Source organism: Halococcus qingdaonensis (genome assembly GCF_024508235.1).
Taxonomy (GTDB): Archaea; Halobacteriota; Halobacteria; order Halobacteriales; family Halococcaceae; genus Halococcus; species Halococcus qingdaonensis.
The window spans coordinates 1,793,172-2,015,703 of the sequence record NZ_CP101943.1 but is presented as its reverse complement, the minus strand read 5'-3'; the positions used below and the strand labels follow the sequence as shown (position 1 = coordinate 2,015,703).

The 222,532-nt window shown below is 65.3% G+C and carries 238 protein-coding genes, 2 tRNA genes and 1 pseudogene (2 of these 241 only partly in view); 124 read left to right on the top strand and 117 right to left on the bottom strand.

Going from position 1 to position 222,532, the window contains the following annotated elements; genetic code table 11:
• From NO363_RS10375 to NO363_RS10365, 3 genes and pseudogenes are all read right to left on the bottom strand, one after another.
• Positions 1-551 carry the 5' portion of a hypothetical protein gene (locus tag NO363_RS10375; protein WP_256684909.1) on the bottom strand. It extends 193 nt beyond the left edge of the window, so only the first 551 of its 744 coding nucleotides appear in the window; its start codon is at positions 549-551; the stop codon falls past the left edge of the window.
• A 263-nt stretch (positions 552-814) separates the two neighbouring features.
• A complete protein-coding gene (locus NO363_RS10370; protein WP_256684908.1) occupies positions 815-2,755 on the bottom strand; it encodes a hypothetical protein in 1,941 nt (646 codons plus the stop codon).
• 169 nt (positions 2,756-2,924) lie between these two features.
• Positions 2,925-3,047 (bottom strand): annotated as a pseudogene (locus NO363_RS10365) (IS5/IS1182 family transposase); the annotation flags it as partial.
• A 342-nt stretch (positions 3,048-3,389) separates the two neighbouring features.
• Between NO363_RS10365 and NO363_RS10360 the strand changes: the two are divergent.
• The 6 genes from NO363_RS10360 to NO363_RS10335 all read left to right on the top strand — a co-directional run bounded on the left by NO363_RS10360 (position 3,390) and on the right by NO363_RS10335 (position 11,269).
• Entirely contained in the window at positions 3,390-4,184 is a 795-nt protein-coding gene (locus NO363_RS10360) for a DUF7847 domain-containing protein (protein ID WP_256684907.1), read from the top strand.
• Positions 4,185-4,555: 371 nt separating this feature from the next.
• Positions 4,556-5,725, top strand: coding sequence for an IS701 family transposase (locus NO363_RS10355; RefSeq protein ID WP_256684906.1), 1,170 nt, complete (start codon positions 4,556-4,558; stop codon positions 5,723-5,725).
• A 58-nt stretch (positions 5,726-5,783) separates the two neighbouring features.
• Positions 5,784-7,244: a DEAD/DEAH box helicase family protein gene (locus NO363_RS10350; protein ID WP_256684905.1), complete on the top strand. Its 1,461-nt coding sequence runs from the start codon at positions 5,784-5,786 to the stop codon at positions 7,242-7,244.
• Between the two features lie 24 nt (positions 7,245-7,268).
• On the top strand, positions 7,269-8,621 hold the full coding sequence (locus NO363_RS10345; protein ID WP_256684904.1) for a DUF790 family protein: 1,353 nt from the start codon (positions 7,269-7,271) through the stop codon (positions 8,619-8,621).
• 72 nt (positions 8,622-8,693) lie between these two features.
• A complete protein-coding gene (locus NO363_RS10340) occupies positions 8,694-9,581 on the top strand; it encodes a DUF8172 family protein (protein WP_256684902.1) in 888 nt (295 codons plus the stop codon).
• A gap of 413 nt (positions 9,582-9,994) precedes the next feature.
• Positions 9,995-11,269, top strand: a complete 1,275-nt coding sequence (locus NO363_RS10335) for an IS4 family transposase (RefSeq protein ID WP_256687958.1) — start codon at positions 9,995-9,997, stop codon at positions 11,267-11,269.
• On the opposite strand, the gene NO363_RS10330 is transcribed toward NO363_RS10335, so the two are convergent.
• The 7 genes from NO363_RS10330 to NO363_RS10300 form a co-directional block, all read right to left on the bottom strand.
• The gene (locus NO363_RS10330; protein ID WP_256684901.1) at positions 11,244-11,579 is read right to left on the bottom strand and encodes a hypothetical protein; all 336 of its coding nucleotides are present in this window, start codon (positions 11,577-11,579) and stop codon (positions 11,244-11,246) included. The genes NO363_RS10335 and NO363_RS10330 overlap by 26 nt on opposite strands.
• A gap of 820 nt (positions 11,580-12,399) precedes the next feature.
• The gene (locus tag NO363_RS10325) at positions 12,400-13,962 is read right to left on the bottom strand and encodes a TrkH family potassium uptake protein (RefSeq protein WP_256684900.1); all 1,563 of its coding nucleotides are present in this window, start codon (positions 13,960-13,962) and stop codon (positions 12,400-12,402) included.
• Between the two features lie 367 nt (positions 13,963-14,329).
• A complete protein-coding gene (locus NO363_RS10320) occupies positions 14,330-15,910 on the bottom strand; it encodes a TrkH family potassium uptake protein (RefSeq protein WP_256684899.1) in 1,581 nt (526 codons plus the stop codon).
• Positions 15,911-16,621: a potassium channel family protein gene (locus NO363_RS10315; RefSeq protein WP_256684898.1), complete on the bottom strand. Its 711-nt coding sequence runs from the start codon at positions 16,619-16,621 to the stop codon at positions 15,911-15,913. It lies immediately after the preceding gene.
• On the bottom strand, positions 16,609-16,959 hold the full coding sequence (locus NO363_RS10310; protein WP_256684897.1) for a hypothetical protein: 351 nt from the start codon (positions 16,957-16,959) through the stop codon (positions 16,609-16,611). Before NO363_RS10310 ends, NO363_RS10315 begins: the two co-directional genes overlap by 13 nt.
• Positions 16,956-19,397 carry an amino acid permease gene (locus NO363_RS10305; RefSeq protein WP_370525556.1) on the bottom strand — a complete coding sequence of 814 codons (2,442 nt, stop codon included), beginning with the start codon at positions 19,395-19,397 and terminating at the stop codon, positions 16,956-16,958. The genes NO363_RS10310 and NO363_RS10305 overlap by 4 nt, the downstream gene beginning before the upstream one ends.
• 88 nt (positions 19,398-19,485) lie before the next feature.
• A complete protein-coding gene (locus NO363_RS10300; RefSeq protein WP_256684894.1) occupies positions 19,486-20,406 on the bottom strand; it encodes a universal stress protein in 921 nt (306 codons plus the stop codon).
• 366 nt (positions 20,407-20,772) lie between these two features.
• Here NO363_RS10300 and NO363_RS10295 point away from each other — a divergent pair, with 366 nt between their 5' ends.
• The 3 genes from NO363_RS10295 (at position 20,773) to NO363_RS10285 (ending at position 24,704) form a co-directional block, all read left to right on the top strand.
• Positions 20,773-21,528, top strand: coding sequence for an Lrp/AsnC family transcriptional regulator (locus NO363_RS10295; protein WP_256684893.1), 756 nt, complete (start codon positions 20,773-20,775; stop codon positions 21,526-21,528).
• 207 nt (positions 21,529-21,735) lie between these two features.
• Positions 21,736-22,581, top strand: coding sequence for a recombinase family protein (locus tag NO363_RS10290; RefSeq protein WP_256684891.1), 846 nt, complete (start codon positions 21,736-21,738; stop codon positions 22,579-22,581).
• A 134-nt stretch (positions 22,582-22,715) separates the two neighbouring features.
• A complete protein-coding gene (locus tag NO363_RS10285) occupies positions 22,716-24,704 on the top strand; it encodes a transposase (RefSeq protein WP_256684890.1) in 1,989 nt (662 codons plus the stop codon).
• A gap of 359 nt (positions 24,705-25,063) precedes the next feature.
• Here NO363_RS10285 and NO363_RS10280 read toward each other — a convergent pair whose 3' ends face one another.
• The 3 genes from NO363_RS10280 to NO363_RS10270 form a co-directional block, all read right to left on the bottom strand.
• On the bottom strand, positions 25,064-25,969 hold the full coding sequence (locus tag NO363_RS10280; RefSeq protein WP_256684888.1) for a serine/threonine-protein kinase RIO2: 906 nt from the start codon (positions 25,967-25,969) through the stop codon (positions 25,064-25,066).
• Between the two features lie 128 nt (positions 25,970-26,097).
• Positions 26,098-26,526, bottom strand: coding sequence for a DoxX family protein (locus tag NO363_RS10275; protein ID WP_256684886.1), 429 nt, complete (start codon positions 26,524-26,526; stop codon positions 26,098-26,100).
• An 85-nt stretch (positions 26,527-26,611) separates the two neighbouring features.
• Positions 26,612-27,580, bottom strand: coding sequence for an asparaginase (locus tag NO363_RS10270; RefSeq protein ID WP_256684884.1), 969 nt, complete (start codon positions 27,578-27,580; stop codon positions 26,612-26,614).
• Between the two features lie 217 nt (positions 27,581-27,797).
• On the opposite strand from NO363_RS10270, the gene NO363_RS10265 reads away from it, so the two are divergent.
• Positions 27,798-28,268 (top strand): DUF7384 family protein, encoded by a 471-nt coding sequence (locus NO363_RS10265; protein ID WP_256684882.1) that lies wholly within the window; start codon positions 27,798-27,800, stop codon positions 28,266-28,268.
• Position 28,269: 1 nt separating this feature from the next.
• Here the strand turns inward: NO363_RS10265 and NO363_RS10260 are convergent, their stop codons facing one another.
• From NO363_RS10260 to NO363_RS10200, 13 genes are all read right to left on the bottom strand, one after another.
• Positions 28,270-28,728 carry a GNAT family N-acetyltransferase gene (locus NO363_RS10260; RefSeq protein ID WP_256684881.1) on the bottom strand — a complete coding sequence of 153 codons (459 nt, stop codon included), beginning with the start codon at positions 28,726-28,728 and terminating at the stop codon, positions 28,270-28,272.
• Positions 28,729-29,089: 361 nt separating this feature from the next.
• On the bottom strand, positions 29,090-29,722 hold the full coding sequence (locus NO363_RS10255) for a non-canonical purine NTP pyrophosphatase (RefSeq protein WP_256684879.1): 633 nt from the start codon (positions 29,720-29,722) through the stop codon (positions 29,090-29,092).
• Positions 29,723-29,767: 45 nt separating this feature from the next.
• Positions 29,768-30,043 carry a DUF5808 domain-containing protein gene (locus tag NO363_RS10250; protein ID WP_256684877.1) on the bottom strand — a complete coding sequence of 92 codons (276 nt, stop codon included), beginning with the start codon at positions 30,041-30,043 and terminating at the stop codon, positions 29,768-29,770.
• A gap of 32 nt (positions 30,044-30,075) precedes the next feature.
• Positions 30,076-31,680, bottom strand: a complete 1,605-nt coding sequence (locus tag NO363_RS10245) for a bifunctional N(6)-L-threonylcarbamoyladenine synthase/serine/threonine protein kinase (protein ID WP_370525555.1) — start codon at positions 31,678-31,680, stop codon at positions 30,076-30,078.
• 57 nt (positions 31,681-31,737) lie between these two features.
• Positions 31,738-31,872, bottom strand: a complete 135-nt coding sequence (locus NO363_RS10240; protein WP_007739492.1) for a 30S ribosomal protein S27ae — start codon at positions 31,870-31,872, stop codon at positions 31,738-31,740.
• A complete protein-coding gene (locus NO363_RS10235) occupies positions 31,872-32,195 on the bottom strand; it encodes a 30S ribosomal protein S24e (protein ID WP_256684873.1) in 324 nt (107 codons plus the stop codon). Before NO363_RS10235 ends, NO363_RS10240 begins: the two co-directional genes overlap by 1 nt.
• Before the next feature lie 83 nt (positions 32,196-32,278).
• A complete protein-coding gene (locus tag NO363_RS10230; RefSeq protein WP_256684872.1) occupies positions 32,279-32,779 on the bottom strand; it encodes an NUDIX hydrolase in 501 nt (166 codons plus the stop codon).
• Positions 32,780-32,932: 153 nt separating this feature from the next.
• Positions 32,933-33,406, bottom strand: coding sequence for a hypothetical protein (locus tag NO363_RS10225; RefSeq protein ID WP_256684869.1), 474 nt, complete (start codon positions 33,404-33,406; stop codon positions 32,933-32,935).
• Positions 33,407-33,478: 72 nt separating this feature from the next.
• Positions 33,479-34,048, bottom strand: coding sequence for a GTP-dependent dephospho-CoA kinase family protein (locus NO363_RS10220; RefSeq protein WP_256684867.1), 570 nt, complete (start codon positions 34,046-34,048; stop codon positions 33,479-33,481).
• Position 34,049: 1 nt separating this feature from the next.
• Entirely contained in the window at positions 34,050-34,247 is a 198-nt protein-coding gene (spt4, locus tag NO363_RS10215) for a transcription elongation factor subunit Spt4 (protein WP_049997674.1), read from the bottom strand.
• Between the two features lie 2 nt (positions 34,248-34,249).
• Positions 34,250-34,825 (bottom strand): DNA-directed RNA polymerase, encoded by a 576-nt coding sequence (locus NO363_RS10210; protein WP_004051246.1) that lies wholly within the window; start codon positions 34,823-34,825, stop codon positions 34,250-34,252.
• Positions 34,825-35,205 (bottom strand): type II toxin-antitoxin system VapC family toxin, encoded by a 381-nt coding sequence (locus NO363_RS10205; protein WP_256684863.1) that lies wholly within the window; start codon positions 35,203-35,205, stop codon positions 34,825-34,827. The genes NO363_RS10210 and NO363_RS10205 overlap by 1 nt, the downstream gene beginning before the upstream one ends.
• A complete protein-coding gene (locus tag NO363_RS10200) occupies positions 35,202-36,446 on the bottom strand; it encodes a translation initiation factor IF-2 subunit gamma (RefSeq protein WP_256684861.1) in 1,245 nt (414 codons plus the stop codon). Before NO363_RS10200 ends, NO363_RS10205 begins: the two co-directional genes overlap by 4 nt.
• A 138-nt stretch (positions 36,447-36,584) precedes the next feature.
• On the opposite strand from NO363_RS10200, the gene NO363_RS10195 reads away from it, so the two are divergent.
• The 6 genes from NO363_RS10195 to NO363_RS10170 all read left to right on the top strand — a co-directional run bounded on the left by NO363_RS10195 (position 36,585) and on the right by NO363_RS10170 (position 42,411).
• A complete protein-coding gene (locus NO363_RS10195; RefSeq protein WP_256684860.1) occupies positions 36,585-37,115 on the top strand; it encodes a hypothetical protein in 531 nt (176 codons plus the stop codon).
• Positions 37,116-37,215: 100 nt separating this feature from the next.
• Positions 37,216-38,157, top strand: coding sequence for a ferritin-like domain-containing protein (locus NO363_RS10190; protein WP_256684859.1), 942 nt, complete (start codon positions 37,216-37,218; stop codon positions 38,155-38,157).
• A gap of 99 nt (positions 38,158-38,256) precedes the next feature.
• Entirely contained in the window at positions 38,257-38,940 is a 684-nt protein-coding gene (locus NO363_RS10185) for a haloacid dehalogenase type II (RefSeq protein WP_256684858.1), read from the top strand.
• Between the two features lie 47 nt (positions 38,941-38,987).
• Entirely contained in the window at positions 38,988-39,953 is a 966-nt protein-coding gene (locus NO363_RS10180; RefSeq protein ID WP_256684856.1) for a DUF5787 family protein, read from the top strand.
• Positions 39,954-40,079: 126 nt separating this feature from the next.
• Positions 40,080-41,765, top strand: coding sequence for a thermosome subunit alpha (gene thsA / locus NO363_RS10175; protein WP_256684853.1), 1,686 nt, complete (start codon positions 40,080-40,082; stop codon positions 41,763-41,765).
• A 307-nt stretch (positions 41,766-42,072) separates the two neighbouring features.
• Complete coding sequence (locus NO363_RS10170) at positions 42,073-42,411, top strand: DUF5658 family protein (RefSeq protein ID WP_256684851.1); 339 nt, start codon at positions 42,073-42,075, stop codon at positions 42,409-42,411.
• Here NO363_RS10170 and lrp read toward each other — a convergent pair.
• The gene (gene lrp, locus NO363_RS10165) at positions 42,408-42,863 is read right to left on the bottom strand and encodes an HTH-type transcriptional regulator Lrp (RefSeq protein WP_256684849.1); all 456 of its coding nucleotides are present in this window, start codon (positions 42,861-42,863) and stop codon (positions 42,408-42,410) included. The genes NO363_RS10170 and lrp overlap by 4 nt on opposite strands.
• Before the next feature lie 125 nt (positions 42,864-42,988).
• On the opposite strand from lrp, the gene glnA reads away from it, so the two are divergent.
• The gene (gene glnA, locus NO363_RS10160) at positions 42,989-44,359 is read left to right on the top strand and encodes a type I glutamate--ammonia ligase (RefSeq protein ID WP_256684847.1); all 1,371 of its coding nucleotides are present in this window, start codon (positions 42,989-42,991) and stop codon (positions 44,357-44,359) included.
• On the opposite strand, the gene NO363_RS10155 is transcribed toward glnA, so the two are convergent.
• The 8 genes from NO363_RS10155 to NO363_RS10120 all read right to left on the bottom strand — a co-directional run bounded on the left by NO363_RS10155 (position 44,341) and on the right by NO363_RS10120 (position 52,295).
• Positions 44,341-45,252, bottom strand: a complete 912-nt coding sequence (locus tag NO363_RS10155) for a phosphatase PAP2 family protein (RefSeq protein ID WP_256684846.1) — start codon at positions 45,250-45,252, stop codon at positions 44,341-44,343. The genes glnA and NO363_RS10155 overlap by 19 nt on opposite strands.
• Positions 45,253-45,717, bottom strand: coding sequence for a cytosine permease (locus NO363_RS10150; RefSeq protein WP_256684845.1), 465 nt, complete (start codon positions 45,715-45,717; stop codon positions 45,253-45,255).
• Positions 45,714-46,574 (bottom strand): YihY/virulence factor BrkB family protein, encoded by an 861-nt coding sequence (locus NO363_RS10145; RefSeq protein ID WP_256684844.1) that lies wholly within the window; start codon positions 46,572-46,574, stop codon positions 45,714-45,716. Before NO363_RS10145 ends, NO363_RS10150 begins: the two co-directional genes overlap by 4 nt.
• A gap of 50 nt (positions 46,575-46,624) precedes the next feature.
• Positions 46,625-47,437, bottom strand: coding sequence for a YihY/virulence factor BrkB family protein (locus NO363_RS10140; RefSeq protein WP_256684843.1), 813 nt, complete (start codon positions 47,435-47,437; stop codon positions 46,625-46,627).
• Positions 47,438-47,493: 56 nt separating this feature from the next.
• On the bottom strand, positions 47,494-48,336 hold the full coding sequence (locus NO363_RS10135) for a YihY/virulence factor BrkB family protein (RefSeq protein ID WP_256684842.1): 843 nt from the start codon (positions 48,334-48,336) through the stop codon (positions 47,494-47,496).
• Positions 48,337-48,443: 107 nt separating this feature from the next.
• The gene (locus NO363_RS10130) at positions 48,444-49,550 is read right to left on the bottom strand and encodes a tRNA (guanine(26)-N(2))-dimethyltransferase (RefSeq protein WP_256684841.1); all 1,107 of its coding nucleotides are present in this window, start codon (positions 49,548-49,550) and stop codon (positions 48,444-48,446) included.
• A gap of 370 nt (positions 49,551-49,920) precedes the next feature.
• Positions 49,921-51,564: a hypothetical protein gene (locus NO363_RS10125; protein WP_256684840.1), complete on the bottom strand. Its 1,644-nt coding sequence runs from the start codon at positions 51,562-51,564 to the stop codon at positions 49,921-49,923.
• Positions 51,561-52,295, bottom strand: a complete 735-nt coding sequence (locus NO363_RS10120) for an ABC transporter ATP-binding protein (RefSeq protein WP_256684838.1) — start codon at positions 52,293-52,295, stop codon at positions 51,561-51,563. Before NO363_RS10120 ends, NO363_RS10125 begins: the two co-directional genes overlap by 4 nt.
• Before the next feature lie 112 nt (positions 52,296-52,407).
• Here NO363_RS10120 and NO363_RS10115 point away from each other — a divergent pair, with 112 nt between their 5' ends.
• Positions 52,408-52,752, top strand: coding sequence for an SWIM zinc finger family protein (locus tag NO363_RS10115; protein WP_256684837.1), 345 nt, complete (start codon positions 52,408-52,410; stop codon positions 52,750-52,752).
• An 18-nt stretch (positions 52,753-52,770) separates the two neighbouring features.
• Here the strand turns inward: NO363_RS10115 and NO363_RS10110 are convergent, their stop codons facing one another.
• From NO363_RS10110 to NO363_RS10100, 3 genes are all read right to left on the bottom strand, one after another.
• On the bottom strand, positions 52,771-54,633 hold the full coding sequence (locus NO363_RS10110) for a cation:proton antiporter domain-containing protein (protein WP_256684836.1): 1,863 nt from the start codon (positions 54,631-54,633) through the stop codon (positions 52,771-52,773).
• A gap of 144 nt (positions 54,634-54,777) precedes the next feature.
• Positions 54,778-57,231: a xanthine dehydrogenase family protein molybdopterin-binding subunit gene (locus tag NO363_RS10105; RefSeq protein ID WP_256684834.1), complete on the bottom strand. Its 2,454-nt coding sequence runs from the start codon at positions 57,229-57,231 to the stop codon at positions 54,778-54,780.
• Positions 57,224-57,772: a (2Fe-2S)-binding protein gene (locus NO363_RS10100; RefSeq protein WP_256684832.1), complete on the bottom strand. Its 549-nt coding sequence runs from the start codon at positions 57,770-57,772 to the stop codon at positions 57,224-57,226. Before NO363_RS10100 ends, NO363_RS10105 begins: the two co-directional genes overlap by 8 nt.
• Positions 57,773-58,046: 274 nt before the next feature.
• Here NO363_RS10100 and NO363_RS10095 point away from each other — a divergent pair, with 274 nt between their 5' ends.
• Positions 58,047-59,501: an NCS2 family permease gene (locus tag NO363_RS10095; protein ID WP_256684831.1), complete on the top strand. Its 1,455-nt coding sequence runs from the start codon at positions 58,047-58,049 to the stop codon at positions 59,499-59,501.
• Positions 59,502-59,605: 104 nt separating this feature from the next.
• Here the strand turns inward: NO363_RS10095 and ade are convergent, their stop codons facing one another.
• The 3 genes from ade to NO363_RS10080 form a co-directional block, all read right to left on the bottom strand.
• Entirely contained in the window at positions 59,606-61,276 is a 1,671-nt protein-coding gene (ade, locus tag NO363_RS10090; protein WP_256684829.1) for an adenine deaminase, read from the bottom strand.
• Entirely contained in the window at positions 61,273-62,589 is a 1,317-nt protein-coding gene (locus tag NO363_RS10085) for a 5'-deoxyadenosine deaminase (protein WP_256684827.1), read from the bottom strand. Before NO363_RS10085 ends, ade begins: the two co-directional genes overlap by 4 nt.
• Before the next feature lie 395 nt (positions 62,590-62,984).
• Positions 62,985-63,221 (bottom strand): DUF5816 domain-containing protein, encoded by a 237-nt coding sequence (locus tag NO363_RS10080; protein WP_256684826.1) that lies wholly within the window; start codon positions 63,219-63,221, stop codon positions 62,985-62,987.
• 94 nt (positions 63,222-63,315) lie between these two features.
• Between NO363_RS10080 and NO363_RS10075 the strand changes: the two genes are divergently transcribed.
• On the top strand, positions 63,316-63,720 hold the full coding sequence (locus NO363_RS10075) for a universal stress protein (RefSeq protein WP_004051197.1): 405 nt from the start codon (positions 63,316-63,318) through the stop codon (positions 63,718-63,720).
• A gap of 34 nt (positions 63,721-63,754) precedes the next feature.
• Here NO363_RS10075 and NO363_RS10070 read toward each other — a convergent pair whose 3' ends face one another.
• The gene (locus NO363_RS10070; RefSeq protein WP_256684822.1) at positions 63,755-64,756 is read right to left on the bottom strand and encodes a mechanosensitive ion channel family protein; all 1,002 of its coding nucleotides are present in this window, start codon (positions 64,754-64,756) and stop codon (positions 63,755-63,757) included.
• Positions 64,757-64,948: 192 nt separating this feature from the next.
• Between NO363_RS10070 and NO363_RS10065 the strand changes: the two genes are divergently transcribed.
• The 6 genes from NO363_RS10065 (at position 64,949) to NO363_RS10040 (ending at position 70,105) form a co-directional block, all read left to right on the top strand.
• Entirely contained in the window at positions 64,949-65,860 is a 912-nt protein-coding gene (locus NO363_RS10065) for an ABC transporter ATP-binding protein (protein WP_256684820.1), read from the top strand.
• Between the two features lie 28 nt (positions 65,861-65,888).
• Complete coding sequence (gene sufB, locus NO363_RS10060) at positions 65,889-67,322, top strand: Fe-S cluster assembly protein SufB (RefSeq protein ID WP_256684819.1); 1,434 nt, start codon at positions 65,889-65,891, stop codon at positions 67,320-67,322.
• Between the two features lie 3 nt (positions 67,323-67,325).
• Positions 67,326-68,537, top strand: a complete 1,212-nt coding sequence (sufD, locus tag NO363_RS10055; protein ID WP_256684818.1) for a Fe-S cluster assembly protein SufD — start codon at positions 67,326-67,328, stop codon at positions 68,535-68,537.
• Positions 68,538-68,622: 85 nt separating this feature from the next.
• Positions 68,623-69,105: a ferritin-like domain-containing protein gene (locus tag NO363_RS10050; protein ID WP_256684817.1), complete on the top strand. Its 483-nt coding sequence runs from the start codon at positions 68,623-68,625 to the stop codon at positions 69,103-69,105.
• A 25-nt stretch (positions 69,106-69,130) separates the two neighbouring features.
• Positions 69,131-69,562, top strand: a complete 432-nt coding sequence (locus NO363_RS10045; RefSeq protein ID WP_256684816.1) for a metal-dependent transcriptional regulator — start codon at positions 69,131-69,133, stop codon at positions 69,560-69,562.
• 439 nt (positions 69,563-70,001) lie between these two features.
• Positions 70,002-70,105: transfer RNA gene (locus NO363_RS10040), tRNA-Gln, on the top strand.
• Positions 70,106-70,124: 19 nt separating this feature from the next.
• Here the strand turns inward: NO363_RS10040 and NO363_RS10035 are convergent.
• From NO363_RS10035 to NO363_RS10020, 4 genes are read right to left on the bottom strand one after another with little or no spacing between them, the layout of a single operon-like run.
• Positions 70,125-70,436: a 2Fe-2S iron-sulfur cluster-binding protein gene (locus NO363_RS10035; protein WP_256684815.1), complete on the bottom strand. Its 312-nt coding sequence runs from the start codon at positions 70,434-70,436 to the stop codon at positions 70,125-70,127.
• Positions 70,433-70,720, bottom strand: coding sequence for a hypothetical protein (locus tag NO363_RS10030; protein WP_256684814.1), 288 nt, complete (start codon positions 70,718-70,720; stop codon positions 70,433-70,435). The genes NO363_RS10035 and NO363_RS10030 overlap by 4 nt, the downstream gene beginning before the upstream one ends.
• A complete protein-coding gene (locus NO363_RS10025; protein ID WP_256684813.1) occupies positions 70,720-71,769 on the bottom strand; it encodes a ferritin family protein in 1,050 nt (349 codons plus the stop codon). Before NO363_RS10025 ends, NO363_RS10030 begins: the two co-directional genes overlap by 1 nt.
• Positions 71,770-71,823: 54 nt before the next feature.
• The gene (locus NO363_RS10020) at positions 71,824-72,252 is read right to left on the bottom strand and encodes an SCP2 sterol-binding domain-containing protein (RefSeq protein WP_256684811.1); all 429 of its coding nucleotides are present in this window, start codon (positions 72,250-72,252) and stop codon (positions 71,824-71,826) included.
• 451 nt (positions 72,253-72,703) lie between these two features.
• On the opposite strand from NO363_RS10020, the gene NO363_RS10015 reads away from it, so the two are divergent.
• From NO363_RS10015 to NO363_RS10000, 4 genes are all read left to right on the top strand, one after another.
• On the top strand, positions 72,704-73,270 hold the full coding sequence (locus NO363_RS10015) for an SCP2 sterol-binding domain-containing protein (protein ID WP_256684810.1): 567 nt from the start codon (positions 72,704-72,706) through the stop codon (positions 73,268-73,270).
• 1 nt (position 73,271) lies between these two features.
• Positions 73,272-74,480 (top strand): acyl-CoA dehydrogenase family protein, encoded by a 1,209-nt coding sequence (locus NO363_RS10010; protein ID WP_256684808.1) that lies wholly within the window; start codon positions 73,272-73,274, stop codon positions 74,478-74,480.
• A gap of 2 nt (positions 74,481-74,482) precedes the next feature.
• Positions 74,483-75,151 carry a helix-turn-helix domain-containing protein gene (locus NO363_RS10005; protein ID WP_256684806.1) on the top strand — a complete coding sequence of 223 codons (669 nt, stop codon included), beginning with the start codon at positions 74,483-74,485 and terminating at the stop codon, positions 75,149-75,151.
• A 94-nt stretch (positions 75,152-75,245) separates the two neighbouring features.
• Positions 75,246-75,503 carry an MTH865 family protein gene (locus NO363_RS10000; protein WP_256684805.1) on the top strand — a complete coding sequence of 86 codons (258 nt, stop codon included), beginning with the start codon at positions 75,246-75,248 and terminating at the stop codon, positions 75,501-75,503.
• Positions 75,504-75,547: 44 nt separating this feature from the next.
• On the opposite strand, the gene NO363_RS09995 is transcribed toward NO363_RS10000, so the two are convergent.
• From NO363_RS09995 to NO363_RS09975, 5 genes are all read right to left on the bottom strand, one after another.
• Positions 75,548-75,805 (bottom strand): glutathione S-transferase N-terminal domain-containing protein, encoded by a 258-nt coding sequence (locus NO363_RS09995; protein ID WP_256684804.1) that lies wholly within the window; start codon positions 75,803-75,805, stop codon positions 75,548-75,550.
• A gap of 63 nt (positions 75,806-75,868) precedes the next feature.
• A complete protein-coding gene (locus NO363_RS09990; protein WP_256684803.1) occupies positions 75,869-77,266 on the bottom strand; it encodes an aryl-sulfate sulfotransferase in 1,398 nt (465 codons plus the stop codon).
• 161 nt (positions 77,267-77,427) lie between these two features.
• Positions 77,428-77,949 (bottom strand): orotate phosphoribosyltransferase, encoded by a 522-nt coding sequence (gene pyrE / locus NO363_RS09985; RefSeq protein WP_256684801.1) that lies wholly within the window; start codon positions 77,947-77,949, stop codon positions 77,428-77,430.
• Positions 77,950-78,039: 90 nt separating this feature from the next.
• Positions 78,040-78,642, bottom strand: coding sequence for a DUF502 domain-containing protein (locus tag NO363_RS09980; protein ID WP_256684799.1), 603 nt, complete (start codon positions 78,640-78,642; stop codon positions 78,040-78,042).
• Positions 78,643-78,728: 86 nt separating this feature from the next.
• Entirely contained in the window at positions 78,729-79,562 is an 834-nt protein-coding gene (locus NO363_RS09975) for a proline dehydrogenase family protein (RefSeq protein WP_256684797.1), read from the bottom strand.
• A gap of 87 nt (positions 79,563-79,649) precedes the next feature.
• Between NO363_RS09975 and NO363_RS09970 the strand changes: the two genes are divergently transcribed.
• From NO363_RS09970 to recJ, 5 genes are all read left to right on the top strand, one after another.
• Entirely contained in the window at positions 79,650-80,195 is a 546-nt protein-coding gene (locus NO363_RS09970) for a CDP-2,3-bis-(O-geranylgeranyl)-sn-glycerol synthase (RefSeq protein ID WP_256684796.1), read from the top strand.
• A 369-nt stretch (positions 80,196-80,564) separates the two neighbouring features.
• A complete protein-coding gene (gene hemC, locus NO363_RS09965) occupies positions 80,565-81,653 on the top strand; it encodes a hydroxymethylbilane synthase (protein WP_256684794.1) in 1,089 nt (362 codons plus the stop codon).
• A complete protein-coding gene (gene cobA, locus NO363_RS09960; RefSeq protein ID WP_256684792.1) occupies positions 81,650-82,393 on the top strand; it encodes a uroporphyrinogen-III C-methyltransferase in 744 nt (247 codons plus the stop codon). Before hemC ends, cobA begins: the two co-directional genes overlap by 4 nt.
• A complete protein-coding gene (locus tag NO363_RS09955; RefSeq protein ID WP_256684791.1) occupies positions 82,390-83,109 on the top strand; it encodes a uroporphyrinogen-III synthase in 720 nt (239 codons plus the stop codon). The genes cobA and NO363_RS09955 overlap by 4 nt, the downstream gene beginning before the upstream one ends.
• A 260-nt stretch (positions 83,110-83,369) precedes the next feature.
• Positions 83,370-84,776, top strand: coding sequence for a RecJ family nuclease (gene recJ / locus NO363_RS09950; protein WP_256684789.1), 1,407 nt, complete (start codon positions 83,370-83,372; stop codon positions 84,774-84,776).
• Here the strand turns inward: recJ and NO363_RS09945 are convergent, their stop codons facing one another.
• Positions 84,777-85,337, bottom strand: coding sequence for a class I SAM-dependent methyltransferase (locus NO363_RS09945; protein ID WP_256684788.1), 561 nt, complete (start codon positions 85,335-85,337; stop codon positions 84,777-84,779).
• Entirely contained in the window at positions 85,337-85,777 is a 441-nt protein-coding gene (locus tag NO363_RS09940) for a DUF302 domain-containing protein (protein WP_256684787.1), read from the bottom strand. Before NO363_RS09940 ends, NO363_RS09945 begins: the two co-directional genes overlap by 1 nt.
• Positions 85,778-85,875: 98 nt before the next feature.
• Here NO363_RS09940 and NO363_RS09935 point away from each other — a divergent pair, with 98 nt between their 5' ends.
• Entirely contained in the window at positions 85,876-87,252 is a 1,377-nt protein-coding gene (locus NO363_RS09935; protein WP_256684785.1) for a dihydrolipoyl dehydrogenase family protein, read from the top strand.
• Here NO363_RS09935 and NO363_RS09930 read toward each other — a convergent pair.
• Entirely contained in the window at positions 87,249-87,527 is a 279-nt protein-coding gene (locus tag NO363_RS09930; RefSeq protein ID WP_256684784.1) for a DUF7964 domain-containing protein, read from the bottom strand. The genes NO363_RS09935 and NO363_RS09930 overlap by 4 nt on opposite strands.
• Positions 87,528-87,651: 124 nt before the next feature.
• Between NO363_RS09930 and NO363_RS09925 the strand changes: the two genes are divergently transcribed.
• Positions 87,652-88,662: a threonine aldolase family protein gene (locus tag NO363_RS09925; RefSeq protein WP_256684782.1), complete on the top strand. Its 1,011-nt coding sequence runs from the start codon at positions 87,652-87,654 to the stop codon at positions 88,660-88,662.
• Here the strand turns inward: NO363_RS09925 and NO363_RS09920 are convergent.
• The 4 genes from NO363_RS09920 to NO363_RS09905 all read right to left on the bottom strand — a co-directional run bounded on the left by NO363_RS09920 (position 88,659) and on the right by NO363_RS09905 (position 90,776).
• Positions 88,659-88,790: a DUF7859 family protein gene (locus NO363_RS09920; RefSeq protein WP_256684780.1), complete on the bottom strand. Its 132-nt coding sequence runs from the start codon at positions 88,788-88,790 to the stop codon at positions 88,659-88,661. The genes NO363_RS09925 and NO363_RS09920 overlap by 4 nt on opposite strands.
• Before the next feature lie 85 nt (positions 88,791-88,875).
• Entirely contained in the window at positions 88,876-89,250 is a 375-nt protein-coding gene (locus tag NO363_RS09915; RefSeq protein WP_256684779.1) for an SHOCT domain-containing protein, read from the bottom strand.
• An 89-nt stretch (positions 89,251-89,339) separates the two neighbouring features.
• A complete protein-coding gene (locus tag NO363_RS09910; RefSeq protein ID WP_256684778.1) occupies positions 89,340-89,849 on the bottom strand; it encodes a metallophosphoesterase in 510 nt (169 codons plus the stop codon).
• A 45-nt stretch (positions 89,850-89,894) separates the two neighbouring features.
• Positions 89,895-90,776, bottom strand: coding sequence for an SDR family oxidoreductase (locus tag NO363_RS09905; RefSeq protein WP_256684776.1), 882 nt, complete (start codon positions 90,774-90,776; stop codon positions 89,895-89,897).
• Positions 90,777-90,931: 155 nt separating this feature from the next.
• On the opposite strand from NO363_RS09905, the gene NO363_RS09900 reads away from it, so the two are divergent.
• Both NO363_RS09900 and NO363_RS09895 read left to right on the top strand, forming a co-directional pair.
• Complete coding sequence (locus NO363_RS09900) at positions 90,932-91,375, top strand: universal stress protein (RefSeq protein WP_256684775.1); 444 nt, start codon at positions 90,932-90,934, stop codon at positions 91,373-91,375.
• A gap of 68 nt (positions 91,376-91,443) precedes the next feature.
• Positions 91,444-92,190, top strand: a complete 747-nt coding sequence (locus NO363_RS09895) for a proteasome assembly chaperone family protein (RefSeq protein ID WP_256684772.1) — start codon at positions 91,444-91,446, stop codon at positions 92,188-92,190.
• An 83-nt stretch (positions 92,191-92,273) separates the two neighbouring features.
• Here the strand turns inward: NO363_RS09895 and NO363_RS09890 are convergent, their stop codons facing one another.
• A complete protein-coding gene (locus NO363_RS09890) occupies positions 92,274-93,335 on the bottom strand; it encodes a glycosyltransferase family 2 protein (RefSeq protein WP_256684770.1) in 1,062 nt (353 codons plus the stop codon).
• Positions 93,336-93,563: 228 nt separating this feature from the next.
• Here NO363_RS09890 and NO363_RS09885 point away from each other — a divergent pair, with 228 nt between their 5' ends.
• On the top strand, positions 93,564-94,412 hold the full coding sequence (locus NO363_RS09885; RefSeq protein ID WP_256684769.1) for a lipoate--protein ligase family protein: 849 nt from the start codon (positions 93,564-93,566) through the stop codon (positions 94,410-94,412).
• Positions 94,413-94,459: 47 nt separating this feature from the next.
• Positions 94,460-95,278, top strand: a complete 819-nt coding sequence (locus NO363_RS09880; protein ID WP_256684768.1) for a deoxyribonuclease IV — start codon at positions 94,460-94,462, stop codon at positions 95,276-95,278.
• A 10-nt stretch (positions 95,279-95,288) separates the two neighbouring features.
• On the opposite strand, the gene NO363_RS09875 is transcribed toward NO363_RS09880, so the two are convergent.
• Positions 95,289-95,588 (bottom strand): hypothetical protein, encoded by a 300-nt coding sequence (locus NO363_RS09875; RefSeq protein WP_256684767.1) that lies wholly within the window; start codon positions 95,586-95,588, stop codon positions 95,289-95,291.
• Between the two features lie 125 nt (positions 95,589-95,713).
• Positions 95,714-96,367 (bottom strand): DUF7095 family protein, encoded by a 654-nt coding sequence (locus NO363_RS09870; RefSeq protein ID WP_256684764.1) that lies wholly within the window; start codon positions 96,365-96,367, stop codon positions 95,714-95,716.
• A gap of 74 nt (positions 96,368-96,441) precedes the next feature.
• Between NO363_RS09870 and NO363_RS09865 the strand changes: the two genes are divergently transcribed.
• Positions 96,442-98,205 (top strand): acyl-CoA dehydrogenase family protein, encoded by a 1,764-nt coding sequence (locus NO363_RS09865; RefSeq protein WP_256684762.1) that lies wholly within the window; start codon positions 96,442-96,444, stop codon positions 98,203-98,205.
• Between the two features lies 1 nt (position 98,206).
• Here the strand turns inward: NO363_RS09865 and hemL are convergent, their stop codons facing one another.
• Positions 98,207-99,547 (bottom strand): glutamate-1-semialdehyde 2,1-aminomutase, encoded by a 1,341-nt coding sequence (hemL, locus tag NO363_RS09860; RefSeq protein ID WP_256684760.1) that lies wholly within the window; start codon positions 99,545-99,547, stop codon positions 98,207-98,209.
• A 360-nt stretch (positions 99,548-99,907) separates the two neighbouring features.
• Positions 99,908-100,852: a transcriptional regulator gene (locus tag NO363_RS09855; RefSeq protein WP_256684759.1), complete on the bottom strand. Its 945-nt coding sequence runs from the start codon at positions 100,850-100,852 to the stop codon at positions 99,908-99,910.
• Between the two features lie 143 nt (positions 100,853-100,995).
• Between NO363_RS09855 and NO363_RS09850 the strand changes: the two genes are divergently transcribed.
• Together NO363_RS09850 and NO363_RS09845 are read left to right on the top strand one after the other, a co-directional pair.
• Positions 100,996-102,258, top strand: a complete 1,263-nt coding sequence (locus tag NO363_RS09850; protein ID WP_256684758.1) for a tRNA(Ile)(2)-agmatinylcytidine synthase — start codon at positions 100,996-100,998, stop codon at positions 102,256-102,258.
• A 38-nt stretch (positions 102,259-102,296) separates the two neighbouring features.
• On the top strand, positions 102,297-103,067 hold the full coding sequence (locus NO363_RS09845; protein WP_256684757.1) for a sugar phosphate isomerase/epimerase family protein: 771 nt from the start codon (positions 102,297-102,299) through the stop codon (positions 103,065-103,067).
• A gap of 1 nt (position 103,068) precedes the next feature.
• Here NO363_RS09845 and NO363_RS09840 read toward each other — a convergent pair whose 3' ends face one another.
• Positions 103,069-104,175 (bottom strand): pyridoxal-phosphate dependent enzyme, encoded by a 1,107-nt coding sequence (locus NO363_RS09840; protein ID WP_256684755.1) that lies wholly within the window; start codon positions 104,173-104,175, stop codon positions 103,069-103,071.
• Positions 104,176-104,543: 368 nt separating this feature from the next.
• The gene (gene citZ / locus NO363_RS09835; protein WP_256684753.1) at positions 104,544-105,692 is read right to left on the bottom strand and encodes a citrate synthase; all 1,149 of its coding nucleotides are present in this window, start codon (positions 105,690-105,692) and stop codon (positions 104,544-104,546) included.
• 82 nt (positions 105,693-105,774) lie between these two features.
• On the opposite strand from citZ, the gene NO363_RS09830 reads away from it, so the two are divergent.
• Entirely contained in the window at positions 105,775-107,016 is a 1,242-nt protein-coding gene (locus NO363_RS09830) for a potassium channel family protein (RefSeq protein ID WP_256684751.1), read from the top strand.
• A gap of 20 nt (positions 107,017-107,036) precedes the next feature.
• Here the strand turns inward: NO363_RS09830 and NO363_RS09825 are convergent, their stop codons facing one another.
• Together NO363_RS09825 and NO363_RS09820 are read right to left on the bottom strand one after the other, a co-directional pair.
• Positions 107,037-107,384: a DUF7994 family protein gene (locus NO363_RS09825; protein ID WP_256684749.1), complete on the bottom strand. Its 348-nt coding sequence runs from the start codon at positions 107,382-107,384 to the stop codon at positions 107,037-107,039.
• Between the two features lie 160 nt (positions 107,385-107,544).
• Positions 107,545-107,820 (bottom strand): DUF7536 family protein, encoded by a 276-nt coding sequence (locus NO363_RS09820; RefSeq protein WP_007739346.1) that lies wholly within the window; start codon positions 107,818-107,820, stop codon positions 107,545-107,547.
• A gap of 88 nt (positions 107,821-107,908) precedes the next feature.
• On the opposite strand from NO363_RS09820, the gene NO363_RS09815 reads away from it, so the two are divergent.
• A complete protein-coding gene (locus NO363_RS09815; RefSeq protein WP_256684748.1) occupies positions 107,909-108,865 on the top strand; it encodes a succinylglutamate desuccinylase/aspartoacylase family protein in 957 nt (318 codons plus the stop codon).
• A gap of 178 nt (positions 108,866-109,043) precedes the next feature.
• On the opposite strand, the gene arsB is transcribed toward NO363_RS09815, so the two are convergent.
• On the bottom strand, positions 109,044-110,198 hold the full coding sequence (arsB, locus tag NO363_RS09810) for an ACR3 family arsenite efflux transporter (protein ID WP_306169484.1): 1,155 nt from the start codon (positions 110,196-110,198) through the stop codon (positions 109,044-109,046).
• Positions 110,191-110,589: an ArsR/SmtB family transcription factor gene (locus tag NO363_RS09805; protein ID WP_256684746.1), complete on the bottom strand. Its 399-nt coding sequence runs from the start codon at positions 110,587-110,589 to the stop codon at positions 110,191-110,193. Before NO363_RS09805 ends, arsB begins: the two co-directional genes overlap by 8 nt.
• A gap of 252 nt (positions 110,590-110,841) precedes the next feature.
• Between NO363_RS09805 and NO363_RS09800 the strand changes: the two genes are divergently transcribed.
• Entirely contained in the window at positions 110,842-112,275 is a 1,434-nt protein-coding gene (locus NO363_RS09800; protein ID WP_256684744.1) for an MATE family efflux transporter, read from the top strand.
• A 57-nt stretch (positions 112,276-112,332) separates the two neighbouring features.
• Positions 112,333-112,491 carry a hypothetical protein gene (locus NO363_RS09795; RefSeq protein ID WP_162832749.1) on the top strand — a complete coding sequence of 53 codons (159 nt, stop codon included), beginning with the start codon at positions 112,333-112,335 and terminating at the stop codon, positions 112,489-112,491.
• An 11-nt stretch (positions 112,492-112,502) separates the two neighbouring features.
• Here the strand turns inward: NO363_RS09795 and dpsA are convergent, their stop codons facing one another.
• Entirely contained in the window at positions 112,503-113,060 is a 558-nt protein-coding gene (gene dpsA, locus NO363_RS09790; RefSeq protein WP_256684742.1) for a DNA starvation/stationary phase protection protein DpsA, read from the bottom strand.
• Between the two features lie 224 nt (positions 113,061-113,284).
• On the opposite strand from dpsA, the gene NO363_RS09785 reads away from it, so the two are divergent.
• The 5 genes from NO363_RS09785 to NO363_RS09765 all read left to right on the top strand — a co-directional run bounded on the left by NO363_RS09785 (position 113,285) and on the right by NO363_RS09765 (position 119,743).
• Complete coding sequence (locus tag NO363_RS09785) at positions 113,285-114,496, top strand: ABC transporter substrate-binding protein (RefSeq protein WP_256684739.1); 1,212 nt, start codon at positions 113,285-113,287, stop codon at positions 114,494-114,496.
• A gap of 86 nt (positions 114,497-114,582) precedes the next feature.
• Entirely contained in the window at positions 114,583-115,761 is a 1,179-nt protein-coding gene (locus tag NO363_RS09780) for an ABC transporter substrate-binding protein (protein WP_256684737.1), read from the top strand.
• 164 nt (positions 115,762-115,925) lie between these two features.
• Positions 115,926-116,816: an ABC transporter ATP-binding protein gene (locus NO363_RS09775; RefSeq protein ID WP_256684735.1), complete on the top strand. Its 891-nt coding sequence runs from the start codon at positions 115,926-115,928 to the stop codon at positions 116,814-116,816.
• Between the two features lie 48 nt (positions 116,817-116,864).
• The gene (locus tag NO363_RS09770; protein WP_256684734.1) at positions 116,865-118,505 is read left to right on the top strand and encodes a thiamine pyrophosphate-binding protein; all 1,641 of its coding nucleotides are present in this window, start codon (positions 116,865-116,867) and stop codon (positions 118,503-118,505) included.
• Complete coding sequence (locus tag NO363_RS09765; RefSeq protein ID WP_256684733.1) at positions 118,502-119,743, top strand: CaiB/BaiF CoA transferase family protein; 1,242 nt, start codon at positions 118,502-118,504, stop codon at positions 119,741-119,743. The genes NO363_RS09770 and NO363_RS09765 overlap by 4 nt, the downstream gene beginning before the upstream one ends.
• Here NO363_RS09765 and NO363_RS09760 read toward each other — a convergent pair whose 3' ends face one another.
• Both NO363_RS09760 and lonB read right to left on the bottom strand, forming a co-directional pair.
• Positions 119,744-120,574, bottom strand: coding sequence for a CPBP family intramembrane glutamic endopeptidase (locus tag NO363_RS09760; protein ID WP_256684731.1), 831 nt, complete (start codon positions 120,572-120,574; stop codon positions 119,744-119,746).
• Position 120,575: 1 nt separating this feature from the next.
• Entirely contained in the window at positions 120,576-122,612 is a 2,037-nt protein-coding gene (lonB, locus tag NO363_RS09755; RefSeq protein ID WP_256684728.1) for an ATP-dependent protease LonB, read from the bottom strand.
• A gap of 168 nt (positions 122,613-122,780) precedes the next feature.
• On the opposite strand from lonB, the gene NO363_RS09750 reads away from it, so the two are divergent.
• The 3 genes from NO363_RS09750 to NO363_RS09740 are packed head-to-tail and all read left to right on the top strand — an operon-like array spanning position 122,781 to position 124,709.
• A complete protein-coding gene (locus tag NO363_RS09750) occupies positions 122,781-123,335 on the top strand; it encodes a nicotinamide-nucleotide adenylyltransferase (RefSeq protein ID WP_256684727.1) in 555 nt (184 codons plus the stop codon).
• Between the two features lies 1 nt (position 123,336).
• Positions 123,337-124,101, top strand: a complete 765-nt coding sequence (locus NO363_RS09745) for an SAM hydrolase/SAM-dependent halogenase family protein (RefSeq protein ID WP_256684726.1) — start codon at positions 123,337-123,339, stop codon at positions 124,099-124,101.
• On the top strand, positions 124,101-124,709 hold the full coding sequence (locus NO363_RS09740; protein ID WP_256684725.1) for a trimeric intracellular cation channel family protein: 609 nt from the start codon (positions 124,101-124,103) through the stop codon (positions 124,707-124,709). Before NO363_RS09745 ends, NO363_RS09740 begins: the two co-directional genes overlap by 1 nt.
• A gap of 62 nt (positions 124,710-124,771) precedes the next feature.
• On the opposite strand, the gene thsA (NO363_RS09735) is transcribed toward NO363_RS09740, so the two are convergent.
• The 3 genes from thsA (NO363_RS09735) to NO363_RS09725 all read right to left on the bottom strand — a co-directional run bounded on the left by thsA (NO363_RS09735) (position 124,772) and on the right by NO363_RS09725 (position 128,342).
• Positions 124,772-126,331, bottom strand: a complete 1,560-nt coding sequence (gene thsA / locus NO363_RS09735; RefSeq protein ID WP_256687954.1) for a thermosome subunit alpha — start codon at positions 126,329-126,331, stop codon at positions 124,772-124,774.
• Positions 126,332-126,479: 148 nt separating this feature from the next.
• Positions 126,480-127,466, bottom strand: a complete 987-nt coding sequence (locus NO363_RS09730) for a glycosyltransferase family 2 protein (protein ID WP_256684723.1) — start codon at positions 127,464-127,466, stop codon at positions 126,480-126,482.
• 162 nt (positions 127,467-127,628) lie between these two features.
• Positions 127,629-128,342 carry a class I SAM-dependent methyltransferase gene (locus NO363_RS09725; RefSeq protein ID WP_256684721.1) on the bottom strand — a complete coding sequence of 238 codons (714 nt, stop codon included), beginning with the start codon at positions 128,340-128,342 and terminating at the stop codon, positions 127,629-127,631.
• A 240-nt stretch (positions 128,343-128,582) separates the two neighbouring features.
• Between NO363_RS09725 and NO363_RS09720 the strand changes: the two genes are divergently transcribed.
• Genes NO363_RS09720 through NO363_RS09710 form a run of 3 tightly spaced genes read left to right on the top strand, consistent with a single transcriptional unit; the run spans position 128,583 to position 130,353 of the window.
• Positions 128,583-128,855, top strand: coding sequence for a MarR family transcriptional regulator (locus NO363_RS09720; RefSeq protein WP_007739315.1), 273 nt, complete (start codon positions 128,583-128,585; stop codon positions 128,853-128,855).
• A gap of 34 nt (positions 128,856-128,889) precedes the next feature.
• Positions 128,890-129,651: an MBL fold metallo-hydrolase gene (locus tag NO363_RS09715; protein ID WP_256684720.1), complete on the top strand. Its 762-nt coding sequence runs from the start codon at positions 128,890-128,892 to the stop codon at positions 129,649-129,651.
• A gap of 36 nt (positions 129,652-129,687) precedes the next feature.
• Positions 129,688-130,353, top strand: coding sequence for a YkgJ family cysteine cluster protein (locus NO363_RS09710; RefSeq protein WP_256684719.1), 666 nt, complete (start codon positions 129,688-129,690; stop codon positions 130,351-130,353).
• A 236-nt stretch (positions 130,354-130,589) separates the two neighbouring features.
• On the opposite strand, the gene NO363_RS09705 is transcribed toward NO363_RS09710, so the two are convergent.
• Entirely contained in the window at positions 130,590-130,988 is a 399-nt protein-coding gene (locus NO363_RS09705) for a TRAM domain-containing protein (RefSeq protein WP_007739310.1), read from the bottom strand.
• 215 nt (positions 130,989-131,203) lie between these two features.
• On the opposite strand from NO363_RS09705, the gene NO363_RS09700 reads away from it, so the two are divergent.
• Positions 131,204-131,443 (top strand): DUF7123 family protein, encoded by a 240-nt coding sequence (locus NO363_RS09700; protein WP_256684717.1) that lies wholly within the window; start codon positions 131,204-131,206, stop codon positions 131,441-131,443.
• On the opposite strand, the gene NO363_RS09695 is transcribed toward NO363_RS09700, so the two are convergent.
• From NO363_RS09695 to ppsA, 8 genes are all read right to left on the bottom strand, one after another.
• The gene (locus tag NO363_RS09695; protein WP_256684715.1) at positions 131,444-132,040 is read right to left on the bottom strand and encodes a winged helix-turn-helix transcriptional regulator; all 597 of its coding nucleotides are present in this window, start codon (positions 132,038-132,040) and stop codon (positions 131,444-131,446) included.
• Between the two features lie 75 nt (positions 132,041-132,115).
• On the bottom strand, positions 132,116-133,300 hold the full coding sequence (locus NO363_RS09690) for an SPFH domain-containing protein (RefSeq protein ID WP_256684713.1): 1,185 nt from the start codon (positions 133,298-133,300) through the stop codon (positions 132,116-132,118).
• Between the two features lie 52 nt (positions 133,301-133,352).
• Positions 133,353-133,955 (bottom strand): NfeD family protein, encoded by a 603-nt coding sequence (locus tag NO363_RS09685; protein WP_256684711.1) that lies wholly within the window; start codon positions 133,953-133,955, stop codon positions 133,353-133,355.
• 41 nt (positions 133,956-133,996) lie between these two features.
• Positions 133,997-134,191 carry a DUF7312 domain-containing protein gene (locus tag NO363_RS09680; protein WP_256684710.1) on the bottom strand — a complete coding sequence of 65 codons (195 nt, stop codon included), beginning with the start codon at positions 134,189-134,191 and terminating at the stop codon, positions 133,997-133,999.
• 41 nt (positions 134,192-134,232) lie between these two features.
• Positions 134,233-136,293 (bottom strand): methionine--tRNA ligase, encoded by a 2,061-nt coding sequence (gene metG, locus NO363_RS09675; RefSeq protein ID WP_256684709.1) that lies wholly within the window; start codon positions 136,291-136,293, stop codon positions 134,233-134,235.
• A gap of 63 nt (positions 136,294-136,356) precedes the next feature.
• Positions 136,357-136,938: a YqaA family protein gene (locus NO363_RS09670; protein WP_370525554.1), complete on the bottom strand. Its 582-nt coding sequence runs from the start codon at positions 136,936-136,938 to the stop codon at positions 136,357-136,359.
• A gap of 36 nt (positions 136,939-136,974) precedes the next feature.
• Complete coding sequence (gene mfnA / locus NO363_RS09665) at positions 136,975-138,030, bottom strand: tyrosine decarboxylase MfnA (RefSeq protein WP_256684708.1); 1,056 nt, start codon at positions 138,028-138,030, stop codon at positions 136,975-136,977.
• Positions 138,031-138,112: 82 nt separating this feature from the next.
• Positions 138,113-140,380 (bottom strand): pyruvate, water dikinase, encoded by a 2,268-nt coding sequence (ppsA, locus tag NO363_RS09660; RefSeq protein WP_256684707.1) that lies wholly within the window; start codon positions 140,378-140,380, stop codon positions 138,113-138,115.
• Positions 140,381-140,597: 217 nt separating this feature from the next.
• On the opposite strand from ppsA, the gene NO363_RS09655 reads away from it, so the two are divergent.
• The 4 genes from NO363_RS09655 (at position 140,598) to NO363_RS09640 (ending at position 143,705) form a co-directional block, all read left to right on the top strand.
• Positions 140,598-141,353, top strand: coding sequence for an SDR family NAD(P)-dependent oxidoreductase (locus tag NO363_RS09655; RefSeq protein WP_256684706.1), 756 nt, complete (start codon positions 140,598-140,600; stop codon positions 141,351-141,353).
• Between the two features lie 95 nt (positions 141,354-141,448).
• Positions 141,449-142,138 carry a phosphoribosyltransferase gene (locus tag NO363_RS09650; protein WP_256684704.1) on the top strand — a complete coding sequence of 230 codons (690 nt, stop codon included), beginning with the start codon at positions 141,449-141,451 and terminating at the stop codon, positions 142,136-142,138.
• On the top strand, positions 142,135-143,067 hold the full coding sequence (gene mtnP, locus NO363_RS09645; protein WP_256684703.1) for an S-methyl-5'-thioadenosine phosphorylase: 933 nt from the start codon (positions 142,135-142,137) through the stop codon (positions 143,065-143,067). The genes NO363_RS09650 and mtnP overlap by 4 nt, the downstream gene beginning before the upstream one ends.
• 59 nt (positions 143,068-143,126) lie before the next feature.
• Entirely contained in the window at positions 143,127-143,705 is a 579-nt protein-coding gene (locus NO363_RS09640; RefSeq protein ID WP_256684702.1) for a type 1 glutamine amidotransferase domain-containing protein, read from the top strand.
• Between the two features lie 312 nt (positions 143,706-144,017).
• Here NO363_RS09640 and NO363_RS09635 read toward each other — a convergent pair whose 3' ends face one another.
• The 4 genes from NO363_RS09635 to NO363_RS09620 form a co-directional block, all read right to left on the bottom strand.
• Positions 144,018-144,734 (bottom strand): class I SAM-dependent methyltransferase, encoded by a 717-nt coding sequence (locus tag NO363_RS09635; RefSeq protein ID WP_256684700.1) that lies wholly within the window; start codon positions 144,732-144,734, stop codon positions 144,018-144,020.
• A gap of 61 nt (positions 144,735-144,795) precedes the next feature.
• The gene (locus NO363_RS09630; RefSeq protein WP_256684699.1) at positions 144,796-145,614 is read right to left on the bottom strand and encodes a segregation and condensation protein A; all 819 of its coding nucleotides are present in this window, start codon (positions 145,612-145,614) and stop codon (positions 144,796-144,798) included.
• A complete protein-coding gene (gene smc, locus NO363_RS09625) occupies positions 145,607-149,179 on the bottom strand; it encodes a chromosome segregation protein SMC (RefSeq protein WP_256684698.1) in 3,573 nt (1,190 codons plus the stop codon). The genes NO363_RS09630 and smc overlap by 8 nt, the downstream gene beginning before the upstream one ends.
• 18 nt (positions 149,180-149,197) lie before the next feature.
• Entirely contained in the window at positions 149,198-149,458 is a 261-nt protein-coding gene (locus NO363_RS09620) for a DUF7518 family protein (protein WP_256684697.1), read from the bottom strand.
• A 131-nt stretch (positions 149,459-149,589) separates the two neighbouring features.
• Between NO363_RS09620 and gatB the strand changes: the two genes are divergently transcribed.
• The 12 genes from gatB (at position 149,590) to NO363_RS09560 (ending at position 163,973) form a co-directional block, all read left to right on the top strand.
• Complete coding sequence (gene gatB, locus NO363_RS09615) at positions 149,590-151,083, top strand: Asp-tRNA(Asn)/Glu-tRNA(Gln) amidotransferase subunit GatB (protein ID WP_256684696.1); 1,494 nt, start codon at positions 149,590-149,592, stop codon at positions 151,081-151,083.
• A gap of 66 nt (positions 151,084-151,149) precedes the next feature.
• On the top strand, positions 151,150-152,316 hold the full coding sequence (gene trpB, locus NO363_RS09610) for a tryptophan synthase subunit beta (protein WP_256684695.1): 1,167 nt from the start codon (positions 151,150-151,152) through the stop codon (positions 152,314-152,316).
• Between the two features lie 67 nt (positions 152,317-152,383).
• A complete protein-coding gene (locus tag NO363_RS09605) occupies positions 152,384-154,867 on the top strand; it encodes a DNA topoisomerase I (RefSeq protein ID WP_256684693.1) in 2,484 nt (827 codons plus the stop codon).
• Between the two features lie 54 nt (positions 154,868-154,921).
• Positions 154,922-155,626, top strand: coding sequence for a phosphoglycerol geranylgeranyltransferase (locus tag NO363_RS09600; protein ID WP_256684692.1), 705 nt, complete (start codon positions 154,922-154,924; stop codon positions 155,624-155,626).
• Between the two features lie 54 nt (positions 155,627-155,680).
• The gene (gene aspS, locus NO363_RS09595; RefSeq protein ID WP_256684691.1) at positions 155,681-156,982 is read left to right on the top strand and encodes an aspartate--tRNA(Asn) ligase; all 1,302 of its coding nucleotides are present in this window, start codon (positions 155,681-155,683) and stop codon (positions 156,980-156,982) included.
• Between the two features lie 181 nt (positions 156,983-157,163).
• Complete coding sequence (locus NO363_RS09590) at positions 157,164-158,354, top strand: inorganic phosphate transporter (RefSeq protein ID WP_256687951.1); 1,191 nt, start codon at positions 157,164-157,166, stop codon at positions 158,352-158,354.
• Positions 158,355-158,492: 138 nt separating this feature from the next.
• A complete protein-coding gene (locus NO363_RS09585; protein WP_256684689.1) occupies positions 158,493-159,350 on the top strand; it encodes a pantoate kinase in 858 nt (285 codons plus the stop codon).
• Positions 159,351-159,381: 31 nt separating this feature from the next.
• Complete coding sequence (locus NO363_RS09580; protein ID WP_256684687.1) at positions 159,382-160,128, top strand: 4-phosphopantoate--beta-alanine ligase; 747 nt, start codon at positions 159,382-159,384, stop codon at positions 160,126-160,128.
• Positions 160,129-160,303: 175 nt separating this feature from the next.
• The gene (locus NO363_RS09575; protein WP_256684685.1) at positions 160,304-161,497 is read left to right on the top strand and encodes an ABC transporter substrate-binding protein; all 1,194 of its coding nucleotides are present in this window, start codon (positions 160,304-160,306) and stop codon (positions 161,495-161,497) included.
• A complete protein-coding gene (locus NO363_RS09570; RefSeq protein WP_256684683.1) occupies positions 161,494-162,342 on the top strand; it encodes an ABC transporter permease in 849 nt (282 codons plus the stop codon). Before NO363_RS09575 ends, NO363_RS09570 begins: the two co-directional genes overlap by 4 nt.
• 3 nt (positions 162,343-162,345) lie before the next feature.
• Positions 162,346-163,218: an ABC transporter ATP-binding protein gene (locus tag NO363_RS09565; RefSeq protein ID WP_256684681.1), complete on the top strand. Its 873-nt coding sequence runs from the start codon at positions 162,346-162,348 to the stop codon at positions 163,216-163,218.
• The gene (locus NO363_RS09560; protein WP_256684679.1) at positions 163,218-163,973 is read left to right on the top strand and encodes an ABC transporter permease; all 756 of its coding nucleotides are present in this window, start codon (positions 163,218-163,220) and stop codon (positions 163,971-163,973) included. Before NO363_RS09565 ends, NO363_RS09560 begins: the two co-directional genes overlap by 1 nt.
• A gap of 6 nt (positions 163,974-163,979) precedes the next feature.
• Here the strand turns inward: NO363_RS09560 and NO363_RS09555 are convergent, their stop codons facing one another.
• Entirely contained in the window at positions 163,980-166,289 is a 2,310-nt protein-coding gene (locus NO363_RS09555) for a DUF2298 domain-containing protein (RefSeq protein ID WP_256684677.1), read from the bottom strand.
• A gap of 101 nt (positions 166,290-166,390) precedes the next feature.
• Here NO363_RS09555 and NO363_RS09550 point away from each other — a divergent pair, with 101 nt between their 5' ends.
• Positions 166,391-166,810 carry a VanZ family protein gene (locus NO363_RS09550; protein WP_256684675.1) on the top strand — a complete coding sequence of 140 codons (420 nt, stop codon included), beginning with the start codon at positions 166,391-166,393 and terminating at the stop codon, positions 166,808-166,810.
• Positions 166,811-166,860: 50 nt separating this feature from the next.
• Here NO363_RS09550 and NO363_RS09545 read toward each other — a convergent pair whose 3' ends face one another.
• From NO363_RS09545 to gvpA, 5 genes are read right to left on the bottom strand one after another with little or no spacing between them, the layout of a single operon-like run.
• A complete protein-coding gene (locus tag NO363_RS09545; RefSeq protein ID WP_256684673.1) occupies positions 166,861-167,565 on the bottom strand; it encodes a class I SAM-dependent methyltransferase in 705 nt (234 codons plus the stop codon).
• A gap of 2 nt (positions 167,566-167,567) precedes the next feature.
• The gene (locus NO363_RS09540; protein WP_256684670.1) at positions 167,568-168,455 is read right to left on the bottom strand and encodes a thiamine-phosphate synthase family protein; all 888 of its coding nucleotides are present in this window, start codon (positions 168,453-168,455) and stop codon (positions 167,568-167,570) included.
• Entirely contained in the window at positions 168,452-169,111 is a 660-nt protein-coding gene (dcd, locus tag NO363_RS09535; RefSeq protein ID WP_256684668.1) for a dCTP deaminase, read from the bottom strand. Before dcd ends, NO363_RS09540 begins: the two co-directional genes overlap by 4 nt.
• A gap of 48 nt (positions 169,112-169,159) precedes the next feature.
• A complete protein-coding gene (locus tag NO363_RS09530) occupies positions 169,160-169,720 on the bottom strand; it encodes a gas vesicle protein GvpO (RefSeq protein ID WP_256684666.1) in 561 nt (186 codons plus the stop codon).
• 56 nt (positions 169,721-169,776) lie between these two features.
• Complete coding sequence (gene gvpA / locus NO363_RS09525; RefSeq protein WP_007739252.1) at positions 169,777-170,085, bottom strand: gas vesicle protein GvpA; 309 nt, start codon at positions 170,083-170,085, stop codon at positions 169,777-169,779.
• Between the two features lie 177 nt (positions 170,086-170,262).
• On the opposite strand from gvpA, the gene NO363_RS09520 reads away from it, so the two are divergent.
• The 19 genes from NO363_RS09520 to NO363_RS09430 all read left to right on the top strand — a co-directional run bounded on the left by NO363_RS09520 (position 170,263) and on the right by NO363_RS09430 (position 182,162).
• A complete protein-coding gene (locus tag NO363_RS09520) occupies positions 170,263-170,892 on the top strand; it encodes a GvpL/GvpF family gas vesicle protein (RefSeq protein WP_256684663.1) in 630 nt (209 codons plus the stop codon).
• A 1-nt stretch (position 170,893) separates the two neighbouring features.
• On the top strand, positions 170,894-171,145 hold the full coding sequence (gvpG, locus tag NO363_RS09515; RefSeq protein WP_256684661.1) for a gas vesicle protein GvpG: 252 nt from the start codon (positions 170,894-170,896) through the stop codon (positions 171,143-171,145).
• Positions 171,142-171,618, top strand: coding sequence for a gas vesicle protein GvpH (gene gvpH / locus NO363_RS09510; RefSeq protein WP_256684660.1), 477 nt, complete (start codon positions 171,142-171,144; stop codon positions 171,616-171,618). The genes gvpG and gvpH overlap by 4 nt, the downstream gene beginning before the upstream one ends.
• Positions 171,611-172,591: a hypothetical protein gene (locus tag NO363_RS09505; RefSeq protein ID WP_256684658.1), complete on the top strand. Its 981-nt coding sequence runs from the start codon at positions 171,611-171,613 to the stop codon at positions 172,589-172,591. Before gvpH ends, NO363_RS09505 begins: the two co-directional genes overlap by 8 nt.
• Complete coding sequence (gene gvpJ / locus NO363_RS14120) at positions 172,584-173,111, top strand: gas vesicle protein GvpJ (protein ID WP_306169483.1); 528 nt, start codon at positions 172,584-172,586, stop codon at positions 173,109-173,111. Before NO363_RS09505 ends, gvpJ begins: the two co-directional genes overlap by 8 nt.
• On the top strand, positions 173,098-173,415 hold the full coding sequence (gvpK, locus tag NO363_RS09495) for a gas vesicle protein GvpK (protein ID WP_256684656.1): 318 nt from the start codon (positions 173,098-173,100) through the stop codon (positions 173,413-173,415). The genes gvpJ and gvpK overlap by 14 nt, the downstream gene beginning before the upstream one ends.
• Positions 173,415-174,263, top strand: coding sequence for a gas vesicle protein GvpL (gene gvpL / locus NO363_RS09490; RefSeq protein WP_256684654.1), 849 nt, complete (start codon positions 173,415-173,417; stop codon positions 174,261-174,263). The genes gvpK and gvpL overlap by 1 nt, the downstream gene beginning before the upstream one ends.
• The gene (gene gvpM / locus NO363_RS09485; protein ID WP_256684652.1) at positions 174,241-174,525 is read left to right on the top strand and encodes a gas vesicle protein GvpM; all 285 of its coding nucleotides are present in this window, start codon (positions 174,241-174,243) and stop codon (positions 174,523-174,525) included. Before gvpL ends, gvpM begins: the two co-directional genes overlap by 23 nt.
• A gap of 137 nt (positions 174,526-174,662) precedes the next feature.
• A complete protein-coding gene (locus tag NO363_RS09480; protein ID WP_256684651.1) occupies positions 174,663-175,073 on the top strand; it encodes a hypothetical protein in 411 nt (136 codons plus the stop codon).
• 76 nt (positions 175,074-175,149) lie between these two features.
• Positions 175,150-175,488 (top strand): peptidyl-tRNA hydrolase Pth2, encoded by a 339-nt coding sequence (pth2, locus tag NO363_RS09475; protein ID WP_256684649.1) that lies wholly within the window; start codon positions 175,150-175,152, stop codon positions 175,486-175,488.
• 230 nt (positions 175,489-175,718) lie between these two features.
• A complete protein-coding gene (trkA, locus tag NO363_RS09470) occupies positions 175,719-177,050 on the top strand; it encodes a Trk system potassium transporter TrkA (RefSeq protein WP_256684648.1) in 1,332 nt (443 codons plus the stop codon).
• Positions 177,051-177,093: 43 nt separating this feature from the next.
• Positions 177,094-178,476 (top strand): tRNA pseudouridine(13) synthase TruD, encoded by a 1,383-nt coding sequence (truD, locus tag NO363_RS09465; protein WP_256684647.1) that lies wholly within the window; start codon positions 177,094-177,096, stop codon positions 178,474-178,476.
• A 38-nt stretch (positions 178,477-178,514) separates the two neighbouring features.
• On the top strand, positions 178,515-179,240 hold the full coding sequence (locus tag NO363_RS09460) for a DUF2103 domain-containing protein (RefSeq protein ID WP_256684646.1): 726 nt from the start codon (positions 178,515-178,517) through the stop codon (positions 179,238-179,240).
• Positions 179,241-179,284: 44 nt separating this feature from the next.
• Positions 179,285-179,563 carry a 50S ribosomal protein L37ae gene (locus NO363_RS09455; protein WP_004051413.1) on the top strand — a complete coding sequence of 93 codons (279 nt, stop codon included), beginning with the start codon at positions 179,285-179,287 and terminating at the stop codon, positions 179,561-179,563.
• Positions 179,560-179,694, top strand: a complete 135-nt coding sequence (locus tag NO363_RS09450; RefSeq protein ID WP_004051415.1) for a DNA-directed RNA polymerase subunit P — start codon at positions 179,560-179,562, stop codon at positions 179,692-179,694. The genes NO363_RS09455 and NO363_RS09450 overlap by 4 nt, the downstream gene beginning before the upstream one ends.
• Positions 179,694-180,008 carry a KEOPS complex subunit Pcc1 gene (locus tag NO363_RS09445; protein ID WP_256684644.1) on the top strand — a complete coding sequence of 105 codons (315 nt, stop codon included), beginning with the start codon at positions 179,694-179,696 and terminating at the stop codon, positions 180,006-180,008. Before NO363_RS09450 ends, NO363_RS09445 begins: the two co-directional genes overlap by 1 nt.
• Before the next feature lie 58 nt (positions 180,009-180,066).
• Positions 180,067-181,443 carry a TIGR00341 family protein gene (locus NO363_RS09440; protein ID WP_256684643.1) on the top strand — a complete coding sequence of 459 codons (1,377 nt, stop codon included), beginning with the start codon at positions 180,067-180,069 and terminating at the stop codon, positions 181,441-181,443.
• Between the two features lie 71 nt (positions 181,444-181,514).
• On the top strand, positions 181,515-181,925 hold the full coding sequence (locus NO363_RS09435) for a prefoldin subunit beta (protein ID WP_256684641.1): 411 nt from the start codon (positions 181,515-181,517) through the stop codon (positions 181,923-181,925).
• Positions 181,926-182,162, top strand: coding sequence for a DUF3194 domain-containing protein (locus tag NO363_RS09430; RefSeq protein ID WP_256684640.1), 237 nt, complete (start codon positions 181,926-181,928; stop codon positions 182,160-182,162).
• A 321-nt stretch (positions 182,163-182,483) separates the two neighbouring features.
• On the opposite strand, the gene engB is transcribed toward NO363_RS09430, so the two are convergent.
• Complete coding sequence (engB, locus tag NO363_RS09425; protein ID WP_256684638.1) at positions 182,484-183,101, bottom strand: GTP-binding protein EngB; 618 nt, start codon at positions 183,099-183,101, stop codon at positions 182,484-182,486.
• Positions 183,102-183,219: 118 nt separating this feature from the next.
• Between engB and NO363_RS09420 the strand changes: the two genes are divergently transcribed.
• Positions 183,220-184,545, top strand: a complete 1,326-nt coding sequence (locus NO363_RS09420; protein ID WP_256684637.1) for a TIGR00341 family protein — start codon at positions 183,220-183,222, stop codon at positions 184,543-184,545.
• A 34-nt stretch (positions 184,546-184,579) separates the two neighbouring features.
• Here NO363_RS09420 and NO363_RS09415 read toward each other — a convergent pair whose 3' ends face one another.
• Entirely contained in the window at positions 184,580-184,729 is a 150-nt protein-coding gene (locus NO363_RS09415; protein ID WP_256684636.1) for a hypothetical protein, read from the bottom strand.
• A 125-nt stretch (positions 184,730-184,854) separates the two neighbouring features.
• Between NO363_RS09415 and NO363_RS09410 the strand changes: the two genes are divergently transcribed.
• Positions 184,855-185,847, top strand: coding sequence for a PrsW family intramembrane metalloprotease (locus NO363_RS09410; RefSeq protein WP_256684635.1), 993 nt, complete (start codon positions 184,855-184,857; stop codon positions 185,845-185,847).
• A 70-nt stretch (positions 185,848-185,917) separates the two neighbouring features.
• Here NO363_RS09410 and uvrA read toward each other — a convergent pair whose 3' ends face one another.
• Positions 185,918-188,857 (bottom strand): excinuclease ABC subunit UvrA, encoded by a 2,940-nt coding sequence (gene uvrA, locus NO363_RS09405; RefSeq protein WP_256684634.1) that lies wholly within the window; start codon positions 188,855-188,857, stop codon positions 185,918-185,920.
• A gap of 437 nt (positions 188,858-189,294) precedes the next feature.
• Here uvrA and NO363_RS09400 point away from each other — a divergent pair, with 437 nt between their 5' ends.
• Genes NO363_RS09400 through NO363_RS09390 form a run of 3 tightly spaced genes read left to right on the top strand, consistent with a single transcriptional unit; the run spans position 189,295 to position 191,862 of the window.
• Entirely contained in the window at positions 189,295-190,803 is a 1,509-nt protein-coding gene (locus NO363_RS09400) for an alpha,alpha-trehalose-phosphate synthase (UDP-forming) (protein WP_256684633.1), read from the top strand.
• Positions 190,793-191,605 carry a trehalose-phosphatase gene (otsB, locus tag NO363_RS09395; protein WP_256684632.1) on the top strand — a complete coding sequence of 271 codons (813 nt, stop codon included), beginning with the start codon at positions 190,793-190,795 and terminating at the stop codon, positions 191,603-191,605. Before NO363_RS09400 ends, otsB begins: the two co-directional genes overlap by 11 nt.
• A 53-nt stretch (positions 191,606-191,658) precedes the next feature.
• Complete coding sequence (locus NO363_RS09390) at positions 191,659-191,862, top strand: hypothetical protein (protein ID WP_256684630.1); 204 nt, start codon at positions 191,659-191,661, stop codon at positions 191,860-191,862.
• Between the two features lie 128 nt (positions 191,863-191,990).
• Here the strand turns inward: NO363_RS09390 and trxA are convergent, their stop codons facing one another.
• Positions 191,991-192,260 carry a thioredoxin gene (gene trxA, locus NO363_RS09385; protein WP_049913029.1) on the bottom strand — a complete coding sequence of 90 codons (270 nt, stop codon included), beginning with the start codon at positions 192,258-192,260 and terminating at the stop codon, positions 191,991-191,993.
• Positions 192,261-192,355: 95 nt separating this feature from the next.
• On the opposite strand from trxA, the gene NO363_RS09380 reads away from it, so the two are divergent.
• The 4 genes from NO363_RS09380 to hisE are packed head-to-tail and all read left to right on the top strand — an operon-like array spanning position 192,356 to position 193,945.
• The gene (locus NO363_RS09380; RefSeq protein ID WP_007739198.1) at positions 192,356-192,517 is read left to right on the top strand and encodes a preprotein translocase subunit Sec61beta; all 162 of its coding nucleotides are present in this window, start codon (positions 192,356-192,358) and stop codon (positions 192,515-192,517) included.
• Between the two features lie 36 nt (positions 192,518-192,553).
• Positions 192,554-193,144, top strand: a complete 591-nt coding sequence (gene pdxT / locus NO363_RS09375) for a pyridoxal 5'-phosphate synthase glutaminase subunit PdxT (RefSeq protein ID WP_256684629.1) — start codon at positions 192,554-192,556, stop codon at positions 193,142-193,144.
• A 37-nt stretch (positions 193,145-193,181) separates the two neighbouring features.
• Positions 193,182-193,640 (top strand): bifunctional nuclease family protein, encoded by a 459-nt coding sequence (locus NO363_RS09370; RefSeq protein WP_256684628.1) that lies wholly within the window; start codon positions 193,182-193,184, stop codon positions 193,638-193,640.
• Positions 193,637-193,945 (top strand): phosphoribosyl-ATP diphosphatase, encoded by a 309-nt coding sequence (gene hisE, locus NO363_RS09365; protein WP_256684627.1) that lies wholly within the window; start codon positions 193,637-193,639, stop codon positions 193,943-193,945. Before NO363_RS09370 ends, hisE begins: the two co-directional genes overlap by 4 nt.
• 3 nt (positions 193,946-193,948) lie before the next feature.
• Here the strand turns inward: hisE and NO363_RS09360 are convergent, their stop codons facing one another.
• The gene (locus NO363_RS09360) at positions 193,949-194,299 is read right to left on the bottom strand and encodes a DUF5518 domain-containing protein (protein WP_256684626.1); all 351 of its coding nucleotides are present in this window, start codon (positions 194,297-194,299) and stop codon (positions 193,949-193,951) included.
• 90 nt (positions 194,300-194,389) lie between these two features.
• On the opposite strand from NO363_RS09360, the gene NO363_RS09355 reads away from it, so the two are divergent.
• The 4 genes from NO363_RS09355 to NO363_RS09340 all read left to right on the top strand — a co-directional run bounded on the left by NO363_RS09355 (position 194,390) and on the right by NO363_RS09340 (position 197,921).
• Positions 194,390-195,337, top strand: a complete 948-nt coding sequence (locus NO363_RS09355; protein ID WP_256684625.1) for an NOG1 family protein — start codon at positions 194,390-194,392, stop codon at positions 195,335-195,337.
• 90 nt (positions 195,338-195,427) lie between these two features.
• Positions 195,428-196,732, top strand: coding sequence for an APC family permease (locus NO363_RS09350; protein ID WP_256684624.1), 1,305 nt, complete (start codon positions 195,428-195,430; stop codon positions 196,730-196,732).
• A gap of 50 nt (positions 196,733-196,782) precedes the next feature.
• On the top strand, positions 196,783-197,160 hold the full coding sequence (locus tag NO363_RS09345; RefSeq protein ID WP_256684623.1) for a DUF7532 family protein: 378 nt from the start codon (positions 196,783-196,785) through the stop codon (positions 197,158-197,160).
• A complete protein-coding gene (locus NO363_RS09340) occupies positions 197,157-197,921 on the top strand; it encodes a DUF1565 domain-containing protein (protein ID WP_256684622.1) in 765 nt (254 codons plus the stop codon). Before NO363_RS09345 ends, NO363_RS09340 begins: the two co-directional genes overlap by 4 nt.
• Positions 197,922-197,951: 30 nt before the next feature.
• Here NO363_RS09340 and NO363_RS09335 read toward each other — a convergent pair whose 3' ends face one another.
• Positions 197,952-198,917, bottom strand: a complete 966-nt coding sequence (locus tag NO363_RS09335; RefSeq protein WP_256684621.1) for an ROK family protein — start codon at positions 198,915-198,917, stop codon at positions 197,952-197,954.
• Positions 198,918-198,992: 75 nt separating this feature from the next.
• Between NO363_RS09335 and NO363_RS09330 the strand changes: the two genes are divergently transcribed.
• Positions 198,993-199,745 (top strand): SDR family NAD(P)-dependent oxidoreductase, encoded by a 753-nt coding sequence (locus NO363_RS09330; RefSeq protein ID WP_370525552.1) that lies wholly within the window; start codon positions 198,993-198,995, stop codon positions 199,743-199,745.
• 1 nt (position 199,746) lies between these two features.
• On the opposite strand, the gene NO363_RS09325 is transcribed toward NO363_RS09330, so the two are convergent.
• The 4 genes from NO363_RS09325 to NO363_RS09310 form a co-directional block, all read right to left on the bottom strand.
• Positions 199,747-199,902: a hypothetical protein gene (locus tag NO363_RS09325; RefSeq protein WP_256684620.1), complete on the bottom strand. Its 156-nt coding sequence runs from the start codon at positions 199,900-199,902 to the stop codon at positions 199,747-199,749.
• A 360-nt stretch (positions 199,903-200,262) separates the two neighbouring features.
• Entirely contained in the window at positions 200,263-200,928 is a 666-nt protein-coding gene (npdG, locus tag NO363_RS09320) for an NADPH-dependent F420 reductase (RefSeq protein WP_256684619.1), read from the bottom strand.
• Positions 200,929-200,970: 42 nt separating this feature from the next.
• Positions 200,971-201,849 carry a TIGR01548 family HAD-type hydrolase gene (locus tag NO363_RS09315; protein WP_256684618.1) on the bottom strand — a complete coding sequence of 293 codons (879 nt, stop codon included), beginning with the start codon at positions 201,847-201,849 and terminating at the stop codon, positions 200,971-200,973.
• On the bottom strand, positions 201,846-202,247 hold the full coding sequence (locus NO363_RS09310) for a UPF0146 family protein (RefSeq protein ID WP_256684616.1): 402 nt from the start codon (positions 202,245-202,247) through the stop codon (positions 201,846-201,848). The genes NO363_RS09315 and NO363_RS09310 overlap by 4 nt, the downstream gene beginning before the upstream one ends.
• Before the next feature lie 66 nt (positions 202,248-202,313).
• On the opposite strand from NO363_RS09310, the gene NO363_RS09305 reads away from it, so the two are divergent.
• A complete protein-coding gene (locus tag NO363_RS09305) occupies positions 202,314-202,832 on the top strand; it encodes an archaemetzincin family Zn-dependent metalloprotease (RefSeq protein ID WP_256684615.1) in 519 nt (172 codons plus the stop codon).
• A 29-nt stretch (positions 202,833-202,861) separates the two neighbouring features.
• Here the strand turns inward: NO363_RS09305 and NO363_RS09300 are convergent, their stop codons facing one another.
• From NO363_RS09300 to NO363_RS09290, 3 genes are read right to left on the bottom strand one after another with little or no spacing between them, the layout of a single operon-like run.
• A complete protein-coding gene (locus NO363_RS09300; RefSeq protein WP_256684614.1) occupies positions 202,862-204,151 on the bottom strand; it encodes an NHL repeat-containing protein in 1,290 nt (429 codons plus the stop codon).
• A gap of 1 nt (position 204,152) precedes the next feature.
• Positions 204,153-205,976 (bottom strand): ribosome biogenesis/translation initiation ATPase RLI, encoded by a 1,824-nt coding sequence (locus NO363_RS09295; RefSeq protein ID WP_256684612.1) that lies wholly within the window; start codon positions 205,974-205,976, stop codon positions 204,153-204,155.
• Complete coding sequence (locus NO363_RS09290; RefSeq protein ID WP_004051485.1) at positions 205,976-206,278, bottom strand: EMC6-like membrane protein; 303 nt, start codon at positions 206,276-206,278, stop codon at positions 205,976-205,978. The genes NO363_RS09295 and NO363_RS09290 overlap by 1 nt, the downstream gene beginning before the upstream one ends.
• Positions 206,279-206,443: 165 nt before the next feature.
• On the opposite strand from NO363_RS09290, the gene NO363_RS09285 reads away from it, so the two are divergent.
• A complete protein-coding gene (locus NO363_RS09285) occupies positions 206,444-206,716 on the top strand; it encodes a winged helix-turn-helix domain-containing protein (RefSeq protein WP_004051487.1) in 273 nt (90 codons plus the stop codon).
• Between the two features lie 41 nt (positions 206,717-206,757).
• On the opposite strand, the gene NO363_RS09280 is transcribed toward NO363_RS09285, so the two are convergent.
• From NO363_RS09280 to NO363_RS09270, 3 genes are read right to left on the bottom strand one after another with little or no spacing between them, the layout of a single operon-like run.
• Positions 206,758-207,750, bottom strand: coding sequence for a mechanosensitive ion channel family protein (locus tag NO363_RS09280; RefSeq protein WP_256684608.1), 993 nt, complete (start codon positions 207,748-207,750; stop codon positions 206,758-206,760).
• Positions 207,750-207,998, bottom strand: a complete 249-nt coding sequence (locus NO363_RS09275; RefSeq protein ID WP_007739157.1) for a YhbY family RNA-binding protein — start codon at positions 207,996-207,998, stop codon at positions 207,750-207,752. Before NO363_RS09275 ends, NO363_RS09280 begins: the two co-directional genes overlap by 1 nt.
• Positions 207,999-208,029: 31 nt before the next feature.
• On the bottom strand, positions 208,030-208,305 hold the full coding sequence (locus tag NO363_RS09270) for a ribonuclease P protein component 4 (protein ID WP_256684605.1): 276 nt from the start codon (positions 208,303-208,305) through the stop codon (positions 208,030-208,032).
• 88 nt (positions 208,306-208,393) lie between these two features.
• Between NO363_RS09270 and NO363_RS09265 the strand changes: the two genes are divergently transcribed.
• From NO363_RS09265 to NO363_RS09250, 4 genes are all read left to right on the top strand, one after another.
• Positions 208,394-209,440, top strand: coding sequence for a glycosyltransferase family 4 protein (locus NO363_RS09265; RefSeq protein ID WP_256684604.1), 1,047 nt, complete (start codon positions 208,394-208,396; stop codon positions 209,438-209,440).
• 162 nt (positions 209,441-209,602) lie between these two features.
• Positions 209,603-209,923 carry a toxin-antitoxin system TumE family protein gene (locus NO363_RS09260; protein ID WP_256684603.1) on the top strand — a complete coding sequence of 107 codons (321 nt, stop codon included), beginning with the start codon at positions 209,603-209,605 and terminating at the stop codon, positions 209,921-209,923.
• Entirely contained in the window at positions 209,904-210,332 is a 429-nt protein-coding gene (locus NO363_RS09255) for an HVO_A0114 family putative DNA-binding protein (protein WP_256684602.1), read from the top strand. The genes NO363_RS09260 and NO363_RS09255 overlap by 20 nt, the downstream gene beginning before the upstream one ends.
• Before the next feature lie 134 nt (positions 210,333-210,466).
• Positions 210,467-211,558, top strand: coding sequence for a glycosyltransferase (locus NO363_RS09250; protein WP_256684601.1), 1,092 nt, complete (start codon positions 210,467-210,469; stop codon positions 211,556-211,558).
• Positions 211,559-211,578: 20 nt separating this feature from the next.
• On the opposite strand, the gene NO363_RS09245 is transcribed toward NO363_RS09250, so the two are convergent.
• The 3 genes from NO363_RS09245 to NO363_RS09235 all read right to left on the bottom strand — a co-directional run bounded on the left by NO363_RS09245 (position 211,579) and on the right by NO363_RS09235 (position 214,813).
• Positions 211,579-212,322 (bottom strand): DUF7847 domain-containing protein, encoded by a 744-nt coding sequence (locus tag NO363_RS09245; RefSeq protein WP_256684599.1) that lies wholly within the window; start codon positions 212,320-212,322, stop codon positions 211,579-211,581.
• Between the two features lie 45 nt (positions 212,323-212,367).
• Positions 212,368-213,228: a 3-hydroxyacyl-CoA dehydrogenase family protein gene (locus NO363_RS09240; protein ID WP_256684598.1), complete on the bottom strand. Its 861-nt coding sequence runs from the start codon at positions 213,226-213,228 to the stop codon at positions 212,368-212,370.
• Positions 213,229-213,304: 76 nt separating this feature from the next.
• Positions 213,305-214,813 (bottom strand): 2-isopropylmalate synthase, encoded by a 1,509-nt coding sequence (locus NO363_RS09235; RefSeq protein ID WP_256684596.1) that lies wholly within the window; start codon positions 214,811-214,813, stop codon positions 213,305-213,307.
• A 431-nt stretch (positions 214,814-215,244) separates the two neighbouring features.
• On the opposite strand from NO363_RS09235, the gene NO363_RS09230 reads away from it, so the two are divergent.
• From NO363_RS09230 to NO363_RS09200, 7 genes are all read left to right on the top strand, one after another.
• Entirely contained in the window at positions 215,245-215,409 is a 165-nt protein-coding gene (locus tag NO363_RS09230) for a hypothetical protein (protein WP_256684595.1), read from the top strand.
• Between the two features lie 25 nt (positions 215,410-215,434).
• Positions 215,435-215,959 carry a DUF7097 family protein gene (locus NO363_RS09225; protein WP_256684594.1) on the top strand — a complete coding sequence of 175 codons (525 nt, stop codon included), beginning with the start codon at positions 215,435-215,437 and terminating at the stop codon, positions 215,957-215,959.
• Between the two features lie 53 nt (positions 215,960-216,012).
• The gene (locus NO363_RS09220; RefSeq protein ID WP_256684593.1) at positions 216,013-216,570 is read left to right on the top strand and encodes a GMP synthase subunit A; all 558 of its coding nucleotides are present in this window, start codon (positions 216,013-216,015) and stop codon (positions 216,568-216,570) included.
• Positions 216,571-216,606: 36 nt separating this feature from the next.
• Complete coding sequence (locus tag NO363_RS09215; protein ID WP_256684592.1) at positions 216,607-218,463, top strand: DUF2070 family protein; 1,857 nt, start codon at positions 216,607-216,609, stop codon at positions 218,461-218,463.
• 147 nt (positions 218,464-218,610) lie between these two features.
• The gene (locus tag NO363_RS09210; RefSeq protein ID WP_007739137.1) at positions 218,611-218,766 is read left to right on the top strand and encodes a hypothetical protein; all 156 of its coding nucleotides are present in this window, start codon (positions 218,611-218,613) and stop codon (positions 218,764-218,766) included.
• A 119-nt stretch (positions 218,767-218,885) separates the two neighbouring features.
• Entirely contained in the window at positions 218,886-219,143 is a 258-nt protein-coding gene (locus tag NO363_RS09205) for a DUF8081 domain-containing protein (RefSeq protein ID WP_256684591.1), read from the top strand.
• A gap of 42 nt (positions 219,144-219,185) precedes the next feature.
• Complete coding sequence (locus NO363_RS09200; RefSeq protein ID WP_256684590.1) at positions 219,186-219,419, top strand: DUF8142 family protein; 234 nt, start codon at positions 219,186-219,188, stop codon at positions 219,417-219,419.
• A gap of 92 nt (positions 219,420-219,511) precedes the next feature.
• Here NO363_RS09200 and NO363_RS09195 read toward each other — a convergent pair.
• Positions 219,512-219,596 (bottom strand) — tRNA-Ser (locus NO363_RS09195).
• An 84-nt stretch (positions 219,597-219,680) separates the two neighbouring features.
• On the opposite strand from NO363_RS09195, the gene NO363_RS09190 reads away from it, so the two are divergent.
• Positions 219,681-220,628, top strand: coding sequence for an AAA family ATPase (locus NO363_RS09190; RefSeq protein WP_256684588.1), 948 nt, complete (start codon positions 219,681-219,683; stop codon positions 220,626-220,628).
• Position 220,629: 1 nt separating this feature from the next.
• Here NO363_RS09190 and NO363_RS09185 read toward each other — a convergent pair whose 3' ends face one another.
• From NO363_RS09185 to NO363_RS09175, 3 genes are all read right to left on the bottom strand, one after another.
• A complete protein-coding gene (locus tag NO363_RS09185) occupies positions 220,630-220,821 on the bottom strand; it encodes a hypothetical protein (protein WP_256684587.1) in 192 nt (63 codons plus the stop codon).
• A 142-nt stretch (positions 220,822-220,963) separates the two neighbouring features.
• A complete protein-coding gene (locus NO363_RS09180; RefSeq protein ID WP_256684586.1) occupies positions 220,964-221,461 on the bottom strand; it encodes a DUF7519 family protein in 498 nt (165 codons plus the stop codon).
• Positions 221,458-222,532, bottom strand: the 3' portion of a protein-coding gene (locus NO363_RS09175; RefSeq protein WP_256684584.1) for a DUF58 domain-containing protein. Its footprint extends 221 nt past the window's final position; only the last 1,075 of its 1,296 coding nucleotides appear in the window; its start codon lies off the right edge, out of view; the stop codon is at positions 221,458-221,460. The genes NO363_RS09180 and NO363_RS09175 overlap by 4 nt, the downstream gene beginning before the upstream one ends.

The window sequence follows — 222,532 nt, the reverse complement described above, 5'->3', positions numbered from 1 at the left end:
TCATCGTCCTCGTCGATCGCACCATCACCGTCGTCGTCATCGTTGGAGGGGCCTGCACTCCCCTCGTCGTCCTCGTCGACGTGACCGTCACCATCGTCATCTTCGTCGTTCGCACCGCGTTCGGTACCACTCGCATCGAACTCGTAGATCGTTCGTCCGTTGTCGCTTCGAACGACGAGTTCGACCGAGTTGTTGGCACCGTCGATATCGACCGCGTCACAGTCGGTGAACCCGTCACCGCCGCCACAGCCGAGCGCGACACCGAGGCTCGGACCAGGGGTTCGTGTCCCGTTACCGATGATGACCGAGCCGTTCTCACTGGCAATGGTGACGCGCACCGTGTTGTCGTCGCCATCGATGTCGATGAGATCGTGATCGATCGTCGTGGCATTGCCGATGCCACAGCGTAATTGTACACTCGCGTTGGAGTCGTCAGCCGAACCGTTGTTCGTGAGGTTGACCGAGACGGTGTTGGCGTTGCCGTCGATATCGACGACATCGCAGTCGCTCGTTCGGGCCGCGGAGTCGTTGGTGTCCCCGGCATCGCTCATCGTGGAACCAGCCATGTTCGTCGGCGTGGTTGGTCCGGCCACCGGTATCGAAGCGACACCGCCGACTGCGGCCCCCGCAAGCGTACAGAGTGCAATGAGTAGTATTGTGAATCGTTTTGCTGTCATGATCTGCTGTACCATCTCAGTGATGGATAATGAAATTTGTTGAATTTTCCAATCATTTTCATTTTTGTGCTGTTTCGCGTTCGGGCGTGTCGCCGTCGCAGCGACACCAGCCGTCAAAAATGGAACGCGGTTAGTGTTCAGTCGCGCCGCTGCAACAGCAGGACGCTACCGAACATTCCCAAGACGCTGAGGCCACCGAATGCGAGGCCACCAGATGGGAATCCAAGCTGTGATGAGCCGTTGGTTGCCTGCGATGTGGTACCACCAGCATCAGCTGGAAGCGCGCCAGTGAAATTTTGACCCGTGAGGTTTTCGAGGATCTCGATAACTCCCGTTAGACCCCCATCGAGGCTATCGACCAGTTCACCGAGGTCGACGTTGCCCGCTAGGATTTCGTCTTCGAGGAAGCTGGTCAGGTCGTCGATTCCCAGCGCGTTGAGCACCGGATCGAGTACTTCCCCGAGCGTACTCTCGAACACGTCTGCCAATGGTTCCGTGATCACTCCGACCAACGTCTCGAACTCGACCGTTCCCACGTTGTTGTCGGGAGTGGTGTCGTCCGTAAGGAGCGTTGCCGTGTTGTTCACTTCAGAGTCGCCGACGATGACGACCGCAGTAGTGAGTTCCAGTTCTGCGCTCTCGCCTGGGGCGAGTGATCCTACCGTGAAGTTCCCGGTTCCAGGATCGTAGTTACCGTTGTCCGAGCTACCGTCAATGAGCACGACGGCGCTCGTTTCGAGATCGGCGAGGTCGGTTTCACTCAGCAGTGGCATTTCGTCCTGAACCACCACGTCTTCAGCGGTCTCGTTCCCGTTGTTCGTCACAGTAACCGTGAACTGGACCGTCACGTTCGCGTTTGCGTCGGGGTCGATGACGGCGTTGCCTGCCGACTTCGTCACCGAAATGTCGGTGAGGTTCCCATCGCCATCGCCGGGCGGCGTCGTTGTGTCGTTGTCATCGCCATCGCCGGGCGGCGTCGTTGTGTCGTTGTCATCGCCATCGCCGGGCGGCGTCGTTGTGTCGTTGTCATCGCCATCGCCGGGCGGCGTCGTTGTGTCGTTGTCATCGCCATCGCCGGGCGGCGTCGTTGTGTCGTTGTCATCGCCATCGCCGGGCGGCGTCGTTGTGTCGTTGTCATCGCCATCGCCGGGCGGCGTCGTTGTGTCGTTGTCATCGCCATCGCCGGGCGGCGTCGTTGTGTCGTCATCACCAGGTGGCGTTTCCACGTCACCGGGACCGTTCTCGTTGATGACGTTGATCGTACCGTTGTTGTTGACAACGATCTTCGTGCTGTTGTCAATGTTCGTGACGCTGTTATCGACGTACACGCTGTTCAGATTGACCGTTTGATCACCGTTGACGATGTTGTTGATGATCGTGCTGTTGGAGATGTTCTCGTTGTTGATCGCCGCGTTGACCTCGCTCTGATCGATGAAGTCGTAGTTGAAGAGGTACTGCAGAACGGAGCTGTTGTCGATGTCGCCCACGTTCTGGTCGTTGTCGCTGTCGCCAGTATTGGCGGTGTCGTCTCCACCATTACCGGTGTTCGCACCATCGCTGCCGTCTGCACCGTCACTACCATCGCTGCTGCCCGCGCCGTTACCGCCGTCCGACCCATCGCTACCACTCGCTCCGTCGCTGCCATCCGCACCGTTGCCACCATCGCCGCCATCGCCTCCGTCTGCTTGGGCACTAGCATCCGCTTGGGCACTAGCGTCCGCTCCGTCACCGGCATCGCCGCCATCCGTTTCATCACCGTTGACGTCGACTTGTTTGCCGTTCACGTTGACCGACATATCGCCGCTGTCGCCAGCAGCGTCTCCACCGTCAGACGTACTGGCGTCGTCAGCGCTGCCACCACTGGCAGCACCAGCGCCACCGCCGCCTCCACAATCGATGTTCACGTCACTGTTCTGCATGTCGACGTTTACCTTGTTGTTGTCACCATCGACATCCACCAGATCACAGTCGTTAGTGGCTGAAGTGTCGTTTGCAAGCACCGGTGTCGCGGTCATCCCGATGACCGTCAACAGTGCGATTACAACGATCGCACCACGCTTCACGTGTTCTTTTGACATACGTCACAAATTGCGACATTCCGCTAATACATAAATCTACTCCCGTTCACATCAGGCATTATGAAAACGGTGCTCGAGATATATCTAGTCAGTCACTTGAATGAACATCGTTGTGGCCATTTATAGGCGGCACATAGATGCCATGTTGAATTGGGGTACGGCGCGGTGATCACAGTTTCACACAAAGTTGTTCGATGTTCGAGATACCGAACATTAGGATGATTTCTCGGAACTCATGATACCAGAATTGCGCTCGCACGGCGTAATGAGTGAGAGAAGATTTGAAAGTAGATTCACGGAAAAGAAATGACGATCTAAGAGAGCCATACACAGAATGCACAGCGAAAGGGTGTCATAGAACGGTTGGCATGGTTTCAGCTATCCGAAAATCCGCTTCGGCGGGGTGGGCATTGATATGCATGCCCGACCCCAGATCGATCTCGGGGCCAGTACGGCAAGAATCCGGCCGTCAGGATCGTATTAGATGATAGATAGCATCTTCGACGGCACTCTTGAACTCGGTTGTTTAGTAGATCTGTTTTGGCATCAATCTCAGTGACTGTTGAGGTTAACAAATCGCCGTAAGAGAACAATTTCACATGAATTTATACCATTCCAACAGCTAAGAGAACATATGGGTGCAATCTCTGCTCTCAAGAACACGCCCGAAACGCTTCGGAGTAACCCTGTCATCTTCGCCGGGGTCTTCGCACTCATTGTCGTCGGTGCTATCAGCTCTGTTGCGCAGACGCTGAGTACAGTCGGAATTCTCGTCTTTGGGGTTGTGTTTTTCCTTGTGACACCGTTTTTCACTGCCGGGGTGATTGGTCTTATTGATCGATCACTTACCGCTGACGCAACCCTTTCAACGATCTTTGCGAAAGGCCGGGAATACTACGTGACGCTCCTAGGTGCAACGATACTACAAAGAGTTCTGTTCGGCATTCTCGGAGCCATTATCGGTCTTGGGGGAGCGTTTGCCGGCATCTTCGCGTTGTCTGGGGTTGGGCCAATCGGGGCTGGAGTTGTTATTGCTGCGCTGGTTCTACTACTTTTCATACTACCACTATTTTTCCTCCAATTTTTCGATCTCGCTGTTGTCGTGAGCGATACCGGTGCTGTAGGTGCATTCAAGTACAGTTATTCGGTTGTCCGCCAGAACATCTCGAGTGTCCTTGGATTCAGTATATTGTTCAATCTCATTGGTGCGGTCGTTGCGATCCCAGGGAATTGGTTGCTGTTCGGAACTCCAACGACGGTCGAAGGACTACAAAATGCTCTTGTTCAGACAAGCGGTTCGATACCTTCGGATGGAATTCTCTCATACGTGGTGTTCCTCGTAATTGTGGGAACAATAGTCCGAGCAGTAACGCTCACATATCGTGTGAAATTCTACACGTCCACCACCAAAGAGCAAAATCAGATCTAGCTAATCACAAATCTGCAGAACCGCTCGAAACACTCTTTTTCATTTCTACCTTTCCGAATGGCTTCTCACCCGCACTCCGATCAGGTGGACCACCGAAAGTAGCCCTACCCACGCTCACAAGGCTCCCGTCGTGTTTGGATGCTACGAGCAGGCTTACTGTCACATCATTCACGTCGTTCTTGTTACTCATATCCCCAAGCGGGTCAATACCGCTCGAAATCTGACTGGTGTCTGACTCGAACTCTTCACCAAATGTGCAGTACGGGCATGTCCGTGATTATTACTTGTCGTATGTGTTCTTGTGGCGCTGTCTAGTTACTTGACTTCGCACGTTATGTAGCCTGAGCGCGTAGAGAGCGGGTGAAACGCCGATGCTACCGATCACGTCGTTCCTGTCGTGTACTGAGCCAATCGACCAGTTGGAGTGTTTCTCGACGAGGCAGAAACACCACGCCAAGACCTACGTGACAGGTCTTGTTGCCGCCAGCAACAAGACCGTCCAAGGCATCTCGAACCACGTTCTTCCGGCGAAGAGCGAACGCGCACTCAACAAGTTCCTCACCGAGTACGACTGGGACGAAAACCAACTCAACCGAGAACGACTCGAACTGCTCCAGCAAGCCGACGATACCAGATGGAGCAGTGAAGGTGTCGTCGTCATCGACGACACCTTCACGCACAAAGTCGGTGAGAACATCCCCAACGCCGGGAAATTCTACGATTACACCGTCCCAGGATACATCTGGGGACAGAACCTCATCTACGCGCTGTACGCCGACGAAAAAACCACCTACCCGCTCGGCTTCCGACTCTACGAAAAAGATGCACAGCGACGCGTTGAGCTAGCCATCGAACTCGTCGACGAACTCATCGAGATAGGTGTCCCGGCGGACACCTATCTCTTCGACACGAGCTATTGCTCCGAAGAGTTCGTCACCCATCTCGAAACCTACGGGAAAGAGTGGGTTTCAGTGGTCAAAAGCAACGCACGCGTAACCTACGGTGGTGAACGAATCCGTATCGATGCGCTTGCCGAGCGCATCGACACAGTCCCACGCACCATCGAAGGTGAAACCTACCACATCTGGACGCAGAAACGCGATGTCAGCCGTCTTGGGGAGGTGAAGTTGCTGATCACCGAAAAGGAATCGGGCGAAGAGGGCGAGACGAGCGTGAAGTACATCGTCTCGAACAAGATCGACGCGCCGGCAAGCCATCTCATCGAGTTGTACGCGATGAGATGGCGGGTGGAGACGTTCTTCAGGGACACCAAGCAGGACCTCGGTTTGGGAGACTGCGAGCTCCGACACGCCGCAGGTGCCAGTCGGCACTGGCACCTGCTGATGTTGGCCTACAGCCTCCTGAAGCTCGGTGCCGCAGACAGCGCTCTTGGAACGGTTCTCGCACGCGCGAGCTCACTCCGCAACGACGTCAAGCGCTCCTTCCGCGAAAGCGTTCAGAACCTTCTCTCCTGGGCACTCAACAGTCCCGACCGCGACACCGACGAACTCATGCACCAGATCGAGGGGGTGTTCGTCTAACGTGCGAAGTCAAGTAATTAGTATGGCTTATTCGGGTCCCGACTGTGGTATCTCTCAGATGCGGATCGAGTTCGAGGAGGGCACGCTCCTACTTCCAGAGGCCAGCGAGGACGTTCCATATGTGGAGTGGGACGACCGGGTCAAGGAGTACCGCGCGCCCGCATATCGCTATCGTAGCCTCCTCGAATGGGTCGATGCATGGGATGGCAATACCTCCGGTTCTACGGTAGAGAAACCAGCTCAGCAGGAAACCATCCAGTCGACTACTGTTGCGGCCGAGGACGCGGCCCGGGCGTATCCTGCCCTTGCGCTCGACCCGGCGCTCCAGATCGAGCCACGCGAGTACCAGCAGGCGGCGCTCAATGCGTGGCGAACCCATGACCGACGAGGCAGTGTCGTGCTCCCGACCGGGAGCGGGAAGACGTTTCTTGGCATCCAGGCGATCGCGGATGCTGGTGTCGGGACGCTCGTGGTCGCGCCGACGATCAACCTGATGAACCAGTGGCACGCGACGCTCACCAACGCCTTCGGCGACCAACTGCCCCACAAGGGAGGGGACGGACCCGAACAGGCGATCGGCGTGCTCGGTGGCGGGACGCATGAAATCAGGCCGATCACGGTGACGACCTACGACAGCGCGTATCGCTATATCGACGAGTACGGCGACCAGTTCGGCCTCCTGATCGCGGACGAAATTCACCACCTGCCAGCCCCGACCTATAGACAGATCCCCGAGATGGCCATCGCTCCGTATCGCCTCGGATTGACGGCCACCTACGAACGGGCCGACGATGCTCACGAACTCCTCGAAGAGACGGGGCTCATCGGCCCAGTCGTCTACGAAGAGGCGGTCGACGAACTCGCCGGTGAGTACCTCAGCGAGTACGAGACCATCCATATGCAGGTTGAGTTGACCGACGACGAGCGCTCCCAATACGACGAGGAGTACGGCCTCTATCGCGAGTACGTCGACACGCACGATTTCGACCTCTGGAAAGCCGAAGGCTATCAGGAGTTCCTCGCGCACACCTCCTACGATTCAGATGGTCGGCGGGCACTGATCGCCAAGCAGCGTGCCGAGGATCTCGCGCGCACGGCCGCGAAGAAACTCGACACGTTGGATACGCTGCTCAAACGCCATCACGACGATCGGACGATCATCTTCACCGCGAACAACGACTTCGCTTACGAGATCTCCCAAGAGTTCATCGTGCCGTGTATCACCCACCAAACCAAGACCGACGAGCGCACAGAGATCCTCGAACGGTTCCGCAGCGGCGAGTATTCGATCTTGGCGACCTCGCAGGTGCTTGATGAGGGCATCGACGTGCCCGCCGCCAACGTCGGAATCATCCTCTCTGGCAGCGCGTCGAAACGCCAGTACGCCCAGCGTCTTGGTCGCATCCTGCGGCCCACCGACGAACGCCAGCCCGCACGACTCTACGAGATCATCGCCACAGACACGATGGAGAACTACGTCTCCCAGCGTCGCCGTGAAGGTGTCGAGGCAGGAGCGTGACCAGACCATGATGGAACATGAGCCATGCTGACAGCGGACCTCGCGCGCTCACGGACATCTGACGGCGAGGTAACCCCGCTGTTCATCGATCCCGACGACGCTCGGTATCGAGAGACGGCGAGCGAGTTGGTCGAGCTATTCGAGACGCACGTGGGTGATCCGAAGGCCGACCTCGACACCGCGATCGACCAGCTGACGGTGGCGGATACCGACTACAAGATCATCCAGGGGTTGGCGAAACTGCTGCGTGACGAGTGCGACTTCGAGACGGTGGCGGCAGCCGAGCCGTACGAGATCCGTCAACGACTGTTCGAGCGTGCGAACGACTCCTATCCGATCGTTCGGCAGCCGACGCTCGACGAGGATACCCGTAAGCTCGATGTCTACACGGCAGTCGCCGACGAACTCGGCATCTCGCTTGCGGAGTGCCATCAGGGGATGTACGCGGATCTCGACGCGAACAATCGGCTCGTGCGCTTCGGCGACCAGATCGCCGAGTCGGTCGAACTGGATACAGATGGGACGACCAGCACGACCCAGTTGACGGGTCAAAGCGAGGAGGCGTACAAAGGTGAGGCACTCACCGTTGAGTGGCTGCTGAACCGGTATAACCTCGCGCTCGCACAGGCAGTGCTCTACGACGCAACCGAACTGCGGATTCGGGTCTGGGATCAGTTTGCGACGGTATTCAGCTACGTGAAGCTGTTCGGGCTGATGCACCGGATCTATCCGATCGACGAACATGGCGAGCGCGTGTCGAGCACGGACCTCGCAGCTGGGTACGAAGCGATCCTGGACGGTCCGGCCTCGCTGTTCCGGCAGTCGCGCAAGTACGGTATTCGGATGGCGAATTTCCTCCCCGCGTTGCCTCACTGTGAACGGTGGGACCTCACGGCGGAGATTCTTGTCGACGAGTCAGCGAACGAAACACGCGAGCTCACATTGGATCAGACGGCTGGGCTCCAAACACACTACAGCGGTGGGAGCCGGTACGACAGCGACCTCGAACGCACGCTCGCTGACAAGTGGGAGCGTGCGAACACCGACTGGGAGTTGGTCCGCGAGGACGACGTGATCGATCTGGGTGCCGAGGTCTTGCTACCGGATTTCGCGCTGGAACATCCTGACAGCCGGCGGGCAATCCTCGAGATAGTGGGCTTCTGGACGCCCGAGTATCTTGAGGAGAAACTCGACAAGATCCAGCAGGCCGATGTAGAGAATCTGGTGCTCGCGGTATCCGAGGAACTGGACTGCACGAGCGAGGACATCGATCTCGGGGCTGAGAGGCTGCTTTGGTTCAAAACCGGTATTCACGTCTACGATGTGGTTGATCTCGCAGAGAAGTATGCAGTTCAGGCAGCCTCCGTTGTTCACTGAGTAGGAACTGCCACGCTGCAACTGAAGAATGCAGAGCTGATTTGCCAGTCCATCACGACGACAACAGTAGAGATGGGTCGCGTCGTCCACTACCACCACCCTGAGGCAGAGAATTTTTCGCTGAAATACAGTTCGGCCTCTCCAGCGGGTTTGGTTTCCCGACGGGAAGAACTGGACGGCGCGACCAAGCTCATGGGTTACCCGTTTGATACTCCCGTCTACGTGCTCTACGAGAGCGAGACAGAGATCGAAGCTGCCAGAGACATGGATTTCGATGAGGAGTGGCTCAGCGACCGAATTGCCGAGCTCTCCCACGAAGGACAAGTCGTCGCCTTTCGATTAGTGGAATTGCTCGAAGCCGCTGTGGACGTCCGAGAAGCGGATGAATTTCACCTCTACAAAGAGTTCGAACCGCAGAAGATTGAGCAGGCGCTGGAGCACGTTTCCTGGGAGAATCCACTCCCGGAGGTGGCAGGCGAGTTGATGTCGAACTTGATTCTCCGTCATTCCCTCCCGAACGCGAATCACCGAACGGGAATCGCCATGCTACAGTTCTGCATCGAGAGCGTGGATGCAGACTTCGCGATGCCACGCACTCACCTCGACGACGAGGCCTGGCAGGAGTGGGTCGATCCGTATATCGTCGACTCTAAGCGGCTCATCACGGTCCGTCGGAACAACGTTCGTTTCAAGCATCTCGCAGAACTCGGTGTCGACCTCGCCGAGCGGAAAGACGGAATCCAGATCCGATTAGCCGAGTTTGATTTGGATATGCACTGGCGTGATGCCCTCTCGGAGTACGCTGAACGCCACGAAGAGCACTGCACGGAGTTCGCTCGTGCAGTGCTTGAGCGTGCAGCGAAAGAGAAACTCATCGATCAATCAGGCCCCTCGAAGCAGGGCTTCATCGAGTATCTGGAGACAGGACTCGTCGAACGGGACTTCAGAGAACTGTTCTAATCAGTCGCGAAGCTCTGCGACTAACTGTCCGACCTCTCGGACGTGCTCGCTTCGCTCGAGGTCGAGTTCCTCGGCAAGATAATCAACTGTCTCTTCGAGGCTCATATCAAAAAGAAAGTCTTCCGAGCGGTATAAGCCTGCTGTTGAATCGTTCTCTCCCAGCGAAACCAAAGATGGGGTTAGTTTGTAGTAGGATCGTTCTGCGCCCGTATTGCTCGATGACTGCCCGGAAGATTGAGCATGGTCGCCACCTATCAGACCGAAACAGAGGGCCAATGACGAAGGTACACTGTGCCATTATCCGTCTTTAGTTAGTCGAGGAACCGCGTGACAGCGACGGCTTATCGAGGAATGTTTTTGGAAGGAATGAGGAAGCCGAGTCTGTGCACGACAACGGCTCCTCATCCCGAATTATGCGTCGGCTCACTACACTGTTTCCCTCCGAGTATCTCGAAGAGCACGCCGAGGAACTCGGCGTGGTCGAACGTGACCGTGACCTTCAGATTCCTGTCCTCGTCTGGTCATTCGTGTTCGGCTTCGCCGCAGGCGAGAGCCGAACACTTGCTGGCTTCCGACGCAGCTACAACTCGACAGCTGACGAAACGATCTCACCCGGCGGCTTCTATCAGCGGTTGACGCCTACGCTCGCCGCGTATCTCCGCGACCTCGTCGAGCGCGGCCTCGACGAGGTCGCTGTTCCCGACGCTGTTGACGCTGATATCGACCGATTCAGAGACGTAATGATCGCTGATGGAACGGTGCTGCGGTTGCACGAGTTTCTCTCTGAAGAGTTCCAAGCCCGTCACGAGGAGCAGGCTGGAGCGAAGCTCCACCTGCTCCACAATGCCACCGACCAGACTATCGAACAGCTCGACGTAACCGACGAGAAAACGCATGACAGCACGTTGTTCAAGACGGGTTCGTGGCTGCAAGGACGGCTCGTTCTGCTCGATCTAGCGTACTTCAAGTACCGCCGCTTTGCGTTGATCGACGAGAACGACGGCTACTTCGTGAGTCGGCTGAAGAAGAGCGCGAATCCGGTGATAACAGCGGAATTACGGGAATGGCGCGGCCGCGCCATTCCCTTAGAAGGCAAGCAGATCCACAACGTGATCGATGATCTCTCGCGGAAGTACATCGACGTAAAAGTCGAAGCGGAGTTCAAGCGAGGTCAGTACGAGGGAACGCGGTCATGGGATACGAAGCGATTCCGCGTCGTCGGCGTCCGCAATGAGGACGCCGACGACTACCACCTGTACATCACGAATCTACCGAGAGAAGAGTTTCTCCCGGCGGATCTAGGGACGCTGTATCGGTGCCGATGGGAGGTCGAGACACTGTTTCGTGAGTTGAAGACGCAGTACGAACTGGACGAGTTCGACACGACCAATCCAGATGTCGTAGAGATTCTGCTGTACGCGGCGTTGCTGTCGCTGTTGGTGAGCCGTGATCTGCTGGATCTGGTCACCGAGCAGGCTGACGACGAGATCGTGTTCCCACTGGAACGCTGGGCGGCGACCTTCCGGTCGCACGCCCAGCTCATCCTCCACGAACTCGGCGAGTACCTGGGCTACTCGCCACCGCCGTTGTTGGAGCGGCTGATCGAAGATGCACAGAAGATCCACCAACAACGACCGATCTTGCGAGAGACGCTCGCTACCGCTACGCAACCGGGGTGTGAGTCCTAACTAAAGACGAATGCACTGTGCCATTTGCGGCGGGTACGTCGAAAGAGACATCGACCACGTTCGGGTCGAGGCGGAACATAGACGGACCAGCGACCGGGATAGCGTGGAAGAATACGCTTTCCACACGAGGTGCTGGAATCGGCTCTCCGGGGGATGGATGGAACCCGTCTGACGTCTCTCGTGCCCCCTCTCGAACGCTCACGTCAGCCTCGACGCGGTACTCGACGTCGACGACGCACGTGGTCAATATCTCAGCCAGCTCCTCAGTCATGTCCGGGTGTTCGACGGCCTCCGCGAGCGCCGGCAGCATCGCCTGCGTGAACTCACACGAGGCTTCAACCGCGCCGACGCGCGTGTTCTCCCCGAGTGGTCAGCGACGTCGTCGACGAGTTCCTCCCGATACGCGAACTTCCCATCAGTATGGATTCGCTGGCCGATTCGTACACACGAGGCTCTCAAACCTGTGCTGGTCGACCGATCAACTGCCGCAGCGTCATGCGCTCGTCATACGTGTGGCCGACGTCTCTCGGAGAGCGGACACGAACCGAAGGGCTTCGGCGGTGGATATGCACACGAGAGGGTGAATCTCGTGTGATTATTGAGGATCGCCGTTCTGTCGACGTGAAACCCCGGGCCGCACCATCATCCCTATGTCAGATGAGAGAATATAACCAAATCAGATGAGCAACTCGGAACGGAATATCACCACAGACGCTATCGAGGGCGGGAAAGACCGATTGCGTGAGTTACTCGATGTGCGTGTTCCCGGCGGGGTGTTGCTTGGGGCTACCATCCTCGAAGTCACCTCAATCAAGCCGGAGGCACTCATCATACTCGGAGCAGTATTCGTCGTATCTGAAGTTAGGCAGGTAGATTGCTCATGCACGACTCGGGTCGGAATCAACTCCTCCAGTGTAAAATTCATTTATACTTTACGTAATAAATGTAGAAAATGACATCTATTGTCGAAGAAATGGATTACGCTCTCCACTCGGTCTTCGAGTTTCTACCGAAGTTACTACACAGCCTTCGCGAGGTAACGAGTCTACAACCAACTATTTCATTTCCCATTACCATCGGTGGCCTGTAGAACTGTTTGGGCCTCAGGAGCGAATCAACTGGCAGGCTCACTAGGTACGCCAGTAGGACGGCGTGAGCAGCACGAGCACGGGCAGGATTTCGAGCCGACCGATCCACATCAAGAACGTCATGAGCAGTTTCGAGCTGGCCGGGAAGGCGAGGTAGTTGTTCATCGGGCCGACAGCGCCAAAGCCGGGACCGACGTTGCCGAGGGTTGCAGCGACGGCACTCATCGCCTCGAAAGCAGGGAGTTGCTGGCCGATCCGCCAGGCGTCGGTAACCACCAGGAGGGTGGCGACGAAGAAGAAGACGATGTATAGCAGCGTGAACGCGTAGATGCCGCGGATGGCGCGTTCGTCGATGATGCTGCCGCCGAGGCGAACCGGCGAGACGGCCTCAGGGTGGACAGTCGTAAAGAGTTCGCGCCGGAGGGATTTGACGATGATGACCCAGCGGACGACCTTGATCGCACCGCCGGTCGAACCGGCCGAGCCACCGATGAACATCGCAAAAAGAAGGAGATACTGTGCGGGATCGCTCCACGTGGTGAAGTCCATGTTGGCGTAGCCCGTCGTCGTAATGACCGAGACGATGTTGAACGCGGCGTGACGGATCGAGTCCTCGGCTTCGCCGATGATCGGTGCTACGGCATCGGTGACGATATCGATGCCCGTCCCGGTGAACAGCAGTCCCGCGACGAGTGCCGTGAGGACGCCAATGACCCCGATGTACGAGCGGAACTCGGTGTCACGAATCAGTTCGCGTGGCTCACCGCTCAGAACGTGCCAAATGAGCGCGAAGTTCGTCCCGGCGGCCGCCATGAAGGGGATGATGAGCCACTGGACCGCCGCCGAGAACGCCTCGATCGAGCGGGCTTCGGGCGAGAAACCGCCAGTGGGCATCGTCGTGAGCGGGTGCGCGATGGCGTTGTACAGCCCCATGTTCGGGGCGAGCCCGGCGAGATGCAGTCCGTAGAGCAACACCATCTGCAGGAGGGTGAGGCCGAGATACGCCAGCCAGAGCACGCGCGCGGTCTCGGCGATGCGCGGGGTGAGCTTCTCGATGCCCGGTCCGGGCGCTTCGGCGTCCATCAGCTGTGCGCCACCGACCGAGAGTTCGGGGAGGATCGCGACCGCGAGCACGACGATCCCCATGCCGCCGAGCCACTGGGTGAGCTGTCGCCAGAGCAGGAGGGCGTGTGAGTGCTGGGCGAACGATATCTCGCCCATCATCGTCGCGCCGGTCGTCGTGAACCCGCTCATCGACTCGAAGAGGGCGTTGATCGGGTGGGCGAGCGTCGATCCGGTGCCCATCCCCGCGAGGAGATAGGGGACGGTACCGACGAGCGCGACGACGAGCCACGTGAGCGCGACCATCAGGAACCCCTCGCGCGTGCCGAGATCGGGCTCGGGTTCGACGCGTTCGAGCGCCAGTCCGACGATCACGGTGACGACGAACGCGACGGCGAACGTCAGCACGTCACGGCCGTAGAAAAGCGCCACCGCGAGCGGAATGAGCAGGGTCGCCGAGAGATACTTCACGACCGTGCCGACGAGACCGATGCTCGTCCGCCAATCGACGCGCAGCCGACTCGACGACCACTTCGAAGCCACGTTCGCGTTGGCGGCTGTTGCTGGAATGAATCCATCGCTCTACGATTACTAGAATAGGTGTTATATTCGCTAATGTAGATATGTGAAAAAAAAAATCTATCGGATTGATACTGTCAAGCGCAGCGAGCGCAATATCACAAACCGTTGAACGTGTCGTTCAATCCTGCCTCGACAGTCTTCTTCATATACGTTAGTGGATTCATTATACACTAGCCTTGGTAGAGCGCCAGCGCTTTTTCACAGCAGAAATAGTGCTAGATGGATTTATCATGCAAGACCCATTTCGAAATTTTCCCTGTCAGAATTATATTCGAGATCGCTCCTTTGAGTAATTCACCTGTACGATTTCATAGGTGATGATGTTAACCTATGGATTGAGCCCGTAGATCAGTGAACGAGCAAATACGAGTACCGGAATGATTTCGAGTCGTCCGATCCACATATTGATCACGAGCATACCTTCTGCGATCGGGTGCATCGAGGGGCCAGTAATTCCTGTCGAAAGCCCGACGTTGCCCTGTGCACTTGCCACCTCGAATAGAGCATCCGCATAGCTGAATCCCGATCCGATCAGATTCGAGAGGGCAATACTTCCTCCTATCAGAACGAGTACCCAGAGCAAACTCACAATAGCAGCCTCGCTGAACTCGCGTTCCATCTCTTCTCTGTTGAGTTGCCGGTCGCCAATGTGAGTGTTTACGACGGCACTAACAGGGAGGAACACGCGGGAGAACTGCCAGCGGATGCCACATGCGATCGTGTAGCCTCGGATGATCTTGATGCCACCGACCGTCGAGCCAGCTGCTCCACCAAGTACCATCGCGCCGGATATGATGAGTTTCCCACCTGCACTCCACTGACCGACTGGCGAGGACTGAAAGCCCGTACAGGAGAGCGCGCTGACGAACTGGAAAGCTGAATCGCGTAGCGAGAGTGCCGGGGCGAACGTCTGGAAATTCTGGAGGGTCAAAACGGCGACCCCCACCCCAAGCAGAACGAACAGCCAGCGTGTCTGGAGGTCGTCGAACAACGCATGGAGATCGCGGTTTTTGAGGACGGTGTAGTGAACCGGGAAGGCAATCGCGCCGAGGGTCATGATGGGTAACAGGACGGTCTCGATCAGCGGCGAGTCGTAGGTAGCGATCGAGTTGTCTGTTACCGAGAATCCGCCCGTAGCCAGACTGGTCATCGCGTGGTTGAGGGCCTGCCAGGCGGCCGCGGCCGGTGCCAGCGGCTCGCTCACGAGCAGTGCACCGAAGAGGACGATAACGGCGAGGATAGTGTAGCCGAGGAAGATCTTCCAGACCGTTCGTACGGTCGAAACGATACTTGGATGGATACGCTCTTCGCGAGCCTCGCTACGGTAGAGCGTGTAGCTCCCGCTGCCCGAGCGCGAGAGGATCGACACGGTAAGCACGATCACGCCGACGCCACCGACCCACTGGGTGAGCGAGCGCCACCACAGCAGCGCGCGCGGCAGCGATGGCTCGTGGACCGCCATCGTCAGCCCACTGCCGGTCCAGCCTGACATCGATTCAAAGACGGCGTGCAGCGGGTTCGCGAAGTACTGGAGGCTCGATGCAGTGTAGCTCGCTCCCTCGGGGACGTAGGTGGCCGCGGCGGCTGGCGAGAGCAGGTGTGCCGAGAGGAAAAAGGGGAGTGCGCCGAACAGCGCGGTGAGCAGCCAGCCGGCGGCGGCGATCACCATACCATGTTTCGTCTGCGGGACGGACGCATCGCTGAAGACGTGCCTGGCGGCCCCGCCGACCACAAGTGGTGCCAGCGTCGCGAGGAAGAACGCGAGCGCGACGCCGTACTCGCCGAACGCAAGCCCGACCAGCGCCGAGACGCCCATAAGTGCCGACTCGATCAGTAGCAGCGAGCCGATGTCGCGGGCGATCGTCGCGAGATCCGCGGGAATGCCGGCAACGGTGGATCCATGACGCATCTATCGCTGCTCACGTCTGTTTCTCAGACTCCCAGCATGATCTTCGTAGTGGCCGAAAACATCCGTGACTTCTGGTATCGCTCCCCTAGCCGAATATATCACAAGCAAGTCGCCCGCCTCGATACGCGTGTCACCACGAGGGGTAATCGGTTCCTCACCGTTGCGATCGATAGCGACGACGAGCGTCTCCTCGGGGAGTAGTCCCTCTGTATCAGCTTCAGTGAGTGTTTGACCGGCGATGGAAGCTTCTTCGCCAACGCTAATCTCGAAAATTTCCGCCTGGTCACCGATACGCATGAAGTCGACAATAGACGGCCGTTTCACTGCGCGATAGAGATACTCGGCGATAAGGCGCTGTGGGTTCTCCATTCCATTGACACCGATCTGCCGGAAGACGTTCAGGTGTTCGGGGTCATGAACGACTGAGACGACGTTCGGGACGTCGAGTTCCTGGGCAAGCAAGCAGACCATGATGTTGGTTGCGTCCTGTTCGGTCGACGAGATCAGTGCGTCCGCGCGGTCGGCTCCGGCGTCTTCGAGCGTGTCCTTGAGCGTCGCATCATCGTTGAGTACGAGACAGTCGTATTTGGTAGCGGCTTCCTCAGCCCTCGCTTCGTCACGTTCGATCACGACGACCTCGTTACCACCAGCGGTGGCGATCTCGATCAGGGGTGTGCCGATATCACCTGCGCCGACGATCACGATGTACATTCGTCGACCACCTCCCCGATATAGACCCAGTGGAGGTTCTCCTCACCATTGATGTGTTCCTCCGATCGCACGTGGTAGAGATACGGTCCATGCGGGCACTCATCGCACCCATCAGCGCAATCCTCGCGCTTGATCACGGTCGTATGGGTTCCATGATCTTCGATGGAGACGATTTCCTCGTTGGGCCCGGCTTCGATTTTCGATGAGGTTCGAGTGTTCAACAGAGCCTGTCCATAATCGAGGGCAGCACGGAGTGTTTCACCATCGAGCTGGCTGAGTTCGGTTGCTATCGATGACGGCAGTGCATCTGGTGGCGTTGGATTGTTGTCGGAATTCATTGTGTGATCTCCTCGGTTTCATCGTTCGATGGTGTCCAGCTTCTGAACCAGCGCGTCAGGCGGGACGTGAGTCCCTGGTATCGCTTCGCCATGATCACCGTATGCTTTGCCCGTCGCCCAACCTCTTCGGGGATACCACCGAAGACGATCTGCTGTAACAGGCCTTCTCTCGTGGCCCCAATGACGGTATAATCGTGGTTGTCGCTCTCTTCGATGATACGCTCGGAAATATTCATCCCTTCGAGAAGCGTGCTTTCGACGCGATCGTAGTTTCCGATGGCATCGGTGGCCGATTCCAGCCGCTCACGAGCTCTTTCGCGCTCGTTTTCGTCGGCTCCGGGATCGATTACGTATACCACGTTGATACGCGCGTCCTGCGGACGAGCGATCGCCCGAGCGATCCCTACGGCATACTCAGCATGGGGGCCACCTGCCGTCGGTAGGAGGATCGAATCGACGTCTTCGACGGGGCTGATTCGTTCAACGAGTACGTTGCATTGGGCTTGTGTCACGACCTGATCGACGTTGCTACCGAGCACGAAGTCTGTACGCCGGCTGCGACCCCGCCACCCCATGAGAATCGCATCGCTGTCGTGCTGTTCGACCGTGTTCAGAATGGCCGGGGCAACATCGTGGCCAATACGGATCGTCCCTCTTACAGGAATATCAGCCTCCTCGGCAATCGACATCGCTTCCTCAAGCGTCTCGCGTTCGTTATCCACAAATCTCCGACCTTCATTGAGCGGCGTCTGCTGAGGAACCGTCACGACACTGACAACGTGTATTTCGGCATCCATATCGCGGGCGATGTCAATGGCACTTCGCATCAACGGCTCCGCGCTCTCAGGATTAGCAATAGGGACGACAAGTTGAGACCCACGGTTGGCAGGTGTCTGTTCAGTGGAGAGCGTCGGGGTTTCTTCCTCCAACTTCTTGGCTTGCTTCTCTGAGGAATACCCGTAGTAGATGATGAGGCCGAGAGCCATCCAGATCGCAGTCACGCCGAGAGCGATGAGACCCTCGTTGCTGGTCCCGACGCCGATGGCCTCCAGCCCGAGTTCGTAGATGATGAACGGCAACAGAATCAGCAGGAGAGCGATACCAATGATCGGCGGCCACGGCATGTACGGGATCTCGAAGGTGCGCGGGAGGTCCGGGTGAGTGCTCCGCATTTTGATGACTGTCCAGTTCACTTGCAAAAACAGTAGAATAAACATAATGTCAGCCGCGGCAGCGACGCTCTCGATAGGCAGCGCGACCGCCATAGCCATGATGAGAATCATTGAGATGAAGATTGCGATATGTGGGGTTTTCTTCTCGGGATGGATATCATTAAACATCCCTGGCAGCACGCGGTCGCGTCCCATCGCAAACGACACTCGACTAGAGGAGTACACCGTCGCATTGAGCGCACTTGTCGTCGAAGCCAACCCCGCGACGATCAAAAGAAGAGCACCGTACGGCAGGAACTGTTCAGCCGCGCGAATCAGCCCGAGTTCGCCGAGATTTTGTAGTACCTGCCAGACGAACACTTGATCCGGTGGCCTACTGATACCGGCAATATCAAGGATTTCAGGGGTTATGTCGAGCCCGCCAATGAGAGCAAACGCGACCAGTACGTAAATCGGAACCACGATCACAAGCGAGTAGAACACCGCCTTGGGGACGTTCTCGCCCGGATTGACGACCTCCTCACCGGATTGAACAATGATCTCGTATCCTTCGAACGCGATCATAGTGAAGCCCATCGCACCGATGATACCGGCGATACCAGCCGGAACGAACCTGGGCTGTGAAAGGAACGTCGCCGGCCAGTTCGGGTTACTGAATGTAGCGAGAGCACCGAAGAGAATGAACAAACCGAGAATCACGAGTTTGATAGCAACGACAACGAACTCTGCGCTCCCGGTCTCTCCCGCACCACGATAGTTGATATACGCGAACGCGGCGATGACCACCACTGCGATTGCCTTTTCGAGGATGGGGCGTGTAAGGAACCCGAAGAGCGCGAATTCACGTCCGAGATCGGTAAAGACGACGAAGAACTCGGTGAAGAACACACCGAAGGTCACAGCATAAAGCGCACACGCGACGGCGTGAGCAAACCAACTTATCCATCCTGCGTAGAAGCCATTCGGATCAATCAATGCCTCTTTCACCCAGAGATAGCCGCCGCCAGCCTCAGGGAACGCTGCGCCGAGTTCGGCGTACGAAATCGCAATGAACAGCGCAACGATTCCATTGAGGACAAATGCCATTGTGATCGCGGGGCCAGCGATGCCCGCGGCAAAGCCAGTGAGCGCGAACACACCGGCACCGATCATCGCACCGACACCGATCATCGTGATGTCAGTGAGGCTCATATCTCTGGAGAGCTCCGTCTCTACTGCCCCCGGCTCATCTCCGGCCGAAGTCGTCTCTTGAGTAGGATCAGTCATCATCAATAGTGGGCGGTGTGCATCGAGAGCAGCTGGTGGAGTGCTCTGACGCTCAGTTCGCTCGTTTCACCAGCGCTGTTCAACAGCCTCATTCAATCGGGTCACCCGCAATCCAACGGTCATACACTGACGTACTGCCAGTGTCGTGTTGGGCCATCACCACTGCATTCTCGCTTTGTTGGGTAACTGAGTCCGGGACCGTTCCGAAGACGAACTGTTCGAGCAGACCACTAGTCGGCGACCCCAGTACCGTGACATCGTACTCATCCGAGCGATCAATGATCGCTTCAGCGACGTGCTCTGTACATTCGAGGCTGGTTTCGGCCTGTCCGTCATCAAAGAGATCCCGTTTTGCTGTCTCGATGATCTGCTCTCCATCGTCTTGTTCGGCCGGCGTAGCGTCCTGATCGAGAAAATGGACGATATCAACCTGTCCATCCACATCGTTGGCGATCGCACGCGCCGTTCTGGCAGCGATCTCTGAGTGTGGGCCGCTACTCACTGCGAGGAGGATTTGCTGAATCGGTGTGTCCTCTGTGGCTTGTTTCTCGACGAAGACATCGCACTCGGCACGAGCCGCGACTTTTTCGGTTGTATCCCCGCCGAGCAGGCGTCGTCGCTGTGAGTGTCCAGCCTCGACAGTCAGCAGCACTCCATTACAGTCGTACTTCTCGACTGCATCGAGGACTGACGGCGATTCCCGGTGTGTCACATAAATATGTCCTTCGGCTGGAACACCTGTTTTCTCAGCAGTCTCGACGTACGCCGCTGTTGTATCACGGGCCTCGTCGAGAGCCGGATTATCCGATGGAATTGCATCGAGTGGGGTCTGTCGTGCGAATCTGGCAATACAGGCTATCATGAGCCCCCCACCACGTTCGCGAGCAATGGCCGCCGCAGTCCGCAAGCGTCGTTCTGTATCCTCCGGTGTGTCTTCGATAAAGGCAGGAACGAGTAGACGGTACTGGCCTTCAGAAAGCCCGGTTCCATACTGTGTTGCTGAATTCATTGTTCAGTCACCCGTGAGTGAGCGCACTGATCTAGCAGTGGTGTATCTCTGATGGTTCGCACGAACGCCGCAGTGTACCACAGGCGAATCGAGGGCCCGGTTGGGAGTAGCGTACATACCCTACCATTTTTCTGAAGGACCATAAATTCACCTCCTCTATTGCTGAATCAGTAATTTTGACGCAGTGTGTTCGTTATTCGAATCCGATCCAGTACCGGATCACTGAACGGGATTCATTAAAGACGCCTGACAATATCTCTGATATGCTTATTCGTCGGGGGATGTAGTGGACTGAAACACTGGATCAGAGAGTCCAGAGGACAGTGAGTGAAAAACACGTATGATGGCGCGGGAACCATGCTATGCATGGCGAACCGACTTGACGAGATTGACAAGCGTATTCTATACCACCTCGCTGAGGACGCTCGCAATACCTCCGCCCCGATGATTGCAGAGGAGGTCAACGTCTCAGCCGGAACGATACGCAACCGGATCAACCAACTGGAAGACAGTGGGATCATCAATGGCTATCACGCATCTATCGACTACGAGCATGCTAACGATTCTCTTACGAACGTTCTTGTCTGTGATGCAGATGTTTCAGAGCGAGATAAGCTTGCAAAGCAGATGCTCCGAGTTCCAGGCGTCGTGAACGTTCGGGAGCTGATGACTGGGCAGGGAAGTCTCCATGTGACTGTCGTCGGATCGGATACAAGCGATCTCACGCAAGTGAGCAGGGCGCTTTCAGAACTCGGCGTCGACATTGTTGACGAGGGGTTGCTCCAGCGCGAATATGTTACTCCGTATCAACCATTCGGTCCTGAAGAAGGATTCGCAGAACAGTCAATGGCTGATTTCATGAGTCTCGCTGGGAACGCTGAAGTAGTCTCGCTCACCGTCTCAGCCAACGCGCCGGTCGCTGGCCGCACACTGCGTGAAGCAAACGATGACGGATTGATTGGTGCAGACGTGTTAGTCGTTGCCATCGAACGAGAAAACACGATACTTACGCCCAGGGGGGATACGGTTATTCAGGCAGATGACCTCGCGACAGTCTTCTCCCGTGATGGTGTGTCTGACGAGCTTCTCGCGTTGTTCACTAATGACCAAGCAGATAATTGACGCCTCGTGACCACGATTCAGAGAGGACTCCGTTCCGGATCAAGAACAGCCTCCATCATCAAGCAATCCAAATCGCCATTCATCTGTCGTAGTTCCATCCCGTGCAGATCATGAACGGCATGAAAAACACCTGTTTTCGAGATCGACCAGAAAACCCCCGTACTTTATATGCTGATCGGCGATGTCGTTAGGGTGTCCGAATTCACTATGCAAATCGCCGCCTACGTCCGCGTCTCGACTGACGACCAAAACGAAAACCGCCAGATGCGTGCGATCCGCCAGAAGTACAGCGAGGAGGGCAACCAGATCGAGTGGTTTTGCGATCTCGGCGAGAGTGGAGCCTCTGCCTCACGGGAAGAGTACCAGCGTCTCCGTGAGCACGTCGCCAAGTACGATGTAGTGGTCGCCCACGAACTCGACCGGCTCGGGCGATCGTTCGCAGACCTCGCCGGGTTCGTCGATGATCTCCGCGAGAAAGACATCGACATCGACCTCGTGAACCAGCCCATCGGGACGGTCGGAGAGGACGATTGGATGGCCGAGATGATGCTCAACATGATGATGGTGTTCGCTGACGCCGAGCGCAAGATGATCCGCTCACGCGTTCAGGAAGGCATCGACGCCGCTCTCGCCGATGGCAAGCGTGTCGGTCGACCACCGTTCGGCTACACGGTCGAGGACGGGTTCCTCCAGCAAGTGCCCGCCGAGTACGTCCGTGTCCAGAGCTTCATCCGCGAGGTTTGCAAGGGCCGCGAGAAGAAGGCGACTGCCGCGTTCTTCGAGATACCCGACTCGAAGATTCGAAGCATCCTCGCACGAGCCGAGGCAAACTACGACATCCCGTTCGACAACGATCAGTGGCGGCTCGAACGCGCGAAAGTCGATGCCGGCGAGACGGATCTCTCGCCACTCGATGCCCGAGATACACATCCAGTCGAATCCAAGAAAAACCGAAATAGTATCGTATGGGAGAAGCGTTCACAGCGAGTTCAAATTATGGCCCGACTCCGCCGAAGGCTCAGAGAAATCGAACCCACTATGTCCGGGTGGTGAGACGTTCGTCGTACTCGGCAGAAACCAACCCATGACACAGTACTCACCGCACCACAGTTGGACGCACGTAACGGGCGAGACATCGCCCAGCGTCCGTCTGTCGGGTAGCTTGTGATGACGGTGATTCAGATGTCATGGCTAATCATTCAGCGTCGGAGACCGACTCATCCGATCCGGACACACGTATCGACACGCAGCCACCGGCCGCAGACCGATCGAACGGGACCACGGAGATCCTCTCACCGGATCTCGCCGACATCGCTAATACCGGACGGTTACAGTTTTTCGACGACGAAGCCGATGGTGTAGGTGATGATCTCAGCGGATTCGTCGCAGACGTCACCACCGTCGCACAGACGCGCTGCGAGCATTGTGAGGACTACGCCGACGTCGAAGCGCTGGTCTGTGATCTGCCGATCGACTACCTCACGTTCACCACCCATGATTCGCTCGCACCGTACTCGGGACCGTATTCGATGGCGCTACTGGTTCGAGCGTGCCTGCTCAAGGAGGTCAACAGCTGGGACGAAACCGCGCTCCACGACCATCTCCGAGCGCATCCCTCACTCCGTCGTCAGCTCGGCTTCGAGACGCTCCCGAATCAATCGACGTTCTGGCGGGCATGGAACGAACGATTCAGCGAGGACCTGCGTGACGCCGTACAGGCATGCGCCGACGCGATTGTGATGGCTGCACGCACCTGCGGGGTTCCGCTTCCTGACCGAATCGGCAGCGACGATCCGGATGGATCCGACGTCGATAGCCGTCCCGAACACCAGCTCGTTGCCGAGAGGACCGACGAGGTGTGGCAGCAGTCTAAGCCGTTCGTGACCGACGCCTTCGCACTCGATCGCGGCCAGAACTGGGAGATCCACGAGAACGCCTTCTGGGAGCAACACGCCTACATGGGGATGCGCGAGGACATGTACGCGCGCAGTGGCCCGGCGTCGTTCTCGCTCGATACCACGCGCGAGCGTATCCCAACAGGTTCGACTCACCGCTACCAGATCGGGAAGCTCTCGGTCGACGACATCCGCTCGATGCTCCGCAACACCACGCGGATGCTGATCGCCCGTGCGCGCCAGCACGGCGAACTCACCGGCAAGCTCTGGGCAGCCATCGACGTGACCAAGGGGTTCCCGTTTACCGGCGACCCAGAGGGTCACGAGGACGACATCCTCGGATACAGGGGTCAAAACGAGTACTACCAGTGGGCGGTGCTCAAAATCGTTGGGAGAGATGTTCCGCTGGTGCTTGACGCTATCCCGCGCGTGCGCGGCCAATCGAAAGACGAGATCGTCGAGAAACTCCTGTCGGAGGCAACCGAGATGGTGAATCTCGATCTCGTGATGATGGACCGCGAGTTCGACAGCAAGTCGGTGAAAGGCACCTGCGAGGAATACGGCGTCCACTACCTCAACCCGACGCGTATCTACACCAATAGCGACGAGGCCGACATCATCGCGTGGATGTACCGCAACGGAGAACGGTTTCACGTCACCGAGGAGGAGGCCGACGATGGGACACCCACGCGCAAGCAGGTCTACCTCCCGAAGCAGTCGCGCTCGAACGATGCGGACGAAGACAACGGTCTCTCGGAGGTATGGCAAGAGATGTGCGGCGAGTGGGAGTTCGACGATATAGAGGGTGAACCGAGCGAAGGAATGTCGTTCTCACGGCTGATCGCGGACATCCAACGTGAAGAGGAAGTCGAAGAGCGCAAACAGAAAGCAGAGAACGGCGACGTTGACACTGCCGGTACCGTCGTCTTCGAGACGAATCATCCCTACGTAACCGCCGGTGACGTCGACGGTCAGCAGATGGACGCGAGAGCGTTCGTCCACATGATCGAGCGGCTAATTCGCTGGTATCGCCATCGCTGGGGTATCGAGAACGGGTTCAAGAAGCAGAAGCACTTCATGGTGCGAACCACCTCGACCGAGCGCGACTATCGGTTCTTCAATTTCGCGTTCGCATGCGTGCTCTACAACGTCTGGCGGCTGGTTGATCTGCTGGTGAAACTCGCCATCGACGGCGAGAACCGCACGTACGCACCGCGAGTGGCCGCGAACCAGTTCCTGACCGTCGCCAAGCAGTGTTACGGCCTAGATCCGCCTGACTGAGGCTCGGTCAACCCCCTGTGAGCCCGTTCGTGAGCGACAGCTCTATCGGGCAGATATTTGTTTCGCGCTTTGATGCGATGATTCTGAAATTGCGATCCGACCCCATCCACAGCTTGTTTGGCACATCAGGAAAACGGCTGCAACGAACGCCCAGTCTGTGCATTCGGCGGCCATCTAGCCGACTTCAGCCATCCAGTCACGGGACATGCCGGTGATTCTCGGCACCTCCCTGGTGATCGTGCTCGTCGGCGTTCTCGGTAATTTCGTGCAGGACGTCGTCTCTCTCGTCGTCGACCCACGAGTGGCCGAGTGATCGCTGCGCGCCGGCAATCCACGCAATTGCTATCGTCGTATGGGATTTATGAGGTGCCTTCTAACTGTTCGAACGTTTCCTCGACGATGGCGTCGGCGATCCGTTCGGCGTCGACCGTCGGCATGGCGCTCGGATACTTCCGCGTGAAGTAGCCGAGCAGGTTCTCGACGTCGCGTTCGAGGAACTCGGTCGCGTTCGCGTGATCGGTCGGGACGGCCTGTGGCCAGTCGAAGACGGTTACGCCGTCGTCCGCGACGAAGACGTTGTACTCGCTCATGTCGGCGTGGACGTAGCCCGCCTCGTAGGCCGTCGCGACCTCCTGCAACACGAGATCACAGACGCCGGCCGCCTGCTCGGCGTCGAGTGCCGCCGACGAGAGCTCGACACCGGCGAGTTTCTCCATGACGACCGCGTGGCGGTTCTGATCGACCGGTCTGGGGACCGATACCTCGGGGTAGAGCGTTTCGAGCGCGTCGTATTCGCGTTCGGCGGCTTTGCGGGCGGTGTACATCCAGGAGACGTGCTCGCGGTCGGCGGTGTACTCGCGCTCTTTCATCACCTCCCTGAAGTTGGTGTAGCCTTCGCGGTGGAACTTGAGCGCGAACGGCGTGTAGGAGGCGACCTCGTAGACATCGCTTTCCTTGCCGACGCCGAGCGGTGCACCCATTCCCTCGATGGTGCCGCGCTCGGCGAACGTGTGGAGCGCGAGCGCGTCGTACCCCTCGAAGGTGAGCTTGTAGCCCTCGTACTGGATGGTCCGGCGTTCGAGCAACCCCCGGTCCGCACAGCGATCGAGATGGTAATCGACATTTTCCGGCGTGAGATCGGCGAAGTCGGGTAGTTTCCTCCGGTTGACCCACTCGCTGAACCGCATCCCCTGCTCGACGCCGGAGAGGAGATAGAAGTCCTCCGTGTCGAGATCGGCCATCTCGCTTGCGACGTTGCGCACCATCGCTCGCCCTTGGCCTGCCGCGGGTAAAAGCGCCGTGCGACCCAGCCATAAATCCCATACTGCAATACGGAATGGTGGTCCATGTCGATCGTTCAGATGATTGTGTATGGTTGAAAACTACTCCACTCTCACTCGGTCGTTTCAGCGGTCGAACGCGTATACCACCACGCCCAGAGCATCAGGACCCCTTGGAGCGGGAGTCGAATCCATAGTGCCGCCCGCGCGATCCCCTCGATCCGGTCGGGCACCGCATCGGTCGCCACGTCGCTCGTCGCCATCTGGACGTTCGCCGGAAAGACCGCAACCAACAGCGCGATGATCCCCCACGCGGAGCGACGCCGCGTCCGCTGCAGCAGCACGCCGCTTCCGAGAACGATCTCGGCGAGCCCGGAGAGGTAGACGAGCGCGACCGGTTTGGGAAATCGTGGCGGTACGACCCGCGTGTAGACCCTCGGTGCGACGAAATGGAGTATGCCCGCACCGATGTAGAGGAGGCCCATCATGTAGCGGAGCGGTCGTTTGTGGCCGTTCGGATCGTCGTCGGTAGCAGTGCTCACACCGGTGGTGGGGAGTGCTCGACGAAAACAGTATTCCTCCTCGACCGACACGTTCGAGTCACTGCTCTGTCCTCGCCGACTTCTCTCACCGCTCCGGTCGCTCGAACAGCTCGTCCAGCGCGTCGGCGGCCAGCCCGACGACGGTCGCGATGCGCGTCTTCTGGAGGTTTCGCGCCGCGTAGTAGATCCCGAGTTCCTGGAGCGTTCGCTCGCTCCCCTCGAAGCCGTAGGTCTCTCGCGCGAGTCGCCCCTCGGGACAGCGGCTCGTGGCGGCCAGCGGGACGCCAGCATCGCGGAGCTCCTCCAGCGCAGGGACGATCGTCGGCGGGATGTGGCCCGCGCCGGTCGTCGCGAGACAGAGCCCGGCGGCCCCCCTGGCGCAATCGAGCTGTGCCACGGGCATCTCCGCCGTGACGGTCACGGCGTGGACGTCGTTCGTCAGCGATTCGTCGCTAACGTCGAACACCGGTCCACCGTCCGCGACGGCGCGATGCCAGACGACGCGACTCTCGTCGACGGTCGCGAGCGGGCCGAACTCGGGCGAGCGGAAGCTATCGAGCGCCATCGTGTTCGTCTTCGTCACGTCCTGTGCGGCGTGGACGCGGTCGTCGAGACAGACCAGGACACCGCGATCGCGTGCACCTTCGCTCGCCGCCGTGCGGACGCTCGCCAGCAGGTTCCCCGATCCGTCGGGACTCGCGAGCGATGGATTGCGCATTGCGCCCGTCAGCACGACCGGCGTCTCCCCGCCGTAGGTCAGATCGAGGAAGTACGCTGTCTCTTCGAGAACGTCGGTGCCGTGCGTGACGACGATGCCGTCGATCGACGGGTCGGTGTCGTATTCGGCACATAGCGCCGACAGCGCCTGCATTCGGTCGATCGTCAGATGCGGGCTCGGCACGTTCGTGAACTCGTGGGTCCGCACGTCGGCGACCGATCCTAGCTCCGGGATCGCCGCGACGAGCTCCTCGCCGGTCAGATCGGGCGCGGCAGCGCCGTCGGCTGCCTCGGTCGAGGCGATCGTGCCGCCGGTCGAGATGACGACGATGCTCATGCCCTCCCGCTCGCCCGTCGTGGCAATAGTCGTTCCGGGCCGCGGGTCCGGACGAACACCGAATCGAGCGCAAGCCGTTTTGTCGACGGCGACCGGAGTTCTCCCATGCCCGACTCTTCATGGGTGGAACTGTTCGAGCGCGCCAGCGAACACGACGTGACGATCGATGCCATCCAGAGCACGCTCGTCGAGCAGCGGACGAACGGGGAGCGCAGCGATGGATGAACCTGATCCGGCGCGCGTCGTCGCCGACGCCGACGTGCTCGCGGCCGACCTCCTCGTTGATGGCGACGCCCGCAATGCCCTGGATCTCGTGCGCGCGCATTCCTGGGTCTCGCTCGTCGCGAGCGATCCGCTGCTCGCCGACGCACACGCCGTCATCGCGCAACTCGCCGACCCTTCTCTCGCCGACAACTGGCGTGAGCGCATCGACGATCTCCGTGTGTGTATCGACCACCCGTCAGAGGATCACCCGGCGCTCGCCTCGGCGGCAGCGGGTGACGCCGCCCACCTGCTCTCGTTCGACGAGTCGCTCCGCACGGCCGAGACCGGCGTCCGCATCCGCGAGCACGTCGCCACGAGCGTCAAACATCCCGCCGGGTTCTGCGGACTGTTCGATCCCGAAGCGCTCTACCCCACCATCGTCGGCGGCGACTACCCCGGTCCGGATCGCGACCCGCGCGCGTGAGTTACAGCTCTTTTTCGATCTCGACGACCGCCAGTCCGCCCGGGCTTTCGCCCCCACCGACTCGCTCGTAGCCTGCTCGCTCGTAGAACTCGACGGCGTTCAGCGACGACTGGAGGGCGAGTCCGGTGCAGCCGTGACCGCGGGCATACCCCTCTAACTCGGCGAGCAGCGCACTTCCGACGCCGCGGCGTGCGCGGTCCGGATGGACGTAGACGGCGTGAACCTCCTCCACATCGAGAACGAGGTGGCCGAAGCCGGCGACCGCACCCTCTCTGACGGCAACGGTGAAATGCTCGCCAGCGGCGTCGACCGTATAGTCCGCCGGCGAGCGCTCGTCGGCTCCAGCCCACTCGTCCACCTGTTCTGCAGCGTAGCCGTCGGGACCGAATGCCTCGACGGCAGCCGTGTGGAGCTCCGCCAGCGCGGTGCGGTCCGTTCGGGTTGCGGGGCGAACGTACACATCCCCGATCTGCACCCGTAGACGGTCAAACGGAACGGTCGTGCAGATTCGATCTGCACGATACATCGACACACCCCCCAAGCCAGTGGCGCGCGGGAGCGGAGCGGCGTGAGCGCAGCGAGCGCCGTCCGAAGCGACTCGCGCGAGGGATGACTGAGCGAACGAAGTGAGCGAAGGAATCGGTTGGGGAGGGTGTGGCGTGCGGTTCTCGTTTTCGTCAGGACTCGTCGTCTCGCACGGTGGCTGTTCTGCTGTCGCCGCCAGTCAGCAATCCAGCTTTTCCTCCATTCGAGGGATTACTCGCTTCGCTCACGGATCGTTCTCTGCTCACGGGCGGAGCCCGTTCGCTCTCCGGCGGCCCTCACTCCGTTCGTGCCGCCCGTCGCTCGTGATACCACTCGCCGAATTTCGCCAGCGCGCGCCCGCGATGGGAAATGGCGTTCTTCTCATCGACGGCCATCTCGGCCATCGTCGATCCCTCGTGCTCGAAGATCGGATCGTAGCCGAACCCGCCCTCGCTGCGCGGCGGGACGATCCGCCCGCGAACGGTGCCCGAAAAGAGCTTCACGGGCAGTCCGGAGTCGCTTTCGTCGTTCCCATCACCCGCAGCAGCGAGCGCGCGGTCGTCTCGATCGACCGGGTCGGGGCTCGCCGCGAACTCCTTGCCGTCGCAGTAGGCGAGCACACAGCGGAAGGCCGCCCGTCGGTTTTCCTCGTCGGCGACGAGTCGCTGGACGCGTTCGATGCCGAGGGTATCCTCGACGTACGAGGAGTAGGGGCCGGGAAAGCCACCCAGTGCATCGACGAACAGCCCGGCGTCGTCAACGAGGATCGGTGCGTCAGCCTCGCGATAGGCCTCGCGCGCGCCGTGGGCCGCGATCGCGCCGAGCTCGTCGCTCTGGATCTCGGTGTAGTCGAAGTCGAACTGCTCGCAGGCCATGTAGTCGCGAGCCTCGCGGACCTTTCCCTCGTTGGTCGTCACGTATTGGAGCATGGCCGCTCTCGGCGAGTCGCGGAAAAGTAGCCGTCGGTCCGGTTCTCAGTCGACGATGACTTCGACCGGCTCTTCCTCCTCGTCCCCGTAGCTCTCGTCCTCGCCACGGTTCTCCTGGACGAGCAGTGCGGCCACGACCGCGAGTGCGACCCACGACCGCCAGTTGGCGAGGTTGAGGGTGTAGCCGACGCCGAACGGCTTCTTCACCAGCATCTCCTCGTCAGGCTGCCAGTATGCCGACAGCATCCGCCCGAGGCTCGGTCGCTCGAAGTTGTACGGGACGCCGAATATCTCGCCGGACGGTGGTCGTTCGTCTGCCATGCGTCCCGCTACGACCGCCCCCGTTAAGTGATTTACTGGTAGCGCCCGCGCCCCTCGATCGCGCGAAGGCGCTCTCGCACGTCGTTGTCACCCACTTCAGCGTACGCCGCCTCGAACGCCTCACGGAGCGCTTCGGGATCGGCCGCCGTGCCCGCGAGCGACTGCTCGAAGACGTGGCAGTCCATCGCATGGTCTTCGACGTCGTCGGTGTAGTGACCGAGCCCGAAATCGATGAGGTAGGTTCGGTCGTCTCCCGACCCGCTAACGCGGACATTGCGCGTCGTCGGATCACCGTGGGCGATGCCCGCCCCGTGCAGCGTCGCGAGATGGTCGGCGACGTCGCGTACGCGAGCCATCCCTTCCTTCGAGTCGAGCACCGCCCGGAAATCGCTCTCGCCGACGTACTCGACGGTCAGCTGCGTTTCTGCCGTGTCGACGTCCAGGACGAGCGGCGTCGGCACCCCCTGCCGGCGCGCATCGCTCGTGAGGCGCGCTTCGAGCACGACGCGCTCGCGGCGCAGTCGCTCGTCGAGCGTCGGGTGGCGATACGACTTCGGCAGACGGCGCTTTCGCACGCGCTCGCCGTCGATCTCGACCAGCGCTTCGGCCCCCTGCAACGTGTCCTCGGTCGGGCGTTCGCTCCACTGTGTCTCCGTTTCTTCGCGCCACGTCACGGGCACCTGATCGGGGCGGAACCCAGAATCGACCCGCGAGTCCGCGACCGCGATGGTGTCGCCCGCCGCCACCATCTTCGCGCCGAGCACGGCGATCATGCCCGCGTTGTCGCGCAGAAAGCGTGCTTCGGGCGCGAAGAAATCGACGCCGCGAGCCTCGCACATCTCGCCGAGCATCGCCTGCAGTCGCTGGTTCTGCCCGACCCCGCCCCCGAGGACGAGCTCGGTGCTCGACGTCAGCGAGAGCGCGCGCTCGGCCACTTCGGCGAGCATCGCGAACGTCGTCTCCTGCAAGGAGAAACAGACGTCCTCGATCCGCGTCCCGCCATCGACGGCCTCCTTGGCGGCGCTCATGATGCCCGAAAACGAGAAGTCCATCCCGGTGACGACGTAGGGGAGTTCCGCGTACTCGCCGTCGCGGGCGGCGCGCTCGATCTTCGGCCCGCCGGGATGCGACCAGTCGACGTGGCGGGTGAACTTGTCGAGCGCGTTGCCGATCCCGGTATCCATCGTCTCGCCGAGCACGCGATAGCGGTCGTTTCGAAAGGCCAGGACGTGGGCGTTCGCGCCGCTGGCGTTCAGACAGACGGGTGCATCGAAGCCCGAGCGATGCCGGCCGATCTCGGCGTGGGCGAGCATGTGGTTCACGCCGACGAGCGGCACGTCGAGCGAGAGCGCGAGCGCGCGGGCGGCCGTCCCCGCGATGCGCAGACACGGGCCGAGACCGGGCCCGCGCGAGAAGGCGACGGCGTCGATCGAATCGGCTTCGCCGAGAATCTCCTCGACGACCACCGGGATCGCCTCGCGCATGTGCTCGGCCGCCTCGCGCGGGTGAAGGCCGCCGCTGTCGGGCTGATAGGCGTCGGAACTGATCGACACGTCGTCGGTCTCGGTGTCGTAGAGCGCCGCGCTCGCCGCCCACGCGGTGCCCTCGATGCCGAGGACGCGCAGTCGCTCGCTCACGGCTTCGTCGCCGGTCGCGCTTTCACGATGCGGTTCGCCTCGGGTCGGGCCATCGCCTCAGTTCCACTCGGTGTAGCCACAGCGCCCGCAGTGCACACGGTCGTCGTGGGCGGCGAGGAAGGCGTCGCCACAGCGGGGACACTGCTCACGGTCGGTCGAGCCGTCCTCGTCGTAGAGCTCGTGGCGGGCCATCAGGCTTCCTCCGCCTCGGCGCTCGCCTCGTCGTCTTCCTCGTCGACGCCGATCTTGTTGCGTTCGAGCATGTAGGTCTGCTCGACCTCGCGGGCGTCGTCGGCCGAGTCGTAGACTTTCGCGTAGCCGAGCGTCGTGCGCATCCCGAACGCCGTGTCGAGCTCGTGAATGACGACCTCGCCGGCGTCCTTGTTGAGTCGCGCGGCGAGACTGTCGCGAACGGAGAGCCGCGACGGCGTCTCCTCGTCGTGAGTAAGTTCGAAGCGCACGTCGGTCCGATGGAGCATGGGGTTCTCCTCCTCTCGGGTGATCTCGATGTCCATGTTGGTCAACAGTCCTCCTGTCGCAGCCAAAAGGATTTCGAGTCACGGAGCCGAACGGCAGGTTCGTTTCGTCGTCTCGCATTTCAGTCCACGAACAGTCGAATGTCGTTCAGCACGTCGTTGTCCGGCTCGTCCGGCAGGTCGATCGTCGCGGTGTCGCGCCACGTTGGAACCCACTCCTGGCCTGCCTCTGCTGGGATATCGCCATCTCCCTCGGGCGACGCAGCGACGACGACGTCGTAGCCCGTCGTCTCTTCGTCCGCCTCGGATCGGTAGGTGTGGTGGCGCACTCGGCGCATATCGTCGACGGTGACTGCAACACCGGTCGAATCCGCGACCGTCGCCCGCGTGGTCGCTACCCACCTGTCCGCCGGAGCCACCCTCCCGTAGGGCAGCGTCGGATACGGTGCGTCCTCGTGTTCCAGGAGGAGCAGCCGTCCGTCCGCGTCGGTGACGCCCACGATTGCCAGTCCCGCAATGGATTCGTACAGCTCGAAATGGCTCTGGTGTGTCTCGGGAGCCATCTCGCAGAACTCGATGTCGTCGCGCTCGCGCAGGGTCCCGGGATCGGTGAGTTCGTCCATGATGCGTACCGCTCGTTTTCGTCGTTCACTACTCCGCTCGACACGACGATCGAGCCGTTGTCACCACTACCGCCAACACACACCAATCTATCGATCGAACTGCCATTTAATAATGGTTTGTCATGTGGGGACAACTGCTCCGATACGCCCTCGCTATCCGCGGTCCGCTGGAATACCGATCCCGTTTCGATCGAGCATCCCTGTAACCCACCCTGCGACCACGAACGAGAGCAGCCCGGTCACACTGGCGATGAGAACCGGCGTCAACTGTGAGGGGCCGACGGGCACCAGTAGTGCGAACGAAAACGCCAGCAGTCCTGCCACGATGAGCGCGCCAGCCACTCCGCGTCGCCAGTTGGGGACCTCGTCGTCCGTCCACGCACGGAGGAAATGGCCGAAGCCACCGCTGACCACGCCCAACCCGATCAGATACGCGTAAAACAGTACGTCGTAATTCGAGCCTGCGGATCCGAGCGTCGCTTCGAGCATATCGAAGCCCACGATGAGGAAGTAGCCGGGGATTTGAACGGGTTGAAACTCGACGAACGCCAGCCCGTACAGCCCGACGACGACCGCCGTCGCGACCACGACGTCACGGACGAACGAAACGGACCGACGACGGTTCATACAACCAATAGTTCGACGGTGAACAAAACGATTTCCCCGATCGGATGTGCTCGTGGTCGCTCGAACGCTCCGTCAGAATCCGCCGAGCGCGTCTCGCACTCGCTGGTCGTCGCCGTCCATCTCCGCGAGCAGTTCGCGCGCCCGCATCCGTGCCTCGTCATCGACCGGGACGTGGACCATTCCCTCGCCGGGTTGGCCGTAGACGACGCTCGCGCCGTCGGGGGCGACCGCGAGCACGGGGACGGTCGCCAGGTCCTCCTCGCCGTCGACGACGATGACCGTCTTCTCGCCCCGCTCGATACCGGGGCCGAGCGCGCGTAGGAGGGCTGCCGAGAGTCCTGCTGCCGGGTTCTCGACGTCGATGCGCTCGCCGTAGCCCGTGATATCCGGTTTTTCGCTCTCGGGCAAGGTTTCGCGCTCGGTCACCCAGTCCACGATTGCGAGATCCGGGCGCACGCCGGTCCGGGTGAGATGGCGGGTGACGACATCGCCGACCGTTATTACTGGGTCGCCGAGGTCGGGACGGAGACGGCTCGCGTCGGTGTGGATCGGACCGAGGGGGTCTTTGAACGCGCCGCGGAGCTCGTCGGGCAGCGTGAGCAACACGTCGGGATCGTCCGATCCGCCCTCGCCGCCGGCCACGCTAACGCACCTTCAGCGCGTAACGCCCGGGCTCGGTGACCTGCATCTCGCTGGCGATCTCGCTCGTTTCCGGGTGGGCGATGACCACGTAGCCCGCCCAGTCCTCGGTCAGGCTCGACGATCCGCAGGCCGGACAGGTCTGCTGGTCGGGCGAGTCGAGCACGCGATGGCATTCGCGACAGACGCGTCTGGTCGCCATGCTCACTCACCCGCCGCCGCGGGTTCGCGCTCCTCGCGGAGCCATCCGTGCTTGCCCAATCCCACCTGTTTCGCCGTGAGACCGATCTTCGAGTCCCGAGGGTTGCGCTCGTCGATGCTCTTGGTGACGATGCGTGCCCGCACGGAATCACCGACGCCGAGGGTCTGGTCCGACTCGCGCGAGGCGAGCATCTGGCCGTCCTCGTCGTAGGCGAGATACTCGTCGCTGATCTGTGAGACGTGGAGTAGGCCGTCGATCGGACCGATGCCGACGAACGCGCCGAAGTTGACGATTTCGACGACCTCGCCGTCGATGACCTCCTGCATCTGCGGGTCGAAGGTGACGGCGTCGAACTCCGCCTCGTAGTAGACCGACCCCTCGTGGTCGCGCCGGCCGGGCGGCACGCGCCCGTCGCCGATGTCGTGGACCTCGGTGACGCTGACGATGCTGCCGACCTCCTCGTCTAAGCGCCCTTCGAGCTTGTCCTGCAACAGTCGTTTCACCATCCCCGCGGAGACGTCCGCGAGCAGCTGTGGCGGTACCTCTACCGTATCCGTAAGTCTAACTCGTTTGTACATTATGGCTCCGTGATCGCTAGCGTGTTTCGTCCGCGCAGTCCGATGACCGGCACACCCCGTTCGAGAACGCGCTCGCGCAGCGGGCGGTCGTTCGTACAGACCAGTTCGCAGCGCTCGCCGGCGAGTTCGACGCAGGCGTCGTCGGCCTCGGTCGCCTCGTGTTCGATCGGTCGACAGCGCTCGCTCAGGTCGTGTCCGACGCTTGCCGCGACGGCCTCCTCGCCGTGGTTCCCCGAAAGCGCGTCGAGTTCGTCGAGCACTGCTCGCGGCACGAGCGGTTCGGGCGTGGTGAGCAGCCGATCGAGTTCCTCGAAGACGCGGACGTCGCATTCGACGGGCATCATCAGCGCGTTCGTGTCCATGAGCACCCTCTCGTTCATTCGGTCAGCGTGCCGACGCCGATGAGTCGCCAGCGCGCTCCGACCCGGCGGTTGATGGCGATGTTCGCGCCGGCGGCCGCACACACCGGCCGCTTGAGCGCGACCTCACACTCGTCGTCGCGCGCGCTCGTGACCGAGCCGACCGTCGTGGCGGTCCCCACGGTCAGCATCAGCGGCTCGCCGGTCGAGACGGGTTCGACGTCCGTGCTCTCCCCGTCGTCGCTGCTGGCGACGATCCGATCGAGCAACGAGACCTCCATCGTGAACGCCTCGCGCGTCGGCGGGAGCGAGCCCGGCGGGCCTGCGATCTGCCCGGCGAGCCCGTCACCCTTCGTCAGACTCGGATCGAGCCCGGTGCCGACGCCGAGCAAGCCGCCTGGTGTCACGCTCTCGGCGGACTCGTCGCCGGCCTGCAGCGAGCGCACGTCGGTCGTGATCGGCTGCCACTCCGTCTGGCCACCGTGTTCGACCTCGCGACCCGGGCGGAGCTCGATCTCCTCGTCGGCGGTGAGTTCGCCGGCGACGAGACTGCCGCCGAGCACGCCGCCGAGCAGCTCGTCGGCGCGCGTTCCCGGACGATTGATGTCGAAACTCCGGGCGACGTGCAGCCGTGCGGCGGCGTCCGGATCGCGCTCGGGCGTCGGGATCTCCTCTTCGATCGCCTGGATCAGCAGGTCGAGGTTGACCTCCTGGCCGGCGCTCACGGGGACGACGGGTGCGTCTTCGGCAACCGTTCCCGAGACGAACTCCTGGATCTCTTCGTAGTTCGTGCGCGCGCGATCGTTGTCGACGAGATCGACCTTGTTCTGGGCGATGACGATGTTGTCGATGCCGATGCTATCGAGCGCCATCAGATGTTCCTGGGTCTGGGCCTGTGGCACGGTTTCGGTCGCACTCACGACGAGCACCGCGCCGTCCATGATCGACGCGCCCGAGAGCATCGTCGCCATCAGCGTCTCGTGGCCCGGTGCGTCGACGAACGACACAGTTCTGAGGGGCTCGCTCTCGCTGCCGTCCGGACACTCCTCGTCGACAGTGTATCGTTCGGGTGCGTCCATCCCGGGACACTCTCTAAATGTGGCGTCGGCGTAGCCGAGCCGGATGGAGATGCCGCGCTTCATCTCCTCGGAGTGCTGGTCGGTCCACGAGCCGCTCAACGCCTGCACGAGCGTCGTCTTCCCGTGGTCGACGTGGCCGACCAGCCCGATGTTCACCTCCGGTTGTTGGTGGTTCCGTGTCATCTCGAAAGTAATAGGGCAACTATGCCCCGAGTCGTTCATAAACCTGCTGTTCCATATATCACGGCCGCCGTTCGAGGCCGAATGGACCATCCATCACCGGGGAAACGGTTATGTTTCGTGCTCCGTAACCGTAATTTCATGTCGGACCCGTCGGGCCGCGAGCGGGCGATGGCTGCTCTCGGAACGCTGTCGAACGTCCTCGCGCCGCTGCTCGTGCTCGCGGTGTTCGCCCTCGCCGCGATCGCCGTCGCGGTGTTCGTCTTCGATCCGCTCATGTTTCAGGCCGCGGCCGGCTCGCCGGGCAACGTCGTCGCCGACGAGGCAAGCGTCTTCGAGTCGACGACCACTGCCGCCGGCTGTACGCCCAACGCGAGCAACAACGCCTCCATCGAGGGCTACCGCCTGCTCGGCGCGCGCCATCTGGAGATCACCGGCAACGTGAGCCTGCCGGACGCCGCCAATGTGCTCACCGAACCGACCATCAGCAGGCGTTCGCCCGGAACGTTCGTCCTCTCGATCGATCACCGGGCGACCGACGCCGCCAACCGGAGCTGTCGCGGGCTGGCGCGCTACACCGCGAAAGTCCAACTGCCCTACGGCGTGACCGACTACGAGTTCGTCGTCCGCCACGGCACGAACCGTACCCTCCGGGTCATCGAGCGCTCCTGACGACTGTCCATCGACTCGGCACGAATTTGGGTCCGAATCAGGGAAATACTAATACGTGTTATCAATCTGAATAGTGGTGTGCGAAAGCACGGGGCATACCATGACCGATGACGCCACCACCGACACGGGTCGTACAGTACGAGACGACGAGGAGTTCGATCGTAACGAAACCGCCACGACCGACGGCAAGAGCGGTCCACTCGGCCGCATCGGCGACGAACTCCGCTCGCGGCGGAACTTCCTCTCGAACACCGCGAAAGTCGGGGCCGGTGCCGCCGCCCTCGGTGCGCTCGGCAGCGGCACCGCGGCGGCTGCCCACGGCGAACAGCCCTACTCCGACTCGGACTACGAGGACGCCAACGAGTTCGGCTACGGCGCGCTCACCGACGTTCAAATTGTGAAGTTCGCGCTGATCCTCGAACGGCTCGAAGCCACGTTCTACACCGAGGCGGTCGGCACCGCGCCGGTCGGCAAGATGGGGACGGAGGGCAACGGTAACGGCGGTCAGCTCGGCGAGCACGACATCGAACGCTCGGACATCGCCGCGCAGTTCGCCAACCCCTCCCGACGCTACTCCACCTTCCAGCGCTTCCAGCAGATCCGCGACCACGAGCAGGCTCACGTCGAGGCGCTCGAAGGTGTGCTCAAAGAGGTCGGCAGCAATCCGGACTTCGCCAGTGACCTCGAGTTCGAGTTCCCCTACGAGGGCACCGTCGAGTTCGTCGGCCTCGCGCAGGCGCTCGAAGACACCGGTGCCGGAGCCTACACCGGCGCTGCACCGACGGTCGACACCGAGGAGTATCTCGCGGCGGCCGCACAGATCCACGGCGTCGAGAACCGCCACGCGAGCTACCTTCGGGTGCTCAACAGTCCGTTTCCGGCCGGCTCGGGCGCTCGCAACCCGTTCCCCGAGGCGTTCCAGCCGCGACTGAGCGTCCAGGAGGTCGTCGACCGCGCCGCGCCGTTCATCAAGGGCGTCGACAGCCTCGATCAGGTCACGGAACTGCTCGGTGGCTACGCGAAGGACGTCACTGACGACTGATCCGCCGGGGCCATCGCTGGCCGCTCGATCGACCCGCTGACGCCCGCTCACCACTTTTTCGCTGCAAGCGTTGAAGAGCCACCATCGACTGGCTCGTGTATGGCCCTCGATCCTGATCAGGTCACAACTGTGACTTTCGATTCGTACAGTACGCTCGTCGACGTCGAGAGCGTCGAGCGCGCGCTCGCCGAGCACGTCGCGAACCCGGAACCGGTGTCGACGCTCTGGCGCGAGCGCTCGCTGGCGTACACGTTCGTCGCCGGCGATCTCGACGCATACCAGCCCTTCTATGAGATCCTGCGCGACGCGCTGTCGGCCGCACTCGCCGCCCACGATATCGATCTCACCGAGGACGAACGCGAGGCGATCCTCGAAACGTACCACGACCTCGATGTGTTCGACGACGTACGCAACGGCATCGAGCGGCTCAACGACGGCGGCTACGACTGCTACGTGGTCTCGAACGGGAACCCGGAGATGCTCGATTCGATGATCGAGAGCGCCGCCATCGGCGATCTCGTCGCGGACACGGTGAGCGCCGACGAGATTCGCACGTTCAAGCCCGACGCCTCGCTCTACCGCCACGCGGCCGAGCGCACTGACACGCCGATCGACGAGATTGCTCACGTCTCGGCGGGCTGGTTCGACATCCAAGGAGCAGAACACGCTGGCATGCAGGGTGTCTGGATCGATCGCGACGATCAACCGTGGGAGCCGTTCGGCGGCGATCCGGCCCTCACGATCGAGGGCATTCACGATCTCGCCGCGGAGCTCGGGGTCTGAACTGCAGCGAGCGCGACGTTTTTGCCCCGTCCGCCGTTAGTCACACCGTGCGCGAGTTCGCGTTCGAGCTAGCGCTGTGTGCCCGTCTCGAAGCCGACGTCGAGGGGATCGTGAGCCGCCAGCTCGGCACGAGCCTCAACGGCAACCGGGTGATGGATATCGTCCACGTCGAACCCGGCCCCGATTTCGACGCACGGGCGCGACTCACCCCGCACGAGATCCCCGACACCGCGATCGAGAGCGCCGTCGGCGTCGGCACGGCGCGCTACTGGAAGGATAGTTTCGACTGCCATCCTGAGCGGGCACGAACCGCGACCGACCGGGCGATCGAGATCGATTTCTTCGAGCGCGAGCGCCGCGGCGGGCGCGAATACGTTCGCCAGACGGCGCGCTATCCCGACGACTGGTTCGGGAAGTTGGTGGGTATCGAGAACAAACCCGATCTCGGTCGTCCGGGTGCTCTCGAAGCCCAGCTCCGGCGGGACGTGAGCCTCGGACTGCTCGACGAAGTGATCCTTGCGACCGCCTCGCACGTGACCGGCGCGCACCTCCACCGGATCCCCGACGAGGTGGGCGTCTGGCGGTTCGATCCCGATCGGGGAACTCGGGAGGTGCTGCGCGAACCGACGCCGCTCTCACCGTCCGCACACGGCATCGACATCGGCGATCGCCGACCGACGAGAACGACGATAGATCCGGTGAAACCAGCCGAAAAGGCACGGGCACGCCGCTGCATCGCCGAGCGTGCCTACGGGAAGGGCTGGCGCATCGACGACTTTCCGCACTGCGCAAAGGTGGCGGACGGCGAATACTCGGGCGCGCGTGGGATACCGTACTGTGAGTGGAAGGGACGGTTCGTCCATCCGGCGGCCGAGTGTGGCGTCGAGTGTGCCGGTCACGAACCCGCGGCCCCACCCGATGTCGATGTCGACGCGGAACGCGAGCGGCGCTCGTCGTGGGTGGCCGATCCCGATGGACGCCAGCGCCGACAGGCGGGACTCGATCGGTTTTAGTATATAAGGGCCGTCTGCGGTGCGATAGCACACCGTCGAACCGGCGGACGTGAGCGAACACGCTGGCCAATACCGATGCTTTTATGTAGAACTCCAATCAATCGGTAGGTGACTATGGCTCAGCAGATGGGTAACCAGCCCCTCATCGTACTCTCGGACGATTCACAGCGGACGTCCGGCAAGGACGCACAGTCGATGAACATCACGGCGGGTCAGGCGGTCGCCGAAGCGGTTCGGACGACGCTCGGCCCGAAAGGGATGGACAAGATGCTCGTCTCCGACGCGGGCGACGTCGTCGTCACGAACGACGGGGTCACCATCCTGAAGGAGATGGACATCGAGCACCCGGCGGCGAACATGATCGTCGAAGTCGCCGAGACACAGGAGGACGAGGTCGGCGACGGCACCACGACGGCCGTCGTCGAGGCCGGCGAGCTCCTCGAAAAGGCCGAGGATCTCCTCGATCAGGACATCCACGCGACCACGCTCGCACAGGGCTACCGCGAGGCCGCCGAGGAAGCCAAGAACATCCTCGAAGAGACCGCCATCGACGTCGACGAGTCGGACACTGACACCCTCGAACAGATCGCCGCGACGGCGATGACGGGCAAGGGTGCCGAGAACTCCCGTGACCTGCTCGCCGAGCTCGTCGTCAGCGCCGTGACCGCCATCAGCGACGACGAGGGTATCGACACCGACAACATCCAGGTCGAGAAGGCCGTCGGCGGCAGCGTCGACGAGTCCGAACTCGTCGAGGGCGTCATCGTGGACAAAGAGCGCGTCCACGACAACATGCCCTACTTCAAGGAGGACGCGAACGTCGCGCTGCTCGACTCCGCCCTCGAGGTCAAGGAGACCGAGATCGACGCCGAGGTCAACGTCACCGACCCCGACCAGCTCCAGGAGTTCATGGACCAGGAGGAGGAGCAGCTCGAGGAGATGGTCGACCAGCTCGTTGCCGTCGGCGCTGACGTGGTCTTCTGTCAGGACGGCATCGACGACATGGCACAGCACTACCTCGCCCAGGAAGGCATCCTCGCCGTCCGCCGCGCGAAATCGAGCGACATCAACCGTCTCGCCCGTTCGACCGGCGCACACGTCGTCTCGAACCTCGACGACATCGAGGAGTCCGACCTCGGCTACGCCGGGAGCGTCGCCGAGCGCAACATCGCGGGCGATCAGCGCATCTTCGTCGAGGACGTCGAGGACGCAAAAGCCGTGACGCTCATCCTCCGCGGCGGCACCGAGCACGTCGTCGACGAGATCGAGCGCGCCATCGAGGACTCGCTCGGCGTCGTGCGCGTCACGCTCGAAGACGGCAAGGTCCTACCCGGCGGCGGCGCACCCGAGACCGAGCTCTCGCTCGGCCTGCGTGACTACGCCGACTCCGTCGGCGGCCGCGAGCAGCTCGCCGTCGAGTCGTTCGCCGACGCGATCGACGTCATCCCGCGCACGCTCGCCGAGAACGCCGGGCTCGACCCGATCGACTCGCTCGTCGAACTCCGCAGTCAGCACGACGGCGGTAACACCACGACGGGTCTCGACGCCTACACCGGCGACGTCGTCGACATGGAAGAGGACGGCGTCGTCGAACCGCTCCGCGTCAAAACGCAGGCCATCGAGTCGGCCACCGAGGCCGCCGTGATGATCCTCCGCATCGACGACGTCATCGCGGCCGGCGATCTCAAGGGCGGCCAGACCGACGACGGCGACGACGGCGGTCCGCCCGCTGGCGGCCCCGGCGGCGCACCCGGCGGCATGGGCGGCATGGGCGGAATGGGCGGCATGGGCGGTATGGGCGGCATGATGTAACCCCACTTTTTGCATCACTCGCGGCCTACCGGCCGCTCGTTCGCAAAAACTTGGGGAAAAACCGCAAACCGCACCGCGACCGCAAACTGCACCGTGGCCGCAACCGCACCACGACCGCACCTGCACCGCAGAAGCCCTCGGCGCGCTCCGCGCGCCTCGCCCTTCATCCGCCAGGGCTGCGGTGTTCACCGGTCTCCGGTCGTGTCGCAACTGCGACCGCACCGTAACCACTCGGCGACCGACGCCGAGGTCGATTTTTCAGTGACTAGCCAGCGACGATTTACTGTTGTAATGCATTGGGACAGCCATGAGCCACCGTTTTCGTTGCGAGCGGCCGGCGTACGCCGAGCTGGTGATCGCGGTGGTCGTCGTCTGGGGCGTCTGTGACGGGCTCTCGACGCTGTTGGCCGCGGAGTTCGCGGGCGCGCATCTGGAGGCGAACCCGTTCATCAGATCGCTGTTGTCGATGCCGGCGCTCGCGTTCGCCGTGCAGCTCGGCGGCGCGATCGCAGCGGGTGCGATCGCGCTCGCCGGCGAGCGATTCATCAGAACCGTCCCTGGCTGGCGTGTCTGGTTCGCCGTCCTCATCGGTGGTGGGATCGGCGTGACGGGACTGAACCTGCTGGTCGCGTTTGCGGTCGTCTAATCAGTATCGAGCTCGAACTGTTCGTGTTCGCTCACGGTGTTGAGAACGATGTTCGTGTTCGACTCGTTGATGTCCGGATCGGTGAGCAGGGTTTTGATGCGATCGTTCATCTCGTCGGTGTCCCGGAACTTGCCGATGGCGACGACGTCGTGATCGCCGGTCACCTCGTAGACCGAGAGCATCTGGTCGTGCTCGCGGAGGCGCTCGGTGATGTCGGGCAGCGAACTCCCTTCGACTTTGAGCTGGAGGATCGCCGTCACGTCGTAACCGAGGCCGGCGTAGTCGACGACCGGCACGTAGCCCCGGATCACGCCGTCGTCTTCGAGATTCGAGAGGTGGTTCGACACCGTCGTGACCGAGACGTCGAGCTCGTCGGCCAGACTCCGCAGGCTCGCCCGCCCGTCGTCGAGCAGCGCGTTCACCAGCTCCGTGTCGAGGTTCTCGTAGGTCATTGCAGCGCGTTTCGCGGCCGGGGAGTAAAACTTTACGAACATCCAGTTTTCCCCGCGTAATCAATATTTGCGACGAACAGTAGGGCTTTTGTCTCCGGTGGTATCCTACTGAGTAGGCACAAACGATGACAAACGGAACACCGAACTCTGACGGCCTCTCCGCGGCCGCCAGGCGCGTTCTCGAAGAGATCGACGAACAGAACGTCGACTTCCTCAGGCTCCAGTTCACGGACATCCTCGGCACCGTCAAGAACGTCTCGATCCCCGCCACGCAGGCCGAGAAGGCCTTCGCCGAGGGAATCTACTTCGACGGTTCGAGCATCGAGGGCTACGTCAGGATCCAGGAATCGGACATGCGGCTCACGCCCGACCCGTCGACGTTCGCCGTCCTCCCGTGGCGCGACCACGACGACGGCACCGCGAGCGCGCGGCTCATCTGCGACGTGATGAACACCTCGACCGGCGAACCGTTCGTCGGCGACCCGCGCGGCGTGCTCAAGGGCGCGATCGACCGCGCCGCCGAGATGGGTTATGACATCAACGCCGCACCGGAACCCGAGTTCTTCCTGTTCGAACAGGCCGAGGACGGCAGCGCCACCACCGTGACGAACGACGCGGGCGGCTACTTCGATCTCGCCCCGAAGGACCTCGCGAGCGACGTGCGCCGCGACATCATCTACGGGTTGGAGGAGATGGGCTTCGATATCGAGGCTTCCCACCACGAGGTCGCCGCGGGCCAACACGAGATCAACTTCACCTACGACGACGCGCTCACGACCGCCGACAACGTCGCCACCTTCCGGGCCGTGGTGCGTGCCATCGCGGCCGAACACGATCTACACGCGACCTTCATGCCCAAACCGATCGCGCGCGTCAACGGCTCGGGCATGCACACGCACCTCTCGCTCTTCTCGGGCGGCGAGAACGCCTTCCACGATCCCGACGACGAGTTCGATCTGAGCGGGACGGCCAAACAGTTCCTCGCTGGGATCCTGGAGCACGCGCCGGCAATCACGGCGGTCTGCAACCCCACGGTCAACAGCTACAAACGGCTCGTGCCGGGCTACGAGGCACCGGTCTACATCGCGTGGTCGGACCGCAACCGCTCCTCGCTCATTCGCAAACCCGCCGCGCGCACGCCCGCGGCCTCGCGGGTCGAACTCCGCTCGCCGGACCCCTCCTGTAACCCGTATCTCGCGCTCGCGGTGATGATCCACGCCGGTCTCGAAGGCATCGAGCGCGGTCTCGCGGTTCCGGATCCGGTGCGCGAGAACATCTACGAGTTCGACGCCGAACGCCGCGCCGAACACGGGATCGAGACGCTGCCGACGACGCTTTCACAGTCGCTCGACGCGCTCGAAGCCGATTCGGTCGTCACCGACGCGCTCGGCGAGCACGTCACCGAGAAGTTCCTCGAAGCCAAGCGCTCCGAGGTGATGGACTACCGCGTGTCGGTCAGCGAGTGGGAGAAGGAGCGCTATCTGGAAACGTTCTGAGTCGCGCCGTCACCCTTTCTCCGCCGACCGAGCCGTTCACCGAGAACCGGCATCGCGACGACGCCCGCACCGACGACCATGCCGGCGAGCGCCATGATCACTACGCCGACGTCGAGCAGGTAGACCGCCACGAAGCCGCCGCCGAGGACGAGTATTCCGAGAACGCCGGTGCCGAGCCCCATCGAACCGCTGCTCGCCAGTCGATCACCAAGGACTTCCCAGGCTGCGAGCGCGCCCGCGGTCGCTCCGAGCGCCAGCGCGCCGTCGGCGCTTACCGTCCCGAGCAGCGCCACCACGGCGATGGCCGCGGCGATCCAGAACGCTCGTCGTGCCCGTCCGCGGGCGAGCGCCAGGATGGCCCCGAGATACGCCAGCCCGAGTGCGACGCCGGCGAGCACGTCGACGAGGTAGTGGACGCCGAGCACGAGTCGCGCGAGACAGACGACGGCGACGATCGTTCCGGCGACGAGCGCGCGGCGGGTGCGCGTCCCGACGTCGAGAACGGCGGCGAGCCCGCCCCAGACGACCGTCGCGGTGAGCGCGTGGCCGCTCGGGAAGCCGTAGCCCGTCGCAGTCGCCGCGTTGGTGTAGATCGCGTGGAGGAATCCGGGCACGTGCTCGATCGCCGTGGCTTCGCCGGCCAGCGGTGGTCGTGCCAGCGCGAAGAACTGTTTCGCCACGACAATGAGCGAGAGCCCGCCGAACGCGAGCGCGATCAGCAACGCCCCGCGTTCGCGCGGGAGCGAGAGCGGCGGCCGCTCGCCGAACCAGTAGACGAGTGTGAGCAATCCGAGAACGAACCAGACGTCGGCGAGCTGCGTGAGAACGGCGAACACGAGTCTGAACGCGTCGGGGAGCGCGTCGAGCGCCTCGGTGACCCCGAGGCCGCGCATCTACGAGCGAAAGTCCCGGATCCGATCGGTGAGCCGTCCCGGCGCGCCGAGCGCCGCGCCGGCGAGCCCGACGAGCACCATCAGGACGTAGAGGCCGAGCGTCGAGAGCCAGACGACGAGCATCGCGAGGATCGCCCAGCCCCCGTCGAGATAAGCGAACGCACCGATCGTCATGGCGGTGCCGTAGAGAAGCACGAGATAGGGGCCCCAGCCGCGCGCGTGACCGCGGCGCTGGCGCTTGCGGACGTACTGCTTCAGATCACTTTTGAGCGTGTCGCGCTTGATGATGCGTTCTTCGACCTCGTCGGCGAACGCGACGACGTCCTCGCGCAACGCCTCGACGTCGTCGAGGGTCGCGTTCCGGTCGTCGCTCTCGCGATCGTGGTCGGTCTCGCGCACCGCCTCGCTCACCGTCGACTCTTCGTCCGTCGCTTCGTCGTGGTCGGATTCAGTGTCCTCGTTCATGGTCTGCCTCCGGCTTTCAGCCGCGCCGCCAACCCCTCGTCGCTCGGTTCGTCCGCCCCACCGATCCGCCCGGCGAGAACCGCGTTCAACACCACGCCGAGCAGCAGTATCATCCCGGCGAAATACAGCAGCGTGACGAGCAACAGCACCGCGCCGATCACTCCGTAGGCCTCGTAGCTACCGGCGTTGGCGGCGTAGAACCGGAAGCCGATCTGGAGAACTGTCCAGCCGACGGCGGTGAACAGTGCGCCCGGGAGCGCCTCGCGCACGGTCACGCCGCCGCCCGGCAGGAAGTAGTAGAGCGGTAACAGCGTGAGCGCGAGGCCGAGCAGCGTCGCCAGCGTGCCGGCGAGGCTGACCGCCGAGATGCCCGCGATTGTCACGTCGACCGGCGAGAGCGAGACGATCGCCCCGACGCCGACGGTGATGGCGATGCCGAGCACGACCGCGACGAGCGTGATAAGACCGTTTTTCAGCTGTGTCGCGAGATCCGGCGAATCACGCCCGTAGGCCCGCGAAAAGGCGGTATCGAGCCCGCGAAACACCTTGAGCGCGCTCCAGAGCAAGGCGAGTACGGAGACGATGGTCGCACCGCCGGCCCCGCTCCGATTGCTGATGGCATCGCTCACGAGTCCCTGTCCGCTCGGCGAGAGCGCGCCACCCGCCGCCTGTGCGATGCGGTCGGCCATCGCGTCCCCGCCGGCGAACGACACGGCGACGAGCAACAGCAACACGAGCGGGATCAGCGAGACGAACGCGTAGTACGCGAGGCTCGCGGCGAGGAACGTGATCTCCTTGTCCCGCACTTCGCCGACGAACGTCCGACCGAAGGAGGTCACGCGCGCGCTGGTACTCACGACCGCGCATTCGACCGACGGGTACATAAATCGGCGGGAAGCAGTCCGGCTCACCGATCGATAGGCAGCCAACCCCCGTCCGGATCGACGCGATCGGCGAGCGTCGCGTTGAGCGCCGCACCGGTGAGCAGTGCAAATCCGCCGACGTAGAGCCAGACGAGGATCAACAGCACGGCGCTGGCCGCGCCGTAGAGCTGCGGTAGCGTCGAGATCGAGGCGTAGTAGCCGAACAGGGATTGGAGAACGGTCCACGCAGCTGCCGCAAAGATCGTCCCTGGAAGGATCTCCACCACGCCGCTGTCGACGTCGGGCAGGATGTAGTAGAGCGGGACGAACACGACGGTGAACACGGCGAAGACGACGATTGGTCCGAGGGTGTTCCACAGCCGGGTTTCGACGAACAGCGACAGCACGACGCCGCCGACGACCATCGCCACCACCGCGACGACGATGACGACGAACACGAGCACGATGTCGACGAGGGTTCCCACCAGCGAGCGCTCGCCCTGCATGCCGTAGATGCCGCTGAAAGCGGTGTTGAGCGCCCGGAAGGTCAACAGTGCGCCCCAGAGGAACACGGCAGCGCTGAGGATCGTCGCGCCCCGATCGGCCGCGCCGAAGACGATCCCCTGTAACAGTTCGGCGTTCTCGGGCACGAGCGTTCGTGTCGCCCGCATGATGGCACGTATCGCGAGCGCATCGCCGGCGAGCGTCGAGATCGCGACCACGAGCAACAACAGCAGCGGCACCAGCGAGATGAACGTGAAGTACGCGAGGCTCGCCGCGGTCAGAACGATTCGCTCGCGGCGCGCGAGCGCGATGACGTCGGCAAGAACGGCCACGACGTCGTCGGTCCTCGACACGGACCCGCTTTGGTGATCGATACGTAAGTACGACCCGTGCCCGGCGCTGCCGTCGGTCACCGATGAGCCGTCGGCAGCCACTCGGCATCGGGATCGACGCGATCAGCGAGCGTGGCGTTGAGCGCCGCACCGACCAGCAGCGCCAGCCCGCCGACGTAGAGCCAGGTCAACAGGAGCAACAGTCCGCCGGCGACGCCGTAGAACTGCACGCTGCTCGACGTCGTCGCGTAGAGCCGGACGACGACCGCCGAGACCGTCCAGACGAACGCTGAGAGCAGCGTTCCGGGAAGGATTTCGCCGAGCGTGACTCCCTCGACCTCCGGCAGGAGGTAGTAGAGTGGGGCGAAGACGACCGCGAGCGTGACGAACAGGAACAGCGGGCTGACCACTCGCAAGAGGAGCCGATCTTTGACGGTGAGCGCGAGCGCGCCGCCGACGAGCGCGAGTGCGACGGCCGCGAGCCCCACGGTGACGAACACGACTACTGCGTCGACCGCCTTGTCGACGATCGAGACTTCCTCGCGCTCGTCGTAGACGGCCGCGAACGCGCCGTCGAGCGCGCCGAACGTCCTGAGCGCGCTCCAGGCGAGGATGACCGCGCCGAGCACCGCCGCGCGGAACCGACCCTGGGTGTTCGCGAGCAGCGTCTTCGGCACCGAGACGCCGCTCGGCAGGACGGTTCCCGATGCCGTGCCCGAGAGCTGCCCGAGCAGGCCGTGACCGAATAGTGAGAGCGCGATGACCGAAAAGAGCAGTAGGGGAACGAGCGCGGTGAAGAGGTAGTAGGCGAGGCTCGCGGCCATGAGCGTGATCTGCTCCTGTCTGGCGACCGCGACGACCGTTCTGCCGATCGAGAGCAGGTCGTCCGTCCGCGAGCTTGTGGTACTGCCGGTCTGCACACCCACCGTTCAGCGTGCCCCGACATGAACCCCACCGACTTCGATTTGACTGACCGGAACGTGTCGATTGATTGGACCGTATCTGCTGCTCAGGCTGTATCGATCGGTCAGGCGGTGTCGGCTGTCGTGGTCGCGCGTTCGATCTCGGCGACCGTTGCGTCGGTCTTGAACGCCGTGCCATGATAGTGCGCCCGCGAGGCTTCGTAACCCGCCTCGTGGAGCCGGGTCAGGAAGTCGTCCATCGCGCTCGCCGAGCGCGTCCACTGCCGGCAGAGGCGGTGTTGATCGTAATGGGTGGGCAAATCGAGTTCGCCATCGAGCGTCTCGAGGAGGTCGCGGGCGCGCCCGGCGGTGCCCATCTCGTCGGTGACGTGCTCGCGAACGCGCGCGAGGAATTCGTTTTCGTGAACGGGGCCGAGCCAGAGCGGGCCGGCGGTCCGTACCCGCCCGCCGCAGGCCGGGCACGAATCGGGCGGGTGTGCGATGAGCCCCTCCTGGCTCTCGCGGTGGAGACACGAGAAGCAGTGGTGAACGTAGCCCATCCCGTCGAGTGCCTCGTTGGCGTCGCTGGCCCGCCGTGAGAGCGAGAGATACGTCCGGACGTAGTGGCTCGTCGCGTGGCTCAGCACCGGGATGGCGGCGACGTCGTACCGGGCGGCGGTGCGGACGAGCGCACCCAGGAGGATCCGGAGTCCCATCTCGGCGTGATACTCCGTGTTCTGCGGGACGGCGCTGTACGAGCGCACGCCGCTCTCCTTGTGCGCTCCGCACAGCGGCGCGGTGTCGGTCGCGGTGACGCAGACCAGATCGCGCGCACCCCGGAAGGCGGCGTCGGCGAACGGGATCGGCGTGCCGAACGGATCGAGATCGACGACGTCGAACCCCTCCTCGGAGAGCAGCGCGTTCACGTTCCGGTTTACGACTTCCCCGTCGAGCCCGTTCCGATCGAGGTTCGTCCGACAGAGTTCGGTCGCATCCCCATCACGATCACAGAGCGTTACCTCGTACCCTTCCCCGGCGGCACGGACGCCCCGTGCACCGGTCGCGGCGTGGGCATCGAGATACGAGTCGCAGTCCTCTCCGACCGCCCGCAGCACCGCCACCGTGAGGTCGCGGTTGAGCTCCTGCTCGGGATTGAAAAAGACGCCCTCGCCGATGCCCGCTTCCGGCTGTTCGGGCACCGTGAGGTCGAGACCGCCTTCGGTGACGTGCATAGCGCCGATCGGTCTTCGAGCGCGAAAAACGGTCTGTCCTGGATCGCATGATGCTCTTCCATTTTCATCAGGTCGTCGAGTATGGTCCAAGCGTATCGACCGAAACTGAATCTTGATCAGGATTATTTGCTTGGTTCGACAGCAGCGGTCTACGAGACGGCTGAAACGGCTGTCCTGACAGCCCCGATCCTGACGACAATGAGAAACCGCACCGCCCCGCACAGCCCACATACCTCCCCAGCCGATTCACTCACTCCCTTCGGTCGTTCGCTCATCCCTCGCGCGTTCTCCGGCCTCCGGCCGGATTCATCGCGCGCCACCGCTACCGATTTGATTCAGGTAGTTGGGAAAATCCGATTCGACTCTGGACTCACGCGAGCGTGTAGCGCTCGAACCGTCTGGCAACGTACCGATAGGCGAGCGGTGGGGCGACGACCACGAGCCCGATGGCGGCGGCAGCGCCGATGACGCGGAGCACCGGCGGGGCGATAGCGATCGAGAGGCCGGCGAACCCCGCGATGATCTCGATGAGGGCAGAGAGAACGGCTGCACCGCCCGGGATCAGCGCGACCGCGGCCCCGAGAGCGCCGACGGCCACCGCGACCGTATAGCAGGCGAAGGCGGTCTTGCTCGGGATCACCACCTCCCGGCTCTGGCTGATGCTGACCGCCCCGAACCGTGGGAACCGAGTGCCGATCGCCAGCGCGAGGAGCGGGCCGACGAGACAGAGCACCGCGCTCACGGCGATGAGCAGCAGCCAGCGCGCCGGCGCGAGCGGACTCAGCACGCCGGCGACCCCCGTCACCACGACGACGAGCGGCAGGCCGACCGTCGCCACTGCGATGACGTGTCCGCGCACGAACTGCCCGCCACGAACCCCGGTCGTGAGCGTCACCGGCAGTAGTGCTCCCTCGTCGCCGAACGGGTTGAGCGCCGCCGCGCCGACTGCCCACGCCCCGTACAGCGCCAGCAGGATCGGCAGCGACGTCGGCACCGATCCCGTGGTGAACGCCTGCTGGAGCGGCGCGAACAGGAAGAAGAGCGGGTAGGCGACGTAGATGAGCCGGATCGGCGCACGCTTCGTCCGCCGCCAGACCTTCTCCACGACCGCGCGCGTCGGACCCGCGGCGATCCGCGAGAGCACCGTTGCGTCGGTGTCGGTCTCCTCGTAGGTCCGTGTGCCCGGCTGTGCCCTGTCGGCGTACCAGAGCCGCTCGGCCGCGCGCACGTCGATCGCCAGCAGAAGGGGGACGCCGATCGCGACCAGCGCGAGCGCACCGGCCATCCGTGGTAGCGACGGCGTGACGCCGGGAATCCCGGCTACGAGCAGGTCGCCGAACCACGCCGTCGGCGCATCCCGCAGCAGCGCCGACAGCTGGACCAGCGCGCGCCCGACCGTCTCCGAGGAGACCGCGACGAAGTACGCGAGCAGGGCGACGACAGCGATGACGGACTTGTAGCGCGTGAGCAGTTCGGACTGGCCGACGACGATCTTGATCAGCACGCCCACGATGTGGCCGACGAGCAGCGCCGTCGCGAACACCGCGAGGAAGGCCACGACGACGCTGACGAACGCCGTCGGCGCGCCGATGCCGAGTGCGAGCGCGCTCGCCACCACGACGACCGGCACCGCCACGATCGAGAGCACGCGTGCGGTCTCGGCGAGCAGCAATCCCCCGAGAACGTCGGGAGCCGGCACGGTCGTCAGCATGCCCGTCTCGTGTTCGATTCGGGCGGTCTTGCCGACGGCGCGCTGGGCGATCAGGAACACCGGCCCGAGCCACGCCAGCGCGAGCGCGCTGCGCGCCCCATCGAGCACCGGCAGCGTGTCGATCAGTCGCTCGCCGGCCGTGTAGGCGAGATAGCTCCCGCCGACCGTCGGCAGCCCGACGAACAGCAGGAGAAAGAGCCCGAAGCCGAGCAGCTGCGTCGTGTTCTGCGCCATCGCACGCAGGCTCCGGCGGTACTCGACGCGCGCGATGGTGAGACTCCGCCCGACCGTTGGCCAGTTCATTGGGCTTCCACCGGCCGCTCGCTCGTCACGTCGAGGAAGGCGTCCTCCAGTGTGCGCTCCTCCTCGGCGCGGTGGGTGAGTCGCTCCGGCGAGTCTTCCGCGACGAGCGATCCGTCGCTGAGCACGCCGACGGTGTCGGCGAGTCGCTCGACCACGGGCAGGATATGAGTCGAGAGGAAGACGGTGGCACCGCGGTCGGTGAGTTCGCCGATGAGGTCGTAGACCGTGCGTGCGGCGCGTGGATCGAGCCCCGAGGTCGGTTCGTCGAGGAAGACTACGCTCGGCTCGTGGACGAGCGCCTGGATCAGCGCCGTCTTCTGTTTCATCCCCTTCGAGTACGTTCCGACCCGCTCGTTCGCGTCGGCGGCGAGATCGAGACGGTCGAGCAGCGTCTCGATGCGGTCGTCGCCGTCCATATCACGGAGATCGGTGATGTAGCGCAGCTGCTCGCGTGCGGTGAGTTCGTCGTACAGCGGCGGCTCTTCGGGGAGGAAGCCGATTTCCGAAACTACTGCCTCGCGATTCTCGATCGAGTGGCCGGCGACGCGGGCCGTCCCGCTCGTCGGCCGGACGAGCGTCGTCAGCATCCGCATGGTCGTCGTCTTGCCCGCGCCGTTCGGCCCCAGAAAGCCGTAGACGGAGCCGGCGGGAACCGTCAGATCGACCCCCGAGACGACGGTCGTCTCGTCGAACCGCTTCGTCAGGCCGTCGGTTTCGATGGCGGGCGGCATACGGGAAAATCAGTCAATCGTCGTAAAAATATTTTCATCCGACTTGATCGTCGTCCGAACATCCCGCCCCGCCCATCGAACGGGTTTTCATCCGCCGGCGCGAACGCCCGCTGTGACCGAAACCGAGTGGCAGCGCGCGCTCGACGACGCCGGCGAGCTCGATCCGTCGATCACCGAGCGCATCATCGACGCGCACGGCGACCGCGGCGTCAGAGCCATCGAGGCGGTCGCCGAACGGCGTGTCAAGCAGTATCTCGATTTCACCGTCGTGGTGGGCCACTCCGACGAGTACGTCGTCGAGGACGGCGGCTGTACCTGCAAGGACTCCGCCTACAACCTCGACGCCGACGACGAGAGCCAGCGCTGCTGGCACGTCCTCGCCGCTGCCATCGCCCGCCGCGTCGGCGCGCTCGATCACCACGAGATGTGGTACTCCGACGTCCGCGAATTCCTCTGATTTCCCGACTGTCGATCGCTACCCGGCCCGCGCGAACAGGGCGCGGGCGTCGTCGACGGCCTCGGTCCGACCGAGCAGCGTGACGGTATCGCCACGCTCCAGATCGAAATCGTCGCCCGGATAGTGGTTCGTGCCGTCGCGGTTCACGAGCGCGAGCAGACACTCGCTCGGGAGATCGTTTCTGACCGCGGCGATCGACCGGCCGACGGCCGCGTCGGCGGTGACGTCGACCTCGCGGACGTCGCCCGACTGTCCCAACTCGACGGTCCACTTCAGGAGTGCGGGACGCTCGACGAGGTTGTCGATCGCCCAGATCGCCGATTCCGTTGGCGAGATCGCACGCACCCCGAGATCCTCGAAGGCATCGGTGTTCTCCGGCTCGTTCACCCGTGCGATGATGTGGTCGACGTCGAACGTCGAGCGGGCAAGCTGTGCGGCCAGCAGGTTCGCGTCGTCGTCGCCGGTCGCGACGACGAGGAGTTTCGCGTCGGCGACGACGACATCGCGGAGCGTCTCGGCGACGGTCCCGTCGCCGACGTGGACCGTATGGCCGTCGTCGCGCGCCCGACGGGCGATGTCGGCGTCGCTCTCGATCAGGACCGGGTTTTCACCGTGTGCGTCGAACCGTTCGGCGAGGCCGCGTCCGACCGTACCGCCGCCGACGATGACGATCTGCATGGGCACCACGTCGAGCGCCGACGCAATATATGGTGCCAATCCACCTTCGAGGACGACCGTCGCGAGGATCACGAGAAACACCGTCCCGACGAGCGTCGTCGCCTGCTCCGGCAGCCCGGCGTCCGTGAGTTCGACGGCGAACAGCGTCGCGACCGATGCGGGGATGATCCCGCGTGGCCCGACGAAACTCATGAACAGGCGCTCGTCACGGCTGAACTGGTGGCCTCGCGTCGAGACGAACACCAGGAGTGGCCGGATGACGAACATCACCGCGGCGACGACCACCAGCCCGCCGACGCCGAGCGCGGCGATGTCGTCGAACGACAGCAGCGCGGCCAGCGCGATGAACACGAACGAGAGGAGGAGCGTGGTGACGTCACCTTTGAACTCGCTGATCGTCTCCTTGTAGGGAACGTCGAGATTGCCGAGCGCGAGACCGGCGGTGGCGGCCGCAGCGATGCCGGCCTCCTCAGCGAGCAGCGTCGCCCCGGCGTAGGCGACGAACGCACCCGCGAGAGCGAGCAGGCGTGCGTTCTGGGCGGCGTTGCCCGCCGCGCGATCGACCGCCCGGATCAGCGACCGCAGAACGACCGCGACGAGTGCGCCGACGACGATCCCGATGGCGAGTCGTGCGGCGAACTCCTCGAGAAAGGCAATTCGCGTCGGCTGTTCGGCGAGCACGACTTCGAATGAGACGTACGCGAGGATCGCCGCGGTCACGTCGTTGACGACGCCCTCGAACGAGAGTGCGTTCGCCACGGAGTCCCGCACTGCGACCACATCGAGGATCGGGTCGATGACGGTCGGGCCGGTCGCGACGAGCAACGAGCCGATCAGGAAGGCGAGATCCCACGGCGTGCCGAGTGCGACCCTGACGGCGATCGCGGTACCGACCAGCGAGATCAGCGCGCCGACGGTGATGAGACGAAGTCGCGTCGACCGCGTCGCCTTGAGGTCCTCATAGCGGAGGTGGAAGGCCCCCTCGAAGACGATGAGCGCGACCGAGAGATCGACGATCACCGGCAGCGCGACGCCGAACGCCTCGCGCGTGACGATACCGAGCCCCTCGGGGCCGAGGACGATCCCGGCGACGATGAGGAAGATGATGCTCGGGATGCGGTAGCGATCGGCCAGCACCTGTGCGAAGATGCCGATCGTGAACACCAGGGCGACGAGCGCAACGAGGAGTTCGACGCGTGCCATTGATCGCTCTTCCCTATGTCGGAACGGCAGGGACGGAAAACGGTTCGGTCGTTCGTCGGATGAATATCGGAAGTTCGCTTCACCCTCACTGCTGCGCAGAGAAAAAAAGTCGCGAGAACTGCGTTCGGCGCTGTCGGCGGCTGTTCAGTCGGCGGCCTCGTCCGCCGTGTCGAGCTTCGCCGCGATCTTCTCGGCGGTGATCGGCAGGTCGCTGACACGAACGTCGACGGCGTTGCGGATGGCGTTGCTCAGCGCCGGCGGCACGCCGTTGACCGGGATCTCGGCGACGGATTTCGCGCCGAACGGCCCCGTCGGCTCGTGGGTCTCGACGATGATCGACTCGATCGGCGGCTGGTCGTCGGCCGTCGGCATCCCGTAGTCACGGAAACCGAGGGTTTCGGGCGTGCCGTCCTCGTCGAACGAGTAGCCCGAGGAGACGGCGAGCTCGTAGCTCATGTGCAGCGCGCCCTCGATCTGACCTTCGACGAGGTCCGGGTTGATCGCGACGCCACAGTCGACGGCGTAGACGAGATCGTGGATCTCGAACTCGCCGGTGCGATCGTCGACGGTGACGTCGACGAACTGTGCGCCGAACGGCGGCGGCGATTCGTCGGTGCTGTGGCTCGCCTCACCCATCACCTGCGCGCGCTCGTCGTCGCCGTAGATCGAGCCGTAGCCGACCTCTTCGAGCGTGACTGACTCGCCGGTGCGCTCGGCGTGGACCGCGCCATCGCGCGCTTCGAGCGTCTCCGGAGGCTCGTCGAGCAGCTTCGCGGCGAACGTCAACAGCTGCGTGCGTGCCTTCTCGGCGGCTTTCTTGACCGCCTGACCGGTGACGTACGTCGTCGAGGAGGCGTAGGCACCGTAGTCGAACGGTGAGATGTCCGTGTCCGACGCCTGGACGAGAACGTCCTCGGGCGGTGCTCCGAGCACCTCGCCGGCGATCTGGGCCATCGCGGTGTCCGCGCCGGGACCGATATCGACGGCCCCAGTTTGAAGGATGAACGAGCCGTCCTCGTTCATCTTGATGTGTGCGGCACCGAGCTCGTCGCCGGCGACACCGCTTTTCTGTGCGGTGAGTGCGACGCCACAGGCCCGGTGGAGATGCTCCTCGTCGGGCTGTTCGACGTCGTCCCAACCGATCGCCTCTTTCCCGCGCTCGATACATTCGTCGAGCCCGCACGAGCGGATCCGGCGGGTGTGCTCGCCGCCCGAGAGCACGCCGGAGGCGTCGTCGATGTCGCCCTCCTCGATGCGGTTGCGCGCGCGAAGCTCCAGGGGATCCATGTCGAGCTCGTGGGCGACCTCGTCCATGTGGCCTTCGAGGGCGAAGTGACCCTGTGGCGCGCCATAGCCGCGGATCGCGCCCGCGACAGGGAGGTTCGTGTGGACCGCCGTCGCCGAGAAGCGGATGTTCGGCGCGTGCGTGTACAGCGGCAGCGGCTTCGAGCCGACCGAGCTGCCGACCGTCATCCCGTGTGGCCCGTACGCCCCGGAGTTCGTCACCGTCGACAGATCGAGCGCCTCGACGTCGCCCTCGTCGGTGACGACGCTGCGCATGCGCACGCGGGCGGGCCGGCGCGAGCGCAGCGCGTAGAACTGTTCGCGGCGAGTCGTTTCGAGCTTCACCGGCCGGCCAGCGGCCTCCATCAGCGCGACCGTGATCGGCTCGATCAGCATCGACTGCTTTGCACCGAAGCCGGCACCGATGCGGGGTTTGCTCACACGGATGTCCCTGATCGGCACGTCGAACAGATGCGAGAGCTGGCGGCGCGTGTGGTAGGGCACCTGCGTGCTCGTGATGAGGTGATAGCGATCGTCCTCATCGCGGTGGGCGATCGTCGTGTGTGGTTCGGGGACGCAGTGTGACTGGTAGGGAAGCTCCCACTCCGTTTCGGTCACGATCCGGTCGTCGCTGTCGGCTGCGGCCTCGAACGACGCCGCCACATCGCCGATCTCGCCCTCGATGTGCGATTCGATGTTGCGCTCGTAGTCCGCGCCGGGCTGCTTGTTCTCGATGTTGTCAGGATCGTGAATCTGCGGCGCGTCGGGGTTGGTCGCCGCAGCGGTGTCGAAGACACCTTCCTCTTCCTCGTAGCTGACCTCGATCGCGCGCGTCGCCCGGTCGGCGGTGTCGCCGTCGACGGCAGCGACCGCCGCGATCGGATCGCCGACGTAGTTGACCTCCCGCCGGAGCACGTGCAGGTCCCACGGGCTCGGCTCGGGGTAGGGCTGGCCGGAGGAGGTGTACGGTTTGTCGGGTACCTCTTCCGAGTCGGGCGTGACGACGGCGTAGACGCCCTCCATCTCCTCGGCGGCGCTCGTGTCGATATCGGTCACGCGCCCGTGTGCGATGTCCGAGCGCAGCACCGAGCCCGCGGCGAGATCGGGGAAATGCTGGGCGTAGTCGGCGGTGTATTTCGACTCGCCGGTGACGATCTTGCGCGCGTCGTCTTTCTCCTCGCGCTCGGCAATCGTCTGGCGATCGCTCGCTGGCTTGCGGTTGTTCGGCGCTTCCTCGACCTCCATCGGGTGCTCGCTCTCGGCCGCGGCGGTGTGCTGGCGTTCGCTGCTGCCGGCGTCGTCGGGTTTACTCATCGTTCACCCCACAGCCACAGCCCGAACAGGATACATCGTCGACGGGCTGGCCACCGTCGGCGGCGACCGCGGTGTCGCCGTCCATCCGCTCGGCCGCGTCCTCGACGGCGTCGAGGATCTTCTCGTAGCCGGTGCAGCGACAGAGGTTGTCAGAGAGCGCCGCGCGGATCTCCTCCCTGTCGGGATCGGGGTTCTCCTCCAAGAAGTTCTGCGAGCGCATGATCATCCCAGGGATGCAGAACCCACACTGGAGTGCGGCGTTGTCGACGAACGCCGACTGCACCGGGTGGAGATCGTCCTGGCTGCCGAGACTCTCGATCGTCTCGACGGTCGCCCCGTCGATCGTCGCGACCGGTTCGATACAGGACATCGTCGATTCACCGTCGACGGTGACGGTGCAGAAGCCGCAGTTACCCGTGTCACAGCCGCGTTTCGCGCCGGTGTACCCGTTCTTCCTGAGGACGTCGAGCAGCGAATCCGACCGCTCGGCCTCGAAGGTCCGTTCCTCACCGTTGAGCGTGAGGTCGATTTCTACTGTCATGGTCGTTTAGGTTGTTTATCGCCGTTCAGCGGGGCGCTCCCGCCGTGAGACGTCTGGCTGTGGTGTGGTTTCGATACACATAACTGTTGTGCCTAGACGTTTATTATCCAAAAGGTTCGTGACGATATCGTTTGTATTCTTAATAATTAAATACACAGTATTGAGGCCGTATATCTGGCCGACTGCGGCGATATGCGGCAATATTCAATTATATTACATCATTACTCACGAACGACCCCAACAATTAAGCCGGTAGGTAGTATGGGAACATATTATGGCAGGTGGTAACAAGCAGTCTGCGAGTGGAGAGAGCGAGGGTGGGTTGGTAACGACCGCGCTCGCGAGCTACTTCGGCTTCGACGAGCACGGCACCGATCTCCGAACGGAGATCGTTGCGGGGGTCACGACCTTCCTCGCGATGTCGTACATCATCGTCGTCAACCCGGCGATACTGGCCGGCATACCCAGTGAGGGCAAGCCCGGAATCGTGATGCAGGGCTACACCCCGGTTGAGGTCCAACAGATGCTGACGGTCGTGACGATCGTCGCGTCGGTGATCGCGCTGCTGGTGATGGCGCTCTACGCCAACCGTCCGTTCGGGCTTGCGCCCGGGCTCGGGCTGAACGCCTTCTTCGCGCTGACGGTCATCGGCACGATCGGGGTTCCGTGGCAGACCGCGCTGGCGGCGGTGTTCACCGAGGGTGTGATCTTCATCCTGCTGACGGCCATCGGCGCGCGCTCGTACGTGATCAGACTGTTCCCCGCCCCGGTGAAGTACGCCATCGGCACCGGGATCGGCTTCTATCTCGCGATCATCGGGCTCCAGGCGATGGAGGTCGTCGTCGCCGACCCGGCGACGCTCGTGACGCTCGGCTCGGTCGCGTCGAACCCCGTCGCACTGCTCGCGGTGTTCGGGCTGTTCGTCACGCTCGCGCTGTACGCGCGCGGAATTCGCGGCTCGATCGTCGTCGGCATCGTCCTCACGACGGTGCTCGGCTACCTTGCGACCGTCGCCGGGTTCGTCGATCCCGGCGTCCTGTTCCCCGCGACGCTGCCGAGCGCCCAGTACGACATCACGCCGCTGATCGGTGCCTTCCTCAGCGGGTTCGCCAACGTCGACGCGTTCGTGTTCTCGCTCATCGTGTTCACGTTCTTCTTCGTCGACTTCTTCGACACCGCGGGGACGCTCGTCGGCGTCGGCCAGGCCGGCGGCTTCCTCGACGAGGACGGCAACTTCCCGGACATCGACAAGCCGCTGATGGCCGACGCGGTCGGCACCACGGCCGGCGGGATGATCGGCTCCTCGACGGTGACGACGTTCGTCGAATCCGCCACCGGTGTCGAGGAGGGCGGACGGACGGGGATGACGGCGCTGGTGATCGCCGCGCTGTTCCTCGTCGCGCTCGTGATCGTCCCGTTCGCGGCCGTGATCCCGCAGTACGCCTCGCACATCGCGCTGGTCGTCGTTGCGCTACTGATGCTCAGAAACGTCGTCGACATCGAATGGGACAATATCGCCCACGCGATCCCGGCCGGGCTGACGATCCTCGTCATGCCGCTCACCTACTCGATCGCCTACGGGATCGCCGCCGGCCTGATCTCCTACCCGATCACGAAGACCGCCGTCGGCGAGTTCGAGGACATCAGCATCGGCCAGTGGCTGATCGCCGCCGCGTTCGTCGTCTACTTCTTCGTCCGCACCAGCGGGATGCTCCAGGGCGCGATGTAACCCTCTCGCCCTGTTCGACCGAGCAGCCACGACTCGGGCGACGAAAGCGACGACGAACGCCTCGCCATTCAGAACCTCTCCACTTTTCGAACGTCCGAACAGTGCTACCGATCGCGGACGGTGTCGACGTACTCCATCGTCGCGACGTCGACGAGCCCGTTGTTGGTGAGTCGGAGCTCGGGGATCACTTCGAGCGAGAGGAAGGACAGCTCCATCAGACCGCCGTCGTGATCGAGCCCGATCGTCCGGGCTGCCGCCTCGACCGCGCCGAACTCCTCGGCGACGACGTCGAGCGGATCGTCGGACATCAGTCCCGCCACCGGCAGCGAAAGCGCGGTCGTCTCCCCGGAGGCCGGATCGTGGACGGCGACACCGCCCTCGATTTCGCGGAGCCGGTTCGCGACCGTCGCCATCGCCCTGTGGGACGCACCCGCGACGACGACGTTGTGCGCGTCGTGGGCGACGGTGCTCGCGACTGCGCCGCGATCGAGCCCGAGCCTGTGGACGAAGCCGCGACCGATACTGCCGTCGCCGTCGTGGCGCTCGACGACGGCGAGCGAGAGAACGTCCTCGTCCGTATCGGGCTGGAGCACACCATCCGACCGAGATACGCTGGTCTCCAGCCGTGCGGTCTGGAGTCCGCCGACGGCGTCGATCGCCCGTATCGGGACCGTCCCGTCGCCGTCCGGGGCTTCGATCGCGAGCTCCGCAGCCTCGACCGGCTCGAACGAGACGGTGTCGGTGGGGATCGACGACGACGGCGGTTCCTGGACGTCGGCGGTCGGATCGAGCACACCGTCGATCATCACGTCCGTGGGGGTCCACGGATCGAGCTCGTCGAGCAGGACGAGATCGGCCGGCGAACCGGGTTTGAGCCGGCCGAACGGCAGGTCGTAGCTCTCGGCGACGTTGATCGTCGCCATCCGGATCGCGGTGACGGGATCGACACCCTCGTCGATCGCCGTGGCGACGGCGAAGTCGATCCCGCCGTGCTCGACGAGATCGGTCACGTGACGATCGTCGGTACAGAGGCCGAGCCACCGATCGTCGACCGCCTCGACGAGATCGAGCAGGTCGACGAGGTTCTTGCTCGCCGACCCCTCACGGAGATAGACCCGCAGACCGACGTCGGCCTTCGCGCGCGCCTCCGCGAGCGTGATGCTCTCGTGATCGCTGTCGAGATGGCGCGCCGCCTCCTGGAGGTCGTCGCCGCGAACCCGCGGCAGGTGGCCGTCGACAGGGAGTCCACGCTCGCGGGCGGCGTCGATCTTCGCGTGGACGGCTTTGTCGCCAGCGACGACGCCGGGGACGTTCATCACCTCGCCGAGCGCGACGACACGAGGCGCGTCGAGCAGGTCGGCGACCGCGTCGGCGTCGAGGCTCGCGCCGGTGTCCTGGAGGTCCGATGCGGGAACGCTCGACGGGACGGTGATGCGCGCCTTGAGCGGCGTGTGCTCGGCGTCGTCGATAGCGGCCCGGACGCCCGCCGCGCCGCAGACGTTCGCGATCTCGTGGGGATCCCAGACGACGCCCGTCACGCCGCGCGGGACGACCGCCGCGCCGTAGTGGGGGAGTGTCACCATCGACGATTCGACGTGCATGTGGGCGTCGATCAACCCCGGCGCGACGTAGCCGACCTCGATCTCGCGGTCGGCCGGGTGCTCGGCGAGCGCGACGATCTCGCCGTCGTCGATCGCGACCGCGCCCTCGTCGAGCTCACCGGTATGGACGTTCACCAGCGTGCCGCGGATCAGCGTGTCGACCGTCGTCGTCACGGCGCTTCGGCGGCGAGCGCGTCGATGTCGAGATCCACGCTCCGTGCTTCCCGGCGGATCGCCGCCGCGTCGACGTGCGCGAACTCGCCGTCCTCGTAGAGCACGTTGCCGTCGACCATCGTGAACTCGACGTCGTCGCCGTGCGCCGCGAAGACGAGATGCGAGAGTACATCGTGCAGCGGCGTCGCGCGCGTGAGATCGGTCGAGAGACCGATGATGTCGGCCTTCCAGCCCTCTTCGAGCTTGCCGACGCGCTCGAAGCCGGCGGCGTCGGCCCCGTTGATCGTCGCCATCTCGAAGACCGTCTCGGCGGGCGTGCTCGTCGGATCGAGCGCGTCGACCTTCTGGAGCAGGCTGGCCTGGCGCATCTCCGTGAACGGGTCGAGCGTGTTGTTACACGGCGGGCCGTCGTTGCCGAGCGCGACGTTGATCCCGCGATCGAGGTAGTCGGGCACCGGCGCGATGCCCGAGGCGAGTTTCATGTTCGACGACGGGCAGTAGGTGACGTGCGTGCCGGTCTCGGCGAGCACCTCGCGCTCGGTTTCGTCGGTGTGGACGCAGTGGGCGAGCACGACGTCCTCTCCCGTGAGTCCGACTTCGTCGAGCCAGTGGATGTTGCGATAGCCGGTCTCGCGCTCGACGGTCTCGATCTCGTCCTGGTTCTCGCTCGCGTGCGTGTGAATCGTCACCCCGTCGTACTTGTCGGCGAGCTCGCGCGCGCCGCGGAGACAGTCCTCGGAACAGCTCACTGCGAACCGTGGCGTCACCGCATAGCGGATGCGATCGTCGAACGCGCCGTGATATTCCTGGATGAGCTGCTCGCTCTCGTCGAGGCCGGCATCGGTCTCCTCCAGCAGTCCGTCGGGCGACTCCTGATCCATGAGCACCTTCCCGAGTCGCCCGCGGATACCGATCTCGCCGGCTGCCTCGAAGGCACGGTCGGCGTGCGCCACCGAGAGATGGTCGATACAGGTGGTCGTGCCGCTCTCGATGCATTCGAGATAGCCGAGTTTGGCGGCCGCCTCCATCCCGTCGGCGTCGAGGTTTGCCTCCATCGGGAGGATGTAGTCGAACAGCCAGTCCAGTAGTGCCGTGTCGTCGGCGATCCCCCGTCCGAGACTCTGGACCGAGTGGATGTGACCGCCGACGAGCCCCGGCGCGAGCACGTCGTGGTCGCTCGTCTCGTGATCGGGGTATTTCTCCTCTAGCGACGCCGCATCGCCGACGGCGGCGATCCGTTCGTCCTCGACGACGACCGCCCCATCGCGGATGACGGTGTGTGCATCGGCAACGACAGTGCCACGTAATAACATGACGAAATACTGATTCCTGGTCAACGAACAAAAAGGTTGCTAAGCGATGGCCAACAGTGAAAAATGACGTAACATCCGATACGGTTTCATACCATAAAACAGAGAAAACATCACAAACGAACCGATTACTGTTCCGATTCCGTGTCGTCGGGGAGATCGGTTCCGCACTCCCGACATTGATTCGGTTGCCACGCAACGGTTTTGACGACGGACTGGACGGCATCGCACTGCGGACAGTATTCCTCGGTGTCTGGTCCCTTGCTGTACGGCAAACTGTGGCCGGTGCATCGGATCGATCGAGGGAAGTATTTATTGTCTAGCCTATACTTCTTCCCCACGCTCCTAAATGCAAATCGAAAACTGATCGAAGCGATCCCGTTCGTCGGCAGCGCCATTCACTCGTGGGCTGCGTCCCACTCGTCGGGCTTCTTGATGTTCGCACAGCGATTACATTTGAGACGGCCCATCGCGTCCATCGCGTTGTCGACGGTCTCGCAGTTCCCGCAGAGATAGCCCCATCGCTGCTCGGCGTGCTCGTCGGTGTAGACGACGAAGAACGGTCCCTTCGAGCCGCGCACTGTTTGCTCGCGGTCGACGTAGCGGGTCCGCCCGTCGACCATTGTCGCCTCCATGGGTCGACTGGGCGCTCGAACGGCAAGTGACTGCTGGGTTGCGCTCGCGCCGAAATGGAAACGTTCAGGCGTCTCCGACGGTTTCCTCCGTTATATGACGCTGGTCGTCGTGCCCGTTCGCTATCCGCTGAGCGAGCACTCGCGGCGGACCCTCAAGACCGCTATCGACGTCGCCGACGAACACGATGCGGCCCTCAGCGTGCTGCATATCGATCTCTATCATTCGAGCAAGCGCGTCACTCAGTCGGCGCTGAAAAACGCCGTCGAAGAGGCCTTCGGCCCGCTGTCGAACACGCGCTACGCCGTCCGACCGGGATTCCTGGTTGAGGAAACGATCCTCGACGAGATCGCCCTGGAGGACGCCGATATCGTCGTCATCGGCCGCAAACAGACCAGCCGCTGGCGGCGGATGGTCGATCGACTCATCGACGAACCCGACGTCGCCGACTTCCTGCGCGAACAGCTCGATTGTCGGGTCGTCACCGCGTCGGCCGACTAACCGCTGAGTTGGCAGGGAGAGCGCAATCCGTGGCTCAGCGCGGTCGCTCCGTGATCCCGGCATCGTCCGGCTCGTCGAAGACCACCTGTCGATGGGGGTACGGGAAGCCGATGTCGGCGGCCTCGAACGCCTCCCAGATATTCTCTTGGACGCGCGAGCGCACTGCCGTGAGCTTGTAGGGCTCTTTCACCCAGTACCGAAGCCGCAGCGAGACGCCGTTGTCGGCGTATTCGTCGATGTAGCAGGTCGGTGCGGCCGGATAGCGCGCGCTGCCGATGCGGATGTCCGGCCCGCCGCCGATGACGATGTCGTCCTCGCGGGCCGCCCGTTCGATACGGGATCGTGCCTCGGCGAGATCGCACTCGTAGGGCACCAGCACGTCGAGCGTGAGCCGTGTCCGGAGATCCTCGGCCGAGTAGTTGATCACGTCGCGTTCACGGATCGTCCCGTTGGGGATCACCAGAAAGGTGTTGTCGAGCGTGAAGATCTTGGTGTACTGGAAGGTGATCTCCTCGACGAACCCGCGTGTGCCGTCGTCGGCGTCGACGATCTCGATCATATCGCCGATCTCGTAGGACTGATCGGAGAGGACGAACAGCCCGCTGATGATGCTCCCGAGGATCGGTGCGATGACGACACCGGCCGCCGCCGTCAGCACCGTCACCGACAGCAGGATGTCGTCGAGTCCGACGCCGACGAGCGCCGCCGCCGTCAGCACCGCGAGGAACATGACGGCGACGCGTATCGAGCGCAACACGGCCTGACTGACGCTCGGACGGCGAAAGCGCCGGGCGACGCGGCGACCGATCAGCCTGACGAGCAGTTTGCCGCCGTACCACGCGAGCGCGAGCACGAGGACGGCGAGGACGGCACGCACCCACCACTCGGGTACCCATTTTGGGAGGAGTTGGCTGGCGGTCTCGACGGCCTCCTGCGAGCCCTGCTCGAAACTCCCGTTGGTGCCGTTGGTTCGGTTGCCGTCCGGTGTGGCGAGCTGGAAGCGGCGGACGCTCGTCAGCACGCCAACGGGGTCCATACGCCCGGCTCAGCGCCGTCGCGAAAAAGGGTTACGGACGCACCCGCTGACGGTGCGCATCGAGCCGACGGGAGCGTCGGTCACAACAGTTCTCTTTCGCGCAGGGGAAAATGATTTTCCCTCATCGAAAATCGTTACGGGTGAATGGAAACGATTATGGGTGTCACGAGCCAACGGGTGAGTGATAGGACGATGGCACGTTTAGAACTCGATGACCTCCACGCAGAGGTCGCAGAGGGCGGCGAGAAGATCCTCGACGGAGTGGACCTGGAAGTCCGGTCGGGCGAGATCCACGCACTGATGGGGCCGAACGGCTCGGGCAAATCGACCACCGCGAAGGTCATCGCGGGGCATCCAGCCTACGAGGTCACCGGGGGTGCGGTGCGCATCCATCTCGACGAGGACGAATTCGACGGTATCGAGATCCCCGACGAGATGCGTACCTGGGACCTGCTCGATCTCGAACCGAACGAGCGCGCGGCGCTCGGCGTCTTCCTCGGTTTCCAGTATCCCGCCGAGATCGAGGGCGTCACGATGGTGAACTTCCTGCGCACGGCGCTCAACGCCAAGCTCGACGAGCGCGAGGAGCTGTTCGAGGACGACGAGGGCGAGGCCGAAGAGGCCGACGACGAGGACGCAGGCTACGAGACCTCGCCGATGGAGGGTGACATCGACGAGGGTGAGGTCGGCGTCGCGGAGTTCCAGGAGATCATGTCCGAGAAGATGGAGCAGCTGGACATGGACGCAGAGTTCGCCCAGCGCTACCTGAACGCGGGCTTCTCCGGCGGCGAGAAGAAACAGAACGAGGTGCTCCAGGCCGCAATCTTGGAGCCGTCGATCGCGGTGCTCGACGAGATCGACTCGGGGCTCGACATCGACCGCCTGCAGGACGTCTCGACGGGCATCAACGCACTGCGCGACGAGCAGGGCGCGGGCATCCTCCAGATCACGCACTACCAGCGCATTCTGGATTACGTCGAGCCCGATCACGTCCACATCATGCTCGACGGCCAGATCGCCAAGAGCGGCGATGCCGATCTCGCCCGCAAACTCGAGGACGAGGGCTACGACTGGGTTCGCGAGGAAACCTACGAGACAGCCTGATAAGGCTTCAACTGCTACGAACCATACAATGAGTTCAGACCAAGACCACCTACGAGAGACCGACTCGGAGAAGCGCTTCGAGTTCAAGAAAGAACAGAACGCCGCGTTCGCGGCCGAGAAGGGTGAGCTGGACGAGGAGACCATCCGGCTCATCTCCGAGGACAAGGACGAGCCCGAGTGGATGCTCGAGCGACGGCTCCGTGCGCTCCGGCAGTTCCACGCGATGCCGATGCCGACCGACTGGCCGAGCCAGCCCGATCTGAGCGAGGTCGACGTCGAGGAGATCGTCCCGTACATCCGCCCGGACGTCGACATGCGCGGCAGCGTCGACGACTGGACCGAGCTGCCGGAGGAGATCCAGGACACCTTCGACAAGCTCGGCATCCCCGAGGCCGAGAAGAACGCGCTCTCGGGCGTCGGTGCCCAGTACGAATCGGAGGTCGTCTACCAGAACATGCAGGAGCGTTGGGAGGAGAAGGGCGTCATCTTCTGCAACATGGACAAGGCGGTGCAGGACCATCCCGAGCTCGTCAAGGAGCACTTCATGACGAGCTGCGTGCCGCCGTCGGACAACAAGTTCGCGGCGCTACACGGTGCGATCTGGTCGGGTGGCTCGTTCGTCTACGTCCCCGAGGGCGTCACCGTCGAGATGCCGATCCAGGCGTACTTCCGGATGAATTCGGAGGGAATGGGCCAGTTCGAGCACACGCTCATCATCGCCGAAGAGGGATCGGAGGTCCACTACATCGAGGGCTGTTCCGCACCGCAGTACTCGAAGTTCAACCTCCACTCCGGCGGTGTCGAGGTCTTCGTCGGCGAGGACGCCCACGTCCAGTATTCGACGGTGCAGAACTGGTCGAAGAACACCTACAACCTCAACACCAAGCGCGCGATCTGTGAATCCGAGGGGACGATGGAGTGGATCTCGGGATCGATGGGGTCGAAGGCCACGATGCTCTACCCCTCGACGATCCTGAAGGGTCGCGGTGCGACCGACAACCACATCACGATCGCCTTCGCGGGCGAGGGCCAGGACATCGACACCGGTGCGAAGGTCTACCACAACGCGCCCCGGACCAAATCGACGATCGAGTCGAAGTCGATCAGCAAGGACGGCGGTCGCACGAACTACCGCGGTCTGATCCACATCTCCGACGGCGCGGAGAACTCTAGCACCTCCGTGGAGTGTGACGCGCTGATGTTCGACAACGAGTCGACCTCCGATACGATGCCGTACATGGAGATCGAGGAGTCGAAGGTCGACGTCGCTCACGAGGCCACGGTGGGGAAGATCGGCGACGAGGACGTCTTCTACCTCCAGTCGCGCGGACTGGACGACGACGACGCCAAACAGATGATCGTCGCCGGCTTCATCGAGCCAATCACCGAGGAGCTGCCGATCGAATACGCCGTCGAGCTCAACCGACTGATCGAGCTCGAGATGGAAGGGAGCCTCGGGTAATCGATGAGTGCACAGCTCCACGCGAACCTCACGGAAGCACAGGTTCGCGAGATATCCGAGAGCCTCGACGAGCCGGAGTGGCTGCTCGAAACGCGCCTCGACGCGCTCGACGCACTTGACGAGCTCGACATGCCCGACGTCATCCGGACGCCGGGGCGTAACTGGACGAACCTCTACGATCTCGATTTCGCGGGGTTCGTCGATCCGCTCAACGCGGCCGAGGAGAAGGACCAGGTCGGTCCCGACGAGGTCGAGGTCATGTCGATCACCGAGGCGCTCGACGAGCGCGAGGAGCTCGTCCGTGAGAAATTCGGCTCGGTCGTCGATCCGACGGAGAACTATCTGACGGCGCTGTCGACCGCGCTATTCTCGACCGGCACGGTCGTCTACGTCCCCGACGGCGTCGACGCCGAGGACGTCACCGTCCGGACGCGGATGAACTCGCGGTCGCTGTTCAACTACACGCTGGTCGTCGCCGGCGAGTCGAGTTCGGTGACGATCCTCGAACGCCAGACCACGGGCGAGGACGTGGACGGCGAGCGCTACTACTCGGGACTCGTCGAGATCGACGCCGACGAGAACTCGAACGTTCAGTACGGCTCGCTCCAGAACGTCGATCAGGAGACGTACACCTACTCGCTCAAGCGTGGCCACGCAGACACCTACGGCACGATCGACTGGATCGAGGGCAACGTCGGCTCGCGACTCACCAAATCGTCGGTCGAGACGCGACTGCTCGGCGAAGGTGCCGAATCGCAGATCGTCGGGGCCTTCTTCGGCCACGACGACCAGCACTTCGACGTCGCCTCGCGCGTGTGGCACGAAGCCGAGCACACGACCGCCGATCTCGTGACGCGGGGCGTGCTCGACGACGAGGCACGCTCGGTCTACGAGGGCGTTCAGGACGTGGGTTCGGCGGCCTGGAACACCAACTCCTACCAGCGCGAGAACACGCTGATGCTGAGCGACGAATCGGAGGCCGACGCCTCGCCGAAGCTCATCATCAACAACCACGACACCGAGGCGAGCCACTCTGCAACGGTCGGACAGGTCGATCAGCAGGACCTGTTCTACATGACCTCGCGCGGGGTCTCGCCGCGGGCGGCGCGGAACATGCTCGTCGAGGGCTTCTTCGTGCCGGTGCTCGACGAGATCGCCGTCGAGGAGTTCCGCGACGATCTCGACGAGCTCGTGGCGGCGCGCCTGCGGGAGTAATCGCTTAAGGGGTTGGATTCCCCACTCAGGCTATGGACACGAACGAGGCATTGGTTTTCGACCACGCTGCGCGCGGGAGCGCTCCGTGAGCGTCAGCCAGCCGGTGGCCTCGGACCACCAGCTCGCCCGACTGCTCCAGATCGGGATGGTGCTCGAAGAGGTCGTCGAGGCACGCGCGCACCAGCATTATCGCTCCGTCAGCGCGGATCTCGACACCGAGATCGAGGCGCTGTTGGAACACGCCGCCGAGGAGTCGGCCGATCACCGCGATCGGCTGGCGGCGCTGATCGACGATCTCGACGCCGAGCGGATCGCCTTCGAGCAGATCGAGCCGCTCGTCGCCGACCACTACGACCGCGACCGCGACACCGATGGTGTGCTGTACGATCAACTGTGCAACGAGGAGACCGCTTACAAGTTCTATGACGATCTCATCGCCGCTATCGAAGCGAGTTCGGCGACGTTCGGTATCGACCGCGAACACCTCGTCGAGACGCTCTCAGCCATCCGTGAGGAGGAGGCCGACGGCGCGGAGGAGGTCACGCGTCTGATGGAGGCGCGCGAATGAGCCACGGCCACTCGGGGTGGCACATATGAACACGGCCGAGCAGTATCTGAAGGCGATCTATCTCGTCCAGCAGGTCGAGAACGGGCCGGCGGCCACGGGGCGGTTGGCCGATTCGCTCGACGTGAGTCCGGCGAGTGCCAACGAGATGATCGGAAAACTCGAAGACCGCGGGCTCGCCGACCACGAGAAGTACAAAGGCGTGACGCTCACCGACGAGGGGATCGAGCGGGCTCGTGACTCGCTCCAGACCTACTGCATCATCGAGCGCTTCCTCGTCGAAGTGCTCGACGTCGAGGACTTTCGTACCGAAGCCAGCCAGCTCGAAAGCGTCATCGACGAGACGGTCGCCGAGCGACTCGACACGATCATCGACCGCGAGCCACAGTGTCCGGACTGTTTCGCCCCCGACGAGGACGTCTGTGCGCTGCTCGATGCCGAAGGCGGGGCTGCCGACTGAGGAATCCGTTTGTATCACGACGAACTGTTCGTACTGTGGAGCAGAGATGTCCGTTGTTCGATCGAGGCTCGAAACGACGGACAGAGGTGTCTTCTGCGATCAGCAGTGCCACGGTAACTGGCTCTCGGAAACCGTCGTCGGTAAAGATCACTTCAGTACTGACGAGGGTGGTGGCGAACGAGAAAACAGGCATTGAAACGTGACGAGTACAGATATCAAACTTGCTGGAAAACGGAAGGACGGCTCGGCCGAAGACCGGACGTACATCATCGCAAACGGGTTCGAGACTTCGACCGTCCACAGGATGCACATACGTTGGACGAGGTCATCGCGCTCTGCCGGAGTTGTTACCGTCGTGTGGAATCCGGTGATGCGGAAGCACCGCTACCGCCAAACGAAGGATAACGCTATTATGCAGCGAGAAGATACTGAGCCACGTAGTCCCGTGGTGTAGCGGCCAATCATAATGGCCTTTGGACACGAATGGTCCCGACCTTTCGTGGGAGAAAGCCATTGACGGCGGTTCGAATCCGCCCGGGACTATACATATGTTGACAATTTCTCAAAAGAGATCGAGTCCGAGCAGCTCCTCCTGAACCTCGTTCCCAGCTCGAACACGGCAATCGCTTCGTGGCTTCGCACTGCAGAGCAACACGTAGCCCGCCTCTCTGTCCTCTTTGTCGAGGGCCATCCCGTCGCTCTGGTCGATCTCGCCCGTCAAGAGTTCTCCGGTGCAGGTAGTGCAATTCCCCTCTCGACAGGAGCAGGGGAGGTCGAGACCGTCGTCGAGGCCGGCATCGAGGACGTATTCGTTCTCGTTCACGTCGAGTTCGTGGGTTTCGTCGCCGAACTCGATGGTGACTCGATGGCTCACACGCGCTGGCGGAGCTTGTACATTTCGAGCGCTTCGAGGCGGGGGTCGCCCGTGCTTCGGTCGTCCTCGTCGAGGCTCGCGCCGCTCACCATCTCGTTGAAGGAGGTGCTGACACCTTTTTCTTCGAAGCTCGAATCCATGATGTAGGCGACGTTGTCCCTGATCTCTGCCTCGCTCTCGTCGAGTTCCGCAGCGGCCTCTGCGATGGCTTCGTCGACTTCCTCGTCGCTCGCAGTGAACGATGCCCCGCGGGCGAGTTCGTGGAGTTCGTTGTCGGTCGCCATCACTCATCACCCCCGTCCGCCGTGATGCCACGCTTTTGCTGGTAGTGACGCTCCTGCTCTTCGAGGCGGCTTTCGAGATCCCACTCGGTAATCTCGTCGTAGCGATCGCTCACGGTATCCATGACCTCCAGATAGTCGATGTCACAGCCGAGAGTCTCGTTGTACATCCCATCGATGAGGTTGCCGCCGCGCAGCAGCGTCGCATCGATGTCGAGATCGAGCGGGTCGCCGACCGCTTCGGTGTACATGTACGCGAAATCGGCCATGTATGGGACGTCCTTGTAGAGCGTCTCGACGATACCCGCTTCGACGCCCTGATAGGACGGTTCGCCGGCGCGCTCCTTTTCGAGAAGCTCCTTCAGCAGTTCGACGCCGTGGGTGATGTGGCGGCCCTCGTCGGTGCTGATGAACTTGAAGGCGTAGTTCAGCAGTGGGAGGTTCGCCCGCTCGGGTAACCGACTGATCGCCGTCGAACCGACCCGCGCGAGGATACCCTCGACGTTGAGATGGTAGTTCGTCGCGGCCCGGGCGATGTCAACCGGATCGTCGGTCTGTGCGGCCTTCGCAGTCAGCAGCCCCTGATGTTCGAACACCTCACCCAGTCCCGTGGTCTGGACGATGGGGACGCGGGTGCCGCGCCGCGGATCGAGTTCGGTGTAGTTGTCGCGGTCGTCCATCACCTCGTTCATGTAGATGTCGAGGAACTGGGTGTGTTTGTGCTCGGTCAGCGTGAGCATCGTCATGAACATCTCTTTCTGTCGATTTCCTGCCAGACAGTCGGCACCCATCGCTCGCGAGAGATTGGTCGCGGCGTCGCCGGCGACCTCGGTCTCGCCGTCGAGAAAGCCCGACAGCAGGTAGCGAATCTGGTTGCGCTCGTCCTCGCCGAGCGACTGCCACGTTTCCCTGTCTTGCTCGAAGCCGATCTCGTCGAACAGTTTCTCGACGTTCCACGTGCCCAGTTCGACGCCTTTCTGGAACAGCTGATACCACTTGTCTCCGGTCTCGATTCGCTGGCCAGCGTACGGCGGGGCAGCTGACTGTGCCATGAGAACATACAACGGAAGAGCGAGTATGACGATTGGTCCTGCTATACGCGGTGGTTAAAATAGGTGTTGCGTGTCGACCCGGGCGGCGGTGTCGCCCAACTCCTGTGCAGCCTCGCTGTAGGGCAGAATCGTGGTCGTCGAGCCGTCGAGTTCGAGGGCTTCCGAGAAGATGGATTCCATCACGTCCGCGCCCTCAATGAGGTCTTTCCAGTTCTCATATGGGCCGACGATCCGGAAACCTGGATCGTGCGCCGCAGGGTCGGAGAGGACTTCGGCTTCGCGGCATTCTCCATCGGAGAGGTCGAGATACGCATGAATAGTTTTCTCGTAGAGATACTGCTCCAGTTGGTCGAACAAATCGTCGAGGTCAGCGGGGAACTCTTCGCGAAGGGCAGGAAACGTGATAGCGGGAGCGTCGGCGACAGGCGTCTCTATCACGGCCGATATGAGCCGTTCGTGATCGCTGCCATCGTGGTCTGCCATTCGATCTTCGAGATCTGGCGGTGCATCGGCGAGTAGTGTTTCGACCCGTTCTTCGGAAAGCGACTGGAGGTTCTCACGAAGCTCTCCCGAAAGCTCCTCGGGAAGTCTTTCGACGGTGGTTTCGGTCGGAACATCCGTGATCTCGAAGACGAAATCGCCGGCGAAATCGACGCCCCAATCCTCGCTTGCCGCTCGATATCTGTCGTTGTCGTTCAGCGCCGCTCGATACGCAGCGAGCCACTCGCGCGATGGAAACCACTCCATGCACGGACGACGTGCGCTGTCCACCTGACGATTCGTACAGTCATACATGGTGATTTATCCCTCCGTCACCTGACACCGAGCTCCGCTCGTCGGATGGTATATAAAGAACCTGTTATCCATCGAAGCAAGCCCATTGGGCTCCCGGCCGTTTCGGTCATACGGTCGGCCGCGAGCCGACAGAGCCACTATGACCGACGAGCAACTCATCCAGCGAATCGAGACCGCGCTCGAAGAGGAGCAGGACCAGCTCGAAGCGGACCTCCTCGCCATTCTCGCCGACATGGAGGGCCAAACGGACGAGCTCGTGCGCGAGCATCCGGAAGTGATGGCCAGCATTCTCGGGCGCATGGAGGCGATGGATATCGCCTCGTTCGTCTCCGAAAACCCCGAGACGGCCGATCAGTTCCAGGAACTGCTCTGGTCGGGCATGCGCGTGATGGTCGAGCGGAACCCAGAGGTCAAAGAGCAGATCAACGAGGACATCACCACGAATTTCGAGGCGGACGACTGTCCGATGGAGGGCCACCTGAAGGTCCGCGAGAAGGAAGAGCTCATCACGGGCGGGGCGGGCCAGCTCGACGACGCCGACATCACCATCACGGGACCGGCCGACGTGCTGGTGGGGCTCATCACCGGTAACGTCGACCCGATTCAAGGGTTCATGCAACAACAGTACGAGATGGACGGTCCGGTGCAGAAGGGGACGAAACTCGCACCGATCATGAACAGCCTCTCCGAGCAGGTGCCCGAGTGAGATGGATCTGACCGACGAACAACGCGCGTTTCGCGACGATCTCCGGGAGTATCTCGACGAGACGATCGACCCGATCGTCGACGAGGCCGACAGAAACGGTCCGATGGACCGGGAGGAACTGCTCGGCTACGTCAGCGACCTGAACGACCTCGGCGTCGGCTTCGATCCCGAGACGGCACCGAACTTCTTCGGCGATGTCTGGAACTTCACGATCGCGGCCGAGGAGATCAGCTACACGTGGCCGAGCCTGCTCGTGGGCGTGATGATGTCCTTTCCCGCCCTGTTCGTCCAGTTCGCGGCCGAGCAGACCCGGCAGGCGATGCTCCCGAAACTCGAAGACGGCGACTGTCTCGCGGCACTGGCCGTCACCGAACCCGAGGGCGGCAGCGACACCGCGCGGCCGAACACCGTCGCGAGAAAGGACGGCGACGAGTTCGTCCTGAATGGCGAGAAGACGTGGGTCGGCAACGCCCACTACGCCGACTGCGTGCTCGTGGTCGCCCACGACGACTCGACGGGCGCGTCGGACATGTTCATGGTCGATCGCGCGAACAACAGCTTCGAGACCCGGGAAATCGACAAGATGGGCTGGAAGGGCGTCTCGAACGCCCGGATCTCCTTCGACGACGTGCGCGTGCCCGAGGGCAACCGCCTCTCGAACATGTTCTCCAACGCGATCATGGCGGGCAACGAGATGAACGACATCGTCCCGTTCCCCGAGAGCGTCACGCAGCTGTTCTTCGATCAGAAGCCGCTCAACGCGACGTTCTCGTTCATGCGCACGGGGATGTCGTTCATGTCCGTCGGCATCATGCAGGCGGCGTTCGACGCCGCGCTCGATCGAGCGACCGACCGCGAGACCTTCGGCAAGCCGATCGCCGAGCACCAACTCGTCACCGAGAAGTTGTACGACATGAAGGCCGGCTTGGAGACCTCGCGCCAGCTCTCGCGGCGCGCGGCCGAACTGCTCGAAGACGGCAGCGAGGACGCCCGTCTGATGTCTTCGCTGGCGAAGGGCTACACGAGCGAGACTTGCAAGGACGTGACCGACGACGCGATCCAGGTGTTCGGCGGCGAGGGGCTGAAGACCGAAAACCGGCTCGAACGCTACTACCGCGACGCCCGCGTCATGACTATTCCCGACGGAACGACCGAGGTCCAGAAGCTGATCGTCGGGAAGGAACTCACCGACGCCAGCGCGTACAGTTGACGGTGGAGCGATCGACCGACGAGCGCGCGCACGTCCGGCAGTTCACCCTCTCGCTCCGGCCGGGCGAGGGGCTCGTCCATCCCGTCGACGACGCGCTCGCTGCCGTGCCGGCCGTCGGCCGGGAGTCGCTGAGCCACGTCCAGAGCAACACGGAAACGAGCGCACTGTGTTATCGATTCGAAGGCGACGAGATCGCCCTCGCCGACGTGCTCGAAGAGCGATCGGACGTGCTCGCCCACGACGTCATCCACGACGACGGTGGCGCGTTCGGATTGTATCTCCGTGTCGAGGGCGAGCTCGCCGTGTTCGAGCGCTGTTTCTTCGAACAGGGGGTACTCGTCGATCCGCCGATCGCGATCACCGATCGTGGGCTCCGGCTGCAGGTCATCGGGACGCCCGCGATGATCAAACGCGCGATGGAGCGCCTGCCCTCGGGGGTCGCCTGCTCGGTCGATCGACTGGGCGGTGCCGAGAGCGATGGCCTGCTGGTGGCCGCACTCACCGACCGCCAGCGCGAGGTGATCGAGACGGCCTTCGATCTCGGCTACTACGAGATCCCGCGACGAACGACGCATGCCGATATCGCCACCGTGCTCGACCTCTCGGGATCGACCATCGACGAACATCTCCGCAAGGCCGAAGCCAAACTGATGGAACAGCTGCTCTCTTGATGGTCGATCGCCGATATATCGGTACTGGTCACTTAAATTCCACCGTATGAGCGGCCACAGAGCTACGCCGCGACGGCACCATCCCCCACCTGCGATGTCAGACAAAGACGACATCAGACAGCAGCTTCACGACGGGTTCGCGGACGCCGACTACCCCGTATCGAGTCCGATGGATCTCGTGCCGGCGCTGCCGAACGGGCCGTCGACCACCTTCGAGTCCGGCGACGTGAGCTTCACCGCGATGGAGCTCAACACCCAGGCCGGCGGCCGGCAGGAGTTCCCCTACGAGGACGTCGATCCGCTCGTCGACGACGTCATGGCTGGTCTCGAGGACGAGGGCTACTTCGACTGAGACGCGTCGCTATCGGCCGGTAATCGACACGAAAAAGTGTGTTCTCAGGCCGCTGCGTCGCCGTAGGTCTCGTCGAGGTAGGCGACGATGTCGTCGGACTCGCTCATGCCGTCGACGTCGTGTTCGGGATCGACGAGCACTGGGACGCCGGTCTGGCCGCTGACCTCCTCGACCTCGGTGCGCTCGTCGTGTGAGCTCGGCACCATATGCGATTCGTAGTCGAGATCGAGATCGGCGAGTTTGTCCTTCACTTTCGCGCAGTACGGACAGCCCTCCAGTTCGTAGAGTTCGAGGTTCGACATCACCAGTAGTACGGGAGCAAGCCACAAGAACGCCACGATGTTGCGATCAGGGCACAACACCGGTCAGGAGAACACGCCCGCGACCCGCCGCCGGATGCGCCGGCGTTGATAGACGACCTCACCGACGACCCAGACGAGCACGACGAGCAGCGCCCCGACGAGCGCGGCGAAGGCCCAGCTCGACAGCCAGACCGGGCGGAAGAACGGCGTCACGTGCGCATAGCGCTCGGCGGCCGACTGGACGACCTCCTGTACCGGCGTGCCGGCCGCTGCGGCCGCGACCCACGACGAAAATCTCGCCTGGTCACCGGGACCGCTCTTGGCGCTGCCCGAGAGGCTATAGTTGCCCGATGCGTTCATTTCGGTCGCGGTCGGACCGTGTGACCCGCCGACCGAGGCGTTTCGCTCGCTCGATCCGGCGGCGCTCAGTCGTTCGGCGTCGTAGGGTGCCCACGGTGCGTAATACTCCCAGACGATCTCGCCGTCGGGCGTGACCTCGACGACGCGATGGTTCAGCGTGTCCGTGATGAGCGTGTTGCCGTTGGGCAGGCGATCGGCGTCGCGCGGCCAGTTGAACCCGCCCGAGAGCTCCCACGTCCGATTCCACTCGCCGGGGCCCTCGCGGGCGTACTCGATCACGCGATCGTTCTCCGAGTCAGCCACCAGTATCGTCGGCGTGCCGTTCGGCCCTTCGAGATAGTCGGGGTTGTGCTGTTCGAACAGTCGCGAGTGGTTGCCGTCGCTGCCGAGGCGCGTGGTGATGTCGTCCGTTTCCCGATCGACGACGATCACCTGATCGAAGTTGCGCGGCGAGGCGAGATACTTCCCGTCGCCGATCTTGTCGACGTCGTTGACGTGTGACCAATCCTCCGAGTAGCCGCCGTCGGTCGATTCCGGGAAGTGTTCGTTGAACGTCCACTCCCAGACGATCTCACCTTCGCTGCGGTCGTAGATGAACAGTCGGTCGTTCGCGACGCCGGATTCGTTCGTCTTCCGCATGTTCGCCACGAGCAGCTGATCGCCGTTGATGAGATCCACGTCGTGGGTGTCCTCGGCGTCGAACGTCTCCTCCCAGACGCGGCTGTCGGTCTCGGGATCGAGTTCGTACACCACAGTGTCGCCCGGCACCGTAGAGGTCACGAGCAGGTTGCCGTTCGCGAGCGGATCGACGTCGTAGAACCAGCGTGCACCCTCCTGGGAGCCGTTGTGGACCCATTCGGTCGCCCCACGCGGGCCGGCGGAGACGAGACGGGCCGGCTTCTTTCCGTTGCCGATACCCTGGAAGTGGAACCCCTGCACGCTCACGACCGTCGAGCCGTTGGCGGGCTCGTCGATCGTGCCGGGGCCGAGATTCGTCGGCTCGTAGGTGGCCGCCGAGACGGCCGCCGCGAGGAGCAGTGCGCCCACGACGAGCGCGAGCGCGCCCCTGAGCAGCCAGCGCCGCGGCGGAAGCGAAGCCATACGCGTTCAGCGCAGCCCGGCGGTTGAATCGCTTGCGATTGTACTGTCGGACAGTAGTCCGCGAGTAGCGGATCGAAGACTCCGGTACGACGAATAGCCGTTCGTATCACGATCCCTCGGCCCATTCTGTCCGACAGTATACCGTCGCGCGGTCGGCCGGTTTACTCGTCGGCGAGCAGCTCCGAGGCAGTGACCAGCGCGTCGAGTTCGACGTCGGCCTCGGCGAGGGTTTCGCGGGCACCTTCCTCGCGGTCGACGACGACGAGCACGCGCTCGACGCGCGCGCCGGCCTCCCGCAGCGCCGTGACCGCATCGAGCGCGCTCTGGCCCGTCGTGGCGATGTCCTCGATGACGACGACCGACTCGCCCTCGGCCAGCTCGCCTTCGATCCGATTGCTCGTTCCGTACTCCTTTTTCTGTTTCCTGGCGATGACGTACGGCGAATCGGTCTCGACGCTCGTCACGGCCACTAGTGGCACTCCGCCGAGGGCGACACCGGCGAGTGTCTCGTCGTCGAGCCGTGTCGCGAACGCGTCGGCGATCAGCGAGAGACAGTCCGGATCGGTCTCGAAACGGTATTTGTCGACGTAGTAGTCGCTCGTGCCGCCGTGGGAGAGTTCGAACTCGCCGAATTCGACCGCGTCGACCCGTCGCAGCGCGTCGATGAGCTCCGTGTCGGTCATGCCGTCGGATCGACCGCGCTGGGTATAAACGGCGCGACAGCGCCCGACGGCGGTCGGTGCAGTCGACGTGAGAATATCTGTCGGTGGTGTCTACGACTCGCGATAGAGCGGTTCATCACGGACGTCGATGGGGACTTCGGAGTCGTTGGTCTCGCCGAAACCGGCGCTGAGTACCCGTGTGAGTGCGTCCTCGACGCGTTCGTCGGTCTCCTCGTACTGATCGGGCGCGACCTCGATGACGAACCCGGTGGTGATGTTCGGCGCGGTCGGGAGGAAGAGCACGTCCCGGCCGTCCTCGGTTCGCTTGCCGGTCTTGAACGCTGTCATCCGTAGGCCGTCCCACGTCTCGAGTTTCACCGGTGCCTGGAGATCACCGGTGCCCGTGACGGCCGTCTCGACGGCCATCTTCGAGGCGTTGTAGACCACCCGGAGTCCCGGCAGGCTGTTCATCACGTCGTCGATCGCCCCCTCCACCAGCGGGCCGCTCGCGGTGCGCATCAGGTAGCCAGCGCCGAAGACCAGCAGTGCGAACACCGCGAGCGTGAGTGGCACCCGGACGATCGCCGGCTGGATCGCCTCGATGAAGGGCAGGCTGGCGATCGTGTTGTAGACGAATGCGAGCACGTAGAGGGTGACGATGATGGGCACGAGCACGACCAGTCCACGGGTGCCATCGCGCTTCCACGAGACCATTGGCCCGTATGATCCCCCGAAGGTTATGATACTGCCGGCGAAATCCGGGTCGAGCAACGGTCCGTCGGCGTTGGCTGGGGTGGTCGCTACCGCCCGAGCAGCGCGCGCAGCCCGAACAGCAGGTTCTCCCGGCGCTCCATCATCCGACGATAGAAGTACGACAGCCAGCTGTCGCCGTAGGGAATGTACTGATAGACTTCGTGCTCGGCGGCGAGGTCGTGCTGTGCGTCCTCGCGAACACCCATCAGCATCTGTATCTCGAACGCCGTTCCGTGCTCGTCGTGGAGCCCCTCGGCGTAGTCGATCATCGCGGGATCGTGGCTGCCGACCGCGATGCCGCCGTCGAACTCGGCGAACATGATCTCCAGACACTCGCGATAGGCCTCGTTGACCCGCGACTTCTCCCGGTAGGCGACGTCACCGGGTTCGTCGTAGGCACCCTTGACCAGCCTGACCTTTCCGGGATAATCGGCCAGTCGGTGGAGATCGTCGGGCGTCCGTTTGAGGTTCGCCTGCACGCAGACGCCGATCCCGTCGTACTCCTCGACGTGGTGGGTGTAGGCGTCGAGCGTCGCGTCGGTCGTCTCGTGGTCCTCCATGTCGATCCAGAGGAACACCCCCTGCTCGGCCGCCCGCTCGACGACGAGTTCGAGATTGGAGCGAAAGCATCCCTCGGCGATGCCGAGACCGAGTTGTGAGGGCTTGATCGAGACCGTGGCGTCGATATCTTCCTCGCCGATCGCCTCGATGAGCGCGCAGTAGGACTCGCGGTCGGCGGCGGCCGGCTCCGGGCTGTCGTAGTGTTCGCCGAGGAGATTACAGATGCTGTTGATACCCTCGGTGTCGAGCACGCGGGCGTGAGTGATGACATCGCGTTCGGTCTCGCCGGCGACGAACCGATCCGCGATCGGCGGTATCATGGTCGCAAGTTTTGCCGTCGGCGGCAAAGAACTGTCGCTCGCGCGGCGAATCCGGGCGGTTAAGAGCGCCCCGGGTCGAGTGCCTCCGTGACTCTCGTCGAGACGGTCGCCGTCGCGATCTGGGCGCTGTTGCCGGCGTACGTCCCGAACAACGCCGCCGTGCTCCTCGGCGGCGGTCGCCCCATCGACGGCGGTCGGACGCTCGACGGCGCACGCCTTCTCGGCGACGGCAAGACCTGGCGCGGCGCACTCGCCGGCACGCTCGCCGGTGTGGCTGTCGCGGCCCTGCTCAACGCTATCGCCCCCACCGTCGGGACCGCGACTGGATTGGCACTACCGATGTTTCCCCCTGCTGCCGCCCTCGCGCTCCCGCTCGGAGCGATCCTCGGCGACATCGTCGCCTCCTTCCTCAAACGGCGCACCGGCCGCTCGCGCGGCGCGGCGTTTCCCGGACTCGACCAACTCGACTTCCTCGTCGGCGCGCTCGTCCTCGCCGCACTGGCCGCTACCACGTGGTTCACGGCGACCTTCACACTCCCCGTGCTCGCGGCGGCGCTCGTGCTGACGCCGCTCCTGCACGTCACCACCAACGTGATCGCCTATCGTGCCGGCCTGAAGAGCGAGCCGTGGTAGTACCTTTTTACTGCGGGGGTCGCGCTTGCTCACCGTGTTCGCTCGCCCGACCCCCGCTTGCAAAAAGCTACGCTAAAAACTCCCGCTCGCTCCCTGCGGTCGCTCACGGCGAACCGCGCTCGTTCCACTCGCGCGGATGCGACAACTCCCGCACAGCACCGCCGAAGCCCTCGGCGCGCTCCCTGCGGTCGCTACTCGCTCGGCCTGCGGCCTCGCTCGCGCCTCGCCCTTCATCCGCCAGGACTGCACGGCTCCCGCACCGCAACCGCCGCCGGCCGGCGGCGGCAGCGCCGGCACTCGACCCTCGACGATCATCCAGCGATGAGGCGCTCTCGAAGGGGGTATCAACCCAGCCGTCCGAGTGCGGGCATGAGCACACACGAGGGAGCCATCAGGCTGGCGACGCGGGGGTCGGACCTCGCGCGCCGTCAGGCTGCCGGCGTCCAGGAACACCTCGAATCACGTCGTCGGTCGGTCGAACTCGTCGAGGTCGAGACGCGGGGTGACAAGATCCGTGACGAACTCATCCACCGCCTCGGGAAGACGGGCGCGTTCGTCCGCGCGCTCGACGAGGAGGTCCTCGACGGCGACTGTGATCTCGCCGTCCACTCGATGAAGGACGTCCCGACCGAGGGGATGGACGATCTGGTCGTCGCAGGTGTCCCCGAGCGGGCGACCCCGGGCGACGTGCTCGTCACGCCCGACGGGACGGACTTCGACGAACTGCCTGATGGTGCGACCGTCGGCACGTCGAGCCTCCGCCGGAAGGCCGAGATACTCGCCACCCGCCCCGATTTGGACGTCGAACCGCTCCGGGGCAACGTCGACACCCGCATCGAGAAGCTGCTCGCGCCGCATCGCCAGCGCGAGCACGAAGAACGGATGGAGGCCGACGAGGAGGATGACGACGAGTTCGAGCGCACGCCCCAGGAGTGGTTCGACGATCTGCGCGAGATCGAGCGGCGATCACTCGAACGCGAGGTCGATACGGAGTACGACGCCATCGTGCTCGCGGCGGCGGGGCTCGAACGGACGGGGATCGGCCGTGGGCTCGACATTCAGGAGCTCCCGCCCGAGACGTTCGTCCCGGCTCCCGGGCAGGGTGCGCTCGCGGTGACTGCCCCCGACGGCAGGTTCGCCGAGACGGTCAACGAGGCGATCGATCACCCGCGCACGCGCGTCGAGACGACCGTCGAGCGAGTCGTTCTGGAGGAGCTCGGCGGCGGCTGTGTCGCCCCGATGGGCGCGTACGCGGTCGTGCAGGGCGAGTACGTCCACACCGTGGTGCGCGTACTGAGCGAGGACGGCACCGAAGAGGTGAGCACGACGCGGGATCTGCCCATCGAGAGCCACCCCGAGGCGGCCAGCGACCTCGCCGCCGATCTCGCCGAGCAGGGTGCGGCCGAACTCATCGAACAGGCCCGCGGGACCGACGGGGAGGCCAAGCGCGCCGAATGAACGGTACTGTGTCCCTCGTCGGCAGCGGTCCGGGCGATCCGGAGCTCCTGACCGTGAAGGCACGCCGGCGCATCGACGCGGCCGACGTCGTACTCCACGACAAGCTTCCGGGGCCCGATATCATCGACACGATCCCCGAGGCGAAGCGCGAGGACGTCGGCAAACGCGCCGGTGGCGAGCGCACGAGCCAGGAGTACACCAACGAGCGGCTGGTCGAACTCGCTCGCGAAGGCAAGGACGTCGTCCGGCTCAAAGGTGGCGACCCGTTCGTTTTCGGCCGCGGCGGCGAGGAGACGAGCCATCTCGCCGCCAACGGGGTCGATTTCGAGGTCGTGCCGGGGATCTCCTCGGCGCTCGCCGCACCCGAACTCGCGGGGGTGCCCACCACTCACCGCGAGCACGCTTCGAGCGTGTCGTTCGTCACCGGCCACGAAGACCCGACGAAAGAGGAATCGGCCGTGAACTGGGAGGCGCTCGCCGCCACCGGTGGGACGATCGTCGTCCTGATGGGCGTCGGCAAGCTCCCCGACTACACCGCCGCGCTCCGGGAAGCCGGAATGGGGAGTGACGTTCCGGTCGCGCTCGTCGAACGCGCGAGTCGTCCCGACCAGCAGGTGGCGACGGGAACACTCGACACCATCGTCGACGTCGCCGAACGCGAGGGCGTCGAACCGCCAGCAGTCACGGTTATCGGGCAGGTCGTCGGCGAGCGCGAGCAGCCCCGGGAGGCCGAGCGATGAACGTCGCCGCCTTCCGGCCGGACGACGAGCGCCTCGAACGCGCGGGCGAACTGCTCTCGTCGCTCGGCGTCGACCCGGTTCTCGACCCGATGCTCGCGGTCGAAGCCACCGGGGAGACACCCCGGACCGACGCCGACTACACCGTGCTCACGAGCAAGACGGGCGTCGAAATCGCCACCGAGGCGGGCTGGCAGTCCGACGGCGTGCTCTGTGCCATCGGCGACGCCACGGCGGCGGCGCTGCGCGCGGCGGGCTACGACGTCGATCGCGTGCCGGCGGAGTTCTCCTCCGTGGGAATGGTCGCCGATCTGGAGGACGAGATCGCGGGCGCGCGCTGTGAAGTCGCCCGGAGCACGCATGGCTCGCCGAAACTCACCGACGGGCTCGAACGCGCCGGCGCGTACGTCCACGAGACGATCCTCTACGAGCTGCGCCGCCCGCCCGAATCGGGCGAATCGGCGGCGCTGGCGGCGAGCGGCGATCTCGCTGGCGCGCTGTTCACCTCCTCGCTCACGGTCGAGAACTTCCTCGCGGCCGCCGCCGAGCAGGGCGTGCGCGAGGCCGCCGTCGCCGGACTGAACGATGCGGTCGTGGGAGCCATCGGTGAGCCGACACGAAAGACCGCCGAGCGCGAGGGCATCAGCGTCGATGTCGTTCCCGAATCGGCGTCGTTCGAGGCGCTCGCGCGAGAGACCGTCGGGCGGCTGTCAGAGTAAGCGACGGGACCGACTGTATCGGACGACTCGGCGGATTGGTCTTGTTATCGTTTTATCCGCAGTGAAACCGCAGACGACCGCTACGCACCGCGACGGCCACACCCTCCCCAACCGATTCACTCACTCGCTTCGCTCGTTCGCTCATCCCTCGCACGAGTCGCGCCTCTGGCGCTCCCGCGCGCCACAGCCATCGGCCGATTTTTCGCGTTCACAGCACACGGTCCGGAGGTTTAAACCCGATTGCGCCGTAGCCGCCGCCGATGGGTGGACCGATTCCGGCACTCGACGCACGCGCGAGATCGTGCGCCGAGCGCCTCGCTCGCGCCGAGCGGGTGCTGCTCGCCTCGCACATCGACGCCGACGGACTCACGAGCGCGGCCATCGCCGCCGAGGCGCTCGATCGCGCCGACATCCCCTTCGAGACCGTCTTCGCAAAACAGCTCGATCCCGACGCGATCGCAGGGATCGCCGAGCGCGATTTCTCCACCGTGCTCTTCACGGATTTCGGCAGCGGCCAGCTCGACGACATCGCCGACCACGAGGCCGCGGGCGCGTTCACGCCGGTCATCGCCGACCACCACCAGCCGGCCGACGCCGGGACCGAGTTCCATCTGAACCCACTCTTGGAGGGGCTCAACGGCGCGACCGAACTCTCGGGAGCCGGCACGACCTACGTTCTCGCGCGGGCGCTGGGCGACGAAGCGAACCGCGACTTGGCGGCGCTGGCGGTCGTCGGCGCGGTCGGCGACATGCAGGACTCGTCGGGCGAACTTGTCGGCGCGAATAGAGAGATCGTCGCCGAGGGCGTCGAGGCCGGTGTACTCGCCGAGACGACCGATCTCGCGCTGTATGGCAAGCAGAGCCGCCCGCTGCCGAAACTCCTCGAATACGCCAACGACGTGCGGATTCCAGGCATCTCTGGCAGCGAGCGCGGTGCGATCGGCTTCCTCTCCGATCTCGACATCGAGCTCGAACGGGATGGGGAGTGGCGGCGCTGGGTCGATTTGACGGGCGACGAGCGACAGACGGTCGCGAGCGCGCTGTTGCAGCGCGCGGTCGCCCGTGGCGTGCCCGCGAGCCGCATCGACGATCTCGTCGGGACGACCTACACGCTCACGAACGAAGCCGAAGGCACCGAACTGCGGGACGCCAGCGAGTTCTCGACGCTGCTCAACGCGACCGCGCGCTACGACCGCGCCGACGTCGGGCTGGCGGTCTGTCGCGGCGATCGCGACGACGCACTCGACGAGGCCAGGACGCTACTCACCAACCACCGCAAAAACCTCGCGACGGGGCTCGACTGGGTGAAGCAAGAGGGCGTCACGCAGGGCGAGCACGTCCAGTGGTTCGACGCCGGCGAGGCGATCCGCGAGACGATCGTCGGCATCATCGCGGGGATGGCGCTCGGGACCGACGCACTGCGCGGCGATCGACCGGTCATCGCCTTCGCAGCGAAAAACGACACCGAGAGCAAGGTCTCCGCACGCGGGACACACAGATTAGTTCGATCGGGGCTCGATCTCTCAGCGGTGATGGGCGAGGTCGCGCGGGCGCTCGGCGGCGACGGCGGCGGACACGACGTGGCCGCGGGGGCCACGATCCCGAAGGGCGACGAGGAGGCGTTCGTCGAACGCGCCGATGCCGTCGTCGCCGACCAGCTCGGCTGATTATTCGATAGTGGCGACGAGGAGAAAGGTCTCGGGGCGCGTGAACGCGTGCTCGATCGTGAAGCCACGTTCGCGGAGTTTTTCGGAAACAGTCTCGACGGTGTAGCGCTCGTCGAGCGGCGGGCCGTGCTCGCCGAGACCCTCGCCGCTCCAGTCGACGATCGCGAGGCGACCGGAATCGGTGAGCACTCGCTGGATCTCGCCAAGCGCGTCGTCGCTCGCGAACTCGTGATAGGTCATCGTCGAGAACGCGCCGTCGATCGAGCCGTCCTCGAAGGGCAGCTCCTCGATGCCGGTCGTCACCGGTTCGACGTTGTCGGGCAGCCCCTTTTCGGCGTAGTGGTCGTGCATCGCTGCCTGAATGTCGACCGCGTAGATCGTGTCGGCGTGTGGAGCGACGACGTCGGTGAAAAAGCCCGTGCCGCTGCCGAGATCGGCGACGGTGTCGTCGGGGTCGGGTGCGAGCGCCCAGAGCAGTTCCTCGCCGGAGACGTACCGGTAGCGACGCCCGGCGTCCTCCAGCTTGTCCGCGCGGTCGGCGTCGAAGGTGTGGTGGCCCATCAGAGCGCCTCGAACGCTTCCTCGGCGAGCGCGCCGGTGTCCGCGACGATGTCGGCCATCGTCTCGTCGTCGGGGGCTAGCCCGACGAGGCGCGCGATGCGCATGATCGAGACGTGATAGACGGTCTGCGTTCCCGGCTCTTCTTCCCAGACGACGACGTTGCAGGGGAACAGTCCGCCCATGCGGTCGTCGGTGGCATCGAGCGCGCGATCGGCGACCGCGGGATTGCACGCGCCGAGCACGTAGTAGGGATCGCGATCGGCGTCGACCTTCTCGTTGAGCAGCTCCGACGGCGAGAACTCGACGGGGATCCCGAAACCCGCGTCCAGAAACGTCTCGCGGACGTGTTCGACGGCCGCCTCGTGGTCCATGTCGAGCGTCGTCCGCTTCACGCCGACGTCCTCGTCGTCCAGCTGGGTCGGATCGATAGGAAGTGCCATCCGAAGAAAGTATTGTGCGCTTCGTGAAAAACCCTTTCGAGCGTCGCTACTCGCCCTCCGCGCTAAACCGATTTATGCGTCGGGCGTCTCCCGATCGTATGGCGAACTTCGACCTCCTCGTCTTCGGCGGTGGCACCGGCAACACGGTCGCATCGGCGGCGGCCGCGGCGGGACTCGACACGGCGCTCGTCGAGCGAGGACCGATCGGCGGGACCTGTCTCAACCGTGGCTGCAACCCCTCGAAGATGCTCATACAGCACGCGAACACGCTCAACGACGTCCGCGCGGCCGAGCAGTTCGGCATCGAGGCCACCGTCGAGGAGGTCCACTTCGGCGAGTTCGTCCGCGCGGTGAACGACGAACTGGCTGACGCGGCGAGCGGAAAGGAATCGAACAAGCGCGACGAGGAGAACCTGACTCTCGTCCAGGGGGAGGCGCGGTTCGTCGACGAGCACACCATCGAGACCGAGAGCGGCGAAACGCACACCGGCGAGAAGATCGTCGTCGCGGCCGGATCACGCCCGATGGTGCCCGACGCGATCGACGGGCTGAGCGAGGTCGACTTCCTCACCAGCGACGACGCGATCCGGCTCGAAACGCCGCCGGACAGGTTGGTGGTGCTCGGCGGCGGCTACATCGCAGCCGAACTCGGCTACTTCTTCGGCTCGTTCGGGACCGACGTCGCGCTCGTCGAGATGGAAGACTTCCTCGTGCCCCGCGAGGACAGCGAGGTGGCGGACGCGTTCACCGAGATCGCTCGCGAGCGCCACGACGTCTACACCGGCCATCACGTCACGGGCGTCGCCGAGTCGGACGACGGGATCGTCGTGAGCGCCGAATCGGAGGACGGCGACGAGATCGACGTGACCGGCGACGAACTACTCGTGGCGCTCGGCCGCCGTCCGAACACCGACTCGATCGGGCTGGACGAGACCGATATCGAAACGACCGACGCGGGGTTCGTCGCGACCGACGAGCAGTTGACGACGAACGTCGAGGACGTCTGGGCGATGGGCGATATCGCCGACAACGCGATGTTCAAACATTCCGGCGATTACGAGGGCGAGATCGTGATCGACAACGCTGTCCACGGGGTGGAACGAGCCGCTGACTTCGACGCCCTCCCGCACGCGGTGTTCACCGAGCCACAGATCGGTGCAGTCGGGCAGACCGAGGCAGCGCTCGACGACGAGGGACAGGAGTACGTCGTCGGACGAGCCGAGTTCACCGACACGGCGATGAGCCGGGCGCTGAAACTCGATCGGGGGTTCGTGAAGGTGCTCGCCGACCCCGACAGCCACGAGATCTTCGGCTGTCATATTATCGGTCACGAGGCTTCGACGTTGCTCCACGAGGTGACGCCCGCCGTTCGGTACGGGCTCAGGGCCGACGAGCTTGCGAACACGCTGATCCACGCCCATCCCGCGCTGAGCAAGGTCGTGATGCAGGCGTGTGCGGACGTCGCCGGAAACTAGCCAGCTTCGAACTGATCGAGCGTCGCCTCCAGCAGTTCCCGTTCGTCCGCATCGTGTGCCAGCACGCACTGTTGCCAGTGCCCGCGGTCGGGATCGAGGGTGAGATATAGAACGGTTCCGTCGACGAGAGCAGTCGCAGTGCTCGTCACGTCGTGGCTGTGTTCGTAGCCGGTCGGCAGTTCGATGACGCTCCGCACCGCTGGGCGCTCGCGGAGGCGTTCGAGCTCGCTCGTCGAAAGGGATCCGTCTGGCAGTTCGGGAGCCAGATTTACCATCGAGAGCGGCTACGTTGCGATGGGGTATGTCGTTTGTCCCTGCCGTGGCTGGCAGCGAAGCCATGGCGCGTGTGGCGAACCCCGATGACGTTGAGTATTTCAGCCCGCATCCGGTACGAAAACCGTGATAGATCTCCGTAGCGACACGGTGACGCGACCCGACGAAGCGATGCGCGAGGCGGCCAGTACGGCCGCCGTCGGCGATGACGTCTACGACGAGGACCCCACGGTCAACGAGCTCGAAGCCCGTGCCGCCGAGGCCGTCGGCATGGAGGCCGCCCTCTACGTTCCGACGGGGACGATGGGCAACCAGATCGCCGCACGCACTCACACCGACCGCGGCGACGAACTGCTCTGCGAGCGCGACAGCCACATCTACAACTGGGAAGTCGGCGGTCTCGCCCAGCACTCTGGGCTCCAGGCGCGCCCCATCGACGGCGGTACACGCGGTGTCATCACTCCCGATGCCGTCCACGACGCGTACGTCGAACGCACCGATCACCGGCCCGGCACCGGTCTGCTGGCGCTCGAAAACACCCACAACCAGAAGGGTGGCGTCGCCATCACCGCCGACGAGATCGACGCGGCCGCGGCGGCCGCCCACGAGCACGGCGTTCCGACCCACGTCGACGGCGCACGCCTGTTCAACGCGAGCGTCGCGCTCGACACACCCGCCCCGCGGCTGCTCGACAACGCCGATTCGGTGATGTTCTGTCTCTCGAAGGGGCTCGGCGCGCCCGTCGGCTCGATGCTCGCCGGGAGCGAGGCGTTCATCGAGCGTGCACACCGCAACCGGAAACTGCTCGGTGGCGGGATGCGCCAGGCGGGGATCATCGCCGCCCCGGGACTGGAAGCGCTCGACAACGTCGACCGACTCGCCGAGGATCACGCCAACGCCCGGACGCTCGCGGCGGGGTTCGACGCTATCGACGGCCTCGCCGCCGCACCACCCGAGACGAACATCGTTCTCGTCGAGACCGACGGCCCGGCCGAGGCGTTTATCGAAGCCATCGCCGCGGAAGGGGTCCGTGCGTCGGCGTTCGGCGAGCACACCGTTCGGCTGTGTACCCACTGGGACGTCGACGAGAGCGACATCGAGCAAACGATCGAGCGCGTCGAGCGCGCGCTGGACTAGCGCCGACCGCGCTCGGTGCCCTCACGGAAGGCGGTGGCGGTGCGCCGGATGAGGAGGTAGAATCCGAAGAACACCAGGAGAATGACTGCAAGGAGAACGAGCAACACCGGGTCGAGACCGAGAGCCATGGAAGCGCGTAGCCGACCGCCGCGTAAATCCGTTTCGGGCGTCACAGCCGTTGCTGTGGCGCGGTCGGACCGTGGCTGGCGAGCGTCATTGCGACCGCTCGACGAGTCGCTCGTCGTTTCGGCTGGCCACGTCGCTGACCGTCTCCGTTTCCAGGAGCTCGTTCAGGCGACGCTCGAACTCCGCGTGGTCGATCTCGCCGCGCGCGTATCGCTGCCGGAGGGTCGTCAACGCGTCCTCGCTAGCATCGTCCGCCGTCGTGTCGGCCGTGGTGCGTGTGTCGAGCCACTCACCGATGCGCTCGCCGCCGCCAGCGAGATAGAGCAGGCCGACGACGCCGATGAGGATCGGGAGCACGCCGAAGAGCGTCCCGGTTCCGAGCTGGACGATCCCGAACAGGAACGCGATGATGCTAACCGGGACGACGACCGCCGTGGCCGGATCGCTCGGTGATGGTGCCATTCTCTGAGTGACAGCTGCTGCGTCGCATCAGTATTGTAATCCGATCTACAAATTTCTGTCGGTGCCGTGGGTATCGAAACGGCTTCAGTTCACAGTTCCACCACGAACTCCTCGAAGACCTCTCCGTCGGGTTCCAAGAGTCGCCCCTCGACACGCCCTTCTTTCACGTCGAGTTCCGCGTAGCCCGGCCGATACCACCTCGGGTCGGCGTGACTGCCGGGATTGAGGAGTACGATCTCGCCCGTGTCGGTGACGCCCGGCTGGTGTGAATGCCCCGAGATCACGAGATCGGCGTCGGCCTGTCGGCCGAAGAGTGCCAGTCCCGTCTCGTCGCGGCCGTCGCCATGAGTGAGCGCGATGGTGACGCCCTCGTGATCGACGACGCGCTCGCCCGGCAGGCGCTCGCGGACGGCCGGCGTGGCGTTGTTACCGTAGACGGCACGAAACGCCCGTGACTCGGTCTCGAAGGCGTCGAGCACGCGCTCGGTCGTGAAGTCGCCGGCGTGGACCACCAGGTCGGCCTCGCGGACGGTATCCAGGAGCTGGTCGTCGAGGCGATGGCCGTCGGTACCGTGCGTATCGGAGAGAACACAGATCATGGCCGAGCTACCCGCCGCGGGTGAAAAATCGTTCCGTATATGGACTCATTCGGCCTGCGCGCTCTCGAAGCCGTCGGCGTAGTCGGCGACGAACCGTTCGAGCGGGATCGGTTCGCGACCGAGCAGCGCCTCGACGTCCCGGCTCACGCGCCCGGCGAACCCGAGCCGCGCGGTGGTGTAGATGCCGATCATGACGAGCACGAACGCGAGCGGCTGTCCCTCGGCACGGAGCCGCCGGACGAACGCCGGGATCGAGGGGTTCGCGTAGTCGATCGGCCGATCGAGCACGTCCGAGAACATCTCGGCGACCGTTGCGTAGTCGAACGCTGCCGGACCAGTGATGTCGTATGCACGGTTTCGATGGCCGGGCTCGGTGAGTGTGATCGCAGCGGCAGCCCCGATGTCGCGCGCGTCGACGAAGCTCGTCTTTCCGCTCCCGGCCGGAACGAAGATCTCGTCGCGCTCGGCGATGGCCTCCCGGTGGACCTCGGCGAGGTTCTGCATGAAAAACGACGCCCGGAGGAAGGTGTGGCTCACGTCGGCGTCTCGGAGATGACTCTCGATGCGGCGATGGGGCAGGATCGGGTTCTTCTCCGCGCCGAGCACCGAGAGGAAGGCGACGTGCTTGACGCCCATCCGCGCGGCGGCATCGATCGCGGGCGTGATGTGGCGCTTGACGCACCCGATCGTCGGCGGCCGGATGAGAAAGAGCGCGTCGACCCCATCGAACGCCGCGCCCCACGTCTCGGGTCGTTGGAAGTCGAACTCCGCGTATTCGATCCCGTCACCGAAGCGCTCGCGGGCGCGTGCGACGTCCCGGACGCCCGCTCGCACCGTGGTGTCTCCGTCCGTGATGTCACCGTCGACGAGGCTCGTCACGACGTGTCGACCGACGGTTCCCGTGGCTCCCGTGACCAGTATCCTCATTCTCGGACGAACGCTGCCACGGTTCCTATACCTGTCTACCGGAGGGGGGGGGGGGGGAGTCCGGCGGATGGTTCGGATGGGTAAGACGGAGAGAGAAGACGGGAGCAGGATGGTTCAGCGCCAACGCTTATGTCATGACCGTCCGTGAACGACGTATGCTGCTGGTTCCCTTCGACGGGTCGGCCCTCGCGAAAACGGCGCTCTCCCGCGCCCGCGAGTTCGGATCGGCGCTCGGCGAGGACGTGCTCGTGCTCGTCGTCGTCCCATACGACGCCTCGTTCGCCCGCGAGCGTGGCTGGATCACGGCGGACGAGCCGTTCGATCCCCAGCGTGCCGGCGACGAGCTGGCGATGACCGCGGGGGAGATCGCGCCCGAAAGCGAGGTTCACGTCGAGACGACCGAAGCGACGAGTTCGCTCGCCTCGACCGAGACCGACATCAGCCGGACGATCCGTGAGGTCGCCCACGAGCGCAATGCGACGGTCGTCTTCGTCGGGAGCGAGAACGCCGGTCGCGTCACCGCGCCGCCGACCAGCGTCGGCACGCCCGTCGCCGAGGATCCCGACTACGACGTCTACATCGCCCGCCACGCCGAGTGAGCGGCCACCGATCGGCGTCGTGCTTCTCTGACGCCAACGGTTAACTCGCGGCCGGGCAAAGGCGGTTCATGTCGCAACAGCCAGCACCGCAGACACCGTCGTTTCACGTCGAACAGGCGACCGAGCCGACGTCGGAGACGCTCATCGCCGGTTTCTCGACATTCGGGCTCGCGGGTCTCACGGCCGTCGACTACGTCGTCGATCACCTCGGTCTCGAAGAGTGCGGACACGTCGCCGTCGATCAGCTGCCGACGATCACGCCCTTCGAGAACGGCACACCGCGCCACCACACGCGGCTGTTCTCGCGCGACGGGCTCGACGTCACCGTTCTGGTCGGCGATCTGTTCATCCCGCCCGTCGCCGCCGAGGCGTTCAGCACGGCGCTGCTCGACTGGACGGCCGCCAACGACGTCGCGGAGGTCACGGTACTCTCGGGCGTGCCGATCCCACACGGACCGGACGGCCATCGGGTGTTCTACGTCGCCTCCGAGGACTACCAGGAGCGCCGGCTGTCGAGCACGGAGCTCCCGCCGATGACCGAGGGGTTCCTCGACGGCGTGAACGCGAGCCTGATGCAGCGCGGGCTGGAGACCGACCTCGCGACGGGGATCCTCACGACGCCGGTCCACAGCCAGGGGCCGGACGTCGAGGCGGCGCTCCGGCTCATCGAGGGCGTCCGTTCGATCTACGGGCTCGACATCGACACCGAACCGCTCGAGGCGTTCGCCGACGAGGTACGGAACTACTACGAGGGGCTGAGCCAGCATCTCGACGCGGCCGAGAGCCAGGATCGCCCGGACATCATGTTCGGGTAGCCCGGTCACGCACCGTGGCTCACGTGCTGTTTCCATCAGATGCCACCGACCGATCGGCGATTCGTTCCTGACGATGGTTCGTCTTAGTCGGTCGTCTTCTCGGTGACGTGGAAGTCGTCGGGTGGTGCGATCAGCCCGGCCGTCGCCCCCACGGAGTGGACGAGCACGGCCAGCGGAACGAGCGCGAACATCGGCAGCGATCGCAGCGACAGCTGGTCGTACTGAAAGAGACCGAGCGCGAACCAGACCACCATCAACAGCGCGAGCGTCACCGAGAGCAGCTGCAGGAGCCCGGTACAGAACAGGTGTAGGCCGCTGAGCGTCACGCCGACCGTGACGAGCGGCATGACTGGGGCGATCGCCCAGACGTACGATCGCCCCTTCGCGAGCAGTTTGTACAGCAGCGGGAGGTTCGAGGCCTCCTGATGGTTGCCGGCGGCCCAGCGCCGGCGCTGCTGGAAGATCTCGCCGAGGCTCGGCGGTGCCTGGTTCGAGAAACTGGCCGAATCGAGCGCGTACGAGACCGACTCCGATTCGGCGGCTCGCCAGAGGAAGGCGGTGTCCTCGACGAGCGTCGGCCAGTCCCACGTCACCCGATCTTCGAGCGATTTCCGGACGGCGATGCCGCCGCCCCAGGCGAACAGCGGGATGCGAAAGCGATGGAAGGCGTGCTGCTCGATCTGCGCGCCCATGCGGAACACGTCGGCGAAGTACGCCAGCCACGACCCCGTGTAGCGGGGCCGTTCGCTGAACTGCACCACGTCGGCGTCGGGCAGTCCGTCGAACTCCTCGACGATGCTGTCCTCGTCGAGATAGAGGACGTATTCTCGATCACACGACAGGGTTTGCCGCGCCCACTCGATCGCGCGGCCCTTCCGGACCGCCTCGCAGGAGAACGATTCGGGGACGACGTGGACCTCCGCGCCGTCGATCGCGATCGGTTTCTCGGCGATCACGTGCCGATCGGTGATCGACGCCGGCAACGAATCGACCGTCTGCTGGACGACGTCCTCGGCACCGATCGTGAGGATGCGCACCTGCACGTCGTCCGAGCCGTACGCCGTCTCCTGGTCGTCACGATACCGCGCGAGGACGAGGGTCTCGAACAGCCAGAAGAGGCCCGCGACGGCGAACAGCACCGTCACTAACCAAATAAACGCTGATGCTACCGCTCCGGGGGGATGGATCATTGGTACGTGGATATTCGAGCCGTGAATAAATGAACGTTCTGTGATATATGAGGGCATGAGAGCTGATCGCAGCGCTCACGGCCTGTACTGTCTGTTTTAGTGCAGACAATGGAACGTGGAACCAACTCCTGGCCCGACCGCCGGGTCCACAACGGCTTTGCGTCGACGATCGTTTCACTCCGCATGGCCGACATCGAGGATCGGGAGTGGCGGCTCATCCGCGAGGACGTCAGACCCGGGCCGCTGAACATGGCGCTCGACGAGATCGCCGCCGAGACGGCTGCTGCGGGCGGCCCGCGGACGGTGCGCGTCTATCGCTGGGAGCCCGCGACGCTCTCGCTCGGCTACCAGCAGGAGCCGGCGACCGTCGACTGGGGATTCTGCGATCGCGAGGGGATCTCGGTGACGCGCCGGCCGACCGGCGGTGGCGGTATCTATCACGACAGTCACGGCGACGTCTCTTACTCCATTGTCGCGCCCGCCGCCGAGCTGCCCGGCGATCTGATGGACACCTACGAACTGCTCTGTGAGCCACTCTTCGACGGGTTCGACCGTCTCGACGTTCCCGTCTCGTTCGCGAGCGAGGATCGTCCGGCGGTCTACGAGCCCGCCTGCTATCTGCGCGCGCTCCATCCGGCTCACGACGTCGTGGCCGCCGACGGCCGGAAGATCAGCGGCAACGCTCAGTACCGTCGCCGCGACAGCGTCATCCAGCACGGCTCGATCCTGTTCGACGACGCGACCGAGCGTCATCTCTCGTGTTTCGTCGACGCGCCATCCGCGGAGCGCTTCGACGAACGGGTGACGAACGTCCGGGAGCAGGCGAGCGTGGATCGCGAGCACGCCGTGAAATCGTTCGAAAACGCGCTCGCCGACTGGGCCGACGCCGAGGTCGGCACGTGGACCGACGACGAACTCGATCGAGCGCACGAGCGCGCCCGCGAGAAGTTCGCGAGCGACGCCTGGAACCGCGACCGAGAGGATCCAACCGCAGCGCGAGCCGTAGCCGATCGCGAGGAATCGATCGAGTAGTCGCGGCCCTTCGATGGCCCTATGAGTACTCCCGGCGATGTCCGTACATGCACGTCGGAGCACACGTCTCGATCGCCGGCGGCGTCGACAACGCCGTCGGGCGCGAGGAGGACGTCGGCGGGAACTGCGGACAGATATTCACGGCCTCGCCACAGGTCTGGGCCGGCCCCGACATCGACGACGAGGAGGCCGCCCGCTTTCGCGAGGGCGGACTCGGCCCGTGGGTCATCCACGCCTCCTACCTCGTGAACCTCGCCACGCCGAAGGACGACCTGCGCGAGAAATCCATCGCGAGCCTCCAGGACGAGTGCGACGCGGCCTCACAGTTGGGAATCGAGTACGTCAATGTCCACCTCGGTGCACACACCGGTGCTGGCGTCGAGAACGGGCTCGACAACGCCGCGAGCGCCATCGACGAGATCGACATCCCCGCGGACGTCACCCTGCTCGTCGAAAGCGACGCCGGCAGCGGCACCAAACTGGGCGACGAGTTCGCCCACCTCGCGGCCGTTCGCGACCGCAGCCAGACGGACATCGGCTTCTGCCTCGACACCGCCCACACCTTCGCCGCGGGCTACGATCTCTCGTCGCCCGAGGCAGTCGAAGAAACCGTCGCCGCCTTCGACGATACGGTGGGCCTCGGCGATCTCCACTGTTTCCACCTCAACGACTCGAAGCACGCCTGCGGGACGAACAAGGACGAACACGCCCACATCGGCGAGGGCGAGATCGGCGACGCGGGCATGCGCGCGATCGTGACTCACGACGATCTGCGCGAGCTCCCGTTCGTCCTCGAAACGCCGACCGAGGACGGCCGTGGGTTCGCCTGGAACATCGACCGCGTTCGCGAGCTGCGCGCCGACTGAGGTCGCCGTTTCACCGCATCTCGGACACGATCGGTCGATCGATCCTCGGACCGATTTCTCGACTAGCCCTCCTCGCCACCTTCGCCACCGCCATCTTCGCCTCCTTCACCGCCTTCGCCACCCTCTTGCTCCCCGCCACCACCGCCTTCTCCTCCTTCGTCGCCTCCACCGCCTTCTTGCTCTCCTCCTTCGCCGCCCCCACCGCCTCCATTTTCGCCACCTTCCTCTCCCTCACCGCCGCCTTCTCCCTCTTCGCCCTCGCCACCAAGGCCGATATCGGAACAGCCGGCGAGTCCGACTGCGAGCGCACCGGCCGACAACGAGAGCGTTCGGCGGCGAGTCAGCCGTCTCTCCTCGTTCCCTTCGGTCATGCAACCGGCTGACGACCGGTGGGGAGTTAACCCTTCTCGTGTTCCGCCGCGGCGCTGCAGCGGCTCAGACCACGTCGCCGCGAACGCTCGCGCCCTCCTGGCGCTCGCGGTACTCTCGCACCGCGTCGGCAGCGCGCTCGGATTCATCCTCGTCCATCCCGACCATTCCGAGCGCGTCGGCGAGGGTCGGAAAGACGAACTCGCCCGCTTCGAGTTTTTCGAACGCGTCCTCGGATCGCTGACCGTCGAGCCAGAGACAGACCCCGCGCGGGTCGAGGATCTCCGTGTAGTTCTCGCGGGCCATCGCCCCCTTGAGGCGCTGGGTCACGTTGTCCTCGAAGCTCGCGTTACAGACCTCCAGGTGGATTGGTTCGTCGTCGCCGACGAGCTGGGCCGCGAGACATTTCTCGGGGGCGGCGTAGCCGTTGGCGCTGGCGCGGATCCGGTCGGGATACTGGTCGGCCCAGTCGGCGCTCACGGTCTTGCCGACCCCCTCGACGCCGTGTGTCTCGCGGAACTCGGCCTCGCGATCGTCGTCGCCGCCGAAGAGCAGGTCCTTCGTGAGATAGACGTCGAGGCGTTCGACGGGATCGAGCCCGAGCGCGAGATCGCCGTAGACCCACAGCTCGCGCACCGGGACGGGCATCGGCTCCTCCTCGACGGTCTCGACGAGGCGCTCGACGCGCTCGACGGCCTTCTCGCGGGTGAACGCGGTCATTACCGGCAGGAGTCGCTCACGGGGAAAAAGCGACTCGCCCCAGCGGTTATTGTGCCGGCAGGCAATGGGTGAGTATGACACGCGAAGCGATCGACTACGGCCGGTTCGAGACGGGTCGCGACGTGAACTACTGGAAGCTCGATCGGACGCTCCAGTTCGAGGTACGGCGAACCTATCCCGACGAGGAGTTCGCGTGGGCCGAGCCCCGACTGTCGGCATTCGGGGACGTCGTCGGCTCGACGGTCGCCGACAACGCCGACCGCATCGACAGACACGAGCCCGAACTCCACACGTACGACGAGGACGGTGAGGTCCGAAACGAAGTCGAATATCACCCCAAACAGGGCGAAAACGAGCGCATCGCCTACGAGGAGTTCGGCCTGACGCACGACGCCTTCCACGCGCCGCCGGGTCGCGAGGAGCCGATGGGGTTGACGCACACGCTGACCCAGCAGACGCTGCTCTCGTACGCCGATGCGGGGTTCGTCTGTCCGGTCTCGATGACGAACGGCGTTGCGCTCGTGCTCGACGAGTTCGACGATGGCTCGCTCGACGATTATTTCTCACGACTCACCAGTCGGGACGCCGACGAGCACATCGAGGGAGCGATGTTCCTCACCGAAAAGCAGGGCGGCAGCGACGTCGGGACGAACGAGACCGTCGCCGAGCGGGCGGACGACGGCAGCTACCGACTGACCGGCGAGAAGTGGTTCTGCTCCAACATCGACGCCGAGGGCGCGCTCGCGCTGGCCCGGCGACCCGACGCGCCCGACGGCACCGCGGGGCTCTCGCTGTTTTTGGTGCCGCGCACGAAATCGAACGGCGAGGTCAACGACGCGCTCTTCCGCCGGCTGAAGGACAAGTTGGGGACGCTCTCGGTGCCGACGGGTGAGATCGAGTTCCGCGGTACGGAGGCCTCCCTCGTCGGCGAGCCCGAGAACGGCTTCCGGCAGATGACCGCGATGCTCAACTTCGAGCGGCTCTCGAACGCCGGCGCGGCCGTGGGGATCATGGGTCGCGCCCTCCTGGAATCGAAGATCCAAGCGGCGACCCGCGAGGCGTTCGGCGAACCGATCCAGGAGAAGCCGCTCATGCGCCGCGATCTGGTGGATATGAGCGTCGACTACGAGGCCGCCGCGGCCTTTACGTTCGAGTGTGCTGGCCTGCTTGACAGCCACCGGCGGGAAGAGGATCGAGAAGCGTTCACGCTCATGCGCGCGCTCGTTCCGATCGCGAAGCAGGTGACCGCGCGGATGGCCGTCGAGACCGCTTCCTACGCCTGTGAGGTCCTCGGCGGCAACGGTTACGTCAGGGAGCACGTCACACCACGGCTGCTCCGCGACGCGCAGGTCCTTCCGATCTGGGAGGGCACATCGAACGTGCTCAGCCTGGACTTGCTCCGCGCGCTCGATCGCGAGGACGCCCACGAGGCGCTGCTGCCGGCGATTCGGGAACACATCGACGCGGTCGAGCATCCCGCGCTGGCCGAGTGCGTCGAGACGGTGGACGACGAGTTCACGCGTCTCCAGGAGGCGCTCGTCCACCTCGCGGGGGCGGACGTGGAGGAGGCACAGCTGCAGGCGAAGGAGCTGGCCGAGTACGTCTTCGATGTCTATACCGCGGCGCTGTTGCTCGCGGAGGCCCAAGCGGAACTCGACCGCGGCGACGCCCGGAAAGCGCTGGTCGCTGAGCGGTTCGTCGAGACGCGACTCCGAGAGTCCGACGCGCGTGGCATCGCGGACGGGGACCGGTTCGCCATCGAGCATTTCGACGAGATCGTCCGCTACGCTCCCGTCGCGCCCGAATCACTCGCCGAATCGGCCCCGGCCGACGACTGAGCTATTCGAAGAACTCCTTGTAAGCTTCGAGGGTTTGCTCGACGTCCTCGTCGGTGTGGGCGTCGCTGACGAACTGTGATTCGAGCTGGTTGGCGGTGAGGAAGATCCCTTCCTCTTTCATCGCGGGACGGAACAGCCTGTCCCAGCGATCGGTCTCGGCGCTCTCGACGTCGGCCCCGGTTTTCGGACAGTGGTCGAAGCACTCGCTGTCGGGTGACTGGCGATAGCCCGGGACGCAGGCCTCGTCGACGTCGGTCGCACCGGCGCGCGTGAACACGAGCTTGAACATGCTGTCGGTGCCCAGTATCGTGTAGCCCGGTGCGCGGTCGGCGACGATGTCGGCGATGCCCGTTCTGAGCTGCTCGCCCAGACGGTTCACGTGATCGTAAACGTCGTTTTCGGCGGCGTAGCGCAGTGTTTCGAGGCCGGCAGCCATCGCAACCGGATGGCCGGAGAAGGTGCCCGACTGGAAGACGTCGCCGGCGGGCGTGAACGATTCGACGATCTCCGCTGGGCCGCCGACCGCACCGGCCGGGAAGCCGCCGCCGATGATCTTGGCGAAGGTCGTGAGATCGGGCGTCACACCGAGTTTCCCCTGTGCACACTGGAGTCCGCCGACTCGAAAGCCGGTCATCACCTCGTCGAAGATCAGGAGTGCGCCGGAGTCGTCGCAGAGTTCGCGCAGGAGCTCGTGATAGCCCTCGACAGGGGGTACGCCCGCCGTGTTACCGAGCAGCGGTTCGGTCAGCACCGCCGCGATCTCCTCGCCGTGGGTTTCGAACACGTCTTCGATAGCCTCGCTGTCGTTGAACGGCACCGGGATGGTGTGTTCGGCGAACGTCTGTGGCACGCCGGGCGAGGAGGAGCGCGCGTTCTCGGCGTCGCCCGCGACGAGTGTCGACTCCTGTGCGCCGTGGTAGCCGCCCTGCATGACGACGATCTTCTCGCGGCCGGTGTAGCCGCGCGCGAGGCGGACGGCCGAGACGGTCGCTTCGGTACCGGAGTTGACGAACCGTAGCATCTCGACCGAGGGGACGTGACGGGCGACGAACTCGGCGAGTTCGACCTCGATCTCTGTCGGCGCGCCGTACATCGGCCCCTCGCTCATCGACGATTGGATCGCCGCTTGAACCGACTCGGGCAGATCGTGGCCCAGTAGCAGCGGCCCGTAGCCCATCACGTAGTCGATGTAGCGATTCCCGTCGGCGTCGACGACGTGGCCGCCGTCGCCGCGCTCGATGAAGGCCGGGTAGGGCTGGGTCGCTCGCACCGACGAGTTTACGCCACCGGGGAGCACCGAGAGCGCGCGGTCGTAGAGATCGCGCGAGGCTTCGTGGTTCATGCTTTGTCTTCGACCGGTGGGCTGAAAGTCGTTACTGAGCGGCCGCGGTGGCGGCGCGAGCGGTCGGCGGCCGCCGGACGGTTGCGGTGCGGCAGCCGGCGGCTGTGGTTCGGTGCTCTCCTGGTGGATGAAGGGCGAGGCGTGTGGCACGAGCGAAGCGAGTGCCGCGACCGAAGGGAGCGCGCCGAGGGCTTCGGCGGTGCTGTGCGTTTGCGGAAAGCGTCAGCATCCGCGCGAGTGGAACGAGCGCGGTTCGCCGTGAACGAGCGCCGCAGGCGCGAGTGAGCGGAAGTTTTTGATGAACATTTTTGCAAGCGGGGGTCGCCGAAGGCGACCCTCCGCAGTAAAAAGGTTCGGGCTTCAGGCGGAGCTCTCGGCGCGTTCGCGGATCAGCTCGCGCAGCGCGTCGGGATCGTCGATGGCGTCGATCTCCTCGCGTTCGATGAGTGCGGTTTCCTCGACGGCGTCGCGGCTGGCGTCGTCGACGACGTAGACCGAGCGCGTGCGGGTGACGGTGCCGAGCGAGGACATGATGCGGGCGCGCTTCTCGGCGGTCTGTGTGAACGCCGAGTGCCCGGTGAGGACGTTCTCCTCGTCGCCATCGTCCTCGCTGACGGTTTTGAACGGTGCGCGCGTCGTCGGATGGACGTCGAAGCCGACCCGTGTGAGCACGGCGACGAGCGCGTCGTCGGTCTCGTCGTCGGTCGCGTCCTCGTCGTCGGGGTCTTCGGCACCGTCGAGCACGTCGACGGGATCGACGAGTGGTGCGTCGAGCAGGTCCTCCATCTTGGCGGCGACCTCGACGGAGGCGTTCATGCCGTCCTCGTATTTCGAGACGGTGCGTCGTGAGACGCCGAGCTCCGATGCGAGGCGGCCGAGACTCCATTCGCGTTCTTCGCGTTCGTCGGCGAGCACCTTGCCGTCGATGTTGACGTAGAGCCCGCCGGGGGCAGCGTAGATCATCGGCGGGACGTCCTCAATGAACAGGTCGAGGGCGGTGTCGGGGCTCAGGACCGGCACGCCGTGTCGGAGATACATCACGCCGGGTTTCAGCTCCTCGTCGCGGGTTCGCAGGCCGATGACCATCGGCGTGGCGTCGAGATGCGTGCCGAGTCGCCGCATCTCGATGCCGGTGCGGGCATCGAAGGCGTCGATGTTGCCGAGGATCTTGAGCAGCAGTACCGTGTCGTCGCGACGTGCAGCCACGTCGAAGCTCTTCGGGCGGACCGCACAGCGCTCGCTGACGAGAAAGCCCGCGTCTTCGAGCATGGCCGTCACGTTGCCGACGAGCGCGGACCGGGACATACCCACACGTAAGTAGCGCATCGTATATAGTGGTTGTGCCGGCGGAAGACCGTCTCGTCGGGCGGTTCGTTGTTCCACGGCAAAAGAGTTATATATGAAATGTGAGCCGGAACGCGGTTGAGCGACGGCTTCCCAGAACCGGTGTGACGCTCATCGGGCTCGACGACAGCGATTCGCGCGAGCGAGGGATGTGTACGACGTATCTCGCCGTGCGGGTCGCCGCGGCGGTGCGTGCGGCCGGTGGAACGGTCGAGCGACTGGTGCTCGCCAGACTGAACCCCGCCGTCGAGCACAAGACGCGGGGCAACGCTGCGCTCTGTGTGCACACCGATCTCGCCACCGACGAAGCCCTCTCGATCACTCGCGAGGCGGTCGATGCGTTCGCCGAGACCGACGATCCGCGGACGAACCCCGGGATCGTAGTCGCTCCGGGCGAGACGGCCCCGGAGCCCGTCGTGGCGTTCTCACGCCGGGCGGTTCGCGAGCATCTCGTGCGTGCCGAGGCCGAGGCGCGGATCGACGCCGCTGGCTATCGCCACGCGGGGCGGGGCAACGCGCGTGGTCTCATCGGCGCGCTCGCAGCGGTCGGTGCGTGGTGGGCCTTCGACGATCCGACCTATGAACACATCAGCTATCGAGAGGCCGAGAGACGTGGAACGCCACGTGAGGTCGACCATGACTCGCTGTTCGCGGCCGCCGACTGGGGCTATCCGGACGCGTGGGATACGGTCGATCACGGCGAGAATGCGATGGTCTGTGTGCCGCACGCGCCCGGCCCGATCCTCCACGGAGTTCGCGGCGACGATCCCGATGTCGTGCGTGCCGTCGCGGAGCGCATCGAGAGTGAACCCGTAGAACGAGCGGCTCTGTTCGTCACTAACCAGGGTACCGACGCGCACCTGCGTGACGGGACGATCGCCACCAGCGAGGACGGGCGATCGTATCGCCTCGACGGTCGGGTGGCGACGCCGCCCGAAACGCGCCAGGGTGGCCACGTTTTCTTCGAACTCGACGACGAGGGTGCGACGATGGCCTGTGCGGCCTTCGAGCCGACGAAGCGTTTTCGTGATCGGGTGCGCGCGCTCCAGATCGGTGACGAACTCACCGTCTGTGGCGAAGTCTCGGATGGAACACTCAAACTCGAGAAGTTCGCCGTCCGCGATCTCGTGACGACCGAACGCGTCGTTCCCGCCTGTCCCGACTGTGGGCGCTCGATGGAGAGCGCGGGCCGCGGACAGGGCTATCGCTGCCGGCGGTGTGGGACGAGCGCGCCGGGGAAAGTCGAGCAGTCGATCGAGCGCGATCTTGAACGGGGATGGTACGAGGTGCCACCCTGTGCGCGCCGCCATATCGCCAAACCGCTGGTGCGTGGCGGGTTCGACGCACCGGTCCATCCCGAGCGCTGACGCCGCGGATTCAAGCGTTCGCGTCCCCGAGCGCGTGCATGGGGATTCGACGCGGATTCGTCACGCAGATCGGGATGGAGTACGAGGACGCGTTCGCGCGTGCCGACGCGTTCGGCCTGGATTTCGTCGAGCTGATGATGGACGGGCGACATGTGCGAAACCGGCTCGATACCGAGGCGGTCCGGGAGAGCGCCGTCGAGAACGGGATCGATCTCGCGGTGCATCTCCCGTTCGCGCTCGATATCGCCTCGCCGTTCGAACACGTTCGCGAGGGCGCGCTGCGCGAACTCCTGGCGGCGATCGAGACGGCGGTCGATTGCGGCGCTGAGAAGGGTGTCGTCCACGCGAGCACGTCGGCCTGGTCGCCCGCGTGGGAACACGACGAGCTCCGCGAACACCTGCTCGATTCGGTACGCGAACTCGAGAGCTTCGCGAGCGAACACGGGTTCGAGGTCTGCGTCGAGAACATCCCCGGCGAGTTCTTCCCCACCGAACGGTTCCCGCGCCTGTTCGACGCGACCGGCGCAAGCATGACTCTCGACACCGGTCACGCGCGGATGAACGGGATGGACTCGACGGACATGGCCGACTTTCTCGACAGCCATCGTGATCGTGTCACCCATCTCCATCTGAACGATACCCGCCGAGCCAGCGACGAACACCTTCCGTTCGGTGCCGGCACGCTCGATTTCGAGACGATCCTCGACCCCCTTCGAGACGACTGGACCGGCACGCTCTCGATCGAGGCGTTCACGCTCGACTGGGGCTACATAGAGACCAGTGTCGAACGGCTCGACACGCTCCTCTGAATCAGTTCTTCGCCCGCCCGGTCAGCGGCACCACCACATCCGCGTCATCGGCGAGCACCCCGCGCTCACGATACTCCCGGAGCGCGGCGGGCGCGACGGCGCTCGTCGGCTCGACGGGGAAGCCCCCTTCGTGGAGGCGTTCGTGTTCGCGGTCGGTCGCCACGGCGTCGATCGCGATCGCGTCGCCGTCCGTTGCCGCGATGGCTGCCTCGATCTCGTCGGCGCGGACCGGTTCGCGGATGTGGATGCCGTCGGCGCGGTCGTTGTCGTCATCTGAACCCTCGACGAACGGAGCGTAGCCGGCGGCCTGAGCGGCGAGCAGCCGTGGCGGGTCGTCGATCCAGCCGGCGTCGGCGAGCGCGCGAAAGCCGCGGCAGAGGCCGAGGAACAGCGTGCCGTGGCCGAGCGGGCAGACGACGGCCTCGGGGGCGTGCCAGTCGCGCTGGGCGGCGATCTCGAAGGCGATGGTGCTGGTGCCGGCATAAAACGACGGTCGCCACGCGTGGCTCGCGTACCAGCCCGCGCCCGTCTCGACCGCGTCGATGGCCGCCTCCGTCACGTTTTCTCTCGATCCCTCGACGCGGACGACGTCGGCTCCCGTGCGCTCGATCGCGCGGAGTTTCGCGGCGGTCGCGTCTGCCGGGACGTAGATCTCGCTTTCGAGGCCAGCTCGGGCCGCGTAGGTCGCGATCGCGGTCCCGGCGTTGCCCGACGAGTCCTCGACGACCCGTTCGGCCCCGCAGGCGAGCGCTCGCGAGACCGTCAGCGCCGCGCCGCGATCCTTGAAACTGCCCGTGGGCGAGACGGATTCGAGCTTGAACGCGCAGTTCCAGTCGGGCGCGTCGCCGGTGTCCGTTCGGCTCTTCGATGGACTCCGTCCCTCGCTGTCGACGAGCGGTGTCCAGCCCGCGCCGAGCGTGACGCGGCGCTCGATCGGGAAGAACTCGTCGAACGTCCAGAGGCCCTCGCGGGTGTCGAGGGTGGTCGGTGCGGGCGAAGATTCTTCGGGTAGCGGTCGATCGACGAAATCGAGGGGATGCCCGCACGTACACCGCCAGCGGTCGGCGTAGCGATTGCCACAGGAAACACACTGGAGTTCGGGTGGCATACCGCTCGAACGCGCGTCGCGAACCAGTACCTGACGGTCCAGTGCGGTGGTTTCGCGCCGCCTGCGGCGCGGCCGCGGTGCGGTTGCGGTGGCGGTGCCTGGCGTCTGCGGTCGCTTTGCGACCGCAGGCTCAGGAGAGCTTGCTCTCCTGGTGGATGAAGGGCGAACGAGCGACCGGTGGGAGCGAGTGAGGGCTTCTGCGGTGCTGTGCGGTTTGCGGAAAGCGTCGCATCCGTGCGAGTGGAACGAGCGCGGTTCACTGCGAGCGACCGCAGGGAGCGAGCAGGAGTTTTTAGTCCAGGTTTTTGGACGGGGGTTGAGCGCGCCTACGGCGCGCGATGCCCCCGTCGAAAAAAGTGGGGGGTTGTTTACCGTTCGTCGATCGGGACGAACTCGCGGTTCTCGGGACCGACGTAGCGTGCGCGGGGGCGGATGAGGCGGTTGTCCTCCTGGTATTCGAGAACGTGGCCGACCCAGCCGCCGACACGGCTCATCGCGAAGATCGGGGTGTACATGTCGAGATCGATGCCGAGCTGGTAGTAGACGGTGCCGGAGTAGAAGTCGACGTTGGGTGCGAGCCCTTTCTCGGGGAAGTTCTCTTCCTCGGTGAGATACTCCTCGATCGTGGCGGCGTAGTCGTACCACTTCTTCTCGCCGGAGCTCTCGCCGAGATCCTTCGATTTCTCGGTGAGGATCTCGGCACGCGGGTCCTTGACGTTGTAGACGCGGTGGCCCCAGCCGGGGATCCGGCGGTCGTTGTCGATGGCGTCGCGGATCCAGTCGGTGGGGTCCTTCTCGCTCTCGTCGAGTTCGAGCAGGGTTTCCATCACGTCCTGGTTCGCGCCGCCGTGGAGCGAGCCCGCGAGCGCGCTGACGCCGCCGGTCACGGCGCTGTATGTGTCGGCGAGCGTACTGGCGATGACCATCCCGGTGAACGTCGAGGCGTTGAGCCCGTGGTCGGCGTGGAGGATGAGCGCCATGTCGAAGGTCTCGGCGGCCACGTCGTCGGGCTCCTCGCCGTCGAGCATGTAGAGGAAGTTCGCGGCGTAGCCGAGGTCTTCGCGGGGCTCGACGGGTTTCTGGCCGTTGCGCAGGCGGTCGTAGGCCGCGAGAACGGTGGGCACTTTCGCGGCGATACGGCGACCCTTTCGGAGGGAGGCGTCGAGGTCGTCGGGATCGCTCTCTTCGGGGTCGCTCGCCGAGAGCATCGAGACCGCGGTTCGGAGCGCGGCCATCGGGCGTTCGTCGGCGGTAGCGAGACCGTCGAGCGTCGTGATGACCGACTCGTCGATCGTGCGTTCGGCGGCGAGTTCGTCGGCGAACTCGTCGAGCGCGTCGCGGCCGGGGAGTTCGCCGCGCCAGAGCAAGGAGAGGACCTCCTCGTAGCTCGCCTCGCGCGCCAGGTCCTTGATGTCGTAGCCGCGATAGGCGAGCAGCCCGGCATCACCGTCGATATAGCTGAGCGATGATTCGGCAACGAGCACATCGTCGAGGCCCTTCTGGAGGTCGTCGGCCATGTCTCTGCTTCCCTACCTTCCGGGAAAAGCATTACCGTTGCGCCACGGCAACCTTTTGACCGGCCCGGTCGAATTCCGGCGTATGTCACGGGAGGTCGGCTACGAGCCACGGAGCGTCAAGCGGCTCCTCGCGGAGATGAAGGACATCGCCGAGCTCATGATCGACCTCTCGTACTCGGCGGTGCTGCTCGATAGCCGGGAGGTCGCCGCCGAGGTGCTCGAACTCGAATCCGAGATGGACGTCCTCCAGCTCAAGACACGGATGAGTTTGCTGATGGCCGCCCGCAGCCCTGACGATGCCGAGGCGCTCGCGCCAGTCATGGGGATCGTCGGCGCGACAGAGAAGGTGAGCGATGCGACCGGCGACATCGCCAAGGTCGTCCTGGAGGAGATCGGTTTGCCCGAGGCGATCCGTGGGGCGCTGCCCGACGCCGTCGAGACGATCGTGCGTGCACAGGTCGATACCGACGCGCGCTTCGCCGGGCAGACCCTCGGTGACCTCAATCTCGAAAGCGAGACGGGCGTACGGGCGATCGCGCTGCGACAGGCCGGCGAGTGGGTGCTCAACCCCGACCGCGAGACCACCCTGGAGGTCGACGATGTCGTGCTCTTTCGCGGACCGGAGGAAGCACTGGAAGGCGTCTATCAGAGCACCACTGCGACGGCCTACACGCCGCCGGAGCCGCCCGAACCGGGCATCTCGGATCTCGAACGCGCGACCGATTCAGTGGTGTTGATGAAGAACATGAGCGAGCTCGCCGTCGATCTGGCCTACGGCGCGGTACTGTTCGACAGTACGAATCTCGCCGACGAGGTGGTCGACTTGGAGGCCGAGGTCGACGCGCTCCAGTCGCGCTTCGAGGCCTGGACGCTCCGGGCGGCGAGCCGGGTCGACGATCCCGTCTCGCTGCGCGGACTCGTCCATCTCGCACGCAGCACTGAGGTCATCTCCGACGCTGCCGTCGAGATCAGTGAAGGCGTCCTCAGAGGGCTCGGCTCGCATCCGGTCATCGCCGAGGCCGTCGGCGAGTCCGACGAGGTGATCGTCCGGTTGACCGTCGGCCGCGACAGCGATCTCGACGGCGCGACCCTCGGCGGGCGGATGGTCAAGACCGAGACGGGGATGCGCGTCATCGCGGTCCGGCGGGCGGGTCGAGAGGACGTCACCGACGAGTCGGTCACGACGGAGACGGTGACGAACGCGCACGACGAGTGGGAGATCTCGCCCGGTCCCGAGACCGAACTCCGGGCGGGCAACGTGTTGCTCGCGAAGGGGCCGCGGACGGCCGCCGAGCGACTCGGCGCGCTCGCCGGAGAGCAGTGAACGGGGATACAGATCGGCGCTCAATCAGCGCTGTCGTACGGTCCGAACACAGCCGGACGGTACACCGTCCCGACACCAATCAGTAGCATAAACAGTCCGGAGGCCAAGGCGACGACGTCGTACGGTTCGACGGCCTGTTCGAGGACGGAAACGGCCGGCGACCAGAGAAGCGCGACGCCGAGTAGCAGCTGTGCAGCGGCGACGAACTGTCGCTCCCGCATTCGTCGTGCTCCGACGCTGAACTGGATTTCCAGTCCGGAGAGAAAAAAGAGGAGTGCAACCAGAACGAACAGGAGAAGCTCGAACTGTTCGAGTGTCGTCGGCGGGTCGAACAGAACGTACAGCGCTCCGGTGGCGACGAGGAGCAACAGCCCGACGCCGAAGTTCCAGTACCGCCACCAGGGAGGCATCGACCGGTGTTGATCCATCGACTGCACTCCGTCGAGACGGCCAATAACTATTGGGCTGGTGATATCCGACAGATCGATTTGGCGATTCCGTGATCGTGTGGGCTGTGTTCGGCTACAGTTACGATTCGCGGGCGAGGCGGTAGGCCGAGACGAGCGTCAGCCCGACGGTGACGAGTGCGGCGACCGCGAGCACGAGCGTCAGCGCCAGCGAGAGGAAGAGCAGCGGCGAGCCGCGCGTGTCGACCGACGGGCCGGCGATCTCGAAGACGCGGTAGGCGTAGGCGAGCACCGCGACGACCACGCCGCTGGCGAGCCCGATCTTCGCGTTCCGGGCCACCGACAGCGCCGCGATGAACTGTGCGGTCGGTGGCCGTTCGGGGGCGTTGCTCGACACGCCTCAACTATCGCCGGCATCGACAAATCCGCGTCGGTTCGGTTCGCATATCGAACGCCTCAAGGCTATCGGCGAGTCCCATCAACCAATGACGAGCCTCGGAACTGCGAGCGCCGCTCCCGGCGAGGTCGACACCGGGCGACTGCCGATCGGCGAGACGCGTGACGGCGCTCGGGCGGGGCTGCCCGTCTGTGTTATCAACGGCGATGAGGCGGGCAAGACGCTCTACATCCAGGCCGCGAGCGACGGCGACGAACTCAACGGCGTCGGCGTCGTCCGCGAGCTCGTCCCCCAGCTCGATCCCACGGAGCTGTCGGGTACGATCCTCGTCGTCGGCATCGTCAACGTCTACGGCTTCCGCGTGGCCGAGCACCGCAACCCGATCGACGACACGAAGATGAACCGGGCCTACCCCGGCGACGAGCACGGCACCTCCTCCGAGCGTATCGCCGCGGCCACCTTCGAGGCCGTCCAGCGCGCCGATCTCGCGCTCGATCTCCATCAGGGCTCGACCAGTCGGATGATCCACGAGACGCGCGTCCGCTGTGGCCCGCGTCACCATCTCCACGACGAGTGTCTCTCGCTCGCGAAGACGTTCGACTGCGGGCACGTCCTCGACCAGAAGGGACCCGACGGCCAGCTCGCCCGTGCCGCTCCCGACGAAGGGATCCCCACCATCGATCCCGAACTCGGTGGCGCAGTCGGGCTCGATCCCGAGAGCATCGATACGGGCGTCGAGGGCGTCATGAACGTCCTCACCGCCTACGGCTTCCTCGACGGCGAGATCACGAACGGCGAGCAGACCCGCGCGACCGGCTTCGAACAGTACGGCGCGCCCGCCGGCGGACTCGTCGATTTCGAGCTCGATCTCGGCGACTCGGTGGAGCAGGGCGATCGTCTCTTCCGCGTGACCGACGCTTTCGGGCGCGTGAAAGCCGAGACGACCGCCGACGTCGACGGCGTGTTCTGGCGCACCCGCCGGCTCCCGCAGGTCGCCACCGGCGAGTACGTCTGTTCGGTTGGCACGGACGTCGACACCGTCTGATCACGTTTACGGCTCCACTGACAACTCTCAGAACCACTCGGCTTCGGTGCAGCGGTTGTTCCGTTCACATTCCGAATTACCAGTTTTCGTCAATTGCACGATCACTCGACGTTTCGGACGCGAACGAACGCGGACGTGTCGGCTCCATCGACCATCGATGCGACGATGAAGAAACGAATCAGTCGTCGGCAGTCGATTCCGCAGCAGTAGGGCCATCGGTTCCGGTGGCGCGCCAGTCGAGCGTTCGCTGGAAGTAGAGTGCGACGTTGACCAGTGCAAGCAGGACTGGCACCTCGATGAGCGGGCCGACGACGGTGGTGAAGGCGACGCCGGAGCCGACGCCGAACACGGCGACTGCGACCGCGATGGCCAGCTCGAAGTTGTTCGAGGCCGCGGTGAAGCCGATCGCGGTCGTCGTCGAGTAGTCCGCACCGATCCCCTTTCCCATGCCGAAGCTCACGAAGAACATCACCACGAAGTAGATCGTCAGCGGCACGGCGATCAGCAGGACGTCGCCCGGCTGGGCGACGATACTCTGGCCCTGCGTGGCGAACATCACGATGACGGTAAAGAGCAGCGCGACCAGCGTCAGCGGGTCGATCTTCGGGACGAACTCCTCGTCGTACCACTCCTCGCTCTTGACGCGCGTGCCGGCGTAGCGCGTGAGGAAGCCGCCAACGAAGGGGATGCCGAGGAAGACCACGATCGCCTGGAACACCTGCATCGGGCTAATATCGAAGGTCGTGATGCCAGCGACGAGCGAGTCCATCCCCAGCAGTGGCGGAAGGAACAGTCCGAAGAACCAGACGTAGACGCCGTAAGTGACGATCTGGAAGAGGCTGTTGAACGCCACCAGCCCGGTGACGTATTCGGGCGAACCCTCGGCGAGTTCGTTCCAGACGAGCACCATCGCGATACAGCGCGCCATCCCGATGAAGACGAGCCCGAGGAAGAACTCGGGACGGGCCGGCAGGCCGGGGACGAGCCCGCTGAAGAAGACGACTGCGAGCCCGAACATCAGCGTCGGCCCGATGAGCCAGTTCTGGATCAGACTCAGCCCGAGTACGCGCCAGTTGCCGAACACTGTCCGGAGCTGCGAGTAGTCGGCCTTCGCCAGCGGTGGGTACATCATCAGTACGAGACCGATCTTCACGAGGTGGAGATCCTGAATCGGTTCGGTTACCGATGGGGCGAGATAGCCCAACCCCACGCCAATGGCCATCGCGCCGAAGATCCAGACGGTGAGATACTTGTCGAGGAAATCCATCGAGCGCGGGTCGCCGCAGCTCTCGCACTCGCAGTCCGGGCCATGCTCGTGGTCGACGTTACGCATCGCTCACGCTCCCGTCGAGGACCGTCACGAGGGTAATGGCGCGATTCGTCGCACGATACTTCTTCCACCGTCCGTCCTTGCGCCCGGTCGCGAGCCCCGCGTCGACGAGCGCCGAGAGCGCGTGACTCAGCCCGCTCTCGCTCACGTCGACGACGGCGTTGAGCTCGCAGACGCAGAGTTCCTCGCCGGCGGCCACGAGCACACGAGCGAGCGTGTAGCGCGTCTCGCTGGCGAGTGCGGAGAGGACATCGAGTTCGGCGTCGACCTGTGCCGGGCCGAGCGCCGCTTCGAGCGTGCCGAGTTCGTCGAGTCGTTGCTCGACGTCCTCGTCTCGGCACTCGCCGAGTTCGTTTTCGAGATATCGCTGGAGTCGTTCGGTCGCTTCTGCCATGCATCGTCGGTTGAAGAGATAATCAATTAATTGTTCCGGTACTGCTGTGGTTCATCGTTTAACGGTACCATGTCCGGTCAGTGCTACTGATCGAATACGATGGACTGAGACACAATTGAATGAAGTACGAACTAAACTATGTAATCAGAATATCAGGTGGTCGGTCCCGGGCCGGGCGTGCGAAACGGCCGAAGCCAGTCGCACCTGCCGAGGACGGAACCCATTTCATCCCGCCACACCGATCTCGAAAGAGTGCAGCAACTCCCGAATCCGGTCCGGCTCGTGGTCTACTGGGTCGGTCTCGTGCTGGTTCGCGCCGGCCTGATCGAACGCGAGCGTGCCCGCCGAGCGACGACGCTCGCGTGGCCACGCATCGTCACCGGACTGGCCAGGATGTCCAAGAGCGCCGCCGACGTGGCGATGGTCGGGGCGGCGATCGGGACGGGCGCGATCGCCGGCGTCGGCTTCGCCGCACCCTACTGGGGGATGGCGTTCGCGCTCGGCGGCGGGCTTGCCAGCGGCACCATCGCGCTCGTCTCACAGGCCTACGGCGCGAACAGGCCGGCGGGTCAGGCGGTCCGATCGAGCGTCGTCTGCGTGATCGTGCTGACGCTGCCGGTCGCAATCCTCTTTCACACCTATCCGAGCGCGCTCATCGGCGTTCTCAGCGACGACCCGGACGTGGTGGCGCTCGGTGCCGACTACCTCGAAGTCGTCGCGTTCGGCGTTCCCTTCGCCGGAGTGAACCTCATCGGGAGCCGCACGCTCGTCGGGACCGACGACGCGTGGACGCCGATGGTCATCCGTGCCGGTGGAGCCGTGCTGAACATCGCAGCCAACGCGATCCTGATCTTCGGGTTCGGCTACGGTGTCGTCGGCGCGGCGATCGGCACCGTGCTCGCCAACATTGTCGTCACGACGACGTTCGCCACCGGCTTCACGACCGGTTCGGTCCCGCTGATCGGGTCGTTCCCCGTCACCGTCGCCCCGTTCGGCACGTATTTCGACGGGGCAACCATCCGCCGGCTGCTGCGCATCGGCATGCCGATGATCGGGAAGAACCTCGCGTGGCGGCTCGGCGAGTTCCCGATGCTCGCGATCGTCGATCTGTTCGGGACGGCGGTCGTCGCGGCGTTCGTCGTCGCCCAGCGCGTGCGCGACCTGCTCAACACGCCCGGCTGGGGGTTCGGCCTCGCCTCCTCCAGCCTCGTCGGCCAGGAGCTCGGTACGGGCGACGAGACGACCGCGGAGGCCTACGGCCGGGAGGTCATCCGGTTCGGCGTCGCCGTCTACCTCGTTTCGGCGATACTCGTCGCCGTCTTCGCCGACCCGATCGCGCGCGTGTTCGTCGACGATCCGACGACAGGGACGCTGTCGGTCGCCGTGACGCTCATCTACGCCACCTGCGTCGGCATCGTCTTCAAAGGACTCTCGCGGACGGCGACCGGTCCGCTACGTGCGAGCGGCGATACGCGCTGGCCGTTTTACGGGCAGGTGCTCGGCTACGTGGTCGCACTGCCGCTGGCCTACGCGGGCGCGACGACACAGCTTGGACTCGCCGGGCTGGCGCTCGCAATCGTGACGCTGATGGCCGTCCCTGCCGCGGTCAACTACTACCGGTTCTGGACCGGCAAGTGGAAGGCGATCAGTCGGGGCTACCGGCCCGCGACCCACGCCGACGACTGATTGTGGGGAATTAGGCCGACCAAAACGCTTATAGAATTAGGCCTGCCTAACACCGGTATGGCGGTTCCCTCCGAACTGACGAGCGCCGACGACACTACGACCGCTGAGAGCGATGTCTCGATCCATTCGACCTCTCTCGAACGAAGCGTCTTCATCGAGGCGGACAACGCCGACGGCTGGATCTCGACCGATACGACCGTTCCGCTCGAACGCTAAAAAATCGGGTTTTAGTGGGTCGCTTCGTCGACCACCAGCGTGTCGTCTTCGAGGTAGTGTTCGAGGTGGTGGGCGTGTTCCTCGTAGTCGTCGATGGCGTCCCTGAGGACCTCCTCGGTGGCGTAGTCGCCGAGACTGTTGGCGAGCTCGATGTGGTCGCGGAACCGCTCGACGATGTCGCCGAAGATCTCCATGTCGTTGCGCAGCGAGGTGCGGACGTCGTAGACGTCTTCGCCCTCGAAGTCGACGTAGCTGTGATCGGCGAGATTCGTCGGGCCGGCGACCGGGACGCCGCCGATCGCCTGCGCGCGCTCGGCGATGGCGTCGGCCTGCTCCTCGACGTCCTCGTAGGCTTCTTCGAGGAACCGGTGGAGTTCGAGGAACTCCGCACCCTCGACGTTCCAGTGGTGTTTCTTGAGCTGGTGGTAGAGCACGTACGACGCGGCGAGATCGGCGTTCAGCGCATCGATGATCTGCTCTGCGCGCTCCTCTTCGATGCGGAGCGCCGGTGACTCCTCGACGGTCCCGAACTCCTGTCGGAGCTCGGAATCGGACTGTTGGAAGCTCATTACACTCTACTGTAGGTGGACAACCCACTTAACTGTTGCTGTTCAGAAAACATATTTTCGGCATCCCAAAAACCAATTCTCCACAGAGCGAACAAACGCTGTCGAAAGCAGAGAACTCGTCGTCGATCGGGGTGCGGCCGGATCGATGTGGTCGCCCGTTTCGGAACCGGTCCGTCGAGCGTCGATCGAAACCGATATCCGTTGTTTTGGCGGACCTAAAATACATGTCCGATCGCACGGGCGCGAGCCCCACGCGGAGAGGCGTGATCAAGGGCGGTAGCGCGATGCTCGCCGGTGGCGTGCTTGCGGGCTGTACTGGCAACGGAGCGCAGTCGGGCGCGAACAACGGTTCGTCGACTGACTCGACCACATCGAACGGTGGTTCCTACACTGTTGGAATGGCACCGATGGGCGACGTTTCGTTCGAGGGAGCCCCCGAATCCCTGTTCGTCGTGTTCTCGCAGTACGCGGACATGGCGGTCGCGCTCGGTCACGGCGACGCCGTGAACACGATCTACAGTCCGGAGCTTTCCGGTGACGTCATGGGCTCCTACTGTGCGCGCCTGGACGGCGTCTCGCCGGACTGGAAAGGACTTTCCGACCCGCTCGCCGACGGGCTGAGCAAGGAGAAGCTCTACGAACTCGACAGCGATGTCCACTTCCTCGATCCGGCGTACGTCTCGACCCAACAGAACTGGAAACGGGCCGATATCGACGAGATCGCGACAAACGTCGGCCCCTGGTTCGGGAACTTCTACAGCGGCACACACGACGAGCCGCCGAAATCCTATCGAGAGAAGTACCAGTATTACTCGCTCTGGGACCTGTTCGGCAAAGTCGCGCGCGTACTCCGGGAACGCGATCGCTACCGAACACTCGAACGGATGCATTCGAACGTGCTCTCGACGATCCGCTCGAAGCTCCCGCCGAAGGAGGAGCGCCCGACCGCCGTCCGCGTCACGCTCAACGACGACAACAGCGCCTTCTACACCTACCATCTCAACCGGCCCGGCTACTGGCTGGCCGATACCCGCCCGCTCGGAGCACGCGACGCCTTCGCCCAACAGGAATGGTCGAGTCTCTGGGGCGAAGTCGGCTACGAGGCCATGCTCGAAGCCGACCCCGACGTGATCCTCCATCTCTGGAGTATGTCGTCGAAACACGATATCGACGAAGTGCGCGAGCGCATCACGAGCAAGCCGGCAGGGCGGGACCTGACTGCGATCCGCAACGATCGCCTCTATCCGTCCGGAATGCGCTACCAGGGACCGATCATGAACCTCTTCCAGCTGGAGATGACCGCCAAACAGCTCTATCCCGAACAGTTCGGCGACTGGCCCGACTACACGAGCGGCGATCCGTATCCCGAGATTCCCGCTGACGAGCAGCTGTTCGACCGGCAGAAGCTCGCCGCCATCATCGATGGAACCGCCTAATCACCCCGACCGTTTTCCCATCCTCATCTCATTTAGGCGAGCCAAAACCAGAACGCTTTAGCCTCTTTTCGGCGAGCCTAATCCATATGCAACGACGACGCTTTCTGACCGGCGTGACGGCGACGACTGGCGCGCTGCTGGCCGGCTGTGCCGGCGGGGCCAGCGAGAGCGGCGACGGCAACGGGAGCGACCGCACGACCGGATCTACCACCGGAACGACGACGGGTGGATCGACGACTGATGCCAATTCCGGCGGCAACGGTGCTTACAGCGTCTCGATGGCACCGATGGGCGAGGTCACGTTCGAGAGCGTCCCGCAGACGTGGGTCGCGAACAATGGCAGCTGGGCCGACATGGGCGCTGCCCTCGGCGTCGAACCGCCGAAGGCGCTCTGGCTGCCCGAGCGCTACCACACCCAGTATTACGACGGGATTCCCGGCATCTCGGTCGACACTTCGAAGATGACAACTCTGTTCGGCGACGGCGGTAGCGTGAGTAAGGAGACGTACTACCAGCTCGACGGCGACGTCCACGTTCAGGATCCGACCTTCCTGCTGAATCGTGCCAAGAACTGGAAACGGGCCGATATCGACGAGATCACGACCAACGTCGCGCCGTTCGTCGGCAACACCGGCTTCTCGCGGGGCTACTCGTGGCACGAGAACTACCGCTACTACTCGCTGTACGATGCGTTCGGGAAGCTCGCCAAGGTGTTCAAGCGCGAGCAGCGATACAACGCGTTCTCGAAGCTCCACGACGGGTTTCAGTCGCAGCTCTCGAATATCGTCCCGTCGAAAAGCGAGCGTCCGGCGGTCGCCATCCTTTGGGCCGGCGGCAACCAGCCAGAGAAATTCAGTCCGTATCTCATCGGCAAGGGAACCAGTTTCAAGCAGTGGCGCGATCTCGAGGTGCGCGACGCGCTCGCCGAGACCGATGTCGAGAACTTCCACGCGTCACGGGCGGAGATCGATTACGAGACGCTGTTGGAGATCGACCCCGAGATGCTCCTCCTGCGCGGCCACGAGGATCAGACCGCAACGAAGTTCCAGGGCACTGTCGTGCAGTTCCTTCGCGACCACGATATCGCGAGCGATCTCACCGCAGTCAAAAACGGTGATGTCTATCGTGGCGGGCCGCTGTACCAGGGGCCGATCACGAACCTCGTGCTCACCGAACGCGCCGCGAAACAGGTCTACGGCGTCTCGAAGGAACTGTTCGACCGCAAGCGCGTCGCGGACATCGTCGCCGGAAAGTTCTCGCAGTAACCGACGGTCCCGACCGCGGCTCGAACCGCCGCTCGTCTGGTAACGGAAACGTTTATGTGTTTTAGGGTTGCCTAAACAGCTATGAGCGAGCGATGGTGCGTCCCGCCGGCGCGGACCGATCGATCGGGCTCCGAGAACGGGCGGCTGGCGGGTGGCGACGACTGATGGACGATTCCAGCGAGGTCGCGCCGGACGGCGGTACGCTCGTCGCCGGCGGATCGTCGATAGAGGGGAGGGAGTCGTCGGAAGACGGCCGGACCGAGCCGGACAGCGCCCTCGTCGGCGAGGAGCTGGTGCTCGGCTATCCGACCGGTGGCCCGGTCATCGACGGCGAATCGGTGTCGATCCCTGAAAACCGCGTGACGGCGCTCGTCGGGCCGAACGGATCGGGGAAGAGTACGCTCCTCCAGGGACTCGCCAACCAGCTCGATCCCGATTCGGGTGTCGTCACGCTCGACGGCCGAGAGATCCAGTCGCTTGGAACGAAGGAGCTCGCCCGCAAACTCGGTTTGCTCTCCCAAGAGAGCAGCCTGCCGGCGAGCCTCACTGTCGAGAGCCTCGCCATGCACGGGCGCTACCCGCATCGCGGCGCGTTCGACTCGCCGACCGAGGACGACGAGGCGGCCGTCGAGCGTGCACTCTCGCTGGCGGGCGTCGACCACCTCCGCGAGCGGACCCTCGGCAGCCTCAGCGGCGGCCAGAAACAGCTCGCGTGGATCGCGATGGCGCTCGCCCAGGACACCGAAGTGCTGCTGCTCGACGAACCGACCACCTTCCTCGATCTCCATCACCAGTTGGAGGTGATGGAGATCGTCGAGACGCTGCGAGCCGAGAGCGACGTCACGGTCGTGCTCGTCCTCCACGATCTCGATCAGGCCGCTCGACACGCCGAACACATGCTCGCGCTCGTCGACGGTGAGATCTACGCCCGCGGACCACCGTCGGAAGTCATCTCTGAGGAACTTCTCCGTGACGTCTTCGGCGTTTCGGCGACCGTCGAGCAGGGCGAGCGCGGTCCGCACATCACGCCCCACCGCGCGGTGCACGAGGACTGAGCGGATCGCTACGGGACGCTTTTTACCCCCGGACGTGGTGGATTTATCATGCACGTCAGCACCGCCGTCGTCGAGCGACTTCGCGCGAACGGTATCGACACCGTCTTCGGCATCCCCGGCAAGCAGTCGCTCCCGCTGAACGACGGTATCGATCGCGCGGACGACATCCGCTACGTCGTCGCGCGCCACGAGACTGCCGTCAGCCAAGCGGCATGGGGCTACGCCGAGACCAGCGGTCGGCTGGCGGCGACGATCGTCGTGCCCGGCCCGGGCGACATGAACGCGATGAACGGGCTGAAGAACGCGAAAAACGACTGCACACCCCTTCTCCACATCGCCATCGAGACCGAGCCCGAACTCCGCGGCGGCGACGCCATCCACGAGACCCCGCCCGACATCTACGACGATATCGTCAAGGAGAACCTCCTCGTCGAGACTGCCGAGGCGACCGCCGCCGAGATCGAGCGCGCGATAATGATCGCGCAAACGCCGCCGAAGGGACCAGTCAGGATCGGGGTCCCGAAGAACTTCCTGAAGCAGGATGTAGCAGTCGCATCATCGACCGAATACGAACTGTCGGCTCCTGCCGAACCCGACGACGTCACCGCTGCGGCTGAACTGCTCGACGAAGCCCGAAAGCCGATCGTCGTCGCCGGCGGCGGCGTCAGAACCGCGGGAGCCGCCACCGAACTGAGCGCAGTCGCCGAGAGCCTGCGTGCGCCGATCGTGACGACGTACAAGGGAAAGGGCGTCGTCGGCGGTGATCACCCGCTCTGGCTCGGCACGCTCTCAGGTAGTGCCAGCCCGGAGCTCGACGAGACGCTGGCCGCCGCGGACGCCGCGCTCGTCGTCGGCTCGGATCTCGACGCGGTCGCCACGAGCAACTGGTCGGCACCGCTGCCCGACGAACTCGTTCACGTCACCCTCGATGCGAACGACATCGGTACCGGCTACAGTCCCACTATCGGTATCGTCGCCGACGCGCGCGCGACGCTCGACGAATTGGAGGACCGGTTCGGCGACGGCGCGGGCGACGGCTGGGACGGCGCTGCGGAAGTCGCGGCGGTCAGGGATGCCTACGACGAACGTATCGCCGATCTCCTCGACGCCGAGCGCGAACCGCCGACATCCGTGGCCTGCCTTCGAGCAGTTCGTCGCGCGATCCCCGACGAGACGGTCGTGAGCGCCGACGCGGGCGGCTTCCGGGTGTGGGCGCTCAACGTCTTCGACGCTGCCGGTCCGCGCCGGTACGTGAATCCCGGCTCGTGGGCGACGATGGGCACTGGACTACCCGCCGCCATCGGCGCGCAGCTGTCCAATCCCGAGAAACCTGTGCTGGCACTTTGTGGCGACGGCGGCCTGATGATGGCGGTCCACGAACTCCACACCGCGGTCGCCGAGGACCTCCCGATCACGACGGTCGTGTTCAACAACGACGATTACGCGATCATCAGCGAGGAGGCCGAGCGAAGCTACGGGCTCGAATCGGGGGCCTACGGCTGGCCGTCGGCCGCGCTCGACTTCCCGACGATCGCCGAGGGGATGGGCATGACCGCGCTCCGAGCCGACGGCATCGCGGACCTCGAAAACCGGGTTGCCGAGGCCGTCGGGCGTGACGAACCCGTGCTGGTCGAGGTCCGGACGGATCCCGACGAGCCACAGGCGAGCGCGTTCATGGAGGGAGCATGACCGGCGAAGCGCGCACGGCCGACGGCGATCGCGGGCCGCTCGACGGGCTGACGGTACTCGATGCCTCGCGCGTTCTCGCCGGCCCCTTCTGTACGATGCAGTTGGGCGATCTCGGCGCGGAGGTGATCAAGGTCGAGCGCCCCGACACCGGCGATCAGACTCGCGGCTGGCAGCCGCCCTCCTACGGCGACTCCGACGAAAGCGCCTACTACATGAGCATCAATCGGAACAAGCGCTCGATCGCGCTGAATCTCGCCTCGGAGGCGGGTCGCGAGGTGTTCCGCGAACTCGCCGGCGAGGCCGACGTGCTCGTCGAGAACTTCCGGGTGGGGAAGATGGAGGAGTGGGGTCTCGGTTACGACGACCTCCTGGAAGCGAACCCGGAACTCGTCTACTGTTCGATCACGGGCTACGGCGAGTGGGGACCAGACAGCCACCGCCCGGCCTACGACATCATCATGCAGGCCGAGGGTGGGCTGATGAGCATCACCGGCGAGGAGGGCAGAGTGCCGGTGCGCGTCGGCGTCGCCATCGCCGATATCGGCGCGGGGATGTACGCCACACAGGGGATCCTGGCGGCGCTGCTCGAACGCGAACTGAGTGGGTCAGGAGGCCAGAAACTCGATATCAGCCTGTTCGACGGCCAAGTGGCCTGGATGACGTACATGGCGTCTAACTACTTCGCGACCGGCAAGCCACCTTCCAGAATGGGCAGCAAACATCCGACGATCGCGCCCTACCAAGCGTTCGAAACCACCGACAGCTACGTCGTGGTGGCGGTCGCCTCCGAGAACCTCTGGCCGAACTTCTGTACGGCGCTCGATCGCGAGGATCTCACCGATGACGACCGGTTCGCGACCAACGAGGACCGGGTGGCCAACCGCGAGGCGCTCGATTCGTTGCTCGCCGAGGAATTCGAGCAATACGACACCGACGAACTGCTCGCCCTGTTCGACGAGCACGACGTGCCTGCGAGCGATGTCCACGACATGGCCGACGTCTTCGCCGACGAGCAGGTTGCGGCGCGCGGGATGCACAGGGAGATCGATCACCCGACCGCCGGGACCGTCGAGATGCCGGGCAGCCCGATGCATTTCTCGACCACGCCGACGACGATCCGCCAGTATCCGCCCCGCCTCGGCGAACACACTCGCGACCTCCTCGATGAAGCTGGCTACGACGCGGGAGAAATTCAGGAACTGGTCGACGCCGATGCCGTCGCTCCGTTCGAGGATTGACTATCCGAGCGAACTTTCGTTGACGGCGAACTCCAGCGCGTTGATGAGGTAGTGAGCGACCACCACGACGAGCAGGCTTCCGGTCACGACGAACGCACCCGCGAGCACGAAGCCGAGGCTCCCCGTGACGACCATGCCGAGCACACCCTGCGCGCCGTGGCCGAGCGCGAACGCGAGCGACGAGAGCAGTGCCAGCAGCCACGGTGAGAGCGAAAAGCCCGTCGAGAACGCGCCGACGAGCGCCGCCCGGAAGAGGAACTCCTCGAAGACGGCGATCGTCGGCAGGACGACGCCGAGCAGCACGACCCAGCCACCGGTCGAATCGGGCGCGAGCGATTCACGCAACTGCTCGGGCACCTCGATGCCGACGGCCTTCGCCGCACGCGAACCGATCTCGTTGGCGAGATACAGTCCGACGCCGAGCGCGACGCCGACGGCGAGTTCCTGGAACCCGTTGATCGCCGGTGCCGCACCGAGCGCCCCGAGCGGGATCCGCGTGTACCACGCGCTTCCGAGCAGAACGACGAGGAAGAGTCCCTGCGAGAGCGCGACGTTCGCGAGCAGTAGCCCCGTCGACAGCGATGCGGGTTCCTGTGGTTCGCGTTTCGGGCGCTCCGCTTCCGGACGCTGTTCGGCGTCCGGACGGGACTCCGCTTCCTGGTGGGGTGCTGACTCCGGATGATCTTCTGGCTCGGCGTGTTCGGAAACACTCGCTGGCGCTTCGTTCGTCGGGGCGGCCTCGTGGCTCGCCACCTGGGAAACGCGCGCGAGCGCGAGTAACAAAACGAGAACGAGGGCGGTCAGCCCCGCGAAGACCGCCCAACGGGCCACGTTACTGCGGGCTGGGGCTGCCGGTGCCCTGCTGGCCGACCTGTCGGTCGAGCGCCTGGCCGGTGATCGACTTCAGGCGGTCGACCAGCCCGTCCTTCTCGCCCTCGCCGGCGAGGGCGACTTCGAGCACCTCGCTGATGTGCGAGACGGGGACGACCTCGATCTGATCCTTGTACTCGTCCTCGATCATCACGTCCTGTTCGTTCGCCGCCGGGATGATGACCCGTTCGAGACCGGCCTTGGCTGCGGCCTCGATCTTGTGGGTCACGCCGCCGACCGGGAGCACGTCGCCCCGGACCGACAGCGAACCGGTCATTGCGAGGTTCTGATCGACCGGCACGTCCTCCAGCGCGCTGATGACGGCGGCGGCCACGGTGATCGAGGCCGAGTCGCCGTCGACGCCCTGCTGCCCGGTTTGAACGAACTGGATGTGGATGTCCTTCTCCGAGATGTTCTCGTCGGAGAACTTCTTGATGATCGCCGACACGTTCTGGACGGCCTCCTCGGCCATCTCCTTGAGCTGGCCGGTGGCGATCACGCCACCGGGGCCCTGCGAGGGGGTGACCTCGGCCATCACGGGGAGGACGATCCCCGAGTCCTCGCCCATCACGGCGAGCCCGTTGATGCGGCCAACGACGTCGCCCTGTGCGACGGTCATCTCGTAGTCCTTGCGGCGCTCGATGAACGTATCGGCGAGCTGCTGTTCGATCGAGCGCGAGCGGTTCTTCGCCTGGAGAACGTGCTCGCGGGTGGTGAACTCGGCCTCCTCCGCCCGAGCGATGTCGCCCGCCACGCGGACGAGCCCGCCGAGGTCACGCATCTTGAGCGAGAGGTGTCCCTTCCGGCCCGCACGGCGCTGGGCTTCGAGGATCATCTCCTCGACGGCGTCGCGCGTGAAGTGCGGGAGCCGCCCGTCCTTGTCGACCTCTTGGGCGACGAATCGGGCGTACTTGCGGCGCATCTCCGGCTCGTCCTCGATGGTGTCGTCCATGTATACCTCGTAGCCGTAGCCCTTGATCCGCGAGCGCAGTGCCGGATGCATGTTCTCCATCGCGTCGAGGTTCCCGGCGGCGACCATGACGAAGTCCGTCGGGACGGGTTCGGTCTGGACCATCGCACCCGAGGAGCGCTCGGACTGACCAGTAATACTGAACTCACCCTCCTGGATCGCCGTCATCAGCTTCTGCTGGGAGCGCACGTCGAGCGTGTTGATCTCGTCGAGGAACAGCACGCCCTTGTTGGCCTCGTGGATCGCTCCCGACTCGACGCGGTCGTGGCTCGGCGTCTCCATCCCGCCCGACTGGAACGGGTCGTGGCGGACGTCGCCGAGCAGTGCGCCAGCGTGGGCACCCGTCGCGTCCTTGAACGGGGCGGTCTGGGTGTCCGAGGAGTCGATCAGGAGGTTCGGGATCATCGCGTCCGTGCTGCGGGAGCTGTACTTGAAGGCGATGTAGATGACGCCGGCGGCGAGAATGCCGAGCAGTACCTGCCCGGCGATCAGCAGCGAGTAGCCCAGCACGATGGCGATGATGATCCACATCAGGAACTGGCGCATCTGGTTGCGCTTCTGGGCCTCCTCCTTGTGCGCCTCGATGATCTGTTTGCCCTTTCCGCCCGGCACGGTTCGGACCTTCGGCGCGTTGCCATCGTCGGGGTTGTGATAGACCAGAACGTCTTGGAGGTCCTCCTTGGGCAGGAGCTGGCTCATCGCTTTGGCCAGCATCGACTTGCCCGTCCCGGGCGTCCCGATCATCATGACGTGGCGGCGCTGCTTGGCCGCCTTCATCACGACGTCACGGGCGTGATCCTGCCCGATGACCTGATCGACGAGTCGGTCGGGGATCTCGATGTCGGCGGTCGATTCGATGTCGAGCCCCCCGAGTAGGTCGTCCTCTTGCCCCTCGATGATGGCCTCGTCGTCGACGTCGCTGCCGAGTTCCTCCCCTGACGGCACGGTCGTCTCGGCTCCCGACTCCGAGTCCGAGTCGATCTCCGACTCGGTCGGGAACGCGTCGTCGGTGTCGGTGTCGTTGCTCATGTGACTGTCTCTAACAGTAGAAACGAGGGCACGTTTACTGATATACTTTCTCCCCTCGAACGTCGTGCACACGCTGTCGAAACCGCCCCTGTGAGTCCGTTTCTGCCACGATTCGCCGTTCACGGACGACCGGCCGGTTTTATATACGTGTGGGGCGGGAGTGTGGATATGACGCGGGGGTTCTACATCGGTCGCTTCCAGCCCTATCACGACGGTCACCACCACATGGTCGAACGCATCGCCGACGAGGTCGACGAACTCGTGCTCGGCATTGGCAGCGCCGACGACTCGCACACGCGCCACAACCCGTTCACCGCCGGCGAGCGCATCATGATGATCACCAAGTCGCTCGAAGACGCCGATCTCGTCATCTACCCGGTGCCGATCGAGGATCTCGATCGCAACGCGGTCTGGGTCAGCCACGTCCGCAGCATGTCGCCGGCGTTCGACGTCGCCTACTCGAACAACCCGCTCGTCGTCCAGCTGTTCTCGGAGGCGGGCGTCGAGGTGCGTCAGTCGCCGATGTTCGAACGCGAGAAGCTCGAAGGCACCGAGATCCGCGAGCGCATGATCGACGACGAGGGCTGGGAGGCGCTCATCCCGAGCGCCGTCGTCGACGTCGTCACCGAGATCGACGGCATCGAGCGCCTCCAGCGGGTGAGCGACACCGACGGCGCGGCCGACAACCGTCCGCACCGCTCGAACACCGCCGATCCCGAATAACATGCTCACGCTGAGCTCCGATTTCGGTACGCCCTACCCGGCGGCGATGAAGGGCGTGCTCCTCTCGAACACCGACGCCCGACTGGTCGACGTCAGCCACGAGTTCCCTAGGCAGGACGTCCGCACGGCAGCGTTCTGGCTGCGAGAACTGCTCCCCTATTTCCCGCCCGCCGTCCATCTCGTCGTGGTCGATCCGGGCGTCGGTACCGACCGCGCGGCGCTCGTCGTGCGCGCGGGCGACCACGCCCTCGTGGGGCCGGACAACGGCGTTCTCGTCCCCGCAGCTCGCCGACTCGCCGACGGCAACGATATCGAGGCGTTCGTGATCGCCGACGACGAGGCCGAGAGCTCGACGTTCCATGGCCGGGACGTGTTCGCGCCGGCAGCCGCCGCTGTCCACGAGGCGGGCATCGACAGTGTCGAGAGTCTCGATCGCTGCACGCCGGCGGACGGGATCGAGGAGCTCTCCTTTCCCGAACCGACACACCGCGACGACGCGATCGCGGGCGAAGTGCTCGTCGTCGACGGGTTCGGCAACGCCATCACGAACGTCCCTGGAGAGGTGCTCGACGACTCCTTCGGTGACAGTATCACCGTCAACGACGAGCGGGCACCGGTCGAACGGTCGTACGCACACGTCGTGTCGGGCGAGCGCCTCGTCACCGTCGGGAGCCACGAGAACGTCGAGCTCGCGGTCAACCGCGGCCGTGGCGAGCGGGCGTTCGACGTCGCGGTGGGCGATCCGGTCGTGCTGACGGACGTCTGATGGTCGACGCCTTCGGCGCGATGAACGCGATCGGCCTCGTGGCGTTCGCGCTCGCCGGCTCGCTCAAGGGTGCCGACGCCGATCTCGATCTGTTCGGCATCGCTGTTCTCGGCATGCTCACGGCGCTCGGCGGCGGCATTCTCCGCGACACGCTCGTCGGCCGCGTCCCGGTCGCACTGCGGACGACCGGCGACGTCGCCATCGCCCTCGCCGGCGTCGCACTCGCACTCGTGCTCGCACGACTGCTCGGCAGTCGCCTCCGGACCCACGCGGTGGTCCAGCTCCCCGATGCCGTCGGGCTCGCGGCGTTCGCGGCCACCGGCGCGCTCGTCGGCGTTCGAGCGGCGCTCTCGCCGTTCGGCGTCGTCGTTCTCGCGACGCTCACTGGCGTCGGCGGCGGCAGCATTGCCGATCTACTGCTCGGTCGGGTGCCGAGCGTGCTCCATGAGGATTTCTACGCGACGCCGGCAGTGCTTGGCGGAGCCACGTTTTGGCTCGCCGTGCGGGCGGGCGTCGCGTCCGGTCGGGCAGCGTTCGGCTGTGCGATCGTCGTGCTCGGCCTTCGCCTGCTGGCGCTGCGATACGACTGGCGACTCCCGACGATCTGAGGACCGTCGACGGACGTGCGACGCGCTGGTCGTCGCTCGGGCCGAAAAAACGGTGGGTCGGATTAGCTGTCCGCGGAGATGACGTCGTCGATGCGGGCGATCATCGTCGCGGCCTCGGTCGCGCTCTCGATGGCCTCGTGTTTGACGGCGACGGGATCGAAGACGCCGGCCTCGACGGGATCGGTGACGGTGCCGGTCTGACTTTCGCTGATGATGCCGGCCCGGCCCTCGCTGTCGTGGCGACTGCGCAGCTCGACGAGCGCGTCGATCGGGTCCATGCCGGTGTTCTCGGCGAGCGTGCGCGGGAGCACGTCGGTCGCGTCGGCGAACGCCTCGACGGCGAGCTGGCGACGCCCCTCGATGCTCGCCGCGTGGTCGCGGATGTACGCGGCGATGGCGACCTCGCTCGCGCCGCCGCCGGGGACGACGCCGCCAGCATCGAGTGCGGCGGTCACGACGTCGAGCCCGTCGTGGAGCGCGCGTTCGAGCTCGTCGGTGACGTGATCGGTGCCGCCTCGGGCGAACACCGTCACGGATTCGGCGGCCGCACCGCCCTCGACGAAGACGAGATCGTCGTCGGCGAACGACTCGACGCTGACGCGCTCGGCGTTGCCCAGATCGTCCGCTTCGAGGTCGTCGATGGCACCGACGCGGCTCGCGCCGGTCGCCTGCGTGATCGCCTTCGCCTCGTCGTCGTCGACGCTCTCGAAGACCAGGATCCCCTCGTCGGCGAGGTGGGCGGCCGCGCGGTCGTCGACGCTTTCGGTGACGAACGCCACGTCGACGTCGAGATCGGCGAGCGCGTCGGCGTACTGCTCGAACTGGCTCTCTTCGGCGTCGATGGCGGCGTTGAGCTCCTCGACGCTCCCGACGTCGTACTCGGCGTCGACGTTCGACTCGCGGATGTCGAATTCGACGTCAAGCACGGCGATCGAGGCGTCCTCGACGGTCGCGGGCATGTCCTCGCGAACCGGCTCCTCCTCGCTGATGACGCCCTCGACGAGCTCCGTCGCGCTCGAACTCGCGCCCGTCTGGGTGCGGACGGTGATGTCCTCGCGTGCGACGCCGTCGTTCTCGACCTGTCGGATCCCCTCGACGACCGTCTCCGCGAGCGCTTCGGCACCGACGTCGCCGGTGCCCTTGCCCGTCATCGAGGTCTCGGCGACGCCGCGGAGGACGTCGTCGTCGACCGTCTCGTCGACGACGAGCTCGTCGACGGCCTCGTGGGCCAGCTCCGCGGCCTCGTGATAGCCCTCGACGATCGTCGTCGGATGGACGTCGTCGTCGAGGAGGTTCTCGGCCTTGGCGAGCAGCTGGCCGGTGAGCACGGCCGCCGTGGTCGTCCCGTCGCCGACTTCGTCCTCCTGTGTCTCGGCGACCTCGACGATCATCTGCGCGGCGGGATGCTCGATATCCATCTCGCCGAGGATCGTCGCGCCGTCGTTGGTGATGACGACGTCGCCCGAATCGGAGACGAGCATCTTGTCCATCCCTTTCGGGCCGAGCGTCGTCCGGACGGACTCCGAGACGGCCTTGCCGCCCTCGATGTTCGCGCTCTGTGCGTCCTCACCGCGTGTTCGCTCGCTGTCATCGCTGAGGATGAACATCGGCTGTCCACCCATGCGCTGTTGCTGTGCCATGATTTGAAATCCTCATCAATGGGTCGTTTGCGGTTCTATATAAAAATTGCTACTCGGGATCGCGGAAACGCCGGACGCGAACGGCAGGCTCTGGCACACGAACACCGAAACGAACGCTTATCAACTACCGTCAGCGCCAGTCGTGGACCGCGACCGCGCGCTCGGATCGCGCGGAGAGCCCGTTCGGGTTGCGGCGGTCGCGCGAGCGCCAGCGCGCGGCCAGCCCGGAGCCGTTGCCGCGCAGACTCCCGGTGAGCACGTCCCGCCCGTTTCCGACCCAGTTCGTCGGGCTCGCCTCGCCGCGCACGACGCTTTCGAGCCCGGTGAGGGCGTCCCGGCCCGCGTGCGAGAGTAGTCGTCGCGCGGTCGTCGGCCGCAGCCCGTAGTTCTTGACGAGGCGGTAGGCGAGCGCGCGATACTTCCAGTACCAGTCGCGCTCGGTCCGGCCGCCGTCGGAGATCGCTCGCGGGGCCGACGGGGCCGTCTCGGTGCCGAGCGCGTCGCCGACGGCCATCCCTCCCGCCCAGCGGACGTCGTACTCCACGGCCGCGAGCCGGTGAGCGAGATCGCGCGCACCGCCCGTCTGGAGATATTCGTCGAACCCGTCAGCGTCTTCGAGCGCCGCGCGGGTGAACGCGACGTTCGAGCCGTCGAAATACGTCACCTCGCGGCCGGTAATGGTCCGCGACTCGGGTGTCGTCGGCCCGTCGGCCGATCGTACCGGCCCGGTGACGACTCCCACATCCCGGCGCATCCGCGGTGGATATCCTTCGACGATGGCGTGCGCACGCCCGTCGCCGTGGCTATCGGTGTCGAAGCCCGCCGCGAGCGCGTCCTTCCAGCCTGGCTCCACGGTCCGATCGTAGCCGACGAACGCGACGTGCTCGCCGGCCGTGTGTTCGATCCCGGCGTTGCGCGCGACGTTCAGGTTCCGGTCGGCGACCTCGACGAGCACGTCGACGTCGTCGCGTTCGCCGACCATGCCGGTGGTACCGTCCGCGGAGGGGCCGTTGACGACGACCACCTCGCTCTCGGGGGCCACCGTCGCGAGCGCGTCGAGACACGCCGCGAGTTGGGTTCGGCCGTTGAGGGTCGGCACGACCACCGAGAGCTGCATACCGACCGAATAGCGCCGCTCGACATAAAAACAACCGCTTTATCGCCGAGCCGCTGCCGATCCTCCCGACGACCGACGAAACGGTCGCTCGCGGACGATGCGTCAGTCAGTTCATTACCGACGAAAGCTCGCCCCAGCGGGCGACAGCACGGCGACCGGTTCTCACTCCTCTTGCAACCGTGCGTCCCAGTACGACACCGACGCTACGTACTCGCCGATCGGCGAGTCCATGATCACGTCGTCGAGTTCGCGCACTCGGGTGGCCATCGCGTCGGGGAGCTGGCGATAGAGGCCATATGGGAAGAAGAAGTCGTGTTCCTCGCCGGCCAGCTGGAGTCCGGCCCCGTCGAGAAGCTCCTCGATCTCAGCGCGGGCGTACAGCCGCGAGCCCATCGGTAGCAGCCAGTTGTAGATGCTGCGGGTGCTGAACCGACGGAAGGTGTCGAAGACGACCTGCTTGCGGGCTACGCGGCGTAGCTCGGCGAGAAACGAGGCGGGCGTATCCGCGAGATGGAAAAACCGCATCGCGATGACGGTCTCGAAGTGATCGTCGGGGAAAGGAAGGCGGGCAGCGTCGCCGCGCATGAACTCCAGATGGTCGTCGACGCCCGCCGCGCGCGCCTTTTTCCGACCCTCCTGGAGCATCGCGGGCGAGATATCGAGGCCGACGATATCAGCGCCGCGCTGGGCGAGCATCGTCGTGAATCGCCCCGTTCCGCAGGCGATTTCGAGGATGCGTTTGTCGTCGACGGGGCCGACTGCCGAGAGCACGGCCTCCTTCTCTCGCTCGTCGATGAGCCGGCCGCCGTCGGAGAACCGCTTGGTGTCGTACTCCTCGGCGACCTCGACGGTCTGGTACCACTCCTGTCCCTTCACGCTACCCGTGGTTTTCGGTCGAGGAATAAAACCGTACGGATATGACGCGCTGCCCGTCAGTGGCGACCGTCGAGCGAACCGACCGTGGCACGTCCCAACTGCTCACCGTCATCCGTATTCTAGCCGTGCGGTGCGCGCCTCACCACGAAATATAAGGGCAAAGGTATTCATTCATGCGGTAGTAGTATACATTCCCATATATGGGCAAGTTTTACCATAGCCCGTCGAAGAGAGGTGGGTATGAGCGCCACCACGGACCGCGCACAGCCCGACGACCCGTTGACCGAGACCGAGTTCCGCGACCGCCTGCGCGAACTCCCCCCGAGCGCGAAGCTCGTCGCCAAAGTGCTCGAATCGGAGACGCCGCTCTCGCAGGGCCAGCTCGCCGACGAATCGCTGCTGCCCGATCGCACCGTCCGCTACGCGCTGAACCGTCTCGAAGACGACGATCTCGTCGGCTCGCGCTACAGCTTTCGCGACGCCAGAAAGCAGGTCTACTTCCTGAACCAGTAACTGGCCTTTTCAGCCGCGAGCACCACCACTCGTCGTGAGTCTGACCCATGTTTCGATTCCTGTCGAGACGGCCGCACCCGGCGGCGAGACGAACGCCTATCTCGTCGGGAGCGAGCGGGCGTTGCTCGTCGATCCGGCAGCCGCGACGCCCCGCCTCGACGACGCGATCGACGGGGTCGCGAACCTGCTCGTGACCCACACCCACCCCGATCACGTGGGCGGCGTCGAAGCGTACGCCGACCGGGCGACCGTCTGGGCGCACGCCGGCTACGCGGACCGGTTCGAACGCGCGACCGGTCTCTCGCCCGATCGCACCTTCGGCCCGGGGACGCGCATCGACACCGACGCGGGGACCGTCGAGTTGCTCGCGACGCCGGGACACGCCCCCGATCACGTCGCGCTCGCCATCAACGACGAGCTGCTGGTCGGCGATCTCGCCGTCGCGAGCGGCAGCGTCGTTGTGGGGAACGAAGACGGCGACATGCGTGGCTATCTCACCGCGCTCCGGCGGCTCCACGCTCGAAACCCGGCACGGCTGTATCCGGGTCACGGACCGGTCATCGAGAAGCCACGGGCGGTGATCGAGCGGCTGCTCTCTCATCGACTGCGCCGTGAGCGCGCGGTCCTGCGGGCGGTGCGCGATGGTGCGCGGACGGTCGCTGCGGTGACCGACGCGGCCTACGAGAAGGATCTTTCGGGAGTGCGAGGACTGGCCGAGCGCACGGTGGCGGCCCATCTCGCCAAACTCGCCGTCGAAGGGCATGTCGAGTGGGACGGTGAACGGGTCTGCCCCTGACGACGGTCTTTTTGCGCGGCGGCCGAAAGGAGATATGTGAGTTTCGAGGACGAACTCGCCCGTGCGCGCGATCTCGATGTCGGGGCGCTGGCCGACGCCATTGAGGAGATCGGCTTCGAGTGTACGCGCTGTGGGGCCTGTTGCAAGGCGGCGACGGGCCCGGACGGGTACGAGGAGCACACCGCGACGGTGTTTCCTGACGAGATACGCGAGCTGCAGGACACCACCGAGTACGATCACCGGGACGTCGCCCGGCCGATGCCGTACGGACTCAGCGAGGGCGAGGACGGACTGGAGGGCGAGACCTTCGAGTGGGCGCTCGAAACGACCGGCTGTGGCGACTGCACCTTCTACGCCGAGGAGGACGGTGTCGGGGCGTGTACCGTCCACGAGGATCGGCCGCTCATCTGTCGCACTTATCCGTTCAGCGTCGCTCTCGACGGATCGAGCCAGCCGATGGGCGCGGCGGTCGATCAGGTCGGCGACGTGCGCGCCCACGAGTGTGAGGGGCTCGGGCGCGACATCGATCGCGAGCATGCCGAGGAACTGGCCGGTGCGCTCAAAGAACGCGCGATCCGCGAGATCGAAGAGGCCATCGCCGTCAGCGAACGCTACGAACCGGCGAACCCCGATTCCGGCGAGATCGTCGTCCACGACTCCGAGGGTGCGAAACGACCGGACGGAACGCCGATCGACGGGTAGCTGCCGGCCCTGCCGGCGGTGCGGCAACGGTTTGCGGTCCTGGCGGATGAAGGGCGAGTGACCGAACGAAGTGAGGGAGCGAGGGCTTCTGTGGTGCAGAGAGTGGAGAGTCCGCGCGAACAGAGTGAGCGCGGTTCGCCGCGAGCGCCGAAGGCGCGAGCGGGAGTTTTTAGCGTAGCTTTTTGCGAGGAGTGGTGGCCGACCGCAGGGAGGCCACCCGACGAAGTAAAAAGGTACTAATCGATGATTTCGCCGACGGCGAAGTTCGATTTCACCTCGGTGACTTCGACTTTGACGCGTTCGCCGATCTCGGCACCGGGGACGATGATGACGTAGCCGCGTTCGACGCGGGCGATGCCGTCGCCCTGCTTGCCGATGTCCTCGACCTCGACGTAGCGCATCTCGCCGACATCGACGGGCGGCTGTGGCTCCGAGGAGGGTGTGCTCGACCGCGAGCGCGAGCTGCTCGATGATTCCTCGGTCGGTTCGCGCGAGACGAGTGCCACACGGTAGGTCTCGCCGGGCTCGATCGACCCGTTCTCGACCTCGCGGCGCGGTATCTCGACGGTGTAGCTGTCTTCGGATTCGGTGACGTCGGCGTTGAACAGACACAGGAGTTTATCAGATATTTCCATCGCGTAGTCCTCCATCCGCCGCTACCGTGGCCGAGAAATAAAGAACTACCGCCCGCTCGCGCCGTACCCGTCCGTACCACCCCCGACTCGAAGGGGCGTCGACGAGCCACGACGGGCGATATCGTCGTCGTGAACACGACCGAAATCGACCGATAGCGCCCGAATTAGTCCATCGCACCAAACCCGCTATGTGTGTTGCTCCGTTCGGATCGTGTATGGCCGCACGCAGCGCACCGATGCAGACACTCAGCGAGAAACAGCGTCGCATCCTCTCGTATCTCCGCGAACACGCCGACAGCAAGACCTACTTCAAATCCCGACTCATCGGCGACGCGCTCGGGCTGTCGCCGAAGGAAGTCGGCACGAACATGAACGCCATCCGCAAGACCGATAACGGACTCTCGGTCGAGAAGTGGGGCTACTCTTCGAGCACGACGTGGAAAGTCACCCAGTAGTCAGGCGTCGACGCTGATGAACTGATCGGCCTCGCGGGCGAACCGGACCGTCGCGGCGTCGAAGGAGTCGGCATAGCTCACCAGCAGCGTCAGCAGCCGTTCCGGGCGGACGAGCGAGTAGCCGTCCTCACGCGAGAGCAGCCCCGCCGCGTCGAGATCGGCGGCGTGATTGCTTATCGTCGGCCGCGAGACATCCACCGCTGCCGCGAGATCGCTCGCGGTCGCGTCGCCGTCGCGCAACAGCGCGATGACCATCCCGCGCGGTGTCTCGCGGCGGAGAAAGCCGAGCGCCGTGCGCTCGAAGTCGTCGAACTCGCGGGCCGGGAAGTAGCGTCGGTAGTCGCCGTCGCGGTGGCTCTCGACTGTGCCGTCACGTTCGAGTCGTTTGAGATGGTGCTGTGTCTCGCCGGTGGCCAGATCGAGATCGTCACGGATCTTCGAGAAGTGTGCGCCCGGCGTCGTCGCGAGATAGCCAGCGATCGTCTCGCGGATCCCGCTATCGTCCTCTGCGAGGCCGGCGAACGGTCCGACGGCACCCAGCGCGGCGACTCGCCGGAGTGTCGCCCGCCGTCCCTCGTCGACCCCGCGGTCGCCCATTGGGTCACGTCGGAGAAACGCAGGTAAAACCCCTTCGGCCCGGTCAGCTCGTCATTCGTTCGGGTCGTCGCTCGTTCAGTTCGTCTCCGGTTCGAGCTCGTCCTCTTCGTCGGTGGCCGACGTTCCCGTCGTCGACGTGCTTCCGTCGATGCTTTCGTCGGCGTCCATCTCGGAGATGACCTCGTCGGGATCCTGGATGTCGGTCGTCGCCTCGCCGGTCTTGATCGCTTCGGCCTCCTGTTCCATCTCCTCGACGTCGATGTCGGCCTCCTCGTCGATCTCGCCGAGGATCTCGTCGATGTTGTCGAGCCCGATGAGTTCGCGCGTCTCCTCGTCGAAATCGAGGCTTTCCAGATCGTGGCCGTCCTCCTTGATGTCGCTGCCGGTGAGGTGTTTGCCGTATCGGCCGAGCATCGACGACAGCTCTTGGGGGAGGACGAACGTCGTCGACTCGCCCTGGCCGATGGATTCGAGCGTGTCCATCCCGCGCTCGATGACCGCGCGCTCGCCCATCGATTCGGCGGATTTCGCTCTCAATACTGTGGAAACGGCGTCACCCTGGGATTCGAGGATCTGGCTCTGCTTTTCACCCTGTGCACGGATGATGTTCGACCGTTTCTCACCCTCTGCCGCCTCGACCGCGCTCCGCCGTTCACCTTGCGCTTCGAGGATCATCGCGCGGCGTTTGCGCTCGGCGGAGGTCTGCTGTTCCATCGCCTGCTGGACGTCCGGCGAGGGGTTGACCTCGCGGACCTCGACGGACTCGACGCGGATCCCCCACTCGTCGGTCGGCTCGTCGAGCTCCTTGCGGATGCGCTCGTTTATCTCCTGACGTTTGCTCAGCGTGTCGTCGAGATCCATGTCGCCGAGCACGGCACGGAGCGTGGTCTGTGCGAGGTTCGAGACGGCGCGCTTGTAGTCATCGACCTCCAGAAACGCCTTTTTGGCGTCCATTACTTTGATGTAGACCACTGCATCCGCCGTCACGGGCGAGTTGTCCCGCGTGATGGCTTCCTGGCGCGCGACATCGAGCGTCTGGGTCCGCATGTCGAACGGGTAGGTCTTGTTGACGAACGGTGGGACGAAGTTGATGCCCGGTTCGAGCAGTTTGCGGTAGTCGCCGAAGACGGTGAGCGCACGCTTCTCGTACGCGTTGACGATTTCGATGGCGCTATAGACGGTGATGATCGCGACGGCCAGCACCAACAGCACCACGACGGCCGGTGCGAGCGCGAGCGCCTGGAGCGGAACGAGTGTCATCTATCGAGAGTTCGGATGTTAGGAACATAAGGCTTCGGTCGAGCGGGTTCCGTCACGCGGTTTCGCGCTCGCGATCGTCGGTGTCGCGCCCGCGAGCGAGCGCGCGATCGATGTCGTCCTCCACCGCCGAGAGCGCCTCGACGGTGAGAACGTTGCCACCGCCGGGGTCGGTCACCACTATCGGTTCGTCTTCGGGGATCTCGCCGTCGAGCGTACGGGCGCTGTAGTTGGGGTTGAAGCCGCCGCCGTCGAGTTTCACCTTCCCACTCGTCGGCGTCACGCGCTCGGTGACGTGGCCGGTCGTCCCCTTGAGTGAGGCCGAGTCGCTCGTCTTGCCGGCTCCCTTCCCGCCGTAGATGTCGAACTGGCGGTAGGCGTAGAGCGTTCCCGCACCGCTGGCGAGCACGAGCACCGAGAGGACGACCGCGAGGACGATCGGGCCGAGAAAACTCCCGATCAACAGACCGATCAGCCCGGCAAACAGCAGCGCGACCCCGAGAACGATGAAGTGCGCGCCGGGCGCGAGCGCCTCGGCACCCATCAGTCCGAGCCCGGCGACCACGAGCACCAGCGGGAGCTGCTCCAGCAGGAGATCGCTCATCTGGAGGGCCGGAAGCGCGGCCGCAACCGGCGCGCCACCGAGTGCCAGCGTCATGGTCGTGTGTTAGCCCGCAGCGGGATTAACTGTTGGGTCCGCTAGATCCCGAGAACGACCACCAGCGCGATGGCGACGCCGAGCAGCACGAAGACGACGTTCTCGAACGACGGTGATCCCGGTTCGAGATCGCCCGGCTCGTCGTCTCCGAAGACGTCGGTCGCGCGTGCGTCGTCCGCGCTCTCGTCGCCGTCGTCTTCGAGATCCTCGACGGCGTATTTCCAGTCGTCCGCCATATCCCATCGTTGGCGTCAAGCCAGAAATGGCTGCCGCTCGGTCAGCGCACCCTCGTTCCCGGCGGGCTGTCGCCGTGGGTGGTCAGCAGGTCAGCAGCCTCACCGGCCGCGAGCACCATCCCGTTGCTCTCGACGCCGAACAGCTCCGTTTTCTCGATGTTCGCGAGCACGACCACCCGTTCGCCCGGGAGCGCGTCGAGATCGTGGAGCTGTTTGATCCCGGCGACGATTTGACGCGTCTCGACGCCGAGATCGACCTCCAGACGCGCGAGATCGTCCGCGCCCTCGATCCCCTCGGCGGCGAGCACTTCGCCCACTCGCACGTCGAGCTCCTGGAACTCCTCGAAGCCGATGCGGTCGTCGGTCAGTGCTTCGAGGTCGGTCTCCGCGGCCTCGGCAGCGTCACCCTCCGTGGCCGCGCTGCTCTCGCCACCCTCGCTCGCGGCGGCGATCTGCGCCTCCAGTTTCTCGTTCAGCTCGGCGACGCGCTCGTCCTCGATGCCCTCGAACGGTTCGTCGGGCGCATCGAACTCGGCGGGCGGCGCGTCGAGTGCTGCGTTCAGGAGAACCTCGTGGACCGAACCCGTCTCGTCGAGCTGGTCCCAGAGTCGCTCGGCCATGCCGGGCATGATCGGCTCGGAGAGCACCGTGACCGCCTTCGAGAGCTGCACGCAGTCGCGGATGACCGCCGCTCGCTCGGGATCGTCGGCGTTCCAGGGCTCGTGGCGCTGGATGTACTCGTTGCCGAACTGGGAGAGTTCGACGGCCGACTCCCCGACCGCGCGCACGGAGTAGTCGTTGACGCCGTCCCGGAACTCGTCGATCGCTTGCTCGATGCGCTCGCGCACTTCCTCGGAGATCTCACCGTCGGGCGTTCCCCCGTAGTTGCGGTGGGCAAAGAGCAGCGATCGGTAGAGGAAGTTCCCCACCGTGCCGACGAGTTCGCCGTTGACGCGCTCGGCGAACCGCTCCCAGGAGAAGTCGATGTCCTGCTGGAAGCCGGTGCCCGTCGTGATGTAGTAGCGATAGAGGTCCGGGTCGAACCCCTCGTCGAGGTAGTCGTCGACCCAGACCGCGCGATCGCGACTGGTCGAAAAGCCCTTGCCGTCGAGGTTGACGAACCCGCTCGCGAGCACCGCGCGCGGTTCCTGGTAGTCCACGCCGTGGAGCATCGCGGGCCAGAACACAGTATGATGCTGGATGATGTCCCGGCCGATAACGTGGACGAGCTCGCCCGACTCCTGCCACGCCTGTTCCCAATCGAACTCCTCACTCCCGACGCGCTCGCTGTACTGCTTCGTGCTCGAAACGTACTCGATCGGTGCATCGACCCAGACGTAGAGCACGAGTTCCTCGTCGCCAGGATACTCGATCCCCCAGTCCATGTCCCGTGTGATACACCAGTCCTGGAGCTCGCCTTCGATCCACTCGCGGGGCTGGTTGCGCGCGTTCGCCGTCCCGTCCATCCGGTCGATGAACTCGCCGAGGTAGTCCTGGAACTCCGAGAGGCGCAGGAACTCGTGCTCGCGGGTGCGGTACTCGGCGGGATTGCCCGTGATCACGCTCGTCGGCTCCTCGATCTCGCCCGGTTCCAGGTGGCGACCGCAGCCCTCGTCGCACTCGTCGCCGCGGGCGTGCTCGCCACAGTACGGACAGGTGCCCTCGACGTATCTGTCGGGCAGAGCCTGTCCCTCCTCGGGATCCCAGGCGACCTCGATCTCCTGCTCGTAGACGTACCCCTTCTCGTCGAGCTCGCGGACGAACTGCTGGGTGAGTTCGACGTTCTCCTCTTCGGCCGTGTGGCCGTAGTTGTCGAATTCGATGTCGAACGTCGGGAACGTCGCCTCGTACTTCTCGTGGTGGCGCAGCGCGAACTCCTCGGGCGTGACGCCCTCCTCCCAGGCGTTGACCGCGACGGGCGTGCCGTGCATGTCCGACCCCGAGACGAACGCCGTCTCCTGGCCGAGCTTGCGGAGCGCGCGCGTGAAGGCATCGCCGCCGACGTAGGTCCGGAGATGGCCCACGTGCAGGTCGCCGTTGGCGTACGGCAGCCCGCAGGTGACGACCGCCGGGTTCTCCGTGGGGAACTCCTCGTGGCTCATGGCCATCACTACCGGGATGGGAGCCTAAAGCCCGCCGCTTTCCGCTCGCGGGTGGCCGTCTCGTCAGAGCCCGAACAGCGAGGTGACCGGCGCGAAGACGCCCGCGACGACCAGCAGCCGTCCGGCGCTGCCGACGAACGTCGCCGCGGCGAACTTCAGGTAGTCCTCCTCCAGAATGGTGAAGGCGTAGATCGACAGCGTGTCCGGGAAGAACGGCACCGAGAGTGCGATCGCCAGCCCGATGTAGCCGTACCGGCGCACGAGCTGTATCGTTCGCCGTTCGGACCATTCGACGATGTCGAACCGCGAGTCGCGCAGCCATTCGACGAGCCGCCCGGACCGGTCTCTTGCCTCGTGGCCGAGGCGGAAGGCGACGACGCTGCCGGCGGCCTTCCCGATGCCGCTGACGAGCGTGATCAGGACGAAATCACCCGTTTCGGAAATTCCGAGATCCAGCGGCGCGACGAGGACGATCTCGCTCGGCAGCGGGAGCGCGATCGCGATAAGGAACGAGTAACCCGCGATGATGAGCAGCCCGAGCGGCCCGGTCGCCGTCTCGACGAGACGTTCGAGCGCGTCGATCTGCAGCGGCGCAGACACGGTTCCGACCGTCTCCGCGACGAGGGCCGACAGAAGCGGCGTCACTGCCGGAAATCGCTGCGTCACACGCCTAAGTGTTGTCTATTTCAGTCGGTCGAGATCGTCGACGAACGCTCGAAGCATCTCGCGGGTGACGTGTGGCATGCAGACGACGCGAAGCGCACCGTTTCCCGTCCGGGAGATCCGCCAGTTCATCTCCCGCAGCGCCTCGAACGTAGTCCCGGGGATCTCGGCGGCGACGAGCGGGAGTTCGGGCTCGACGACCGAATAGCCACGCTCGTCGAGCGCGGCGGCGAGCCAGTCGGCGTTCGCCTGGCCGCGCTCGGCCTGATCGCGATAGCCGTCGGGCCACAGCGCGTCGAGTGCGGCGCGGGCGCTCGCCACGCCGGCCCCGCTTCGCGTGCCCGTCAGCGTCGCCTGCGAGCGCGATTCGAGATACGGAGTTTCGACCGCGAGCGCGTCGAGCAGTTCGTCCGAGCGCGCGAGCAGTCCGCCGGCGGGCACGACTGCTCGCCCGAGCTTGTGCGGGTCGATCGTCATCGTGTCGATCGGGGCGTCGGCGAAGTCCCACTCGTGATCGGTGAACGGCAGGTGGAAGCCGCCCCACGCGGCGTCGACGTGACAGAGCGCGCCTGCCTCGTCGGCGATTGTGGCGATCTCGGGGATCGGGTCGACGCGGCCGTGTTCGGTGGTGCCGGCGACGCCGACGACCGCGACGGTGTCCTCGTCGGCGAGTTCTGCCATCGCCGTCGTGTTGGCCCGCCGCTCGTCGTCGAGCGGCGCGGTGCGGAGTTCGAGCCCGAGCATGCCGGCGGCCTTGTGGAAACTGAAGTGGGCGCTCGCGGGCGCGACCACGTTCGGATCGTCCGTGTTGGCGCGGTTGCGCGCGATGCGCAGCGCCTGGATGTTCGCCTCGCTACCGCCGCTGGTGACGTAGCCCGCCGGCTCCGGCAGCGAGACCATCTCTCCCAACTGGGCGACGACCTCGCGCTCGATGTCGGCGATCGTCTCGTACGTGCCGGGATCGCCGGGGTTGGTCGCGAGAAAGCGCTCGGCGGCCGCGCGTGCGTCGGGATGTGGCTCCGTACACATCGATGAAAGAACGCGGGAGAACTCCTGTGGCGTGGCCCGCTGCATGATCAGGACTGGTCACTCACGCTGTTAGCCGTTGTGTATCTCGCCGCGGTTCGCGTGCGATCGTGGCTGGCCATCGAAAATCCTACCTGACGGTGTCGAGGACGAGTTTCTGCTCGACGCGCTTGACCTCGTGCTGGACGTCGCGTACGGCGTCGATGTTCGCCGAGATCGAGGAGACGCCCTCGTTGACGAGGAACTGCACCATCTGCGGTTTCGAACCGGCCTGCCCGCAGATGCTCGTCGCGACGTCGTTCTCGCGGCAGCTCTCGATCGTCTGCCCGACGAGTTCGAGCACGGCGGGGTGGAGTTCGTCGAAGCGGTCGGCGACCTGCCCGTTGTTCCGGTCGACGGCCAGGGTGTACTGGGTGAGATCGTTCGTCCCGAAGGAGGCGAAGTCGATGCCCGCGTCGGCCATCTCCTCGATGCGCAGCGCCGAGGCGGGCGTCTCGACCATCACGCCCCAGGATCGCTTGTCGGGGTCGATGCCGGCGTCCTGCATGAGATTCTTGGCCTGGAGGACGTCCTCGACGTCGTTGACGAGCGGCAGCATGATCTCGACGTTGTCGTAGCCCATCCCGTAGAGTTGCCGGAAGGCTTCGAGCTCGTGGACGAACACGTCGGGGCGGTCGAGGCTGCGTCGGATGCCGCGATAGCCGAGCATCGGGTTGTGCTCGTCGGGTTCGCTCTCGCCGCCTTCCAACTGGCGGAACTCGTCGGTGGGGGCGTCGAGCGTGCGCACGCGCACCGGTCGTGGGTAGAACTCCTCGGCGACATTTCTGACACCCTCGACGATCTCCTCGATGTAGGCGTCCTCGCCGTGGTCGTCGATGTACTTCTCGGGGGTTTTGTTCGTCGAGAGGATCATGTGCTCCATCCGGAGCAGACCAACGCCGTCAGCGCCGGTCGCGGCGGCGCGTTCGGCGGCCTCGGGGATCGAGACGTTGACCTTCACCTCGGTGGCGGTCATCGGCTTGACGGGTGACTGTGGGCGGACTTCCTCGACGGCGTCGCGCTCGCCGTCGTCGGCCTCGCCCTCGCGGATCGTACCCTTGTCGCCGTCGATGGTGATGTGCCGCCCGTCGGCGAGCGTGCTCGTCGCGCTCTGCGAGCCGACCACGGCCGGGACACCCAGTTCCCTAGAGACGATCGCCGCGTGGGAGGTCATCCCGCCCTCGTCGGTGACGATACCGCTCGCGCGTTTCATCGCCGGCACCATGTCCGGGGTCGTCATTTCGGTGACGATGACGTCGCCCTCGCCCACTTTGTCGAGCTGGTCGAGCTTGCCGACGATCGCCACCGCGCCGCTGGCGATGCCCGGACTCGCGCCGAGCCCCGTGAGCAACACATCGTCGCTCGTTCCGGACTCGTCGCCGCCGTTGGCGACGCTTGCCTGCTCACCCCCGTCGTCGGCGATCGTCGTGATCGGTCGCGACTGGAGCATGTAGACGTCGCCCTCGAAGATCGCCCACTCGACGTCCTGCGGTTCGCCGTAGTGCTCCTCGACCTGTTCGCCGATCTCGACCAGACTGTCGAGTTCGTCCTCGTCGAGCACCTGTGCCTCGCGTTTTTCGTTGGGGACGTCGACCATCGTCGTCTCGCCCGTCTCGGACTCTTTGACGCACATCGTCTTCTTGTCGGCCACGGTGACGGAGTCGAGTTCGTGGCTGTCGCGGTCGACGACGTAGTTGTCGGGCGAGACCTCGCCGGCGACGACCGCCTCGCCGAGCCCCCACGCGGCCTCGACGATGAGTTCGGGTGCGCCGGTCGAGGGATGGGAGGTGAACATCACGCCCGACTTCTCGGCGTCGACCATCCGCTGGACGACGACCGCGATGTCGACGTTCCGGTGGTCGAACCCCTGCTGTTCGCGGTAGTAGATCGCTCGCTGGGTGAAGAGTGAGGCCCAGCATTCCTTGACGCGCTGGACGAGGTCGTCGCCGGTGATGTTGAGGAAGGTTTCCTGTTGGCCGGCAAACGAGGCGTCGGGCAGGTCTTCGGCGGTCGCCGACGAGCGCACCGCGACGAACGCGTCACCGTCGTCGAGGCTCCCGTAGTTGTCGAGGATCTCTTCCCGAAGTTCTTCGGGCATCTCCGTCCCCAGAATGAGGTCCTCGGCTTCGGCTGTGGCGGCGGCGAGCGCGCTCGAATCGTCGGGATCGACGTCGACGGCATCGAACAGGTCGTCGTCGATCCCGGTTTCCTCGATGAACGAGCGGTACGTTCCGGCCGTGACGACGAACGCCGGCGGGACGGGCAGGCCGGCACCAGCGAGTTCGCCCAACGACGCGCCCTTGCCGCCGACGGCGTCGATGTCGTCCTTGCCTACCTCGTCCAGCCAGAGTACAGCCATCGTGGACGTATAATCACGAACGTCAATAAAGAAGGTTCCGAACCGACCGGCTTCGTGCGATAGCGTCACAGTCAGACACGTCAAACTGACCGCTGTCACGCGATTTCGTTTGTTGAAGCGCTGCTCGGAGCGAAACGGTTATCCGCCGGACTGAACAAATATTCAGTGTTCGCACGGGGCGAGCGTCGTCTCGCCCCGCGACGAACGGAAAACCACTATGAACGGACTCAACGACAAAACGGTAGCCGTTACAGGTGCCGGCGCGGGTATCGGCCGTGCGTCGGCGCTGCGGTTCGCCGAGGAAGGAGCGAACGTCATCGTTACGGACATCGACGAGGACGCCGGCCGGGAAACCGTCGAACTGATCGAGGACGACGGTGGCGAGGCGCTGTTCCTCACCGTCGACATCACCAGCCAGTCAGACATCACCGCGATGGTCGAGGAAGCGGTCGACAGCTACGGCGGCCTCGACATGGCTCACAACAACGCCGCCGGTGCCGCGGGCGATATGGTGCCGACGGCGGAGGTTTCTGAAGATGACTGGGACAAGGAGCTCGACATCACGCTCAAATCCACGTGGCGGTGCATGCGCCACGAGATCGACGCAATGCTCGAACAGGGCGGCGGTGCGATCGTCAACACCTCCTCCGGCGCGGGGCTGAAGGGCCAGCGCAACGTCGCACCCTATTCGGCGGGCAAACACGGCGTCGTCGGCCTCACACGGACCGCCGCGCTCGAATACGCCGAGGACGGCATCCGCATCAACGCCGTCTGTCCCGGGCCGGTCGATACGCCCGGCTACAGCCAGATGCCCGACGAGATGCGCGAGAAACTCAAATCGAGCGTTCCGATGCGGCGACTCGGGGAGCCCGAGGAGATGGCCAACGCGGCCGTCTGGCTCTGTTCGGACGACGCCTCGTACGTCACCGGCATGCCGCTCTCGGTCGACGGCGGCATCATGGCTGGTCGCTGACCGGAAGGCCGACTCCTCGTTCTCACTGATTCCTACTCCGCCGAGCGGAGAGACACAACGACTTAACGCGTGCCGCCGTCCCACACAACTGAGCCATGACCGAGCGCGACGACTTCACTTGCACCGTCACCAACTGGGAGTACATCTACGGCCGCTGTCGGTCGGTCGCCGATCAGGTCAGACGCACCGAGTTCGAGCCGGAGGTCGTCGTCGCGCTCGCGCGCGGCGGCTGGTTCGCCGGACGCTGTCTCTGTGACTTCCTCGGGCTCGACGACCTTACGAGCCTGAAGATGGAACATTACGTAGGAACCGCCGCCAAAACGGGCGAGCCGGAGATCCGCTATCCGATGCCCGAGGGCTCGGTGGAGGGCAAGGACGTTCTCATCATCGACGACATCGCCGACACCGGGGGCTCGATCGAGCGCGCCCACGAGTACGTCACCGACCGCGATCCGAACGCCGTCCGCACCGCGACCGTCCAACTGCTCGGGACGAGCGAGTTCGAACCCGACTACGTCGGCGAGCATCTCGACAGCTGGACCTGGGTGATCTACCCCTGGAACTTCATTGAGGACATGACCGATCTCGTGAGCGGCGTCCTGAAACCCGACACGGCGATGGGCATGGAGGAGATCCGCCACCTGCTCGCCGAGCATCACGGCATCGACCGCATCGAAATGGAGATCGCCCAGCCCGACCGGATGGACGAGGTGCTCGCGGAGATGGAGCGCCGGGAACTCGTCGCACGCGAGGGCGAGGGCTGGACGCTCTTGGAGGAACCATGATCGGTCTCATCGGCGGCAGCGGCATCTACGAGGCGCTCGATCTCGACGCGGGCCACGAGGAGAGCGTCGAGACGCCGTTCGGCGCGCCGAGCGGCTCCGTCACGGTCGGCGAACTCGATGGCCGGGAGATCGCCTTCCTCCCGCGACACGGGCCGAACCACGAGCTCTCGCCGACCGAAGTGCCCTACCGGGCGAACATCTACGCGCTGAAGGAACTCGGCGTCGATCGGGTTCTCGCGACCAACGCGGTCGGGAGCCTGCGTGAGGGGCTCCCGCCGCAGACGCTCGTCGTCCCCGATCAGCTGTTCGACCGGACGCGCCACCGCACGACCTCGTTCTTCGGCGACGGGATGGTCGTCCACATGGGCTTCGCCGAGCCGTACTGCCCTCATATGACCAGCCATCTCGCCACCGCGGCCGAGACGATCGACGACGAGGCGGCAGCGGGAGCGGACGGTGAGGCGGACGACGGGCCGAGTGCGGATAGCGGGGCGGAGGCGGGTGGCGGAGCAGAAGCGGGCGTCGAGGAGGACGGTACCTACGTCTGCATCGAGGGCCCACAGTACTCCACCCGAGCGGAGAGCGAGTTCTACCGCGCGCAGGGCTGGGATATCGTCGGAATGACCGCCGTACCGGAGGCGAAACTCGCCCGCGAGGCCGAGCTCTGCTACGCGTCCGTCGCCGGCGTCACCGACTACGACGTCTGGAAGGAGGACAGCGAGGTAAGCCTCCAAGAGGTGCTCGACAACGCCGCCGCGAACGAGGAGCGGATCAACGCGACGATCCGGCGTGCCATCGAGACGATGCCCGACGAGCGCGACTGTGACTGCGCGCACGCACTCGACGGGACGATCAACACCGCGGCCGAGGCGATCCCCGACGAGACCCGCGAGCGCCTCGCGCTGCTCGCCGGCGACTATCTCGACTGAGTCGTTGCGAGAGCAAGCCATCGACTTACCGCGATCGCTCTCCGCGTTCCGAGCGTCCCATGAGCGACCAACTCGACGGCAAGACGGTCGGCATCGTTCTCGCACCGCGCGGTTCCGAGGAAGCCGAATTCACCGAGCCACGCGACGCCGTGACCGATGCCGGGGCCAGCGTCGAAGTCATCGGTGTCGAGACCGGCGAGGTCGAGACGGTAAACAACGACCTCGATCCGGCCGGCAGCTACGAAATCGAGAAGACGTTCGCCGACGCCAGCGTCGAGGAGTACGACGGACTCGTCGTTCCCGGCGGGACCGTCGGTGCCGACACTCTCCGCGCCGACGACGACGCGGTGGAGTTCGTCCACGACTTCTTCGCGACCGAGAAGCCGCTCTGTGTCATCTGTCACGGTCCGTGGACGCTCGTCGAGGCCGACGTCGTCGACGGTCGGCAGCTGACCTCCTATCACAGCCTGGAGACCGATATCCGCAACGCGGGCGGCGACTGGGTCGACGAGGAGGTCGTCGTCGACGAGGGGCTCGTCACCAGCCGCAACCCCGACGATCTCGACACCTTCTGTGACAAGGTCGTCGAGGAGATCGAGGAAGGCGAACACGAGGATCGCGAGACTGACGACGTCTGAGACGCGAACGAACGGACGAAAAATACTGTTTTTGCACACGGCTCCTCGAACCTGCCGGACCGATACTGACCCGCGTACCTCTCGCGCGTGGACGCCGCGGGCTATCGTCTCACCGTCGCCCGTCGTCGCGGACGTATTCGAGCGCGCTGACGAACGCCTCGACATCGACTCGACCTTCGGTCTCCTTCAACCGCTCCTTGATGCGTTCCGGTGTCATGATACGAGATACCATACAACACGACATGCTATCAACCTTTCGGCGAGCGGAAACACTTGCCGACGAATAATCGTGCAGTGAGAATCCGCAGCAGGCTACGCCTTCGTCAGCGCCGCCTGGTAATGTGGCGAGTCCGCGGCATCGTAGCTGTGGGCAGCGACTTCCCAACCGATCTCCGCTGCGGCCTCGCGCAGCCGATCGGGGCCGAACAGCCGAAACAGGAGCGTCTCGCCGATGTCGCCCTCGTATTCGAACTGCATCACGCGGTGGGCGAGTCCGGGTGTCGGATCGGCGCGGTAGCCGAGCATCCCCTCCGCCACGATCCGCTCCGGGTCGTGACAGTCGAGCGTCGCCGTCCCATCCGGAGCGGTGACGAACGCGAGATCGTCCAGGAACTCTCGGAGCCCTTGCATCGAGGCCGCGAGCTCGACCTGTGTCCCCCACGCGAACGCCGACTGAAACCGATCGCGCTCGAACGACTCGCGGAGCGCGAACATGTCGGCACGACGGGCGTCGCGGACACCCCGCTCGCGCATCGTTTCGACGAGATGATCGCTCACCTCGATGGCGACCGTCTCGAACTGATCCTGGAAGTAGAGCGTATCGCGTCCCGCGCCTGCACCCATATCGAGCAGTGGGCCATCGAGCCAAGACATCAGGAACTCACTGCGGTCGCTGTCGGGATCGAACTCGTCGAAATAGAACGCCTCGATTGGGTGTTCGCGCGCCCACTCACCATCGCGCTGGATGAGGGGTGCGTCCTGTTCGTCACGATGGAAGTCGCGGACGGCGCGGCCGAACGGATCGGACATATCACTTCGTTCGTTCCGAGTGCAATAATGCTACTCCGAACCGCGGTAGCACACCCCTACTTCAGTCGGCGATCGCCTCGGTCGAGGCCGACTCCGTGTTCGGGTTCTGCACCCAGAGATCGCCGAACAGCTCGTCCTGCTGGAGGCGGACGTGGCCGCGGTGTGAGAGGAAGAGCACGGCCAGGAAGGTCTCGACGCGCGAGCCGCCCGCCGTGTCGATCTCGGCGTAGAGTACCTCATCGCGCCCGGCGTCGTACTGCTTACGGAGGACGCGCTGGACGTCCGCGATGATGGCCTCGATGTCCTCGCCGTGGGCCGTGCCCGTGACGTCGGCCTCGGTCGGCTCGTCGTCGACGCGCAGATCGTCGCCCGACCGGTAGTCGAGGGTCTGCGTTCCCCGTTGAAACCCTTTCGGCGAGCCGCTCGTGTCGTAGGTCCTGGACTCCTTCCACCACGAGTCGCGCTCGGCCTCGCGGAGTTCGCGCACGAGCTCGTCGAGCGTCTCCGGCGTGCCGCGCGCGCCCTTCCGATCGAGCCGGCGATCCATCTCGTCTTCGAGCGCCGCCACCGGGTCCGGTCCGAACTCGTCGAGCGGTTGCTCGTAACCCTCCTCCCACGGCTCGATTTCGGGTTCGTCCTCCTCGTCCGGTTCGAGCAGCGCCTCGCTCTTCATCCGGAGGAGCACGCTCGCGTAGAACAGTGCCCGGCCCGAGGTACGCAGATCCGCCGCGTCGAGCCGTTCGAGGAAGGCGTCGGTCACGTCGACGACGTCGATATCCCACGGTTCGATCTCGCCTTCCTCGGCGAGCCTCACGAGCAGTTCGACCGGCTCGACCTCTCCGTTCTCGTCCTCCACAGCACCGCCCGCCGCCTCAGTCATCGGCGGGCACCTCCTGTGCGCCGAGATCGATCCCCGTCACCGCCGAAACGTTGTCGCCCTGCATCGTCACGCCGATCGCGCGCTCGGAGCGTTCGAGCATCGCCGAGCGGTGCGAGACGACGATAAACTGTGCGTCGGCGGCGAGTTCGTCGACCAGCTCGCCCACCCGCTCGGCGTTGGCCGCATCGAGGAAGGCGTCCACCTCGTCGAGCGCATAAAATGGCGCGGGGTTGTGGCGCTGGATGGCGAAAATGAACGCGAGCGCGGTGAGCGACTTCTCGCCGCCGCTCATCGCGTCCAGCCGCTGGATCGGCTTGTCGCCCGGCTGGGCCTTCATCGTCAGCCCGCCGTCGAAGGGATCTTCCTCGTCCTCTAGATGGAGCGTTCCCGACCCCGCGGAGAGTCGCTCGAAGATAGTCTCGAACTGGTCGTTGATCGTCTCGTAGGAGTCCATGAACGTCTCCCGCTTCTGGGCCTCGTAGGAGTCGATGCGCTCCTCGATGCCGTCGCGCTCGTCGACGAGCGTCGCCCGCTTGTCGGTGAGATCGTCGAGATCCGCCTCGACGGTATCGTACTCCTCGATGGCGAGCATGTTGACCGGCTCTAGCTCCTCCATCTCCTTCTCCAACCGGGCGATCTCGTCTTCGACCTCGTCGTGGTCGGGGATCTCGTCGGGGTCGTACTCGCCGACGACCGATTCGAGTTCGTCGATCTCCCACTCCAGTCGCTCCCGGCGCTCGCGGCGGCTCTCCAGCTCGCTTTCGGTCTCGTTCACCCGCTCGCGCTGCTCGTCGCGGCTCTCCTTCGCGTTGGCGAGCTCCTCCTTCAGCTCCGTGCGCTCGTCCTTGAGATCGGCGAGTTCGTCCTCGAGATCGGCGACGGCCGCCTCGCGCTCGTCGAGTTTTCCCTCCTGTTCGTCGATCTTTCCTTCGAGCTCCTCGATGCGCTCCTCGCCCTCGGCCTTGCGATTCTGAGCGCTTTCGAGCGTCTCGTGGAGCTCGTCGATCGACTCCTCGGCGTACTGTTTTTCGAGCTGGAGTTCGTTCAGCTCGCCGTCGAGCTTGCCCATCCGATCGTCGAGTTCGTCGATATCGTCCTGAATCGCGTCGGCCTCGTTCGTGAGCTCCGGGATGGCAGAGTCCGCGAGTTCGTCTTCGAGCTCCGCGATGTCGTCTTCGATCGCCGCGATCTCGTCGTCGTGGTCGGCGATCTCGGTCTCCAGACTCTGCATCTCCGCGTCGACCTCCTCGCGGGCCTCTTCGATCTCCGCGATATCCGCTTCGAGCTCGTCGATGCGCTCGTCGATCTCCTCGCGCTCGCGCTCCTTCTGCTCGATATCGTTCTCGATGTCGCGGACCTGCTCGGCGGCCGCCGATCGGCGCTCGCGTGCGTCGTCGAGGCGCTCCTCGATCTCTCGGACGTCCTCCTGCATCTCGCGCCGATTCTCTTCGAGCTCGGTGATCCGGTCGGCGACACGTTCTAGCTGACCCGCGCTCGACTCGAAGGAGTAGCGCGACCCGCTGCGCGAGCCGCCGGTCATCGCGCCACTCTTCTCGACGAGTTCGCCCTCCAGAGTGACGAGCCGGTAGTCACCCATCAGCTCGCGGGCGGTCTCCATCTCCTCGACGACGAGGGTGCTGCCGAGCACGTACGAAAAGACGCCCGCGTACTTCTCGGGGAAATCCACGAGATTGTACGCGAAATCCACGACGCCCGCCTCGTTGGGTCGGTTCGGCACCGACCGGCGCTGCATCTTCGTCATCGGCAGGAAGGTCGCCCGGCCTGCGTTCCTGGATTTCAGATACTCGATGGCCTGCTGGCCCACTCCGTCGTCGCCGACCACGACGTGGGCGAGCCGCCCACCGGCCGCCGTCTCGCACGCCGTCGCGTACTCGCTCGCCACGCCGCCCAACTGCGCGATCGTGCCGTGCACCCCGTCGAGATCGGCGTTCAAAATCGTGGAAACCGCTCTTCCATAGGAGGAGCCGCTGTCGTCGGTCTTCGCTTCGAGGCTCGCGTACTCGTCCTTCGCGGCGCGGAGCTCCTCCTCGATCTCGTCGCGCTCCTCGGTCCGCTCGCGCTTGTCGGCCTTGAGGTCCGCAACGACGTCCTCGATGTTCGCCTCGTTCTGCTCGGCCTTCGCCAACTCGTCCTCCAGATCGCCGATCGCGGCCTCGATTTCCGGGATCCGCTCGCGAGTCTCGTCGAGATCGCTCTCTTTCTCGCTCTGTTCGGTCGAGCGCCGCCGAGCCGCATCCAGCAGCCTGTCCTGCTCGCGCTGTTTCTCGTTTTTCGCGCTCTTTTCGGCTTCGAGCGCCTCCCGTCGCTCTTCGAGATCGTCCTTCACCTCGTCGTACTCCGTGTCGCTTTCCTCGATCTCGGCCTCGACCTCGGCCAGTTCGTCCTCTTTGTCCTCGATCTCGGCAGCGATGGAGGACTTCTCGACTTTCACGCTCCGAACATCACTGTCGAGATCGTCGACGGTCTCCTGTTTCTTGTCGAGCTCGACGAACGCCTGCCGGCGCTCGTTTTCCGCCTCGTCGATGCGCTCCTCGGTGCTCTCGATCTTATCTTCGAGCCGACTCTTCTCGCCCTTGATCTCCTCGATCTCGCGCTTGATCGCGAGCTGCTCGTCCTCGCCCTTGCGCTCGATCTCGTCGTTGAGCTCGTCGAGATCGGTTTCGAGCCGCGAGACCTTCCCTTGGCGTTCGTCGAGTTCGTGCTGGCGCTCGTCGAGTTCGTCGCCGAGCTCGTCGATCCTCTCGACCGCGGAGTCGAGGCTCGTGCGCTTGTCCTCCAGCTCGGCGGCCTTGCGGTAGGTTTCGTACTCCTCCTTGTCCTCGCGCAGCGACTGGTATTCGAGCGCCGTCTCGCGTTCGTCGTTCAACTGTTCGAGGCGTTCCTCTTTCTCCTGAATGCGGAGTTCGGCCTCGTCGATGCGCTCCTCGACGACTTCGAGCTCCTCGAAGGCGTCCTCCTTCTTCGCGTCGAAGGCGGCCACGCCGGCGATCTCGTCGATGATCTCGCGGCGTTCGCCCGCGGTCATGTTGATGATGCCCGTGACGTCGCCCTGCATCACGACGTTGTACCCCTCGGGCGTGACGCCCGCCCCCGCGAGCAGGTCCTGAATGTCGGAGAGGTTGACCGAGCGCTCGTTGAGGTAGTAGTAGGAGTAGTAGTTGTCCTCGGTCTGTTTGACCCGGCGCTTGATGACGATCTCGTCGACGTCGCCGACGTTCTCGGTGCCGGCGGCGCTCTCGATCTCGGCGCGCGGGAGCGTCCGCTCGGCGTTGTCGAGCACCACCTCGACGCTCGCTTCTCGAACACCGCCACCGGCCGATTCGCCACCCTCCTCGTGACCGGGGTTGTAGATGAGATCGGTGAGCTTCCTGGCGCGGATCCCGCGCGTGCGGGCGAGCCCGAGACAGAACAGGATGGCGTCGATGATGTTCGACTTGCCGGAGCCGTTCGGCCCGCTCACGGTCGTGAAATCCTCGTAAAACGGGATCTCCGTTCGACGGCCGAAACTCTTGAAGTTCTCTAGGACGAGCGATTTGATATGCATGGGGTGCTCGTGGGCGGCCTACGCGACGATGATGTCGTCGGCCGCTGAATCGTCAGTAGAATCGCCCTCGTCCGGGTTAGCTTCTTCGTTTGCGCTCGATTCCTCGGTCCCGTCGTCGGTGACGGCCCCGACGCCTGCTTCGATGTATTCGTCCGATGACTCGTCTTCGAGCTCGGCGAGGCGGGCCTTCGTCTCCATCAGCTCGTCGGTCAGGCCGGAGAGGGAGGCTTCGAGTTCTTCGACGCGCGATTCGAGCTCCTCGACGCGGTTGCCGCTCATGGCCGATGGCGGCGTCCCGTGGACATAAACGTGCGTCAGACACGTTTCCGAAAGTTGGCAGATGTGGCCACCACACCGCGCGGACGGCGATGGCGTCATGTTTTAGCGGTCGCGGCCGGATAGAGGCGACAATGAGCGCCCGCGCCGTCAGTGCTAGCGACCACCGCGTCGTCATCGGGCTGGAGGTCCACGTCCAGCTCGAAACCGAGTCCAAGATATTCTGTGGCTGTGCGACCGATTTCGAGGACAGCGAGCCGAACTCCCACACGTGTCCGACCTGTCTCGGCCTGCCGGGCGCGCTCCCGATGTTGAACGAGGCTGCCGTCGAGGGTGCGCTCAAACTTGCGGCGGCGATCGACGCCGACGTGCCCGACGAGAGCCACTTCCACCGGAAGAACTACTACTACCCCGATCTCCCGAAGAACTTCCAGATCACCCAGTACGATTCGCCGATCTGTCAGGACGGCGAACTCACGGTCACGGTCGAGGACGACGAACGGACCATCGCCATCGAACGCGCCCATCTGGAGGAAGACCCGGGGAGCCTCCAGCACGCCGGCGGCGGTGGCGGCATCGACAGCGCCGAATACACCAGAGTCGACTACAACCGCGCTGGCGTTCCGCTGATGGAGATCGTCACCGAGCCCGACTTCAGGAGCCCCGACGAGGTCCGCGCGTTCCTCGCCAAACTGGAGGAGGTGCTCGACTATCTCGGCATCTTCGACAGTTCTAGAGATGGCTCGCTGCGCATCGACGCGAACATCTCGCTCGTCCCCGAGTCGGAAGTCGACGCCGACGGTGCGATCGGGCCAGACGCGCTCGCGGCGGCCAACCGCACCGAAGTGAAGAACATCTCCAGCCACAAAGGGGCCGAGCAGGCGCTCGCCTACGAGGTGACGCGACAGAAAAACGCCCTCCAGCGCGATCGGACGATCGAACAGGAGACCCGTCACTGGGACGAATCACGTGGCGTGACCGTCTCGATGCGCTCAAAGGAGGAAGAGAAGGATTATCGGTACTTCTCCGAGGCCGATCTCCCCGTGCTCCGTGTCAGCGACTGGGCCGAGGAAATCGAGATCCCTGAACTTCCCGATGCCCGCCGCGAGCGTTTCGCCGCGGAGTACGGCCTGAGTTCGTCCGAAGCCCGCAAACTTACCTCCACCCGCGAGGTCGCGGACTTCTACGAGCAGGTCGCGGATCGGTTCGATCCAGACGTGGCGGCGTCGTGGGTCGCCGACAGCCTCCTCGGCGAACTCAACTACCGCGACATGGCCATCGCCGACGTCGAGGGGCGACTCGACGAGTTCCTCCATCTCATCGAACTTGCCGAGACGGACGAGATCACCGAGAAGAACGCCGAGGAGGTCGTGCTGCGCGCGATGCTCGACGAGGGACACTCGCCGGACGCGGTGGTCGAGCGCGAGGGGCTCGGCACCACCGACGAGGACGAGATCGAGAGCGCGGTCACGACCGCGATCGACGAGAACCCCGATGCGGTCGAGGACTATCACGCGGGCGAGGACGGCGCACTCAACTTCCTCGTCGGGCAGGTGATGCAGTCCACGGGCGGCAGCGCCGATCCAGGAACCGTCAACGAACTGCTCCGGGCAGAACTCGACGGCTGACCGGCACTTGCCGGCCGCCGAACAGTCGGTACACATTTGTGCGGTACTGCCCACTATCGAGATACGATGAGCAACGATGACGCGGAGCACGCCGGCGAATTCGAGGGCTATGGGGGCCGGCACGTGCCCGACCCGCTCGTGGAGCCGCTCCAGGAGCTCGCCGACACGTTCGACGGGATCGCCACGACCGACGACTTTCGCGCGGAGTTCCGCGCGATCCTCGAACAGTTCGCGGGGCGACCGACGCCACTCTTCCACGCCGAGCGCCTCTCGGAGCGCTACGGGGCCGAGATCTATCTCAAGCGCGAGGACCTTCTGCACGGCGGTGCGCACAAGATCAACAACGCCGTCGGTCAGGCGCTGCTCGCCGAGCGGGCGGGCAAATCTCGATTGATCGCCGAGACCGGTGCGGGCCAGCACGGCACCGCGACCGCGATGGTCGGCGCGCTGTTCGACATGGATACCGAGATCTACATGGGCGAGAAGGATGTCGCGCGCCAGCGGATGAACGTCTTCAGGATGCGGCTGATGGGTGCGGAGGTCAACGAGGTCACGCGCGGCGGGGCCGGCCTCGCGGACGCGGTCGACGCCGCCCTGGAGGATTTCGCCGCGAACGTCGACGACACCCACTATCTGGTGGGATCGGTCGTCGGCCCGGATCCGTTTCCCAGATTGGTGCGGGAGTTCCAGTCGGTCATCGGCCGCGAGGCGCGCGACCAGTTCCGCGAGCGAACGGGCGAGCTGCCGGATGCGGCGGTCGCCTGCGTCGGCGGCGGATCGAACGCGATGGGGCTGTTCGACGCCTTCCGCGATGATTCCGTGCAGTTCTACGGCGCGGAAGGTGGCGGCGAGGGTGGTGATTCGACCCGTCATGCCGCACCGCTTGCGGCGGGTACCGACGGCTCGCTCCACGGGATGGAGACGAGAATACTCGACGACGAGACGGAGGTCCACTCGATCTCCGCCGGGCTCGACTACCCCGGTGTCGGCCCCGAACACGCGATGTTCCGCGCTGTCGGGCGCTGCGAGTATCGCGCGATCCCCGACGAGGACGCGCTCGCGGCCTTCCGCGAACTGAGCGAGACCGAGGGCATCATTCCGGCGCTCGAAACCGCTCATGCGCTCGCGCTGACGAGGGAGATCGCCGACGACCACGATTCGATCCTGGTGAACCTGAGTGGACGTGGCGACAAGGACATGCGAACGGCGGCCGAGCAGTTCGACCTCGGCTGACGCCGGACGGCTGCGAAAGGTTTAGAAGCCGTATCGACCTACCGCGGCCAATGATGGGTGGTGTCCGGTGGAGCTGCTGATAACCGAGAAGGAGACCGCCGCGAGCAACATCGCCGCAATCCTGAGCGAGGGCAGCGCCGACGTCGAGCGACGCAACGGCGTCAACGTCTACAAATGGGGTGGGCGGCGCTGCGTCGGCCTCTCGGGCCACGTCGTCGAGAACGACTTCCCGCCCGAATACGCGAACTGGCGCGACGTCGAACCCGTCGAGCTGCTCGACGCCGACGTGGTGGTCGAACCCCACGAGAGCCGCGAGAACATCGTCCGTACGCTCAGGCTGCTCGCGAGGGATGCCGACGGCGTGATCATCGCCACCGACTACGACCGCGAGGGCGAACTGATCGGCAAGGAGGCCGCCGACATCGTTCGCGAGGTCTCCGACGCGCCGATCAAGCGCGCACGGTTCTCCTCGTTCGCCGAGCGCGAGGTGCGCGAGGCGTTCGACAATCTCGACGACCTGGATTACGATCTCGCGGCGGCGGGCGAAGCCAGACAGGAGATCGACCTCGTGTGGGGCGCGGCACTGACCCGATTCCTCTCGCTGACGGCCAAACAGCGCGGGAACGACTTCATCAGCGTCGGCCGGGTGCAGTCGCCGACCCTCAAACTCATCGTCGACCGCGAGCGGAAGATCCAGGCGTTCGATCCCGAGACCTACTGGGAGCTGTTCAGCGACCTTCGCAAGGACGACACCGTCTTCGAGGTCCAGTATTTCGACCGCGAGGCGGGTCGCGGCACCGATCGCCTCTGGGACGAGTCGGTCGCGGCGGAGGTTGACGACGCACTCGGTGAGGCGAGCGCGGCGACAGTTCAAGAGGTCAGTCGTCGCACCCGTACCGACGACCCGCCGAGTCCGATGAACACCACCCAGTACATCCGCGCAGCGGGCTCGCTCGGCTACTCGGCCCAGCGCGCGATGAGCCTCGCCGAGGAGCTCTACACGGCGGGCTACATCACCTATCCGCGAACCGATAACACCGTCTACCCCGACGACCTCGACATCGAGGAGCTCTTGGAGGGGTTCACGAACCATCGCGAGTTCGGCGAGGATGCAGAGGCGCTGCTGGAGAGCGAGGAGATCGTTCCGACCGAGGGTGACGAGGAGACGACCGACCACCCGCCGATCCACCCCACGGGCGAACTCCCGTCGGCGTCCGAGCTCGGCGACGACGAACGGGAGATCTACGAACTGGTCGTCAGACGATTCTTCGCGACGGTGGCCGACCCCGCCGAGTGGGAGCATCTCCGCGTGACCGCCGCCATCGACGAGCACCACCTGAAAGCCAACGGCAAGCGACTCGTCGAACCGGGCTACCACGCCGTCTATCCGTATTTCAACACTTCAGAGAACCACGTGCCGGAGCTCGACGAGGGCGAGGAGCTGCCGATCGAGGACGTGCGCTCCGAAGAGAAGGAGACCCAGCCGCCACGCCGGCGCGGCCAGTCCAGACTCATCGAGCGCATGGAGCAGATGGGAATCGGTACGAAAGCCACCCGACACAACACGATCGAGAAGCTCTACGATCGGGGCTACATCGAGAGCGATCCGCCCCGCCCGACGAAGCTCGCCGAGGCGGTCGTCGAGGCGGCCGAGCAGTTCGCCGACCGCGTGGTGAGTGAGGCGATGACGAGCCAGCTCGAAACCGACATGGCGGCCATCGCCGACGGCGAGACGGGCCTGGAGGACGTCACTCAGGAATCGCGCGAGATGCTGTCGACCGTCTTCGACGCGCTCCGCGACTCGCGCGAGGAGATTGGCGAACACCTCAGAAAATCGCTCAAGGCCGACAAAACGCTGGGTCCGTGCCCCGACTGCGGCGCGGACCTGCTCGTGCGAAAGAGTCGCCACGGCTCCTCGTTCGTCGGCTGTGACGGCTATCCCGACTGCGAGTTCACGCTGCCGCTCCCCTCGGCGGGCGAGCCGCTGATCCTCGACGAGACGTGTGACGAGCACGACCTGCGGAACGTGAAGATGCTCGACGGCCGGAGCACCTTCGTGCATGGCTGTCCGCTCTGTGCTGCCGAGGAGGCCGACGCCGAGGCCGACCGCGTCATCGGGGACTGCCCCGAGTGCGGTGACGAGCACGGTGGCGAACTCGCGATCAAGACCCTCAGGACCGGCTCGCGGCTCGTCGGCTGCACGCGCTATCCCGACTGCGAGTATTCGCTTCCCCTCCCGCGGCGCGGCGAGATCGAGGTCACCGACGAGTTCTGCGACGAGCACGACCTTCCCGAACTGGTCGTCCACAGCGGCGACGAGCCCTGGGAACTGGGCTGTCCGATCTGTAACTACCACGAGTACCAGGCCCGGCAGTCGGTCGGCGATCTCGTGGATCTCGATGGAGTGGGCGAGAAGACTGTCGAGAAACTGGCGGCGGTCGGCATCGAGAGCCTCGACGATCTCCGGGAGAGCGAGGCCGATTCGATCGCCGAGTCGGTCCAGGGCGTGAGCGCCGAGAACGTGCGCAGCTGGCAAGCGAAGGCCGACTGACGGGAATCGACCGATTACGGAAGACGTTTAGGCGGCGCTCGGATTCCTGTTGCTATGAGCGCGCCGTGGACCGAGTGGGATCACATCGTGAAAATCGACCCGGACAAGAGCCTCGTCGACAGCGAGAGCTACGAGGACGTCTGCCGGACGGGCACGGATGCCATTGAGGTCGGCGGGACAACCGGGATGACCGAGGAGAAGATGCAGGCGGTCGTCGAGGCGTGCAGCGAGCACGACGTCCCCCTCTACATCGAACCCGGCGTCGACGCGACCGTCGTCCACACCGACTCGCTCGACGGCTATCTCATCCCGATCGTGTTCAACGCCGGCGATGTCTCCTGGATGACCGGCGCACACAAGGAGTGGGTGCGCCTCGACGACGGCATCGACTGGGCGCGCACCAACACCGAGGCGTACATCGTCCTCAACCCCGATTCGTCGGTGGCGACGTACACGCAGGCGAACTGCGATCTCGACGCCGCGGACGTCGCGGCCTACGCCACGATCGCCGAGCGGATGTTCGGCCAGGAGATCGTCTACGTCGAATACTCGGGCACGTTCGGTGATCCCGAGATCGTGGCCGCCGCCGGCGATGCACTCGACGAGGCGACCCTCTTCTACGGTGGTGGCATCCACGACTACGACTCCGCCCACGAGATGGGCGAACGGGCGGACACGGTCGTCGTCGGCGATCTCGTCCACGACGAAGGCGTCGATGCCGTACGGGAGACCGTTCGCGGCGCGACGGACGCGAACTGAGTCGCCGACGTGCGAAACGACGGCGTTTAAGACCGCCGCTCTACATCGTCGTGTATGAACGATCGCACGACCACTGCGAGCGCCGAACCGGGCGACGACGTCACGGTCGCCGGCTGGGCACACGAGATCCGCGATCTGGGTGGCATCGCCTTCCTCATCGTCCGCGACAGGACTGGAAAGATCCAGGTCAAATTCGAGAAGGACGCGATGGACGACGAACTCGTCGAAACCGGCACCGAAGTGGCCCGCGAGAGCGTCGTGTCGGTCTCCGGTGCCGTCGAGGAAGAGGAGCGCGCCCCGACCGGCGTCGAGATCGTCCCTGATTCTGTCGAGGTGATTGCGCCCGCCGATCCCGAACTCCCGCTCGATCCCTCCGGCAAGGTCGACGCCGAGCTCCCGACCCGGCTCGACAACCGCACGCTCGATCTCCGGCGCGAAGAGGCGAAGGCGATCTTCGAGATCCGTGCCGAGATCCTCCGGAGCGCGCGCGAGGCGTTCCGCGAGCTCGGCTCGACGGAGATCACAACGCCGAAGATCGTCGCCACGGGCACCGAGGGCGGTACTGAATTATTCCCGATCACCTACTTCGGTCAGGAGGCGTTCATGAACCAGTCGCCACAGCTGTTCAAGCAGTTGATGGTCGGTAGCGGGCTCGAACGCGTCTTCGAGGTCGGTCCGATCTTCCGTGCGGAGGAGCACAACACGCCCCGGCACCTGAACGAGGCGACCTCGATCGACTTCGAGAGCGCGTTCATCGACCACGAGGAGGCGATGGACGCCTGCGAGCAGGTCGTCCGGGCGGCCTACGAGGGTGTCGCCGAAAACTGCGCCGACCAGCTCGACACTCTCGGCTACGACGACTTCGAGGTGCCCGACGAGGCGTTCCCACGACTCACTTACGAGGAGGCGATCGAACGCATCAACGCGACCGGCGAGCTCGACACCCAACTCGTGTGGGGCGACGATCTGCCGACCGAGGGCGAGAAAGCGCTCGGTGACGACGTCAGCGGTCACTACTTCGTCACCGACTGGCCGAGCGAGATCAAGCCGTTCTACATCAAGGACTACGACGACGATGCGGAGCTCTCGACGGGCTTCGACCTGATGGCTCCCGACATGGAACTCGTCTCGGGCGGCCAGCGTGAACACCGCTACGATCAGCTCGTCGAGGGGTTCGAGGCCCAAGGACTCGATCCCGAGGCGTTCGACTACTACACGAAGATGTTCAGATACGGGATGCCGCCCCACGCCGGCTGGGCGATCGGCGGCGAACGCCTCGTGATGACGATGCTCGATCTGCCGAACATCCGTGAAGCCGTTCTGTTCCCGCGAGACAGGCAACGCCTGTCGCCGTAGCGCGACGTTCCCGTCGAGTGGCCGTAAAAAGCGGAACCGTTTCGATCGAGAGCAGGCGAGCGCCGGACGCAACCGTTTATCCGCTGGCGTCGTAGAGGGATGGTATGACTACCACGTACGTCGGTGGGACGCAGTCGTATCGACGAAGGAAAACGTGTCGCGGGCGGTGGATCGCCGACTGATGGTCGCGTTCGGAACGCTCGCGATTCTCGCCGTGGCGACGCTCGCGAGCCTGTTCATGGCGTGGACGATCGGTGCCGGCTCGTCGGGATCGACGCCGTTCGCGCCCGCGGTCGGCGCGCGGGCGATCTCTGTGATGCGCGCGGGCTTTCTCGTCGGCATCCTCGGATTGCTCGGGGCGATCTTGCAGGGCGCGAACGTCGCCGACGCGGTGGGAACGGGACTCGTGGGTGGGCTCACGCTCTCGCCGACCGCGGCCACGGTACTGCTCCTGCTCGCGGCCGGACTGGTCGCGATCGGCATCTTCACCGGCTATCCGATCGCGACGGCGTTCACCGTAACGGGCGCGGTCGTCGGCGTCGGGCTCGGGCTCGGCGGCAGCCCGGTCTGGCCGAAGTACGTCGAAATCGGCACGCTGTGGGTACTCGTCCCGTTCGTCGGCGGCGGCATCGCGTACGTCACCGCGCGCGTGCTCCGTCACGAGTCGATCCCCGAACGATACACGATCCCGGCGCTCGGGGCCATCATCGGTCTCATCGTCGCCAACATCCCGTTTACGCTGCTCGGGTCGGACAGTAGCGGTGCGTCGATCGCCGTGGCCGCGACGGCGGAGCTACCGCTCTCGTCGGCGATCGGCCAGGGGCTCGTCTCGGTTCTCATCGCCGTGGCGGTCGCGGGCGCGCTCGTCTGGGATCTGAATTCGGACATCGAGGGGGCCGAGCGCCACTTCCTGCTCGCACTCGGCGGGCTCGTGGCGTTCTCGGCCGGCGGGAGTCAAGTCGGGCTGGCCGTCGGACCGCTGCTCGCGGCGGTCAATGGAACCGCGCTCCCGATCACGATCTCGCTGTTCGCGCTACTCGTCTTCGGCGGGATCGGCCTGCTCGCAGGTTCGTGGATGGGCGCGCCGCGAATGATCAAGGCTATCGCACAGGATTATTCCTCACTCGGCCCGCGGCGCTCGATCGCGGCGCTCATTCCGTCGTTCGCCATCGCCCAGACCGCCGTCGTCTTCGGCATCCCCGTCTCGTTCAACGAGATCATCGTCAGTGCAGTCGTTGGCAGCGGCTTTGCGGCCGGCGGGGCCGGCGTCAGCACGCGCAAGATGGTGAACACGGTGCTCGCGTGGATCGGCTCGCTCGCACTCGCACTCGCGCTCGGCTACGGACTGATAACCGTCATTCAACTGTTCTGATCGATCGTTCGCCGGAGACGCCGGACAGTCGGGTGGACACGCCGTTCTTCGTATTAGAGACGACGGCGCGGACTGTCTTCCTCACCGACGCGGACCCCGAACGGCCGGATTTATGTTGTCGGTCGCCGAGAAACCTGTATGGCGGCTCCTGAATGCCAACAGGAATCGAACGCCGAGCCGCAGGCGTTCGTTCCGGGGCACGTCACGGGGCTGTTCAGCGTCCATCCGGCCGACGATCCCCGAAAGGCGGGATCGCGGGGTGCGGGTCTCGCACTGTCGGCCGGGGTGACGGTGACGGTCGCGCCGTCCGACGAGCCGACCGTCGAACTCGACGGCGCGGCAGTCGGGATGGAGGCCGTGACGGGCACGCTCGATCGGCTCGACGTGAGTGCTGCGGTGCGCGTGGAGAGCGACCTCCCGGTGAGCGCCGGCTTCGGCGTCTCGGGCGGTGCGGCGCTCGGCGCGGCGCTCGCAGCGAACGAGCAGTTCGATCTCGGACGGACGGAAAACGAACTCGTGAGCGTCGCCCACGCCGCGGAGGTCGCGGCGGGGACCGGTCTCGGCGACGTGGTCGCCCAAGCCCGTGGCGGGGCACCGCTCCGCTGCGAGCCGGGTGCACCCGGCCACGGGGGGCTCGACGGGATCGCCACGCCGCCGACCCGCATCGAGTACGTCTCCTTCGGCGGGCGCTCGACGGGCGAGATCATCGGTGGCGACGTCGAGACGCTCACGCAGGCCGGCGAGCGGGCGCTCGCGGCGCTGCGCGACGCACCGACGCTCTCGAAACTGTTCGCTTGCTCGCGGGCGTTCGCCGCGGACGCCGATCTACTCACCCCACCCGTCGAGCGGACCATCGACGCCGTTCGAGCGGTGGACGGTGAGGCGGCGATGGCGATGCTCGGCGAGACGGTGATCGCCCTCGGCGACGGGCTGACGCGGGCCGGCTACGATCCCGCGAGCTGCGAGATCGACCGTGCGGGCGCACGACTGGTGTAAGGTTTTTCCCGGATGGCCGCACAGTGGGGTCATGACGATCGAGGTGCCAGACGATCACCCCCGCAGCGAGTCCCTCCACACCCGCCATCAGATCGAGGACGGCGTCGATGCCGGACTCACCCACAAGCAGGGACTCATCGCCGAGGGTCGCGGCGAGGCCTTCGACTATCTGCTGGGCGAACGAACCATCCCGAGCGCCGACCGCGCCGAGCGCGCCGCCGCCGCCCACCTCCTCCGCGCCGACCACCCCGTGCTCTCGATCAACGGCAACGCCGCAGCGCTCGTTCCCGACGAGATCGTCGGCCTCGCCGACACGACCGGGGCGACCATCGAGGTCAACCTGTTCAACCGCACCGACGAGCGCATCGCCGCCATCGCCGACCACCTCCAGAACCACGGGGCCACGGACGTCAAGGGCCGGTCGGCCGACGCACGGATCCCGGGGCTCACGAGCGAGCGCGCGAAGGTCGCCGCCGACGGCATCCACGCCGCCGACGTCGTGCTCGTCCCGCTGGAGGACGGTGATCGTGCCGAGGCGCTCGGCGCGATGGGCAAGACCGAGATCGTCGTCGACCTGAACCCCCTCTCGCGCTCGCCGCAGGTTGCCGCCGTCCCCGTCGTCGATAACCTCGTCCGTGCGATCCCGAACATCACCGCCCACGCCCGCGAGCTCGCCAACCGCTCCGACGACGAACGCGAGCGGGCCATCGACGTGTTCGACCGCGAGGCGGCGCTCGACGCGGCGGAAGCGGCGATCCGTTCCGGCGAATTCGACTGAGCGATCGCCATCGTTTTTGAAATCTTGCACACGAAAGCAACAGTTTCAGGAACGATCAGCCGAACAGTATCCCATAGGTAACTTACGAGGCGCGGTGGGTAGTTTTCACCCACTCGACACAGCCGGCACGGACGCCGGCAGCGGCGTATCGGGTCGCGAACGACGACGATGAATCATGAATCGGCACCAACAGCGACGACGACCAGAGGCATCGACGACCAGCTCTCGGCGGCGGTTCCTCGGGGCGGCGGCCATCGGCACCACCGGGCTGCTGGCCGGCTGTCTCGGCTCGGCCAGCGGCACCACGACGACGCTGACGATGGGCTATCAGCCGTTCTCGGCGCACGCCTGGGAGGCGCTGGTGATGAAACACAGCGACATCCCCAACAAGTACCTTCCGGACGGCTACTCCCTGGAATGGCAGTCGGCACTCCAGGGAGCGGTCATCGGCAACCGGATCAGTGTCGGCAAGAACCAGGCCGGCTGGATGGGCGACATGCCGGCGCTGACGACGATCGCCCAGACCGAAACCCCCGCGAGTCTCGTCGGACTGGCAAACTGGTCGCACGGCCAGCAGTGCAACCTCCTCATCGTGCCGAAGGATTCGAACATCGAGCAGACCTCCGACATCGCCGGCAAGTCCGTCGGCGTCACCAAGGGGTCGTGCACGCACCGCTATCTCCTCCGGCTGCTCGAAGCCGAGGGGATCGGCACGGGCGAGGTCGAGATGGTCGATACGGGGATCTCGACCATCCTCGCGAACCTCCGGGAGGGCCGCATCGCGGCGGGGCTCGGCTGGGAGCCATCGATCGCGAAGTCGGTCTTCGAGGACGACCTCACCAGGTACGTCTCGACCGGCGCGGAGTACGACATCATCGACGCCGGCGGCCTTCCGATGACCGACGATCTGATCAACAACCACCGCGAGGCGGCGAAGGCGATCCTGAAGGCCGAACTCGAAGCGACGCGCGTCTTCGAGCGCGACCGCGAGCGAACGCTCGATCTGGTCGAACAGGAACAGGACCTGCGCTACTTCGACCGCTCGACGCTGCGCTGGGGTGCATACCGCGATCCGCCGATCGGCGAGGACGTCCAGCGACTCAAGTTCGCGACCGACTACGAGCGAGCCAAAGAGCCGGGCAAGCTGATGAAGGAGACCGGACCGAAGTTCCTCACACGCCAGGGCGCGCTCGAATCGCCGCCGCCGGCTGACCGCTACAAACCCGAGATCCTCGACGAGGCGGCGGCCGAACTCGGCGACAGCGTCGGGTGGGAACCGCGCTCGGCCGACGGCGCGGGCAACGGCTCCGGCGGCAACGGTTCGGCGGCGAACGGCTCGGCCGGCAACGGCTCGGGAGGCGGACGATGAGCACCGGCTCGATGAGCGATCGGCTCGTCAAGGGGTTCGCCGGGAGCCTGCCGTCGCCGACGCGCGGCGTTCGCAAGCTCGTCTCGCTGGTCGGTTTCGTCGCGGTCTGGTGGCTGTTCTACGAGTTCGGCGTGCTCAACTTCGAGCACTTCGTCAGCCCCGTGACGACGATCGTCGAGTTCGCCGGCGCGCTCGCCGGCCAGCCGCTGACCGAGGGTGGCGACACGATCTATCTCCACGCCGTCTACTCGGGCGCGCGGGTCGCGGTCGGCGTCGTCGCGGCGGCGCTGCTGGCCATCCCGCTCGGGCTCGTCGTCGGGACGAGCGATCGCTGGGAGAACCTGCTCTATCCGGCGCTCGAAGCGCTGCGTCCGATCCCGCCCATCTCGTGGCTGCCGATCGCCATCATCGTCTTTCCGGCGCTCGCGCTCGGATCGATCTCGGTACCGCTGCCCGCGCTGTTCGTCGTGTTCATCGGGGCGTTCTTCCCAATTTTCACGAACACGATCGAGGGCGCACGCACCATCGAGACGGAGTACGGCCAGGCCGCCCGCTCGCTCGGGGCCGGTTCGGGCGACGTCTTCCGACACGTCGTGCTGCCGGCGACGCTCCCCTCGATCATCACCGGACTGTCGCTCGGCGTCGGCCTCGGCTGGATCACGGTCGTCGCCGCCGAACTACTCACCGGCGGCCCCGGACTTGGCTACATCATCATCCAGGGGTCGCGACTGCTACAGAACCAGGTCGTCGTCATCGGCATGCTCGCCGTCGGCGCGCTCGGCTACGCCACCTCGGCGCTCGTCGAGGCGCTCGGCAACTGGCTGATGCCCTGGTCGACGGAGTAACCCATGAGTGAACCCAACACAGACACCACGACGCGTTCCGACACCGACGAACAGTCCGCCGAACAGCGCCGCTCGTGGACCGAATCGAGCGGCTCCGGTACAGTCAACATCCAGGACCTGCGGAAGGTCTACGGCGACGACGGGGACGAACTGGTCGCCGTCGACGGGATGGACCTCCACATCGAGGCCGAGGAGTTCGTCACCGTGCTCGGTCCTTCGGGCTGTGGGAAGTCCACCGTGATGGAGTGCATCGCGGGCTATCTCGACCCCACCGAGGGCGAGGTGCTGGTCAACGACGAACCGGTCGAGGGACCTGATCCCTCGCGGGGCGTCGTCTTTCAAGAAAACCGGCTGTTCCCCTGGAAGACGATCAGCGAAAACGTCCGTTTCGGCCCGCAGATGCGCGACGATGTCGACGAGAGCCGCGTCGCGTCGCTGTTCAACCAGATGGGACTCTCCGGCTTCGAGGACGCGTATCCGCACGAGCTCTCCGGCGGGATGCAACAGCGCGCCGAGCTCGCCAGACTGCTCGCGAACGATCCGGACATCATGCTGATGGACGAGCCGTTCAGCGGGCTCGACGCGATGACCAAGGAGCTGATGCAGGAGAAACTGCTCGACGTCTGGGAAGACGACGACAGGACCGTGCTCTTCATCACCCACGACGTCGAGGAGGCCATCCTGCTCGCCGATCGCGTCGTCGTGATGACCGCCCGCCCGGGCCAGGTGAAGGACGTCATCGACGTCGATCTCGAACGGCCGCGGAGCACCGACATGGTCACGACCGACCGGTTCAACGAACTCCAGCGCCGCGCCAGCGAGAGCATCCACGACGAGGCCGAGCGTGCGATGGAGCAGGCGGAGGGGCGCGCCTGATGGCGTACGTCCAACGACTCGAACAGTCGGCGTCGCTGCTGGCGGTGCTCGCCATCTGGGCAGTCGCGACGATGCTCGTCGGGGCGGTCCCGAGCCTTCCCTCACCGGTCGAGGTGGCGGTCGCGTTCGTCGACGCGGCCGCGAGCAGTTCCTTCTGGCAGGAGGTCGGCCGGAGCACGTTCCGTGTGTATCTTTCCTTCGCCATCGCGACGGTCGTCGCGATCCCGCTCGGGCTGCTCATCGGCCGGAGCGAGATCGTCTCCGATCTGACCTTCCCGGCGCTCGAAGTGCTCCGACCGATCCCGCCGATCGCCTGGTATCCCGCGCTGACGATCATCCTGCTGACGCCCGCGAACATCGTCCGGTTCATCATCTTCCTGGCGGCGTTCTTCCCGATCCTGCTCAACACCATCGAGGGCGTTCGCGGCGTTGAGGAGGAGTATCCGCAGGCGGCGCGCTCGCTCGGAGCCACCCCATTGCAGACGATGAGACACGTGGTGTTGCCCGGCGCGCTTCCGTCGATCTACACCGGACTCGTCAACGCGATGGGGCTCGCGTGGGTGAGCCTCGTCGCCGCCGAACTGCTGTCGAGCAGCGGGCTCGGCTACTTCATCTGGAACGCCTTCACCGCCGGCGAGTATCCGAACATCGTCGTCGGGATGATCGCGGTCGGCGTGCTGGGTTACGGCTCCTCGGCACTGCTCCGTCGCCTCGGCGCGCGTGCCATCCCGTGGCTGTCGGCTGCCAACGCCTGAACCGGCTCACGTCTCCTCCGGGGGCGCTTCCAACCGCTCCTGATCGACCGCGTAGATCGTCACGTTGTCCTCCTGGAACGCCACCGAGACGCCCTGTAGCTCGGAGAACGGGCGGATGTCGCCGTATCGATCGCGCTCTGTCGGCCCCACGTAGACGTATCTCACGTCGTATCGTTCGAGCAGCGCGGCACGGCGCTCGGCCGAGCCGAGATAGATGGTGTTGACGGCGTACACCCGATCGAGATACGTCTGCCGGCCGCGATACTGCGCCTCGTGAGAGACGCCGACGACCGTCGGGACGCCCGTGAGGCTGGCGGCCGGGCTCGCACTCCAGCGATAGACGTAGCGGCTGGGTGCCGAGACGATCGTCGGCCGGCCGGAGCGGTCGTCGAGCCAGCGGATCGCCGCGACCTGGCCCGGAACGTTCTCCTCGGCGGCGGCCAGCCCATCGAGCGTCGGCTCCTCGACGTTCGGATCGGCGAAATGGCGCTGGACGGCGACGCCGCCGAACGCGGCCGTCGAGAGCACGAGCACGGCGGCGAGAGCGCTGGCGACCTGCTGGCGGCGCGTCCAGTTCCACGGCCCGCGACCGCGGACGAGTCGTGGGAGGACGACGCCGGCGGCGCTCGCCCAGAGGATCCACGTCGGCATGTACGTCTTCACGACGGTGTTGAACCGTCCGTCGCCGCCCTCGGCGAGAAAGCCGAGTTCGGGCAGCACGAGCAGTCCGAACCCGGCGACGACGAGGACGCCCACGAAGCCGATGCGATCGGTCGCGAGGAGATACCAGCAGAGCACGAGCGGCACCGCGAACAGCGCGATCGGCGCGAGTGCGCTCGGGACGAACGCGACGAGGGCGACGAACCCCAGCCCGCCAGCGACGGCGACGGTCGACGACCAGCGCCGGCGACTGCGGGCGAGCAGGAGAGTGAGGAAGATCGCGAGGAACGCGCCGTGGACGAGCAGCAGCGAACCGATCGAACTGCGCGCGGCGGCGTCGAGGACCATCAGCGACGTGCTCGGTCCGGCCTGCACCGGTCCGAGGAAGAAGGGAAGCGCGGCGAGAACGCCGATCACGCCCACGACCGCCGAGAGTCCGGCCGCGCCGCCCGTCCGCACGAGCGCCCCTCGCGGCCTGCTGGTCGGTGGATCGCCCACGATGCGGTCGATGCGGGTGGCGAGCCGGGTCGGAACGAGCGAGCGAAGGTCGGTGGGGGCGAACGTCAGCGTCAGCCACGTCATCCCGAGGACGATGGCCAGGCTCCAGGTGTTGACGAGTGCCATAAACCCCCCGACGATCGGCACGGCACCGAAGACGATCGCGCGCCGTCGACGGACCGACGCGGCGGGCGTGCGGTAGTAGGCGTAACACAGCCCGACCACGCAGAGCAGGAACGGCGTGCTCGTGAAGTACGGGCGGATGTCGCCCCGGACCGCGCCGAACAGCGGGAACGGGTCGTACGTTTCGGGGATGATGCGCCCGGCGACCTTGTATTGGTAGTCCGACGGGATCGGCCGGAGCACCTGATAGTCCGGCAGCTTGGAGTGTGCCGCCGCGAACGCGTCGGCGGCTCTCTCGCCGATCGACGCCGGCAGTCGCTTGATGAGGAGGCGCACCGCCGTCGAGGGGTTGCTCGCGAATATCGTGAAGAAGACCGCCGTTGCGCCGGCGGTCCGGCGTGTTCGACTGCTGTACGAGCGAATCGTTCGGCGGGCGCGTCGCCCGACCGCGACCGCGCCGGCGAGCTCGTACGCACCGGCCCCGAGCGAGCCGAACAGTCCCGCCATCGCGAGGTTGAACGCCGTCCACGGGACCGTATCGGTCAGACGGGCCAGCAGCGTGACGACGAAGTGGCCGCCGTAGTAGTAGATCATCGACTCGCCGGCGAACCAGAAGTCCTCGAGCGGGAGGCTCCCGGCACGGTACAGCGACGCCACGAGCCCGAAATCGAGGAACTTCTCGCCGCCCGGCGTGATGCCCGGCTCGACCGATCGCAGCGCGATGACGAACAGGTAGACGAGCGTGAACACCGCTACCGCCTCGACGGTCGCCCGGCGATCGATCTCGACGCCCGACTGGGCCGCGAGCACCGCACAGATCGCGAGCGCGACGAGTCCCGCGAACAGGGCGACCCAGCCGAGCGAGAGGAAACCGACCCAGAAGGCGACGAGGGTCATGATCGCCAGCGAGATGGCGAACGAAAAGCCCGCACCGCGGCCCGGTAGCGACGAGCACAGCCGTGCGGCCACCGGCAGGCCGAACAGCGCGAGACCGACGTACGTCAGCCACCACAGCGCGACGAGACCGTACTCCATCCGTTGATTTTTCCGAGAACATCCGTTATACACCTTTGGATGTCCGATCACACGACTCGACCGCCATCGCACCGCTTTTGCTGCCGGTCGCCAGTCCTGTCATGAGATCGCCGTCCATCCCGCTCGTCGATCGCCGGGTTCGCTACGCACTCGTCGTGCTGGTCGCCGGCGTCGTCCTTGTCGCCTCGGTCGTCGAGGCGAGCGGAACGCCGAGCGTCGGACCGCTCGGGCTCGTCGGGATGGACAAGTGGTCGCACGCGCTCGCCTATGCAGGAGTGACCGCGACGCTCGCGTACGCCTCGATCGAGAACGGTCACGCCCGGCTGGCGCTCGCGGTCGGGCTGGCTGTCGCCTTCGGCATCGGTATCGAGATCGTCCAGTGGCCGATCGCCTACCGGACCGCGAGCGTCGCCGACGCGCTCGCCGATGCGATCGGGGCCTGCCTGCTCGCGCTCGGCTGGCGGTCGCTCGCGCGATACGTGCGATTCGGCCCGATCGACGAGTCGGGAACCGTGCGCTGACCGCGATCAAAGCGGGACGAAGCCGACAGAGAACTGGCGGGTATGGAATATCAGGGAACGTACCCACTCGCCAGACGGACGAAGCCGAGCGCGAACTCCGTACTGTCGTACTCTTCAGTATGCTCTTCGAGCGGCTGGCGAGCAGCAGTGACGCGCTCGTCGAGCGGTTTCCACGGCGGCGTCGCATAGCGCAACTGTCGGGTCGGCGGCGCGCTCGCGGCGACGAAAAACCGAAAGGCGGCGTCGAGCGGTTTCGCGCTCGTCCGGGTACTGCGCGTGGCGTCAAGCAGCGCGACGCGCCCACCCGAGCGCACGAGCGCGAGCCAGTCCTCGACGACTGCGGCCGGATCGGCGAGCATGCCGACGACGAAGCTCGCGAGCACCGCGTCGGCGCGTTCGATCGGCGGTGCGGTGGCGTCGCCGCGGACGAGATGGACGTTCGTCCAGCCGGCGGCCGCGACGTGTCGGCGCGCACGATCGAGCATCCCGCGCGTGAAGTCGACGCCGACGACCGTGCCCGACGGCCCGACCGCCTCGCGCAGATACGGGAGGTTCGCGCCCGTCCCACAGCCCATCTCGACGACCGTGTCGCCGGGCGAGAGTTCTAAACTCTCGACGGCACGTTCGCGCCACGACCCGATTCCTGGAAAGGTAGCGATGGTGTCGTAGAGGCGCGCCCAGCGGCCGTAGAAGCTCTGTGCTTCGCTCGCGCCATCCGTTTCCGTTCCCTCCTTGCTGGCGCGTCCATCGCTCATCGTCAGAGGAGCCCGCGGACGCGGGCGGCGGCGTCGGCGGCGCTCGGGGCGAGCAGGTAGACGTTGGCCTCGACGCCGAACCCGCCGGTATGGTAGAGCGCGTCGGCAGCGGCGGCGTCGACGGCGGCGATCGCATCGTCGGTGTCGCGTTCGCCGTCGAACTCCACCGTCGCGAGATCGAGCGATTCGAGTCGATCGACGAGATCGGCGTCGTAGGCGAGATTGAGCGCGGCGAGCGCGTCGTTGCCGTTGTCGCGCGCGGCGAGCAGGACGCCGGCGACGTGAGCCGAGACGCCGAATTCGGGGTCGCCCGGAACCGTCGTCCGCCCCTTGACGTCGAAGATGCGACCGGGAACGCCCGCCACGTCGTCGATGTCGGTGGCGTCGGGAACGCACTCGACGAGGTTCGAGCCGACGTTCGGGATCAGCCCGGCGAAACCGCTCGTGGCTTCGAGCGTGCCAATCCCGCGGCGCACGGACGAGCGGGCGCGCTCGGCCGCCCGGAGGCTGCTCTCCGGGTCGTGGACGTCGAAGCCGTCGTATTCATTGAGGCCGGGCATCGCCGCCGCGTGGAGCTCCGAGAGCAGGTCGTCGCGTTCGAGCTGGCGGATCAGGATCTCGCTCTCGACGAGCGCGCCGACGCTCGTCAGTTCGTCGTTGGCGAGCCCCTCGGCGAGATCCTCGGCGAGCCCGGCGACGCGCTCGTCGTCGAGCACGCGCTCGTTGCGCGCGACCTCGCCGTGGGCGTATTTCGACACCGCCGACTGGCTGATCCCGAGGATGTCGGCGACCTCGCTCTGGGTGAGATCGTGCTCGCGCAGGCGCTCAGCCAACAGCGAGCGGAACGTGGGCAGGAACTCGTCGACGACGATCTCCTCGATGAACCTCATCGCTCGTCCTCCATCTCGTTTGCCCGATCTGCCTCGCCCGATCGCCGGTCAGGGGTTTCATGATCGGGCCGCTGGCTGCCGCCGAACTCGTCGTCGCTGCCGATCTTCGAGGCCTGCGGGCCGACCTGGCCCTGATATTTCGAGCCGCGCTCGTCGCCGTAGGGCACTTCGGCGGCGTTTTTGAGCTCCGTGAAGATGACCTGTGAGATCCTCATCCCTGGTGTGAGCGCGACGGGCGCGGTGCCGAGATTCGAGAGTTCGAGGGTGACTTGGCCCTGATAGCCGGGATCGACGATGCCCGCCGTCGCGTGGATGACGATCGCGAGCCGCCCGAGCGACGACCGGCCCTCGACGCGTGCGATGAGATCGTCGGGCACTCCGACGTGCTCGACAGTCGTCCCGAGGACGAAATCACCAGGATGTAGAATGAACTCCCCGCCCTCGTCGACGACAGTCTCGGTGACGTATTCGTCGACTTCGTTTTCCGAATTGGGATGGATGCAGGGAATGTTCGTCCGCTGGAATTCGAGGAATTCGCGGCCGAGCCGGAGATCGACGCTCGCGGGCTGGATCTGGAGCTCGGGGTCGGCGAGCGGCTCGATGACGAGCTCGCCCGTGTCGAGCCGCCGCCGGATGTCCCCATCGGCGAGTATCATACCCGTTCGTACCGACGTGGCTCCTAAAGTCCTCTCCGTTTCCGGCCGTCAGCCGCCGGCGGGTGCTTCCTCGTCGCGTTTGGTGTCGCCGCGCCGGTAGCGCTCCAGCCGACGATAGCCGATGATGCGCCCCGAATCGTCGAGATCGAGCGCGTAGCGCCCCAGGATGTCCTGAGTGTCGGGCACCGAGCGCCGCTCGATGATCTCGGTCAGCGCGCGCCAGCCGTCGTCGGTACGCTCGATCTCGACGATGCCGTCGAGCGGCCGGCCGATGAGGTCGCTGGCGTTCTGCTGGACGTGATCGCGGATGTCGACGATGCCGACCGTGTCGCCGTCCTGCCCGCCTCCTGCGCTTTCGTCGCTTCCCTCGTTCTCGTCGTCTTCCTCGTCGCTTTCTTCGTCCTCGCCGCTCTCGCTTTCATCTCCGTCGCTGTCGCCTTCGTCGTCGACCGCGTCGAGGCGCTCGTCGATGGCTTCTTTCGCGCCAGTCCGGTCCTCGCCGTCGGTTTCGGCCTCGCGAAGCTCTTCGAGCGTCTCGCGGTCGTCGATGTCGTCGAGTTCGTCGCGCAGTTCGTCTATCGTGTGCTCGCCTGGATCGAGGTCGGCCATGATGTCCTACGTATTCGGCGTCGTGAATAAATTACCGCTCGGTGCCCCGGGCGCGACTACTGCTCGGCGTCCTCTTCGATGCGGACCTCCGGCTCGTCGGGCTCGGGCTGGGTCATCGGCGACGTGCCGAGGTCGAGGTCCTTGAGATCCTCCAGATCGCCCGATTCGGTCGCCATCTCCAACTTCGATATCTCCTTCGCGTAGTGGAGGAACGTGTCGACGGACGCGGCGACGATCCGTGCCTCGACGGTGAGGATCTCGATCCCGACGACGGACACCCGTGCCCAGACGTCGATGACGATCCCCTTGTCGAGGATCCGATCAAGCACTTCGGCCAGACTGTCGCTTGAGGGTCGTGCGCTCATCGTACCAGCACAACTCCGCCCGGTATAATATCCTTTGGGCCAGCAGGGGCAGGCAACCCGAGTGTGGGTTGGAGAGCGGGGCGGTCGGGGTGGGGGTGGCTGCATGTGCCGGCGACACGCCTATTAGCGCGACCGCCGAACCCGGGCCACGACGCGCAGTACGTCCATACTCAGATCATGAGCGATCATCTCTACGCCTACGGCGTCGTCGAGGACGCCGATTTCGAACTCGACGTCGACGGTGTCGCCGGAGCGACGCACGCATACACGGTGAGTCACGGGCCGCTCGCGGCCGTCGTGACCGATATCGACACGCTCGACCCCGAGCTCACCGACGAGAACGCCCGCGCGCACGACGACGTGCTCCAGGACGTGCTGCTCGATGCGGGCGGCCGAACCGTGGTCCCGATGCAGTTCGGTTCGGTGTTCAAGAACGCGCGCACGCTCAAGAACGTCCTCCGGGGCGGGCGACGCGCGTTCACGAAGTCGTTGCGCGAGATCGAGGGGCTGGCCGAGTTCGGCGTCAAACTCGTCGTCGACGAGGACGTGACGGTTGACGCCGACGAGATCCGCGAAGCGGCGAGTGAACGCTTCGCCGCAGCGAGCGTCCAGGAAGAGGAGAACGATCGCTTCAGCGACCGCCTCGTGATGAACCGCTCGTATCTCGTCGACCGTGACGAACGGGTCGCCTTCGACGAGGCGGTCGACGCCGTCACCGACGACTACGGCGACGTCCTCACGGTCCAGTACACCGGGCCGTGGCCGCCGTACAACTTCGTGGACATCGAGATCGGCACCCAACAGTAACATGTTCATCATCGACGATCTACTGCTCCGGCCGATCGTCGCGGTCGGCAACGTCATCCACTCGATGGCCGTCGAGGAGCTGTACGACGTCGAGTCGATCCGCGACGAGATCAAGGAAAACCGACTGCTGTTCGAGATCGGCGATCGCTCGGAAGAGGAGTACGAGCGTCGCCGCGAGGAACTGCGGACGCAACTGGACGTGGCGCGCGAGGCGCGCGAGACGCTCACGAACAAAGTGGAGGTCAAACAATGACAGACAAGAAGGACACCGGCGTCGTTCGGACGATCCTCTCGGGGCTGTTCGAGACCCTCGCCGAGATGGACGAGGACGACCGACGCCAGCGATCGAGAACCGGGAGCGCACGCAGCGGGCGGAAACGACTCGACTACGGTCTCAGCGTCGGCATCGGTCCGCAGTCCGGGATCGACGGGCGCGACGGAACCGAGGTCGGGGGCGACGAAAGCGCCGAGCCCATCTCGGGAACCGATCACGCTGCGACCGTCAGCCAGACCGAGGAAGGACAGGTCGTGACAATCGATCTGTCCGATGTCGATCCACACGAACTCTCAGCGGGCGTCGGCGGGAATGGACGGACGCTTCTGGTCGCCGACGACGAGGGCATCGTCGAGCGCGTCCCGCTCCCGCAGACGGGTCTCGTCGTCGCCGACGCGTCGTTCAACAACGGAGTTTTGGACGTGTGGCTGGAGGATGAACGGAATGAGTGACGATAGCGAACCGATGGCCGAAGCCGCCGAGAAGCTCGATTCGGCGCTCGAACACTCGCAGTCCGCCGCGGAGGGCGAGAACGGTGGCGACGGCAGTAACGGGGACGACGGCAGTGGCGAAGACGAGAGCGGTAGCGGGCTCGTCGACTCCGACACCGAGCTGGCGGCGCTGCTCGATCGCGCCGAGGGAGACATCGACTCGCTGCTCGGCGTGCTGAGCGGCGAGGAGAACTACGCCGATGCGAAGGACGACATCGACGACCTCGTCGATGTCATCGAGGAGACCGACGAGTTGCTCGACACCGTCGATCTCTCGGAACTCCCCGAGGCGGTCGAGCTGAGCGAGCTGCCAAGTGCCATCGAGGGCGAGGACGTGCCGGAGGCGATCGCGAACGCCGAGCCAAGGCGGGCGCTCGATCTCACACAGCTGGCGTCGCTCGTCGAGTTCAGCGAGCTCTGGGACGCCGTCGACGTGCGCGCGTTCATGCAGAACAAGGACGAACTCGAGGAGGCAGCCGACGACGTCACCGACGACGAGGACGAGGACGGTGACGGCGAGACCGGCGACGATTCCGGTCTCCTGGACTCGTTCGACACGCCCGATATGGAGGACGCGAGCAACGGCGAGGAGTCGATCCTCGACGACGGACAGGCCAAACAGCTCGCCATCCAGTCACAGCTCCGCGATGCCGTCGAGGAGTTCCGTGAGAGCGCCCTCGACGCGCGCGATCAGCTGAAGGAGGCGCGCGATACGGCCCAGGAGAAAGTCGAGGAGAAGACCGGCGGCGGGACGGGCCAGCCCTCCTCGCGGAACCCGACGGCCTACTCGACGATGGTCGCCGGCTGGAAGGCGGGCGGCTGGTCGTCGGCGAGTTTCTCGACCGTGCCGAAGCAGACACAGCATTCGAGCGCGCCCGGCCACTACCGCATCTACGGTCGGCGGTTCGACGAACGGGAGGGCAACGATGAGTAACAGCGGCGGGCCGACGCGCGAATCCGACAGCCTCGCCGACGTCGTCGAGATGCTGCTCGACAAGGGCGTCGTCATCAACGCCGACATCGTCGTCTCGATCGGCGACACCGAACTCCTCGGTGTGCAGCTCCGGGCGGCGATCGCCTCGTTCGAGACGGCCGCCGAGTACGGGCTCGAGTTCCCGGACGGCACCGACATGCGCCGCGTCGAGCAAGCATCGGACCGCAGCGAACTCGAGGACGACGATACCGTCACCGTCGAGAGCGGTGAGGACGACGCGGCGCTTGACGACGGCGAGGAGGCGGAGTCAGACACCGAGAGCCAGTCCGCACCGGAGCTCGGCGCGCGGCCGAACGCCGGCGCGCGTGCGGAATCGACGGCGGGAGACGGTGGCGACGAGGCCGACGGAAACGAAAGCAGTGGCGAGGACACCGACGAGGACGCCGACGGGGAATCCGAACCGTCGGAACAGGCGGAGGGATCCGATGCCACGGGGGAGGAGGCAGATGACGACGATTGACGTCGACGGTGACGAGGCGCGCGACGGGCTGATGACGCTCGTCGTCACGGTCGTCGAGCTGCTGGTCGACGCGATGGAGCGCGAGGCCATCCGACGAATGGAATCGGGCGAACTCACCGACGAGGAGATCGAGCGCCTCGGCTCGCAACTCGCCGCGCTCGAAGAGGAGATCGAGGGGATCAAGCAGGACGAAGGCATCGAGAAACCGGTTGACGATCTCCGTGGCGATCTCGACGGCCTGGTCCGCGATCTCGTCGAGCGTGCCGACAAGCCGCAGCGCGACGACAGAGGAGTGATCGAATAATGGCCGACGATACCGACACCGAGGGCGAGACCGAGACCGAGTTCCAGGAAGGGCGCTATCTCTACTGTGCGGTCGCCGTCGACGACGAGGCCGACCCGGACACCGAGGGTGTCGACGACGAGCCCGTCAGACTGCTCGCGGTCGACGACATCGGCGTCGTACTCCACGACTGCGAGTCGCTGTACGACACTGCCGACATGGACGAACTCCGCAAGTGGGTGCTCCAGCATCAGAACGTCGTCGATGCGGCGGGCGAGGCGTTCGGCACGCCGATCCCGTTCCAGTTCGACACCGTTCTCACGGGCGACGACGACCGCGTACGCGAGTGGGTCGCCGAGGAGCGCGGGACACTCGCCAACTACCTCGACCAGCTCGCGGGCCACTGGGAGTACCGCGTCGAACTCCGGCGCGAGGAGGCGGCACTGCGCGAGGACCTCGTCGCGAGCGACGACCGACTCGCCGAACTCGACGAGGAGATCGAGGCGGCGGGCTCGGGCACGGCGTTCATGCTCGAAAAGCAGTACGACCAGCGACTTCGCGAACTGCGCCGCGAGCGCCGCACCGACCGCGCGGCGACGCTGCGCGACCGACTCGACGAGTTCGCGCGCGATGTGAACGAACTCGGCGAGCGGACGACGCTCGATGACGAGGAGGGCGACAACGACGGCATGGAGACCCAGGCGAGGTTCACCGTGCTCGCGACCGAGGACAACGAGGAGGGGATGGGTGAGATGCTCGACGAGGTTGCGGCCGAAACGGGCGTCGAGGTCCGGTTCACCGGGCCGTGGCCGCCGTACTCGTTCGTGCCGGCCATCGGGGGTGAGGATGGAACCGAAACGGGCGGATGACGACGTCATCGTCGATCTGATCGACGTCATCCTCCGAGACGGGGCGGTCATCGAGGCCGACGCGATCATTAGCGTCGCCGACATCCCGCTCGTCGGGCTGAAACTCCGGGCGGCGCTCGCCGGCATGGCGACGATGACCGAGTACGGCATCTTCGAGGAGTGGGATCGAGCGCACCGCCAGCGCGCGCTTGACGACAGCGACGGCGACGATAGCGACGACCTGGCGAGCAGTTCGACCGACCGCCGTATCCCGAAGGAGTAACCATGGCCCGCAACTGCAAGCATCGGGATTATTGTCGACGGCCGAGCGTCTTTTCAGCACGAGCGACGCGGAGGATCTGATCATGGACACCGAAACAGCACGAACGACGACGCGGCGGATCGGGGAGGAACACTGAAATGGGTATCGTCAGCACCATACTGCGCTTCGTCGGTGGGTTCGTCGGCCAGCGCCTCGGCAGTTCGCTCGGCAGCCGACTCGAAGGGGCGGTGCTCGCGGGCGGGAAGGCGGACGAGTCCGATGACGAGGAGGAAACCGAACCCGAAGACGGGACGGACGACGATGGAGACGAGACGAGCGACGAGGAAAGCGAGGAAGCGGCGGAGTCCGACGACGAATCCGAGAGCGCCGACGACGAATCGGCAGGCCCGCCGGTCATCGAGCAGGTGACTGCCGCGCTCGACTCGATCGGCGACGATTCGGAGGAGTCGAACAGCGGACTCGGCGATCTCGATGCCCTCTCCGACGAAGAACTCGAAGAGTTGGCCGGAACGCTCGTTGACGAACTCAACCAGCGGAGCGAGCAGTAGGGCGGGCGGCCCGCGAGCGGACCCCGCTGCCACGGCGAGTAGTCAGTCATATACCGATACCGCCCCGCAGGCAGGCATGAAACAGGCCATCGTCGCGCGGACCGACATCGGGATGGGAACGGGAAAACTCGCCGCACAGGTCGCCCACGCCTCGCTGTCGGCCTACGAGGACACCGGCTCGCGCGCGCGAACCGAGTGGAAGGGATCGGGACAGAAGAAAGTCGTTCTCAAGGGTGACGGCGAGCGAACGCTGTTCTCCCTCGCCGATCGTGCCGAACGCGAAGGTCTCCCCCACGCCATCATCCGCGACGCGGGCCACACGCAGCTCGATCCCGGCACGGTGACGGCGCTCGCGGTCGGCCCCGGCTCCGAGGAAACCGTCGACCAAATTACCGGCGATCTATCGCTGTACTAAAACCCACTACCGCCCCGCACAGCCCACATACCTCCCCAGCCGATTCACTCACTCCCTTCGGTCGCTCACTCATCCCTCGCGCGCTCTCCGGCCTTCGGCCGGATTCACCGCGCGCCACCGCCTCCGCTTCGGTTTTGTCCGGCGATTTCTACCGGGGGCTATCGGTTCTCGGACGACCACAACGCACTTACTGACACCCGTCGGAACGCCGGCATGAGGAGGATTCGCCGATGCGGGTAGTCATCGTCGGGGCGGGCGACGTCGGCACGTACATCGCCGAGGATCTCGCCGAGAGCCACGAGATCGCGGTCGTCGACACGGACGGCGAGCGCGTCGCCGAACTCGAATCCACGCTCGGCGTGACGGCCATCGAGGGCGACGGACGCTCGCTCGACGCGTTGGAAGCGGCGGGCATCGACGAGGCCGAGATCGTCATCGCCAGCACGGACGACGACGCGGTCAACGTCATGGTCTGTGGCGCGGTCAGGAACAGCACGGACGCCTACACGATCGCGCGGGCGAAGTCGGCCGATCTCTACGAAACCTGGCAGGAATTCGACGACGCGCTCGGTATCGACCTGCTGCTGCCGGTCGATCGACTGACCGCCGCGGCGCTCGTCCGGACGGTCGCGCTGCCCGGCGCGCTCGCGGTCAGCACGTTCGTCGACGGCGAGGTCGAGATGGCGGAGTTCGAGCTCGACGCCGACGCCGATCTCGTCGGCAAGAGCGTCGCCGAGGCCGACGAGTTCCCCTCGCTGACGTTCGCCGGCGTGATCCGCGACGGCACGGTCCGGATCCCGAGCGGCGAGACGGTCTTCGAGGCGGACGACCGGGTCGTGGTCATCGGCAGTCCCTCCAGCGTCAGGCGGTTCGCACGACGGCTCACACCGGGCGCGTCGCTCGATCCGGACGACGACGTGGTGATCGTCGGCGGCGGTACGGTCGGCACGCGGATCGCCGAACTGCTCGAACAGGGTGGTTACACACCCCGACTGGTCGAACACGACCCCGGGCGCGTCGACGCACTCGAATCACAACTGACGGAGACGACTGTCATCGAGGGCGACGTGACGACCGCTGGCTTCCTCACCGAGGTGAGCATCGACGAGGCGGACCTCCTCGTCGGGACGCTCGACGACGAGACGAACTACGTGCTGGCACTGCTCGCGAAGAACGTCGGTGCTGGCCACACCGCCGCCGTCGTGAACGACTCGGAGTACGTCGACCTGTTCGAGGCGGCCGGCGTCGACGTGACCGTCGAGCCGCGGGCAGTCGTCGCAAACGAAACGACGCGTGCGACGCAGGACTACGCCGACGAGGCCGCAACGCTCGAACGCGACAGTGCCGAAGTGCTCGAAATCACCGTCGATAGCGAGAGCGTTCTCGCCGGTGAGTCCATCGTCGACGTGGCACACGACCTGCCCGACGGGTTCGTCGTCGGTGCGGTCGTCCGCGATGGTTCGCTCAAGACGCCCCGCGGCGGCACCGTCGTCCAGGTCGGCGATCGCGTCGTGGCGTTCGTCGACACGGACGCGCTGGACGAGGTCGCGACGGCGCTGTGAACGGCAGCCCCGATCCCAATTGGACGGCTAGCGGGAGACGGTGATGCGCGAGGCCCATCCGAGTGAACGGGCGGTCGGCATCGACCACTACGTCAGCGACGGCGACGGTACGGGCGGAAAGTTCCGCACGCGCCCGGCGGACTTCCGGGTGCGCGAACTCGAAACGGGTGAGTTCGAACCGCTCGACGCCGATCCGGACGCCTATCCCCATCTCGTCTTCCGGGTGACGCTCGAGAACTGGGACACGAACGATTTCGCGAGCGCGCTCTCGGATAAACTCGGAATGAGCCGCGAGCGGATCGACTGGGCGGGGACGAAGGACAAGCGCGCCGTCAGCACCCAACTGTTCTCCGTGCGTGCTGGAAGCGACGTGCTCGACGACATCGATCTCCATGGTGCGACGATCGATCCGATCGGGCGCGCCGGACGGGGGTTGCGCTTCGGCGATCTCGCTGGCAACGCCTTCGAGATCGTCGTCCGCGAGGCCGACACCGAATCCGTCGCGCCGATAACGAAATCACTCCAGGCGTTCGCCGGTAACGAGGACGAAAACGCGGGCGACGCAAACGGTGAAAGCGGTACGACGGTGGGTGTGCCGAACTACTTCGGCCAGCAGCGGTTCGGTTCCTATCGACCGGTGACACACGAGGTCGGACTGGCGGTCGTCCGCGGCGACTGGCGGGAGGCGGTGCTCGCCTACGTCGGTCGTCCACACGAGTCGGAGCCGGACGCGACCCGCGAGGCGCGCGCGTTCGTCGATCGCGAGGCCGCGGCGGCGGGGACGGCGGACTGGGCGGCGGCGCTCGATCGCTATCCGCGGCAGTTGGGCTTCGAGCGCTCGATGCTCCACCGGCTGGTCGAGAACGGTGGCGAGAGCTCGGACGACTTCCGCGCGGCGCTCGAAACCGTCCCGTCGAACCTCCAGCGGCTGTTCGTCAATGCCGCTCAGTCCTCCTTATTCAACCGAATCCTCTCCGCACGCCTCGATCGAGGACTGCCGTTCGATCGGGCGGTCGCGGGCGATGTCGTCTGTTTCGCCGATAGCGAGGCTCCCGATGGACTTGCCCTGCCCGATCCCGACCGGAGCCAGCGAGTCGGGGAAAATCGGGTCGAGACGGTCAATCGACACACCGCACGTGGACGGGCGTTCGTCACCGCGCCGCTGGTCGGCACCGAAACGGAGCTCGCAAACGGCGAACCGGGTGACATCGAGCGTGCGATTCTCGACGAGGAAGGGATCGACCCGTCGATGTTCGACCTCCCCGGGGAATTTCACTCGACTGGCACCCGACGGGCGATACTGCTCACGACCGAGCTGTCGATCGAGGACGACCCGCTCACGTTCGCCTTCCGGTTGCCGAAAGGATCGTACGCGACCGTGCTCCTTCGCGAATACCTGATGTCCGATCCCGTCGAGCTGGGCTGAATCGACCGGCTTATCCGCCGGCACGCTCGAATCGGGGCATGGAGTGTCGGCGGTGTGGATCGCGCCTCGATCGGGCCGGCGATTTCTGTCTCGTCTGTCGCCATCCGAACGTCGACACCGTTGTCTGCGAACTGGGTCGCGAGCGCGCGAGCGTCACAGGATTGTTCGAGGGCGAGCGCGTCGGAACGTGGACGGTGACGACGGTTCAGGAGGAAGGAGAAGACGAGAAGCGTGAGCGCCGGAACTTCGCGGGGAGGGTCGCCGACGAGATCCATCGCAAACGACCCGAAGAAGTGTACGCGACCGGCGAGCGCGACGTACTCGGGACGCTTCGCGGGCAGCTCCACTACGATCTCCGTCGGGTCGCGGATCCAGGCGAGGACGCCGTCGAGACGGTGCTCGCCAGAAGCGAGGAGTCGCCGCTCGCGGTCGTCGAGACGCCGCCGCGGGAGAAACTCGGCGGCAGTCACTCGACGCTCGTCGGTGGGCGCGCAGGCCGCGAGATCGTGGCGATCGCGACCGATCACCCGCACGTGAAGAAGGTGATCCCGGGGCCGATCGAGTCCGGTGGGCGGGGCTCCCGGACGGGTGTGCGGGCGAAGGCGACCCGCGCGGACGGACGAGGCAACGTCAGATTGCTGGTGCGCGACGGATCGAGCGTTCAGGAGGTGCGGGTCGTGACGACCGCTGCCGATCGCGGGCAGGGCGAGCGCGTCCGCGAGGACCTCAATCGTGCGCTCGACGAGGAGGGGTTTCGGGAGTAACAACACGAAGGGTTTTACTCGCCCGCTGGCATAGCAGGCGTACTATGGGTAATCAAGAGGTCGGTAGCGCCGGACGGTTCGGTGCACGCTACGGCCGTGTCGCCCGCCGACGCGTCGCCGAGATCGAGGCCGACATGCAGGACGACCACACCTGCCCCGAATGCGACGAGCCGGACGTCGACCGGACGGACACGGGCATCTGGGAATGTGGCAACTGCGGGCACACCTTCGCTGGCGGTGCGTACCAGCCTGAGACGCCCGGCGGGCGCACCGTCGAGCGCTCGATCCGGGCGGCGCTCGCCGAGGACGGCGACGAACAGTGAGTTACAAGTGCTCGCGGTGTAAGCGCGACGTCGAACTCGACGAGTACGGCGGCGTGCGCTGTCCGTACTGTGGCCACCGCGTGCTGCTCAAGGAGCGCAGCCGCGACGTCAAAGAGATCGACGTCGAGTAGTGCGCCACGAGAGTTCCTTCGCGCTCGAATACGAGACCGAAAGCGCCGCGGCCGCCGTCGAGCGCAGCCTCCGACCCGAGATCGGCGATATCGAAGGCGATCGCACGACGGCGACGCTATCGCGCGACGGAGCCACAGTCGGGATCGATATCGCGGCGGCCGATCTCGTCGCGCTGCGGGCGGGCCAGAACACCTGGCTCTCGCTGGCCGGCGTGGCCGAGCGGGTGCTGACTGCCGGAGCGGACTCGATCGACGAGGAAGATGCGGCCAACGAGCCGGATACGCCCGATAGCCCGGATACTGCCGACGGGTAGCGCCTCACGCGGGTTTCGAATGGCGGGCGTTTATCACTCAGTGCGCTGAGGTGGGTGTATGCGATTCGTCAAGTTGTCCGTCCCCGCGGCGAAGCACCAGGCGATCCTCGGGATCCTCGACGACGAGGGGATCGACTACGCGATCACCGACGCCGGCGGCGAGCGCTACGCGGCGGTGGCGTCGTTCCCGCTCGCCCAGGACGACGTCGAGGGACTACTCGATCGCCTCCGCGATCAGGGTCTCAGCGAGAACGCCTGGACGGTCGTGCTCGACGCACAGACAGTCGTCTCGGACCGGTTCGACGCTGAGGAGGACGCTGACGAGGACGGATCCGAGCGGCGCGGGCGGATCGCGCGTGACGAACTGCAGGCGGCGGCCGCCGATCTCGCGCCCGATCGCAGCGAGCGCTGGTCGTACGTGGCGATGACGGTCGTCAGCGCCGCCGTCGCCGTCGTCGGACTGCTCCAGAATTCGGCGGCCGTCGTCGTCGGCTCGATGGTCATCGCGCCGCTGATCGGGCCGGCGATGGCCGCCGCTACGGGGACGGTCGTCGACGACCGCGAGCTGACGACCCGTGGCGTCGCGCTGCAGGTGCTCGGACTCGCGCTCGCGGTGGCGAGCGCGGCGGTCTTCGCCGCGGCCATGCGGTTCGTCGGACTGGTGCCGCCGGGGACCGACATCGCCACGATTCCGGAGGTCCAGAGCCGTCTCACACCGGATTTCCTCTCGCTGATGGTGGCGCTCGGGGCGGGCATTGCCGGGGCAATCAGCCTCGCGACGGGGGCCGGCGCGGCGCTGGTCGGCGTGATGATCGCGGTCGCGCTCATCCCGCCGGCTGCGACGGTCGGGCTCGGCATCGCGTGGGGGCAGCCGTTCTTGAGCCTCGGTGCCGGGGTGTTGGTGCTCGTGAACGTGCTCTCGATCAATCTCGCCGCGCTGATCGTCCTCTGGGTCGTCGGCTACCGTCCGCAGGACGCGCTCGAACTCGATCTGGTGCGCGAACGGATCCGCAAACGTATCGGCGTGCTCGTGCTTGCACTCGTCGTGCTCTCGGTCTTTCTCGGTGGCGTCACCTATCTCACCTATCAGTCGGCGCAGTTCGACCAGCAGGTCGAGACCGAGATTGAGGGCATGGTCGACGAACAGCCCTACGCGAATCTCGAACTGCTCGACACGTCGGCCGGACCGAGCGAGACGGCGATCGCTTTCGACGAGGCCGGGCTCGCCGCCGGCGGGCCGATCAACGTCTCGGTGACGCTCGATCGACCGGCGGGCACCACCCAGCCCCGGTTCGCCACAGCGCTCGATCGTCGTCTCAGCCGGACCACCGGGCGTAACGTGACTGTCGAGGCGCGCTTTGTCGATGCTGCCCGGACCGATGCGATCCGATCGCCGGCGAACGCGATGGGACGAACCCCGCTCGCGTCGGTCTGATGTGGGTTCGGTGATCGGCGGACTCGGGAGAGAAACGGGGGTTTTTCCCTGCGGACACCAAGAACGCGGGTATGCAGGGAAATCTTCCGCCGGAAGCCCAAGAGAAAATCGAGGAGCTTCAGGACCTCCAGGACAGCGCCCAGCAGGTCGCTGCCCAGAAGCAGCAGGCCGAGAGTCAGCTCACCGACTCGCAGACCGCGCTCGACGAGCTCGACGAGATCGACACGGAGACGACGATGTACCGTGAGGTCGGCGAGCTCCTGATCGAGACCGAGTACGACGAGGCCAAAGACGACCTCGAGGACAAGGTGTCGAGCCTCGAAGTGCGTGTCGAGACGCTCGAAAAACAGGAGAGCCGCGTCCAGGAGCAGTTCGAGGAACTCCAGAGCGAGCTGCAGGAGATGCTGAGCGGCGGTGGCGGTCCCGGCGGTGCCGGCGGCCCGGGCGGTATGGGACCGGGCGGCCCGAGTGCCGGCGGGTAGATGCCGACCGACGAGGAAGTCGTCGAAACGGCGAGCGAGGCGGCCGAAGGCCTCGTTTTCTCGCGCTACAAGAGTTCCGAGATCGAGGATCTCGACGTCACCGTGCGCTTCGAGGACGGCGTGCTCGATCTCGACGTTTATCTGAACGCGCCGGCAGACCCCGATCCGGAGATCGTCGCCGACGAGGCCGTGCTGGCGGCCGAATCGGCCGTCGATGATCTGTTTGCCGACGAATAGTGGCTGCGGTGGCGGCCGCTGTGCGGCGGTGCGGTATGCGGTTGCTGTCCTTGGCGGATGAAGGGCGAGGCTACGAGCGAAGCGAGTAGCCGAGGGCTTCGGCGGTGCGGTGGAGACGGGCGATGTCCGCGCGAGTGAAACGAGCGCGGTTCACTGCTCGCGCGGTTTGCGAGCAGGAGTTTTTGGTGCAGATTTTTGCAAGCCGAGCGGGACCGAAGGTCCCGCTGGCCGTGCGAACGGGCGGCTTCGCCGCCCGTGAGCAGACGGGGGTGCGCGACCGAGCACCGCGAGGGAGCGCACCCTCCGCAGTAAAAAGGTGCGTCAGAAGAATTTGAACAGGTCGTCGCGGTTTTGCTCGTGGAGGTGGGTGCGAACGGCGTCGGTCAGCGGGCCGATCGAGCCACGTTTGGCACTGATGGGGGCGACGGTGTCCTGCCACTGCTGCCACGGTGAGGGGAGACCGAGGCGGTCGCAGAGTGCGTCGAGGCGCTCGTCGCGGTCGTCGACCTTGTCCATCTTGTTGACCGCGACCACGGTGGGGATGTCGATGTCGGCGAGGAAGCCGAACAGTTCGACGTCGTGAGGGATTTCGTCGCGGTCGGTGTGGCGGTCGATGATGTCGACGGCGCTGTTGGCGTCGATGACGAGAACGCCGACGAGGATCTTCTCGCTGTTCGTTTCGAGATAGCGGACGATGTCGGTTTTGATCGCCTCGCGGCGCTCCTCCTCGACGCCGGACATGAAGCCGAATCCCGGCAGGTCGGTGAGAACGAAGTCCTCGGCCACCCAGTCGTAGTGGCCCGGAGAGCGGGTCACGCCCGGTTTCTTGCCGGTCTCGAAATCGTGGCCGGTGAGCTCCCGGAGGATGGTCGATTTCCCTACGTTCGAGCGACCACAGAAGACGACTTCCGCGTCCCGGTCGGGACGTCCATCGAACATGGATGCCCTCTCGGGCGAACGGATTTATACTGCCCGACGGGAGCCTTGACCCGATCGTGGACGGTGCCATTCGATGGCCGACCATGGGGTATTTGACCGCTGACCGAGACCGTCGGATGTGCGACTCGTTCAGGTGACGATCCCGGCGGGCAAGCGCGAGACGGTGCTCTCGGAGCTCGATGACGAGGGGATCGACTACGTGCTGACCGAGGAGACGAGCGGCCGGGAGTTCACGGGCGTCGTCTCGTTCCCGCTGCCGACGAGCGCCGTCGAGCCGGTGCTCGATCGCCTGCGCGAGACCGGCATCGACGAGGACGCCTACACGATCGTCGTCGATGCCGAGACCGTCGTTTCGCGTCGCTTCGAACAGTTGGAAGAACGGTACGACGAAGACGAGGAGACCGACAAACGCATCGCTCGCGAGGAGATCCACAGCCGTGCCCAGGAGCTCGCGCCGGATTTCTGGCCGTATCTCGTCATGACGGTCGTGAGCGCGGTCGTCGCCACCGCCGGGCTCCTCCTTGACGACGCGGCGGTCGTCGTCGGCTCGATGGTCATCGCTCCGTTGATCGGGCCAGCGATGGCGACCTCCGTGGGAACGGTCGTCGACGATCAGGGGATGTTCCGTCGTGGGGTGAAGCTCCAGGCGCTCGGTCTCGCCGTCGCGGTCGTCGCCGCGACGCTGTTCGCTGCCCTCATGCGCGTGACGAACACGGTGCCACCGGGCACCGACGTATTCATGATCGGACAGATCAACATCCGACTCGCGCCCGACTTTCTGGCCTTGGTGGTGGCGCTCGGAGCCGGCGTCGCCGGCGGGGTGAGCCTCGCGACCGGCGTCTCGGCGACGCTGGTCGGCGTGATGATCGCCGCCGCGCTCGTTCCACCCCTCGGAGTCATCGGTATCGCGATCGCGTGGGGCCGGCCGGCACCGGTGTTCAGTGCGTCGGTGCTCGTGCTCGTAAACACGCTCTCGATCAACCTCACGGCGCTCATTGTTCTGTGGTATATGGGCTATCGGCCCGATCACTGGTTTCGCGAGGACGACGCTCGGTTGGCGACGCGACAGCGCGTCGTCGCGCTCGCCGCCGCCATCCTCGTGCTGTCGGCGTTTCTCGGCGTCGTCACTTACGACTCCTACCGGACGGCGTCGTTCGAGCAGGAGGTTCGTGGCGACGTCGACGCGCTGCTCGATCAGCCCGAGTACGATCGGCTCACGCTGCTCGACGTGCGCTTTCGGTACGACGACCCCGTCCCGCCGCGCCAGCCGACACGCGTCACCGTCGTTGTCGGCCGACCAGGGGGCGGTAACGATCCGAACATCGCCCGGCCGCTCGAACGCCGCATCGACGAGGCGCTCGGCGATCTCGCGCTGCCCGAACCGCTCGGTTCGCCGAACGATGTCGAAGTACGCGTTCGCTACGTCGAGATGGAGACCGCGTAACCGTGACTCCCCGTTCGATCGCGTGACTACCCGACTAGTCGTCCGCGACGGCGTTGGCGTGATTCGTTCCGTCCGAATCCGCCGTCATCGCCGATGCATTCTCACTGGGTCGCTCGTCCGCTCGTTCCTCGTCGTCGGTCGGCGGTGCTGTGTACAGCAGTCCGCGCGTCGTGCTGCGTGCCATGCCGTGACCGTCGTTCGTGGGAACCTATCAAGCTATGCCTAACCCAGGTAATGGTGTATAATTACATATTAATACCTGTCTTCGGGAGGGGACAACGGTTAGGTCCCGGCGGTCGAGAGTCGGGTATGGCGCGCAGTCAGGACCCGATCCAGTCCCGCGACGACGGGTCCCGCGACCGCTACGACGTCACGACGTGGGAGGTGCGGACGCCGCTCGACAGGGTGGCGAGCTGGCTCTACTGGGTGCTGGACGTGGTCGCGCGCTGGGTGCTGGTGCTGCTCGCGTTTGGGATCCTCGTGGCGATCGTCGTGACCAGCGACCTGCCACGCATCCTCGATCCCGTCGTGAGCGCGTTCACGGTGCTGTCGCTCGTGCCGGCGCTCGCGCTCGTCGCCTACGTCTGGTGGACCGACAGCACGACCGCCGAACCGCTCTCCTTGCTCGCGGTGACGTTCGCCCTCGGCGTGCTCTTCGCGAGCTTCGCCGCGATCATCAACGGGTTCGGCAGCGTTCTCCAACTCGTCCCGATCGTCGGTCCGGTCTGGTTTTTCTACCTCGTCGTCGGTCCGATCGAGGAGACGATGAAGTGGCTCGCCGTCCGGATCTACGCCTACCGCAGCCCGCGATTCGACGCGGTCATCGACGGGGCCGTCTACGGCGCGGTCGCAGGACTTGGCTTCGCCACCATCGAGAACGCGATCTACATCACCGACGCGGTGGCCAACCCCGTCATCGGCAACGTTTTGGGCGCTGGTGGCGGCGTCACGCCCGCACGGGCGATCGCCGGCCCCGGCCACGTCATCTACTCCGCCTTCTCGGGCTACTATCTCGGCCTGGCGAAGTTCAACCGCGATCGTGCCGGCCCGATCATCGTCAAGGGGCTCCTGATCGCGGCGCTCATCCACGCGTCCTACAACACGCTCACGTTCATCCCTGCCGCCGCGGCCTTCGTGCTCGGTATCCCGAACTTCGTCACCCTCCTGGCGTTTGTTGTCGTCTACGACAGCTTCTTCGGCTACTTCCTCTATCGAAAGCTCGCACGCTACCGGCGGCAGTACCGCGCCACCCGTCAGGACGGGGCGCTCGTCCCCGTCGAACGCACCGAGTTCGAGGAGTGACCGCCGGAGATCACGCACCCTGTATTTTGTCATCCAACAACTGTGGTGTGATCGGCGGCGACGCGCCGCGTCAGTCGTCGTCGGCGGCGACGCGCCGGTCGGTCCGGGGTCCCTCCAGTTCGATCTTCGGGAGGAGATCTCGGAGATAGCGCCCCGTGTGCGACTCCTCGATGCCGGCAACCGCTTCGGGCGTGTCGGCCGCGACGATCTCGCCGCCGTTCTCGCCGCCCTCGGGACCGAGGTCGACGACGTGGTCGGCGTTCTTCACGAGATCGAGTTCGTGTTCGACGACCACGACGGTGTTGCCGTCGTCGACGAGGCGCTGGAGCACCGAGATGAGTTTGCGTTCGTCGGCCGAGTGGAGCCCGGTGGTGGGCTCGTCGAGCAGGTAGAGTGTCTCACCGGTCTGTTTCTTGCCCAGTTCCTCGGCGAGTTTGACGCGCTGGGCCTCCCCGCCCGAGAGGGTGGTCGATGGCTGGCCGAGTCGCATGTAATCGAGTCCGACATCGCGGAGGAGTTGGAGACGGCGCTTCAGTCGGGTGTCCGCCTCGAAGAACTCGTAGGCCTCCTCGATGCTCATGTCGAGCACGTCGGCGATCGTCTCGCCCTTGTAGGTGACGTCGAGGGTTTCGTCGTTGTAGCGCGCTCCGCCACATTCCTCACAGGGGACGTGGACGTCCGAGAGGAAGTTCATCTCGATCTTCACCGTTCCCTGCCCGCCACAGGCCTCACAGCGCCCGCCCTTCACGTTGAACGAGAAGCGCCCCTTCTCGTAGCCACGCTGTTTGGCGAGCTTCGTTTCGGCAAAGAGCTCCCGAACGTGATCGAAGACACCCGTGTAGGTCGCGGGATTCGATCGCGGTGTGCGACCGATCGGCGACTGATCGATCAGCCGCACGGTCTCGATTCCCTCGTGCTCGATGACGTCGTGCTCGCCGGGGTCGACAGTTCTATTGTCGTTCATCTCGCGGACCAGTCCCTTGTAGAGTACGTCGTGCATCAGGGTGGATTTGCCCGAGCCCGACACACCTGTTATGGCGGTGAAACAGCCCAGCGGGATCGACACGTCGAGGTCCTTGAGGTTGTGCTGGCGCGCGCCCTGGATCGTGAGTTCGCCGTCCGGTTCGCGTCGCGTCTCGGGAACCGGGATCCGTTTCCGGCCGCTGAGATACGCGCCGGTGATCGACCCCTCGCTACGTTCGATCTCGTCAACCGTGCCCTGCGCGACGACTTCGCCGCCGCGCTTGCCGGGGCCGGGCCCCATGTCGATGACCTCGTCGGCGCGACGCATCGTCGCCTCGTCGTGTTCGACGACGAGGAGGGTGTTGCCGAGATCGCGCAGCTCTTCGAGCGTGTTCAGCAGTCGGTCGTTGTCGCGCTGGTGGAGCCCGATCGAGGGCTCGTCGAGCACGTAGAGCACGCCGACGAGACCGGAGCCGATCTGCGTGGCGAGCCGGATGCGCTGGCTCTCGCCACCCGAAAGCGTCGCGGCTTGTCGGTCGAGCGTCAGATATTCGAGACCGACTTCGCACATGAAGCCGAGCCGGGCGCGGATCTCCTTCAGGATCTCCTCGGCGATCGTCAGATCGCGTTCGCTCATCTCCGCCTCCATCCCCTCGAAATGCGCGAGCGCATCACCGATCGACATCCGGTTGACGGCGGTGATGGACGTGTCGTCGACGAGCACTGCGCGGCTCTCGGGCTTCAGGCGCGTCCCATCACAGGCCGGACAGGTGGTGACGGCCATGAACTTCTCGATGTGATCACGCGTGCTCTGACTCTCGGTCTCGACGTGGCGACGTTCGAGGTTCGGGATGACGCCCTCGAAGCGCTTCTCCTTGCGTCGCGTCCCGTTTTTCGTCCGGCGCTCGAAGACGACCTGCTCGCTCGTTCCGTAGAGAAACGCCTCCTGGACACCGTCGTCGAGTTCCTCGAACGGCGTATCGAGCGAGACGTCGAAGTGGGCCGCCACGGCATCGAGTCGGGTCTGGTAGTACGATCGCGAGTAGCTCCACGGCTCGAACACCTCGAGGAGCGGTTTTCCGGTGTCCTGGACGACGAGCTCCTCGTCGACTTCCTTCGTCTCGCCGATCCCCTCACACTCCGGGCAGGCTCCGTGCGGGCTGTTGAACGAGAACGAGCGGGTCTCGATCTCGGAGATGTCGATGCCGCAGTGGGTGCACGCGAGCGCCTCGGAGAATTCGACGACCGCCCGGTCGCTCTCCTCGCCAGCCAAATCGCCCGTCGCGCGCGCAGTCGCGCCGCCGAGATCGGCATCGGCGGGCGGATCGGGAAGGATCAGTTTGAGCACGCCGTCGGCCTCCTCCAATGCCGTCTCGACGCTGTCGGTGATACGCGAGCGGGCGTCGTCGGCGATCTTCACGCGATCGACCACCACGTCGACGGTGTGGTCGTAGTTCTCGTCGAGCTCGGGGCGATCGGTCGCGAGATCGAACTCCTCGCCGTCGACCTCGACGCGCGAGTAGCCCTCGCTCACGAGATCGTCGAACAGCTCCTCGAAGGCCCCCTTCTGGTCGCGCACCACGGGTGCGGCGATCTTCGCTCTCGTTCCTTCGGGGAGTTCCAGGATCCGGCGCACCATCTGCTGGGCGGACTGCTCGCCCACCTCGCGCCCGCACTCGGGACAGTGGGGCGTGCCGACGCGCGCGTAGAGCAGTCTGAGGTAGTCGTGGAGCTCCGTGACCGTTCCCACAGTGGAACGAGGGTTGTTGGCAGCATTTTTCTGATCGATCGAGATCGCCGGCGAGAGTCCCTCGACGGTCTCGACCTGTGGCTTGTCCATCTGGCCGAGGAAGTTCCTGGCGTAGGCGGACAGGCTCTCGATGTAGCGGCGCTGGCCCTCGGCGTAGATCGTCTCGAAGGCCAGCGAGGATTTCCCCGATCCCGACAACCCTGTGACGACGGTGAACGCCTCGCGCGGAACGGTGACGTCGAGGTCCTTCAAATTGTGTTCTTCGGCTCCACGGACCTCGATCTCGTCCTTACTCATTGATGCCTAGTCGGGAGCGCGGGCCGTGAAACCCTGTCGATTCCCCACTTTTTACACGGAGTCCTCGCTCGCGCCTCCGGCGCTCGCTCGAACCCCGTGCAAAAACCTGGACTAAAAAGAGCCGTTCACTCGCTTCGCTCGCTCACGGTGAACCGCGCTCACTGCGCTCGCGCGGACATCGACCTTTCCGCAACCGCACCGCCTCCGCTGAAGCCCTCGCATCCCTTCGGGATGCTCGCCCTTCATCCACCAGGAACACGCTGACCGCACGGCCACGATGGCCGCGCCGCCACCGCGGCCGCGACCGCGATTGCGGCGACCAGCATTGATAAAAGCCGGCGACGGCAAGCCGGGGACACACCCCACTCAAGCCCATGAATTATAAGAGATGCGACTGAATGGGGAGACACGGCTGATAGCCACAGCGAGCACTCTCTATGGGAGCTGACAACAGCGCAACGGACGACGGAATCGTGCCGGCAGTCGACGACGGCGAACTGATCGTCGTCTCGAATCGCCAGCCGTATACGCACAGCTACGACCACGGCGACGGCGAGCGCTCGATCACCGTCAACCGGCCGGCCGGCGGGCTGACGGCGGGACTCGATCCGGTGATGCAGCAGACCGACGGGACGTGGATCGCGTGGGGCGACGGCGAGGCCGACGCCGACGTGACCGACGACAATGGGACTGTGCGGATGCCGCCCGAGTCCGAAGCCTACACGCTCAAGCGGCTCTGGCTCACCGACGAGGAGGTCGAGGGCTACTACTACGGCTACTCCAATCGCGTTCTCTGGCCGCTCTGTCACGGTGGGACAATGAAGACCGATTACGTCGAGCGCTACTGGCAGCGCTACCAGCAGGTCAACGAGACCTTCGCCGATGCGGTCGTCGAGACCGCCGGCGCGGACTCGCTGATCTGGTTCCAGGACTACCACTTCACGCTCGCGCCGCGCTGGGTGCGCGATTCGCTGCCCGACAGCGCCTTTCTCACGCATTTCTGGCACATCACTTGGCCCGGCTGGGACACCTTCCGTGCGTGTCCTCAGCACGAGCAGCTGCTCGAAGGGCTGCTCGGCAACGACCTCCTCGGCTTTCACGTCGAGCGGTACTGTCGGAACTTCCTCGATTGCGTCGACGAAGCGCTCGACGACGCTTTCATCGACCCCGAGGGCGGGCGGGTCAACTACGAGGGCCACACGACGGTGGTCAAGGCCTTTCCGATGGGGATCGACGCCGACTCGATCCGCGAGCACAGCGAGGCCGCCGACGACGACTTCTGGCGGGAGTTCCAGTCGTCACACGGGATCGATCCGTCGACGAGCGTCATCGTCGGCGTCGACCGACTCGACTACACGAAGGGGATCGTCGAGCGCCTCGACGCGCTCGAACGCCTCCTGGAGACCCGCCCCGAGTACCGCGGCGAGGTCTGTTACGTCCAGAAGGCAAACGAGAGCCGCTCGCTCATCCCGGATTATCAGGACCTCCAGACCGAGGTTCAGGAGTCGATCGACCGTATCAACGACCGCTTCGGTACCGACGACTGGCAGCCGGTCATCTACATCAACGAGTTCATCCCCCAGCGCGAGCTCTGCGGGCTCTATCGCTACGCCGACGTCATGCTCGTGAGCGCCGTCCGCGACGGGATGAACCTCGTTTCCAAGGAGTATGTCGCCGCGCAGGTCGACGACGACGGCGTGCTCGTGCTCTCGGATCAGGCCGGTGCCCACGAGGAGCTCGGCGATCAGGCGCTCACGATCAACCCATACGACACCGACGCCTTCGCCGACACGATCGAGCGCGCGCTGACGATGGACATGGATGAACGTGCCGAACGAATGGTCGCCCTGCGTGAACAGGTAGAATCACACGACCTCTACGCGTGGATGGAGAGCGTCTTCGATACGATCGACGAACTCCGGGCGAAAGACACCGATGACGACTGACATCCCGCCGGTGCTGTGGGACTCGCTTCCGGCGCTCCGTGATCGCCTGGCGGACGCGAACGGACTCCTGTTCTGTACGGATTTCGACGGCACGCTCGCCGGTATCGAGATCGATCCGGAGGCACCGGCGCTCGGGGAGGACAATCTGACCGCCCTCGAACGTCTCCGCGATCACGACTGGGTGGACGTGGCCGTCATCAGCGGGCGCGAGCTCGCCGATCTCCGCGAGCGTGTCGGTATCGACGGGATCGACTACGCCGGCAATCACGGGCTCGAACTCCACAGAGATGGCGAGAGCACGACCCACCCGATCGCCAGACGTCGACGGCGCGATCTCGACACGATCGTCGCCGACATCGAGGAGCGCCTCGACGACACGGACTGTTTCGTCGAGGACAAATCCGTGAGCGCGACCGTCCACTACCGGACGGCTCCCGAGCGCGAGAACGAGGTCCACGACGCCGTCGAGGCAGCGGTCGAGCGAGTTGCCGAGGGCGGGTTCGAGCTCTCGACGGGAAAGGAGATCGTCGAGCTCACGCCGACGGTCGCCTGGGACAAGGGCGACGCCGTCTCGCTGCTCGTGGCCGATCACGACGGCTGGCTGCCGATCTACGTCGGTGATGACACGACCGACGAGGCGGCCTTTCGCGAACTCTCGGAGATCGGGCTCGGTATCCACGTCGGCACGAACCCGGAGACGGCGGCGGACTACCGCATCGACGATCCCGACTCAGTCACGCGATTTCTCGACTGGCTCATCGACGAGGGGCTCGCTGCGCTCGATTCTCGCGGCTCGGCGTAGTTCCCGGCGGTCGCCGCCCGCGTGCTTATCCGTCCCGCTCCCTTCGCGCGGGCATGGGACTCGCAAACGCCTTCAAATCGAAACAGGCGGGACAGATCAGCGCCATCTCGATGCTCGTCGAGGCCGGACTCGCGCTCTATCGTGGCGAGAAGAAGATCGCTGCGCTTCTCCTGGGCGCGGCCGCCCTCTCCTATCGCTGGAGCATCGTCGGCATCGTCGCCGAGGCGCTCATCCGTGTCTATCAGCGCCTTCGCTAGACCGTCTCGTTCGGTTTCCCGTGCGATGTTTGCGTCACCAACGGCTCTCGGTCGTGGTCGTAAAATAGCTGCTGCGTGATGAACACTGGGCCGACGACTGCCGATCCCGCACCGGGTCGTGTCCCGAGTTACGCGCCGGCCTGTTCGAGCGCGCTCTCGATCTCCTCGCGCTGGGTGACACCGATGAACCGCTCGACGACGCCGTCGTCGTTCTCGACGACGAGCGTGGGGATCGATCGCACCTGATACTCGTTGGCGATCTCCTGCTCCTCGTCGACGTCGATCTTCTCGAACTCGACGCTGCCGTCCATGTCCTCTTCCAGTTCCTCGAGAATGGGGTCTTGGGTCTTGCAGGGACCGCACCAATCCGCGTAGAAGTCTTTCAGTCGAACACTCATGTTCCGGCCAGAAGTAGGCGCGTGGCGCTGATAAGGGTTTCCCACCCCCGTAGCCACGACGAAAGGTTTAGGCCTGCAGCAGCCACACAGGAGTCATGAGCAGCGGCGACAACTCCGGCGGGCTGATGTCGAGCGCCGGACTGGTGCGATATTTCGACGCCGAGGATCAGAACGCCATCCGACTCGACCCGAAGACGATCGTGGCCTTCGGCGTCGCGTTCGGCATCATGATCATCGTGCTCCGGATCGCGCTGTAACACCGCGCTTTTTTCGCCGGGCGGCGTAGCCACGACATGAGTCTCACGGCCGGCGTCGTCGCTGTCCAGGGTGATTTCAGGGAGCACGCGGCGGCCATCGAGCGGGCGGCCCGTGCCCACGGCGAGTGTGCCGATCCGATCGAGATCCGCTCGTCGGAAACGATCCCCGACTGCGATCTCCTCCTGTTGCCCGGTGGCGAATCGACGGCGATCTCGACCCATCTCCAGCGCGAGGGGCTCGCCGACGAGATCGTCGCCCACGTCGACGCGGGCAAGCCGCTGCTCGCGACCTGTGCCGGTCTCATCGTCGCCTGTACGGACGCCGGCGACGAGCGCGTCGAGAATTTGGGACTGATCGACGCGACCGTCGAGCGCAACGCCTTCGGCCGCCAGCGCGACAGTTTCGAGACCGATCTCGACATCGGAGATCTCGACGAACCGTTCCCGGCGGTGTTCATCCGCGCGCCGCGCATCGACGAGGCGGGCGACTGTGAGGTGCTGGCGACGTTCGATGGTCGGCCGGTCGCGGTGCGCGACGGGCCCGTCGTCGGGACCGCTTTTCACCCGGAGCTCACCGACGACGCTCGGGTTCACGGGACGGCCTTCTTCGATCGGACGAACGGGTAGTGACAGGGCTTTTGATCGCTCGCGCCCTCGAACGGGCATGAACGCCCACATCGACGCCGTCCGCATCGCGGGCACGCCCTCCGGCCCCGTGCCGGTGGTGCTCCTCGCTGTGGACGGCGAGGCCGACTACCTGCCGATCTTCATCGGTTTCGACGAGGCGTCGGCCATCGCCCGCGGGATGGATGCCGTCGACATCGGCCGGCCGCTCACCCACGATCTCCTGCTCGATATCGTCGAGGAGCTCGGCGGCCGAGTCGACAGCGTGGTCGTCGACGCCATCGAGGAGAGCGAGGGCGGCGGAACGTACACTGCCGACCTCCACGTCGAGACGCCCCGCGGCGAGCGCGTCATCGACGCACGACCGAGCGATTCGCTCGCGCTCGCGGCCCGCACGAACGCCCCGATCGAGGTCGACCCCGCCGTCTTCGAGGAGGGCCGTCGCGAACGCGAGGCGTTCGACGAGCTCGACGACATCCGCGAGGTGGCCGACCTGTGAGCGAAGAGCGTGCCGAACAGCGATCGGAGACCGTCCTCGACGAACTCGCGGCGGTCATCGCCGACCGACAGGAGGAACTGCCGGAGGACTCCTACACCGCGTCGCTGTTCACCCACGAAAAGGGCGAGAACGCCGTACTCGAAAAGATCGGCGAGGAGAGCACGGAGGTCGTGCTCGCGGCAAAGGACGATGACGACGCGCTCGTCGCCGAGAGCGCCGATCTCGTCTACCATCTGCTCGTTCTGCTGGCGATGCAGGACGTCAGTCTCGACGAACTGCGCGCGGAACTGCGCGAACGGCGCTGAGACTCAGAGCGCGCCGCCGATCGCCCCCGCGATCGCGCTCGGGAGGGCGAGCACGAGCGCGAGGGTGATGCCGATGACGAGCACGCTGCCGCCGAGCAGGCCGGCGAAGCCGAGCGTGGCGTCGAACACGCCGACGAGCGCCGTCACGAGCACCGCGACGATGATCCCGCCGAGCGCGCCCGCGAGCAGGCCGTGCCAGAACCCGCTCCCGAACCCGCCGCCGGCAATGTAGCCTGCAGTGAACCCGCCGACGACGGCGGCGAACAGCTGGCCGATGACCGGGACGATCCCGCCGATGATGCTGAGCACGAGTTCGATGAGGAAGCCGATCCCCACGGCGCGCCAGTTGGTCATACCATCCGTACTCCGGGCGATAATAAATCCGTGTCGCCGGCGACCGCGGCCGACTGACGTGCTTTTACGTTCGTACACAGTACAGACGTCATGATTTTCGAAGACATCCCAACGACGCCCACTGCCGAGGAGTTGATCGACCGGGCGTTCTCGCGGGCGACCCGTGCCGGGCGGGCCCAGTCCGGGCTCGACGCCCAGGAATCGATGCTCCAGACCGCGGGCAACATCCTCTCGGACAACCTCGAAAACGTCGTGACGAGCTGGCCGGATTTCGACACGCTCGATCCGTTCTACTACGAGCTCGCCGACGCCATCGTCGACGTCGATGCAGTACGAAAGAGCCTCTCGAACGTCGGCTGGGCGAGCAAACAGACCGACGCGATCAAGCGCGAGTACCAGGGCCGGCTGCGCGGCAACGTCGAGACGGCGCGCAAGCTCAGGAAACAGGCGTTCGCCCGGCTCGCCGACATCGTCGAGGAAGTAGAAGACGACCTCGAACGGCTCGGCGCGGCCCGCGACGAGCTCAAGGTCCTGCCCGATATCAGACCCGACGAGCCGACGATCGTCGTCGCGGGCTTTCCGAACGTCGGCAAATCCACGTTCGTCAACCACGTCACGAACGCGCGCCACGAGACCGCCTCGTACCCGTTCACCACGACCCGGATCGGCGTCGGTCACTTCACGCGCGAGCATATCCGGTATCAGCTGGTCGACACTCCTGGATTGCTCGATCGCGAGCACGAGGAGCGCAACGAGATCGAGCTCCAGGCCGAGAGCGCGCTGGCCCACGCCGCCGACACCGTACTCGTCTTCGTCGACGCGAGCGGGGCCTGTGGCTACCCGCTCGACGACCAGCTCGCGCTCCGCGACGCCGTCCGCGATCGCTTCGACACGCCGGTCGCGACTGTCTGTACGAAGGCCGATCGCTCGCGCGATCTCGATGCCGACCACTACCTGAGTGTCGAAGACGACGAAGGGATCGAGGAGCTGCTCGACGCGGCGGTCGAGATGGTTGGCTACGAGCCCGAACTGCCCTGAGTCGACGATTCGGCTGACCGGTAGGCGATCGAGCAGGACGTCGGACGCATCGATCCAAACCGACAAGCGCGCTGCCTGCCACCGTCCGGCATGGCAGACGAGATCGGGTTCGTCGAGTCGCTATCGATGGCGGTCGGCGGCATGGTCGGCGGCGGCATCTTCGCGGCGCTCGGCGTCGTCGCGATCACAGCCGACACCCTCGCGTGGCTCGCGTTCGTCGTGGCGGGGACCATTGCGCTCTGTGCGGGCTACTCGTTCGTCCGGCTGAACAGTCTTACCGACGGCCACGCGGGGCCGATGACCTACGTCGAGCAGTTCACCGGCAACACGACGCTCGCGGGTATGCTCGGCTGGACGTTCGTCATCGGCTACGTCGGCACGATGGCGCTCTACTCCTACTCCTTCGGCGGCTATTTCGCCGATCTCGTCGGCGTCGAGTCGTTGTTCGGCGTGCCGCTACGGCCGCTGATCACGCTCGCGGCGATCGCGGTCTTCGTCGGGCTGAACACCGCCGGCGCGCACGCCTCCGGGCGCTCCGAGGAGCTGCTCGTCGGGCTCAAGGTACTGATCCTCCTGGTGTTCGGTGTCGGCGGCATCTACTACGGGTTCGTCAACGGCGAGCTCAGTGCCGGCTTCGCGAACGTCGGTGCCGGACCGGTCATCGCCGCCGGCGTCGCGTTCGTCGCCTTCGAGGGCTGGGAACTCCTACTGTTCGATCAGGAAAGCATCGCGAACCCCGAAAAGACCGTCCGCAACGCGATCTACGTCTCGATCGTCGGCGCGACGCTGCTGTACGTGCTGGTCGCGATCGTCACCACCAATCTCGTGCCCGCCGCGACGATCCAACAGCAGCCGGACACGGCGCTGGCGATCGCCGCCAGACCCTTCTTCGGGCCAGCCGGCTTCGTGCTGATCTCGGTTGCGGCACTGTTCTCGACGGGGAGCGCGCTCAACGCGACGCTGTTCAGCACCGCGCGCCTCTCGAAGGAGATGGTCGCCGACGACTTCCTTCCGAACCAGCTCCGGGGCGATGCGGACGGCGAACCGATCCGCCCGCTGCTGGTCGTCGGCGTTCTCACGGCGGGACTGGCGGTTCTCGGTAGCCTGAACGCCATCAGCTCGTTCGCGTCGCTGTCGTTCATCGTCATCTTCGGCTCGATCAGCACGCTCGCGGTGACACAGCGCGAATCGGTGCTGACGACGGTCGTCCCCGCGGTCGGCGCGATCGGTGCGGGGGCAGCCGCCACCGCGCTGCTCTATCACCTCTTCACCAGCGAGTTCGACACGTTCGTCGTCGTGTGCGCGCTCGCCGTTGGCGTGATCGCCGTCGAGGTGCTCTACTTCGAGCGCGATCGGATCGAACACGAGGTCAGCAGCGTCGAGCAGCGACTGTAGTCGAACCCCGCGATCGGTGGGTTTTCGGCCCGGAACCGTCAACTGCGGGCATGCATTTCGATCAACGGACGCAGCGCGCGCTTTCGGAAGCGGGGCTCTCGACCGACGAGATCGCGGCGGTTTCGGACGCCGTGGTCGACGCGACCGACCGGGATGCCGACCGCCTGGAAGCGTTCTTCGCCGGGCTCGATACCGTGTACTCCGACATGGATCGAGCCCACAGCGCGAGTGAGTTCCCCGAGCACGCCGTCGACTATCTCGATCTGTTCACTCACGCCGACGACATCCGGGGCTACCTCCGCTTCGATACGTGGGGCGTTCCGGTCGAGGGTGGGCGCGTGCTCTCCGCGGAGGTCGTCGAACTCTCGCTCGGTCCCACGGTCGACGGCCGCGTGCGCTTCGCCGCCGACCGCGAGGCGCTGCGGTGAGCGACTCACCCACTGATTCGAGCCGTCAGTGGGTCACCATCGACGAGGAGGTCCCGCGCTGGGGGCTCGTGAGTCGCCCGCTGACGACCCGGCGCTCGCGCGAGATCGTCGTCGATTCGGACGGAAACGACGATAATCCTGGAGCCGAGGACGAGCCGTTGCGGACGATCCAGGAGGCGTTCAATCGGCTGCCGATCTTCGTCCAGCACGACACGACGATCCGCGTGCGGCCGGGCAGCTACACCGACGAGGGGCCGGCGATCCACACCGGCCCGATCGTTCAGAAGGCCCAGTGCACGCTCCGGCTCGTGGGCGACGTGGAGGAGCCGGAACGGGTCGACGTGCGCTCGGGCATCAACTCGACCTATCAGGGCAAACAGCTCCACTACACCATCAGGGGGATCGCCTTCGACGGGCTCTCGCAGTTCGCCGGCCCGGTCGATCTCCGGGACTGTGTGTTCCACGGCAACGGCGACGCGGCGATCAGCGGGAAGAACGGCCACGTCTTCGCCAAGCGCTGTCGGATCGGTACCGAGAGCGACCGCTACGCGATCTGGAGTACGCTGATGGAGTCCTACGGACTGGTCGACTGCGATCTCGCCGCGGGCGAGGTCGCGATCAAGGCCAACGGACCGGGCACGCACCGCCTGGCCGCCAACTGCACGATCGACGCGCCGACGGCGTTCGACGCCGATTCGGGGTCGGTCATCACCTACGGCGACGCGCTCTACGTCGGCGGGCGGCGCTACACGCCGGACTGAATCGGGGTCGACGGGGCCAACCGCGGAGACTCACTCGTGACGATCGATGTCGCCGGTGCCGCCGGTGAGCGCGCTCGCGAGTGCCCCTCGGACGACCACGTCGTCGCCGAAGTCGGTGAGGCGGATCTCGGGGACGTTCGTCATCACTAGTCCACCGAGTCGCTCGCGGATCGGATCGACGACGAGTGCTTCGTTGTTGAGTGCGACCGCGCCGCCGATCGAGATCACCAGCGGCGCGTAGGCGTGGACGATGTTCGCCACCCCGAGCGCGTTCCAGTCGGCGAGGCGCTCGACGACGTGCTCGGCGAACGAGTCGCCCTCGGCGTGGGCGAACACGTCGGCGGCGGTGACGTCGTCGTTCTCGATCGGGACGGCGGTGGCGGGGCGATCGGCTTTCGTCCAGAGTCGACGGGCGTAGGCGGGGATGTTCGCGCCCGAGCAGTACCCCTCCCAGTGGCCGTCGTGGCCGCAGCCACAGGTCATCTCGCCGGTCGGATCGACCGTCAGATGGCCGACCTCGCCGGCGTTGCCGTCCCAACCCGAGAGGATCGAGCCGTCGACGGCGATGCCCGCGCCGATGCCCGACGAGATCGTGAGATAGGCCATGTCGTCGGGATTACGATCGGCGTGATAGCGCTCGCCGATGACGCCGGCGGCGACGTCCTTGTGGAGGCGGATCTCGTCGGTTTCGAGGAGGTTCGAGACAGGTCCGCGCAGCGGGACCTCGCCGACTGGAATGTTCGTCGGCTCGACCAGTCCTTCGGTGAGGTCGAGCCGTCCGGCGGCGGCGATGGCGGCCGCAGTCGTCTCGGAGGGCTCGACGCTCGCCGCCGCCGACGCCTCGCGGAGGCAGTCGAGGATCGCCTCGGTGACGGCCAGCCCGTTCGGGCCGCGCGGGGCTGCCTGCCTGTGACTGCCCAGTACGTTGCCGTCGGCGTCGGCGACGACCGCCCGGACGTTCGTCCCGCCGAGGTCGACGCCGGCGTAGGTCGCCATACACGCACAACTGTGGCCGTCGGCTTAGTCGCCCTGATTCGCGCGCGCCGCGGGCGGCGATGCTAAATCCCCGGGATGCGAAGCGAGCGCGTGATAACACCGAATCTCTCGGGGCGGACGGCGCTGGTGACGGGCAGCGCGAAGGGCGTCGGTCGCGAACTCCTGCTCTCGCTGGCCGACTGTGGCGCGTCGGTCGCCGTCCACTACTATACGAGCGACGAGGAAGCGCAGTCGGTCGCCGAGCAGGCCGCCGAGCTGGGTGTCGAAGTCACGACCGTCCAAGGCGACGTGACCGATCCCGCCGCGGTCGACGAACTGTTCGATGCGGCGGAAGCCGAACTGGGCGATGTCGACGTCCTCGTGAACAACGTCGGCGCGTTCGCGCCCAGCCACTGGGAAGAAATCTCGTTCGGGACGTGGAACCGCGTTCTCGAAACGAACCTCAACGGGACCTACCTCTGTGCGAAGCGCGCGCTGCCGGGCATGCGAGACCGCGAGTGGGGGCGCATCGTCAACGTCGGCTACGCGAGCGCCGATCGCCTGCTCGTCAGCCCGAAGAACTTCCCCTACTTCGTCGCCAAAGCCGGAGTGATAATGTTCACGCGGATGCTCGCGGCCGACACCCAGGACGACGGGATCACGGTGAACGCGGTCTCGCCGTACGTCGTCGAGAATTCGGAGGTGTTTCCCGACGACCTCCCGCGCGGACGGCCGGCGAACTTCGACGACATGGCGCAGGCGCTCCGATTCTTCCTCGACGAGGACAGCGATTACTTGAGCGGCCAGAACGTCGCGGTCGACGGCGGCTGGCGGCCCGAACGGGTCTGAGCTACTGGTCGCTCTCCTCGTCGAAGCGCGTGCTCGTGCGGTCGTCGGTTCGGCGGCGCATTCCGATCCAGAGGCCGATGGCGAAGGTGGCGATCGCGGCGACGACGACCACGATCGGCTGTGCGTGACTGAAGCCCAGATGGAGCAGTGCGTCCATGTCGCGCACGTCGACACAGGGTGCAAAAAGTTGCCCGGTCGGTTGGCCGGCGGCCGCCGGCCGCCGGCCGCGGTGCGGCGCGGTTCGCGGTACGGCTGTGGTCTGCGGTCGCGGGGGCGAGCACAGACTCAGGAATGGACGCTGGCCTGGTGGATGAAGGGCGAAGCCGCGAATGAAGCGAGCGGCTGAGGGCTTCTGCGGTGCTGTGCGGAGGCGGTATGTCCGCGCGAACGTAGTGAGCGCGGTTCACCGTGAGTGACCGAGCGTAGCGAGGGAGCGAGCGGACGTTTTTAGTCCAGGTTTTTGCGACGAGTGGTTCGCGCGGAGCGCGAACCCGAGTCGTAAAAAAGTGGAGGTCCTTCACTTGAAGGACACGCCGAGATCGGCGAGGGAATCGTTGTTCGTCGCGACGTTGATGAGCAGCGGTGTCAGACTCTCGACCTCGCTGGCGGCTGCGAGCGGGCCGGCATCGAGCGCGCGAATGCCGTCGATGCCGTCGGCGAGGCGCTCGACCGTGGCCTTCGCGTCGGTATCGTCGCCGACGACGAGCACGTCCCACTCCAGTGTGGCGTCGAGATCGGCGAGGCGGCCGGCCGCGAGGTTGTGGAAGGCTCCCACCACGGGGGTGTCGTCCGGGGCGGCCGCGGCGGCGAGTGCGGTCACGCTACCCGCGCTGGGTGGGTTGTAGTTCATCGTTCCCTCCTCGCGGCGCATGCCGACGGCGGGGCTCACGAGCACTGTGTCGTCGAGACCCCCCTCGATCGCGTCGATCGTATCCGAGAGGTGGTAGGCCGGCACGCAGAGAACGACGACGTCGGCGCGGTCGGCGGCCATCGCGTTGTCGAACCCGCTGATGTCGCCCTCGACGTCGTGACTACCGAGTTCGTCCTCGTACTCGCTGACGTGCTCGCGGGCTTTTTCGGGATCGCGCGAGCCGACGACGACCTCGTGATCGGTGTCGCGGGTCAGCCGGAGGGCGAGCCCTCGCCCGAGATCGCCCGTGCCGCCACAGAGTGCGATGCGCATACCCGATGCTCGCCCGAACGCCGAATAAACGTTCGTGTCTCGTCACTCACCGGCCAGCGTCTCGGGCAGGGCGTTGACGTCGTCGAGCACCGCGTCCGCGCCGACGCGGGCGAACTTCTCGCGACCCTCCTCGCCGTCGAGACCGCCGGTGAGAACGCCGATCCCGTGATACTCGCGGTCGGGATCGGCGTCGGCGGCGTTGCGTGCCGTGCGAACGTCGTCGAGCGTGTCGCCGGCGAAGACGACGCTCGTCGCGTCGAGGCGGTCGGCGAGCGTCACGAGCGCTGCCGGATCTGGCTTGCCGGGAACGGGGCTGTCCATCGTGAAGCGGTGCTCGTCGGGGACGTCGAGTCCCACTCGCGAGAGGGCGATGTCGGCCTCGGCGGCCGGCCGGCCGGTCACGACGCCGATGGAGTGATTCTCGACGAGGAAATCGAGCGTCGATCGGTCGGCGAGCACTTGCTCGTCGTGGATGAAGCCGTCGCCAGCGATGGCGGGGTCGGGCTCGCCGTCTTCGAGATCCGCGTACAGGTCGGCACCGAGATAGCGCTGCTGAAAGACGTCGCGCAGTCGCTCGCGGTCCCAGGCCGCGAACGCGCGTTCGAACTCGTCGGGCGCGAGCGCGTTCCTGACGACCGTCTCGGCCCCGGCGAGTCCGCCGCCGGTCGCCGTGATCTCGTCGGTGAACCGCTCGACAGTGTGATCGAGCCCTTCACCTCGGGCGAGCAGATACAGCGCCGCCGCGCTCGTGAGCTCCCAGTCGTCGTTGAACCCGCCGGCTTCCTTGAACAATTGTATGTCACTCCGATCCAGCGCTCCCTCGTGGACCGTTTCGAGGGTTTCGACGATCGCTCGTCGGTAGGAGTCGGCGACGTCGACGAGCACGCCGTCGATGTCGAGCACGACCGCCTCGGGGGTCACGCGGGTTCGCCTCCCCGATTCGTGGCGCGAAAGAGCGTCTCGCCGGCCGGTAGCGTTTCCGATTCGGCCGCCACGGCCGGGAACTCGCCGCCGAGGGTCGTGAATCGAAACGTAGCCCCGATCGTGCGCGCGACCGACCGGCATGGATGGTGGAGCTCCCGTGGGAGGTTCAGCGCGTAGAGCGCGTCGGCGTCGGCGTAGACGTCCATCGTGGGATCGGTGATATCGTCCTGGACGAACGTGACGTCGTCGGGCACGGTGCAGGGGCGAACGTCGGTCGCCGTCACAGGTGTCTCGTCGGCGAGACGTGCGGCGACGTCGGTCCGTGCGCCGATGCCGACCTCGACGGGCGAGGCGAAGTCGGCGAGGTGGGCGGCGAGCGCGTCCGCACGGGCCACGCTCGGGGGCCGATTTCGGGGGTTCACGTCGGGACGTTTATGATTGCGGCGTCCTAACCCCTTCGCATGCATGTCGACATCGTGCCGGTCGGCGACGTCCCCGCTCCGATCAAGCGGGCGGCCTCGGCCGGACTGCGATCGGTCTACGACTGCGACGTCATGCTCCACGATGCCAGTGCGCTCCCGGACGACGCCTACGACGAAGGTCGCGGCCAGTACCGCGCCGAGGCGTTCATCGAGTTCGCCGGTCACGTCGGCTCCGCGGAGAAGAACATCGCCCTCACGACCGAGGACCTCTTCTACCGCCGCCGCAACTACGTCTTCGGGCTGGCCTACCTCTCCGGCAACGGCAGCGTCGTCTCGACCTATCGCCTCCAGACCGCCGCCGACGGCGGCAGCCTCGACCGCTCGGACGACGACGTGTTCTCCGAGCGCGTCCGCAAGGAGGTCGTCCACGAGATCGGCCACACCCTCGGCCTCGAACACTGTGACGACGAGCGCTGCGTGATGAACTTCTCGCCGACCGTGCGCGAGGTCGATGTCAAGAACCAGCAGCTCTGCGCCGACTGCTCGACGCTCGTCTGACCGGCCATCACGACTCGTCTCGCGCAGCTCTACCGACCCAGTCGCCGACCCTCGACGACCGCAGCGACGCCACAGAGCAGTCCGCCGACGAGCAGCCCCCACGTCCCCACCCAGTTCGGAATCGAGTAGCGAAACAGTGTCAGCCCGTAGGCGACCGTGTCGCGCAGGGAACTCGTCTCGTCGGTGCCGGGATCGAACCCCGGCGCGTCGGCGGTCGGTTCGTCGCGACTCCCCTCGCTCGACCCATTTCGGGGAATCCGATCGGCGTCGTAGGGCAGTCGTCCGGTCTCGACCGCCCAGACCGCTTCGCCCGAGCCGTCGAGTTCGACGATGCGGTCGTTGTACGAATCGACGACGAGCGTGTTGCCGGTCGCGAGGCGGTCGGCGTCCCGTGGCCAGTCGAGGCGGGCGCTCCCGCCGGCCGTCCATACCGGGGTACGGTTCTCGAACTCCACGATGCGATCGCTCTCCGAATCCGCAACGAGGAGATGGCCGTCGGCGAGGCGGTCGGGGTTGTGCTGGGCGAACAGCGGTCCCGCACTGCCGTTCGGCGTGAAGCGGTTCGGGCCGACGAGCGGCTCGACCGCTATACTGTCGTTCGCGACACGCAGCTCGACGACCGTATCGAAGTTCCGCAGGCTCACCTGAAATCGTCCCTCTCCGACTTTATCGACGTCGTTCAGATGCGTCCAGTCGTCCTCCGGACCCACGTCGGCAGGTGGGTCGTAGGTCGCGTTCGCGTTCCACTGCCACTGGATCGTCCCGTCGCGATCGATGGCGAACACGCGGTCGTTGCCCATATCGGCGAGCACCCAGCGCGCCTCGCCGCCGGCCGTGTACCGATCGACGTCGTGGAGTTCGTGTTCGTGGCGCTCGACGTCGTACCAGCCGTATTGCCACTGCGTCTCGTTGGTTGCCTGGTTCACGATGCGGACGGTGTTGTGGACGCAGCCCCGGGTGCCGTCGTCCCGATAGCGTGCGGGACACTGCTCGTCCGGGACGGCGTCCGCGCCGGCGATCTGCACGCGATCCGGTCCGAGCGCCTCGACGTCGAAGACGTTCTCGACGGCGGTGTATTCCCAAACCACGGTCCCGTTGGGTGCGAGTTCCAGTGCCCGTCCCTCGTCGTGATAACCCTGCAGTCCGACGAGCGTGTTCCGTTCCGGCGGGTGCTCGTCGATCGTCACCGTCGATTCGTTCGCGCTCACGAATCCGACGAGCGCGACCGTGACCAGCACCAGACTGAGCGCAGCGAGAACTGCGGCGCGTCGCTTCGACGGAGTTTCGAGTCGCCCGCGGAGCCGTGAGAAGAGTCGCACGTCAGGCCGTGTAGTAGTATTCGCCGGCGCGTTTCTGCTCGCGATCGAGCTGGCTGCCGGGTTTGTTGATGCGCGGCCGGCCGACGCGCTCGTCGCGCCGGAAGGTCACGTCGAGATCCGCGAGGAAGCGGTTCATCCCCTCGCGCATTCCCACAGGAGGGCTCGCGTGACCCGAGCGGGCTGGTTCGCCGTCGAACACCAGCAGGCGATCGGCGAGCAGGTCGATCATATACGTGTCGTGGTCGATGACCAGCGCCGTCGCGTCGTGGTTCTCGGCGTACCGGCGGATCGCCGTGGTGGCCCGGACGCGCTGTTCGACGTCGATGTGGGCCGATGGCTCGTCGAGCACGTAGAGGTCGGCGTCCTCGGAGAGACAGGCCGCGATGGCGACGCGCTGGCGTTCGCCGCCCGAGAGATCGGTCAGGTTCTGTTCCATCACCGAATCGAGCTGGAGCGGCTGGGCGATCTCGGTGTCCCAGTACGACGAGCCGACATCGTTCGTGATCGACGAGAGGAAGGCGTCGACGCGCATCGGTTGGTCGATCTCGATGTACTGGGGTTTGTACGAGACGTCGAGGTTCGCGTCCAGACTGCCCGAGTCGGGATCGAGGTTGCCCGCCAGCAGTTCGGCGAACGTCGACTTCCCGATGCCGTTCGGGCCGACGACGCCGAGCACCTCGTTCTCGTGGATGGTGCCGCCCTCCACAGTCAGGGAGAACTCGCCGTCGCCGTAGGACTTCTCGATGGCGGGATACTCGACGAGCGCGTCGCCCGCAGAGACGCTCCGCGGGGCGTGCTCCTCGAACTCGATGGCGCTCGGGCGGATGCGCATGTTCTCGTTTTCGAGATAGCCTGAGAGATACTCGTTGATGCCGTTTTTGACCGATTTCGGTGGCGTGATGACGCCGTACGCGCCGGGCTCGCCGTAGGCCACGTGGAGGCTGTCGGCAAGCAGATCGAGGATCGCCAGGTCGTGTTCGACGACGAGCATCGAGCGGTCGTCGCCGGTGAGCTCGCCGATGAGTCGTGCGGCGGTCATGCGCTGGCCGATGTCGAGATACGGCGTGATCTCGTCGAGGAAGTAGAAGTCGGCGTCGCGGGCGAGCGTCGCCGCCAGCGCCACGCGCTGGAGCTCGCCGCCGGAGATCGAGTCGATCGGCTGGTCCATCACCGGGCCGATCGAGAGCCGCTCGATCAGTTCGTCGAGCACGCCGCGCTCGTCGGTCTGGGCGAGCAGTTCTCGGGTATTGCCGTCGAACCGTTTCGGGATCTGGTCGACGTACTGGGGCTTTCGTGCGACCGTTATCGCCTCCTCCTGGAGCCCTTCGAGGAAGCTCTGGAGCTCCGTACCGCGGAACTCGTCGAGCACGGGCTCCCAGCCGGCCGCGCCGTCCCAGTCGCCGAGGTTCGGCGTGATCTCGTTGGCCAGGATCTTGACGGCGGTCGTCTTGCCGATGCCGTTCGGGCCGAGGATGCCCGTCACTTTCCCGGCTTCCGGTGCCGGCAGGCCGTAGAGCGAGAAGGCGTTCTCGCCGTAGCGGTGGACGGGCTCCTCGTCGAGCTCCTGGGGAAGATTGATGATCTCGATGGCGTCGAACGGGCATTTCTCGACGCAGATGCCGCAGGTCTCGCCTAGACAGAGCTCCTCGGAGATGGAGATCTGGTCCGGATCGCCGTCGTAGCGGTCGTCGTCGTAGCGCTCCTCGCGGGTGACGATACACTCCTCGCCCGTCCGATTGGGCGGGCAGAAGTTCGCGCACTCGTAGTTACAGCGATCGGGTTGGCAGCGGTCGAGATCGACGACCGCGATGGAATCGTCGGCCATCAGAAGCTGGTGCCGGTGGTGAGGAGGATCGTCCAGGTCACGAACCAGAGTGCGAACGTCATGAACGCGATGTAGACGTTGTCCTTGATCGAGAAGTCGTCGACCTCGACCCCCAGCAGCCCGAGAAGCGGCAGCTGGACGAGGATTGCGCCGGCGAGCGGGTAGAGGCCGGCGGTGTCGGTCGCCCCGCTCGCGACCACTGCGGAGATGAGTCCGGCCGCAATGCCCGAAAGCGACGTGACCGAGGAGACCGTCAGACTCCGGAGATGGTCGGCCCGCGCGTCGGCTGTCTCGGTCGCCATACGAACGCTACCGACCACGCGCTCAAAAGCCGTTCGCTCTCGGCGCTGGCCCCGCCTCGCTGACCGCTCGGATGCCCCCTGCCGCCATCCCGACACGCCCACAGACGGCCGAGCGTGCAGGGGCAGACCACGGTTTTATGCCCCTCGCGCACATCTACTCGGACGATGAGTGACTCCGACGAAGAGCGCCTCGTGGACCTGCCGCCGAGCGCGAAACTCGTGTTCAAGGTGCTCGAATACAACGGCACGCTCACCCAGAAGGGGATCGTCGAGGAGTCGATGCTGTCGGCACGGACGGTCCGCTACGCGCTCGAACGGTTGGAGGAGATCGAGGTCATCGACGAGGACGTCTACTTCGCCGACGCCCGTCAAAACCTCTACGAGATCACGGCCGCACCGACCGTCGAGGGCGAGACCGACGCGCTCGCCGACGACTGAGCGCCACAGTACGATCCGTTCGTTACCGCCCGTCTCGTCGGCTATCGATCGACCGACTCGATCCTGACCGCCGGGTTCTGGCCGTACTGCCCCGAGAGATCGATCTGCGGGTCGGGCATGTCGATCCCCGCGGCGTCGAAGCGATTCTTGACGGCCGTCACGTACTCGCCGCGCGTTTTCAGGTAATCGCCCCGGTTCGGGTCGGCGATCCAGAAGCGCGAGGTCAGCCCGACGTACGAGTCGGCGAGCGCACCACGGTCGGACTCCGACGATTCGGTCATCCGTACCGTCGGTGCGGGGTCGTCGAGGATGTCGTCGTGTTTTTCGGCCTCTTCGAGGATGATGTCGGTCGCCTCCTCGATGTCGTCGTCGTAGCCGATGCCGAAGTTGAACTGCAGGCGGAGCTCGTCCTTCGCGACGGGGTTCTTGATAACGTCGCCGGTGAGCACCGAGTTCGGCACCGTGAGCAGCTCGTTGTCGAAGGTGCGCACTCGCGTCACACGGAAGGTAATGTCCTCGACGATGCCAGCGTAGGTGCCGGTGTCCCACTCGATCCAGTCGCCGATGCGGAACGGTCGATCGATGTAGATGAACATGCCGGCGACGAAGTTCGAGATGCTGTCCTTCAGCGCGAAGCCGATCGCGAGCGTCGCCGCGGCACCGATGGCCGCGAGCGAGGTGAGCAGCTGGCCGTAGCCTGCGATGTTCAGCGCCGTCGCGATCGCGAGAAAGCCCACGATCAGTTTCGTCAGCCGGAGCAGCGGCTTCTTCTCGTGCTGGTCGAGCTCGCGGCGGTTCAACAGTCGGCTCACGAACGGGACGACCGTCGCTCGCCCGAGCGTGTAGAGCACGAACAGCGCAATGACGAACGTGATGATCGCGCCGAGGACGTCGTAGTAGGGGATGCCGAACTCGTGGAGTAGTTCCCCGACGGGCCCGAGCTCCGGGTTCGAGATGACCTCGGAGACGTTCGAGCCGTTCGGCGTCTCCACCGGCACCTGCTGGGCGACCCAGCCGGAGTAGCCGACGGCCATCAGTGATAGGTCGCCGTGTTCCCGCGCGTTTCGACGAGTTCCGCGCCGACCCGCTCGCCGAGCGAGCTGGCGAGTTCGTCGGTCGTCGTTCCGCCGCGGGCTGCCCGGAGGAACTTCACCTTCACCAGCTCGCGGTCGTCGAGCTGACTGTCGAGTTCGTCGGCGACGCTTTCGATACCGCCCTTTCCAACGCGCAGCGTGGCGTCGACGCCGTGGGCGCGCTCCCTGTGCGATCGGTCGTCGGTCATGGCCAGTCGTCCTCGCGCGGTGCAGGTAAGACTATTCATACGGATAGCGCGCCTGCGTGCCACACTCACAGGTGATCACGACGTGGCCGTCCTGCGTGCGGACTCGGCAGTTTCGGCCCGGCCGGAGATAGCTATCGCAGGCATCGCAGGTGAACCGTTCGAACCGCCGGGGCAGCGACCGACGATTGCGCTCGGCGATCCGGCGGGCGAGCCTGACGCATTCGCGGGCGCGGTCGTCGTGGCCCGCACGCGCCGCCTTTCGGGCGAGAGCGTGCAGGCGATCGATACGTTCGTCGGCGAGCGTCATGGCGGAGTATGAGAAGTTCGCCGGCGAGCGGTATGCGTTTTGTCTTCCGTTTCGGTGGGCTTTTTCTCTCGGCCGACGCGCTCTCGGTGTGCGCGCGCTCAACTACCTCGAACTCGAAGGCCCCCTCCAGCGCAGCGGCTGGGGCACCGCCGCTGCCCAGCAGCGCGCGGCGCTCGCCGATACCGACATCGACGTCGTGACCTCGCCGTGGCGCGACGACCTCCTCTCGACTGCTCGCTCGATCGCGGCGGGCGACGGCGCGTTTCGGGATATCGATCTCGCCCACTGCAACGCTCCGGGTCCCGGCAGTCTGGCGGTCGCGCGCCATGCCCATCTGAACGACGTTCCGCTCGTGCTCCACGCCCACATGACCGCCGAGGACTTCGGCGAGTCGTTTCGCTTTTCCTCGGAGATCGCCCCGCTGCTCAAGCGCTATCTCCGGTGGTTCTACTCGCAGGCCGATCTCGTGCTCTGCCCGAGCACGTATACGAAGAACGTGCTCGAATCGTATCCCGTCGATGCACCGATCGAAACGATCACCAACGGTATCGACCGCGACTCGCTCGCGGGCCACGAAAGACTCCGCGGGGAGTACCGTGAGCGCTACGATCTCGACGGGATGGTTGTGTTCGCGCTGGGAAGCGTCTTCGAGCGCAAAGGCCTGACGACGTTCTGTCGACTCGCCGAAGAGACCGACTACGATTTCGCGTGGTTCGGCACGTACGACACCGGCCCACATGCCTCGCCAGTGGTGAAGCGTTGGACCGAAAACCCGCCGGACAACCTCACTTTCTCCGGGTGGGTCGAGGACAAGCGCGGTGCGTTCGGCGCGGGCGACGTGTTCTGTTTCCCGACGAAGGTCGAAAATCAGGGCATCGTCGTGCTGGAGGCGATGGCCTGCGGGAAGGCCGTCGTCATCAGCGATATCCCAGTGTTCGAGGAGTTCTTCACCCACGGCGAGGACTGTCTGAAATGTTCCAGTCGCGCCGAGTTCCGCGCGGCGCTTGACCGACTGTCGGAAAATCCCGCCCTCCGTGAGCGGTTGGGGCAGAATGCGCGCGAAACCGCGGCCGAACACAGCCTCGATCGGGTGGGGGCGGAGCTTTCGCGCATCTATCGCGACGTCACCGTCTAACTTCACCCGTCGAAGCGGCGAGAACTGTTCATGTATGCCTTGTCTCGCCAATCTCCAATCGTCATCGAACGAACAGTCCAACTCGCTGTTCGGCGGTGCGATCAGCATCTGTTGGAGGGAACAGCAACACGCTTATTTCGTTGTAGCCTATAACAACGGACGATGGACGGGGAGGACGGAGCGACGCAGGTCCTCGACGTGAAAGAGCGATTTCCGGAAAACGGGACGCTCGCTGCCGTCACTGCGTGGCGCGTGCCCGACTCCGATCGCTATCCCAACGGGGTGCGCTACTCCATGCAGTACGGTCGGATCGAGGGAAAAACGATCATCCGGTACGACAATTTCCCGGATCACCCTGGTGCGGCGAAGCACCACAAACACGTCGGCGAGGAAGAGGTCGAAGACGTCGAGTTTCGTGGGCTGTCCTCGCTCTTCCGGCGATTCAAACAGGAGGTACGCACTCATGGCGAACACTGGCCCTAACGACGACGAACCGACGCGCACGATGCACATTCGCTTCGGGCGTGGGAACGCCGACCGCGTTGAGGAGACGCTGAAGGTTCTGGATCGTGGCGAGACGCCCGATCCCTACTTCGAGCGCGTCTACCGCGACGAGGAGAACTTGCATCGCGTGACACGCCCGCGAAACCTCGAACTGCTCCGAACGCTCGCCAACGAGCAACCCGAGAGCATCCGTGAGACGGCCCGGCTCGTCGACCGTGACGTTCGACAGGTGCATCGCAATCTGACGGAGCTCGAAGAGCTCGGCCTCGTCGAGTTCGACGACAACGGGCGCTCGAAGCAGCCGAGCGTCTGGTACGACGAGATCGCCGTCGAGTTGGAACTGACGACGAACGACGAGACGAACTCGAACGGTGTCGTCGAAGCCTGAACTTCCGCCTTTTCGTTGTTCTTCACCTCGCTGCACAACGGCGAGAACGACGGCCAAGGCGGGTCGATCAGCGATCATCGACGAACCATCGCGAAGTCACAACCGATTAATCCTCGCTGCTGAAATCACGGACGATGCCGCCACACGTCGCCGCCTTCACCGACACCTATCTGCCGACGGTGAACGGCGTCACCTACACCATCCGGACGTGGCGCGAGCGCTGGCAGCGCCGCGACGGACGGATGGACGTCGTCTATCCGGGTGCCGACGGACACGACCCCACACCGGACGAGCATCCCGTTCGGAGCCTCCCGTTTCCGTTCTACGAGGACTTCCGCGTCGGTGTGCCATCGGTGCCCGATGCGGTCGCGAACGCCGATATCGTCCACGCCCACACGCCGTTCGGGCTCGGCCTCGGCGGTCTGCGCCTCGCGCACGATATCGACCAGCCGCTCGTCGCCTCTTACCACACGCCGACGGCGGAGTACGCCGGCTATCTCGCCGAGGGCTGGCTGCTCGACGCGGTCGCTCGCGTGGGAAACGCCTACGAACGCTGGTTTCTCGGCCGTGCCGATCACATCGTCGTGCCGAGCGAGACGGTCCGCACGGCGCTCACACGCCGTGGCATCGGGCCGGTGTCGGTCGTCTCGAACGGCGTCGACACAGACCGGTTCGCGCCGACCGACACTGCTGATTTTCGCGCCCGCCACGATCTTCCGGACGGGCCGCTCGTCGGCTACACCGGCCGACACGGTTTCGAGAAGGAGCTCGCCGATCTCGTGGCGGCCGCCGAAGGGATGGACGCCACGTTCGTGCTGGCTGGCGACGGTCCCGCGAACAAGACGCTTCAGGAGGAGGCCGACGAGAGCGACGCGGATATCCGTTTCCTCGGCTTTCTCGATCGCGAGGAGCTTCCTGCCCTCTACTCGGCGCTCGACGTCTTCGGCTTTCCGAGCCCGGTCGAAACGGAGGGGTTGGTCGCGCTCGAAGCGATGGCCTGTGGAACGCCCGTCGTCGGCGTCGACAGTGGTGCGCTCACCGAGACGATCGAGGACGGCGAGACGGGCTATCACTACGAACGAGGCGATATCGATGCGTTTCGGGACGCGCTCGGGCGCGCGCTCGCCGACGACGGGCTCTCGGCGACCTGTCGTTCGCGGCGCGAGTCGATGAGCGTCGAGCACTCGGTCGATTCGCTTGCCGACGTCTACGATACCGTTCTGTAATCACGACGAATGGGCCGCGCTCAGACGGCCGTCGGTTCGAGATGGTCGTAGGCCCGCGCGATCGCGATCCAGAGGAAGACGCTGCCGAGCCCGCTGACGATCGTGACGACGAGCGGGCCGACGACGCCGATCGAGGCGACCGCGTCGGTGACGACGCCGCCGAGCGCCTGGAGCAGTGCGTTCACGATGACGAGCGCGAGCAAGAGTGCGGCGACCCGTCCCGGCGAGCGCCGCAGCACGCGGAAGCTCTTGCGGAACGCGGTGAGGATGTCGTCGTCCTCGACGGCGACGAACGCCGGGGCGAAGAACGACGCCGCCAGCAGTACGAGAAAGAGGACGACCCAGAGCGCGATGCCGACGAGCCCGAGGACGATGGCGAGGAACGCGCCGGCACCGAGTCCGATCGCGAGCACGACGGAGACGCCGAGCAGGTTCGCCACGCCGAAGCCCACCCGATGGGTGAGGTGGTCGCGCTCGACGATCCCCCACTGGCCGGCGAAGACACGGATGGTGACGAGCGCGAGGTAGACGCCGACGATGGCGACGACGAAGCTCGCGAGCAGCGGCAGCGGATTTCCGGTGATCACGACCGGCATCGCACCGCCGCCGGCACCGATGACGCCGGGCGTGGTGCGGACGAACTCGCCGGGGACGAACGCCGCGATCGCCTGGACGACGGCGAGTGCCACCAACACGAGCAACGCAGGCCCCGTCGCCAGCCGCCGAAGCGACTGGCGGAGCACCGTGAGAACGCTGAATGCCATGTCAGACCGGATTCGAGCGCGAATACTGTGTCTTGCGGTTCGGGCTCAGTCGTAGTCGTAGAAGCCGGCACCCGTCTTCTTGCCGAGATCACCCGCTTCGACCTTTCGCTTCAGGAGATACGCCGGCGTGTAGCGGTCGCCGAGCTCCTCGTGGAGGGTTCGGGTGGCGTCGAGACAGATGTCCAGTCCAATGTGGTCGGCGAGTTCGAGCGGCCCCATCGGCACGTTGGTGCCGAGTTTCATCCCGCGATCGATGTCCTCCTTCGTGGCGACGCCCTCGTCGAAGGTCCTGATGCCCTCGTTGATCCACGGCATCAGGATGCGGTTCGAGACGAAGCCCGGCTTGTCGTCCGACTCCCAGGTCTCCTTGCCCAGCTCCGCGGCGAAGTCGTGGGCGAGCCCCGTGGTTTCGTCGGCGGTGTGCTCGCCGACGACCAGCTCGACGCCTTTCATGACGGGGACGGGGTTCATGAAATGCAGTCCGACGACGAGCTCCGGGCGCTCGGTCGCGCTCGCGATCGACGTGACCGAGAGCGTGCTGGTATTCGTCGCGAGTACGACGTCCTCCGGCATTGTTTCGTCGAGATCGGCGAAGATCTCCTGTTTGATCTCCATCTCCTCGACGGCCGCCTCGACGACGAGATCGCAGTCGGTGAGGTCGTCGAGAGCCGTCGTGCCCGTGATCCGGTCGCGTGCCGCCCCAGCCTCGTCATCAGTGAGTTTCTCGCTATCGACGAGTCGATCCAGGCTGTCGTCGATCGCGTCGAGCCCGTTCTTGACGAACGACGTCTCGATGTCGCGCATGACGACGTCGTAGCCCGCGGTCGCGACGACCTGTGCGATGCCGTTGCCCATCGTGCCAGCGCCGACGATGCCTACCCGTTCGACCGCATCGAGTTCGCGCATGCTCCGACTCGCTGTGGCGCGCTGGTAAGCCTACTGGGTGTTACGGTAGCGATGGTGATGATGGATGAGGGCTGCCTCAGTTCGCGAGTAGCCGATCGAGTGCGTCGACCATCGCCTCGACGCTCGCCCGGGTGATGTCGGCGTGGCTCGCGGCGACCGAGACCGACTGTGCGTCGCGACTCATCTCGACCTCGACGGTGACGAGCGCGTCGGTTCCGCCGGTGATCGCATCGACGTGATAGGAATCCAGCGTCGCGTCGCGACCGGGACCGAGCGCCTCCCGAACGGCCGCCACGGCGGCGTCGACGGGCCCGCTGCCGGTGCCGCTGGCGGTGCGTTCGTCGCCGTCGACCCGAAGCCTGACGCTCGCCGTCGGGGTAGCGTTGCCGCTGGCCGCCGTGAGGTCTTCGAGTTCGACCCGCCGCTCGCGCTCGCGACCCTGCACCGTCTCGGCGAGCGCGAGCACGTCCGCGTCGGTCACGCGCTTGCCCTGATCACCGAGATCGGTCACGCGGTCGGTGATCTCGGCGACGTCGGCGTCGCTCGCGTCGACGTCGTGCTCGGCAAGCGTCGCCGCGACGCCCGCACGACCGGTGTGCTTGCCGAGGGCGAGCCGGCGCTCGCGACCCACTCGTTCGGGCGGGTAGGGTTCGTACATCGCGTCGTCCTTCAGCTGGCCGTCGGTGTGGATGCCCGACTCGTGAGTGAAGGCGTTCTCGCCTACGACTGCCTTGTTCGGCGCGAGCGCGATGCCCGTCGCGTCGGCGACGGTCCGCCCGAGATCGTACAAACCACTGGTGTCGACGGTCTCGTTGCCGTAGCCTTCGGCGAGCGCGATGGCGACCTCTTCGAGCGCGACGTTGCCCGCCCGTTCGCCGATCCCGTTGATCGTGGCGTGGACGAGATCCACGCCCGCTCGGATCGACGCGAGCGCGTTCGCCACCGCCAGTCCGAGATCGTCGTGGGTGTGGGTGCTCGTCGGGCCGAGATCGGCGAGTCGCGAGACCACCGCACCCGTATGTTCGGGCGTGGCGTAGCCGACGGTATCGCAGTAACAGATCCGGTCCGCGCCCGCGTCGACGGCCGCGCCCATCAGTTCTGTGAGGAACTCGGGATCAGCCCGGCTGCCGTCCTCGCCGAGCACCTCGACCCAGAGCCCGTGCTCGCGGGCGTATTCGACCAACTCGACGGTGGTTTCGACGACGCCGCCGCGGCTCGTGCCGACCTTGCGTTCGATGTGGCGCTCGCTGGCGGGCACGACGAGGTTGATCCCGTCGACGTCGCAGTCGAGCGCGAGGTCGACGTCGCCTCTGATGCCGCGACAGAAGCTCGTCACTCGCGCGTCGAGCCCCTCGCTCGTCACCCGCGAGATGGTCTCGCGCTCGCCCGCGCCGGTGCAGGCGCTGCCGGCCTCGATCGTCGAGACGCCGGCCGTGTCGAGTTTGCGGGCGATGTCGACCTTCTCGCTTGGCGTGAGCGACACGCCGGGGGCTTGCTCGCCGTCGCGGAGCGTGGTATCGAGAAACTGTACGTCAGTGTCAGACAGCGGGGTAGTTTCGGGGGAGCCCCCGAATAAAACGTTCACCGGTCATGATAGCCACTCGCAGCGCAGCGCGGACGGTATTTAAAATGGTGCGTACCGACAGATGTTGCGGTCCACGATTTCAGTTGCAACCCGCTATTCTAGTCGCGGTCAGCGGTGGCGCGCGCTCGCGCTCGTGTGCGAGCCGAGCGGGACCGAAGGTCCCGCTGGCCGTGCGAACGGGCGGCGAAGCCGCCCGTGAGCAGACAATAGCGAGCACTGAGCGCGAACATTGCGCGAGGGATGAGCACCACAGCGAGCAACGCGAGCGAGGAGCGTAATCGGCTGGGGAGGTCTGTGGGCTGTTGCGGTTCTCATTTGTGTCAGTAATCGCCACGACTGAATTGGCTGCTTTCTCAGATTGAGATGAGCAATCGAATACGATCAATCGCTTGAGCCGTGATTATTTGTGGTTCAGCCGAGTTGACACAGCTATGGACCCGTATAACCGGGGCACGATCGCCATCGCAGTAGGACTCGCGATCGGTGCATGGCTCACCGCGGCACCATCGGCGGAGTTCGTGTCCAAACTCGGCACCGCCGCGATCGCCGGGTTGGCGGGGTTCGTGGGCGCAGTGCTGCTGAAAGGCTGGCATTGACGTCGCTTCGGGACGAGGATTGAGTATGGAGAAGACGCCCGCCGGCAGTTCGGTCGGCGTCGAGGACCCCTACGCGTTCGTCGAGCGGTGCGATCATTGCACCGATGACGGGCGCTGTCGATACGCGCTCGAACACGACCACCACGACCCCGAATTCGCCTACGAGCGCCGCACCGACGAGTTCGCCTGTCCGGTCGTTGCTGACGCTGGCCCCGAGTGGGACTGGGCCGACTGTCCGCACTTCCGCGCACGGAACCGCTCGCGCGAGTGCGTCCGCTGCGGGCTCGACGAGCGCCGACAGGCCCACTCGGACGACCGACCGCTGCTCGAAGAGCATCATCTCTCCTACGCCGCCGACGAGCACACGAGCCACGAGATCACCGTCTTCCTCTGTCGGTGGTGTCACGCGAAGATCCACGAGTCGTGGGCGCGCATCGACGACGACGCGAGCCCGGACACCGAGGCGCTCGCCGCCAGAGAGGGCCGACGAAGCCGCGAACGCGCCGAACTCGACTTCTCCTCCGCCGCCGAGCGCCGCGAGGAGAACTGAGGCACCAATCGCGTTTTCGGGAGTCTTTAGCCGGTTCGTCGCCATCATCAGGCATGACCACTATCGTCGTCGTCGACAACGGCGGCCAGTTCACCCATCTGGAGGGTCGCGCGCTGGACGACATCGGCGTCGAGACCGGCATCGTCGAGAACTCGACGCCGGCAGACGAGGTCGATGCCGACGGGATCGTGCTTTCGGGCGGACCGGACATCAATGAGCGCGGGCGCTCCGGCGAGTATCTCGACATGGGCGTTCCCGTCCTGGGCATCTGTCTCGGCATGCAGATCATCGCCGACGAGTACGGCGGCGCGGTCGGTGCGGGCGAGTACGGCGGCTACGCCGACGTCACGGTCACGATCGACGACGAGACGGACCCGCTGGTCGGCTCGCTCGCGCCGGAGACGCGCGTCTGGGCGAGCCACGCTGACCAGGTGACGGCGCTGCCCGACGGGTTCGATCGCACCGCCACGAGCGACGTCTGCGAGATCGAGGCGATGAGCGACGCCGAGCGCGACTTGTATGGCGTCCAGTGGCATCCGGAGGTCGCTCACACCGAACGCGGCGAGGAACTGTTCGCGAACTTCCACGCGATCTGCGAGAGCGACGATTGAGGTGGATTTAACCACGCTCGGGTTGTCGGAGCAACAATGAGCACCACGCAGGGTGATCTCGCCGCCCTCTCGCGGTTCATCTTCCGCGCGCCCCAGTGGTACGCGAGCCTCGGCTTCGCGCTGCTGGTCGCTGCCGTCGCCGGCGTCGCCGCCTTCGACTCGCGGTTCATCCTCGAAGACGCCTGGGAGGGGGTCTTCTTCATCGGGGTTCCCACGATCGTCGCGAGCGTCGTCACCCCGCCGGTCGATCGGGCCCTCGACGGCCAGCTCACGCCGAACCGCGCCTCGCTGCTCGCGCTCGTCAGCGAACTGATCCTCGTCGCCTTCCTCGTCGGCGCGGGTATCGTTGCCGTGTTCACCCCGCTCGCCCAGCGGTTCGTCTTCGACGTGCTCACCGTGGGGCTGGCGTCGGTGTTCGCGCTGCGGCTGCTCGTCGTGCTCGCCGTCTCTCGAAAGTCACTGTTCGTCGCGGCGATACCGGCGGGGATCCAGACCGCGTCGGTCGCGCTGCTCGTCTTCGTCTACAGCGGGATGATGCGCTTCTTCGAGGTCGGCGGGCCGCTCGTGCGTTCCTTTCTCTCGCGGCCGAACCGCGGGCCGGCGGAGTTCGCCGCCGTCGAACCGCTCGATTTCGCCCTGCTCGTACTCCTCTGTCTACTCTACGCCGGCGGCGTCTGGGCGTTCGTGACCGTCATCGATCAGCCGTGGCGGCGGAGCCTCGGCGTGAGCGTGCTCGACTTCCTCCGGGGATTCATCGGCCATATCGCCGACGGGACGCGCGAGATCGAGGAGTTCTTCGCGTCGCTCGGCGAGGAGGCGCTCGTCCCCGTCACCGTGCTCGCAGCGCGCCGCCCCGACGGCACCGAAAAGGCACGGTTCGTCCTTCCGATGATCCATCCCGGCCCGATGGGTGAGATCGGCGGCGGCGACCTCCCCAAGCGCGTCGCCGAGAGCACCGACGGGCTCGGATTCCCGCCGCACGCGACCGCCGGTCACGACTTCAATCTCGTCACCGAGCGCGAGGTCGACACCGTTCTCGATACGGTCGCGCGGGCGAGCGAGCGCATCGAGTACACCGAGACGGGATCGGCGAGTCGGCGCGCAACTGTCGGCGAGGCGACGGTCACGGGTCATGCCGTCGGCGACGGCGCGCTGTTCGTGGCGACCTACGCCCCGAACTTCGCCGACGACATCGACTACTCGGTCGGGCTGTCGGCGGCCGCCGAGGCGCGCGCGCACGGACTCTCCGACGCGATGCTCGTCGATGCACACAACTCGAACAACGGGCTCGACGGTCCCGATCTGGGCCACGTCGTGCCGGGCAGTCAGCGCTCGTTCGATCTCATCGAGGCCGTCGGCGAGGTGGCCGGCGATCTCACGGGCGCGCAGCGCGAACCGCTCTCGCTCGGCGTCGCGTGGGACGAGACGCCGTGGACGCCGGCGGAGGGAATCGGCCCGCTCGGCATCCGCGTCGCGGTGTTCGCCGCTGGCGACGAGACGACCGCCTACGTGCTCATCGACGGCAACAACATGGAGCCCGGTCTGCGCGAGGCAATCGTCGGCCGGCTCGACGCCGTCGATACCGCCGAGGTGATGACGAGCGACACACACGTCGTGAACACGCTCGAATCGACGAATCAGGTCGGCGGTGCGATCGCGCACGACGAACTGATCGAGCGCATCGAAACGCTGGTTCAGGAAGCGCTCGCCGACTGCGAACCGGTCGAGGCGGGGATGGCGACCGAGCGCGCCCGTGTGAACGTCTTCGGCAACGACCGCACCGAGACGCTCGCCAGCCACGCCAACGCGATGGTGACGATGGGCGGCGCGCTCGCCGGTGCGGTCACGCTCGCGCTCTTCACGATCAGCGTGCTCGTCTTCCTGCTCACCTGATGGCCGTCCGACTACAGTTCGTGGAAACAGTTACGGTGCCGCCCGTGGTAGCTGGTAGTATGCCACGAGCAGTCCACGGCAACGGCGGCTCGGGACTGGCGAGTACGGCATCGCGGGAACGTCTGCGGACGGCCGCTTCGCGTGTCGATGAGTGAATCGACCGAGCGGCCGTCGCTGTGTCTGAACTGTGGGTTCGAGGCCATGCCCGGCGACGACCAGTGGGAGACGGTCGAATCGCCGCCGCTCGGCGTTCTCACGCAGTGTCCGGACTGCGGGAGCACGGACGTCACGAACCGCTGGTAGCGATCGCGGGGTGACGACGCGTCCGCCACCGCAGCCTCGTCGTCGCGTACGCAGCTACAACGCCGTCACCGGCGACCGCGACCCACAATCAAAAGAGCGCCGAGCGCGTTCGTGGGGTCGTGAGCGAGGGATACGTCCTGGAGATCAAACCCTCGGCGCGGCGACAGAGCTCGCGGGCCGGCGAGTGGGTCCACGAGGAGGGGGCGCGACGACTGTTCGAATCGAAGGCGCTCGCACGCGAGTGGGCGAGCCAGCGCCGCGTCGGAGTGTGGGTACAGGACGCCGCCCCGCACGACGCGAGCGGGGTCGACGGCTATCTCGTCGGCGGCCAGCGCGCCAGCACCGCCCGACATACGGGCCGGCAGAGTTCACTATGAGACGAGCGGACTGCTTTTGCCCATCGGACTCGATGGCGACATATGGGTGACTCCGAGGACGACGGGAAGCCGAACCGCAAGCGCGCGGCGCTCGCCGTGCTGCCGTTTCTCGCGCTCGGACTGGCCGACGTCGCGTTCGTCGTACTCTGGGGACTCAAACCGATCATGGGGCTCGCCGTTCTCCCGCCGATCCTGTTCGTGAGCGCGCTCGCCTGGGTCGCCTTCCGCGGCGGATTTATCAACAGTCGTATCGACGATCGGGACGACGTGGCCTGAGCCGCCGCTCGGGAGCCACCGAACCAAAATTCGTTCCGAGTCGAACGAACGCAAAATGGAAGACCCTCTCACCGTCATCGTTCTCGGAAAAGCGCCGGGGGTGAGATTTGAACTCACGAGTCCGTGAGGACAGTTGCTTTCGAGGCAACCGCCTTGGCCAGGCTAGGCTACCCCGGCTCCATCAGTCCGTTCGCCCGAGACCACTTTATGAATTTCGATCGCCATCGCCACACCTAAGCGCCTCGACACACCCGAACGATCATGGAGATCGACGCGGCCCACAGCGAGATCGAGCGGGTTCTCGACGCGCTCGACGCGACCGTGATCGCCGACCGCTCGCTGCTCGAAACGATCCTCATGGGTGCGCTCGCGCGTGGTCACGTGCTCGTCGAGGACGTTCCGGGGACGGGCAAGACGCTCATCGCCCGCAACGTCGCCCGCGCGCTCGGCCTCTCCTTTTCGCGCGTGCAGTTCACACCTGACCTCTTGCCGTCGGACGTGACCGGAACGCACGTCTACGACGAGAGCACCGGTGAGTTCTCGTTCTCACAGGGGCCGGTCTTCGCGAACGTCGTGCTCGCCGACGAGATCAATCGTGCACCGCCGAAGACCCAGGCCGCCCTCTTGGAGGCGATGGAGGAGCGTCAGGTCACCGTCGACGGCGAGACCCACAACCTCCCCGATCCCTTCGTCGTCATCGCGACCCAGAACCCCGTCGAGATGGCGGGCACCTTCGAGCTCCCCGAGGCACAGGTCGATCGCTTCCTCGTCGAGACCGAGATCGGCTACCCCGACGAGGAGGGCGAGATCGAACTCCTCCGGCGGCGTGCCGAGCGCGACGAGCGGAGTCCGCGAACGGAGCGGGTGCTCTCGACCGATCGGGTGCGCGCGCTGCAGGAGGTTCCGGAATCGGTGCGCGTCGACGAGGACCTGCTGACCTACGCGGTCGCCATCGCGCGGGCCACCCGCCAGCGGTCGGCGTGTTCGGTCGGCGTCTCGCCCCGTGGTACGCAGCGACTGTTCGAGGCCGCCCGCGCCCGTGCGGTGCTGTCGGGCCGTGCGTTCGTCACACCCGAAGACGTGAACGGCATCGCGTCGGCGGTGCTCGCCCATCGGCTGGTGCTCACGCCCGATGCCGCCGTCGAGGACGTCGAAAAGCAGTCGATCGTCGAGAGCGTGCTCGACGAGGTGCCGGTGCCGACGGTCTGAGCTACTCCTCGTTCTGGAGTTTCTGGTAGATCGCGAACCCGATCATCGTCGGCGGCCAGAGGCCGATGAACATTCCGCGCTGTTTGTTGCCACGAGCGTAGTATTCGTACAGTGCGAGCGCCACGGAGCCGAGCGCGCCGAAGGCGAGATACGGTGCACCCGACTCGTCCGGTATGGTGTCTGATTCCGACATTGCGTCCATTCTCGCAGCGCCGTGGGAATAAACGTCAGGGAAGGAACGGTTCGTTCCGGCTCGCATACCTTCATACTGATCCGTGATGACATGGTTCGGGTCGTGTCGGTACCGAGAACCGTTTCGCACCCACGTGCTGCGCTCAAGGCCGGAGCGCGAGGACGAGCACCACCGCGCCGAACAGTAGCGCGATCGGAACGAGTGCCGGCCCGCCGCCGGCCAGCCGATAGACGATCGACCCGCCGCCGGCTCCGACCAGTGCCAGCGCACCGCTCGTGCCCGCATGGACGAACTCCGCCCGGCGCGTCGTGGCCGTCCTCCCGACCGTCTCGCCGAGATCGATGCCGAACTCGGCGATGTCCCACGCGACGACCGTGGCGGCGGTCGCCGCCAGTAGGAGTGGGGATGGCGCGCCGGCGAGCCCCGCGAGCAGCGTTCCGCAGAACAGTCCCGCGGCCCCGAGCGTGACGGCCGCCCGCGACGACGAGCGCAATCCGACGGCGAGACCGACGACGCCGACCGCGCCGACGATGGCCGCCGGTCCCGAGAGTGCCAGCGACAGCGTGCCGACGACTGCGACGCCGATCGCGATGGCGACGCTCGCCCGTGGCGGTGCGTCGTCGATCGACGAGCAACTCACCGTGTACCTCCCGCCCGAGCGAGCGACTCCGTTCCCCAGTCGACGACCGGGATGCCGGCCGCGCGCAGCGTCGACAGGCGGAGGGTGCGCTCGGTGCGGGCCACCCGCTGGCCGGGCGTTTCGTCGTTCGTGGGATCGGGACTGAGAACGGTCACGCGGTGGCCGCTGGCGTCGAGTCGCTGGAGGAGCCCCACGATGTAATCGTCGCACAGCGGCGAGCAAACCACCAACTGTGCCTCGGACGGCAGTCGGCGGCGCAGTCGTCGCAGCCGTATCGACGGGAAGAAGGGGTCGTCGGGCGACGTCGGCGCGAGTGCTGGGTGGGTGGCGAGCAGTTCGCTGGCACGGGCGCGATGGCTCGCGCCGAATCCCGGCGCGAGCCAACAGGATTCGGGCGCGAGTGCGGCGATCCCGACCGGGTTCTCCGCGTCGGTCAGCGCGACGTACAGCGCCCCGCTGGCCGCGACGCTTCGCTCGACCGCGCTGTCGCGATCGTCGCTCGGCGCGCGATAGGCTCCCTCGCGCGCGTCGACGAGCAGCACGACCGCGGCGGCACGCTCCTCGCGGAAGTCCACAGTGGAGAGATCGCCGGTCTTCGCCTTCCGGTTCCAGTCGATGCGCGAGAGCGGATCGCCCGGGCGGTACTCGCGGGTGGTGTGGAAGGCGACGCCCGACCCGCCGATGTCGGTGAGCACGCGCCCGGGCTGGCCGATCGTCTGCTGGCGAAGCCCGATCGCCATCTGTGCATCGAGCGCCGGCACGCAGGTGATCGGCGTCTCGTCGGTCGCCATCACCTCGTGCCGTCGCTCAACCGCCCCGCTCGTGTCGCGGGCGATGGCGAGCGCTGGCCCGAAGGCGTGTCGGCCGCGAGCAGCGCTCACGTCGTAGGAGAGTGTCGTCGTTTCGCCCGATCTGAGCGCGGTCGCCAGCCGTGGCGACCCCGATTCGACGGCGAGTGCGGGCGGAACGCCGTCGATGATCCGGAGAGCGGGCAGGATGGAGTCACCGGTGTTCTCGATCGTCACCGTCACCGTCACGTCTTCGTCGGAAGCCGGTTCGGCGTCGCTCACC

Excerpts from the sequence above, each read along its gene's own strand:
- NO363_RS10370 (WP_256684908.1), bottom strand. The coding sequence starts at position 2,755 with ATGTCAAAAGAACACGTGAAGCGTGGTGCGATCGTTGTAATCGCACTG.
- NO363_RS10360 (WP_256684907.1), top strand. The coding sequence starts at position 3,390 with ATGGGTGCAATCTCTGCTCTCAAGAACACGCCCGAAACGCTTCGGAGT.
- NO363_RS10355 (WP_256684906.1), top strand. The coding sequence starts at position 4,556 with ATGCTACCGATCACGTCGTTCCTGTCGTGTACTGAGCCAATCGACCAG.
- NO363_RS10350 (WP_256684905.1), top strand. The coding sequence starts at position 5,784 with ATGCGGATCGAGTTCGAGGAGGGCACGCTCCTACTTCCAGAGGCCAGC.
- NO363_RS10345 (WP_256684904.1), top strand. The coding sequence starts at position 7,269 with ATGCTGACAGCGGACCTCGCGCGCTCACGGACATCTGACGGCGAGGTA.
- NO363_RS10340 (WP_256684902.1), top strand. The coding sequence starts at position 8,694 with ATGGGTCGCGTCGTCCACTACCACCACCCTGAGGCAGAGAATTTTTCG.
- NO363_RS10335 (WP_256687958.1), top strand. The coding sequence starts at position 9,995 with ATGCGTCGGCTCACTACACTGTTTCCCTCCGAGTATCTCGAAGAGCAC.
- NO363_RS10330 (WP_256684901.1), bottom strand. The coding sequence starts at position 11,579 with ATGCTGCCGGCGCTCGCGGAGGCCGTCGAACACCCGGACATGACTGAG.
- NO363_RS10320 (WP_256684899.1), bottom strand. The coding sequence starts at position 15,910 with ATGCGTCATGGATCCACCGTTGCCGGCATTCCCGCGGATCTCGCGACG.
- NO363_RS10315 (WP_256684898.1), bottom strand. The coding sequence starts at position 16,621 with ATGTACATCGTGATCGTCGGCGCAGGTGATATCGGCACACCCCTGATC.
- NO363_RS10310 (WP_256684897.1), bottom strand. The coding sequence starts at position 16,959 with ATGAATTCCGACAACAATCCAACGCCACCAGATGCACTGCCGTCATCG.
- NO363_RS10305 (WP_370525556.1), bottom strand. The coding sequence starts at position 19,397 with ATGACTGATCCTACTCAAGAGACGACTTCGGCCGGAGATGAGCCGGGG.
- NO363_RS10300 (WP_256684894.1), bottom strand. The coding sequence starts at position 20,406 with ATGAATTCAGCAACACAGTATGGAACCGGGCTTTCTGAAGGCCAGTAC.
- NO363_RS10295 (WP_256684893.1), top strand. The coding sequence starts at position 20,773 with ATGGCGAACCGACTTGACGAGATTGACAAGCGTATTCTATACCACCTC.
- NO363_RS10290 (WP_256684891.1), top strand. The coding sequence starts at position 21,736 with ATGCAAATCGCCGCCTACGTCCGCGTCTCGACTGACGACCAAAACGAA.
- NO363_RS10285 (WP_256684890.1), top strand. The coding sequence starts at position 22,716 with ATGGCTAATCATTCAGCGTCGGAGACCGACTCATCCGATCCGGACACA.
- NO363_RS10280 (WP_256684888.1), bottom strand. The coding sequence starts at position 25,969 with ATGGTGCGCAACGTCGCAAGCGAGATGGCCGATCTCGACACGGAGGAC.
- NO363_RS10270 (WP_256684884.1), bottom strand. The coding sequence starts at position 27,580 with ATGAGCATCGTCGTCATCTCGACCGGCGGCACGATCGCCTCGACCGAG.
- NO363_RS10265 (WP_256684882.1), top strand. The coding sequence starts at position 27,798 with ATGGATGAACCTGATCCGGCGCGCGTCGTCGCCGACGCCGACGTGCTC.
- NO363_RS10255 (WP_256684879.1), bottom strand. The coding sequence starts at position 29,722 with ATGCTCCAATACGTGACGACCAACGAGGGAAAGGTCCGCGAGGCTCGC.
- NO363_RS10250 (WP_256684877.1), bottom strand. The coding sequence starts at position 30,043 with ATGGCAGACGAACGACCACCGTCCGGCGAGATATTCGGCGTCCCGTAC.
- NO363_RS10240 (WP_007739492.1), bottom strand. The coding sequence starts at position 31,872 with ATGGCCCGCCACGAGCTCTACGACGAGGACGGCTCGACCGACCGTGAG.
- NO363_RS10235 (WP_256684873.1), bottom strand. The coding sequence starts at position 32,195 with ATGGACATCGAGATCACCCGAGAGGAGGAGAACCCCATGCTCCATCGG.
- NO363_RS10230 (WP_256684872.1), bottom strand. The coding sequence starts at position 32,779 with ATGGACGAACTCACCGATCCCGGGACCCTGCGCGAGCGCGACGACATC.
- NO363_RS10225 (WP_256684869.1), bottom strand. The coding sequence starts at position 33,406 with ATGAACCGTCGTCGGTCCGTTTCGTTCGTCCGTGACGTCGTGGTCGCG.
- spt4 (WP_049997674.1), bottom strand. The coding sequence starts at position 34,247 with ATGGCGACCAGACGCGTCTGTCGCGAATGCCATCGCGTGCTCGACTCG.
- NO363_RS10210 (WP_004051246.1), bottom strand. The coding sequence starts at position 34,825 with ATGTACAAACGAGTTAGACTTACGGATACGGTAGAGGTACCGCCACAG.
- NO363_RS10205 (WP_256684863.1), bottom strand. The coding sequence starts at position 35,205 with ATGAACGAGAGGGTGCTCATGGACACGAACGCGCTGATGATGCCCGTC.
- NO363_RS10200 (WP_256684861.1), bottom strand. The coding sequence starts at position 36,446 with ATGACACGGAACCACCAACAACCGGAGGTGAACATCGGGCTGGTCGGC.
- NO363_RS10195 (WP_256684860.1), top strand. The coding sequence starts at position 36,585 with ATGTCGGACCCGTCGGGCCGCGAGCGGGCGATGGCTGCTCTCGGAACG.
- NO363_RS10190 (WP_256684859.1), top strand. The coding sequence starts at position 37,216 with ATGACCGATGACGCCACCACCGACACGGGTCGTACAGTACGAGACGAC.
- NO363_RS10185 (WP_256684858.1), top strand. The coding sequence starts at position 38,257 with ATGGCCCTCGATCCTGATCAGGTCACAACTGTGACTTTCGATTCGTAC.
- thsA (WP_256684853.1), top strand. The coding sequence starts at position 40,080 with ATGGGTAACCAGCCCCTCATCGTACTCTCGGACGATTCACAGCGGACG.
- NO363_RS10170 (WP_256684851.1), top strand. The coding sequence starts at position 42,073 with ATGAGCCACCGTTTTCGTTGCGAGCGGCCGGCGTACGCCGAGCTGGTG.
- lrp (WP_256684849.1), bottom strand. The coding sequence starts at position 42,863 with ATGACCTACGAGAACCTCGACACGGAGCTGGTGAACGCGCTGCTCGAC.
- glnA (WP_256684847.1), top strand. The coding sequence starts at position 42,989 with ATGACAAACGGAACACCGAACTCTGACGGCCTCTCCGCGGCCGCCAGG.
- NO363_RS10155 (WP_256684846.1), bottom strand. The coding sequence starts at position 45,252 with ATGCGCGGCCTCGGGGTCACCGAGGCGCTCGACGCGCTCCCCGACGCG.
- NO363_RS10150 (WP_256684845.1), bottom strand. The coding sequence starts at position 45,717 with ATGAACGAGGACACTGAATCCGACCACGACGAAGCGACGGACGAAGAG.
- NO363_RS10130 (WP_256684841.1), bottom strand. The coding sequence starts at position 49,550 with ATGCACGTCACCGAAGGCGGTCTCGACCTCACGGTGCCCGAACAGCCG.
- NO363_RS10125 (WP_256684840.1), bottom strand. The coding sequence starts at position 51,564 with ATGAACTGGCCAACGGTCGGGCGGAGTCTCACCATCGCGCGCGTCGAG.
- NO363_RS10120 (WP_256684838.1), bottom strand. The coding sequence starts at position 52,295 with ATGCCGCCCGCCATCGAAACCGACGGCCTGACGAAGCGGTTCGACGAG.
- NO363_RS10110 (WP_256684836.1), bottom strand. The coding sequence starts at position 54,633 with ATGGCACGCGTCGAACTCCTCGTTGCGCTCGTCGCCCTGGTGTTCACG.
- NO363_RS10105 (WP_256684834.1), bottom strand. The coding sequence starts at position 57,231 with ATGAGTAAACCCGACGACGCCGGCAGCAGCGAACGCCAGCACACCGCC.
- NO363_RS10100 (WP_256684832.1), bottom strand. The coding sequence starts at position 57,772 with ATGACAGTAGAAATCGACCTCACGCTCAACGGTGAGGAACGGACCTTC.
- NO363_RS10095 (WP_256684831.1), top strand. The coding sequence starts at position 58,047 with ATGGCAGGTGGTAACAAGCAGTCTGCGAGTGGAGAGAGCGAGGGTGGG.
- NO363_RS10085 (WP_256684827.1), bottom strand. The coding sequence starts at position 62,589 with ATGTTATTACGTGGCACTGTCGTTGCCGATGCACACACCGTCATCCGC.
- NO363_RS10080 (WP_256684826.1), bottom strand. The coding sequence starts at position 63,221 with ATGGAGGCGACAATGGTCGACGGGCGGACCCGCTACGTCGACCGCGAG.
- NO363_RS10075 (WP_004051197.1), top strand. The coding sequence starts at position 63,316 with ATGACGCTGGTCGTCGTGCCCGTTCGCTATCCGCTGAGCGAGCACTCG.
- NO363_RS10070 (WP_256684822.1), bottom strand. The coding sequence starts at position 64,756 with ATGGACCCCGTTGGCGTGCTGACGAGCGTCCGCCGCTTCCAGCTCGCC.
- NO363_RS10065 (WP_256684820.1), top strand. The coding sequence starts at position 64,949 with ATGGCACGTTTAGAACTCGATGACCTCCACGCAGAGGTCGCAGAGGGC.
- sufB (WP_256684819.1), top strand. The coding sequence starts at position 65,889 with ATGAGTTCAGACCAAGACCACCTACGAGAGACCGACTCGGAGAAGCGC.
- sufD (WP_256684818.1), top strand. The coding sequence starts at position 67,326 with ATGAGTGCACAGCTCCACGCGAACCTCACGGAAGCACAGGTTCGCGAG.
- NO363_RS10045 (WP_256684816.1), top strand. The coding sequence starts at position 69,131 with ATGAACACGGCCGAGCAGTATCTGAAGGCGATCTATCTCGTCCAGCAG.
- NO363_RS10030 (WP_256684814.1), bottom strand. The coding sequence starts at position 70,720 with ATGGCGACCGACAACGAACTCCACGAACTCGCCCGCGGGGCATCGTTC.
- NO363_RS10025 (WP_256684813.1), bottom strand. The coding sequence starts at position 71,769 with ATGGCACAGTCAGCTGCCCCGCCGTACGCTGGCCAGCGAATCGAGACC.
- NO363_RS10020 (WP_256684811.1), bottom strand. The coding sequence starts at position 72,252 with ATGGCAGACCACGATGGCAGCGATCACGAACGGCTCATATCGGCCGTG.
- NO363_RS10015 (WP_256684810.1), top strand. The coding sequence starts at position 72,704 with ATGACCGACGAGCAACTCATCCAGCGAATCGAGACCGCGCTCGAAGAG.
- NO363_RS10010 (WP_256684808.1), top strand. The coding sequence starts at position 73,272 with ATGGATCTGACCGACGAACAACGCGCGTTTCGCGACGATCTCCGGGAG.
- NO363_RS10000 (WP_256684805.1), top strand. The coding sequence starts at position 75,246 with ATGTCAGACAAAGACGACATCAGACAGCAGCTTCACGACGGGTTCGCG.
- NO363_RS09995 (WP_256684804.1), bottom strand. The coding sequence starts at position 75,805 with ATGTCGAACCTCGAACTCTACGAACTGGAGGGCTGTCCGTACTGCGCG.
- NO363_RS09990 (WP_256684803.1), bottom strand. The coding sequence starts at position 77,266 with ATGGCTTCGCTTCCGCCGCGGCGCTGGCTGCTCAGGGGCGCGCTCGCG.
- pyrE (WP_256684801.1), bottom strand. The coding sequence starts at position 77,949 with ATGACCGACACGGAGCTCATCGACGCGCTGCGACGGGTCGACGCGGTC.
- NO363_RS09980 (WP_256684799.1), bottom strand. The coding sequence starts at position 78,642 with ATGGTCTCGTGGAAGCGCGATGGCACCCGTGGACTGGTCGTGCTCGTG.
- NO363_RS09975 (WP_256684797.1), bottom strand. The coding sequence starts at position 79,562 with ATGATACCGCCGATCGCGGATCGGTTCGTCGCCGGCGAGACCGAACGC.
- hemC (WP_256684794.1), top strand. The coding sequence starts at position 80,565 with ATGAGCACACACGAGGGAGCCATCAGGCTGGCGACGCGGGGGTCGGAC.
- cobA (WP_256684792.1), top strand. The coding sequence starts at position 81,650 with ATGAACGGTACTGTGTCCCTCGTCGGCAGCGGTCCGGGCGATCCGGAG.
- NO363_RS09955 (WP_256684791.1), top strand. The coding sequence starts at position 82,390 with ATGAACGTCGCCGCCTTCCGGCCGGACGACGAGCGCCTCGAACGCGCG.
- recJ (WP_256684789.1), top strand. The coding sequence starts at position 83,370 with ATGGGTGGACCGATTCCGGCACTCGACGCACGCGCGAGATCGTGCGCC.
- NO363_RS09945 (WP_256684788.1), bottom strand. The coding sequence starts at position 85,337 with ATGGGCCACCACACCTTCGACGCCGACCGCGCGGACAAGCTGGAGGAC.
- NO363_RS09940 (WP_256684787.1), bottom strand. The coding sequence starts at position 85,777 with ATGGCACTTCCTATCGATCCGACCCAGCTGGACGACGAGGACGTCGGC.
- NO363_RS09935 (WP_256684785.1), top strand. The coding sequence starts at position 85,876 with ATGGCGAACTTCGACCTCCTCGTCTTCGGCGGTGGCACCGGCAACACG.
- NO363_RS09930 (WP_256684784.1), bottom strand. The coding sequence starts at position 87,527 with ATGGTAAATCTGGCTCCCGAACTGCCAGACGGATCCCTTTCGACGAGC.
- NO363_RS09920 (WP_256684780.1), bottom strand. The coding sequence starts at position 88,790 with ATGGCTCTCGGTCTCGACCCGGTGTTGCTCGTTCTCCTTGCAGTCATT.
- NO363_RS09915 (WP_256684779.1), bottom strand. The coding sequence starts at position 89,250 with ATGGCACCATCACCGAGCGATCCGGCCACGGCGGTCGTCGTCCCGGTT.
- NO363_RS09910 (WP_256684778.1), bottom strand. The coding sequence starts at position 89,849 with ATGATCTGTGTTCTCTCCGATACGCACGGTACCGACGGCCATCGCCTC.
- NO363_RS09905 (WP_256684776.1), bottom strand. The coding sequence starts at position 90,776 with ATGAGGATACTGGTCACGGGAGCCACGGGAACCGTCGGTCGACACGTC.
- NO363_RS09900 (WP_256684775.1), top strand. The coding sequence starts at position 90,932 with ATGCTGCTGGTTCCCTTCGACGGGTCGGCCCTCGCGAAAACGGCGCTC.
- NO363_RS09895 (WP_256684772.1), top strand. The coding sequence starts at position 91,444 with ATGTCGCAACAGCCAGCACCGCAGACACCGTCGTTTCACGTCGAACAG.
- NO363_RS09885 (WP_256684769.1), top strand. The coding sequence starts at position 93,564 with ATGGCCGACATCGAGGATCGGGAGTGGCGGCTCATCCGCGAGGACGTC.
- NO363_RS09880 (WP_256684768.1), top strand. The coding sequence starts at position 94,460 with ATGCACGTCGGAGCACACGTCTCGATCGCCGGCGGCGTCGACAACGCC.
- NO363_RS09870 (WP_256684764.1), bottom strand. The coding sequence starts at position 96,367 with ATGACCGCGTTCACCCGCGAGAAGGCCGTCGAGCGCGTCGAGCGCCTC.
- NO363_RS09865 (WP_256684762.1), top strand. The coding sequence starts at position 96,442 with ATGACACGCGAAGCGATCGACTACGGCCGGTTCGAGACGGGTCGCGAC.
- hemL (WP_256684760.1), bottom strand. The coding sequence starts at position 99,547 with ATGAACCACGAAGCCTCGCGCGATCTCTACGACCGCGCGCTCTCGGTG.
- NO363_RS09855 (WP_256684759.1), bottom strand. The coding sequence starts at position 100,852 with ATGTCCCGGTCCGCGCTCGTCGGCAACGTGACGGCCATGCTCGAAGAC.
- NO363_RS09845 (WP_256684757.1), top strand. The coding sequence starts at position 102,297 with ATGGGGATTCGACGCGGATTCGTCACGCAGATCGGGATGGAGTACGAG.
- NO363_RS09840 (WP_256684755.1), bottom strand. The coding sequence starts at position 104,175 with ATGCCACCCGAACTCCAGTGTGTTTCCTGTGGCAATCGCTACGCCGAC.
- citZ (WP_256684753.1), bottom strand. The coding sequence starts at position 105,692 with ATGGCCGACGACCTCCAGAAGGGCCTCGACGATGTGCTCGTTGCCGAA.
- NO363_RS09830 (WP_256684751.1), top strand. The coding sequence starts at position 105,775 with ATGTCACGGGAGGTCGGCTACGAGCCACGGAGCGTCAAGCGGCTCCTC.
- NO363_RS09815 (WP_256684748.1), top strand. The coding sequence starts at position 107,909 with ATGACGAGCCTCGGAACTGCGAGCGCCGCTCCCGGCGAGGTCGACACC.
- arsB (WP_306169484.1), bottom strand. The coding sequence starts at position 110,198 with ATGCGTAACGTCGACCACGAGCATGGCCCGGACTGCGAGTGCGAGAGC.
- NO363_RS09805 (WP_256684746.1), bottom strand. The coding sequence starts at position 110,589 with ATGGCAGAAGCGACCGAACGACTCCAGCGATATCTCGAAAACGAACTC.
- NO363_RS09795 (WP_162832749.1), top strand. The coding sequence starts at position 112,333 with ATGGCGGTTCCCTCCGAACTGACGAGCGCCGACGACACTACGACCGCT.
- dpsA (WP_256684742.1), bottom strand. The coding sequence starts at position 113,060 with ATGAGCTTCCAACAGTCCGATTCCGAGCTCCGACAGGAGTTCGGGACC.
- NO363_RS09785 (WP_256684739.1), top strand. The coding sequence starts at position 113,285 with ATGTCCGATCGCACGGGCGCGAGCCCCACGCGGAGAGGCGTGATCAAG.
- NO363_RS09780 (WP_256684737.1), top strand. The coding sequence starts at position 114,583 with ATGCAACGACGACGCTTTCTGACCGGCGTGACGGCGACGACTGGCGCG.
- NO363_RS09775 (WP_256684735.1), top strand. The coding sequence starts at position 115,926 with ATGGACGATTCCAGCGAGGTCGCGCCGGACGGCGGTACGCTCGTCGCC.
- NO363_RS09770 (WP_256684734.1), top strand. The coding sequence starts at position 116,865 with ATGCACGTCAGCACCGCCGTCGTCGAGCGACTTCGCGCGAACGGTATC.
- NO363_RS09765 (WP_256684733.1), top strand. The coding sequence starts at position 118,502 with ATGACCGGCGAAGCGCGCACGGCCGACGGCGATCGCGGGCCGCTCGAC.
- lonB (WP_256684728.1), bottom strand. The coding sequence starts at position 122,612 with ATGAGCAACGACACCGACACCGACGACGCGTTCCCGACCGAGTCGGAG.
- NO363_RS09750 (WP_256684727.1), top strand. The coding sequence starts at position 122,781 with ATGACGCGGGGGTTCTACATCGGTCGCTTCCAGCCCTATCACGACGGT.
- NO363_RS09745 (WP_256684726.1), top strand. The coding sequence starts at position 123,337 with ATGCTCACGCTGAGCTCCGATTTCGGTACGCCCTACCCGGCGGCGATG.
- NO363_RS09740 (WP_256684725.1), top strand. The coding sequence starts at position 124,101 with ATGGTCGACGCCTTCGGCGCGATGAACGCGATCGGCCTCGTGGCGTTC.
- thsA (WP_256687954.1), bottom strand. The coding sequence starts at position 126,331 with ATGGGTGGACAGCCGATGTTCATCCTCAGCGATGACAGCGAGCGAACA.
- NO363_RS09730 (WP_256684723.1), bottom strand. The coding sequence starts at position 127,466 with ATGCAGCTCTCGGTGGTCGTGCCGACCCTCAACGGCCGAACCCAACTC.
- NO363_RS09720 (WP_007739315.1), top strand. The coding sequence starts at position 128,583 with ATGAGCGCCACCACGGACCGCGCACAGCCCGACGACCCGTTGACCGAG.
- NO363_RS09705 (WP_007739310.1), bottom strand. The coding sequence starts at position 130,988 with ATGGAAATATCTGATAAACTCCTGTGTCTGTTCAACGCCGACGTCACC.
- NO363_RS09700 (WP_256684717.1), top strand. The coding sequence starts at position 131,204 with ATGGCCGCACGCAGCGCACCGATGCAGACACTCAGCGAGAAACAGCGT.
- NO363_RS09695 (WP_256684715.1), bottom strand. The coding sequence starts at position 132,040 with ATGGGCGACCGCGGGGTCGACGAGGGACGGCGGGCGACACTCCGGCGA.
- NO363_RS09690 (WP_256684713.1), bottom strand. The coding sequence starts at position 133,300 with ATGACACTCGTTCCGCTCCAGGCGCTCGCGCTCGCACCGGCCGTCGTG.
- NO363_RS09685 (WP_256684711.1), bottom strand. The coding sequence starts at position 133,955 with ATGACGCTGGCACTCGGTGGCGCGCCGGTTGCGGCCGCGCTTCCGGCC.
- NO363_RS09680 (WP_256684710.1), bottom strand. The coding sequence starts at position 134,191 with ATGGCGGACGACTGGAAATACGCCGTCGAGGATCTCGAAGACGACGGC.
- metG (WP_256684709.1), bottom strand. The coding sequence starts at position 136,293 with ATGAGCCACGAGGAGTTCCCCACGGAGAACCCGGCGGTCGTCACCTGC.
- mfnA (WP_256684708.1), bottom strand. The coding sequence starts at position 138,030 with ATGCAGCGGGCCACGCCACAGGAGTTCTCCCGCGTTCTTTCATCGATG.
- ppsA (WP_256684707.1), bottom strand. The coding sequence starts at position 140,380 with ATGGCTGTACTCTGGCTGGACGAGGTAGGCAAGGACGACATCGACGCC.
- NO363_RS09655 (WP_256684706.1), top strand. The coding sequence starts at position 140,598 with ATGAACGGACTCAACGACAAAACGGTAGCCGTTACAGGTGCCGGCGCG.
- NO363_RS09650 (WP_256684704.1), top strand. The coding sequence starts at position 141,449 with ATGACCGAGCGCGACGACTTCACTTGCACCGTCACCAACTGGGAGTAC.
- mtnP (WP_256684703.1), top strand. The coding sequence starts at position 142,135 with ATGATCGGTCTCATCGGCGGCAGCGGCATCTACGAGGCGCTCGATCTC.
- NO363_RS09640 (WP_256684702.1), top strand. The coding sequence starts at position 143,127 with ATGAGCGACCAACTCGACGGCAAGACGGTCGGCATCGTTCTCGCACCG.
- NO363_RS09635 (WP_256684700.1), bottom strand. The coding sequence starts at position 144,734 with ATGTCCGATCCGTTCGGCCGCGCCGTCCGCGACTTCCATCGTGACGAA.
- NO363_RS09630 (WP_256684699.1), bottom strand. The coding sequence starts at position 145,614 with ATGACTGAGGCGGCGGGCGGTGCTGTGGAGGACGAGAACGGAGAGGTC.
- smc (WP_256684698.1), bottom strand. The coding sequence starts at position 149,179 with ATGCATATCAAATCGCTCGTCCTAGAGAACTTCAAGAGTTTCGGCCGT.
- NO363_RS09620 (WP_256684697.1), bottom strand. The coding sequence starts at position 149,458 with ATGAGCGGCAACCGCGTCGAGGAGCTCGAATCGCGCGTCGAAGAACTC.
- gatB (WP_256684696.1), top strand. The coding sequence starts at position 149,590 with ATGAGCGCCCGCGCCGTCAGTGCTAGCGACCACCGCGTCGTCATCGGG.
- trpB (WP_256684695.1), top strand. The coding sequence starts at position 151,150 with ATGAGCAACGATGACGCGGAGCACGCCGGCGAATTCGAGGGCTATGGG.
- NO363_RS09600 (WP_256684692.1), top strand. The coding sequence starts at position 154,922 with ATGAGCGCGCCGTGGACCGAGTGGGATCACATCGTGAAAATCGACCCG.
- aspS (WP_256684691.1), top strand. The coding sequence starts at position 155,681 with ATGAACGATCGCACGACCACTGCGAGCGCCGAACCGGGCGACGACGTC.
- NO363_RS09590 (WP_256687951.1), top strand. The coding sequence starts at position 157,164 with ATGGTCGCGTTCGGAACGCTCGCGATTCTCGCCGTGGCGACGCTCGCG.
- NO363_RS09585 (WP_256684689.1), top strand. The coding sequence starts at position 158,493 with ATGGCGGCTCCTGAATGCCAACAGGAATCGAACGCCGAGCCGCAGGCG.
- NO363_RS09580 (WP_256684687.1), top strand. The coding sequence starts at position 159,382 with ATGACGATCGAGGTGCCAGACGATCACCCCCGCAGCGAGTCCCTCCAC.
- NO363_RS09575 (WP_256684685.1), top strand. The coding sequence starts at position 160,304 with ATGAATCGGCACCAACAGCGACGACGACCAGAGGCATCGACGACCAGC.
- NO363_RS09570 (WP_256684683.1), top strand. The coding sequence starts at position 161,494 with ATGAGCACCGGCTCGATGAGCGATCGGCTCGTCAAGGGGTTCGCCGGG.
- NO363_RS09565 (WP_256684681.1), top strand. The coding sequence starts at position 162,346 with ATGAGTGAACCCAACACAGACACCACGACGCGTTCCGACACCGACGAA.
- NO363_RS09560 (WP_256684679.1), top strand. The coding sequence starts at position 163,218 with ATGGCGTACGTCCAACGACTCGAACAGTCGGCGTCGCTGCTGGCGGTG.
- NO363_RS09555 (WP_256684677.1), bottom strand. The coding sequence starts at position 166,289 with ATGGAGTACGGTCTCGTCGCGCTGTGGTGGCTGACGTACGTCGGTCTC.
- NO363_RS09550 (WP_256684675.1), top strand. The coding sequence starts at position 166,391 with ATGAGATCGCCGTCCATCCCGCTCGTCGATCGCCGGGTTCGCTACGCA.
- NO363_RS09545 (WP_256684673.1), bottom strand. The coding sequence starts at position 167,565 with ATGAGCGATGGACGCGCCAGCAAGGAGGGAACGGAAACGGATGGCGCG.
- NO363_RS09540 (WP_256684670.1), bottom strand. The coding sequence starts at position 168,455 with ATGAGGTTCATCGAGGAGATCGTCGTCGACGAGTTCCTGCCCACGTTC.
- dcd (WP_256684668.1), bottom strand. The coding sequence starts at position 169,111 with ATGATACTCGCCGATGGGGACATCCGGCGGCGGCTCGACACGGGCGAG.
- NO363_RS09530 (WP_256684666.1), bottom strand. The coding sequence starts at position 169,720 with ATGGCCGACCTCGATCCAGGCGAGCACACGATAGACGAACTGCGCGAC.
- gvpA (WP_007739252.1), bottom strand. The coding sequence starts at position 170,085 with ATGAGCGCACGACCCTCAAGCGACAGTCTGGCCGAAGTGCTTGATCGG.
- NO363_RS09520 (WP_256684663.1), top strand. The coding sequence starts at position 170,263 with ATGAGCGATCATCTCTACGCCTACGGCGTCGTCGAGGACGCCGATTTC.
- gvpG (WP_256684661.1), top strand. The coding sequence starts at position 170,894 with ATGTTCATCATCGACGATCTACTGCTCCGGCCGATCGTCGCGGTCGGC.
- gvpH (WP_256684660.1), top strand. The coding sequence starts at position 171,142 with ATGACAGACAAGAAGGACACCGGCGTCGTTCGGACGATCCTCTCGGGG.
- NO363_RS09505 (WP_256684658.1), top strand. The coding sequence starts at position 171,611 with ATGAGTGACGATAGCGAACCGATGGCCGAAGCCGCCGAGAAGCTCGAT.
- gvpJ (WP_306169483.1), top strand. The coding sequence starts at position 172,584 with ATGAGTAACAGCGGCGGGCCGACGCGCGAATCCGACAGCCTCGCCGAC.
- gvpK (WP_256684656.1), top strand. The coding sequence starts at position 173,098 with ATGACGACGATTGACGTCGACGGTGACGAGGCGCGCGACGGGCTGATG.
- gvpL (WP_256684654.1), top strand. The coding sequence starts at position 173,415 with ATGGCCGACGATACCGACACCGAGGGCGAGACCGAGACCGAGTTCCAG.
- gvpM (WP_256684652.1), top strand. The coding sequence starts at position 174,241 with ATGGAACCGAAACGGGCGGATGACGACGTCATCGTCGATCTGATCGAC.
- NO363_RS09480 (WP_256684651.1), top strand. The coding sequence starts at position 174,663 with ATGGGTATCGTCAGCACCATACTGCGCTTCGTCGGTGGGTTCGTCGGC.
- pth2 (WP_256684649.1), top strand. The coding sequence starts at position 175,150 with ATGAAACAGGCCATCGTCGCGCGGACCGACATCGGGATGGGAACGGGA.
- trkA (WP_256684648.1), top strand. The coding sequence starts at position 175,719 with ATGCGGGTAGTCATCGTCGGGGCGGGCGACGTCGGCACGTACATCGCC.
- truD (WP_256684647.1), top strand. The coding sequence starts at position 177,094 with ATGCGCGAGGCCCATCCGAGTGAACGGGCGGTCGGCATCGACCACTAC.
- NO363_RS09460 (WP_256684646.1), top strand. The coding sequence starts at position 178,515 with ATGGAGTGTCGGCGGTGTGGATCGCGCCTCGATCGGGCCGGCGATTTC.
- NO363_RS09455 (WP_004051413.1), top strand. The coding sequence starts at position 179,285 with ATGGGTAATCAAGAGGTCGGTAGCGCCGGACGGTTCGGTGCACGCTAC.
- NO363_RS09440 (WP_256684643.1), top strand. The coding sequence starts at position 180,067 with ATGCGATTCGTCAAGTTGTCCGTCCCCGCGGCGAAGCACCAGGCGATC.
- NO363_RS09435 (WP_256684641.1), top strand. The coding sequence starts at position 181,515 with ATGCAGGGAAATCTTCCGCCGGAAGCCCAAGAGAAAATCGAGGAGCTT.
- NO363_RS09430 (WP_256684640.1), top strand. The coding sequence starts at position 181,926 with ATGCCGACCGACGAGGAAGTCGTCGAAACGGCGAGCGAGGCGGCCGAA.
- engB (WP_256684638.1), bottom strand. The coding sequence starts at position 183,101 with ATGTTCGATGGACGTCCCGACCGGGACGCGGAAGTCGTCTTCTGTGGT.
- NO363_RS09415 (WP_256684636.1), bottom strand. The coding sequence starts at position 184,729 with ATGGCACGCAGCACGACGCGCGGACTGCTGTACACAGCACCGCCGACC.
- NO363_RS09410 (WP_256684635.1), top strand. The coding sequence starts at position 184,855 with ATGGCGCGCAGTCAGGACCCGATCCAGTCCCGCGACGACGGGTCCCGC.
- uvrA (WP_256684634.1), bottom strand. The coding sequence starts at position 188,857 with ATGAGTAAGGACGAGATCGAGGTCCGTGGAGCCGAAGAACACAATTTG.
- NO363_RS09400 (WP_256684633.1), top strand. The coding sequence starts at position 189,295 with ATGGGAGCTGACAACAGCGCAACGGACGACGGAATCGTGCCGGCAGTC.
- otsB (WP_256684632.1), top strand. The coding sequence starts at position 190,793 with ATGACGACTGACATCCCGCCGGTGCTGTGGGACTCGCTTCCGGCGCTC.
- NO363_RS09390 (WP_256684630.1), top strand. The coding sequence starts at position 191,659 with ATGGGACTCGCAAACGCCTTCAAATCGAAACAGGCGGGACAGATCAGC.
- trxA (WP_049913029.1), bottom strand. The coding sequence starts at position 192,260 with ATGAGTGTTCGACTGAAAGACTTCTACGCGGATTGGTGCGGTCCCTGC.
- NO363_RS09380 (WP_007739198.1), top strand. The coding sequence starts at position 192,356 with ATGAGCAGCGGCGACAACTCCGGCGGGCTGATGTCGAGCGCCGGACTG.
- pdxT (WP_256684629.1), top strand. The coding sequence starts at position 192,554 with ATGAGTCTCACGGCCGGCGTCGTCGCTGTCCAGGGTGATTTCAGGGAG.
- NO363_RS09370 (WP_256684628.1), top strand. The coding sequence starts at position 193,182 with ATGAACGCCCACATCGACGCCGTCCGCATCGCGGGCACGCCCTCCGGC.
- NO363_RS09360 (WP_256684626.1), bottom strand. The coding sequence starts at position 194,299 with ATGACCAACTGGCGCGCCGTGGGGATCGGCTTCCTCATCGAACTCGTG.
- NO363_RS09355 (WP_256684625.1), top strand. The coding sequence starts at position 194,390 with ATGATTTTCGAAGACATCCCAACGACGCCCACTGCCGAGGAGTTGATC.
- NO363_RS09350 (WP_256684624.1), top strand. The coding sequence starts at position 195,428 with ATGGCAGACGAGATCGGGTTCGTCGAGTCGCTATCGATGGCGGTCGGC.
- NO363_RS09345 (WP_256684623.1), top strand. The coding sequence starts at position 196,783 with ATGCATTTCGATCAACGGACGCAGCGCGCGCTTTCGGAAGCGGGGCTC.
- NO363_RS09335 (WP_256684621.1), bottom strand. The coding sequence starts at position 198,917 with ATGGCGACCTACGCCGGCGTCGACCTCGGCGGGACGAACGTCCGGGCG.
- NO363_RS09330 (WP_370525552.1), top strand. The coding sequence starts at position 198,993 with ATGCGAAGCGAGCGCGTGATAACACCGAATCTCTCGGGGCGGACGGCG.
- NO363_RS09325 (WP_256684620.1), bottom strand. The coding sequence starts at position 199,902 with ATGGACGCACTGCTCCATCTGGGCTTCAGTCACGCACAGCCGATCGTG.
- npdG (WP_256684619.1), bottom strand. The coding sequence starts at position 200,928 with ATGCGCATCGCACTCTGTGGCGGCACGGGCGATCTCGGGCGAGGGCTC.
- NO363_RS09305 (WP_256684615.1), top strand. The coding sequence starts at position 202,314 with ATGCATGTCGACATCGTGCCGGTCGGCGACGTCCCCGCTCCGATCAAG.
- NO363_RS09295 (WP_256684612.1), bottom strand. The coding sequence starts at position 205,976 with ATGGCCGACGATTCCATCGCGGTCGTCGATCTCGACCGCTGCCAACCC.
- NO363_RS09290 (WP_004051485.1), bottom strand. The coding sequence starts at position 206,278 with ATGGCGACCGAGACAGCCGACGCGCGGGCCGACCATCTCCGGAGTCTG.
- NO363_RS09285 (WP_004051487.1), top strand. The coding sequence starts at position 206,444 with ATGAGTGACTCCGACGAAGAGCGCCTCGTGGACCTGCCGCCGAGCGCG.
- NO363_RS09280 (WP_256684608.1), bottom strand. The coding sequence starts at position 207,750 with ATGGCCGTCGGCTACTCCGGCTGGGTCGCCCAGCAGGTGCCGGTGGAG.
- NO363_RS09275 (WP_007739157.1), bottom strand. The coding sequence starts at position 207,998 with ATGACCGACGACCGATCGCACAGGGAGCGCGCCCACGGCGTCGACGCC.
- NO363_RS09270 (WP_256684605.1), bottom strand. The coding sequence starts at position 208,305 with ATGACGCTCGCCGACGAACGTATCGATCGCCTGCACGCTCTCGCCCGA.
- NO363_RS09260 (WP_256684603.1), top strand. The coding sequence starts at position 209,603 with ATGGACGGGGAGGACGGAGCGACGCAGGTCCTCGACGTGAAAGAGCGA.
- NO363_RS09255 (WP_256684602.1), top strand. The coding sequence starts at position 209,904 with ATGGCGAACACTGGCCCTAACGACGACGAACCGACGCGCACGATGCAC.
- NO363_RS09250 (WP_256684601.1), top strand. The coding sequence starts at position 210,467 with ATGCCGCCACACGTCGCCGCCTTCACCGACACCTATCTGCCGACGGTG.
- NO363_RS09245 (WP_256684599.1), bottom strand. The coding sequence starts at position 212,322 with ATGGCATTCAGCGTTCTCACGGTGCTCCGCCAGTCGCTTCGGCGGCTG.
- NO363_RS09240 (WP_256684598.1), bottom strand. The coding sequence starts at position 213,228 with ATGCGCGAACTCGATGCGGTCGAACGGGTAGGCATCGTCGGCGCTGGC.
- NO363_RS09230 (WP_256684595.1), top strand. The coding sequence starts at position 215,245 with ATGGACCCGTATAACCGGGGCACGATCGCCATCGCAGTAGGACTCGCG.
- NO363_RS09225 (WP_256684594.1), top strand. The coding sequence starts at position 215,435 with ATGGAGAAGACGCCCGCCGGCAGTTCGGTCGGCGTCGAGGACCCCTAC.
- NO363_RS09220 (WP_256684593.1), top strand. The coding sequence starts at position 216,013 with ATGACCACTATCGTCGTCGTCGACAACGGCGGCCAGTTCACCCATCTG.
- NO363_RS09215 (WP_256684592.1), top strand. The coding sequence starts at position 216,607 with ATGAGCACCACGCAGGGTGATCTCGCCGCCCTCTCGCGGTTCATCTTC.
- NO363_RS09210 (WP_007739137.1), top strand. The coding sequence starts at position 218,611 with ATGAGTGAATCGACCGAGCGGCCGTCGCTGTGTCTGAACTGTGGGTTC.
- NO363_RS09200 (WP_256684590.1), top strand. The coding sequence starts at position 219,186 with ATGGGTGACTCCGAGGACGACGGGAAGCCGAACCGCAAGCGCGCGGCG.
- NO363_RS09190 (WP_256684588.1), top strand. The coding sequence starts at position 219,681 with ATGGAGATCGACGCGGCCCACAGCGAGATCGAGCGGGTTCTCGACGCG.
- NO363_RS09185 (WP_256684587.1), bottom strand. The coding sequence starts at position 220,821 with ATGTCGGAATCAGACACCATACCGGACGAGTCGGGTGCACCGTATCTC.